The sequence below is a fragment of the Providencia alcalifaciens DSM 30120 genome, from assembly GCF_000173415.1.
Taxonomy (GTDB): Bacteria; Pseudomonadota; Gammaproteobacteria; order Enterobacterales; family Enterobacteriaceae; genus Providencia; species Providencia alcalifaciens.
In genome coordinates this window covers 173,015-351,794 of the sequence record NZ_ABXW01000004.1, presented here as the reverse complement: position 1 = coordinate 351,794, position 178,780 = coordinate 173,015, and the positions used below count along the sequence as shown (strand labels likewise).

Below are 178,780 nucleotides of genomic sequence, written 5' to 3'. Positions count from 1 at the left end.
AAAATGGTGCATCCGGGAGGATTCGAACCTCCGACCGCTCGGTTCGTAGCCGAGTACTCTATCCAGCTGAGCTACGGATGCAGAGCCTAAAATGGCGGTGAGGGAGGGATTCGAACCCTCGATGCAGCTTTTGACCGCATACTCCCTTAGCAGGGGAGCGCCTTCAGCCTCTCGGCCACCTCACCATATTTTAGTCACATACGATTTGTTTTTCTTAAACATCTCGTCTCTGTGTGGCGCACATATTACTTTCCTAGACTTAGAAGTCAAACAATTTTTCCAAACTTTTTGCATTCCAACGATCGTTTGCACATTTCACAAGCAAGATGATTAGTTTAACACCGAAAAAGCCATATTTCTGTGCTTTTTTCCTTTTAATTATTCACTATTTCCCAATAGAAAATTCAGTAAAAAATTGATGAGGTTAAGCACTCTTTAGTTAACAGTATAAAAATGATACAGAAAAAAGCCGAGGTCACCCCAAGAAATAATGCTCAACATCAACGTAATGATGTCAGGCCAATAGGGAATCAAAAGGTATAGGAATATAGTTAGAGATAAAATAGGAGAGACAAGCGTCCATTATTGCTGTGTGATCACTCACTGGACGCTTATTTATTATTATTGATTGTCTGGTTGAGTCTTTTCGGCCTGGATCCGTTGATAAATTTCTTCACGGTGAACAGAAACCTCTTTTGGGGCATTAACACCAATACGTACTTGGTTGCCTTTTACGCCCAATACAGTCACTGTTACCTCATCGCCTATCATGAGTGTTTCACCAACTCGACGAGTCAGAATAAGCATTCTTTGCTCCTTGAAATATTAAAAGAGTCGGGTCTCTAGGTATTCCCCGCTATTGTCCATCACACACCGTGAAAACGTAAAGCAATGACATTCACCTAAAGCATTGATGCCATCAATGGCAATAATTCTAATTATTTACAAGCAAAATATAACACTACCGGCAACACATTAACAATGCTGCAACAGATTAAAGTTACCCCTCTAAAATGGGGTAACTTCACAGCAATTATAGTTTTGAATCAACCCATTGTTCGACACTTTCCATCGCTGTCGGTAATGCACTTACGTCAGTACCTCCAGCCATCGCCATGTCTGGTCGACCGCCACCTTTACCGCCTACTTGTTGAGCAACATAGGAGACCAAATCACCTGCTTTAATTTTAGCAGTCAAATCATTAGTCACACCAACAATTATACTGACTTTATCACCACTTGTGGTTGAAAGCACGATAATCGCCGATTTCAGCTGATTTTTTAGATCATCGACCATTGTTCTCAATAGTTTAGGATCAGTATCACTTAATTGACTAACTAACAGTTTGATACCTTTAACATCTTTCGCTTTACTACTTAGTGAAGCACTTTCTTGAGACGCTTGCTGATCTTTTAACTGCAAAATCTCTTTTTCAAGATTTCGTGATTTATCTAATGCAGCTTTGACTTTCTCAACTAAGCTATTCACGTCCCCCTTTAACAGATGGGCAATTGCAGAAAGCTGTTCAGATTGAGCATGTAAATGCTCCATGGCGGCGGCACCTGTTGTCGCTTCGATACGACGAACCCCTGCGGCGGTCCCAGATTCACTTAAGATACTGAATAATCCAATATCTCCCGTGCGGCTAGCATGCGTACCACCACATAATTCGATGGAGAAATCCCCCATACTCAGAACACGTACGCGCTCTTCATATTTTTCACCGAATAATGCCATAGCCCCTTTTGCTTTCGCACCCTCTAAATCCATCAACTCAGTTTCAATTTCTGAGTTTTGACGAATTTGCGCATTCACAATATCTTCTACTTGGCGTAATTGCTGCTGCGTCATCGCTTCGAAATGAGAGAAGTCAAAACGGAGATACTTGTCATTCACCAGCGAGCCTTTCTGAGAAACATGCTCACCTAACACTTGGCGTAACGCGGCATGTAATAAGTGAGTCGCAGAGTGGTTTAGACGAATTGCATTACGCCTTTCACTATTGACTATAGCTGCAATTCGATGGTTGACAACTAATGAGCCTGATTCAACTTTACCGACATGACCAATTGCTTGACCATATTTTTGGGTATCCGTCACCGTAAACTGAGCACTGTCATTCGTTAAAACGCCAGTATCACCAACTTGACCACCTGATTCAGCATAGAATGCAGTTTTATCAAGGATCACTAAACCTTCATCACCGGTATGCAATGAATCGACAGGCTGACCATCTTTATATAATGCGATGATCGTCGCTTGCTGTTCATCATGCTGATAGCCGGAGAATTCGCTGCGTTTATCAACTTTGATCAGGGCGTTATAGTCTGCACCAAAGCCACTTGACTCTCTTGCTCTGCGACGTTGATCTTCCATTGCTCGTTCAAAACCAGCTTCATCAACTTTGATGTTGCGCTCACGGCAAACGTCAGCAGTCAAATCTAGAGGGAATCCATAAGTATCATAGAGACGGAATGCAGTTTCGCCTTCCAGCGTATCACCTTTCAGTGATGCCAACTCTTCGTCTAATAATTGCAGACCACGTTCTAAAGTACGAGCAAACTGTTCTTCTTCAGTTTTTAAAACTTTCTCAACTAGAGCTTGTTGACGTTGCAGCTCTTCCGCAGCAGGTCCCATAACTTTAATCAAGGTAGAAACTAATTTATAGAAGAAAGTCTCTTTCGCACCCAGCATATAACCATGACGTACAGCACGACGAATAATACGACGTAAAACGTAGCCACGACCTTCGTTGGATGGGATAACACCATCACTGACGAGAAATGCGCATGAACGGATATGGTCAGCAATAACACGTAAGGATTTGTTGGATAAATCCGTTGCACCTGTTGCTTCGGCGGCCGCAGCAATCAGTTCACGGAAAATATCAATTTCATAGTTAGAATTAACGTGTTGCAGAACCGCAGAAATACGCTCTAACCCCATCCCTGTATCTACAGATGGTTTTGGCAGAGGTTCCATTGTACCGTCTGATTGACGGTTAAACTGCATAAAGACCAGGTTCCAAATTTCAATATAACGGTCGCCATCCTCTTCAGGACTACCAGGAGGTCCACCCCAGATATGATCACCATGATCATAGAAGATTTCGGTGCAAGGACCACAAGGACCTGTGTCGCCCATCTGCCAGAAGTTGTCAGATGCGTAAGGCGCGCCTTTATTATCACCAATGCGAATAATACGTTCGACAGGAACACCAATTTCTTTGTTCCAAATATCGAAAGCTTCATCATCTGTTGCGTACACAGTAACCCACAATCTTTCTTTTGGTAGGTTAAACCATTGTTCGCTAGTTAAAAGTTCCCATGCAAAGCGAATAGCATCGTGTTTAAAGTAATCACCGAAGCTAAAGTTGCCTAACATTTCAAAGAATGTGTGGTGGCGAGCAGTATAGCCCACGTTTTCTAAGTCGTTATGTTTACCACCTGCACGTACACAACGTTGTGCGGTTGTCGCTCGGGAATATGCTCGTTTATCCAGACCAAGAAATACATCTTTGAACTGGTTCATCCCTGCGTTAGTGAACAATAGTGTTGGGTCATTATTTGGCACTAGCGAACTGCTGGCTACCACCTGATGACCTTTCGTATGGAAAAAGTCGAGAAACGCTTGACGGATCTCAGCGGTGCTTTTACTCATATTTATCCCGATATCAAGCTGAAAACAGAATTACGAATTGTTGAGATGGAATGTAACATCACCTCTAATCAACTCTCCGATTAAAAAGTGACTGATAAGATAAAGTCTCTTTGTATAGAAGTAAAATATAGATACATCCATTCGCGGCTTTCATTGTAAAGCGTCTGAATATTTTCTGAAAGTATGTTTATACCTCTGGCTGGGGTATTTTTCCACAGAAAAACTGTTCAATAAACTATTATTGTGATAAGCAGACACAAAAAAGCGCCATTCAATTAAGAATAGCGCTTTTTATTTTAAATTATTTCAACACGTTACTATTGAATTAAAATTCTTCTGGTACTTCTTCTTCATCAGAATCATTGATGAAATCAGTCGCTGCACTCTTAAATTCACCTGTGTGGTTTAATAATAAATCACGCAGTTTAGTATCAATTTCCTGTGCTACTTCAGGGTGCTCTTTCAAGTAGGTTGTTGAGTTAGCTTTGCCTTGACCAATCTTGTCACCATTATAGCTATACCAAGCACCTGCTTTTTCAATTAGCTTGTGTTTAACCCCTAGGTCAATCAACTCACCAAAGGTGTTGATACCTTCACCATATAGAATTTGGAATTCAGCCTGTTTAAATGGCGCCGCAACTTTGTTTTTTACGACTTTAACACGGGTTTCGCTACCAACGATCTCTTCACCGTTTTTCACTGCACCAATACGACGGATGTCTAAGCGAACAGAAGCATAGAATTTCAGCGCGTTACCGCCAGTTGTAGTTTCTGGGTTACCAAACATCACACCAATCTTCATTCGAATTTGGTTGATGAAGATCAGCAAGGTATTTGAGTTTTTCAGGTTACCGGCTAATTTACGCATTGCTTGGCTCATCATACGAGCCGCAAGACCCATATGTGAATCACCGATTTCACCTTCAATTTCTGCTTTTGGCGTTAACGCAGCAACGGAGTCAACGATGATAACATCCACAGCACCAGAACGAGTGAGTGCATCACAGATTTCTAATGCTTGCTCACCGGTATCAGGTTGAGAACACAGCAGATTATCAATATCGACGCCTAGTTTTTTTGCATAGATAGGGTCAAGAGCATGCTCAGCATCGATGAATGCGCACGTTTTACCGCTACGTTGAGCAGCCGCAATAACTTGTAAAGTTAACGTCGTTTTACCTGAGGATTCAGGACCGTAGATTTCAACAATACGCCCTAATGGCAAACCACCTGCACCTAAAGCAACGTCAAGAGATAAAGAACCTGTTGAAATGGTTTCAACATCCATTGTACGGTCTTCACCGAGACGCATAATAGATCCTTTACCGAATTGCTTTTCGATTTGACCTAATGCTGCCGCAAGTGCTTTTTGTTTGTTTTCATCAATAGCCATGTTTACTCCCTATGGCAATGGTTGAAACCATTGCGAATAAAACGATTGAATTCGATTTGTTGAAACTAAGTATACTGTATAATCATACAGTATCAAGGAAATTTTTCAGATATTAACTGCAAAAGCATTTTTAGCGCATAACCAGTTGATTGCAAACGAACTTGATTCCGATCACCTTGAAATATCTGATGTCGAGTCACGACATCGACAGTACCATTTGCCTGCTTTAATGCAAAACCAAACCAGACTGTACCAACAGGCTTTTCTTGGCTACCGCCACCTGGTCCTGCAATACCACTGACCGACATTGCAAAATCGGCTTGCGCTTCATGTAATGCCCCAACAGCCATTTCTTGTACTACTTGCTGGCTCACTGCACCAAACTGCTCTAGTGATAAATTTGTCACTCCAATCATTTGGTGCTTGGCTTCGTTACTGTAGGTCACAAATCCACGATAAAAATAGGCTGAACTACCAGAAATATCTGTCAAGACTTTAGCAATCCAGCCGCCAGTACAAGACTCAGCCGCAGTGACTGTTTTACCCAATTGCAGTAAGCGTTGTCCTAACTGAATACTTAATGTTTCGAGTTGCTTCTCACCTATCATTTGGCTATTCACCATTATGCTGTTTTTTTACGGGCGCGATCCCACATCCACAATCCCGCGATCGCCACTGCAAATACGACACCAAAACCAACGCCGACACTCACCACGGAGAACCCGACCTTCATTGCCAGAGAATATAACCCCAGCATTAATAGCATCGCGCTGTTTTCTCCCAAATTTTGTACTGCGATAGCATTCCCTGCCCCAACAGTTTCTTTACCTTTTTCCTGAAGTAATGCATTCAATGGAACAACAAATAATCCACCAAAAACGCCTAATACCATCAAGATGAAATAAGAAGGAATAATATGAGTTTGTAGTGACAGGAATACAACCATGACCCCAATCACAATTCCGGCAGGAATACAGCGATAAACCGTTTTTAAGGTAATAAATTTTGCCGCTAATCCTGCTCCAACGACAATTCCCACCGCAACCATCGCATTCAAAATAGTTGGCGTTGTGTTATCTTGCAAACCTAGTGCTATAGGTACCCACGCCACCAGCAAGAAACGCAACGTCACTCCGGCTCCCCAGAACATACTGGTTCCTACAAGGGAAAAACGGCTCTCTTGGTTCGCCCATAAAATACGACAGGCAGAAAGAAAGTCCATCAGTAACTGTTTAAAATTCCAGCCTGTACCTGGCCTCGCCGCCGCCAAATGAGGAATGAAAAAGTTAACAATTACGGCTAAAGCATACAGTAAGGAACACGTGCCTAATGCCAGCAATAAATTAATATCGGAAAGTATACCACCAACAACCGAGCCAACTAGAATTGCTGCGATAGTGGAAGCTTCCATTAAACCATTAGCTTTAACTAAATTATCACCACCGGTCAATTCCCCCAAAATACCGTATTTTGCTGGAGAATAAGCTGCAGCACCGACGCCCACTAACCCGTAACACAGGAATGGGTTAACCCCTAAGCAAATCCCCAGAGCCCCAACAAATTTAAATATGTTGGAAAATAGCATGACTCGGCCTTTAGAAAACCGATCCGCTATTTGCCCCACAAACGGTGCCAACACGATATAGGTGAAGACAAATACCATCTGTAAAATAGGGTGGCTCCATTCTGGGTAAAACTCAGATTTTAGCTGAGCTAATATCGCGAATAGCAATGCGTTATCTGCAAATGCAGATAAAAACTGAGACGTCAGAACCGCTTTCATTCCAGTACTCATTAATGGCGTATTTGGTGTACTTTCTTGCATATTAGTCCCCTAACGCCATCTGTTTTAATGTGACAAAATCAGTTTTTCCGCTACCCAATACAGGCAGCGATTTCACCCAGCGAATATCTCGTGGAACCGCTAATTCTGTTAAACCTTTTCCTTTTGCCGCTGCTGATAGGGCACTTCTGTCGAGATCTTTATCAGTCGTAAATAGGACTAATGCCTCCCCTTTACTACTATCTGGTTTGGTTACGACACCGTGCTCGTAACTTGGCGAAATTTCAGACGCCATCTGCTCAATACTTTCTAGGGAAACCATTTCCCCCGCTAATTTAGCAAATCGCTTAACTCGCCCCTTAATGGTGCAGAAGTTTTTATTGTCCAGCTCAACAATATCACCCGTGTCATACCAGCCTGATTCTAATTCACCTTGCGCATTTTCCGCTTTCGGTTCTTCGAGTACACCCGGCGCCTCTACGCGCAAATAGCCCTTCATTATATTAGGACCTTTCAGCTGAAGTTTTCCGCCATGTTCAATACCTGGTAACGGAATAATACGGGCTTCCATACAGGGTAAAATTTGCCCCACTGAGCCTTCTTTTGCTGCCATTGGTACATTAATAGATACAATTGGTGCACACTCAGTCACGCCATAGCCTTCAAGAATTCGAATACCAAATTTGTCGTACCAAATTTTCTTGGTTTTATCCGAAAGCTTTTCTGCGCCCGCAACAACATAACGAACTCTTGCAAAATCATACGGATGAGCAAAGCGTGCGTAATGCCCCAAGAACGTTGACGTACCGAATAAAACCGTACAATTTCGGTCATATACCAGTTCTGGAATAATTCGATAATGTAACGGGCTTGGATATAAGAAAACTCGGCTACCCGAAAATAGTGGAATAAATAATCCGACGGTTAATCCAAAGGCATGGAATAAAGGCAGTGATGACATAAAACGATCACGCGGAGTAAAATCAGCAATCGTTTTGATCTGCTCAACGTTAGCCATCAAGCTACGGTGACTGTGTACAACTCCTTTAGGGGTACCTTCGGAGCCTGAAGTGAACAAGACAATCGCTTCATCATCGATATTACGAGGAACAATCGCCTTACGCGGTGAGAATAAATGCTTCACAATCCACAACTTATTTTGGAGCGTCACGGTGTCTTTTAAATCTTCAAGATAAATCCATGTTGCTTCGGGTACTTGCTCCGGAATATGGGTGAGTTTCCCTTTTTCCAAAAATTGTCGTGAAGTAAAAATCACTTTTGCCGTTGAGGCTTTTAAAGCATTACTGATCCCATGACTTCCCGCCGTGTAATTCAGCATCGCAGGCACTCGCCCGCGCATTAAACAGCCGAAAATTGCTGCAGCTGTCACTGTCGCATTGGGTAGCAATAATCCTACACGCTCATTTTCATGGGTATAGCGTTCGATAATTCGCCCAACACCAAGTGACTTTTTGAGCAGCCCTTGATAGCTATCTTCTTTGAACGAAATATCCTCAATACAGCGAGAACGGCGTCCATAACGTTCAATACTATCAATAAAGGCTTCGACCAATGTCATTTCTGGGCGACTCGCCATGCGCGCCGCTTTCATAATTTGATAAAGATGTTCACCGGCTAAGGCTCGACGCTCGACGGCGCGAGGCGCATCCGGCATTGGAATACTTTCAGCAGGTAAAATATGTAATGTGATTTTTGGAAACCACTTTAACGGGATAATGCCCTTTAAGCGTCCAAAGTAGCTTCTTTCTGCGCCATCAATACGAATTGGCACCACTTTGGCACCTGACTTAGCAGCGACAAAGGCGGCCCCTTCATAGATCTTCATCAAAGAGCCGTGAACAGTAATGCGCCCTTCAGGAAAAATAACAATCGGACGCCCTTTATCCACTTCACGAACAAGGTGTCGAAGACCTAATGGATTTTTGGGATCTAATGCAACAATATCCGCATAAGGCTTGAGCCGCTTGATCATCTTAGGCGTTGCCACAGAACTATACATGGCAAAGACTGGCTTCACAGGTAAAAACAGTGCGATCAACACACCATCAAGAAAAGAAACATGGTTCGGCGTAATGATGCATTTGTCTTGATTGAATTCATTCGTATTACCAATGACTTCTACGCGAAACAAAAACCTCAGTACTTTTTTTATTATTTTTGCCAACATAATGATTCCCTTTCTTATGGTGATAATTTTATCTATTGATTAACAATTAGATACTACAATAATTATCTCGTGACCAGCCGCCCTCATTAAGAGGTTTATTCCTAAAGGCGTGAGTACACCTGACATTTATCTCAAATTTGCGATCTGCTTAATAATAGCATCAATGGATTGATTGGCATCAATAACGTGGTGGGCAGTGGATAAATAGATAGGATCGCGCTGCGTCATCACTTCTTCAATTTCTTCAAGCAGTGATTTCCCCGTTAAACTCGGTCGCTGCTCCGCTTGCGGTTCTGCCGCTAATCTCTTTACCAGTGTTTCTGGCGTTGAGCGTAAATAAATAACAGTGCCATTTTCTCGCATAACCTGCTGATTTTCTGGTGCTAAAATAATACCGCCACCTGTAGAAACAATGGCATCTTGCGACTCAATTGACGCAAGAATTTGACTTTCAAGTTGCCGAAAATAATTCCACCCCTGTTGCTGAACAATATCAGCAATGCTCATTCCTGCGCGCTCCAGAATAAGTTTGTCGGTATCGATAAATTGGTAACCCGTTTTCTCAGCGAGTTTCTTACCAATCGTTGTCTTTCCTGAACCTCTTGGACCAATAATGTAAAACATTAATATTCATCCCTTCATCATGATTTCTATGATAAATTTTCCACACACATGCTTCTAGCCGGTTAGCCAAAATGGCGAATAATTTAAAAAAATAAAGCCACACTCAGTGTGGCTCGAACCATTTTAAAACCTATTGGGTTTGGAAATGGTACTTTAGAGTTGTAAAAATAAACGAGGAAAATCAATTTATTGATTTTCACCTGATAACACAAAGAGGGAAAAACCACGCTTTTATCCCTCTTTGTCTGCAACTTAAGTCACACTCAGTGTGGCTTAAGATTATTATTGTTAGATTATGGACGACTCAAAAAATCCCCGTAACCAATCCATTTATACGTTGTCAGAGCATCTAATCCCATTGGTCCACGAGAATGGAGTTTTTGGGTGCTTACTGCCACTTCGGCACCGAGTCCAAACTGTCCACCATCAGTAAAGCGCGTACTAGCATTAACGTACACCGCAGCCGAATCCACACGTTGAACAAAATAATCTGCTTGGCGAATAGATTCCGTCAAAATAGCATCTGAATGTGCGGTGCCATAATGGCGAATATGCTCGATGGCAGCATCAATATCCGAGACAATTTCAACATTAAGATCAAGAGATAACCATTCATCGACTAAATTTTCAGCTTGAACAGGTACCACTTTCGCTGCGCCACCTTTTAAAAATGCCATTGCTTTCTCACTCGCATGCAACGTCACTTGCTGTTGTGCCATTTTCTCACTTAGGCGCGGCAAGAAACTCGCGGCAATATCTTCATGAACTAACAACGTTTCTAACGAGTTACATGCACTTGGTCGCTGAACTTTAGCATTGGTAATCACGCTCAGTGCTTTATCAAAGTCCACCGAATCATCAACAAACGTATGGCAAACACCAATTCCCCCAGTAATGACTGGGATCGTCGATTGTTCACGGCATAATCTATGTAAGCCAGCACCACCGCGTGGGATCAACATGTCAACATAGCGATCTAACTTTAATAATTTTGTCACTAATTCGCGATCGGGATTATTGATAGCCTGTACCGCATCCGCAGGTAGTCCACTGTTTTTTAACGCTTGTTGAATCACATTAACTACTGCGAGATTCGTATTATGCGTCTCTTTTCCGCCACGCAAAATAACAGCATTTCCCGTTTTTAAGCACAAGGAAGCGACATCGACCGTTACGTTAGGACGAGCTTCGTAAATAACCCCAATGACCCCTAACGGGACACGACGGCGCTGTAAATTCAATCCGCTATCGAGCTCGCTGCCATCGAGGATTTGTCCTACTGGATCTGCCAGTTGACATACCTTTCTAACATCATCCGCAATACTTTTTAAACGTGATGGCGTCAGTAATAAGCGATCTTGTAACGCTTCGCTCATACCACTTTGTTGGGCTTGCGCCATATCTAACTGATTTGCAGCTAAGATACTTGCGCTTTCTTGTTCTAACAGATTAGCAATTTGCTCAAGTGCCAAATTTTTTTGTTTTGTGTTTAATTGAGCCAACTGCCATGACGCCTCACGCGCCGCTTTACCCATTTGTTCTAACATAATTAACTCACTATCATATCGTCGCGATGAACGGCTACAGAGCCGTGTTCATAGCCAAGGATTTTACCAATATCTTGGGAATGATGACCCGCAATCATTCTGAGTGCATCACTATTATAATGACTCACGCCGTGTGCCAAATCTTTACCTGCCATATTGCGAATACGGATCACTGCACCACGAGAGAAATCGCCTTCAATTTTCTTAATACCCTTTGGTAACAATGAACTACCTTTTTCTGTAATCGCTAATTGTGCGCCATCATCAATATAAACATCCCCTGCCGCAGGTGCGCCAAAAATCCAACGTTTACGATTTTCCATTGGATTTTTTTGACCATAGAAACGGGTTCCAACGGGAATATTTTCAATCACCGCATTAATGACATCGGGCTTATTACCCGCGGCGATAATCACATCAATTCCAGCACGCCCCGCAACATCCGCAGCCTGTAACTTCGTTGCCATTCCACCAGTGCCTAATCCCGTTACGCTGTCCCCAGCCACACGACGTAATTCATCATTTATACCGCGCACTTCAGGGATCAATTTAGCATCCGGATTACTGCGCGGATCCGCATCGTATAAACCTTCAATATCGGTCAATAGCAGTAATTTATCGGCATCTCCGAGAATTGCAGCCAGTGCGGATAAGTTATCATTATCCCCGACTTTAATCTCTGCGGTTGCTACAGCATCATTTTCGTTAATTACTGGAATAATGCCATTATCTAATAGCGCTTGCAGTGTGTCGCGAGCATTAAGAAACCGCTCACGATCTTCAAGATCGGCACGCGTTAATAACATTTGACCAATATGAATACCATAAATGGAAAAAAGTCTTTCCCATAATTGAATTAAACGACTTTGACCGACTGCCGCCAGCAGCTGTTTAGATGCAATGGTAGCGGGCAGTTCGGGGTAATTGAGATGTTCACGCCCAGCGGCAATTGCACCTGATGTGACAATAATAATTCGGTGACCCTTTTCATATTGCTGCGCACATTGTCGAACCAGCTCAACAATTTGAGCTTGATTTAAACGACGTGAGCCCCCTGTTAAGACACTCGTGCCAAGTTTAACCACAAGTGTTTGGCTATTTTTCATCATTTTTCTGCCATTAGGATTAATAAATACAAAGTGGGTATCAGTTTTATCAGGAGATGCGCGTTATGCCAACAGGCATAACGCAAAATTAAACAAAAGTTGGTTTAAAACAATTTTATGCGCTTAATTCCAGCTTTAATTCTGTCATCAAGGGAGAAGGGAACAAGCTTAACTCAAGGGCAGATAATTGTTGGGAAAGGCGTTGATGGAAGGCGTGCAAATTCTTTTCTACCGCTTCCGCCGTTGACCCATCCTTCAAAGTTTTCGTTTGCCATTTTCCCTGACCAGTATAGATCCCTAAATTATAGGCAAATTCGAATCCATTATCGGTGGAGGCTAACTCTAACCACCACCCCCAGAATTCACGTTTTTCTGGCACAACATTCGCATTAACGCAAACCACCAAACTATCAAAAAAATAACAATTTTTGACAGATTGTTGTTCACGTAAATAAGGACCCATTGCAGCAAACTTCTTTAAAAATTTTCCATTCGTGTAATCAGTCGGTAACGCCATATTAAGGATCTCCTTCTTGGGAAGATCCCTTTTTAACAAATGTTAAAAAATAAGCAAGTTATTCAATAGAATTATAATATTTTACTTTCTAACCATTTCGTTGTTTCTGACATGGAACGCTCAAAAGCCTCTAAAACAGGGTTACTTGGCAACATCAATAAATGACTATCCATAGATGAGCGAGCAATTAAATCTGAATCAGCCTTCGGACTATAAGGATCATTTTTGAAACAGACCGTCATCATTGGAACTTGATTACGACGCCCCAGTAACCCTTGCTTCCGAAGAGAATAGCAACTTAATTCATGACGTAACGATTGACCATCGACTTGATAAATACCCAGACGGCTGGCAAAAACATCCAATGCCATACGCGGAATGTCTTTTTGATATTTTTCTTCATGCAGCAGGCTGTGAACAATCGGACCTAATACCGCAACGGCTTTAATTTTATCTGGGCACATGTACGCTAAACGTACAGCAATATTCGCGCCAAAGCGGATCCCAGTGATAGCAAATCGTGTATGGTCAATCCATGGAATGGTATCGAGTTGACGAACAACTTGCTCATGTAACGTGCTAGTTTCTTGCGAAAGGCTATATTTCCCTGAATAACCTATCGATGGCATATCCAATGTTAACATCGCAATACCACGAGGCTCTAAATAGTCTCTAAAGTAACGGCTATAATCGGTTTGTAAGCTATCGAGCATGCCACATACCATCACCGTTGGATAAGGTCCTTGTACATTGGATGGGATATGAAGAAATCCACAAACCTCTTTGCCACCATCCACTTTGAATGGGATTTTTTTCAATTGATACTGAGAGAATTTTGCTGCGCTATCATAAGCTTTACACGCTAAAACAATGGCTTGATCTGCAAGTTCATCCCCTTTAATAAACGGGTATGCAGCAATGCTATATAAGTTTGCTGCGCGTAGCCATGCATCACAGGCTTCTTGACCTTTTTCAAATTCTAACGCTTTTTGTTGCCACTTCATGGCTTGGTGGGACCATTCAAAGCACCAATTTCCACGGCGATTGCCAATCACAGTATCGAGCCACTCTTCTCGGCTACGTTTAGCATCCGAGATAGCAATACGGCTTAAGACTTCTTCAATTTCAATGGCATCAATACCACGCCAGATCCACATCAAGCGATTAAGCATGCGATACCAATGATTATGCTGAGAACCACTTAATACACTGTGGTTTTGTAATTGCGACAGAGTATGGGAGGAATAAGAAACCAAAGTCGATGTTTCAACTTGCCTAACGCGAGGTTTAAACAGTTTTTCGGATAAATTTTGCTGAGTCATGTGGATTCCCTACTTTTACCAATTAAATCTGTCACATAAACAAAAAAGGGAGTGCATAATGCACTCCCTTCTATCATATCGTGTTTCGCTAAAATCACTTAGGTAATAATGTGGAGTTTTTTATAAAACAACCACTACCTACAACAGCTTAACCCAATAGGCTTATTTATCTTGTTCACACTATTTATCTTGTTCACACAAGGGATCAATAAACACAACGCCCATATCCCAAGGCTGTTCAATCCAAGTGTTTTGAGGGATATCAACAACATAGTCATCAACTAATGGACGACCAGCTGGTTTTGCAAAGATAGTGACAAAGTGTGCTTTTGGATACATATCGCGGATCGCTTTCGCTGTACCGCCAGTGTCCACTAAATCGTCAATCACGATAAAGCCTTCGCCATCGCCTTCAGCGCGTTTAATCACGTTGAGTTCACGCTGATTATCGTGGTCGTAGCTAGAGATACAAACGGTATCAACATGACGAATACCCAGCTCACGCGCTAACAGTGCAGCAGGAACTAGACCACCGCGACTAACGGCAATAATACCAGTCCATTGTTTTGCTGGTAATAAACGTTGTGCGAGTTTACGGGCATGTATTTGCAACATATCCCACGTTACGACATATTTTTCGCTCATAAAATTCGGGTCCCGAAGGTGAGTAAAACAGAAATGTGTCTTGCGGAAAAAAGGTTGCGCGAGATTATAGTGATTTGGCGCAGGAAAAACCAGCGAAACCATCCCACTAAATGAATAATTCTTATTAACGCTCTCCATTATTCGATGTAAAGTGTTATGCTGAATCAATACATAAAACCGCTTAAAACTTGAGTTATTACACTTAAGTACAATCTTAAATTAAGTGGTGAACGCCGTCAGTCGATTGTTTTGGGTGTGAGCCAATCTCTAGCTTGAAATATGACGGGAAGATTACGATAAAAGTACCAAGGAGAAGAACGTGTCACAATTATCAACGCTAAAACCACAACCACTGTGGGATATTTTCGCAAAAATCTGCTCCATTCCGCATCCATCAAAACACGAAGAAGCTTTAGCCGCTCACATCATGGAATGGTCTAAAGGAAAAGGTTTTCACGTTGAACGCGACCAAGTTGGTAATATTTTAATCCGTAAACCAGCAACTGCGGGTTATGAAAACCGCAAACCTGTCGTACTGCAAGCTCACTTAGATATGGTGCCGCAAAAAAATAACGACACAGAGCACGATTTCACGAAAGACCCTATCCGTCCTTATATTAATGGTGAGTGGGTAACCGCTGAAGGCACAACATTAGGTGCAGATAACGGTATTGGTATGGCATCTGCATTAGCTGTATTAGCTGATGAAAGTGTTGAGCACGGTCCATTAGAAGTCTTGCTGACTATGACCGAAGAAACAGGTATGGATGGCGCTTTCGGCTTACAACCAAACTGGTTACAAGCAGATATTCTGATCAACACAGACTCAGAAGAAGAAGGCGAAATTTACATGGGTTGTGCTGGTGGTATTGATTTCACCGCGACCTTTGATTTAACTCGCGAAGCATTACCGCAAGGTTATAAAACCTTTATTATGACACTGAAAGGTCTAAAAGGTGGTCACTCTGGTGGTGACATACACTTAGGTTTAGGTAATGCAAACAAATTGTTAGCTCGTTTCTTAGCAGGTCATGCTGAAGATTTAGGCTTAAAACTGTTGGAATTCACAGGCGGTACCCTGCGTAATGCAATTCCACGCGAAGGTCATGCAACCATTGCAGTACCTGCCGACAAAGTCGCTGAACTTACTGCATTAAGAGCACGCTATGAAGGCATTCTGAAAAATGAACTAGCAGCTGTTGAACCTAATTTAGTCTTACTGTTAGATGAAACGTCAAGTGACCTAAAAGCGCTGACAGATGATTGCCAACAACGTTTAGTTTTCTTCCTGAACGCGGCACCAAGCGGCGTAATCCGTATGAGCGATGTCGTGAAAGGCGTTGTTGAGACTTCATTGAATGAAGGCGTTGTCAACATGACAGAAGACAAAGCCGAAGTGATCTTCTTAATCCGCTCACTAATCGACTCTGGAAAAAACTACGTTGTGAACATGCTGACTTCACTGACTAAACTGGCGAAAGCTCAATACCGTGCTGAAGGTGGATACCCAGGTTGGCAGCCAGATGCAGACTCTCCAGTCATGCATATCGTCAGTGACACTTACCAAAAATTATTCGGTAAAATCCCAAATATCATGGTGATCCATGCAGGTCTTGAATGCGGTCTGTTCAAAAAACCTTACCCATTAATGGACATGGTATCAATTGGACCAACGATTCGCGGTGCTCACTCACCAGATGAACGCGTTCATATTGAAAGCGTAGGTCAATACTGGACATTATTAACCGCTATCTTGAAAGCTATTCCAGTTAAAAACTAATTCAACATTGGATTATCAATGTTATAAATATCAGGGTCATAAGCTACGGTTTATGACCCTATGTTTTTACTCTATAAAAATAATGAAAGCTGCCTTTCAATTTGTGGATTTTGCAACGTTACATGTAACCCGACCAATCTGACACCGCGCCCTGCCCTACGATTTTCCCAAGCCTGTTTTGCTAGCTGAATTAAGTCCTGTTTATTTATCGTCGGATAGACATGTTCTTGTGTAGTTTGTTGGAAATCATCAAATTTTAGCTTCACGCCTTGGCGAGCAATACGTAAATCCGGCTTTACTTTCTCTAAACGAAAATGCAGTTCATCGTACAGCGTATCAAGTAACGGCAAGCAATCCTCCCATTGATGAATATCTTTCGCTAGCGTACGCTCAACCCCGACTGACTTACGTAAACGCTCAGGATTCACCGCTCGTTCATCAATACCATGGCAACGCTCCCACAGCGCCTGACCAAATTTCCCCATGCTTTTTATCAGTGCCAACATGTCATATTTCTGCACATCTGAACAGGTCAGCAACCCCATATCTGCGAGCTTTTGCGCCGTCACCTTACCGACACCAGGAATTTTTTTTAATGGAAGGGAGGCAACAAATGTGGGCAGTTCTTGCGGAGTGATCACAAACTGCCCATTGGGTTTATTCATATCAGACGCAATTTTTGCGAGAAATTTAATCGGTGCAATACCCGCAGAAGCCGTTAACTGTAACTCATCAAAAATTTGTTGGCGGATAGCCTCAGCGATGAGCGTGGCAGAGCCGTGAAGCTGTTGGCAATCAGTCACATCCAAATAGGCCTCATCTAAAGATAATGGCTCAATAAGATCGGTATAGCGGGCAAATATTTGCCGAATATGATGGGAAACTTCTTTATAGACAGCCATACGACCGGGGACCACCTTAAGGTGAGGACAAAGCTTTAATGCCAGAGCTGTCGACATCGCACTGTGCACCCCATAACGCCTCGCTTCATAATTCGCGGTGCTCAACACACCACGTCTGTCCGCACTACCTCCGACTGCAAGAGGAACATTACGTAAACTCGGGTCGTCACGCATTTCTATCGCTGCAAAAAAGCAATCCATATCAATATGAATAATTTTACGCATGATAGACGCTCCAACCAATGATTACTGAATAAATATACAGTTGTTTTATTAGCCACGCAACTTATTCATCTGATTGAAACGTATTTCTGAGACACTGTAAAAGCACGAAAAAACGAAAAGTTACTCCTAATTCATAGGCAAACTACTTACAACACAGCCTGAAAATATTAAAACAACCATTCAATTAACTTCATGTTAGTGCATTGAATTTACTATCATTATGGATTATACAAATGCAAATTATATCAACATCAATCCTCAAAAAGTCTGTCGCGATAGGCTTACTACTTTTGGCTAGTCAATCCGCTTTCTCCTTCACACCACATATTGTTGCACACCGTGCAGGTACGGCTGATGCACCAGAAAACACCCTTTATGCCATTGAACAAGCTAAAAACAATAAGGTTGATGCGATTTGGCTCACTGTGCAGCTCAGTAAAGACAACCAATTAGTCCTTTACCGCCCGAGTGACTTAGACGCGTTAACCGATAAAAGTGGATTCATTTCAGGTTACACCGCAAATCAGTTAAACCAAATCAATGCGGCTTACAAATTTAATCAGACACACAATCAACAATTGCCTGCGACACAGACCACCATCGTGACGCTAGAAGAGGTGTTAAAAAAATATCCTGATACCGTTTTTTATATCGATTTAAAATCGCCTGATGCAGATCCGAATAATCAAGCTCTCGCTATTCTGGCATTACTAAACAAAACCAATGCATTTAGCCAAGTTCGCTTTTATTCCACCAATGATGCATTTTTGAAAGCCCTGAAACCACTTTCAACTCAATTACAGTTATTTGAAAGCCGCGATGAAACACGCACTATGCTGGCAAATAGTGTCATGGACCACAAATGTTCTATTGAGAATGACAAATCTACCACGCGCTGGTACGGCTTTGAATTACGTCGCAAAGTTGAAGTTGTTGAGAAATACACGCTTGGGGAAGCTCGCTCCCCTGCCACCTTATCGTGGGATAAAGAAGCCATCGACTGTTTTAGAAAAAATGGCAACGCCTATATCATCGTGTTTGGTGTCAATAATCAAGATGACTACCAATTTGCTAAAGAAATTGGCGTGGATGCAGTGATGGTCGACTCACCAAAAGCCTTCAAAAAATAACATTAAAACTATTAAGCTACTTTTATTCAATAGCCTCTCATTTAATTTAAGTAGCTTATCTTTATTATAAATGACTCTCATATTTCATTTCTTTTCATTAATACATGATATTAAATATTAATTACATTTCAATACGATACTGCCAAACTCATTTTGAGGAAAATTTGAATCCTCAACATCTAGCTACAATATCATACCAAATAAAAACATGAGCAAGAGGTAATATGTCTATTTCAAAAGGCACGATATCAATTGAAAACAAATGGAATGAAACTATCAAGAAAGTTGAAATAATTTATAAAAGTAACGAGAGTGAATATGATAATGCCTTTGTCACATACAATTTATCTAATAATAAAACTCTCAATGATATATTTAATATCTCGTATTCCTCGACAGGGAAAAGTGAATGGATTGGAAACATAACGACGAGTGACGGTATAAAATGGAGTAGCGGCAATTTCCTAACGTGTAATGCAAATAAAGCTGAATATAGTCATATCATGATCAGCTTCGATGGGAATAAAAAAGAAATGCACGTTTCTTATCCTAGATTTAATTCATGCGCAAAAAAAATGAACCCAATTTAATTTCAATTAAAAATAAAAAACCTTAGCCATCAATCAATGACTAAGGTTTGTATTTATTACAGTTTAAAATCACAAAATGCGGTTTTTCTCTAACATTTTTTTGCGGGCTTCTTCACGCGCCATGCGCTTTTTACGTGCATCACATGGTTCGGGACAGTCACACACTTTTTCTACCCCGATACTACTCAAACCGCCACAGCTACCTTGGATACTTTTACGCTTGATGATATACCCAAGAGACATACCTAAAAATGCCAACAAAAATAAAGCAAAGGCTGCAAGAAAAACATTCAACATTTCGTTTTCCTCCTTTTACTGTTTTTTCTGTAAAAATGGTTCGAATGCTTTAGTGTAACGCTCTTCGAAACCTTTATCTGTCTTAATAATCATAAAAACAGGCACATTCATTTTTTCTGCTAAGGCTAAACCTGCTTCTGGTCCCATCACATTTAACCCTGTCGATAAACCATCCGCTGTCATACAGTCTTCGGCTAATACTGTAATTGAAACTAAATTATGGGAAATAGGCTTACCTGTTTTTGGATCGATGGTATGAGAAAAATGCACGCCATTTTGTTCAAAATAGTTACGATAATCCCCCGAAGTGGCAATCGATAAATCACCAGGTTCAATGATCTCTTGTGCCGTTTGGCTCACACCGTCAGTTGCCGGTTTTTCAATCGCAATACGCCACGGTGCATCTTTTCCATTTTTCCCTTTGGTACGGACTTCACCACCAATATCAACCATATAATCATTGATATTGATGGACTCCAAATATTCAGCAACCACATCAACGCCATACCCTTTAGCGATAGAGGATAAATCAACATACAGTTCAGGGATTGTCTTAATTAGGTTATTACCTTGAACAGAGAGTTTATCGATACCGATCCATGCACGGCGCTTTTCTAACTCTTCGTCAGTAGGTGCTTTAGTCACTCGACCTTCAGGCCCAAAGCCCCACAAATTAACCAGCGGTCCGACTGTGACGTCTAAACTGCCATCAGTAAGCTTGTTTATTTCAATTGCCTTGCTGACGACCTTTGCTGTCGCCGCTGACACTGGGAATGGTTCATTCACCTCATTGGATTGATTAAAACGACTTAATTCAGAACCAGGGCGATAGGTTGACATTTGGTCGTTGACTTCTTCCAAGCGTTTGTCAATTTCAGCTTGAATAGCTTCTGAAGAAGGCTCTGATGAGTCTGTCACGAACTTAACAGAATAATAGGTTCCCATGGTTTGTCCCTGAAGGTTCTTTTGTTCAGGTCCACCACATGCGGCAAGAAGGAGCGTCGCTGCGAATAGCAGCACTGGAGTCAATACTTTTCTGTTTAGCATAAAAATTTCTCAGCGTTAATTGTAAGCGCCCACTAGAGAAAGAGTAGGTGCTGAGACGTCTAACAAACTCAACATTCACAAATCTAGAGAATACTCACGTTTAAAATAGGAGCGCCTATTCGACGCTCCCTAGTTTACAACCAAAAAGAGGAAAAAAATCCTTTTTTCCTCTTTTTAGTCAATAAGCGCCCAGTCTTTTGGGCGCTTAACCGATAATTTAAAGCAACTAATCAGCCACCAAAATCATCCAGCAAGATATTTTCGTCCTCAACACCAAGGTCTTTTAACATCTTGATGACTGCAGCGTTCATCACTGGAGGTCCACACATGTAGAACTCACAATCTTCTGGTGCAGGATGATCTTTGAGGTAGTTTTCATACAAGACATTATGAATAAATCCTGTGTAACCGTCCCAATTATCTTCTGGCAAAGCGTCAGAAAGTGCAACATTCCATGTAAAGTTGTCATGTTCCGCAGCTAATTGATCAAAATCCTCTGTATAGAACATTTCACGTTTCGAACGTGCACCATACCAGAAACTGATCTTACGCTTAGTATCTAAACGACGTAATTGGTCAAAAATGTGGGAGCGCATAGGCGCCATACCCGCACCACCGCCGATAAAGATCATCTCAGCATCCGTCTCTTTCGCAAAGAACTCACCAAATGGTCCAGAGATAGTGACTTTATCACCTGGTTTCAATGACCAGATGTAAGATGACATAATACCTGGCGGTACATCTGGATTACGCGGAGGTGGCGTTGCAATACGCACGTTCAGCATAATAATACCGCGCTCTTCTGGATAGTTTGCCATTGAGTAAGCACGTACAGTTTGCTCTTTGACATCAGAAACATAGCGGAACAGATTAAATTTATCCCAATCTTCACGATACTCTTCAGGAACATCGAAGTCTGAGTACTTCACAACATGAGGCGGACATTCAATTTGAATATAGCCGCCAGCACGGAAGGGAACCACTTCACCGTTTGGAATTTTTAACTTCAGCTCTTTAATGAAAGTTGCTTTGTTATCATTAGAAATAACTTCGCATTCCCATTTTTTCACGCCGAAAATTTCTTCTGGCAATTCAATTTTCAGGTCTTGTTTTACGTTAACCTGACACGCTAAACGGCAACCTTCTTTCGCTTCACGCTTGTTGATATGAGATAACTCAGTTGGCAGAATGTCTCCACCACCCTCTTTGATTTTCACGCGACACTGACCACATGAACCACCGCCGCCACAGGCAGAAGAAACAAAGATACCTTGGTTAGCTAACATACCTAACAGCTTGTCACCTGCTGGAGCATCAAAACTCTTATCAGGATCACCGTTAACTTCAATTTTAATGTTCCCTGTATTGACTAACTTGGACTTTGCAAACAGGATTAAACCTGTCAGCGCCAAGACAATCAGGGTGAACATAACTACGCCTAGAATAATAATATCCATGAATTCTTCTCGCCTTTATAGCTGCACACCGGAGAAGGACATAAAGCCCAATGCCATCAAACCGGTCGTAACAAAGGTGATGCCTAACCCTTTTAGACCCGCAGGAATGTCTGAATACTTCATTTTTTCACGAATCGCTGCCATTAAGACAATCGCTAACATCCAACCAATACCAGAACCAAAGCCATACACGATGGATTCAGTAAAGTTGTAGTCACGCTGAGCCATGAAAGAAACACCACCAAAAATTGCGCAGTTTACGGTGATCAACGGCAAGAAGATCCCTAACGCGTTATACAATGATGGGAAGTAACGATCTAAAATCATTTCCAGAATTTGAACCAATGCCGCGATGACACCGATAAAGGTAATGAAGTTCAGGAAGGATAGGTCCACGCCTTCAACTAACGCACCGTCACGTAAAACCAAGTTGTACACTAAGTTATTCGCTGGAACGGAGATACCAAGTACCACCGTTACTGCAATACCCAGCCCAAAGGCAGTTTTTACGTTCTTCGATACTGCAAGGAATGTACACATCCCTAAGAAGAAAGCTAACGCCATGTTTTCGATGAAAATGGCTTTTACAAACAAGCTAATATAATGTTCCATGCTCTTAATCCTTCTCTATCTGAGCTGGTTTCAGAGTCCGTAGACCCCAAATCAGCATACCGATGATAAAGAATGCACTTGGCGCTAACAGGAATAAGCCATTTGGCATGTACCAACCACCATTTTGCAGTGATTCAAATACCGTGATACCAAACAGTTTTCCGGAACCAAAGAGCTCGCGAAGGAAGCCAACCAGAACCAGAATCACACCGTAACCAAGACCGTTACCGATACCATCCATAAAACTTTCGATTGGCGGCGCTTTCATTGCATACGCTTCAGCACGCCCCATCACGATACAGTTGGTGATAATCAAGCCAACAAATACCGAAAGTTGTTTCGAAATTTCATAGGCATAGGCACGTAAAATTTGGTCAACCACAATCACTAATGAAGCGATAATGGCCATTTGAACAATAATACGAACACTGCTCGGTATATAATTTCTAATTAATGAGATAAAAAAGTTAGAGAATGCGGTAACTAACGTTACTGCAATAGTCATAACCAGTGCAGTTTCCAGTTTTGTGGTAACCGCTAATGCAGAGCACACACCCAAAACCTGTAATGCAATCGGGTTATTATCAAACAAAGGTCCAAGTAGGACGCGTTTTACTTCTTTTGAATCAGCCATTATTCAGCGCTCCTTCACGAACTTTTTTCAGGAACGGACCAAAACCGTTATCACCCAACCAAAAATCAAACATATGTTGGATACCGTTTGACGTCAGCGTTGCACCTGAAAGACCATCGATACCATATGGGCTATCGGTGGCACCACCACGCACGATCTTGATTGCAGGTACCCCCTGCTCATTGAACAGTTTTTTACCTGGCCACTGTGCTTTCCATTGAGGGTTGTCAACTTCACCACCCAGACCCGGTGTTTCACCATGTGCATAGTAAGTAATACCACGCGAGGTTACGCCATCAATATCCACCGCAATAAAGGCATACATCACCGACCATAAACCAGAGCCGTAAACAGGCAGAATCACTTGAGTGACTTTCCCTTGTTCATCTTTAACCAGATAAATTTCGGCACTATTGGCACGACGACGAATCTTGGCAATATCTTCTGCGGGTGAAAGTGCGATGCTGCTCTCTTCGCTACGCAGCTCGCTATTTAAATCATAACGACTTACGCTGTCAGATAACTCATTCGTTTTGAAGTTCAGTAGCTTCGGTTCAATACGTTCGCCATACACTTTTTGAATTTCTTCTGCGCTCATTTTTGGTTGCAGCAGACCCGCAACACTCAAAATATTACGCTGAGTATCTAGCATTATTTGTTCTTGCTGCTGAGGTTTCAGACCAACCGCAGCACCGGCAACAACGACGGAACACACTAAGCAGAGAATGAAAACGACGAGAAATGTTCTGCCGACGCCATCTTTATTTACTGGTTTATCATTAGCCACGGGCTTTTCTCCGTTTAATATTTGCTTGAACGACCATATAGTCAAACAGAGGAGCAAACAGGTTGGCGAACAGGATTGCAAGCATCATCCCTTCAGGATATGCAGGGTTCACAACCCGAACAAGTACGCACATTACGCCGATCAAAATCCCATAAGCCCACTTGCCTTTATCAGTAAAGGAGGCAGAAACCGGGTCTGTCGCCATAAAGATCATACCGAAGGCAAAACCACCTAAGACCATATGCCACCACCATGGCATTGCAAACAGTGGATTGGTGTCTGAACCGATAAAGTTAAACAGGTAGGACATCGCAATCATACCCAGCATCACACCTGCCACGATGCGCCAAGAGGCGATACGGAAGAAGATGATAAATGCACCACCAATGAAGATCATCAAGGTAGAAACTTCACCAATTGAACCAGGCATATTCCCTAAGAAAGCTTGCATCCAAGTGATTGGCTCGCCAGTCACTGTGTTCACCAGTGAACTCACACCACCAGTCGCCCATTGGGACAGAGGCGTTGCACCAGAAAAACCATCCGCAGCAGTCCAGACTAAATCACCTGAAATTTGTGCAGGATAAGCAAAGAAGAGGAATGCACGACCCGCTAGTGCAGGGTTAAGGAAGTTACGACCTGTACCACCGAAAATCTCTTTTGCGACAACCACACCGAAGGTGATACCGAGCGCCGCTTGCCATAATGGAATGGTAGGCGGAACAATCAGCGCAAATAAGATTGATGAAATGAAGAAGCCTTCGTTGATTTCATGACCACGGATCATGGCAAACAACACTTCCCAGAAACCACCAACCAAAAAGACCACTAAGTAAATTGGTAGGAAGTAAACAGCCCCTAGCAGCATTTTGCTGCCCCAGCCAGCATCAGGTGTTAACGATGCACCTAATAACTGCGCAAGAGAATAATGCCAATCACTCGCTAAAACCTGCTGTAGTTCAGCGCCACTGTACAAATGATGCAGCGCGGGAATCGCTTGGTTACCGACGTTATACATACCCCAGAACATCGCTGGGAAAACCGCAAGCCAGACTAAAATCATCATGCGCTTGAGGTCGATAGTATCGCGTACGTGTGAGCGACCTTTTGTTACTGTGCCCGGCGTATAGAAGACTGTTACAACCGCTTCATACAATGGATAGAATTTTGCTAATTTTCCACCGGGTTCAAATTGGTGCTCATATTTTTCAAATAAATTTTTCAGACCCATGGAATTACCCTTCTAGCTCAATCTTGGTCAGAACATCACGCAGTACTGGACCATATTCATACTTAGCTGGACACACATAGGTGCACAGACCCAAGTCTTCTTCATCGAGTTCCAGACAACCCAGTTCCTGAGACGTATCGGTATCACCCGCAAGTAAATCACGCAGTAAGTGAGTGATCATAATGTCGAGTGGCATCACGCGTTCATAGTTACCAATTGGCACCATTGAACGCTCACCGCCGTTCATCGTCGTCGTGAAATTAAAGCGTTTGTTCTTCAGAAAATGTCCGATGGTGGTACGCGTAATCGTGAATTTATTCACACCAGGCATAATCCATCCAAATAACTCTTTATCGCGACCTTCCGCTAAAACAGAGATTTGATTATGGAAACGACCGAGGTAGTGATGAGCATCATCACAGGTCACCCCCCACAATACAGAGCCGGAAATTAAACGGTTTTCACCTGCTTTAAGTTGACCTTTAGTCAGTTCGTAGATATCTGCGCCAAGACGGGTACGCAACAAGCGAGGTTTCTCAACTTGTGGACCTGCAACAGAAACAACGCGGTCAGTATAAAGGTGACCCGTGGTAAATAATTTACCGATAGCAATCACATCTTGGTAATTAAGGCTCCACACTTTTCTACGAATGCTAACAGGCTCAAGGAAATGAATGTGAGTCCCTGCCAGACCCGCTGGGTGCGGTCCTGAAAATTGGGTATATGTGATTTGCGTATTAGCAGCTTGCTTTGGCAATTCGCCTGCACCATGACAAACATGCACCTTGCCTTCCGTGAGTCGGCTCAAAACGATGAGACCGTCATTAAAGGCTTGCGCATTTTCACCAATGATAATAGAAGGATCAGCAGCAAGAGGATTTGTATCAATTGCAGTCACAAAAATCGCTACTGGGGATGAACCTGGCTCTGGAGAACGACTAAATGGGCGCGTTCTTAAAGCAGTCCATAAACCGGATCTTAAAAGATTTTGTTCAACCTGCTCTTTCGTCAGTGATGGAAGTTGCTCTGTGGAATAAGACTCGAAAGTCTCTTGTTCGTCACCATCAACTTCGATAACAACGGACTGAAGTACACGACGCTCACCGCGGTGTATGGCAATAATCTTGCCACCAGCTGGGCTAGTAAATACCACGCCAGGATTCTTTTTATCTTCAAAAAGAATCTGCCCTTTTTTTACACGCTCACCTTCTTTAACCAGCATCGAAGGACGCATTCCGACATATTCTTCACCTAGCACTGCTACGTGTTGAATTTTCGGGCCGTCTTCTATCACTTGGGCTGGCTCACCTGCGATGGGAAGGTTAAGGCCTTTTTTAATTTTAATCATAAGATCTGCACAAGTTTATCAGTTAAACCCTAAGCTAACGATTCAGCAATGAATGATAGCGACTCAATAATAAAAATAACTCAAGTTGCTTTCGCTGCTTGAGTCAGTAAATCTAACAATATTGCTACACTTTATCTTCTTCTGCCGACGTCAATTTTATCAGTTCCCTCGCCCTCTGTCCGGTTATAGAAGTGACCTAGTTCAAGCAAATCGCAATAAAATTTAAAATATTGTTGTAACAACTCGTAAAAACCTACATATTGGCTCACATTTATCGAGTGTCGACTAATTTCTAATCAATAATGATTCATTAGAAAATTATTAACTTGATATATTAAATTTTGTTCCATTCGTCTAAAATATGTTGAATTTGGTCCATTTTTAATCAGGTTATTTTTCATTATTCGGCTTAATTATGCATATAAGTAAAACTATCGGTGTATATTTACTCATCACATTTGCATGTTCTTCTTATGCACAAAAAGAAGATGCATTATTCTCCCTTAATAATAAGCCAGCAACTCAGCCTGATTCATCGATATTTATTCAAATATTTAAGCAAGAAGGCGTGCTTGAGCTCTACCAAAAAACGGCTGTAGGAAAGTATAAATTAGTCAAAACCTACCCTATTTGTAAGTTTTCTGGCGGACTGGGTCCCAAAAAGATGGAAGGTGACTTAAAAAGTCCAGAGGGCTTTTATCAAATTACACACTCACAGCTCAATCCGAATAGTCGATATTACCGATCTATTAATCTTGGCTTTCCTAATGAATTTGATAAAACGCAGGGATACTCAGGCAACTATCTGATGATACATGGTAGCTGTGTCTCTGTGGGGTGCTATGCAATGACAGATAAGTCCATGGGTGAGATTTATCAAATCGTGGAACAAGCACTTCAAAATGGTCAACCCGCCATTGATGTCAGCATTTATCCATTCCGAATGACAAAAATGAACATGCTACGCTACCGCAACTCGGCGCATTACGCCTTTTGGAAACAACTTCAACCCGCTTATGACTATTTTGAGCGAACTGGCAACCCTGCTGAAATATCAGTAACATTAGGTAAATATCATGTTAACAGCATGCCAGAAACACCCTCTAAGTTATTGGGATCTAAGTCACAGTATGCGTTGACCACGGTGGAATAGCACAAATTCACCGGGTTCGATTTTTTGCCACGTCTCATTACCTGTTAGTGGTGCCGTGGCAATCACCGAAACAATATCACTTGGCGTTGTGCATTGTTGGAAATCAATCTCGATGTCTTGATCCAGTAATTTTGCTTTACCAAATGGCGCTCTTCGGGTAATCCAATGCAATTTAGTCGAACTAAATGCCATCAAATACTGCCCATCAGACAGCAGCATATTGAAAACACCTTTTTCACGCAGTTGCTGCGCTAAAGTACCAATAAAACGAAAAACAGCTTGCCAATTTCTTGGTTTTCTTGGGTATTTCTGATTCAATTGATGCAAAATCCAACAAAATGCCCATTCACTGTCCGTCTCCCCAATTGGGCGATAGTGACCTGTTTTTAATGATCGAAAACCTTTCAATTGACCGTTATGCGCATAAGTCCAATTTCGCCCCCATAATTCCCGCGTAAACGGATGGGTATTAACCAGAGACACATCCCCTCGGTTCGCTTGACGAATATGCGCAACAATACTTTCTGACTTTATCGGGTATTCTTGCACAAAGCGTGCGACAGGAGAGACAAAACTGGGTTGAGGATCTTTAAATGTGCGACAGCCTAAACCTTCGTAAAAAGTGATCCCCCACCCATCTTTGTGTGGGCCTGTTTGTCCACCTCGGGAAATCAGCCCACTTAGGCTAAACGTAATATCTGTTGGTACATTGGCACTCATGCCAAGCAACTCGCACATTTAAAGTCTCCTAGAACTAAAAATGGTTATTTCACCATCTCTTTTTCAATTAACTGAATCAAAATATGGATCACTTTGATGTGAATCTCTTGAATGCGATCTGCATAACCAAAGTGTGGAACGCGAATCTCAACATCTGCGCTTCCCGCCATTTTTCCACCATCTTTCCCAGTCAGGGTGATCACTTTCATGCCTTTCGCACGAGCAGCTTCAATGGCTTTGATAATGTTGCCAGAATTACCTGATGTTGAAATACCCAGCAGAACATCGCCTTTTTGCCCGACTGCTTCAACAAAGCGAGAGAATACAAACTCATAACCAAAATCGTTACTTACACAAGATAAATGGCTAACATCAGAAATGGCAATTGCAGGATAACCTGGGCGGTTTTCACGGTAACGCCCCGTCAACTCTTCAGCAAAATGCATCGCATCACAGTGGGAGCCACCGTTGCCGCAAGAAATAACTTTACCACCAGCTTTGAAAGAATCTGCCAGCAATACCGCAGCTTTCTCAATCGCTTGCAGATTAGCATCATCACTTAAAAATTTTGATAATGTATCTGCTGCTTCATTCAGCTCACCACGGATCAAGTCTTGGTACATGAGTTTCCCCTTAATTATCACGAATTCTTGATGGAGATAATTACCCTTTTATAGGTAATTTATCTTTGATTTACCGATTGTTGCACAGGGTACATTTTGTTTCTACTGCTGATTGTATCGTATGGGGTATCGTTGGCGAAATCTCCATCAGTGCGCTTTTCTCTATCGACTTATCAACCTCGTTAAATTTCCCAAAATTGTTTCTTCCCAAAACTAACTGATGATTTTGTGAGCCAAGTTGTAATTAAGATGTAAACACCTTGCTAATTGTTTATTACCGGATATAGATTAATAAAACAAATAGGTCAGACCTCTTACAAGTAGACAGGAGTTTCACTATGATCCTTCTCAGTATTGTTTTATTTATTGCGTTAATCGGCGTGTTGAGCTACCACAAAAGCTCTCTCGTTCTGAGTACAATTGTATTACTTGCTTACACTGCAGCAATGGGTGCAGCCAATATTTGGAGCTATTGGATGCTACTCCCAGTCGCTCTTGTTTTACTCCCATTTGTCATCACACCAATTCGTCAATCTCTCTTTTCATCAAAAGCGATGGCAATGTTCCAAAAAGTAATGCCACCCATGTCTCGCACTGAAAAAGAAGCGATTGATGCAGGAACTACTTGGTGGGAAGGTGACCTATTTCGCGGCGCACCAAATTGGAACAAGCTTCACAACTACCCAAAACCGCAATTAACCGCTGAAGAACAAGCGTTTATTGATGGTCCAGTAGAAACAGTTTGCGGCATGGTGAATGACTTTGAAGTCACTCATGAACTCGCTGATTTACCGCCAGAAGTTTGGCAATATCTGCGTGACCACCGTTTCTTCGCCATGATCATCAAAAAAGAGTATGGCGGATTAGAGTTCTCTGCTTACGCACAATCTCAAGTTTTACAAAAGTTGGCAGGGGTATCCGGTATTCTCGCTATCACTGTCGGCGTACCGAACTCTTTAGGTCCTGGTGAATTACTGCAACATTATGGGACTGATGAGCAGAAAAAACGTTATTTACCAGGCTTAGCTACTGGTGAAGAGATCCCATGCTTTGCACTAACAAGCCCAGAAGCAGGTTCAGATGCAGGTGCTATCCCTGATGCAGGTGTTGTCTGCATGGGCGAATGGCAAGGTGAGCAAGTTTTAGGAATGCGCTTAACATGGAACAAGCGTTACATCACCCTAGCACCTATTGCGACAGTATTAGGGCTCGCCTTTAAATTAACGGATCCCGATAAGTTACTGGGTGGAGAGAAAAATCTCGGTATCACCTGTGCCTTGATCCCAACAAACACGCCAGGTGTCGAAATTGGTCATCGCCATTTTCCTCTGAACGTACCGTTCATGAATGGTCCAACCCGCGGTAAAGATATTTTCGTTCCTATCGATTACATTATCGGTGGTCCACAAATGGCGGGGCAAGGTTGGAGAATGCTAGTGGAGTGTCTGTCTGTTGGACGCGGTATCACCCTGCCATCTAACTCTACAGGCAGCCTGAAGAGCGTGGCAATGGCAACAGGTGCTTATGCCTACATTCGCCGCCAATTCAAACTTCCTATCGGGAAAATGGAAGGTATCGAAGAACCGTTAGCACGCATTGCTGGTAACGCTTACCTGATGGATGCGGCAGCAACATTAATTACTTCCGGTATCATGTTAGGCGAGAAACCCGCAGTACTTTCAGCCATTGTTAAATATCACTGTACCCACCGAGGTCAACGCTCCATTATTGATGCGATGGACATCACTGGTGGTAAAGGTATCTGTTTAGGTGACTCCAACTTCGTTGCCAGATCCTACCAAGGTGCACCTATCGCCATTACCGTTGAAGGCGCCAACATTTTAACGCGTAGTATGATCATCTTTGGACAAGGCGCTATCCGTTGCCACCCTTACGTTCTCGAAGAAATGGCGGCAGCTCAAGACAATAACCTGAATAAGTTTGATAAAGCGGTATTCGGTCATATTGGTCATGTGATCAGTAATAAATGTCGTAGTTTCTGGTTAGGTTTAACCAATGGACGCGGTAGCAGCGCACCAACTAAAGATGAAACTCGCCGTTATTATCAAATGCTTAACCGCCAAAGTGCTAACTTAGCCCTGCTCTCTGATGTTTCCATGGGGGTTCTAGGTGGTAGCTTAAAACGTCGTGAGCGTATCTCCGCTCGCCTTGGGGATATTCTGAGTCATCTGTACCTTGCTTCTGCAACGTTGAAACGTTATGAAGATGAAGGTCGCCAAAAAGCGGATTTACCACTGGTAAAATGGGCAGTTGAAGATTGTCTGTATCAATCTGAAAAAGCGATGGATGATTTACTGAAAAACTTCCCAAATCGCTTTATCGCAGGTGCATTACGCATAGTGTTGTTCCCGACAGGTCGTGCCATGTCAATGCCATCCGATAGACTGGATCACAAGCTGGCACAATTGATTATGGAACCATCTGAAACGCGCGATAGAATTGGACGTGGACAGTTCTTAACACCGGTTGCCAATAACCCTCACGGTTTAGTAAACCAAGCGCTCTATGACATTATTGCCGCAGAGCCAATCTTCGAGCGTATCTGCCGCTTAAAAGAGCGTAAATTCAGCTTCACCCGTTTAGATAAATTAGCTGACCAAATGTTGCCAGAAAATATTATCACGCAAGAAGAAGCCGACATTTTACGTAAAGCTGAAGCTAGCCGCTTACGTACCATTAATGTAGATGAGTTTGATTTCGATGATTTAGGTGTGCTTCCATCAAAAAAGCCACACACTGAGTCACAGGATGAATCTCAGTCGAAAAAGAAAAAAGCGGCATAATTAATCTAACGCGCTAAAAATTGTCACCGTACTAAAAACAACAAGGGAGCCAATGGCTCCCTTGTTAATTTTGGTTAGTAGTTCGTCATGCATGATATATTTTCCTTTAATTGTAAGACTAACGTGATAACTCCATTGTATCTTTAAGGTTTTTTAGGCAAATCTTCCCACCTTTTTTAGCCCCCAAATCAAAATAATATTTCATTTTCTCAATATCCTTCCCTTCACCATCATCATTAAAATAATAAATATAACCAATATATTCACAGACTAAATCACTGTCTTTACCTCCTTTATTAATAACTTTCTCTAAATATTTAATAGCGTTTTTTCTACTTACTGAAAAGCCAATACCACGATGATGTAAAACAGCCATTTCATATAATGCGAGGCTATTATCTGGATTTTGATCTATGGATTTATTTAAATAGTCGATAGCTCTAAGGCATCTCTTAGTCGGTTCAACATTATTTAAATCAACAAAATTACAGTTTGAACTAATATAGAAAAGATGAAAAAGTAACAAGCTATTATTTGAGTCACCTTTACTTGACTGTAATCTCAAATAGTTATAATCAATTTGTGTTCTGGGAGGAGGAGTGTTGGATAATAATTTGGGGTCATATTGTCTATACTCATTAGAGTAACTAAAAGAAAGCATGCTTTTTGTCGCTAAATCAGTATGTTCCTTATCATTAGAATGACAGCCTTGAATAATTAATAACGTTAAAAATAGAATTAATTTCATATCTTCGCCGACTGAGTGAATAATAGAAACTAAACTTTACCTTTATTTATAGAATAGAAAATCCCCTAAACGAGTTATTTCATTCATAAAAAAGACCCTGCTAGCAGAGTCTTTTATCGATATTAAATAGCCAATATCAAATAACCAAATTTAATTTACAGTTCTAAGGCTAGTAACTCTTGAATAGTTTGACGACGACGAATTAATGTAGGCTTACCGTCAACGAACAACACTTCTGGCAGCAATGGGCGGCTATTATAGTTAGAAGACATCGATGCACCATAAGCGCCAGTATCATGAAATACTAAATAATCGCCAACTTTTACATCTGGCAATAAGCGCGTTTCCACCATTCCACCTTCTAGCTGGGTAAATACATCCCCAGATTCACACAATGGTCCCGCAACAATGGTCTCTTTTAATGGCTGACTGTCAACGCTGCTGCCATCTGCTGGTAATACCGAAATATGGTGATAACTGCCATACATTGCAGGGCGCATTAAATCATTAAAACCGCTATCCACCAGCACATAATGGCGGCTGCCCATATCTTTAACTGCACGCACTTGTGCCAGTAAAACACCCGACTCTGCAACTAAATAGCGCCCCGGTTCAATTTCTAATTCAATGTGATGACCTAGATGCAGCTCAATACGCTGGCGAGCGTTATCCCACAAGCTGTAATAATGTTGAACATCAATGATTTCATCATGCTCACGATAAGGCGTTGATAAACCACCACCCGCCGAAATAGCGTCAATATCCACCCCCGCCGACACCACCAATTCCACCATCGAATCACACACATTCGCAAGATGCTGGTAGTCAACACCGGAGCCAATGTGCATGTGAATGCCCACTAACTTTAGGTTGTACTGCTGGATTTTCGCTAATGCTTCCGGTAAATCTTGATGCCAAATTCCGTGCTTGCTGTTCTCTCCACCCGTATTAGTTTTTTGGCTATGACCATGCCCAAAACCCGGATTAATACGCAGCCAAACGGGGTGCCCCGCTTTATGTTCGCCAATTTGCTGTAGCATATCGATGGAACCTGCATTTACAGGAATATCCAACTCAGTCACTTTCAGTAACGTTGCAGGATCTAAGACATCTGCAGTAAAGACGATTTCCGATTTTTCACGACCCGGCTGGAAGCCCGCCACTAATGCACGTTCAATTTCGCCCAATGACACAGAATCCACTTTCACGCCTTGCTCTCGCATTAGGCGCAAAATATGAATATTAGAACAGGCTTTTTGGGCAAAACGGACGGTATCGAATGCTTTCAGCTGTCCAATACGGTCAATAATCACTTCACTATCATACACCCAGACTGGCGTACCAAACTGTGCAGGCAGCGCACGTAAATATTCTGGGGTTAAATACTGGCTGGTGGTGCTGGCGAATGTGGTCATCGGAACCTCGTTGGCAAGTTTTATTATAATGAGTTCGATTATTAGACGAATAAGGCGGGAAAAAAATATCCTTTTTGCTAAAGTCTATTCATATTTGATATAGAAATTCGAAAGGAATAATCATGCAGGCAATTTCATGGCGGCATATTGAAATTTTTCGCGCGGTGATGACCACGCCAAACTTAACCGAAGCCGCTGTGTTGTTAAACACTTCCCAGCCAACCATTAGTCGAGAGCTGGCTCGGCTCGAGCATTTATTACAATTTAAATTATTCGATAGGGTTAAGGGTAGATTGCAGCCAACCGCACAAGGGCTGCGTTTTCACGAAGAAGTTGAACACTCTTATTATGGTCTAGAACGCATTCGTAATTCAGCTGAGACTATTCGTCGCTTTGAACACGCCCAAATTTCTATTGCCTGCTTACCGGCATTCGCCCAATCGTTACTGCCACAAGTGTGCCAAACATTTATGGGAAATTACCCTGACGTGAACTTAACGGTGATCCCTCAGGAGTCCCCCGTATTAGAAGAGTGGCTATCTGCCCAGCGCTATGATGTTGGGCTAACTGAGCACTTACAAACCCCTCCGGGCACAGAACAACTGACTTTAGGTTCATTGAATGAAGTGTGCGTACTCCCTGCGGGACATCCTTTTGAGCAAAAAAAAGTGCTGACTCCTCAAGATTTTCACCAAGAGCGCTTTATTAGCCTCTCGTTAACAGATAGCTATCGGCAATTAATTGATACTACCTTTGCTGAACACCAAGTAGAGCGAAAAATGGTGATGGAAACCCATTCTGCCTCCTCGATTTGTGCCATGACACTGAAAGGGATTGGCGTCTCCATCGTTAACCCTCTCACCGCGTTAGATTTTTATCAGCAATCCTCAGGCAAGCTGGTGATCCGCCCACTCAGTTTTTCAATTCCATTTACAGTGAGCTTAATTACCCCAAATCATCGTCCCTCTTCGCAGCTCACCCATATTTTCACCGAGCACCTACAACGTACCTTTGCTCAAATTGAGCATGACCTAGCTTCAGCGCTGCGACATCAGTGACAGCCAATGCGGGGATGTTTTAAACCAGTTGCCGAGAAAATCGATAACCGCACGTAATGGCGTTGGCATATGCTGGCGGCTGGTATACACACCGTAAATTCCTAAAGGCATTGGCGTGTAGTCAGGTAGTAGCTGGATCAACTCCCCCGATTGCAAATAGCTAGCTACAGAATAATACGGTTGCATTGAAATACCTGCGCCATTCAACGTGGCTTCCATCAAAAAAACCGACTCATTGGCACTTAAACGCCCATCCACTAATACGGTTGACTCTTCCCCCTCTTTTTCAAAACGCCACATGCTGCGCCCAAAAAAGCTGTAAGTTAAGCATTCCATCAACACCAAATCTTCGGGTTTTATTGGCAAATGTTTGCCTTGCAAAAATTTAGGTGAAGCACAAATCACGGAATGACAGGTTGATAGCGGCTTTGCGATTAAATTCGGCTCTAGTTGATTAGTAATACGGATAGCCAGATCAATACGCTCTTCAATCAAATTCACAGATTTGTTAGAAATCTGCATATCAATCATCATATTAGGGTAAATCTGTAAAAACTCAGAAATCGCAAGAGATAGCGCACATTGAGCAATCGACTGAGAACAACTAATACGCACAAGCCCTGCTAGCGCTTTAGCATCATGCTTTTGCTCGACGGGTACACTGAGCGAGAGAGCATTCAATTGCAGTGATTGTTGATAAACCCCTTCACCTGCTGAGGTCAAACTTAGCCGCCGAGTGGTACGGTTAAGTAAGCGAACTCCCGCCCACTGTTCCATTTCTGCCAGATAGCGCGTCACCATCGCACGTGACATATCCAGTTTATCTGCCGCACCGCTGAGGCTCCCTTGCTCTACGATGGTAATAAACACCTGAACCGCTTTGAGTCTATCCATATCATTTGACCGGTTTATGCAACAAACATGACCTTATTATGGCGTTTTTCTCACCTTAATTGCAATTTAATATACACACCAAGCCGAATCAGGCACACAACATCACTCAACATTAGGATAGACAAATGAAATTATCGACTGTATTAACTGCAACCGCGTTTGCCACTGCCACTCACTTTGCTCAAGCGGCGAACTTAACCTTAGATGTTTATAACCCAGGCAATAACAGTGTGTTTCCCGTTTCCTCTGAAATTATCAGTGGCGATAAAGAAGTGGTATTGATTGACGCTCAGTTTCAAAATAATGACGCCCAGCAGTTAGTGGATAAAATCAAAAAACTGGATAAAAAACTGACAACTATTTATATCAGCCATTCTGATCCTGATTACTATTTCGGGTTAGAAACACTGACAAAAGCATTCCCTGAAGCGAAAGTTGTTGCCACACAACAAACGGTTGATGCAATTAATGCGACTAAAGATGGCAAACTGGCTTATTGGGGCGGTGTATTAAAAAATGAAGCGCCAAGTAAAGTTGTCGTACCTGAAGTTATCAAAACTAATCACTTCACTGTAGATGGCGAAACGTTAGAAATTAAAGGGTTAGATGGCGCATCACCGGATAGAAGCTATGTGTGGGTTCCTTCGCTTAAAGCGGTTGTGGGTGGTGTTGTTGTTTCTGACAATATCCACGTTTGGATTGCAGATACTCAGACTCCGCAATCACGTCAACATTGGCAACAAACTTTAGAGAGCATCAAAGCACTCAAACCAAGTGTCGTTGTTCCGGGGCATTTTACGGGTAAATCTAAAATGGATCTGGCGAGTGTGACTTTTACCCAAAAATATTTAACTGACTTTGAGAAAGCGAACAGCCAGAGTAAAGATTCCGCAGAACTTATTCAGAAAATGGAAGCTCGCTACCCAAGTTTGGATGACAAATCGAGCTTAGAGTTAAGCGCAAAAGTTGTGAAAGGCGAAATGCAGTGGCCACAATAAGCGACTGATATATCGAAACGCAAATAAACCGTGACGGAGATAGCGTGTATTGAACTGCTATTTTCCGTCCGTTCGATATTTTGCACCGACTCGAATAGAATGATGAAACAATAACCAAAGAGAATAAATACCATGAATGCAATTACCCTACATTATATCTATGACCCTTACTGTGGTTGGTGCTATGCCGCAGCCCCGTTAATGACGATTGCCGCCAATCATCCACACATTCAATTAGAATTACACGGTGGCGGAATGCTAGCTGGCGATGCTCGACTCTATCTTGATGACCAATTTCGCCAATACATCCTGCAATCAGATAAACGCATTGCTGCCATGACAGGGCAAGTTTTTGGTGATGACTACATTGCCATGTTGCATCAGCCAAATGTAGTGATGGACTCAACGCCACCACAAACAGCTATTTTAGCGGCAACAAAGCAAGGAAAAGGCGTTGAAATGCTTAAAGCTTTGCAAAAAGCACATTACATTTCTGGTCGCCAGATTAAACAGCCCGAAGTCTTAGCGGAAGTGGCGCAAGAAATTGGTTTGAATGTTGAGCAGTTCCAAAAAGATTATGCACAATGTGCACAAACAGAAACGAATGCACATATCCAGCAAAGTAAACAACTACTTAGCCAATCAGGTGCATCGGGTTTTCCGACCTTGCTTATTCAACAACAAGGTAAATGGTTACGAGTGCCACTGCAAAACTACCTCGGTGAACCCGAAAAATGGCAACAGCTTTTAGATTCACTCGTCGCCGCTGCTAATTAGGATGCACGCTAAGCAACAACCAAAAGCTGGCGCTACACATAATGGCGGGACCAAACGGAATACTCTGCACGACTTTCTGTTTGCCTCGCCATATCAACCAAAGAAAATGTAATAAACCTAAACTTGCGGCAAGCCCTAGAAAATAAGGCAGATAAAATATTCCCAACCACGCTGAACACGCCGCAATCAGCTTAAAATCCCCTCGTCCCATTTGTGGACGTCGCCTGAGTTTTTCCACCAATGTTGTGATCACCTCTAACCCAATATAACTGAATATCAGTGCGTACATCGCCGAAAGTATGTTTCCAGTTGGCATAATCCATTGAAATAAAACACCTAATAACAGTAAAGGATACGTAAGAATATTGGGCAAATAGCCTGTTTTAATGTCAATTACCCACAATGGAAGCCCAAAATTAAAAAATAGAAATAAAAAAACAAGGGTGAAAAACGGATACCCTTGCAGTACCACTATTCCCCCAAGCACAAAATACCCAGCCCATATCCGATTGAAACTGATAACAATACTCGGTAAATCAAAATAACGGGCGGGAATGTATCGCAGTAACTGAGTTGTCAGCCACGCAGACAAAAGCGACAATACAATGACTGGCAATATAAGTACCAGCATTCCATTTGCTGTATCAATCATGGTTTCTCCTTTTCCATGAACCCAGACGTTTATCAATACTGCGACTTACTATACGATGTGTGATGAATAAACCAACACCATAATTTCGTGGTTTAAGGTCGGTTTTATCGACAAATTTAGAGTCCTAAAGACAAGGCACAGACGAACTAAAAAATCCCTCTTTTTAGTTATAAACTCAATCCGTCCTCTTGTTTTTCAGGATTCTGTCCCCATATCCTGCATCAGTTCTCTTGATTATTGACTAAGGAAAAATCATGCGCGTTCCACGCATTTATCACCCAGAGCCTCTCCAAATTAACACCACGATTTCGCTTTGTGATGATGCAGCCAACCATGTAGGTCGAGTTCTTCGCATGACAGCCGGACAGCAGCTAGAATTATTTGATGGAAGCAATCACATATTCAACGCTGAAATTACTGAAGCGACGAAAAAAAATGTGTTTGTCCGCGTTCTAAATAGCACCCTTGATGATCGTGAATCCCCATTAGATATTCACCTAGGACAAGTTATGTCCCGCGGGGAAAAAATGGAGTTCACCATTCAAAAGTCCGTTGAGCTTGGCGTCAATACCATCACTCCTCTGCTTTCTGAGCGCTGTGGTGTACGTCTTGATGGCGAACGATTAGAGAAAAAATTACAACAGTGGCAAAAAATTGCCATTGCAGCCTGCGAGCAAAGTGGTCGTAACCGCATCCCTGTCATTCGCCCCGTTCAATCTCTTGAAGCGTGGTGTGCTGAAAATGATGGTGCGTTTAAAATTAACTTACACCCACGGGCAAGTGAGAGCATCAATACGCTCCCCGCTGATTTAAAACACGTTAGATTACTGATAGGTCCCGAAGGTGGACTATCCGCAGACGAAATTGCCATGACAGCGAATTATCAATTCACTGATATCCTGTTAGGGCCACGAGTATTACGAACTGAAACGACCGCGCTAACCGCAATAACAGCATTACAAGTGCGTTTAGGTGACTTGGGTTAAGGAGATAAAATGATCAAGCTCGGCATAGTAATGGATCCAATTTCATCCATTAAAATCAAGAAAGACACCAGTTTTGCAATGATGCTAGAAGCTGCGCGTCGCGGTTATGAAATTCACTATATGGAAATGAACGATCTTTACCTACACCAAGGCGAAGCGCGTGCAACGACCAAAATCGTGACCGTCGAAGAGAACCCAACTAAATGGTATGAATTCCACTCAGAGCAAGACATAGCCTTGAGTGACCTTGACGCCATTTTGATGCGTAAAGATCCGCCATTTGATACCGAATATATCTACGCGACTTACATTCTTGAGCGTGCAGAACAAGCCGGCAGCCTGATCGTGAACAAGCCACAAAGCTTACGTGACTGTAACGAAAAACTGTTTACCGCTTGGTTCCCAGAGTTAACGCCAGATACGTTAGTGACTCGTAGCTCTGAAAAGCTGCGTGAGTTCCACCAAAAACATGGTGATGTTATCTTTAAACCACTGGATGGTATGGGCGGCGCCTCTATTTTCCGTTTGAAGAAAGATGATCCAAACGTTGGCGTTATCATCGAAACCTTAACGGAGCACAATTCTCGTTACTGCATGGCACAAAACTTTTTACCTGCCATTAAAGAAGGTGACAAACGTGTACTCGTCGTTGATGGCGAGCCAGTACCATACTGCCTTGCTCGTATTCCAGCACAAGGGGAAACCCGAGGAAATCTCGCCGCAGGTGGTCGTGGTGAAGCGCGTCCATTAACCGAAAGTGATTGGGCTATTGCGCGCGCTGTGGCACCAACCTTGAAAGAAAAAGGACTCATTTTTGTTGGCTTAGATATTATCGGTGACCGATTGACTGAAATTAACGTCACCAGCCCAACTTGTGCCCGCGAAATTGAAGCTGCATTTGATATCTCCATCACCGGTATGCTGATGGATGCGATTGAGCGCCGCCTGAAAAAATAGTATTTGTTAACTGGCTCGTTTCCAAAAGGCAGCCTTTCGAGGTTGCCTTTGCCGTTATTTTGTCATCACCGTAACGCGCTATCTTTATCATAACCAATAGGAACATAACCCCTGAGTTTGCCATTTATGAATTTACAGAATCATTTTTTAATTGCCATGCCTTCACTGACGGATCCTTATTTCGATCATTCCGTTGTGTATATCTGCGAACACAATGAAAATGGCGCAATGGGCTTAGTGATCAATAAACCCATTGAGGATTTTTCTGTCTCTGAAATGCTGAAAAAACTCGAAATTACCATTTCGGAGAATACCAACACGCGAAATCTGGAAAAACTGGTAATTGCAGGTGGTCCTGTTTCTGAAGAACATGGGTTTATTATCCATACCCCTGTTGCCGGTTATGCTGCCAGTTTACGCTTAAATGACCATGTTATGGTCACTACCTCGAAAGATATTTTAGAAACATTAGGTAACGATCAGCACCCAATGAACTCTCTGGTTACATTGGGCTACTCAAGCTGGGAACCCGGACAATTAGAGAACGAAATCATGGAAAACAGCTGGTTAACTGTCAAAGCTGATCCTAAACTGATTTTTGATACTCCATTAAGAGATCGTTGGAAAGCCGCTGGCGACCTTTTAGGGATCGACATCCATAACATATCACTGCAAGCGGGGCATGCCTAATGTCAGCCAGAACCTTACTCGCCTTTGATTTTGGGACTAAAAGTATTGGTGTTGCCGTGGGTCAAGAAATTACTGGCACCGCTCGCGCATTGACCTCATTAAAAGCCAGCGATGGCAGACCTGACTGGTCACAAATCGAAAAATTGCTCAAAGAGTGGCAGCCGCAATTGGTGATTGTCGGTCTTCCTTTGAATATGGATGGCACAGAGCAGCTCGTCACCAGTCAAGCACGTAATTTTGCCAACCGCATTCATGGGCGCTTTGGTGTACAAGTCCAATTACATGATGAAAGATTGTCTACCGTGGAAGCAAAAGCGGGTTTATTTGAGCAAGGTGGCTATCGTGCGCTCAGCAAAGGAAAAGTTGATTCTGCCTCTGCGGTCGTGATTTTAGAGAGTTGGTTCGAACAGAATTACTAAAAAGCACATCTTTACGTTTATTTTCCCCATTCAGTTGCTGCAAAGGTGCCGTTCGCCCTTAATATGCTTTACACTAGGGTTAATTCTCACTATTCACCGAAAGCAACTGAAAAACGGTATTGAATAACATGACCATTCAAAAAAACCTATCTGATGTCACAGAGCGTATTCGTCTTGCTGCCACTGAGTGTCACCGCTCCCCTCAAGATATTACCCTGTTAGCTGTGAGTAAAACCAAACCTTGTGAAGCCATTATGGAAGCCATCGAAGCCGGTCAACGCCAGTTTGGTGAAAACTATGTGCAAGAAGGCGTTGAGAAAATCCAGTATTTTTCAGAAAGAAATGATCTAGTCTGGCACTTTATCGGTCCACTCCAGTCCAATAAAAGTCGTTTAGTGGCAGAACATTTTGATTGGTTCCATACTTTAGATCGCGCCAAAATCGCTCAGCGTTTAAATGAGCAGCGCCCTCAAGATAAAGCACCGCTGAATGTGCTGATCCAAATTAATATTAGCGATGAAAACAGCAAATCGGGAATAACCCTCGAGGAAGTAAATGAGCTTGCGGCTCAAGTCGCCCAATTGCCAAATTTAGTGTTACGCGGGTTAATGACCATCCCCGCCCCAGAAACTGATTATGAGCGCCAATGTGCTGCATTTCGCCAAATGGAGTTCGCATTCGAGCAATTGAAAGCCAGCTACTCTACTGTAGATACATTATCGATGGGAATGACCGACGATATGCGTGCTGCAATTCACTGCGGTTCTACTCTCGTACGTATCGGCACTGCGATCTTCGGTGCCCGTCAATACCATAATTAATCTTTAGGAGAACAACATGCAACATCGCAAAATCGCCTTTATTGGCGCGGGGAATATGGCAAACGCCATTATTGCGGGTCTTGTGGCTCATGGCTATCCGGCATCGATGATCACCGTTTGTTCACCAACCCCTGTACGTCGCGATAAAATGGCGCAGGATTATGGCATCATCAGCACCCATGACAACCTAACGGCAGCTCAGCAAGCGGACGTCATTGTTCTGGCCGTCAAACCTCAAATGATGAAAGACGTTTGTGAACCGCTGCAACAGCTCACCAATTTAGAAAACAAGCTGGTATTAACCATTGCCGCAGGTATTCCCGCAGCGCGTTACAATGACTACTTTGCACATTCTCTACACTTAGTTCGTATTATGCCAAATACCCCATCTCTGGTTGGTAAAGGGGTGAGCGGTTTGTTTGCACAACCCAATGTGACGGAAGGTGACAAACAATTTACGCAGCAATTAATGGAAAGCGTTGGCTCCACCACTTGGTGCGCTAAAGAGAGTGACATTAATAATATCATTGCGTTAACAGGAAGCTCCCCCGCTTACTTTTTCCTGTTCATGGAATCTATGCAGCAAAAAGCCGAACAACTTGGCTATGATGAAAAACAAGCTCGAGAGTTAGTACTCAATGCCATTGAAGGTTCAGTGGCTTTAGCTAAATCACAGAGTGATACCCCATTTTCGACATTGCGTGAGCAAGTCACCTCTAAAGGCGGCACTACCGCAATGGCTTTAGAGCAATTTTATAATGGTCATCTACCGCAGACTGTCGCCAATGCCATGCAAAGCGCGATTGACCGAGCGGAAGAGATGGAAAAACTTTTTAATTATTTTTTTGGGACACGCCATGCAGACTATCGTTTTTGTTGTTACCACCCTGATCCAACTGTATATCTTTGTGCTTCTGCTTCGAGTATGGATGCAATGCGTTCGCGCAGACTTTTATAATCCATTCTCACAATTTGTGGTTAAAGCAACCCAACCTATTGTTGGACCACTACGCCGCATGATCCCATCTGTAGGGTCTTTAGATACTGCGACTCTGCTCGTCGCGTTTGTGCTGGCGATTGCCGATATTATCTTTGGTATGTGGGCAACCAATATGCTGCCTGCCATTGGGCTTACCCTTCTACCAATGGGATTAATTCTCTTACTGACTTACATCGGTAAATTGATTTTCTGGATGATTTTAATCCGCGCAATTTTAAGCTGGGTCAGCCAAGGTCGTAACCCTGTAGATTACTTATTGTTCCAATTAACTGAACCGTTAATGGCGCCAATTCGTCGCATTATTCCAGCGATGGGTGGGTTAGATTTTTCTGCGATGATTGTCATGTTTATTCTGATCGCACTGAACTACTTACGTGTTGATGTTTCCTTAATGATCGACCCTGCGCTAACCGCAATGTTGTTCTCTGTCGGCATCATGTAAGGGAAGATAAAAGCAATGCAAAAAGTTGTTTTAGCAACTGGTAATCCAGGTAAAGTAAACGAATTAGCGGACTTACTCCGTGATTTTGGTATGGACATCGTTGCCCAAACCAGCCTTGGCGTTGAGTCCGCCGAAGAGACAGGATTAACCTTCATTGAGAACGCGATTTTAAAAGCCCGTCATGCTTCAGCACATACAGGTCTACCCGCGATTGCCGATGACTCTGGTATTTCTGTTGATGCTTTAGGCGGTGCACCGGGGATCTACTCCGCTCGCTATGCAGGAGAAGATGCTACTGACCAGCAAAACCTCGATAAGCTTCTCGATGCCATGAAAGACGTCCCCGATGACCAACGCCAAGCTCAGTTTAACTGTGTGCTGGTTTATTTACGTCATGCCGAAGACCCAACGCCACTGGTGTTTCACGGACGCTGGCACGGGGTATTAACCCGAGAGGCAAAAGGGCAAGGTGGCTTTGGCTACGACCCGATTTTTTACGTACCTGAATTAGGTTGTACCTCTGCGGAGCTGACTAAAGCAGAAAAACAAGCGGTATCACATCGTGGTAAAGCGTTAGCAATGATGTTGGATGCACTGAAAAATGCTTAAGCTTCCCCCATTAAGCCTGTATATCCATATTCCTTGGTGTGTACAAAAGTGCCCATATTGTGATTTCAATTCGCATACTCTCAAAGGGGAAATTCCTCAAACTGAGTATGTTGAACATTTGCTTAACGATCTTGATAAGGACGCGGAGCTCATTGGCTCCCGCCCAGTCAAAACTATCTTTATTGGTGGCGGAACACCGAGTTTACTGAGTGCCGAATCCATGCAAATGTTGATGGATGGTGTTCGTCAACGCGTTAACTTGGATCCTAATGCAGAAGTCACGATGGAAGCCAACCCAGGCACCGTCGAAGCAGACCGTTTCTCTGGTTACCAAACTTCGGGGATCAACCGTATCTCCATTGGTGTACAAAGTTTCGGGGACGACAAGCTGATTATGCTGGGGCGTATTCATGGTCCCAATGAAGCCAAGCGGGCTGCACAGTTAGCCACCAACTTACATCTGCGCAGTTTTAATTTGGACTTAATGCACGGTTTGCCATCACAAACTCGCGATGAAGGGTTATCTGATTTACGCCAAGCCATTGAGCTCTCACCACCGCATCTTTCTTGGTATCAGCTCACCATTGAACCAAATACGCAATTTGGCTCTCGTCCTCCGCGTTTACCGGACGACGATACCCTATGGGATATCTACACTGAAGGACATAAGTTACTGACAGCCGCGGGTTATCAACAATATGAAACCTCCGCCTATGCCAAAGCGGGTTACCAGTGCGAACATAATCTTAACTATTGGCGATTCGGGGATTACCTCGGTATCGGCTGTGGTGCACACGGTAAAATTACCTCTACCGATGGTCAGATTTTACGTACAGTCAAAACGAAGCATCCTCGCGGCTATATGGAAGGTCGTTATCTCGATAATCGCTACAATGTAGAGAACGAAGACCGCCCATTCGAGTATTTTATGAACCGTTTTCGGTTACTAGAAGCGATGACTCGCCGAGAATTTACGGAATATACTGGGCTAGCCGAGTCAGTTGTACGTCCGGCGATTGATGAGGCGTTAGCCAAAGGCTATATCTCAGAAACCGCCGATGAATGGCAAATTACCGAACATGGAAAATTATTCTTAAACTCCCTACTGGAGCTATTTTTAGGGGAAGAGTGATTTCTCTTCTTCCATAAAAAAAGCCAGCTTACGCTGGCTTTTTCTTTTTACTAAGGGTAATAAACGAAAATAATAATTTATCGATTACAGTGCTTTGGTGACTGCATCGATTTGTTCGGTGAGGCTGACTAAACCACCACCAGAGAGATACCACAAGTCAGATTGCAAATAGGTAATTTTGCCATCTTTATACGCTTTCGTTTCTTGAATATTTTGGTCTTCAAATACCGTTTTATCTAACTTACCTGCACCAATCGCTTCGCTACGATCGACAATTAAAATCACATCAGGGTTCGCTTGTGCGATAGTTTTGGTATCCACCACACGGCGTTTAGATTTGTCTGCATCCGCTTGAACAGGTAATTCAGCGCGCTGTGCTTTCACCACATCATAAACAACTGCTTGGTTATTTGGCATTAACTTGCCATCATTGTGCAATAAAACCAGTACTTTTTTATTGGATGCAGCCGCTTTTTTCTGGGCTTCTGCAATGGTTTTATCCAACTGAGCCAGTTGCTCGTCTACCGCTTTCTGGTCACCGTATAAATCACCAATTAAACGGATATTCGCTTTTACTGATTCAATATAGTTTTTGCTATCAGAGCCTAAATTCAGCGTCGGTGCAATTTTTGATAACGCTTCGTAAGATTTACCTTGGCGACCAGTGATCACAATCAAATCCGGCTTCAATGCAGCGATTTCAGCTAAATTAGGCTCTTTCATGCCACCTGCATTTTTCACTGTCGCTGGGATGCCCGCTTTCACGTAAGCAGGCGCATTTCCCATCGGCAACGCGACAACCTTATCCCCTAATCCCAGTTTTTGCATTGAATCGTAAATACCGAAATCAAACAGAACCACTTTCTGTGGTTTTTTTACCACTTCTGTTTCACCAGAAAGATGTTTAACCGTAACTTTTTCAGTACCTTGTGCAGTGATTGCGTTTGGTGTGAATGCAGCTGATTCAGCACTCAGTGCGTAAGGTGCGGAGAATGATAAAAGAGAAACAAGTAGAGCTGGAATAAATTTTTTCATGTGAGTAACACCAATTTAGTCGTTAAGCCAAACCAGCATTCTAAGGAGAGTGACCAATAAGTCAATTAAATGATAATGATTCTTAGTATTGTTTTTATTTATGGTATGAACATCATAGTTTTCACGAATTTTTAATGCAAAAAAGCAGCAACACGTTTCCCTGTTGCTGCCTATCAACGCGGACAAAACTCAATTATTTAGATTTAATCCCGTCTAATAAACTCATTCGTTGTTGCTCTAGCGATGTCACTTTCGTACAAACCTGCTGACCAAACTGTTGGAAACTGTTTTCTTGGTTTTTCCATTCGCCTTCAATTTCTTGCTGTAATCCACCAAGACTGCCCAACATACCTTGCAGCATCTTATTGGTGTCACCACCCGCCAGCAACTGCTTACGACCCATTTCATTAATGCTGTCTTGCAGAATACCACCTAAGCTTTCATTGACTAATTCACGCCCTGTTGTTTCCACCTTTTTAATTCCTTCATGGTGGAAAACGTAGCCATTTGAACGGGTTTCAATGATTTGATTAATCTGACCATTGAGATCTTTTTCGAGTTTCGTTAAGCGATTACGAATATTACTGTCACTTCCAATCACTTTGACAACCACTTTATCGAGGGATTTTCTTGAAGCGGCTAACTTCTCTTCGGACTCTTTTTTGATCCACGGTAAATCCTGACGGATAGCCGATTGATAACGTAATGCTTGTTGCTGCTGCTCTGAGGTCAGTGCAACTTTTTGACCATTTAAGGTGACATCACCATTAGGCGTGATTTTTAAATCCCCGCTACGACCAATGACTTGAACATGTTCAGGCGTCATAAAAATATCGTCTTTGGGTGTCACGGCACAGTTATAATCCGCCGCTTGGCTCGTGGCGCAGGCCAGTAATGAAAATGCAATTAAAGTACGGCGTAACATAAAATCTCCTCGTCGATTACCTCTATCTCTGTTGAGAGGTAATTAAAAAACAGAACGTCCAATGCGTTTCGATAACAGTTCTAAGGCGGCGCATCCCACCAAAGAGTTTCCCGCCGAATCTAATTCCGGCGACCACACTGCCACCGTGAATTGGTTAGGAACCACACACACAATACCACCACCGACACCTGACTTACCGGGCATTCCAATACGAAATGCAAATTCACCGGAACCATCATACATTCCACAAGTCATCATTAAGGCATTGATCTGTCGAGACTGCAATGGCGTGATAATCGGGTCTATCGAGCAAGAGGATTCACCTTGATTCATTAAGTAGGTAAAACACCGAGCTAACTCGACACAATTCATACTTAGAGAACAATAATGAAAATAAGTTTCTAAAACAGTTAAAACATCATTATCAAAATTGCCAAAAGATTTCATTAAATACGCGATGGCCGCATTACGGCTCGCATGTTCCATTTCTGAGCGTGCGACATTCGTGTCATAACTAATATCTGGCTCACAAGCGAGTTTCCGGACAAACTCTAACATCCGTTGTTTTGGTGCGCTCAAACGAGATTGCAGCATGTCAGCAATCACAATCGCCCCAGCATTGATAAATGGATTCCGGGGAATTCCTTTTTCCATTTCGATTTGAATCAATGAATTAAATGGCAGCCCTGATGGCTCTTTACCAACGCGGCTCCAAATTTCTTGCTCTTCGTAACGCGTCATTGCCAAGGTCAAGCTAAGAACCTTAGAAATAGATTGAATTGAGAAACGTGTTTTGGCATCTCCAGCGGTAAACACATCTCCCTCAGCGGTATGTACCGCAATCCCCAAATGATGTGAAGGAATACCGCCCAAAGCAGGTATATAGTCTGCCACCGTTCCTTGACCTATCAGGGGGCGAACTTGTTCCAAAATATCATGCAGTAATTGGTCAGAAAACTGGGTGCTCAAGTGTTTTGCTCCAGAATGGATTACTCTAGAAAATAAAGGCATCCAATTGGATGCCTTTATTAATAATCAAACTAGTTATTATTCCCACCAAACATCAAACAGTTCAGAAACAACAACGTCGTTCATCCCTTTTGATTTTAGCCAATTTTCAACGATTTGACGGTGTTCTTCGGTACATTTACCAATTTTTTGTAGGCAAACAATCCCTTCCCAGTTCATGTAGCCGCTAGCTTCAAATGCCAGACCGTTTGGTTCGATAGCTTCAGCAATCAGTTGATCAACGGTGCTATCCACTTCTTCGATCGGCGTGCCTTCTTTAAAGTTCCATTTAACAATGAAGCCTAATTCTTGGAATTCATCCAAACGCATTTTTTTACGTAAACGGCGACTACGTTGTTGTTTAGCCATGATTAAATCCTCTTAAACATTAAATCCCATACACCATGCCCTAACCGCTGGCCGCGCTTTTCAAACTTTGTTTCTGGTCTTGATTCTGGACGAGGAACGTAGTCCCCTGTGGTTGATACGTTTTCATACCCAGCAACACTGGTCATTACCTCAAGCATATGTTCTGCATAAGGTTCCCAATCTGTCGCCATGTGGAAAACACCACCATCAATTAATTTACTGCGAATTTTTTCTGCGAAAGGCACCTGCACAATACGGCGTTTATTGTGTTTCGCTTTATGCCATGGATCAGGGAAGAATAACTGAACCATTTCCAAGCTACCGTTCGGGATCATGAAGTCTAAAACTTCGATAGCATCGTGGCACATCACACGTAAGTTGGTGACATTTTCTTCTTTTGCCGATGCCAAACAAGCTCCAACACCCGGTGCATGCACTTCAATTCCCAGAAAGTTTTTATCTGGGTTTTGTGCTGCCATCGTGACTAATGAGGCGCCCATTCCAAATCCAATTTCCAGAGTAACCGGATTTGAATTATTAAATAGTTTTGCGAAATCAAAGGGTTCGTTAACAAAATCGATACCCATTTCTGCCCATTCGCTTTCTAATGCCTCTTCCTGACGTTTTGTCAGACGCCCTTGACGGCGGACAAAACTACGGACACGGCGCATAACCCGCCCTTCTTCATTATATTCGGGGGAGATAACGTTATTGATCATAATAAAGTTCTAAAAAATTCGTTGTCCAATTAGATAATGTGCCAACAAGAGTATAAAAAAAACCAAACATACCTAATTAATTAATATCTAAGTATGGTGGGAAAGGGAGTTTAGCAAAACTTCTCGGATCTTGCAGTTGATAATTGGATAACTTTACACAAGAAGCGGTTTACAGCCACCACGGTCTATGTTGCAATCCTCATCATGACTGAAATAGCGATAAAAATATTATAAATAATGGAAGCTCAACAATTTTCAAGCGCCGTGCTCAAGTGGTATCACAAATACGGTCGTAAAACCTTGCCATGGCAGCAGGAAAAATCCTCCTACCATGTTTGGCTCTCTGAAGTCATGTTGCAACAGACCCAAGTCAGCACTGTCATTCCCTATTTTGAAAAATTTACTCAACGCTTTGCCGACGTCACTGCATTGGCAAATGCGCCCCTTGATGAAGTACTGCATTTATGGACGGGGCTCGGTTATTACGCCCGAGCACGCAATCTACATAAAGCAGCTCAAGTCATTGCGACTCAATATCAAGGTCAATTTCCGACGACATTTGAGGAAGTTAATGCGCTTCCTGGTGTTGGACGTTCCACCGCAGGTGCCATTCTCTCCCTTTCTCAAAAACAGCACTATCCCATTTTAGATGGGAATGTAAAACGTGTTTTAGCTCGCTGTTATGCCGTCGAAGGCTGGCCAGGGAAAAAAGAGGTGGAAAACCGCCTGTGGGACATTAGCACCAAGGTCACGCCTAACGTTGAAGTGGAATACTTTAACCAAGCCATGATGGATCTTGGCGCGATGGTATGCACCCGTAGCAAGCCAAAATGTGAATTATGCCCGCTCAATACAGGCTGTATTGCATACGCTAACCATGCTTGGCAGGAATATCCGGGTAAAAAACCGAAACAAAAAATTCCTGAAAAAAGTGCCTGGTTCTTGATCCTTCAACACCAAGATAATGTCTGGTTAGAGCAACGACCGCCATCCGGTATTTGGGGGGGATTATTCGCCTTTCCACAGTTTGAAAGCCATGAGCAACTGGCTCAATGGCTGGCTGATTCTGGTCTGCAACATGACATACCAGAACAATTAATTGCTTTTCGCCACACGTTTAGCCATTTCCATTTAGATATTATCCCTGTAAAAGTTAATATTCAGGCATTTAACTCTGCCATGGATGAAGGTAATGGACTCTGGTATAACTTACACCCAGGCGCAACCGTTGGGCTCGCTGCACCGGTTGAAAGTTTACTAAAACAACTTGCCTTATTATCTGATATTTGAGGAAAAATTAAATGAGTAGAACCATTTTTTGCACTTTCTTACAACGTGACGCTGATGGGCAAGATTTTCAGCTTTACCCTGGCGAATTAGGAAAGCGTATTTTTAATGAGATTTCGAAAGAAGCATGGAGTCAATGGATGACCAAACAAACGATGCTGATCAATGAAAAGAAACTCAACACCATGAATCCAGATGACCGTAAAATGTTGGAACAAGAAATGGTGAAGTTCTTATTTGAAGGTCACGATATTCAAATTGATGGCTATACCCCAGAAAAATAGTTTTTAGGTCTATACCTATCGTTCCTCAAGTTGCATGGCTTGGTTTGCTACCCCCTGCAACTTGAACGCTTTTGATTCAATGAACGAAATAGTAAATAGCTTGCATTAATATTGTGGATCGTATGAAAAAATTACTCACACTCACATTGTTGATTCCCCTGATTGTTTCTTGTTCTAGTAATCAGAAATCTGACTTTAATCCTGACTATGTCAAAGATACTAATGGCTTTGATATTTTGATGGGGCAATTTGCTCATAACATCGAAAATATTTGGGGGATTAAAGAAGTTCTCATTGCAGGTCCCAAAGACTATGTGAAATATACCGATGAGTATCGTACTCGTAGCCACATTAACTTTGATGCAGGAACCATCACGGTCGAGACAATTTCTGCTGTTGAACCGTCAGCACACCTGAAGAAAGCGATTGTCACTACATTATTGATGGGCGATGACCCGAACTCCATCGACCTCTATTCCGATATTAACGACATTCCCTACAGTAAAGAGCCATTCCTGTTTGGTCAGGTTATGGACAATATGGGCGAACCTATTCGTTGGGAGTGGCGCGCTAATAAATTTGCAGATTATCTGATCAGCAATAAAATGCAGCGCAGGCAGTCCGGCATGAATATCGTTTGGTCGGTTACCATGCAATTGGTGCCAAACCACCTCGATAAACGCGCCCATAAATATCTGCCTTATATTAAAAAATCCTCTGCAAAATACGGTGTAGATGAATCACTGATTCTGGCGATCATGCAAATTGAATCAAGCTTCAACCCTTATGCCGTTAGCCGCTCTGATGCGTTAGGCTTGATGCAAATTATGCCGAACACCGCAGGTAAAGACGTATTCCGTTCTCAAGGTAAATCCGGTGTACCAAGCCGCAGCTACCTGTTTGACCCTGAGCAAAACATTGATACAGGCACCGCTTACTTAGCTATCTTACAAAATAGCTATTTAGGAGAGATTAGTAACCCAACCTCACGTCGCTATGCGGTGATCACAGCCTATAACGGGGGTGCAGGTAGTGTGTTGCGTGTATTCCATAATGATAAAAAGCAAGCTGCTCAACGAATTAATAATTTAGAGCCTGGTGAGGTTTACGAGACACTTTCGACCAAACATCCTGCGGCAGAATCTCGTAATTACCTGATTAAAGTTAATAAGGCGCAGAAAAAGTATTTACGCTAATAAACCATTAAAATAGCAACATAAATGCCAGATAACCCTCAACGTTTCTGGCATTTTTTTTCACTTTTTGTGAGTTTTTACATTGATTTGATTAAAATTTAATTCAAACGCTGAAAAAAAACGCATTCAATCAAAAGTTTTTAGAAACCGCCTTGACTCACCCTCTTAAATCAGGTTTAATACGCTCCGTTGCCCGGATAGCTCAGTCGGTAGAGCAGGGGATTGAAAATCCCCGTGTCCTTGGTTCGATTCCGAGTCCGGGCACCACTATTTAAAGAACCCGCCCTAGTGGCGGGTTTTTGCTTTCTGTATCATTAATTTATTGGTTCATCAGTGATGATTTATCTTTCACCCATCACCGCAATCGCTTCACGGTAGTACCTATCGAACTTCCCTCCTCAGAAAAATGAGCTCATACATTCACTAAAAACTAGCCGCTTTCAATAAATGGTAAACACAGTCATTATAAAATTATGCTCATTAGGCTAATGCATAATTTATGCAGTGATAGATTAAAAAATTATTTTGTTGATTATTACGATTATCCAAGCAGAAAAAATATGCCATTTATTCTTCTACGAACGAATGTGAATGTAAAAAAGCATTCTTTTTAAGAAATTGAAACATAGAAAATATATTCACTATTTTTCATAAAAATACCCACCTGATAAATAGTTGGCAAATGCGATGTGATTCACATTTTCAGGATTATATTTTAAAAAACAATCATGAGTTCGCATTTTTTAGATTATTATATTTCAATCGTTCTATTTTTTGAACTTTCCATGTAATTAATCATGCCATAACAAGTTAATTTTAAATTTTAGTGTTTGAAAACCATCATAACTTATTAAAATCATCATTCTTACCAAAAAAACTTCATTAGAAAGATATTTTTGGCAATATTAATATATAGATTCCCTCTATTTTAATTTTTTAGCTCTTCTATCTTTAGCTTTCACACGCTCTAAAAATAGATTCTATAAATAAACTTTAGGTTTAATTATTAATACTTTCGATTATCTAATTAATAAATTATAAATCAAGGAGTTAACATGCATAAAATAATAATAGATTGTGATCCTGGAGTTGATGATGCAGTGGCTATTTTTCTCGCTATAGCGTCACCAGAAATAGAATTAATCGGGATAACAACAGTCGCAGGGAATGTAGAGTTAGAAAAGGTTCACAGTAATGCAAAAAAATTACTGACATTAGCTAATAGGCTAGATATTCCTCTCGCTAAAGGCTGTAATCGTCCATTAATGAGCAAAACTGGGAATAAAACGAATGTTCATGGTACAGATGGGCTTGCTGGGGTGCTCCTACCGGAATCTAAACACCACAATGATTCTGGTCACGCGGTAGACTTTATTATTGATTCTGTTATGGCAAATCCTGGTGAAATAACATTATGCGCAATAGCCTCTCTCACTAATATTGCAATAGCTATCATTAAAGAGCCAAAATTAATTGATAATGTAAAAGATATTGTCGTCATGGGAGGAGCCGCATTTACACAGGGAAATATAACGCCAGCCGCTGAGTTTAATTTTTATGTAGACCCTCATGCTGCTCATATAGTTTTTGATAGTGCGCAGCACATTACAATGCTTGGTTTAGATGTGACAAGTAAAGCTGATATAAGAGCGGGTTTGTGCACTGCTTTGGAAAAAGGAGGGGCTATTGCCCAGAGCGTAGCAGAAATGTGTCGAAGATATGCTGAATTTGATCCTTTCCTTCATGACCCTTGTGTTATTGCCTACCTCATTCAACCTGAAATTTTTTCAGGTGTTGATGGTTCAATCTCTATTGAATATGAATCCAAGAGATTATTTGGTCATAGTTTTGCGACCCCATCTACTTTGACTCATCACAGTTCGGAAACGATGAATTGTAAAATCATGACTGATGTTGATACATCGAAATTGATGACCTTAATTACAGAGCGCATTTTAACTCTTTGAGATAAAGCTTACCTCAACGGGTAAATACTCAGAATCTCTGATACACATCTATTGCAATGATAATTTTTACATCGCAATTATATTTTGGCATAAAAAGCCCCCCAGCAAATGGTTATCCAACTAAAGGGGGCACTTCATCTAGTGACGGCTTTGTGCTTTCTATCAACTAAAAAATTCATCTCGCTACATTTCAGCTTCTATAGGTGCTTTAGATATTAATTCAACTTTATCACTTCTTAAAAATTGAATACCCGTAAGATCATTTCCATAAACATCTCTCAGCTCCCATTCTTTTTTTAAAAAATGGCCACTTAATAAGGAATCTAGCCGAGCTAAATCAACTTTTATTTTCTCATTAGAATAATTATTGAGTTTTGCCTGTAATTTATAGCGAAGAAACTCCAGCATAATAATGCTTGCATTACATATCGCATATTGGTTTATAGACGCCAAGCTCCCACCAATTACATAACATTCCCAGTTATGATGAACATCAACAATCGCATCCACTTCACTATTTTCATATAATGGCATAAAGCCATAAAACATCTGAAGAAGAAAAAGAGTTTCACACTCAACTAGATAATCATCAGAAGATGAAAAACTCGGTAGTTTATCTCTAATTAACTGAATATAAGCACAAGCTTGTTGAAATTGCTCTAGGCTTAAGTTTGTTTCAACACCATAAAACTGTACTGATCGGCTATACGCATGAGTTAACTGATATTTCATAATATAATCATTTTGGATTGATGCTTTTCAATACTCTTGAAAAACAAACAACGTGTTTTCCAAAATATAAATCGCAATTTAAATTTAATTAAAAATCGTATCTTTATAAGAGCATCCACTTCAATATCAATTGTTTAAAACAAAATAACAATATCAATTATTACATATACAAAAAAGATAGCGTCATATTTTAAAACTCAACAATGAAAATCAAAAATAGATTAATTCCCAATGAACGAAATTTATTATAGTCCAATATTTCATTAATGATAATATTTTTTAAAATTAAAAAGCAAAAATTCAATTATATTTATTATTTTCAAAACTTGAATTTCATTTTTAGATGGAAATTAAATAAGTAATAACATTGATAGTTTAAATGTAATTATATTTAAACTATCAATTTCAGACTAATGATAGAAAGTAGGCGAGTAAGGAAAAGCATTATTTCATTTTTACGGCATAATCACTTTCCAAGTCATCATTACGGCGCTGCATAGGATCAGCAATAAGGTGAGGTATTGGAATGTACGTTCAGATAATTTCACCAGCAAATATTTTGCCAATGGCATGACCAATAACGCGCCCGCACAGAGAATTAATGCCAGTTTTAAATCCGTGTAACCATCTTGCGCATAAGCCAAGGCTGAAGATCCCGATAATACTGTCGTGACAACAATCGAGGTACCAATGGCTTGTTTGATATTTAAATCCATATAGCGCAATAACATGGGTAAAACGACCACCCCACCGCCTACCCCTGTCGCACCTAATACAACCCCAGCTAACACCGCCGGAATCGCCATCGCTTTCAGCTGGTTTTCTTTCATGACAACTTTCTTGAGTGGATTGGCAAAAAACATCCGCTGAATAAATAAGTACAATGAAAAAATAATTGCCGCAGCCACCAGCGCATTAATCCCCCATTCCACCTGTTTTTCATACGCGGGAATGCTGCCTAACCACGTCACCAGCAGGCTGGATAAAAATGTACTTGGCAACATAATCGCTAAGACTATCAACGCGCCTTTTAGGGGAATATTCCCTAATCGAAAATGCATGTATGACGAAGACACTTTCATCAACATGGAGAGAAAATTCGCCGTTGCTACTGCCGCTAGGGCATTCAATCCAAAAAAATATGTCAATATAGGTAAAACAATGACACCACCGCCCACACCCGTCGTACTTATAATCAAGCCGATCAGTGCGCCGATAGCTAACTCTGTGACAATCATGGTGGTTTATCCTGCCGATGTAACGGCTTGTCGACCTTTTTGCAATGCGATGTCCGCATCTTCATTAGCAAGGGTTAAGTATTTGAAGAATAGTGTGTCGAATATCACCATCTGCAACACTTGAGGGGTGATTACCCCCAACTGAGAATGTTGTTCATCATAGTAATAAGGGAGTATTAAATCCGCGAGGCGCGCCGCATCATCTTGCCCAAAACGGGTTAAGGCGATAGTGGTACAGCCATTATCGTGAGCGGATTTCAGCATACGGTTCACTTCAGGTGTATTACCCCTAGCGGTCACCGCAATAGCTAAATCTCCATCACCTAAATTCGCCGAGTAGCTCAGTTGCACATGCAAATCTGGGCTAAATAAAGCCGATTTATTGACGCGGATAAATTTATGGAAAATATCATTCGCCACAATCGCTGATGAACCAATACCAAACAGCACGATGCGTTTCGCTTCAACCAGTTTTTGAGCAACAGCATCAACCGCAGCGGGTTCTAACAGTTCTAACGATTTTTCAATGGCACTAATAAACAGCTGCCCTGATTTGGCAATAATCTGAGCCGTATCGTCATTACGACTCAGATTGCCATATAAACTTTCTGCTTTGTGCTGCTTCTCATCCGATAAATAATCGACTTTAAATTCAGGATAGCCACGGTAGCCCATTTGCCTTGCAAAACGAATGACGGATGCACTACTGACACCAGCTGCTTGAGCCAATTCTGCGGCATTCATCGCAACAAGGCTGTCGCGATACTCCAGCAAAAACTGCGCAATGCGCTGTTCCGTGCCTTTGCCTCTCGTCAATAAGCTTTCCAATTTTACAGTCAATGCTGACATGGCTATACCTTCTTATTATTTTTCTGGATCGTTGAAGCCTATTATCATACTGGCAATGAAACCGACAATCCATGCGCCTGCAACAGCAATCAGAAAATCGAGAATTTGCCCATCACCCACCAGCGGAATTAACGACAATCCAGCAGTCCCAAATGGGATGATAATTCCGACATGGAAGAATGCCATCAGTGCACCGCCCGCAGCCCCCCCGATGCACCCAGCAATAAACGGTTTGCCCAATGGTAATGAAACACCAAATAATAATGGTTCACCGACACCAAAGATCCCGACAGGTAAAGCCCCCACTAAGGTTTTCTTTAAGCGCTGATTTTTGGTTTTTAATAATACCCAGAAACACGAGCCAACTTGCCCCATACCGCCCATCGCTAAGATTGGGAATAAGTAATTCAAGCCAAATGTTTGCAAAATTTCCGCATGGATTGGGATCAAGCCTTGGTGTAGACCGGTTAATAATAAGAACAGGAAGCTTCCGCCTAAGATACCGCCAGTTGCCACTGCCCCGCCACCGCTATTGAGCAATGCAACAGAAACCCCTTGAGCTAAGACTTGGTTAAGGTAATGTCCCGCCGGTTGAAAAACAACCAATGCCACCATCGCAGAGACTAAAATAGTCACGAATGGCGTCACAATCAAATCAAGGCTCTCTTTGATGATACTTCTAAACCACACTTCAAATTTAGATGAGAAGACCACCACCATCAGTACCGCAAAAATCCCACCACTGTTAGGTTGCAGCTTTTCACCAAATAAAGTGATATCCGCTAAGCCTGGCATGGCTAAAAGCCCCGCCATGACAGCACCAATCGATGTCGATGCACCTAGCTCTTTTGCTGTATTTACCCCAATCATGATGGATAAATACGTAAATACTGCGCTACCAATCAACTTTAATAACTTAAATAGTTCAGGGAACTGCTCCACAACACCAGGAGCAACTAAGCGTACAATGTTAATCAGCCCCATAATCAAACCGCAACCAATCAATGCAGGAATAGTGGGTACGAAAATGGCAGCTAGCGTATTAAGCATACGACGAATGGAGAAAGATTTTTTCTCTGGTGTCAAAGCGCTGCTTTCCTCGCTCGCTACGCCACTATTTTGCATGCGTTTATTCATGACGGAGAAAACTTTTGCAGCGGTTCCCATACCAACAATCACTTGTTGTTGCTCACCATTAAACACAACGCCTTTCACCCCTTCCACTTGCTTGAGTGCATCGGCATCAAATTTACTGTTATCTTTTAAAACCAAACGGATACGCGTCATACAATGTGTTAACGTACCCACGTTTTCAAACCCGCCCGCGTATTTTTCTATTTCTCTGGCGAGCACTTCCAGATGTTCTATCTTATTAGCCATAGTATTTCCCCGGTGTTGACTGAGTCATGACTCTGTTTATGTTTATGCTATTCGCTATGACTGTTTAGCATCGAATCCAAACTGGTGTTCGGGTTGCGCTGAACAATTTCTGTCGCTTGCTGTGCAGTAATATTCAATTCATACATTAAAATGGCGCGGCGTGGATGATAATCCACCTGCTTTAATAACCTTGCCGCCGTATCTACATCAATCCCGCAAACTTCCCCAACAATTCGTTCAGCCCGACGCAATAGTTTGATATTACTCGCCATTACATCGACCATTAAGTTGGTATGAATTCGCCCTAAGCGCCCCATAACGCAAGTGCTTAACATGCCTAAAATCATTTTTTGTGCCGTACCACTTTTCATTCGCGTAGAGCCAGAAAGCACCTCAGCACCGACATCCGGTGCAATGGCATATTGCGCTAAATCACTCAATAAGCCGTGTCCACGTGTCGTGATCCCCACCGTTAATGCGCCAATTTGATTACCATATTCAATCGCGGCTAAGGTAAATGGAGTCCGCCCACTTGCTGCAATACCGATAATCACATCTTTTTCCGTAGCACCGCGTTCTTGCAATTCCTGTACAGATGCTTCCGTTGAATCTTCAATATTTTCAACTGCTTTTAACATCGCGGAATGCCCACCCGCAATGATTGATTGCACCATCTCAGGCGAGGTACCAAATGTTGGAGGGCACTCCGCGCTATCCAATACCGCTAATCGCCCGCTGGTGCCAGCTCCGACATAAAAGATCCGCCCACCTTGTTTTAAACGTTCAGCAATCACATCAACCACATTCGCCAATTCAGGTAACACGGAATGTAATGCTGTCGCGACGGTGCTATCCGCCTGATTGATCACGGTGAGCATGGATAAGGTATCTAAACGAGAAAACTGCAATGTGTCCTGATTAAGTTCATTGTTCAAACAATCGCTAAGCGTATTTTCGGTTACTGACATCACATCACCTCAACTGAAACTATATTTCATAGAAAAATACTATTTATGAATATTAATTTCAATTCTAATCATAACAAGTTATTCACTTAGGATGATTTACGTGATTGAACTCACAACAATGGTATAAAAGAAATTGAAAAACCGGTGGCAACTTTATAAACCGCTTAAGGCTACCACCGGATGAAGGCTATTTGACGAGTTTACAGCTCCCGAAGGCTGAAGGAATATGGAAATCAGGTTTCACAGAGTCTGGTTTGATCCAGCTGATCCACTTACGTACTTGTTTCGGCTCACCGGCACTAAATTCTCCGCGTAAAATGGCACACATCAAGGTTTTCTTATCGCTGTCTTGCCAAAGATTCAGTTGCGTCAATTCATCAAGGTCAATTTTTCCCGTTAGCACATACCCCTCTGGCGTGATTTGCCCAACCGTTTTTAAAGTTTGCCAATTCCAGCTAGGATCGACTTCACGATAAAAATTCGCTTTCGCATCAAAGGTACGCCCTGATGGGTCCATTTCTGCGGTGTAGTAAGGTTTTAATTCAGGGCTCGTCGCAAAGAATAATTCCACACGATCAGAATCTAATACCGCCTGATCTTTATCAGTATTTTGACCTAGCTGAATATCTTTATCGTCCGCGATAAAACGGAAATACAGCGCATTGTCGCTCCACAACGCACGAAAATCGGTTTTAGGTGGTGTCTCATTTTCCCACGGGTAGACAAAATCAGTGAGCACTTCAGCTTGCTCCCAGACTGCGGCTTTTTGGGCATCATCTAGGGATTTAATCTGTGCAGTATGATGGATGGGATACTCTTTCGCTGCCACACTGGCGGTCACTAACAAAGTTGTTGCTGCAAATAGGGTCGTTAATTTCATGCCTTGCCTCACTTTATCGGTTTTATAATGTGCGAATAACATCAATGGTGTTTTTATAACGAAATCGTTATGATTTTTTAAGAAATTAAATTTCATAACTTATAACGAATATAGAATTAAAATTTCACCACATGCAAGACATGTTCAATAAAAACCCTCACTCTGTGAGAAGACTCACTGTTTATAATCGTCTATTCTGATGTCAAATTCAGGGGTAATTTTTCACGAATCGCATCAATAACCACCCTCGTTTTTAACGGTAAAAAAGAGGTTGCTACCCATACGACTGAGATAGGATAACGAGCACTTTGATATATGGATAAAATCTCAATTAGATGACCTGTCTTGATATTTTCTTTGACTAACCATTGAGGTAAATACGCAATCCCAGCACCATTTAAGGCTGCAAACATAATGGTTTGCATATCATCCATCACTAATTTGCTTATAGGTAAATAACGATGCGCTTGCTGGTTCTGATCAAAAACATGCCACGGCAAAATTTTTCCAGCCTGTGTATACGCGATCAGCTGGTGCTTATCTAATTCAGAAAGTTGCTGGGGAATACCATGTTCCGCTAAATAGCTCGGCGACGCACAAAAAATCATTTTATGGTAACCAATTTCATGGGCAATCAACTGGTTTGAATCGGCGAGTTTACCCACTCGAACTGCAACATGAACACCCTCTTGCTGTAAATCCACGTTACGGTCATTCAATACCGTTTCAATTTCGAGTTTTGGATATAACTTCATCAGTTCAACCAGCAACGGAACAACATATAAATTACCCAATAATCGAGGTGCAGTAATACACACTTTCCCCTCAACATTACGCTTACCGCTTTCTAAATAGTTTGAGGCTTCTTGAAGTGCATTCAAAGCCTTGCCCGCATACTCATACAACACCATGCCATCATTGGTTAAGGTTTGTTGACGAGTCGTTCGCTGAAACAGTGCAATACCTAAACTGCCTTCTAATCGTGAAATACTTTTACTAACGGCTGATCGCGTTAAATGTAGACGCTCTGCTGCCGCTGAAAAATTTCCGGCTTCAACCACAGCAATGAAGATAGGTAAACAGTTCAAATCTAATTTGTTCATATTGGTGCTCAAATGGAAACAATATAAGGAAAGAATATCACTCATTGTCCACTTATCAAGCCAGATATACTTGCTACATCTTAAATTGATAAGGAAGAACCCCATGAAAATCTTAGTTATAAAATCCAGTATTAATGGTGCAGCATCTCAAACAAATACCTTAATTCAACAGTATCTGGATGAACGTAAAGCCCAAGGATATCAAGATTGTATTATCGAACATGATGTGGCAGAAAAACCCTTACCAGTACTGAATCAAGCGCGTTTTGCTGCACTAAGAGGTGCAGAGATTAACAATCATAATTTAAAAAATACAGCCGAACTTTCAGACCAGTTAATTGCGGAATTAAAAGAGAGTGATTTACTGATCCTCGGTGCACCAATGTATAACCTCAACGTACCGACTGAATTAAAAAATTGGTTTGATTTAGTCGTCAGAGCAAGAGAAACATTCCGCTATACAGCAACCTACCCGCTGGGCTTAGTGGAAAATGTTAAAGCACTGGTATTTAGTGCTCGGGGAGGCATTCACTATGGGCAAGAAACCGATGCAATTACACCTTATTTGAAATCCGTTTTAGGTTTAATGGGCATTACAGATGTTCAGTTTATCTATGCTGAGGGTTTGGATATGAAACCCGAAGGGTATGAAGCGGGAATAGCTAAAGCTCAACAACAATTAATGCATCATGTTCATTGTTAAGTATTATTTACCAGAAAAATCCTCACTCTGTATTATGTAATTAGTGAGGATTTTATTTTCATTAAGATATCTATAAATATTCACTTACAATTGAAAATTCATAGCTAATGAATTGTATCTATTAGTATTTAACAAATTCATTTTTTTATAATAACGTCATTCCCTTTAATTTTCTCACCTCAAAAAACACCCTTAATGAGTAACAAAAAGCATAAAGTGAAAGAAAATATTTTATATTGTATCATTTTATTTCATCTATCGATCATTAAATAGATTTCATTTATTAATCTATGTCATTACTCAATCATTCTTTTATTTCACCACCAAATATACTCAAAAAAAGAGTAACTTTAAAGGCGATATTATCAATGTTTTATTTCAATAGAATGTAACATTATATTTCATCATATTTTGAGTATTTACATCATTATTTAACCTATCTACAATTCGCCTCGCTTTGAAATCATCTAATTATATAAATCTTATTTAACCAATCTAAGTAACCACTAACCATAAATATAATGAAACTAAACAAAAAAATAGGAAACTTTATTAGGAATGCAAGAGTAAGCAAAGGATTATCTGAAAAGGAATTAGCATCTTTAATATCAGTAAGTCAGCAACAAGTATCAAGATATGAAAGAGGGGTATCCACTTTAAGCATTCAAAATATTTTAATACTGCTGAATGCTCTGAATATTCCTTTTGATGAATTCAGTCACAAAATAATAAAGCCAGAGCAAAATAGGCTTTTCGATTTACTTATCGAAGAGTTAGAAACTGACGGTGTAATTAATGTAGGCAATCTCAAAAATATATAAATGTATTTTTCGGAGTGCATGCGTCATTTTAAATGCAAGTACCAAGCAAGTAATTAAATCCTTTTAAAATTTTTATAATGGAAAGTTATATAATGAAACTCAAGTTAATCGCTATCGCATTACCTATTTCTTTAGCTTTATCTCACACTGCATTCGCAGAAACTCAGCCAGAAGAGCCTACGCCTACATTAACTCCAGTTACTGTAGGTGGTGGCATTGTGAATTTTGCAGGTGCCATTGTGAATACCCCTTGTGTTATTGATAATGACGATGCCTCACAAACCGTTAATTTAGGTCAATACCGTCAAGATGCCTTCACCGGTAAATCTTCAGTCTCTTCTCCTGTTGGTTTTGATATTAAATTAACGGGTTGTGCAACCGAAACATTCAAAAATGCGTCTCTGACTTTCGCAGGTATTACTGTTCCTGACGAAGAAAAAATTCTTGCTCCTGTCGCTTCTCAAGGTGGGCAAATAACAGCGACTGGCGTAGGTATCCAAATTTTACAAAATAGTAAATTAGTGAATGTTGATGGTTTAAAAGCGACGGATGTGGTTAAGCTGAATGAAGGTGATAGCACATTACGTTTCCAAGCACAGTACATCGCATTAGCGGATGAAGTCACTGCGGGTTCTGCTAACGCATCTGCCGATTTCACTATTACTTACCAGTAATATTTCTGTCTTAGCACCCGTGTCATAGCGGGTGCGCATTATTTATTTCCGGAGTTTTTATGTTTTCATTACCCAAAACAAGTCATTTTTATAAATGGCTAGTTTCGCTATTCTATTTTGGTTTTTCTTCACTGTGTTTTGCCGGTGGAATAACACTTGATAGCACCCGAATTATTTATCCACAAGAAAGTAAGCAAATTACTACAGGTATTCGGAACACCTCAGATAAATCAGCATTTTTAGTTCAAACATGGATTGAAGATGCAAAAGGAAATAAAATAAATGATTTTATTTCTACGCCACCGCTATTTACTAGCGCACCAAAAAATGAAAATACCATACGCTTAGTTTATGCAGGTGAAAAATTACCTACAGATAAAGAATCTCTATTTTATTTCAATGTCAAAGCTATTCCATCTATTGATAGAAATGAACTGTCTGATAAAAATGCATTAATTCTTGCGGCAGTGACTCGCATTAAACTTTTTGTTCGCCCAAAAGGATTAAAGATCACACCTAAAGAAGCAATAAGTCTTATTCGATTTAGCAAGGTAGATAATCAAAAGATTAAAATATCCAATCCATCACCTTATTACATGACATTAACGGATCTTAAATCAGACAAAAAAGAGTTGCCAACCGTCATGATAGCGCCATTTAGTGATATTCAAGTTAACTCTCCAGATGGATTTAACATCAATAAACTGACATTTAGTTCAATCAATGATTTTGGTGGCGTTACACCGCCAAAGCCTGCCATTTTCAATTAAAAATCAATGAGTTTCATTTCAAATGGAAATAAGGTTTTCTATGTTCGTCTCACTCAAAAAATACAAAAAAATCATAAATAACCATTTGATGCCCTCATACTTATTTATTTGCCTTTTTGTCATACCAAATACCTATGCCCAAGACGGGAAAGATTACTATTTTCCCTCCTCTTTAATTTCTATTGATGCAGAGCATATTGCAGACTTAAGCACGTTTGAAAACCAAGGTTCACAATTGCCAGGAACCTATGACGTTGATGTTTATTTAAATGGTAATCTTAAATACAGAAGAAACATGGCTTTTGTTAAAGAACAGCACTGCCAAGAGCAACATACACATGTATCTACAACAACAGACCCTACTGGGTTGATGCCGCTGTTAACCAAACAAGATCTTACTGAACTGGGAGTGAACACGGAAACATCTGCATTCACTCAATCAGAGAGTGATCAGTGCATTAATATCGTCCAACTGATCCCTAATGCGCATACCGAATTTGATTTCCCTAAAATGAAATTAAATATCAGTATTCCACAGATAGCGTTAAGTAATGTAGCCAAAGATGAAATTTCAACAAACCAATGGGATGACGGAATTAATGCATTATTTACCAGCTATACATTAGGTATTACAGATAACCAATATAAGCATGATTTCAGTAAAAACATTTACTTAAACCTAAGAAATGGCATCAATATAGGTAGTTGGCGGTATCGAGACAACCGCACATGGACTCGCTATACAAGCAAGCATAACCAAGAAAGCCACTGGCAATATCTAAACAGCTATGTCGAACGCGGGATCATTCCTTGGCGTAGTCGATTAGTTTTAGGGGATAGCACAACCAATAACACAGTCTTCGATTCACTGACTTTTCGCGGTGTGCAATTAAGAACTGACGAAAGCATGTATCCAGCAAGCCAACAAGGGTTTTCGCCTATTATTCGAGGTGTTGCAAACAGTAATGCCACCCTTGAGATTCGTCAAAATAATTATTTAATTTACCAAGCTAATGTCGCGCCGGGTGAATTTGCCATTACTGACTTAAATTCCTTGAACTCAAGCGGTGATTTGCAAGTCAGTATTCTTGAAGCTAACGGTGATATTCAATCCTTTATCGTGCCCTATGCCTCTGTTCCGGTGCTATTACGAGAAGGTCGAATGAGCTATAGCCTAACCGCCGGTGAATTTCGCTCTGATAACAGCCATTATGATACAACCCAATTTGGCGAAACTACGCTTATCTGGGGAGCATCTTCATTAACCACACTTTATGGTGGCATTCAGTATGCCCAAAACTACCTGTCCGGTGCAATTGGTACAGGCTTTAACTTAGGGGCATGGGGGGCATTTTCAGCTGATATTACCCATGCAAATAGCCAATTAACCGATGGGAGCCGCTATCAAGGGCAATCATTGCGATTTCTCTACGCACGCGCATTCCCTGAAACGGGTACGAATATTCAATTAACCGGATATCGATATTCAACTCGGGGTTATTACACCTTACAAGAAACGTCACTGAATCGAATGTCCGGTTGGTTGTCCCAGAATGAAAGTGTTGATTCCGATGGGGAACTTAGAACCAACAATACTGATTACTTTAATCTTTACAATAACAAGCGCGAAAGAATACAAACCAATATTTCACAAAAAATAACAGGCATTGGTTCTATTTATTTAACAGGAGTCCGCCAAAGTTTTTGGGAACAAAATGGCAGCTCTGTTTCCATACAATCAGGACTAAGTAGCCAAATTGGCGATATCAATTACACACTCTCATATGGGCTAAATAAAAATATTGATCAGTACGATGTCAAAACGACAGATAGGAATATTTTCTTAACGGTCTCCATTCCGTTGCAAAAATGGTTGCCTCAAGGAGCGCCGCCGATGTATGCCTCTTATAGTGCAAACCATGATAACCAAGGAGAGTTAATCCAGCAAACTAGCCTAAGCGGAAGTTTCCTGCCACAACAAAACCTGAATTGGAACGTAGCTCAAGGTTATTCCTCAAGTAATGGAAATGACGGAAACCTCAACTTAGCGTATCAAGGTGGCTATGGAAATACACAAGTGGGTTATAGCTACGGCAAGGATTACCGCAAGATCTCAACGGGTCTTTCGGGCGCAGTGACTTTACATTCTGACGGTGTCATTTTTAGCCAGCCTCTTGGTGAGACCAATATTCTGATTTCGGCACCCGGAGCCAGTGATATCCCCGTTGAGCACACGAGTGGCGTTAAGACGGATTGGTTCGGTTACACCATCAAACCTTACGCAACCCCATATCGTTTAAACCGCGTTGCATTAGACAGTAGCGAGTTAGATGAACAAACGGAAATTGAAAACAGCGTTCTGACAACGGTGCCCACTCGCGGCGCTATCGTCAAAGCAAATTTTGTCACTCGTCAAGGTGCTCGAGCACTGGTTCGCATTGTAAAAAATGGCAAAAATCTGCCTTTCGGTACCTTAATTTCAATTGGGCATCAAACATCCATTGTGAATGATGATGGTCAGGTTTATTTGTCTGGGCTAGAACCTTCAGGCGAACTCATCGCTAAGTGGGGACATGATGATGAAAATCAGTGCCGAGCCACCTATTCACTACCTCAAAATACAGATCAGCAATCATTAATTCGATTCGAAGTTAATTGCCAGTAATCTTGGCAATAACAAAACTATTTTAAACATTAACTTAAATAAAAGGCTTAATATGAACTTCATAACCCACAAATTCTTTAACTTAATTTTGGTCGCTAGCGTTGTCGGAGGTACCAATATTAACTTAGCCATTGCAGAAAGTGCCAATGCAATAGTTCAAATAAAAACCACTGTTTTGGCAGGTTGTACACTGGATGCGCCTGAAACTGTTTCTTTAGATAATATTCCGAGCTCTGCATTTAATGGAAAACACGTTGGGGATAACCTAACAGACTACGCGAAAACCTTTAATTTGACTGCTACATGTTCTGGAACCGATAAATATAAATACACATTCCAAGTCACAGAATCCGATGCATCCTGCATTAAAACTAATGCCGATTTTATGCGCTACTGCTTAAAATCTAATGATAAAGATATTAATTTATCGTCGACTACAGCGACCTTGAATTGGGATATTACCAAAGATGGAAATATAACACCGATAACCGTCATCCCACAGGTGGCTTCTACCACAAGCACTCCGGTTGGTGAAGTCAATGGGCAGATTACCATCACTATCGAGCCGATGTAAATTACGGATTAACCAGTAAGGTCAAGACATTGCGCCAGTTATTTATTTTTATCGTTTCATTATTTCCGCTATCTATTTATGCAGAAACAATATTTATTCTAAAAGAAACTCAAAATGTGTCTATAGAGGAAATGTCATCTCAAGCTAATAAAACGCTATTCAGATTTACTGTCGACTATATAAATGACAATAACACATCAGGCGCATTACGATCGTCATGTTGGGGAAGTTTTGATGATATGAAAAATAATGCTTCTAATGATGGCCTTTATGCCGCTGAGATAACATTTAACGACGAAAAACTGGGTGTGTATGCTAGTTACACCCCAATGACATTTTATAGTGGTAATAACACTGTAAATACATATGCAAACTTTAGAAGTCTCACGGGGTTTAACAGTGACAAATGGACACTATACTGCACTGCTGTAAGTAATATTGCTGCTGAAATTAAATTTCGACCTCGTGAAGTATCTTATACGATTGTAAATCTAATGGCATCTAGTGAGGCGTATCCCCATATTAGCGCACCTGCAATTGTTGATTTAAAGTCTTGTTTCCCCAATCAAGAACTAGAAACCGTTATTCCTTTGACGGTAGGTTTTGTGGGCTATATAGGGCAAGATAAAAGAATGGAGTTAACCGTAAAATCTAATGATTTACCTGATAGTTTTGATATTACTCTCGATAATCAAAGTATTCTCAATAAACAACCCCAAGTTATTCAAATGCCAGCAGGGCAAAAAGAGAAACAAATTGAGACCCGTTTGAAAGGGCTGTGCCCAGATAACGCTGGAGAATATGTTTGGAACGCAGAGTATATTACGACCATTCAGTAATCTTATTTAAATATCTTCAACATTTTTATTATCCCTTGCTAATCATTAAAAAAATCCGCCTAATTGGCGGATTAATAAATCAAATTAATAGAGAAAAAGAGAACTTTGCTAAGCAATTAAACAATAGGAATTCCTACGTGGCCTATAACAATAGGCTGTCACAAACTTAACTTATTTTTTCGAAATAATTTTTGATATCCTTATGGGTATCATTTAATTTCACATCTGGAAGTTCATCTTGATGATTTTTCAATTGAAATCTTAACTCACTAAAAAAATCACCGAAGTCAAAATCTAAAACAAAAAGAATACTTAATAATGTATCCACCGAGATCCGGCATTTTCCACACTCATACCGTGAATAATGCTGTTGAGAAATACCTAATTGCTTGGCAATCTTTGCACCAGAAAATCCTTTTCTTTTACGAATACACCGAAGTTCCTTGCCTATTATAAATGAGTAAATATTACTTTCCGGTTTACTGTCTTCATCTGCATTTTTCATATTTTAGATATCTCCCTATATTGGAACGAGAGAGCCAACCTATTGACTCTCGATCCATCTGATAGATAAAACATTATTCGTTATGAGTGACTTTGATTGTATCGTCATTTGAATTTTTAAATCCGTAACGGCTTAATGGTGAAATCACTAATTCTTGTGCCTGACTTTTTACATCAATGGTTTTACTTTCATTCGGTCTTAAATAAAACTGGTCAATTGAGTAAGCCTCATGGCTCGGTAATACAGTTACAGACGGGGATAAACGAACAACTTGGTTACCCGTATTCGTTAACGTCAGCTGATTATTTTTTTGGTTAACCGTAATATTTTTCCATGGTGTTTGGCTTAGCAGACCATTAGTCGGTGTAATTAACATTGCCACATCTTGACGAATCGGCATTTTTGCTGAGTTTTGTTTAACCGCCCCCACTCCTTGGAAAGAAACACGTAAGATTTCCTCTTGCTTTAACTCTAACCCTTTCTTTAAAACAAAGTTGATTTGCTGGCTTTCATTTGGCTCAATACGAACAATTGGCGGTGATACCATTACGTCTTTTGCCATAGGCTTCGAACCATCCAGATCAGAAACTTTCGTTGATAATAAAATAGGCACTTTCGATGTATTTTTTACACTAAATACTTTGCGCTCTTCACCAGCATCTAAAATAACGGTCATAGTTTCTAATTGGAAACTTGCTTTAGCAGATACGCTAATTAAACCAATTAAGCCTAAAATTGTTGTATAAATTAACTTTTTCATTTAAACCTCAAACTTGTATTCAATAATAGTAAGATTAATGGCAGATAGCATCTGCCTCTTCATAAAGTGATTCAGCGGAAAATATTTCCGGCACGGTATATTTAATAATGCAATCATCTGAGTTGGGTGAGCGTAAAATAATATCCTCACCAATTTGCTCATTACTTAATAATAGATTCCCTTCTCCCATAATGACGCCCATATAATCACCTTTTTTATTTAGCACACTGGCACCAAAAGGAACGGCATCCCCATTTGCCATTTTAATACTCAGTAATAATTGCCTCATCGTCGTTGCACTAATACGCTTCGTGATGACGGAGCCTCTCGCAGCTGCCACATCAAATGAAGTGGTATCTAAACGCACATTCAATGGCAATTTCTCTGTATTTAATTGCACTGTCGATTTTTGGTTTTTCGGCAGCGATGAAATAGCCACTGTCCCGAAATGATTCGTTATCGTTGTCCCACTTCCCATGGTGTTCACTCTAACCCCCGGTTCATCAGGCACATAAACGATACCAAAAGTGTCTCCTAATGGGACGGAGGACATTGCAAATAACCCATCGGAATACGCCAAGCCACCCGATGCAGAGACGGTAATGGAGCGCGTATTATTCTGAGACATGGAACCACTCAACGAAATATTGCTATACGCATTGGTATTATTAATACTTCCATTAACGACATTAACTTTATCATTACGGCCAGCCCCAACTGAATACCTCAAATTATCACTAACTTGCTGGTTGTAATTCGCCATGACCATGTTTTTATCTTGGTAGTGCTGGCTTTGCATACTGATATTTTTTTTCTTACCTAACGGCATTGATGCATTAATAAAAATGCGGCTATCTTGGTCATCGCCAGTTTGATAATTCACATTCAAAGATACATCTGCAATTTTTCTGCCATAACCAATGGAATAAAATACCGTATCGGATTTATTGCCATAAAAATGGTTATGACTAACGTTAGCGCTAAAACGTCCCCAAGTAACATCTCCCCAACTTGTAAATAACGAGGACGATGTTTGTACTTCACCGCTAAACCATTTATTCGTTTTTTGTTGCTCATCCTGAGCTGGCGACTTTTTTAATAATGAGCTATCTAACATAGGAAACTGATTCGTTCGATATAAAACGGATGCACCTAATGTCATTTTTTCAAATGCGATATTGCTATTGAAATCGATTTGCTCTCCACGTTTTTCATTATTTCGAGCACTTTGTACCCCCATCCCTATAGAAACAGGGGTCACGATATCGAAATAGGAATTCACTCGCCCACTGACTGCCTGGAATGGCTCTGAATAGAGAATTCCTGCGGCATAATTTGATACACCATATTGTTGGCTTATCTCTGCACTATTAATAATTGGCTTATCCGTTTGCTGATCATTTCGGCTACGGTATCGCCCAAGTGAAAATTGATAACTCATTGGTGAAACTGCATTTTGTTGGTTTGCTGTCACCACTTGAAACTGCTGTTTCTCACCATTGTCTTGTATCACAGTGACATCTAACGGTGAGCCAATCACCACATTATTAATCCTGTTTAGCTCAAAAGGTCCTGCTGGTATCATCGTGCGATAGAGCAATCGACCATTTTGCTGTACTTCAACTGTTGAGGGTGTGCTGGCAAACCCGGTCACAGGAACAACTAAAACATTCGTCGCTTGCAAAGAGCTATCCGAATAAATCTGAACACCATCAATCGACGTTCCACCAAAAAATGCACCTTGCGTATTGAGCTGACCAATATCTAACAACGATTTTAAAGACTCGATGCTCTTTGATAACACAGTTTCATTAAACTGATATTGTGAGTCTGAATCGCCAACAGAAATGCTGCTATTATTTCTCAAAACCCAATTTTGCCAATTGATTCCTGTTTCAAATTCGCCTTGGTAAAAACGCTGGTTATAATCACCATTAATATGCATCCCATATAATTGATAATTACTCACCACACCAAATCCACCGTAAGTTAATTCACTACCTTGTAGTTTCTGATCAATATTATCTTCAGAAACCACCATATCGATACGATATGTATTAGGATGTAATGCAATCTTTGCATCTGGGTATATCTGTCCAAAGGTATTGCATCCTTCCTTTAGGTTAATTTTTTTTAATCTCAGTTTACTCATCAATCCATCAGTAAGGCATAGTTCGCCACTTTCATTGATTTCAACATTTGCGGCATATTCATTACTGCCATTTAATTTTATGGTGACATCATGTTGCCCAGGTAAAAACTGATTACCCTTCATAAAAAATTCTGCAACTTCTGCTCCATACCCTAGTGATTTTAAAGAGTCGAGATCAAAATTAATTGACGATGGTACTTCACTCTTTATAGTTTCAGATGCAACGGAATTATTTACATGCAGTACGATAAAAATTAAAAATAGTTGGCAATAAGAAAAATAGTTTTTCTTATACATTATTATTTTTATTTCCAATATAAATTATTAAAAATTAAAGTTATATTCCAAATGAAAATATAATATCTGCACTACCATCTAATTCCATTGCCTCAATAATTGGACCATTTGTCTCTTTAAGGCTATTAAGAATGGGTTTTACCGCTATATTTACGGAGAAGTTTTTCCCACTGGATAATACGTTTTCATTTGTAAACCATGCGTATTGTTTGCTTTTTAATACGGCTTCCCCCTGAGTTCGCTGAATCATTCCAACACCTTCAACGACTCCAATTCCAACAGATTGCCCATCAACTTTAGGCTGATTAAGGATGAGCTGATAGTTACCTAATCGCCCTTGGTTATTCACTTTCCCTAACCCAAAGTAACTTTCATTTCCCATTTGTGACGTATCACTTCGATTATCAGAAAATTGAATAAGTAACTGAGTCGGCGTATTGCAGGAAACTTGCCATGTTTTCGAAATCTCAGGAATTTCAGTCATCTTAATTGGGTCAAACTGGCGGGCATGCAGTTGATTAAACTGATATTGCCCGCCATCAGGGATGACAATTTCACACGTAGGAGGAGATTCAATCTGTTCAAGAATATTCCTACTTTGAAAATTATGCGAATTAGCTGCTTCACTAAAAAACAGGCTACAGTATGTAAATAACAATGTAGCTTTAGCTGCTGGCATAATAAATAAACGCATACATTCCCCAAAAAACACTTCAGATTAAAGCTTAATTAAATACCAAAGTTAAAAGCCAGCACGGCCTCTGCTTGATAATCAACATTGGACGTCAAATCAATACCAGACGCTGTTAATTGGTTGATTGAGCTAATATAAACACTACTAGTTAAAAAATCTGCTGAAAATACTTTTCCAGCTGTCAATTTATTAGCAAATATTGTTGAGCTCTTCGTACCAAAGCCATTCAGTATTTTTTTAGTCATAATGCCATTATTTTCTGTTACACCATCTTTTGCAACAAACGCAGTTTTAGCATCAATAGTGACATCAGAAACAGAAAATACTACAGCACCAATTGATTTATCCGTATGATCCGAATTCACCATAAAAAAATAATTATCGCCGCTTGCAGTAGGCCATGGTGTACTTTGATACGTATCCGTTGCTCGATATGTTAAATACGTCTCTGCATCACACGTAATAGTGACATTCTTTTTCACTGGAGACTGCAATACAGTATATGACGTTTGACTTAAATACCTTGGTGATGTTTTTACTAATTCAAAAATAATATCTGATTGCTCATGACCATTAATTAAACAAGTTGGCATTTTAACAACACCAGATACTTTTATATTTGCAGATGTACCTGCAAATACAGCTGGAGACATTAATATTGTCGATAATATTAATGTCGTTACTTTTTTCATCATAAAGCGATCCCATAATGAATAGATATAGTGCTATATCCATTCATCCTAATAACGAATTTACAGTGAGAAAGCGAAAGCTAATGTTGCATAGCCATCTAAATTAGCATCACCTGAACTGGTTTTCAGCTCAGAACTCAGCGTTGGTCTTACATCAAGGTCAGCAGAAAAAATTTGCCCTGCTCTCAATGTACTTGCTGCTGTTGCCCACGCCAATTTTTTTAGTTTTATCAACAGATAATGATGTTGCATATGATGTTCCATTCGATACACCAACAGTTTGAGCCGCGCTTGAAGCATCTTGTTTCACTGTCGCATTTTTCATTGTAATTGTATAAAAACCCACTTTTTTATCCGTATCAAACAGACCTAAACCGAAGTTATATACGCCAGCGGTTAATACAGAACTCGCACGGTTATCCGTTGAAGAGAATGTTAAATAGGTCGAGGCGTCACAAACAACTTCGATATTATTTGTTTTTGCATCTAATAATAAGTTACCTGATACAGGGAACATACCAGGGGACACATCAAATACATATTCTAAGTCAACTTCATTTTGACCTTTAATAGTACACGTTGGTGGCGTAATTGATCCTGTTACTTTTAAATTTGCAACGGGAGCTGCAGCTAATGTAGCACCAGAGAAAGTAATTAAAGATAATGCAATTATGGTTTTCTTAAACATGAAATAAATCCTATAAAATAAAAATAATATTTAAACAAATAAAACCCCTCCTCTTAGAATTTTAAAAAATTAAAATTCCAACAGGAAAATGTTAGATATTTAGTTGGCTTTATTTATTTTTAAAATCGATTTAATGCTAATAAATTCCATCAGCTCAATTAATTCGATGGACTCATTATAAGCATATATTTTCAGGATTTAAATTGGTCAAAATAAGGTAAAATATTTAAATTCACTTTATTACAAAGTATTTCATTATGTTTCATTATAGAAAACAAACAAGTAAGCCTTACAGATCATTTTTAGACTGTCGATCAAGTATATATAAACCTAGAATAGTCATAAAAAGAATACAAATACAGTTTTATATGCTAAATATTCTTTTAATTTGTTTTGATCTATAAAAAAACACAATTTAACACACATACAGAGTAAAAAAAGAAGATAGTAAACAGATAAGAAAAAGCAAAAAAAATTTTATACCCATAAAAATCAATTGGTTAAAAATTAATTCCTCAAAAAACGATTCACACCTATTAACAGTAAACTGAAGAAACTTTACAAACCAATTAAATTCATACGAAACTATACCCAAGTTGTTACACCAATGAAGAGTAATATTCGTTAATCAAACTATATTATCCCTTAAAAATCCCTATTTGGATAATCTTAATTTGAATACTCCCTAATTATATATACTAGCTTATTCCAATAACTGTTTTTTAAGCGGTGAATTATAGCCCTATTCTTATATAAGCGGAAAATTTATTTCTTGATCTGTCCTAAAAAACAGTCATATATAATGCCGAAAATAGTGAAAAAATACGTTTTTTCCATTTACTCCTCTAAAAAATCTAATACAACGTCCTACTATTTCTTCCGTTTCTTTCTCGCAGCCACTGTTTGTTTCTTTTTTTCCACTCGATTTGATGTCCATATATCCACGTAATCCATATTCATGAGGAAAAATGTCACGCAGCTTCCCAGCACGACCATCCAAATGAGTATCGCTTTTGGAATATCTCCCAAACGGAATATTAACAACAATGGGATCAACACAATCATGCTCACAAACATAGAGCTCATCATTCCCAATACGATAGGCGCGATAAATTTTTTCAATCCAATGGCTTTCATTCCCAACGTAACCACAATACAAGCGGGGATCATACCAAACGTGGCAAACATCACGATTAGCCCTGCCTCACCTTTATCCAGCAGCCAATCGGTAAAACCAAACCATGAAAAAGGAATCGTCATCATGACAATGTCTCTCGCCCCCGTTGACCATACAGCAATGGAATATCATTGAAGCGAAACAAAATAGTAAAAATCAGATTTGGAAACAGTCGGATATTCGTGTTGTATAAGGTCACGGTCTGATTAAAGAATTCACGACGATCCGCAATTTGATCTTCAATACCTTTTGCTGAAGCTTGCAATGCCAACAAAGCCTGTTGACTTATTAATTTAGGGTACTTTTCTGCTAGTAAAAAAACCGGTTTTAAGTGTGAGTGAAATTGATTCGCTGAATCCACTTTCATGTCGAGCTGCTTCGTCGATAGATAATGTTCACGGCTTCGCAGCAATTCGCTTATCAATTGTTTTTCGTGAGCCATCGCGCCTTCGGCTATCACGGTTAATTGCGGCATTAGGTCTGCTTGTTTTTTCAAAAGCACATCTATATTAGCGAAGGCTTTCTCACAATTATTTTTTAAGAAAATAATGTTGTTGTAGATCCCCACTATATAGCGAACCAAAATGGTCCCCATGACAACAGCAAAGATCCAAAAAATAATGTTATTCATATCATTCACTGTCAGATAACGAAATGTGGTTAAAATAAAGTGTTAAATATCCATCTTGATAACGCATAGGCGTCATTAATATTAAGGCAATCAGAATAGCTGCAATCATTACTGTAACGCCTAAGTTTCTACGCATTGGCGCAGACTTATTCCAACGCGTGACATAATCTGATGGTGAAACGCCTAATAGCATATGCGGTGCTTTACGGGTAATCACTACTTTGCCATTTTCGCTGTCCGCAGAACCAATCAATAAATAACTCATTCCACTTTCAAGTAAATACTCTTTATAGCGACGACTACCACTTTCATAATCCATATGTGGCGTTAATCCCGTGTGAATAAAATAATCATTATCACAAATCACCTTGACCGATCCCGTATCATCCGTAATGGTGAAATTATGCAGCCGAGTTTTACTGTCTTGAAGGGTATAGCTTTTTTTACCGTCTTTATCTTTTGAAATAGAATATTCGTAATAGAAAGAGCCATAACAGCTGCGATTACCCAACTGGCTTTTGATTTCTGCACCTGATGTGATTTTTCCTTCCACTTCGACCAAACCCATCGCAATTGAGCGGATTTTTGAAGTGGCAAGATTCTTTTGAAACTTGAGAAATCGTTTTTCGGGGGTATTTTCAATAATGCCGAACACAAATGCTAAGACAAAGGCCACAAAAAAGACGCGAATATCAATAAAAAAACCTACGCCTAAACAAAGTGCTAATGCGCTACCTATCAGCGTCTTTAATAATGCTGCAAATTTTGAAGACCCTTCGTTTTGCAGACGCTGATAGCGAGTATAAGCACTTTTCGTTACCCCTACGGCAATACGGCTCACGACAAAAGCGACGCCGACAGATGCCCCGTAGAAAAAGTAGGATTCGTATGAACTGGGTTGTGGTGAAAGGGTTACCCATGCTCCAAATAGAACAGCGAAAAAGGGAACCGCTCCCCAATTTAATTTACGCTTTTTTGAATATGTGCGATCTAAATAAAAAAGAATGCCGCCTAATACAGCGCCGAGAACATAGTAGATATTCACCAATAATACCTTTAATTATGATTTGAATTGAATACCGTCATATTTCTTTTCAGACTCGGAAATTTCCAATAAAGGCAGCGTAGCAAAACCGAAAATATTAGCAAAAATACTGTCAGGGAACATTTGGATCGCCGTGTTGTATTCTGTCGTCGCATCATTAAAACCTTCTCGGCGCTGAGCAATTTTATCTTCTACTTCGCTTAATGCGATTTGTAATTGCGTAAATTGTTCACCAGAGATTAACGTTGGGTAATTTTCCGCAATGGCAACAAGACTTTTTAAAGCTTTATCCATTTCATTCGACGCGGCGATTTTTTCATTCACATTTCTCGCATTAAAGTAATTTTGGCGGGCATTACTTAATGAGGTAAAGAGCGCAGTTTCATGCTCCATTGATTTTTCGACAACGGTCACTAATTGCGGAATTTGGTCAGCTCGTTGCTTTAGAATCACATCAATATTGGCAAACTGATTGCTCACTTGATTCCGCGTACTCACCAAGCGGTTGTAAATGGAAATTCCCCATCCAGCTAAAATAATAAGTAAAATTAGAAGAACAATCATCGTCGTTGCCATTTCTGAGCCTTTTAATTAAGCAAAGTCATTAATATTGAGATATTTAATTTAAGTTATCGATAACATGCTTTTTATTCAATCAGAAAAATAGCAAAGAAAAGGATAATCAGGAATTTATCACACATTTCGAATCGATCATGATCACAGTAACCTGAGAAAACCAATTCAATTTTCAATGTAAAGTGTTAGCTGAAATGTTTTTTCAAAGATTCTTCTCTTCTGAAAATAATGAAACTAATTATACTCTTTCGACAATCATCGCATCCACCATAGTTTGCATTTCATCTGACAAGCTAACCCACAAAAACAAAAGAGTTATTAAATAAAAAATAAGATTTGAATCACAATTATCACTTTTTTATTTAGCATCTCTCAAAAATGACGACGTCGTCATATTAAAAATTAAATAATTTATTTATAACAATAGAGCATCACACTTCTCACACTATTATTATTTTTAGCCGTCAAACTTTACAAAGAGAACGGTTTAGATACAAAAGCGACGGTCAATGTTGACGTCAACATTATAGCCAACATCCAGAATGAGGTTATTAGAATATGAGTACCCTACCTGAAAAAATGAAAGCGGTTGTGTGTCATGGTCCCCATGATTATCGTTTTGAAGCCATTAAAAGACCAACACCAGGGTTTCGTGAAGTCGTCATCAAAGTTGATGGATGCGGTATCTGTGCAGGTGACTGTAAAGCCAATGATGGCGCTCAAATGTTCTGGGGTGAAAACCCATGGATCAAAGCACCTGTCGTACCCGGTCACGAATTTTACGGTCGCGTTGCGGAACTGGGCGAAGGGTCCGCTGAAAAATATAAATTGAAAATTGGCGACCGTATCTTAGCGGAACAAATTGTCCCTTGCTGGGAATGCCGTTTCTGCAAGTCAGGCAAATATTGGATGTGTGAAACCCATGACATTTATGGCTTTCAAAAAGAAGTCGCAGATGGCGGAATGGCTGAATATATGCGTTTCTCTGAGCGTGCAATTATTCATAAAATTCCAGATGAATTATCGGATAAAGACGCGGCATTAATCGAACCAATGGCTTGTGCTATCCATACTGTTCGCCGTGGTGATATTGATTTAAATGACGTGGTTGTCATCGCCGGTGCGGGTCCATTAGGTCTGTGCATGATCCAAGTTGCAAAACTGAAAACGCCGAAAAAATTAGTCGTGATTGATGCTATCGATGAGCGCCTTGAATTAGCGAAGAAATTTGGTGCGGATGTTGTTATCAACCCACTGAAAGAAGATGCTATCAAACTGGTTAAGGAGATGACCGAAGGTTATGGTTGCGATGTGTATATCGAAGCCACTGGCGCGCCTATCGGTGTGACTCAAGGGTTAGAAATGATCCGTAAACTGGGTCGCTTCGTCGAGTTCAGCGTTTTCGGTAAAGAAACGACGGTTGACTGGTCCATTATCGGTGACCGCAAAGAGTTAGATATCCGAGGCGCACACTTAGGTCCGTACAGCTATGAGGTTGCTATCGACCTGTTCAGCCGAGGGCTGGTATGTGCTGACGATATCGTTACCCACTTCTACTCAATCGATGATTGGGAAGAGGCGTTTGTTATGGCGAAATCAGCCGACTCCATCAAAGTCGTCATCAAGCCATAATGCTGTTGTCGTTCAATGATTGTGTCGTACATGAAGTGAAAATGTAATATCAGCATAATTAAAGTAAGTCATTAATAATCATAAATATTAACAGTACCCTATAACACTAAAGACTCTTTAGGAGAACATCTTATGTTGAGTAAATTTAAAAAGTTAGCTGTTGCAGCAAGCGTTTTAACACTGGGCATGGCTTTTAACGCGACAGCAAAACCTGTTTCTGTCGGAATGTCGTTCCAAGAACTGAATAACGAATATTTCGTGACAATGAAAGAGGCTTTAGAAAGTGCAACTGGTGAAATGGGTGCACAGCTGTATATTGCTGATGCGGCTCACGATGTCTCAAAACAGACTAGCGACATCGAAGATATGCTACAGAAGAAAATCGATATTCTGCTGATCAACCCTGCGGATAGCGTAGGTGCAGAAACAGCCGTATTAGCCGCAAAAAAAGCCGGTGTTGTGGTTATTGCTATTGATGCGCAAGCTAATGGTCCCATCGATTCATTCGTCGGCTCTAAAAACTATGAAGCGGGTTTAATGGCCGGTAAACGTCTGGGTGAGTCATTGGGCGGTAAAGGTCAAGTTGCAATCCTTGATGGTATTCCTGTTGTTCCAATCCTTGAGCGTGTTCGTGGTTTTGAAGCTGCCATGAAAGAGTATCCAAACATCAAAATTGTGACCAAATTAAACGGTAAACAAGAGCGTGATACTGCGATGAACGTCACTGAAAACATGCTGCAAGCTAACCCTGGCTTAAACGGTATTTTCAGCGTTAACGATGTCGGCTCTTTAGGTGCATTAGCCGCTATTGAATCTTCAGGTCGTGATGTGAAGCTAGTCAGTGTTGATGGTTCGCCTGAAGCCGTTGCTGAAATTGCAAAAGGTAATTCACCATTTATCGCAACCTCTGCACAGTTCCCGCGTGACCAAGTACGTATCGGTTTGGCGATGGGCTTAGCAAAACATTGGGGTGCTAACGTACCGAAAGAAGTTCCTCTCGATGTGAAATTAATCGACAAAACTAATGCCAAAGATTTCCATTGGTAATCAGCAATTAATAAAGTAAATAAGTAAGTCGAACTCGGTATTGCGTCTGTGGATTATATCCCTGGCGCAATCCTCTTAATAAAAATGAATGACACGATGTTTATTGGAACGTTTTTATCTTTCCAACTCGCTTTGTTACCCATTTTTAAGCGGTAAGAAAATAAGGGAAGCAACATGATGCAATTGTTAGCATTAAAAGATGTCAGTAAAACTTTCCCTGGGGTTAAGGCGCTAGATAATATTAATCTCTCTTTGGAAAAAGGAGAGGTACACGCACTGCTAGGTGAAAATGGTGCGGGTAAATCAACGCTAATGAAAGTGCTGTGTGGAATTCATAAACCAGATAGCGGGAAAATACTTATCGAAGGCGAAGAGCACATCTTCCATAATTATCGTGATGCTATCAAAGCAGGCGTCGGTATTATTTTCCAAGAGTTTTCATTAATCCCTTATTTAAATGCTTTTGAAAATATCTTTTTAAACCGGGAAATTAAAAATAAATTTGGCTTATTAGATAGAAAGCTGATGCGTAAAAAGGCGCAGATCCTCCTATCTGAATTAGGCGTTAATATTGATATTGATGAACCTATTAGCCATTTAAGTATCGCTGAGCAGCAATTCGTGGAAATTGCTAAAGCGCTATCTTTAGACGCCAAGATTCTGGTGTTAGATGAACCCACCGCGACATTAACGCCAAAAGAGGCAAATCACCTCTTTGATGTCATGCGCGACTTAAAAGCCAAAGGTGTCGGCATGTTCTTTATCTCTCACCATTTGGAAGAGATTTATGAAATTTGTGACACGATTAGTGTACTGCGAGATGGCCAATACATCGGTTCACGTAAAGTGGATGAAACTGACCTTGATGTGATCATCGAGATGATGGTGGGTCGTGAAGTTGAGAATATCTACCCGCCAAAACGTCATTTTGAAGGACAAGAGCTCATTCTTGATGCCCATATTCAGCGGTTTGCCACTAGCCCAACCAACCGAATTCAACTCAAAAAAGGCGAGATCCTTGGTCTTGCGGGCTTAGTCGGTTCTGGGCGAACTGAAAATATCCTTGCCATGATGGGAGCCGATAAAGCTTACAAGAAAAAAGTGATTTTGGACGGTCAAGACGTAAAAGTGAAATCAGCGGCGCAAGCGCTACAGTTAGGGATTGGGCTGTTACCTGAAAGTCGTAAAACCCAAGGATTAGTTTTGCCATTTTCGGTGAAAGAGAATATCTGGCTAAATAACCACGCCCAAAAATTGTTCTTAATTCAAAATAAAAAAGAGCATTTGTTATCGCTTGATTTGATTTCTCAAGTCAAAGTTAAAACACCCGAAGCGGATACCGCGGTTTCAACCTTAAGTGGGGGAAATCAGCAAAAAGTGGTTATTGCGCGCTGGCTCAATAAACAAGCCAAAATTCTTATTTTCGATGAGCCTACGCGAGGTATCGATGTTGGGGCAAAATCAGAAATCTACCAGTTAATGCGTTCACTCACTGAAAAAGGTATCTCAATTATTATGATCTCCTCAGAATTGCCTGAAGTGATTGGCGTGAGTGACCGAGTTTTGGTTTTTCGAGATGGTGAAGTTGCTGCTGAATTAAGTGGGGATGATATTAACTCAACCCAAATTATGTTACATGCGGCCGGCAATATTATATAGGATCATGACTATGTCTAATCAAAGTACAATTCCACTGGCGAAGAATAAACTTAATTTTGCCAGATTAACCAAAATACCGGCATTTTTACCTCTCGTTGGGTTAATTATCTTATTTGCTTGTATGTCCATTTTTAATGAGCATTTTTTAACGGTAAATAACTTATCCACGATTGCTCGCCAAGTTTCCATTAACGCAATTATTGCTATCGGGATGACATTTGCCATTTTAACGGGAGGGATCGACCTTTCTGTTGGCGCGGTGATGGCACTATCCGGCACATTAATGGCGGGATTAATGAAATACTATGGCATGGATCCTTCCCTTGCCATTACTCTGGGTTTGCTATCAGGTATCGCGTTTGGCTTTGTTAATGGAATTTTAACCGCTTACGGTAAAATGCCACCCATCATTGTCACCTTAGGTGCGATGATTATCGCAAAAGGCTTGGCGCTCATTTATACCGGTGGTTACCCGATTTCAGGCTTGCCACAAGAGTTTGCGTTTTGGGGACGTGAAGAGTTAATGGGAATTCAAGTGCCTATCCTATTAATGCTGGGTTTGTATCTGATTTTCTATGTCGTTCTCAACCACATTCCATTTGGTCGCTATATTTATGCCATCGGCGGTAATGAAGAAGCCGCGCGTTTAAGTGGTATTCGTGTTGAACGTTACAAAATGCTGGTGTATGTCATCAGCGGCTTTACCGCTGCATTCGCAGGATTAATTTTTACTTCTCGAGTAATGAGCGGTCAACCTAACGCCGGTGTCGGTTTTGAACTTGATGCGATTGCTGCTGTGGTTTTAGGCGGTGCATCTATCGCCGGTGGTCGCGGGATGATTATTGGGACACTTATCGGAGCAATGATTTTAGGTGTACTTAATAATGGCTTGAACTTATTGGGTATATCTCCATACGTTCAATATATTGTGAAAGGTTTAATTATCTGGGGTGCCACCTTAATTAGCTCAATGAAACGTTAAGTTTATATTTAGCGATAAATAGAAATAAGGATTTCATGATGAAATCCTTATTTTTTTAATCGTAAGTCACTAATTTCCCATTGACAAAGATTTGCTTAGAACCCGTTTCTTTAGTGGAGCCACCTTCTATCTCTGCAAACAATAATTCAGCTGTTCGTTTACCTAAATAAACTGAGTCATGGTGAACGCCTGAAATCGATAAATGATAAGTATCAGCATAAGGCGGTAAATCTACCGAAAAATAACGACAAGATAATCCGAGCTCAGAAATAATCTTATACATTCCCGCTGTAATAATCCCGTTTAGTCCCACAACATACATATTTGGTGTATAGAGTTCTTTGAATTTTTCTCTTAAATACTCTTCATCTTTTTTGCTAAAAATATAGCTACTGTACAAAACATGAATATTTTTATGATGCGTAAATTGATCATAAATACCCGCGAGACGGGAAAGACTAATTTCAGAATGTTCAGGACCTGAAATAATTAACGTATTTTCACTGCGTTGTTCGTTTAGATATTTTCCTGTTAGTGCCCCAATTTCAAAATTCTTCAAAAATAGCCCAGGATAATTTCTTCCATAAATAGAGCGGTCAACAAAGACTAATGGGACTTGATGCTGATCGATCAACGACAAATAACTTGGTTGGTACGCTTTATCATCACGAACAGGCGAAAGCAAAATGCCGCTGGCTTTATAGCTCACTAAGGTTTCAATCGCGGTTTGCTCCGCTTTTTCATCACTATCAGTATCAAAAATCATGACCTGATAGCCTTTTTCTTTCGCTAAGCGCGACACCGTCTGGATTAAAACCACATAGAAGGGGTTAAACGTGCTGTCTGTCACAACACCAATAATTCGGCTATTTTTATTCTTTAAGTTACGCGCAAATACATTGGGAACGTAATTTAACTCTTGTGCGATCGCGAGTATTTTTTCCCGTGTTTCTTTTTTTACCAATTCAGGATGGTTAAAAGCACGAGATACGGTAATATCAGTCACGTTAGCGCGCTTAGCGATATCAATGATGGTTGTTGAACTATCTTGTTTAGTCATAATTATGCTAATCAACCTGTAATGATTATTGTATTTGGTAGGGTATAGCGTGTTTTTTGATGTCGCGGCTGAATAAGAATTGCGATTAATCCATTATACCTATTTATCATTGAAGATAAATCAGTTTTCTTTCTTATGCATCAAGCCAATCGCATCTTCTGCTTAATATTCTTAATTTTAAATTCTACCAACACAACATTAAAAAAATAAAATATTCGATTAGCGCACTAATCACATGATGATTAAAATAGAAATATTATATTAACAAACTGGGAATACCATCATTGAGAATAAAAACAAACACAGAAAATAATAAATAAATAGAAACTGAAACCACTAATAGAGAAAATATAAATTGCACAATATTAACAGGAATATAGCCAATCAAAACCCGACCAATAATCAGTCCCAAAACACAGGCTGAAATAAAGGTAATACTAACCTCTAATGGGTACTCAAACCCATTGAATATATTAATTGAAATACTAATACTGCCGATTAAAAATATCACCATTAACGAAGTAGCAATAATGCTTTTAAGATTTAAATTAGTGAATTTTCTCATGGCAGGCACAATAATAAATCCGCCCCCGACACCTAATAAGCCCGTCAGCAATCCTGCAACCAAACCTATTCCACCCAGTATAGATGCCGTTTGTATATTCCAAATAAATTTTCCAGTTTGCTGATTGATTTTGCAGGGTGCATCATCAATATCGATAACCTTATTAAAAACAATTCGATATGCAACAATAAACATCACAATGCTAAAGGCAAAAACCAGCCATTGTGGTGAAATAATTTGAGCTAAATAAATGCCATATTTAGCCGCTGGTATGCTAATCAATGCAATCCATATGGCAGCTTTATAACGAATATGCTGCTGAATCAGCCCTTGAATAACACCAACAAATGCAGCTAACGTTATCGCTAATAAGCCTACAGGAGCTGCCTGCGCTACATCCCAGCCTTGAGAGGTCATTAAAGCGGGGACCGCCAAAATACCCCCACCAGCCCCCGTTAATCCTAATAGGCAGCCAATAACTAATCCTTCAAAGATTAATGTGAACATAACAGCTTATTTTCTATTTTCGCAATCAGTGAAGAAAGTTGATATTCCCCGGCTATCAAATCCACCAAACGAGCATCATGAAAAAGCGCAATAGAAGGAACAGATTTAATTCCGTATTGAGGGGCTATTGTCGGAGATTGGGCGATATCCACTATTCCAAAATGTACACTCCCACCAAAATGCGAGCCGCCATTATCAGAAAAGTAGTCTGCTAATTGTAAATAGATAGGCTTCATTGTTTGACAAGGCTGGCACCAAGACGCAGAAAAATAAATTAATGCCCATTGCCCACTCGATTGCATTGGGTCAGATAACAATCGGCTAAAGTTCTCACTACTGATCAGGGGAACCGCGGACATGATAATTTTCCTTTTGCCAGATAGAATACGCTTTGACTATATCAGCTAAATTAACAAGGTTCTTCCCTAACTATTACTCACGTTAATCTTTAGCGCCGCCGCAATCGCCAGTGGAGAGAACGTAATACTTGCCGCAAACAATGCCCCTAGAATGGCAAAATAGCCTCCAAGCTGCATATTAAAACTGTGTGCTTCCATTGTCCCTGTGGCGTAAATCAGAACCGGAATATACAACGGTAATACTAATAAGCTGACCAGAACGCCGCCTTTCTTCAGTGATACCGTCAACGCAGCGCCAATCGCCCCAATGAAACTTAATACTGGCGTACCCAATAATAACGTACCCGCTAGCACTAGCAATGTTTCGCTATTAATCGATAACATGACCGCCGCCACAGGAGAAAGCAGTACCAACGGTAATCCCGTGACTAACCAGTGGGAGATCACCTTAGCTAACACAGTCATAAACAGTGGGTGAGGCGCTAATAGCAATTGCTCGAGAGAGCCATCCAAATAGTCATCTTTAAATAAGCGTTCTAACGAAAGCAGTGATGATAAAATTGCCGCAACCCAGAAAATCCCGACGGAAATCCGCGCCAACAATTGAGGCTCAGGTCCGATACTCAACGGGAATAACGTAATGACAATCAAAAAAAACCACAGTGGGTTGACGAGTTCAGAGAAACTGCGAAACGCAATTTTGAGCTCTCTTTTTATTAATAACCAAAACATCACTCATACCCGCCTGTCAGTTTTAACGTACCAAAATGCCCTGTCATCGCTTGGTGCGACGTAAACAAAATCATACCGCCTTGCTGGGCATGTTGATGAAAACGCTCAGTTAAACGATTAACACCTGCTACATCAATAGCCGTAAATGGTTCATCTAAAATCCACAACGGCGCTTCACTTAGCCATAGGCGAGCAAGATTGACCCGACGCTGCTGTCCTGCCGAAAGCTGCCCCACCGGAATATCTTCATATCCCATCAAAGAGACCTCTTCTAATGCAGACCAGATTTTGTCCCCTTCTGGCTCATGGTGGTACATTTGATAATAAAATTTCAGATTTTCATAAGGTGTCAGCAATGATTTTACGGCGGGTTTATGCCCCAGATACAATAGATGACGAGTAAACTCTTCCTTTAGTTTTTCAATCGATTGTTGCTGCCATAGAATCGTTCCTTCGTCTGGCTTTAATAACCCAGCCATCATGCGTAACAGGGTCGTTTTCCCTGCCCCATTCGGACCTTCCACCTGCAAAATTTGACTCGGTAAAACGGATAAATCCAGTTGCCGGAATAACGTTCTATTTTGTCGGTGGCAGGTAATTTTATCCGCACTTAACATGGGGCTGAGTTCCTTTTAACATCCGTGAAATCGCTAGCTTTTGGTGACTTTGCTCAGCAGCATATCACTAATGCTGTCATTAGAAATTGTTTCACCGCAAAGCACTTGCATCAAAACTTCTGAGCCAAGAGAAGAGAGTGAAAATAGCATATCAGGATGCAACAAACGGATTTTATCCATATTTGACTCTTGGTTAACTAATACCACCGTTTTCGCCTCACCTTTGCTGCCTGATTGTTCTTTCACTCCCAGCAAGGCAAACGTACTCAAAGAGTCACTATCGGTCATGATAAGCACGCATTTAGCCTGCTTCACATTTGCCTCTGCCAATAATGCAGAATCCGTCGGGTCCCCCGTGACAATATTGTCTTTTTCAGGGTAGTGGCTACGGTGGCTATCTTGGCAAATGACTGCGACAGGAAGTTCCCGTTTTTTCAGCGCTTGGTAGATATTAACTGCCATCGGTGTACTACCAATAACGACATAATGATTTTTCATATATGAAAACCTCTTACGAACAATCTCTTTCGTTCCTTTCGCTAATACACCCACCACATACACCACGGAAGTAGTAAAAATAGTGATCCCTAAAATAATCACGGTGACCGTAAATACACGGGCATCTATTGTCACGGGAACAATATCGCCAAACCCCACCGTCGTCATGCAAACAAGCGCAAAATAGAATGCCGTGGTGCCATCTTTCACAACTGGCGAGAATTCATCACCAATATACAGCGTACCGAAAATGGAGTAGATCAATAATGAAATAATACAGGTAAGCGCAACAAAACCCGCGCTACTGATACTATGTCGAGGGTAAAGCTTCCAAAACAGCGTTAATGCAACCAGCAAACCAAACGAGAAATATCCCTGTCTTACGTGGTCTACAGCGATCCGCAAATCTACAAACGCGATAATCGCCAGTAGCAATAGTGCAAAAACCCAAGCTATACGCGCACCGTTAATCATAAATAGCGATAAAAATATCAACGCGATCCCTAATAAAAAGCGCGGGATATCCAATAATTTCATAAATCCGAGGGATTTTAGCCATTCAGTAAATCCACTTTGGCGCCAATCGATATAGTCTGTGTAAGCACTCAGCACCGGTTTTAAGATTAAGCCCCCATCAACAATCACCAGAATGGAGAGCAAAATTCTTACGGCTAAAGCGGATCTCAAAAAAGCCACAAAGGCGTTATCTAGCATCGTGTTGTGCCACCCATCAATTAAATCGCCGGTTGGTATTTCCAGCGAATAGATTAACAAAGAATAATATCAATTCCATGACTTATGCAATAAATGAAAAATCTATCTGAAAAGCCTCATTTCTTAATGAGTTAATCATTAAAGGATGGATGAAAAGAAAAACTTATACATTATTTAAAAATCATTGATAATCAGTGTAATAAATTACTCATTATCTGTAATGAGTTCATTATTAATATAATTTGAACTAACTCGATGACTTTCTATCTAAAAAATGATTTTTCGACTATGGTTTGATTGTTACTTAACGAAACTAATAATTAAGAGCTAAAAATTTATGGTTAATTCGATAAAAACAGGAAAATTTAGCTGGATGTCTTTGTTCTGGCTATTAATTTATTTCTGGTATTTTTCATCTTTATTACAGCTGTATGTGGTCATCACGGGTCAAAGTAACACCATTGGATTAAGAGATTCTTTACTGTATAGCTCACTTTGGCTCGTCCCAGCATTATTTTTCCCTCGAAAAATCAAACTGGTAGCCGGCTTAATTGGGATTGTATTGTGGCTATCTTCGGTCGTTGCCCTAGCCTATTTCGTAGTCTATGGGCATCAATTGTCGCAAAGCGTCATGTTTGTGATGTTCGAAACCAATACCAACGAAGCAGGCGAATTCCTACGCCAGTATTTGAGTTTTAAAGTGATTGCGGTGATTCTTGCCTATACACTTGGCGCAATTTTCTTATGGACTCGCTTAAAACCTGTCACGCTACCAGTAACTGGGCGTGTCATTGTTTCGCTCCTGATTCTGGCAATCTTGTTTGCCGTTCCTTATTACAATAAAGCCATTAAACAACAGCGTCCTTTTGAAAACGTCGTGTCTTATGTGAACAGTAAGCTCGCGTATGCCGCACCATGGCAGTTTGTGAGTGGTTACTTCCTGTATAAGAATCAGCTCGCTAATATGGAAGAATTAATTCGCGACAATAGCAAAATTCCACCATTAGAAAATTTCGTCGATGCGAATGGCAATACCCCGAGAACCTTTGTTTTGGTCATTGGTGAGTCTACCAGCCGCGATAGAATGAGCTTGTATGGCTACTCTCGCCAGACAACGCCAGAGCTCGACCAGCTTGAAAAACAGTATCCAAACAATTTGACGGTATTTAATGATGTGGTAACACCTCGTCCTTATACCATCGAGGCATTACAGCAAATTTTAACGTTTGCTTCAGAAACTGAGCCGGATCTGTTTAATTCCCGCCCTTCTATCATGAATATGATGAAACAGGCTGGTTTCAAAACGTTCTGGATCACTAACCAGCAGACCATGACTGAGCGAAACACCTTATTAACTGCATTCTCTCGTCAAACGGATAAGCAATATTATTTGAATAATGATATGGCACAGAGCTCACGAATCTATGACGACGTGGTGCTTGATCCGTTCAAAGAAGCGTTAGCGGATCCTGCTGAAAAGAAATTTATTGTCGTTCATCTACTCGGTACGCACATGCGCTATGAGTTCCGTTATCCTGAAGATAAAGCCCTCTTTACGGATAGCAATAGCCCTGTACCGACAAACCTTAAAGGCGACCAAATCAAAGATTACAATGCGTATGATAATGCCCAGCATTACAACGATTATGTGGTCTCTTCACTGATCAAAGATTTCGATTCATCGAAGGAAAATGGCTTCTTAGTCTTTTTCTCTGATCACGGGGAAGATGTTTATGATACGCCGCCTCATGAAATGTTAGGTCGTAGTGAAGGCAAACCAAGCAAAGTGATGTACAACGTTCCATTCTTAGTGTGGCAGTCTCCAGAATGGCTACAAAGTCACCAGTTTGATCTAAAAGATAAAACAACTCGCCCATACAGCACTATGGATTTTATCTATACATGGTCTGACTTAGCGGGTTTGAATTACACCGGTTTTGAACCACAAAAAAGTTTAATCAATAAAGATTACCAACCTCAACCTCGTTGGATTGGCGATCCTGAAAATAAAGCCTCTATGATGCTATATGATGACTTAAAGAAATAGTCATCAACCAGTGCAAGTGGGTGTTCACTCACTTGCACTATCCTCTTTCTACGACCATCATTTACATCCCATTCATGGATCTATCTTCATTTCATGTGCTACATTTTTATCTGTGTATGTCGGTATCTTAGCTCCAAATGAATTTACCGTTTAATTAGTATTTTTCTAACATTACCTGTTAAGGAATTAATAATGAAACATAAAATCATTTCTTCCCTTGTTGTAGCTGGCGTTTTAACACTGGTTGCGGGTTGTGATGACTCCGCCAAAAAAGACACCGCAGTTCAACAAGTCGAAGAAAAAGCTACCCAGTTAAAAGACGCGACTGAGCAAAAAGCCACTGAGTTATCTGATAGCGCAAAAGCGACTGCGCAAGATGTGAAAAATGAAGCTTCAGATAAAGCATCCGAACTCTCAGATAAAACCAAAGAGTTAGTTGACCAAGGCGAGAAAAAGGCCGATGAGTTGAAACAAGACGCCTCAGATTCTGCCGATAAACTCAAAGATCAGTACGATAAAGCATCGAGTGAGTTTTCAGAAAAAACACAAGAGGTGAAAACCGATGCAATCAATAAAGCAGATGAACTTGCCACTGACGCTAAAAACAAAACTGGAGAATTAAAATCTGAGAATGACGCGAAGAAATAACGGCGCGTATTTCTGTCTATTTTAACGTGAAAAGCAGGCAATGATTGCCTGCTTTTTTATGCACTAAAAACCTAACGCATGCTATTGTTAACTCGTTTTTCGCCCTTCCTTATAAACATAACCATCTCTTTTGCTCACTTGGTTTAATTCCTATAAATAACACAAAAATACAGTAAGATAAGTAAACAATAGATTGATAAATAACATGAAATTTCACCCTATTATTTATTTTCATTTCCCCGATTAGGTTGATCATTGTTTTTTACCATGGCAGTATACCCTTTCGTTTTTTGTTTGTTTTAGGGTTCAAAGGGGGTCATCACTCGCCAATTTTTGTTGATAACTTAGCTAATAAACACCGTTATCAACGCTCACAATTTAGTCGTTTTATTGTTCTTTCTACCTCGTTTCCTACAGGGAAACCCTTTCGCAATAACCTATTGTTTTATTCAGAAGGACAGCACGCCGCATGCCCCCCTTATCATTGGTATGCAAAAAATAAAATAAAAATCAAAGAAGGTCGTTATGAGTCAAAACGTTACTGAGACTAAAAAAGTACGTACTAAAATCAGCCCTCCTGTATTTTACAGTTCGGCACTCGTTATCCTGATTATCGTCGGTTTTGCCGCCTTAATGCCTGAAATGGCAGAATCTCATCTAAGTCATCTTCAAAAGAACTTATTTAACAATGCCAGTTGGTTCTACATCCTTGCTGTAGCCATCATTTTGCTGAGTGTGACTTATCTGGGACTCTCGCGTTATGGACAAATAAAATTAGGTCCTGACCACGCTCAACCCAATTTCAGCTATGTCTCTTGGTTTGCCATGCTATTTTCCGCAGGAATGGGAATCGGTTTGATGTTCTTCGGTGTTGCCGAACCCGTCATGCACTATCTCAACCCGCCAGTGGGTGACCCTCAAACGATAGAAGCGGCGAAAGAAGCAATGCGCCTCACCTTCTTCCATTGGGGGCTACACGCCTGGGCTATCTATGCCATTGTCGCCTTGATTCTGGCATTTTTCAGCTATCGCCATGGCTTACCCCTCACGCTACGCTCTGCGTTATACCCGATTATTGGCGACCGAATTTATGGTCCCCTAGGTCATGCGGTTGATGTCTTTGCGGTCGTGGGTACCGTGTTTGGTGTCGCGACCTCTCTTGGCTTTGGGGTACTGCAAGTGAATGCGGGAATGAACCACTTGTTCGGCTTACCTGTGAATGAGACTGTGCAAGTCGGTTTGATTATCACCTTCACCGCTCTCGCAACTTTATCCGTCGTCTCAGGGCTCGACAAAGGGATCCGTATTTTATCTGAGCTGAACCTCGGTCTCGCCTTCCTCTTATTGCTGCTAATTGTGATTTTAGGTCCAACCGTGCTGCTATTAAAATCCTTTGTGGAAAATACAGGGGGTTACCTTTCTGAGATAGTCAGCAAAACTTTTAACTTATATGCCTACGAACCCAAATCGAGTGATTGGCTAGGGGGCTGGACATTACTGTATTGGGGTTGGTGGTTATCTTGGTCACCGTTTGTTGGGATGTTCATCGCCCGAATATCCCGTGGCCGCACTATCAGAGAATTCGTGACTGGGGTGTTGTTTGTGCCAGCTGGCTTTACCCTGATGTGGATGACTTTCTTTGGTAATACCGCCATCGACTTGATTAAAAATCAAGGAGCCACCCGACTGGCAGAAACTGTGCAGTCCGATGTCTCCCTCGCTCTGTTTGAGTTTTTAACTTATTTCCCATTCTCAACCGTATTATCTTTCTTCGCCATGTTGATGGTGGTGGTGTTCTTTGTCACTTCCGCAGACTCTGGCGCAATGGTAGTGGATACTCTCGCCTCTGGCGGGGACTCAAATACGCCTGTCTGGCAACGTATTTTCTGGGCAGGATTAATGGGCGTTGTCGCTATCACGATGTTACTTGCAGGTGGTCTACAAGCGCTGCAAACCTTAACCATCGCTAGCGCGTTGCCATTTGCTATCGTTCTGCTTATCTCTATTTATGGGCTATTTAAAGCGTTGCGAGTGGATGCCTATAAACGAGATAGCCAGCAATTAGCCACCATTGCACCTACCGCTAGTCGTAATCCAATTCCATGGCAGCGCCGTTTACGTAATATTGTCTACTTCCCGAAACGCGCTCATGTAAAACGCTTTATGGAAGAGTCCGTGAAGCCATCCATGGAGATGGTTTCCGAGGAGTTAGCTAAGCAAGGTACCGTTTGCCATATCCATACAGATAAAGACGATAGAATCGGATTTGAAGTCGATTTAGGCGACGATATGAACTTTCTGTATGAAGTTCGCTTACGCTACTACATTCAACCCGCATTCGCCCTTGCGGGAATGGGAAATGACAACGATGAAGAGCGAAGTGAAGAGCAAAAATATTACCGTGCAGAAATTCACTTAAAAGAAGGTGGGCAAGACTACGATGTGATGGGCTGGGCGAAAGAACAAATCATCCATGACATCCTCGACCAGTATGAAAAACATATTCACTTTTTACATTTACTGGGTAAGTAACGGCTAAAAATATGACCCAAATGCATACTCTAAATAATTTGAATTGCAGCTAGGCGGTGAGAGAAGCTATCTCGGGGAGCATACACAAGTATGTGACCCGAGTTGCTGAGCGTAACCAACAACGCTGCGGTTCAAAGTATGACAAAAGCTATACTCTAAATAATTTGAATTGCAGCTAGGCGGTGAGAGAAGCTATCTCGGGGAGCATACACAAGTATGTGACCTGAGTTGCTGAGCGTAACCAACAACGCTGCGGTTCAAAGTATGACGAGTATATTTATGCGCTCTTACTTCTATCCATAATATTGCTATAATCTGGGCTTTCCAGAGCAATCAACTCTTCCAGCAATGCCGTCAATTGCTGCATTTTCTCTTGGGAGAAAGCCTGTTCAATCTTTTGATAACCCTCTTCAACTTCCTGACGCGCTTTGTCATACAGGTCTTGTCCTGTTGGCGTCAGTGACACGTACAGTTTACGTTGGTCATTCAATGGCTTTAAACGGAAAATAAGCCCTTCACGCTCCATACGAGTCAAAATCCCCGTCAAACTTGGGCGTAAAATACAGGTTTGCACTGATAATTCATGAAAATCAATCGAACGATTATCCGCTAATACACGAATGATGCGCCATTGCTGTTCCGTCAAATTATAAGATTTCAATATTGGTCGAAAGAAGCCCATTGCAGTCTCTCGCGCCTGTAATAATGCAATTGTCAATGATTCATGCATAAGCTTAAAACTCACCACGCTATTTAAAGTTATTAAACACCCACAATAGGGTTTAGTCAGCCTCCGTGCTGGTTACCATTTCTAACGCTATTGACAGCGAGCAAAAAAATCACGGAGGTAACAGCAACACACTCAATTATCTTAAATGCAAGAGTAGCATGCAGCACTAACAATCTCAAAGAAAAATACCAAAATATTAATGAGTAAATAAAATTCATCAAAATTATAAAGTTAATATGTTGTAAATTTTTAAAAAACTTAAAAAAAATAATTCAAATAATTACAGCAACTTACATTCAGGTCATCTGATTATGTTAATACGATCACAATTAAAATTAACATTTCCATAAAGCTATTGCTTATTACAAAATAATACTTTATTAATATATTAATAATTACTCAGAATCGATCTCTTTAATAAGGAGTTGTCAATGAAAGGCACTGTTTTTGCCGTTGCCCTCAACCATCAAAGCCAACTTGATCATTGGCTCGAGGCGTTCCAGCAAGCCCCTTATAAAACCCCACCGAAAACACCTGTGTGGTTTATTAAGCCGCGTAATACACGCATTAATTCCGGAGATAACATCCTGCATCCCGTAGGAGAAGAAGTGCAAAGTGGTGCAACACTGGCTTTAGTGATCGGTAAAGATGCGCGAAAAGTCACGCCACAAAATGCATTGGAATTTATTGCGGGCTTTGCACTGGCAAACGAAGTCAGCCTGCCAGAAGACACCTTCTACCGCCCTGCGATTAAAGCTAAATGCCGTGATACGTTCTGCCCAATCGGCGAGTTAGTGAAAACCGCTTTATCTTCACCTGTTGATATTGTGACGCTGATTAACGGCAAAGAAGCTGACAGATGGTCAACCAAAGATCTCGTTCGTAGCGCAAGCGAATTAGTGGCTGCACTGAGCGACTTTGCAACCCTAAAACAAGGGGATGTGATTTTACTGGGTACTCCTCATAAACGCGTCACCATCAAACCGGGTGATCACGTTGAGATCCAAGCAGCTGGCTTCCCAAGCCTCAAGAACAACGTTGTTGCGGCAGGAGGACAATAATCATGAAACACGCAAAAATTCGTTATCAAGGCACTGAATATTCCGTCACTGTCGGTGACGACGAAGCCATCAAGCTGCCAAATGGCAATGTAATTGCTGGCGATAGCGCAGATGTTGAATGGCTACCACCTGCACAAGGTACTTTATTCGCGTTAGGTCTGAACTATGCCGACCACGCCACTGAATTAGAATTTAAGCCACCTGAAGAGCCACTGATTTTTATCAAAGCAGAAAACAGCTTAACAGGTCACCGCCAAGTCTCCGTGCGCCCAGACAATGTTGAATACATGCACTATGAGTCTGAACTGGTGGTTATCATCGGTAAAGCGGCTCACAAAGTCTCCCAAGAAGATGCGATGAACTATGTTGCGGGCTACACCGTATGTAACGACTACGCGATCCGTGACTATTTAGAGAATTACTACCGTCCAAACCTACGCGTAAAAAGCCGCGATACGTTGACGCCAATCGGCCCATGGATGGTAGACAAGTCAGATATTAAAGATCCACACAACCTCGCACTGTACACCTACGTTAATGGTGAATTGCGTCAAAAAGGCACCACCGCGGATCTGATTTTTAATATCCCATTTTTAATTGCCTACCTAAGTGACTTTATGACACTGCAACCGGGCGACATGATCGCAACGGGCACGCCAAAAGGGCTGTCCGATGTAGTTCCGGGTGATGAAGTGATCGTTGAAGTTGAAGGTGTGGGCAGGCTGATCAATACCATTATCAGCGAAAAAGAGTATGAGGAGCGAGTGTGATGACTAAGATTAACCATTGGATCAACGGTAAAAACGTTGAAAGCAAAGAGTATTTCGAAACCACTAACCCAGCAACGGGTGAAGTATTAGCGGAAGTGGCATCCGGCGGCCAAGACGAGATCAACCAAGCGGTTGCTGCTGCAAAAGAAGCCTTCCCTAAGTGGGCAAACACGCCAATGAAAGAACGTGCACGCTTAATGCGCCGCTTAGGTGAGCTGATCGACGAAAACGTTCCTCAGATTGCTGAGATGGAAACTAACGATACCGGTTTACCTATCCATCAAACTAAAAACGTGTTGATCCCTCGCGCGTCACACAACTTTGAATTCTTTGCTGAAATTTGCCAGCAAATGAACGGTCGCACCTATCCGGTTGACGACAAAATGATGAACTACACCCTGATCCAGCCAGTGGGTGTGTGCGGATTAATTTCTCCGTGGAACGTGCCATTTATGACCGCGACATGGAAAACTGCACCATGTTTAGCTCTAGGTAACACCGCGGTTCTGAAAATGTCTGAATTATCTCCACTATCTGCAAACCGTTTAGGTGAATTAGCCCTTGAAGCGGGTATCCCTGCAGGCGTACTGAACGTGGTGCAAGGTTACGGTGCTACAGCGGGTGATGCACTGGTGAAACACCATGACGTTCGCGCTGTCTCCTTCACAGGGGGCACCGCAACGGGTCGCGCCATTATGCAAAACGCGGGTCTGAAAAAATACTCAATGGAATTAGGCGGCAAATCTCCGGTTCTGATTTTTGAAGATGCCGACATTGAACGTGCAATGGATGCCGCGCTGTTCACCATTTTCTCTATCAATGGCGAGCGTTGTACTGCGGGTTCACGTATTTTCATCCAAGAAAGCATTTACCCAGAATTCGTAAAACGCTTTGCTGAGCGTGCAAATCGCCTGATCGTCGGCGACCCAACGGATCCGAAAACCCAAGTGGGTGCGCTGATCAGCCAGCAGCACTGGAACAAAGTCTCTGGTTATATCCGCATTGGTATGGAAGAAGGTGCAACCCTGTTAGCGGGTGGTCCAGACAAACCAACGGATCTGCCAGCGCACCTGAAAAACGGTCACTTCTTACGCCCAACCGTTCTGGCCGATGTCGACAACCGCATGCGTGTGGCTCAAGAAGAGATCTTCGGACCAGTCGCGTGTTTGATCCCATTCAAGACCGAGGAAGATGGTCTGCGTATGGCAAACGATGTGGAATATGGTCTGGCTTCCTATATTTGGACTCAAGATGTCAGCAAGATCCTACGACTTTCGCGCAATATCGAAGCGGGTATGGTGTTTGTTAACACCCAGAACGTTCGTGACTTACGTCAGCCATTCGGCGGCGTGAAAGCCTCCGGCGTCGGCCGTGAAGGCGGTGAGTATAGCTTCGAGGTCTTTGCCGAAATGAAGAACGTTTGTATCTCCTACGGCGACCACAACATCCCACGCTGGGGTGTGTAAGTTTTATCATCTGCCGTTTTATGAATTGTTATTAGCTCTACGTCATACAGAATTAAGCCAAACTATTACTTAGCTTAAATAATTCGTGATGTAGCTAGACGGCAAACGATGGAATCTCAGGAAGCATACACAGTAGAAAGCAAAATTACTCAGTAGCAGGCTACACCATTATTTATCTCTAAGTAATTTTGAATCAATGATAATTAATTTAGCTACTTATCCTAAATAATTCGTGTTGTAGCTAGGCGGCAAGTGAAGTTATCCCTAGGAGCATACTGAAGTATGTGACTAGGGTGACTTTATGAAGCCAACAACGCTACGGCGCGAAGTATGACGGATAAGCTGAGGGGGAAGGAAATGGGTAAGTTGGCATTAACGGCGAAGGTAACACACGTCCCATCAATGTACCTATCTGAACTACCGGGCAAAAACCACGGTTGTCGCCAAGCGGCCATCGATGGCCACAAAGAAATCAGCCGTCGCTGCCGTGAACTGGGTGTTGATACCATTATCGTTTTTGACACGCACTGGTTGGTCAATAGTGCTTATCACATTAACTGTGCCGATCACTTCAAAGGCATCTATACCAGTAATGAATTGCCTCACTTTATTCGCGATATGGAATATGAGTATGACGGCAACTCTGTATTGGGTCAGATGATCGGCGAAGAAGCTCGCAAGCTAGGCGTTCGTGCTCAAGCTCATGAAATTCCAAGCTTAACTCTAGAGTACGCAACGCTGGTTCCAATGCGTTATATGAACAGCGATCGCCACTTTAAAGTGATCTCCATCTCCGCATTTTGTACCTCACACAGCTTTGAAACTAGCCGCAAATTAGGCGAAGCCGTACTGACTGCGATTGAAAAATATGACGGTACCGTGGCGGTATTAGCGAGCGGCTCCCTATCTCACCGCTTTATTGATGACCATCGAGCGGAAGACGGCATGAACAGCTATACCCGCGAATTCGATGAGCAAATGGACAAACGCGTCGTCAAACTGTGGCGTGAAGGTCGTTTCGCTGAATTCTGCAAAATGCTGCCTGAATATGCCGATTACTGTTACGGCGAAGGTCACATGCATGACACAGTGATGTTACTGGGTCTGCTGGGCTGGGATAAATATGATGAGAAAGTGGAAGTGTTAACCGACCTGTTCGCCAGCTCCGGAACTGGACAAATCAACGCGATTTTCCCACTGCCAAAGTTTATTACTGACAAACAAGCTGCTAACGCGTAAGGAGCGAATATGCCTCATTTTTATGCTGAATGCACTGACAACATTCGTGAAGAAGCGGCTCTCCCAGAGCTGTTTGCTAAAGTGAATAGCGCACTGGCAGGCACAGGTATTTTCCCACTGGGCGGTATTCGTAGCCGCGCTATTTGGTTAGATACGTGGCAAATGGCAGATGGTAAACACGATTACGCGTTTGTGCATATGACCTTAAAAATTGGTGCGGGTCGCTCCCTTGAAGATCGCCAAAAAACCGGGGAAATGCTGTTTGATCTGATCAAAGTACATTTTGCCGATTTAATGGCAAAGCGTTACTTGGCGCTCTCTTTCACCATGGAAGAGCTCGATCCTGTTCTGAACTACAAACAGAACAACGTGCACGCACTGTTCAAATCATAATTGATGCGCACCAGTTAATACGTATTCATTGATGAATCACGAGAGGGGGTAATATGCCAATTTCATTTACCAATAGATCCATACCGCGCTGGTTAATCCCATTATTGGGCTCACTGGTGGCGTTTGGTCCCCTATCGATCGATATGTATTTACCTGCTCTACCGCAAATGACGCAAGCATTGAATGCAACCCAAGGGCAAATGCAGTACACCCTTGGTGCATTCTTTGGTGGATTTTGTGTTGGAATGTTGTTTTATGGTCCCTTAAGTGACCTGTTAGGGCGTCGTAAAATGCTATTAAGTGGGCTGGTGATTTTTACCCTCGCCAGCCTGTTATGCGCTCAAGCCACCAGCGCTGAGGCATTAATTTCATTTCGCGCATTACAAGCATTTGGTAGCGGTGCGGCAATCGTGATGGCGCGGGCGATTGCCCGTGATGTTTATCCCTCAAATGAACTTCCTAAAGTGCTGTCACTGATGACGCTGGTCACCATGATAGCCCCATTATTAGCACCATTGGTGGGCGGGTTTTTATTAATTCATTTTGAATGGCAAGTCATATTCTATGTATTAGCGGCTGTCGGATTGTGTTCCGTTTTAGCTATTTTCTTACTGCTGCCTGAAACCTTGCCTCATCAGCGTGAGTCCCGCAATTTAGTGGGTGTCGCCTTTCATAATTATCGGTTGGTGCTCACAGACCGAGAAGCACTGAGTATCATTGGCACCATGGCATTCTCTTTTGCCGGTATGTTCGCCTTTATCAGTGGTTCACCGTTTGTGTATATCAACTATTTTGGTGTTTCTGAACAGTATTATGGGCTGCTGTTTGGCTGCAATATTTTAGGCATGATTGCCATGTTGCTGCTGAACGTCCGGTTGCTCAAGGTGTATAGTCTGCCACGAATTTTGGGCATGCAAAGTGGTATCCAATTGATTTTTGGTGTGCTGTTGTTAATTTTCTATCAACAAAGCCTACCAATTATTGTTATCCTAGTGGTCCTGTTCCTATCGATGGTGAATGCTATCGGCACCAACAGTTTGTCACTGTTACTGCAACACCGCGGAAAAATCGCCGGCAGCGCCAGTGCGCTCGCCATCTCAATTCAGTTCGCCTTGGCAGCCTTTGCCAGTGTTGCAGTGTCCATACTACAAGATGAATCCCCATTTGCTATGGCACTCGTAATGGCGATTTGTGCCGGACTGAGTTTCTCAAGCCAACGCTTGTCCGCTAGAAATGTCCATGCACACGTTCATTCAGTGTCTTCGGAGAACAACGAAAAATGAGCTTAAACACCAATTCTACATTATTCCGCCAACAGGCTTACATTAATGGTCAATGGGTTAACGCCAAAGACAATAGCCTATTTGATGTGACTAACCCTGCAAATGGAGAAGTGATTGCTCGCGTCAGCAATGTGGGTGCAACTGAAACTCAACAGGCTATTGAAGCCGCAGAACAAGCCTTACCAGCATGGCGGGCAAAAAGTGCCAAAGAGCGTAGCCAAATCCTCAACAAGTGGTTCCGTTTAATGATGGAAAACCAAAAAGAGTTGGCGCAAATTCTCAGCACTGAGCAAGGTAAATCTATCAATGAATCGATGGGTGAAATTGCCTATGGTGCTAGCTTCATTGAGTGGTTTGCCGAAGAAGGTAAACGTACTTACGGTGAAACTATTCCATCCCCCCTACCAGGTCGTCGCTTAGTCACCATTAAGCAACCTGTTGGTGTGGTTGCCGCCATTACCCCATGGAACTTCCCAAATGCCATGATCACCCGCAAAGTCGGTCCTGCCCTCGCGGCGGGTTGTACCATGGTATTAAAACCTGCAGCTGAAACACCATTATCCGCACTAGCGTTAGCCGCGTTAGGTGAAGAAGCTGGTATTCCTGCTGGGGTATTCAATATCGTCACGGGTACTGATGCGAAAGCCATTGGCGGCATCATGACCTCGAGTCCAATCGTTCGCAAGCTGACGTTCACTGGGTCGACTCGTGTCGGTAAATTGCTGATGGAACAGTGTGCCGATACCGTGAAAAAAATGTCACTGGAATTAGGCGGCAACGCACCATTTATCGTATTTGACGATGCGGATTTAGACGCTGCTGTTCAAGGGGCTTTAGCCGCTAAATTCCGTAATAGCGGACAAACCTGCGTGTGTGCAAACCGTATTTTAGTGCAAGAAGGCGTTTACGATGAGTTTGCCTCTCGCCTTGCGAAAGCCGTTAGCGCGTTAAAAATTGGTCCAGCAACGCAAGCGGATTCAGAACAAGGTCCACTCATCAACCAAGCTGCAGTCGATAAAGTGTCTGAACACATCGCAGATGCCGTTGCCAAAGGTGCCAGCATCGCGACAGGTGGTAAATCAGCAAGTCTTGGTGGTCTGTTCTTCGAACCCACTGTCTTAGTCAATGTGACTGAATCCATGAAAGTGGCAAAAGAAGAGACATTTGGTCCATTAGCACCGCTATTTAAATTCCGTGATGAGCAAGAGGCTATCGACCTTGCGAATGACACAGAATTTGGTCTGGCATCCTATTTCTATTCACGGGATATCGGGCGTATCTACCGGGTCGCTGAAGCCTTAGAAAGCGGCATGGTCGGTATTAACGAAGGTTTGATTTCAAATGAAGTGGCTCCGTTTGGTGGTATTAAGCAGTCAGGACTTGGTCGTGAAGGCTCACGTTACGGAATCGAAGATTATCTGGAAGTGAAATATCTCTGTTTTGGTGGGTTATCCCACTAACTATAGCCGATTTAGTCATACTCTCCCCCTTCGCATTAATGCAATAACGCAGTGATGCGAAGGGCAAAGAGTTATCAGGAGCATTTTAAGCATGTTGCAACAAGATATTATTTCAACAATCGCTCAACGCCTAAACCAAGCGGAAAAAAGCCGCCAACAAATCCGTCAAATCTCACTGGATCATCCTGAAATGACCATTGAAGATGCCTATGCCATTCAAAAAGAGTGGGTTGGCTTAAAACTGGCGGAAGGGCGCGTATTAAAAGGGCATAAAATTGGTCTGACATCCAAAGCGATGCAAGCCAGCTCCCAGATTGATGAGCCTGATTATGGCGCACTGCTCGATGACATGTTCTTTGATGATGGTTGTGATATTCCAACGGATCGCTTTATCGTCCCGCGTATCGAAGTTGAGCTGGCTTTCGTATTGGCAAAACCGCTGCACGGTCCTAACTGCACCTTATTTGATGTGTATAATGCCACGGACTATGTGATCCCCGCTTTAGAGCTGATCGACGCGCGTTGCCACAATATCGATCCTGACACTAACCGTCCACGTAAAGTGTTCGACACCATTTCAGATAACGCGGCAAACGGTGCAGTGATCTTAGGTGGACGTCCGATTAAACCTCGTGATTTAGACATGCGTTGGATCAGCGCCCTGCTTTATCGTAATGGCGTGATCGAAGAATCTGGCGTTGCAGCAGCAGTTCTAAACCACCCAGCCAATGGCGTGGCATGGTTAGCCAATAAATTAGCGCCACACAATGTGGAGTTACAGCCAGGACAAATTATCCCTAGTGGTTCATTTACTCGCCCAGTTCCTGCACGTAAAGGGGATGTTTTCCACGTTGACTACGGCGTGATGGGCTCAATTAGCTGCCGCTTTGTATAAGGAGTTCACCGTGGATCTGTTAGAAAATAAATTTAAAAAAGCCCTGAAAACAGGCAAACCACAAATTGGCTTATGGCTAGGATTGTGCAGCCCATACAGCGCTGAACTTGTTGCCGGTGCTGGATTTGACTGGCTGCTTATTGATGGCGAACACGCACCAAATAACGTACAAACCACCTTAGCGCAATTACAAGCTATCGCGCCATATCCCTCACAACCCGTCGTTCGACCGCCGTGGAATGATCCGGTGATCGTCAAACAGTTGCTGGATATTGGTGCGCAAACACTGTTGCTGCCAATGGTACAAAATGCCGAACAAGCTGAGCAAGCCGTTCGCTCAACACGCTATCCACCTGCCGGAATTCGCGGCGTAGGTAGCGCATTAGCACGCGCCTCTCGCTGGAACCGTATTCCAGATTATTTAAAACGCGCTAACGATGAAATGTGTGTCATTGTCCAAGTAGAAACCCGCGAAGCTATCAAAAACCTGCCTGAGATCCTCAAAGTTGAAGGGGTTGATGGGGTATTTATTGGTCCGGCCGATTTAAGCGCAGATATGGGCTTTTCTGGTAATCCAAACCACCCTGAAGTTAAAGCCGCTATCGAAGACGCCATTAAACAAATTCGCGCTGCTGGCTTAGCGCCGGGGATCTTAATGGCAGCACCGGATATTGCTGAACACTATATTAAGCTCGGGGCGCTATTTGTTGCCGTCGGTGTGGACACCACATTATTAGCGCGTACCGCCGAAGCACTTGCCGCAAAATTTGGTAAAACCATTTCCGATATGGATAACAGCGGCTCGAGTGTGTACTAAGCAATCTGAACTTCTCTAGGTCGCTCTATTTTACCCTACGCTCACGAGCTACCTAGACAGTAAGCAAGAAATCACAACCACAACCAAGGCAGCCTTAATAACTGCCTAGTAGACCCTTGTACCTATAATAAATTGTAATAGAGGGCATTATAATGAGCCATTCACAAAATGTTGCTAGTAACAATCCTGCGGAGCAACATAAAAACCTCACAGAGCCGCAACAGCGGGTCATCAATAAGCTATTTAAACGGCTGATCGTATTCCTGTTCGTGCTGTTTGTTTTCTCGTTCTTAGACCGTATTAATATCGGCTTTGCAGGACTGACAATGGGGAAAGACATCGGTCTAACCTCCACCATGTTTGGTCTAGCGGCCACCTTATTTTACGCCACCTACATTATTTTCGGTATTCCAAGTAACATCATGCTTGGTATTGTCGGTGCACGTCGCTGGATTGCCACTATCATGGTGCTATGGGGTATTGCCTCCACCGCCACTATGTTCGCGACTGGACCAACCAGCTTATATATTTTACGAATGCTGGTAGGTATTGCTGAAGCAGGCTTCTTACCGGGAATGTTAGTTTACTTAACTTACTGGTTCCCCGCTTATTTCCGCGCGCGTGCTAATGCGCTATTTATGATTGCCATGCCTGTTACTATGGCATTTGGTTCACTCGCTTCTGGTTATATTTTAGGGCTAGATGGTGTGTTAAATCTGAAAGGCTGGCAGTGGTTGTTCTTACTGGAAGGTTTCCCATCCGTACTGCTGGGTATTTTAGTGTGGTTCTATCTGGATGATTCTCCGAAGAAAGCGAAATGGCTGACTCAGGAAGATAAAGACACGCTGCAAGAGATGATGGATAAAGACCAGTTAGAATTAGTGCAGCCACACGGATCAAAAAGTCAGACTGCGCTGCAAAATAGCAGCCTGTGGAAAGAAATTTTCACCCCTGTGATTTTGATGTATACCGTGGCGTATTTCTGCCTAACTAACACGCTGAGCGCCATTAATATCTGGACGCCGCAAATTATGCAGAGCTTTAACCAAGGCAGCAGTAATGCCATGATCGGACTATTAACTGCGATCCCTCAGTTCTGTACGATTTTGGGGATGATTTATTGGAGTCGCCGTTCGGATCGCTTGCAAGAGCGTAAGATGCACACCGCGTTACCGTATTTGTTTGCAGCGGCAGGTTGGGTCATCGCAGCGATGACCCATCAACCGATGATCCAATTATTGGGGATCATTATGGCGTCTACCGGTTCATTTACAGCCATGGCGGTTTTCTGGACAACACCAGATCAGTCGATCAGTTTACGCGCTCGTGCCATTGGTATTGCAGTGATCAACGCAACAGGTAATATAGGTTCCGCGGTCAGCCCACTCTTAATCGGTTGGCTGAAAGATCAAACGGGTAGCTTTAATTCAGGTCTTTATTTTGTGGCGGGTTTGCTGGTCGTCGGTGCCCTTCTGGTCATCGCTATCCCAATGAAAAACTCAAGACCAAGAGCCACACCGTAAACGGCAAAACTGTAAAACAGTCGAATTAAAGAAATGAGTGCTGCAACAAATTGAAAATATTTAGATTTTTTAATTCCCCCTTAAATATTGTTCAAAATAATTCGAGTTGCAGCTAGGCGGCAAGCAAGCTAATTCCTAGGAGCATACACAAGTATGTGGCTAGGATTAGCTTGTGTAGCCAACAACGCTACAGACCGAAAACGTGGGAATGCCCAAAATAGTTCGGCTTGTAGCTAGGCGGCAAACGACGATATCTTGGGGAGCATACATAAGTATGTGACCCGAGTAACGGAGTGAAGCCAACAACGCTACGGGTCGAAATATGACGGGCATTACAAATATAGATATTGGGAAGGATTATGATGACGTCCAGGGCAACGACGACGTCCACTACCAAACCTTTGGCAAGCTTGCCGCCTTCTTCGGTCGCGACATGCCCGCTCATCGTCACGATGGCTATTTCCAATTACACTATTTGGTCACTGGGCACATTACATTGCAGCTGGATGAGTCACGTTATTCTGTGCAAGCACCGCTATTTATATTGACCCCACCTTCTGTCGCTCACGCGTTTTTTACCCAAGAAGATACTGATGGCCATGTATTAACCGTACGACAGGATTTGATTTCGCCTCTATTAGAGTCTCTGTATTCTGCTAATTTGGATCGATTGGATATTCCTGCTATTTGCTTATCTGTTGCAGATAAGCCGCAAGATATTGAAACCTTCAATCATTACTGGGATTTAATGGCAAGGGAATCGACCAATAACTATATTGGTCGAGACCAAGTGTTATCTTCACTTGCCCAAGCCCTATTCACCTTTTTACTGCGCTCTGTCCCTCTTGACGAGCACCATGTTAGCGGCGTGCGTGGTGAACATCGATTATTCCAACGTTTCAACCAGTTAATAGACATGCACTATCGTGAACACCTCTCTGTTCCCGAATATGCTAATAAGCTTGGTGTCACTGAATCACGACTCAAAGACATGTGCCGCCGGTTTGCTAACCGCCCGCCAAAGAAACTTATTTTCGACCGAATTTTACGGGAAGCGAAACGTATGCTGCTATTTTGTGATAGCCCCGTATCTGAAATTGCCTACCAACTTGGATTCAAAGATCCTGCCTATTTTGCCCGCTTTTTCAATCGCTCTGAGGGTACCTCTCCCAGTCAATGGCGTGAGCAAAACATCCACTGAGTCACTCATACTAAAATTTTAGCATTCCCCTTAAACTATTTTACATAATTCAAACATTTTTGATGTCTTGCATTTTTATTTTTAAAGTTGCAACTTGTACTATTAGCACCTAACAAAAAGTGAATGAGCGGCTCAAAAAACACTCAAATTAAAATTAAAAATAAAAATTATTAATTTTTAAATGAATTACAACGATATGATAATTAATGACTTTTTATCAAAAAACAAAAAAGCATTAATATTAAAATATCGATAAGATCACATTTCTTTTATAAAACCACATTACCAACGAAAAGTACCAGTAATCCTTTGGAAAGTCTCTTTTAAAACCCCACAGAAAACGATTCAATTAGTACACACAAAACAAACATAAAATTAACATTATTCAAGCTTGCAATCTTTGTATGCCGATAACCCGCAAGCCCTCTTTGTTCTATAACGAGGTAGACATGAAACCAGAAGATTTTCGTTCCGATGCTAAGCGCCCATTTAATAGCCAAGAATATCTAAAAAGTTTACAAGATGGTCGCGAGATTTATATCTATGGTGAGCGTGTTAAAGATGTGACCACGCACCCTGCTTTTCGTAACTCTGCAGCTTCAATAGGACAGTTATATGATGCGCTTCATGATAAATCGACTCATGACCAACTTTGCTGGGGCACAGATACAGGCAACGGAGGTTACACACACAAATTCTTCCGTTTTGCCAAAAGTGCAGATGACTTACGCCAACAACGCGACGCCATCGCAGATTGGTCACGTCAAAGCTACGGATGGATGGGACGCACTCCAGACTATAAGGCGGCATTCGCCAGCTGTTTAGGTGCTAACCCTGAATATTATGGTCAATTTGCTGATAACGCACGTAACTGGTACAAACGTATTCAAGAGAGTGGTTTGTACTTCAACCACGCGATTGTTAACCCACCAATCGATCGCCATAAGCCTGCTGATGAAGTTAAAGATGTTTATATAAAGCTAGAAAAAGAAACTGATGCAGGTATTATCGTCAGCGGTGCAAAAGTTGTTGCAACCAACTCCGCGTTAACACACTACAACTTTATCGGTTTTGGTTCTGCACAGGTCATGGGTGATAACCCTGATTTTGCTCTGATGTTCGTTGCACCAATGGATGCTGACGGCGTGAAATTAATTTCCCGTGCATCTTATGAGTTAGTTGCTGGCGCAACAGGTGCACCATTTGACTATCCGTTATCCAGCCGTTTTGATGAAAATGACGCTATTCTAGTCATGGACCATGTGTTAATTCCATGGGAAAACGTACTGATTTATCGCGATTTCGACCGTGCTCGTAACTGGGCGGTACAAGGTGGTTTCGCTCGCCTGTTCCCATTACAAGCTTGTGTTCGCTTAGCGGTAAAACTGGATTTCATTACAGGTCTTCTGCAAAAGAGCCTTGAGTGTACTGGGGTCATTGACTTCCGTGGTGTTCAAGCCGATCTCGGTGAAGTCGTTGCTTGGCGTAACTTATTCTGGTCACTGACTGATGCCATGTGTTCAGAAGCGAAAGCGTGGGAAGGTGGAGCATACCTACCTGATACCCAAGCCATTCAGACTTATCGTGTTATGGCACCAATGGCCTACACCAAAATCAAAAATATCATCGAAAGTAACGTAACGAGTGGTTTGATCTACCTGCCATCAAGCGTTCGTGATATGAATAATCCAGAGATTGATAAATATCTGGCGAAATATGTTCGCGGTTCAAATGGGATGGATCACGTTGAACGTATTAAAATTTTAAAATTAATGTGGGATGCTATCGGTAGTGAATTTGGCGGTCGTCACGAGCTGTATGAAATTAACTACGCAGGAAGCCAAGACGAAATTCGTCTGCAATGTCTGCGTCATGCATACGGTTCTGGCAATATGAAAGCCATGACAGATATGGTTGATCGCTGCCTGTCTGACTATGATCAGCACGGCTGGAAGCGCCCTCACCTGCACAACAACAATGATATTAATCTGTTAGATTCGCTGCTGAAGTAATCGGTAGCAGGAGGTCAAAATGTCTTTAGAAAATGAACATCGCTTACGTTTCAGAGATGCGATGGCAAGTCTCGGTGCCGCTGTTAACATCGTCACCACGGATGGTCCAGAAGGTCGTTGTGGTATTACTGCCACTGCGGTGTGTTCTGTGACTGATACGCCACCCACTTTGATGGTATGCGTTAACCGCAACAGTGCAATGAACGCGGTTTTTCAAAAGAATGGCCGCCTGTGCGTTAACGTTCTCAACCATGACCAAGAAGAATTAGCTTGCCATTTCGCCGGCATGAAAGGTTCAACCATGGATGAGCGTTTCGGCTGGGATGTGTGGGATAAAGGCATTTTAGAACAACCACTGTTAAGAAATGCGCTTGCCAATCTTGAGGGTGAAATTACCCAAGTCCAAGATATTGGCACTCACTCTGTGTATATGGTTGAGATGAAAAAGATCGTCGTCAGTGATGACGGACATGGTTTAGTGTACTTTAAACGTAAGTTTCATCCCGTTATGCACAAAATCTTAGAACCTACGGCCTAATTGACCTTCATTATGTAGAACAAGCCCCTATTAAGGGGCTTTTTTCATCATTTAATAACAACAAGTTACATCTAACCATTTGTTTTATATAGAATCACAGGTAACTAGTAATGACCAATAATGATCTAAGTGTGGTCAATTGTGGTCACTAAAATGATTCTATATCTCTAAGTGGATTAAACCTTATTGCATCATCTAAATACTCAGGAGCAAAATGCGCATAAGTCATAGTTTGCTCAATTTTTGAGTGACCAAGAATCTTTTGCAATGTCACGATATTACCGCCTCGAAACATAAAATGCGTGCCAAAAGTATGCCTCATAATATGAGTAGCTTGTCCCTTTGGTATATCCGGTTTAACTTTGCGAAGCGCATTCCTAAAATCTTTATAAGATGCATTTGGAAATAAAAATGCTGTCCTGTCTTTGGTCACTATATCAATAACATTTTGAGATAGTGGGATCGTGCGTTTTTTACCATTTTTAGTTTTAAAAAGTGTAACTCGCTTATGAACAATGTGTTCACACTTGACACGCTTAGCTTCGCTCCAGCGAGTGCCTGTACTTAAACCAAATATGGCTAAACGATAGTTATCACCACTTAGTTCCGCCAACAATTTTTTCACCTCAAATGTCGTGAGATATGACATTTCAGGAATGTCTTCTTTAAGTTTTTTGTGACCCGCAATTGGATTATCTGACAAAAACAGACCAGAGGAAATCAAGAACGTAAACATTCCTCTCAATTGCACTAGCTCTCGATTAATCGTTGATGCTTTTACACCGCTAGCTAATCTGTCATGGCAATAATAAGTTAGTGTCGACTTATCTATCGATGACGCCGCGGGATCGCCCATCAATTTAATAACGCGATTAACTTCTCGTTGCCTATGAGCTGCATGCTCATTATTTTTACCGTGATATTTCCACCAAATTTCAGCCAACTCGGATAACCGTCGCTTGTCTTTTAGTTTCGGTTTCCACTCATCGGATTGATGATTCGCAATAAGGTATTTTTCGAACGCTATAGCTTCGTGTTTCTTTTGAAATTTACGTCTGACACGTTTTCCATTTCTGCCAGCCGGTCTAATGTCCACTTCATATCGACCATCTTCAAGTTTCTTAATTGACATAAGAAAACCCTCCAATGGAAGAAATGCTTTGTGACTCGATAAAATCACAAAATGCTAAATGTATGATTAACCAGTTTTCTTTTCTGAATGGGACGAGGTTGTTATTTCTTGCCCACAGTGTGCGAGAGCTGGTGCAATTTGACCTACCTCTGGAGCAACTTCACCAGTCATAAACCACATCGTATATTTTAAAAATCTCGGGTGGCTTAATATTTTCATTGCAGAATCTATACTCATCCCTTTAGTACGAGTTTCATAGCTAGATAAAGTACTATAAGGAATAGTCACTAACTCACTGAATTCCCTTCTATTTAATCTTTCTGATTCACGTATCAGTTTTATTTTTTCTGCTACATCTATTGACATAATTACACCTTTATATAATATTTATACCATTGTATAAATAAGTTGATTATCGTATTAGTCATAACTGTAAAGTATCTATAATAACTACAGATAACTAATGATTAGCGAAAGGGAGATTAGCAGATGTTGAAACCGGTGATAAGTAATTCTGACAACCAGTATCAAATTAAAAGCGTTTCTGATGGTTTGCCGTATCAGGAATTTGCAAAACACATTGGCAAATCGCCAGAAGCAGTGAAAGGAATGATTAACAAAGGCAAGCTTCCAGTATTGGAAATGAAAGAAAGCCCTGACTCTCAACGTGCTGAGTATTGGGTTTATATTCCAGCTTGGAATGCTGGGTTAAAGCTTGCTCATGAATCATTACCAAAAGAAATGCGTGATGGTTGGTTACGCTGGCTTGGGTTAGGAGAGCCAAAATGAATATGAATTTAGTTCAAGTATCAACACATAGCTTTAAGTATCGTAACTTTCAAATCATTAAGTTACCGGCTAAAGCAATGAGTCCCGTAACTCGTTTTCATGTTCAACGCGATGATAATTCATTTGGATTATTTGATTCTATAAATGATGCCATTAAATATATTGATTCACTATTTATAATTGTCGATGAACTTCCATTTTATCCACTAATAAAGGGGTAGAAAAATGACTCAATTAAATTTTCAGCAGCACAAATATAAATTAACAGGTTCATCTGTTAATAAATTCAAAAGTAATAAGAAGCAATATAAGTTATCTAGCATTGATAAGTTATTTATGTTTATTAGCCTTTTATTCTTATTTTTTATTTTTACTTCTGTATTTTGATAAAAGAAATGAATAATTCAGCAATTGAATTAGTTAAAGCTAAACAGTTGATTGAATCAGTAAGTAATGTGAAAACTGATGATATTTCGCCAAGTAAAAGAACGATTAGGCGCTATGAAAATCATGGTGAAAGTATTGAGTACCGTGTGAATGAGTTGAATAAGGCAGCCCAATTAAGAACAACGGTTTTTCATTCAAATAAAGAATGTCCAGATAATACAGAGTTATCAGGATTTATTGAGTATTTAAGATTAAATGATGTAAGAATGCTAAATATGATTTTTTATTTAGCAGGAATTAATAGTGATAAGCATCATTTAGCATTAGAGGATTTTAGTAAAAAAGATAAACAATCTATTATATCTGCAATTAACCAAGTGAAAGCACTAGCGGCTCTATTACCCAAACATATAGCCATGCCTATTTAAATCAAAAAAATAATTTTTATGACGTTAACGCGTTAGTTTTTTTTACATTCTAAATTTGAGGATTTAGCAGTGAAAAATAAAGAAACGAAAAATATTTCAATTGGTTTTGGTATTGCAACAAATGAACGCGATTTCGCTGCAATGACTATCTCCGCAATTAGAAACGATGAACGAAAATCCTTATTTGATATGTTTTCATCCCGTCTTGATGCGATCGCCTGTAAAGCAATCAAAGAAAAAATGGCATACGACCAAATCCATCAATTACTTATTGGTGAGTCTGAACATTTCTCAAACTTGGCAGCAGAGTTAGATCATGTCTAAAGAAATCGACCGTGCCAGTGAACATGAAATTTTGATGCGTGAACAGCAAATAAAAGCCGTAACTAACCGAGCTGTAAACGCATCTGCATTTGTGTGTGAAGATTGTGACAATCCTATCCCAGAGCAACGTCGTATTGCTTCAGTTGGCTGCACTCGTTGTATTGATTGTCAGACAATTTTTGAGTTGAAAATTAAGCATTATCGGGCTGTTTGAATGATGAAAAGAACTCATGAGCTAAAGATAGCACCTCGTTATTTTCGATTGATTCAAGATGGATTAAAAACTGCTGAATTTCGCCGAGCTGATAGAGATTTTCAAGTTGGTGATGAGTTGCTATTACGTGAATTTAACTCAGTAAATAAGCCTTATGCGAATTATACGGGGAACGTTATTTTTTGCTTGGTCACTGACATTACAAAAATTAATGAGGTTTATAGCGAGCTTAAACCGCTACCTGCATTTGTGATGATTTCTTTTTCAATTATTCGTATTGAGGATAATTATCGTGGCTAAGTTAAATAAAACAATTCTTAAATGGGCTGGCTCTAAAGTTAACATTATGGAGCAGCTTCGACCTCATTTACCAAATCGTAAATCATATTGCCGAGCTTTCTGGTAACAAGTAATGAGTCAGTTAGCAGTGCAAACACGTCATCAAAATTACAGCGACTCCTTTGTTGATAGGGAGTTTGCTATTGATTACGCCTATAAAGTCGGTGACTGGAAGAAACCGTCAAAAGAAAATAACGGTTGGGATATTGCTGGAAATGGTGAGCCTGAACCAGTCTATTCTTATCACAAAGATACCCATGCTTATATTTCAAGGTTAATTAAGCATGACGCTATTGATAATCAACTCCGTAGCCCTTCGTTAACCGCCTATATTGAAAGAGCAATTGCGGAAGCAAAAAAAGAGCAAGAAAGACTAGATGAGAGCTGGACAAAAACACCACAGGGTATCGAGGAGCGGCTAAATAAAGAGCCGCACTTTATCAAAACGTTTTACCAAAAAAAAATAGCATGGTTTAAAAAGAATCGCTCCTCTAAAAAAAGTAATGCTTTCTTAACCGGAACAGTTAAGAAAGCATTACTACGCCTGAATATCGTCAGAGCGCAACACTCCGTTAGCCCCTATAAATTATTATCGGCTTACTATCGTGGTGTTTGGCCGCATCTATCGGCTATGAGTCGCCCAAGAATCAAATCACTAGCAAATGAAATTGCATCAAGAGTTGAGTTATTGCTTAACAAACAACTAGATGAATATGGCGGAAAGGAAAATATAGATAAGGCGGGCATGATTGCAGTCTATCGTGAGATTGCAACAGAGGTATTCTCATTAAAGGTGTTGCCTCCGGGTTGGAATGTCTTATCTCCAAAACCGGGTAAAACTACAGATGATTATGATCTAACCTCTGCTTTCGCAGCATTAAATCGCGTCATTAATCCTGAGTGGTGGGAGCGCCAGTTATGGCGTATGCGTTCGGATTGGAGAGAAGCCCTACTACGTGCTAGTAATCAAGTTCATAAGAAAGCGCATCCCTATATCAGTGCAGAAGCCTTTCAAGAATGGAAAGAGCAGAAGCGCAAGAATAGTGATTTTTTCAAATCCCATGAATTGATTGATGAAGAGGGTAATACTGCATCACTTGAAGATATGGTGTTGTCTAGCATCAGTAATCCCGCTATTCGGAGACACGAGTTAATGACTCGCATGCAAGGTGTTGAGTATGTTGCCCAGCATAATGGGGATGTTGGTGTTTTTTATACGATCACTTGCCCGTCAAAGTACCATTGCACGACTTATGGTGGTCGGATGAACTATAAATGGAATCACGATACCCCATCAATCGCACAAAAATACTTAACTGGATTATGGGCAAAAATCGGTGCAAAGCTGCATCGTGAAAATTTACGCATTTATGGATTCCGCGTTGCTGAACCGCATCATGACGGTACGCCCCACTGGCATTTATTATTATTTATGCACCCAAGTGATCGCCGTGCTATCACAAAAATTATTCACGCCTATGCAATCAAAGAAGATAGGCATGAACTTTCTAAATTTCATCGTGAGCGTTTCAATTTCAAAAAGATTGATCCCGCTAAAGGTAGTGCCACAGCCTATATAGCGAAATATATTTCTAAAAATATTGACGGATACGCCTTGCGTGATAAAGACGGAAATCCACTGCTAGATGACGAATCCGGCAAACCAATGACCGAAACAGCCAAGTTTGCCACGGCATGGGCGGCTCGTTATCGCATACGCCAATATCAACCTATTGGTCAACCATCAGTGACTGTCTGGCGTGAATTGAGAAAATTAAATAATCAATTGATATCAACACTAACTGAAAATAAACAATATGACCCTACACACCCGACAAAGCTAAAGGCACTCGTATCTGATCCGCAGTTAGATAATATTCTTGCAGCCGCTGATGCTGGTTGTTGGGCAAGTTACACCTTATTTATGGGCGGTGTTCTGACCCCTCGCGGCAACTATGCGGTAAAACTGGCTTATGAAGAAAAAGATGAACCAAATATTTACGGTGAAATTGTCGAGCGTGTCATTGGAATTTTAGTCCCTAAGTTAGGGGTGAATGGTCGTATCTGTACGCGCCATAAAACATGGAAAATTCAAACTAAATCTAACGATAAACCAAAAGAAATCGATACTAGAAAATCAGCGTCTAAAATCACAGATAAGGAGTCTTTGGCTTTTCTCGGCGGCTTTGCCGCCCCTTGGAGTTCTGTCAATAACTCTACGATAGCTGAATTTTTAACCAAAAAGACAGGGGGAATTGACAGAGCTTTAACTCATTCTGTGTTTAATTTCGCCATTGAAAAAGAATGCCTACTTGCTGATAGCAATAACATTGATAGCAGATTGAAAAAAGGCAAGAAAAAACAATCACAGCCAAAAGATTTAGTTAATTTTGTTGTGAGCGAGTTCAATAAAAAAGACCTTATTATTGCTCAATCTGAAGCTGAAGATATGCTATGTGGCAATGATATTTTACTCAATGGCGCAATTTATCGCCTAATGGTTAATGGTCATCGTTTAAATGGAAAAATGACGAGTAAATCATCTAGTAAAGAACGTCGCAAACCTAAGAATTTATACATTAAGCCAAGAAAAGATATGCATGTCCAAATTAATCAGCAACTGAAATCACTAATTGAGTCATTGGGTGTTCATATTCCAGAGGAAAACTTAATTAATTCATTGATATTGAATAATAAAATCATCTTGAGTGATGCTGTAATTTTGTGGGATGGAGAACGATTGTCTTATCGGCAGGCAGTAAACGGTAAAAAAAGTAATAAAGAATTAAAGATTGAGAAATACAAACAACGATGTGCAGATGCACTGGAGCGAATAACAAAATTGAGGGCAAAAAATGTTAACTAAGTATTTTATGTTTGTCGGTCTTTGGTTTGTTTTTGTTTTATGTATAGGGTTATTGTTTTGAAATGTCATGCGTTAAAATACGCAAAATAAGGTGAGGTTAACAAACCGAAATATGTGAGCTTCATTAGGTTGACAAACCATGGGATTTGCACCATCATTCGAGTTGACAAACTTTACTTTTTGCACCATCAAGGGCGTGATATGGCGGAATATAAAGCACCGTGGGAGTTTTATCCTGAATTAACAGAGGAACGTTTAAGTATTATTGCAGAAGAGTTGTTGCGCGTATTGGATCATACGTATGAGCAGTTATCAACACCATTAGATGATAATTATACAAAAGGAACTTGTACTTTTGGTCGCCAAAGACAGCTTTTGATCAAGTTATGTATGAGTGATAAGTATGATTGGCTATCTTAACAAACCCAGGGATGGATGTTACTTTTAATATCGAGAACATACCTGTTCGCTTTTTTTCTGATGACCCTGAGCAACCTAAAAAACAAGGCTACTTTCGTCGAAATCAAGTGGACCAATTGTGGGAACCAGAGCAAAATGTCCCAATAGTACACAGGTTTGTTATTGAGAAACCAGAATTTGAAGGTGAAGGAGCTAGAGTGCATTTTCTTGGTTATAATGCGCTAGAGGAGCAAATATCGAAATGGACTTATGGTGAAGGTCGAATACCAGTATTACATTCTACAGATAATACTCCACCAACTCCTGTGACTATTGAACTTGATCCTATCAGTGTATCCTTGCCTGATGAAACCAAAAAACAGATAAAGAAATAGTAGGTGAAGCGTGTTTAACGGCTCTAATTTGCGATTGGCTCGTCTGTATCACGAGTTATCACTGGAACAAGTTGCTGAACGGGTTGGTAAAACCCGCCAATATATTCAGCGCTTGGAATCAGGTTATGCATTACCAACAAAAGAGCTTACTAATGAATTAGCATGTGTTTTATTTGTATTACCTGATTTTTTTTATAATAACGAGCAGTCTCCTGTCAATGAAGAGATAGTTCATTTTAGAAAAAGAAGTGCAACAAGAGTGGCGACTAAATTAGCCACTTTAGCAAAAGCTGAGTTATACCGACGCTTAATTGATGTGTTTGAGGAAAATCTAAATTTACCGCCAGTCAGATTCCCAGAAATTAAGGTATATACTCAGGAAGATATTGAAAAAGCTGCTGAAAAATGTCGAATTGATTGGGGACTGGGTTTTGGTCCCATTGATAATATGACAAGACTTGCAGAAAAGCTTGGAGCATTTGTAACTTCTTTTGATTCAGTATCTGATGATGTAGATGCCCTATCTGTACCTTTAGAGCGCCCCTTTATTGTAAGGAATACAGCTAAAAAATCACCGTGCAGACAACGGTTTGATATTGCTCATGAAGTTGGACATTTGATTTTTCATGGTGGTATATCAACAGGGGACAGGATAACGGAATCGCAAGCTAATAGGTTTGCTTCAGCTCTTTTATTACCTAGATCAGCAATGGCAAAATATTTTCCTAAACCAATTGGTGGAAGAATCGATTGGAAAGGGCTAAGTCAATTTAAATTAACGTGGAAAGTTAGCAAAGCAGCGATAATTTATCGTGCTCATCAATTGTCATTATTGACTGATGCTCAATATAAAACAGCATTCTTTGGGCTCAAGCGTAAAGGAGAAGCTATTGATGAAAAAGAAGATTGTCTAATTTCACATGAAAAACCAGAGCTTTTTTATAACGCAATGGATGTTTTATTGAATAATGTATATTCAGATATAGAGTCTTTATCTAAGCGTCTCAACATTTTACCAGAGATGTTAAGAGAGCTTATCAATGAAAAGTATTCAGAAAAAATTTTATTCAAGTCACAATCAAAATCAAATCTTAATCATGATAATGTTATTTCTTTGTCTTCATATCGGTTAGCTTGTAGTTAAATTGGATTCTATTTTTAAGCCGTCACTTCAAAATCTGACGGCTTTTTCTTTACTAAAATAAGTTCATAATTTCGTATCAAATTGCACAAAAAACTTTTTGTATACGAGCAAAGAGTTGTAAATCGACTGTATCATATTTAAATTATAAACAGCATTCTTAGAGTCCTGTCAATAACTTTAGATCGCGGATCACTTCCAATCTATCAGATGTGCAATTTTACGAGCTTGAACTTGGCTCAGGTGAAGTATGCAACATTAAGGAATACGATTTTGCATTTATAGAAATGGAAGCAAAAGATACCTGTTAGAAAAAAACAGCAAAGAAAACAAAATAATTAGTCAATAAAATCAATACAATAATAATATAGTGAGCAAGTTTATGTTAATGTTGTTAATTGACTGATTTGATAGACCTATCGGAATGATTGATGATATCTATATTTATAATATATATAATTTTGCTCAAGAATTCTGAATATTAAGCACTCATTTGGCTACTATTAAAATAAAACCATTAACAAAAACAATTTACATAACATGACAAAAAACCTTCAACTTGCATTTAAAAAATCATATCAGAAATAAATATTTAATATTTCCATATAATATACCCAGGAGACGTTAATGCCTATTTCATCAATATCTAGCACAAGTCAAAATTTATATTCACAAAATGAAAATAGTATTAAAAATCAAAAGGATTTATTTACTGGTAAGAAAAATGAACATTCAATATTTCTTGAACATTTGATGGCAGTAGCAGGTCCTTCTAGATTCGGAGCAAATGCGCTCACTTTCGCTCAATTAGATCGAAGTATGGATATAATAAAACCACAGGTTATCTCAGATCATATGCCTATATTTTATTCATTTCCATCAGAAAAAAATAACACAAAAATATTTAGCTGGAATCTTTTAGCAGATACACATAAAAACAACAACTATCAGAATATTGAAATACCTGAGTCTATTTATACAATACCAAAAAATGAACTTGAATATTTTTATACAAAAAATAAAATTAGTGCGACATGGTTATATTATGATTTATCTACGGAAATTTATTTATCAAAAAACTTTTCAAAAAAAACCATAATAAATGAAATTCTGCTAGGTTCAAATAAAGGAGTAGAATATTTATTATCATTCCTAAATAAAGAATATAAACAATCAAGACTTGCTGATTTAAAAAAAGGGAATCAAGATATAGAGCAATCTCTACGAAATAGAGAAATAGCCAGAAATTCACTCATAAAACATATAAACTCATTACCACATAATGAACTTTGTAATAGTGATATATATTCTTCAATCGTAAAATCACTAAAAATAAATCACACTATAAATAATGGGAGCTTAAGTATAGCTAATAGGGAAAGAACACTAATAAATAATGATAAGTTACTAAGAAAAATATCTGAAAATGATTTTCTTATATTGCAGGAGTGTTTCAACCCCAAATTAATAAATGAAAAAATCAACACCCAAACAACAAATAATAAAAAATTCAATTACATAGAACATAAATATAATAACAGTGATGACTACTGCTCAATTATGTATGACTCTAGCAAATATACAGCTAAATATGTTGAAAAATTCCACCTAGGCAGAAACAAACCATGTATTATGGGATTATTTACTAATAATACTAATAATCACTCTTTAATTATGTGCTCTATTCATTATCCTGGAGAGGAAAAAAACACAGAGAACTTAAGTCAAATAATATCATTAATAGATAGAGTAAACATAGATAATACAGAGGATATTTATATTGGGGGTGATTTTAATCAAATAAAATCAGAACTTGAAGCAAAATATAATTTACTGCCATCTATCACCAGTAAAGCATTAGGACTAAAAATTATTTCAGCTCAAGGAGCCAGCATGTCTGGACCAGATTGGAACGGAGCATATCAAGGAAAAACTATTGACCATATGTTAACTAACCAACAAGGAAAAGCGAAAGCACTAGATATTAAATATTTAAAGTAACTTAACTAAAGTTATATGTTTCGTTGGCAGCTATAGTATCCCCCATTATATAGGGGGAAATAAGGAACTCTGAGCACTATAACAATTAAAGCTATATTTTTAGTGATTGGTACTAATAATTTTTTATCATCACGATTAAAGTTTTTAATTTTATTATTTTATCCTCTTGACGTATAAGGAGTTATCCTAATAACTTTCCTAATATTCATCATGTTAACTAATAAACTTATTGATTCACTTTCATCACAAGGTTGGTATGTGTGGGACGGTTTTCTGGCTTTGTCAGATATTCAAATGATTAAACAATGCTTACCAAAAACATTGCAAGATGCAAGAATTGGGTACAGAGGCTCACTCCAAGAAAATAAAACTATTCGCGGTGACCAAACAGTTTGGCTAGAGCCAGAAATGGGAGAGCCGGTAATTCATTATCTGGATAAAATGGAGCAAATCAGGCAAGCACTTAATTGTCAACTTTATCTTGGTCTACGTGATTTTGAAACGCATTTTTGCCGTTATCCAAAAGGAGGATTCTATAAGAAACATTTTGATAATCCAAAAGGAGTCAGCCGCCGAAAAATTACGACTGTTTTATATATGAATGAATTATGGAAACCTACTGATGGTGGTGAATTGATTGTCTATGACCACGAAGATAATCATTTGTTTAGATTAGAGCCTGTTGCTGGTCGCATGATTTTTTTTATGTCCGAAGAGTTTCCTCATGAAGTATTACCTACTGAAACAAATCGTGAAAGTATTACTGGTTGGTTTTTAACTGAAAAAAAACTCTAATACGAGCCATATATTCAATTCGGTGAACAACCTGTAAAATAAGTTAATTTATGAAAAAAATCGATAAAGAAATTATTATAGATACTATATCTATTAGATAGATAAGCAGCTTGATTAATATTTGAAAGTAAACCTTATCCAAATGTTATATAAACAAAAACTCAGTTAAAGGAGTTTATATGTTAGGTATATTCAATAGAATAAATGTAAATACAGCGACGGTTTTTTCTGCGCTAATGCAAAAGGCGAATAATGAAGCTTTATCACAAAAGACATTAAATAAACTAGTTAGGGTTGCTAATTCTGATGTTGGGATAAGCATCAGAGATGCTCAACGTCTTTTTAAAGAAAATAAACCAATAGAAACCAGTATACACAGCCAAAGACTAGTACTTCAACTAAGAAGAGTCGCTGGTGAGATCAATAACCCAAACCTTTCTGCAAAGGTTGAAAATTGGATTCAAAATTGTAATAGGACAACAATACATAACCATTCAACGCTTCTCCCTAACAGACAGGTAGACGTTCCTCGAAGCACTATTAACCAGCAGATACAAACACCAAATAATTCGCATATAGAACAAAAAAATTCTAATACCGGGCTAACTTTTGAAGAGTTTATTTGCAAAAATTATACTCGCATTGGTTCAGAAATAGGTAAAGGTGGTGAAGCCTTTGTTGTTGAAGATAAAACGAATCCATCTAAAGTATTAAAAATTTTTCTAGATAGTAGTAATCCATCAGAAATAGTTGAACAAGCTATATTATTTAATAAATTTTATGGAGAAAACTCAGCTGTTGTTTTATCAAATAGAGCCATTGAAATGTTGAAGGTTCCGGGAATCCCTATGTCCAAGGTTGAAAGTTTTAATCCCGATGCTAAAAATAAATTTATGACTTTAATTGTAGAAATGATAGCTAAAGGATGCCCTCCTAATGATTTATCAGAAGGTAATTTTTTGTATGACACCAAATCAGGTTTATTTTATCCAGTTGATATAGGGAAAAAAGAATCTAACCATATCGATCAAGGTGGATTACATTATTTATTGGACTTCATTGATTCAAAAACTCAATGAATAGCTAGATAAAATCATAAAACAATAATGACTAATGGTTTTTCAACTCCATTAGTCATTATTTAATTTAAATCTGATATATACTTTAATTAAATGTCTCGGCAAGTACCAGATTCAGTATATTCATCTAATTATTAATTAAATAGAATACTATCTTAATGTAATAAGTTTCTTACCGCAAGAAGAGCTTTTATAGGAGCCCCTAATATAGTATTAACCGAAGAACAAACTTGAGCTGTAAATTTATTTTCTTGAGGATAAAATGTAACCCCATAATTTGCGGTGTTATTCGCTTTAAGGGGATTTATTTTGCCATGGTATCCAATAACAGGAACCCCGGTCTCATTTGCTAGCATTTGAGCATTAGAAAATCGACCACCATTAGCACTATAACAGCAAATAAAGTTTATTTTATCTGTATTTTCAACTTTTGCGATTGATTTTGCAAAATGGGTAGCTCCATTACTACCAGATATAAGCTTTTTTCCATGTTGAATAATGAAAGGTGCTCCATGATTAATTATTTTCATCATAAAAAATCATTCTCCTATATGTTAGACAAGTAAAGTATACAAATTCATCCACTTTTTATACCAAAAATAGTATTTACACATAATATATGTATACTTGTGATAATTTTTTGATGTGGCATCCTCGAAGTTGATACTTGAGCTTTAGTAATCTTTACTCCAAAACATGACGTAATAATATCAAAAAATGCTCATTTTATTAACTATTTCTTTCATCATGAATGTATTTAACAGACCCAAAAGATCATAAAGAGTTGTATACATAAAGGTATTTATTCAAATTGCAGAGTGACCTATGTGATAGAGAATATCTATTACGAGTATTTCGCAATTTACCGCCGCAATTTGCAAGATCAAAAAAGGATCGTTAACCAAGCGAAGCACTACTACTGGCGCGGTTCTGACGATCTCTTGCAGGTGCATGAAAACCGACCTATTTAGTGGGCAGGCGTGGCGGGGTCACGATTGCGCGCTGAGTGTTTCTTGTTAATCATCTTCTCGCAATTCTCCGAGCCAGAACGGCGTTAAATTCAACTTTCCATAACTAGATAGGGATTATTTTAAGTCGTCTCAGAATGGCTTACAGTGCGTTTATTCGTGGATTTGAGAGGGCTAAAATTGAGCGGATTCGCCTTGGTACGGCGGCTTTGATATAATAGCGTGGGGTTATATTATTATTGACCTCTTTAAGATCACCTACCTACGGGTGAAAAAATACCGTCTCAAAGGACGGTACTTTTAAATCTGCCAGTCGATAATCTCAGTTAGTCATCATCCAAATCCAGTGAATATTTTTCAAATTTAACCACCTCGAAACCTAACCAATCATTAAGCTGTTTCATTTTGCTCTGTAGCGGAATAAGTTCATTGCGAACAAACACTTTTGCCGCTTTTTCAACGTCACCAAAGCCCCCTACGTTTTCCGGTATAATCCCCATGATTTGTGGCGGGACTCGATGTGCAGCTAACATGTCATCACGGCTCACATTTTTGATATTGAGAAACTCATCTTTCGCGGCAGCTTCAGAAAGTGGGATAGTTTGAATGCCATCCTTCTTCCCGCCGGGTGCGTACAAAAATAAATTTCTAAAATTTCCTGCGCCTTTACTGCTTTTGAGCGCTTCACGAATTCGATCAATATCATCGGTTTTTTGTGCCGCATCGCTAATGTACAAAATATACCCTGCGTGCGAGCCATTAAGATAATACTTGCGACGAAATAACGTTGAGGCTTCATTCAGTAATACCGATGGGATAGCCGCAAGGTATTCCGGTAAGCCGTACAATTCTTGATTGATGTCAGGTTCAATTAAGTGAAACACTTTTCCCGTTTGAAATGCGTATGGCTGACTATCATAGCCTTGTTGAACAAACCAATAAGTTTCAAGATCCACACCTCGACGTGTAAATTTTGCGGGTGAATGTTTGAGGCTAAGTGGCTGCCCTAAGCGATTATCGCGCAATTCAAGATAACCGTTACCGAACAGTAGAAAGTCTAACGCCAAGCTATCAAAGGTTTGACGACTCAAATATTGATTAGGAATAAATGTGCTGGTTAAGATATTTCGCTTCACATAGACCGCACTACTGTGATGCGGTGCGGCACGAAATGTCCGCGCCAATCCATAGAAACTAATCGGTGGCTCATAGTAATTATCGATTTGGACACATTCCAGATAATCAAATGCTTCACGCTTATCTAATACCGGGATTGGGTCACCAAACGAAAACGCCTCCATTGGGGCGTATTCTGCGGATTTCGCCTTATTTTGAGAACGGTCTTTTTTATTCTTACGACTCATTAAAAAACCTCAACAATATTGTGATGATTGCCATTTTCACCCGTAATGGGTTCATTGTAGAGCGCATGCATCGTTGCCCATGCTAAATCTGCATGGCTAGCCTCTTCACTGCGATCGGCTTCATAAGTTGGTCGATTACCGCTTGCGGTGGTAGCTCGGCGGATTGCCATGAAAGACTGCGTAATATCATTGCAACCTGCGTCATACTCCAATCGGTCATGACTGATAACGTCATACGCTTTCAGGACAAGTGCATTTTTCAATGCGGGGTTATAGACAAACTCTTTTGCCGCGGGGAAAAAATCCCGCACGTTCTGTAGAACGCCGTGACCAATACCAGTCGAATCAATACCGATGTATTGCACGTTATAGCGTTCAGTGAGTTCTTTTATCGCGTTGGCTTGGGCGCGAAAATCCATCCCACGCCATTGGTGATGTTCGAGAATACGAAATTTATCGCCAGCGCGCAGTGGTGGGGCAACCACAACACACCCTGCGCTATCCCCATTTTGAGTCCCTTTCGCTGGGTCATAACCAATCCAAACCGGATGATAGGCATAAGGGCGAACCATTAATGGCTGAACGTCATTCCACACTTCCCAACTGTCCACCATGCATTTTTGCATCAACTGCAAGTTGAAAATGGACGCAATATCATCGACAAACTCACACATCAGTAAGTTTTCAAATTCATCGGGACTGTATTCTAAAGAGAGTTGCTCTATCTCGAAGAGGTCACAACCACCGCGTATCGCATCTTCAACGGTGACAATTTGCCGCCATTGCCCATCAGCGCACACCATGCCATTAACAAGGGCTTGATGACTGACATCCACATCGACATGCTCCGCTTTACGCCGACCTCGATTGAAGAGTTTTCCTGACCAAAACGGGTAAGCGCTGTGGGTGAGTGATGAAGGGGTTGAAAAGTAGGTTTGACGCCATTTTTTGTGCATCGCCATACCGGAGGCGACTTTACGCAACTCTTGGAATTTCGGTATCCAAAAGTACTCATCAAGGTATAAATTACCATGGTAACTTTGTGCAGTGCGGGCGTTAGTGCCGAGAAAATACAAGGTGGCACCATTAGGCAGCACAATGGGATCGCCTTTTAAATCCACATCGACTTCCCGCGCCATATCAATAATGTAACCTTTGAAAACATGCGCTTGGGCTTTACTGGCGGATAAAAAGATTTGGTTACGCCCTGTCGTCAAGGCATCCATAAAGGCTTCGCGGGCAAAAAAATACGTTGCTCCGATTTGTCGTGATTTTAAAATGTTGCGAATACGATGTTTGTGTCCTGCGCTGTACCACACCTTTTGATAACCAAACATGTTTTGGCGAAAGATTTCTTCCAGTGTTTCAATCTGCTCTTCGCTAAAGACATTTTTTTCCGGTGCGCGGCGTTCACCTTTATTCCGATTCGCAAGCTTCGGATTTAAATCGACTTCATTGCCGCCATTTTGGTATTTGTGAATTTTGGCATGGCGTTCAACTTGGCGATAAAGTAAGTCAATTTCTTTAAAGTCTTTTCCCTCTTTATTGTCTTTACTGAGTAACGTACAAAGCCGCATTTCCAGCGTCATCTCGACGCGTTCAATCGGCTTTATGTCATCCCATTTATCGCGTCGTTTCCAACTGTGGATAGTGGCGGCTTTTTCTTGAAGAATTTCGGCAATACGCGCGATCCTGTACCCATTAAAGTACAGGTGCATGGCTCTTTTTCGTGGGTCAAAATCGTGTAATGTATTCATGCCGCCAGATTAATGACTCACACGACATCACGCCTTGCGCAAGCATTGTGCGAGCTACCACACAACGCCAACACATTGTTTCTTATCCCCCAACCCTGAAAACATAGGCTCATCATTTTTACGTTCACATGACATTCAATTGCTGGAGCCTGAGCAATGACAAAAAAATCCAAACCTGTGCGCCTTTGTGTGGAGGGAGCCACAACCGATGGGCGCAAAGTACAGCGCCAATGGCTAATGGATATTGAAAAAAACTATGACCCGAATGTTTATGGCGCTCGAATTAACATGGAGCACATGAATTATTCGTGGATGCCCCGTTTTGGTGATGTGGAGTCGGTGTATACCGAGGAAATCAGTGAAGGTGCATTAGCTGGAAAACTAGCGTTATACGGTGTGTTAAAACCGACACCAGAACTGATTGAAATGAATAAAAAGCGCCAAAAGGTCTACACCTCTGTCGAAATTAATCCCAATTTCTCCGATATGGGCAGTGCGTATTTGGTTGGCTTGGCAGTCACCGATAATCCCGCCAGTCTAGGAACAAGCATGCTGGCATTCAGCACAAATTCAGGACAAAGCGAGCATTTTGCTGACCGCAAACAAGATAAAGATAACGTCTTTACTGCTGCAGAAATGACGGTAATTGAATTCACCGAAGATGACGGTAATCGTGAAAAACCGAAGCTATATCAACGAATCAAAACCATGTTTAGCAAAGAGCACCAACGTCATGATGACCCTTTAGATGATGTTCACCAGTCCATCCAACTCTGTGCAGAAGAGGTCTCGGAATTAGACACTAAATTGACGTCGCTTGAACAAGAAGTCAAAAACCTCTCTGACGTAAAACAAGAAAATGACGCCTTGCGCGCAGAGTTGGAGACGCTGAAGCAAAGCTTAAGCCAGCAAGATAATCAACCTCAACGCCCAACTTCTTTGGGTGGCACTGGGGCAAAAATCGAAACACTGACAGATTGCTAAACGGAAAAGACAATGAGAAAAGAAACACGCATTAAATTTAACGGCTATTTGACCCGTTTAGGTCAGCTTTACGGGGTTGAGCCGATGGACTTTACCACCTCAAAAGTGGAAGTCACTCCCGCAGCGGCGCAAACACTCGAAACTAAAATTCAATTAAGTGCCGAGTTTTTAACTCGCATCAATATGGTGCCGGTTCAAAACCAAATCGGAGAAAAAATTGGTTTAGGTATCGGCTCAACCGTTGCCGGTACAACGGATACCACGAAACAAGACCGCGAACCTGTCGACCCGACAGAACTCTCTGGACAAAAATATCATTGTCAGAAAACAAATTTTGATACCGCTATCCGTTACGAAAAATTGGACATGTGGGCAATGTTTGAGGATTTTCAACGCCGTATCCGCGATGAAATCATTAAGCGTCAAGCCCTTGACCGTATCATGATTGGCTGGAACGGCACGAGCCGAGCCGCAACCTCAGATCGGAAAACAAATCCGCTGCTGCAAGATGTCAATATTGGTTGGCTACATAAAATCCGCCTTGAAGCGCCAGAGCATGTTCTCGGCTCATCAACCGATGAGAAAACCAATGTTATCACCCCTGAGAAAATCAGTGTCGGTAACGGGGCTGATTATGAGAACCTCGATGCATTGGTCATGCAAGCCGTTGATAATGCGATTTCAGAAGTGTATGCCGATGATACTGAGCTTGTGGTGATTTGTGGACGCAAGCTGTTATCCGATAAGTATTTCCCGATTGTAAATCGCGATCAGGCAAATACGGAAGTTCTTGCCGCAGATGTGATTATTAGCCAAAAACGTATTGGGGGATTGCCGGCGGTTCGTGTGCCGTATTTCCCGAAAAATGCCATGCTCATTACCCGTTTGGATAACTTATCCATCTACTGGCAAGTCGACTCTCGCCGTCGTCAAGTCGTGGATAATGCAAAACGAGATCGTATCGAAAACTACGAGTCTGTTAATGAAGATTACATTGTCGAAGATTACGACTGTGTTGCTTTAATTGAAAACATTGAGCTAGTCACAACCTCTACTGAGGCTAGCGGCAAACAAGAAGCGCATGACGGGGAATAACCGTGAACCTGTGGGAAAGAAAACGCATGCAGGTTGAGGCAAGGCACGCTACTGATTATGGTGGCGTGCTTGCCGACCCATCCGGTGTCACTCAAGTCAAATTGATGTTGCGACAGCACATGCGAGACTTAGGGAAAACGCAATCTTTTGAGCGAAAAGCCATGTACAAGCGAAAAGTGCTTCCTCTCTACGAACCGTGGATCACTGAAACATTAAAACGCAATGTGGGCGTACAAGATGACGTCTTGATGTATTTGATGTTGTGGAGTTTTGACGCGGGGATGTATGAACAAGGTCTTGATATTGCGCAATACGCATTGAAACACCAGTTATCGATGCCGTCGGGACAGTCTCGAACCACGGGTTGTGCAATTGCCGAGGAAATGGGGGATCGCGCAAAAGATGCCTACACCGCGAAAAAGCCGCTCCCCTTGGCGATATTGCAGCGAACCATGTCATTGATTGAGCATGAAGATATGCCCGATAAAGTGCGGGGGGAACTGCATAAATGGTTAGGGTACAGCTTGCGTGATAATGATTTTCCACAGCCTGCTCTTTGTGAGCTGATGCGTGCTCTTGAGCTAAATGATCGCTCTGGAGTGAAGCAAGATATTAAGCAACTTGAAAAATTTTTATCTGCGAAACATCACGCAGATGAATAACGAACGTGCCAACACGCAAGGCGGCGCGAGATAAGAAATTTGTTTTCGAAATCTCGCCCACCGCCTACCTATTTTAGGGCTATTTATGGATTTTGTTTCTCCTGAGCAGGGAAATGAAAAAACACTCACACTTACCAGTAGTGATTTTTTCCCTGACATAAAAACATCGGATTTTCGCGAGTCAATGCGCGTCGATAGCACGGTCACCACTTCGCGATTAATCAATGCGCTGAAAAACGCCATCATTGAAACAAATCACGAATTATGGCAATGGCAGCAAAACGAAATCCGCTTAGGTTTTCAAACGCTGGATGCTATTCCGGCTAATCACATTCATGACGGTGAAAAGACTGAGTCCGAACTGGTTTATTTGTATCGTCGTGCGGTGTTTTGCAATGCAAAGGCTAATTTAACCGAGCGTTATCGAGATATTGATACCACCTTAAATGGCAACAAAAAAGCCGACGCACTTGAACCATCGATTGAAGATTTACAGCGTGACGCGGTGTGGGCAATTCAGCGTATTAAAGGCACGACACATAACATTGTTGAGTTGATATGAAAATTAGAACACTTCAAGGCGACACCGTTGATGCCATTTGCTGGCGTTTTTATGGTCGGACAACGGGAATGACCGAAGCCGTATTGTTAGCCAATCCGAATTTGGCAGAGCGTGGCGCAGTGCTTCCCGCGGGGCTATTGATAGAGATGCCCGAAATGCATTCGGAGTCAATACGACCACTTATACAGTTATGGGATTAGTCACGTATGTTTGACAAAGATCCTAATGGTTTCGGTCTGGTTCAATGGTTGATGTTGCTCTTCATTTCCGCATGGGGAGGAGCCGTGAGATATATCATTGATATACGAAAAAATAACATGGCATGGAGCTGGATTAATGCCTTGATGCAAGTTGTTGTATCGGGATTTGCAGGGCTTCTTGGTGGTCTTGGTGCGATAGAATCGGGCGCATCAATGTACATGATCATGATTTCATCAGGTATCTCAGGGGCAATGGGAACCATGGCTTTAGATTTCTTCTGGTTGAAGTATACAGGGGGTAAAAAATGACAAAATTAAGTGAGCATTTCAATAGCACAGAGTTTGCTTGTAAAGATGGGTGTGGTGCATCAGACGTCGATACAGAACTTGTGACTGTGCTTGAAGATGTGAGAGAACATTTTAATCAGCCGGTTTATGTTGTCAGTGGTCGCCGTTGTACAAAGCATAATAACGCTGTGGGTGGCGCTAAGCATTCACAGCATCTTTTGGGGACAGCAGGAGATATCAAAGTAAAAAACGTTGCACCAAAAGGAGTTGCTGATTACTTGGAATCAAAATATCCGAATCAATACGGTATCGGTCGCTACAAAACATTTACTCACATTGATGTTCGTAAAAATAAAGCTCGTTGGGGAAGCAACTCATAGTATGAAGAAACGCGTGATTGGTTTTGTGACCCTATTTGTTATAACGTTCATTATCGCTGTACTGGGTATGAAAAAAATAGAGAAGCTAAATAGTCAACTTGATGAATTACAAGAAAAAAACACTCAGTTAAAGACGGATATAAACAATCAAGCTAAGGTTATTGCAGATCAATCACTTGCCTTTCATCGTGCTAATCAAATCAGTAGCGAAGTCTACCGAAACGGAATTACCCAACGCGCCAGCGCAGAGGAAAGAAAAATTGAATATAAAACTATTCTTAAAAAAGAGCCGACTTGCGATTTTCCTGTGCCTAAATCTATTTCTGACAGGTTGCTCAGTAACACGTACCGTTTACGTGCCATCGCCATGTCCTCCCATTCCGAAAACGCTAACGCAACCCGTACCACCATCACTACCGGACGGATTTTAACGTATTGCGATCTGGCATTGTGGGTTGACCCGCTTCTCACCGATTTGGAGCAAGCGAATGCGCAGCTTATGGCGATTGAAAAATTCGAAAAAGAACGAAATCATGAAAAAACTCACTAAATTACGGGATTACCTGAGTAACAAAATTCCTTTTCTTAAAGAGAATCCAGAAAACCTGTCCCTATTCGTCGAAAATGGGCGAGTGATCACCACACTGGCAAAAACGCCCAGTCTTGAATATGACTACACCGCCAATATCATCATTGAAAGTTATAACAGCAATCAAGACATTTTAATGGCGGTGATTAGTGATTGGTTACGCCAATATCAACCCGATATGCTGGCAAACCCCATCAAGCGGCAGGACGGGTTTTTATTTGATGCAGTCATACTGAGTAATGGCACGGCACACATCAGTATCGATTTAAAACTGACAGAACGGATCCTTGCGACAGATAGTGAAGGAAAATGGGTTGTGGAGTCTATTACTGAGCCGGCTAATCCTTTTGATGAATGGCAGACTGAACGATGAATAACGATACTCTGCGTCAATTTGATAATGAGTTGACGCACTTACTCAGCCACATGTCCACGCAACAGCGACGTCAACTGGCGAAAGAAATTACCCGCGATTTACATCGTTCACAAATCAAACGAATTCAGCAACAAAAGAATCCTAACGGAAGCCCATACACAAAACGAAAAGCCAGTTTTGTCACCGTACAGCGTGAAATTCAATTTATGTGGCGAGGACAAAAACGCACGTTGCGGACATGGCGTAAAAATACAAAAACTATCACGGGTTGGGATGTCGATAAAAAGGCACTGCGCTCTTTTCGTAAATCGGATATTCAACATTACATCAGTCTAAAAAAAGACAAAATCAGAACTGCGCGTAACACAAAGCAAACCAGAATGTTTAAAAAGCTGGCGACGGCGCGTTTTTTGCGGATGTCTCACAGTGATAAAGGAGCAGCTATCTACTTTTTACCCTCAGCGGGCAAGATTGCCGGAGTACATCAATTCGGTCTAACCGAGCAAATCGGACACGCAAAAATCACGTATCCAGCACGTCAGTTGCTTGGATTAACGCCACAAGAAATCCAACACATCGAACACCAACTCATTGAATTTCTCTCGCGATAAATTGTATGGCGCTTCAAACAAAACACGCTAGCTGCAATCTCCCCATCATTAATGGCAGGCTTAAGAAAATGAATTTCTTGAGGTTGCTATGCGTAAATACATTCCCTTTATTCCTGCTTTAGTGGTTATTCTTTACTCGCTGATTGCCTTTTTTGATGACACAGCTGGAAGTTTTATTGCTGTACTCATATTAAATACGGTGATTTCTTTTTACGCCTTCTGGTTATTGATGAACTATCTGCCATTTTTAGGGAAACAAACGAAGTCCTATCAATTAGAAGGTTTTCCACTGGGTCTTGTCCCGATGGATAACGCCGTTTATCGCTATGTCAATGCGTTAAATTTACTAGCTTTGCTTGCTTTAACGCTTATTGGTCAATGGTTTTTAGCCCCGTTATTTACCTGTTTAGGCTGCTGGCAATACTTAGTTCGCCAATTGCTTTTAAATGCCATTTCGCAAGAGAAATAACGTGCTATGTCCGCTGATATTTATCGCTTAATCCGAAATATGATCCGTATTGGAGTTGTCACTGCCGTTGATGCCAAAAAAGGGTGTCGCGTGCAAATCGGTGATTTAGAAACTGATTGGTTAAATTGGCTGACATTACGGGCGGGACAAACTCGCACAATGAACGCCCCTAGCATTGGTGAGCAGGTGCTTATTCTTGCCATCGGGGGGGAATTAACGACCGCATTCGTGTTACCCGCTATTTTTTCCAATGAGCATACGGAGCCGAGTGGATCATTGACGGCAGATCATCGCACCTATTCCGACGGTGCCGTCATTGAATATGAGCCAGCGACGGGCGCTTTAAGCGCCGTGGGAATTAAAACCGCGAATATTGAAGCCAGTGAATGCATTACTGCGACGACAAGCGTCGTGGTGGTGAATGCCAGCCAACAAATCCATCTAAAAACCCCAAAAGTCATTTGTTCAGATAATTTAACCTGCGCCACGTTAAACGTGACGCTAGGGGGCGAAATGACGGGGAATTTTAATCATCAAGGCGGCGCTATCACATCCAACGGGATTATCCTTCATTCACATAAGCATGGTGGTGTGCGTAGTGGTGGTGAATCCACGGGAGCACCTCAATGAAATATCAAGGTATGAATCGCATCGATGGAAAGGTAATTTCCGATATTGAGCATATTCGCCAATCAATTAGCGATATTTTGATTACCCCCATCGGCTCCCGCATTGCTCGTCGAGCGTATGGGTCGTTATTGTCGGCGTTAATCGACCAGCCACAAAATCCAGCGCTGAAACTGCAATTAATGTCTGCGTGCTATACCGCATTGATGAGGTGGGAGCCAAGAATTTTATTGACTCGGATTGCGTTGAGCTGCGCGAAAGAGGCTCAAATGGTCATTGAAATAGACGCTATCCAACAAGAGACGAATCAACCCCTAACTTTTTCTATCCCTGTGAGGTGATGATGGCGACCAGTATTGATTTAAGTTTGTTGCCAGCCCCTGATGTGATTGAAGAGCTGGATTTTGAAGTGATATTTTCACAGCGTAAAGCGGCATTAATTGCGGCGATGCCCGAAGAGCAACGCGAAGTCGTCGCCCGTACATTGGAATTAGAATCCGAGCCATTAACCAAACTGTTGCAAGAGAACAGCTACCGTGAAGTGATTTTTCGTCAGCGAGTGAATGAAGCGGCTCGCGCCAGTATGGTGGCATTTGCGACGGGAGCTGATCTTGACCAGCTAGCCGCCAACAATGACGTTAAGCGGTTAGTTTTATTTGCCGGGAATGAAAACGCAATCCCACCTATTCCGCCTGTTTATGAATCGGATTCTGATTTAAGAATGCGCATCCCTGAAGCCTTCGAGGCGCTCAGTGTGGCGGGTACGGTGGGCAGTTATACCTATCATGCGCGCAGTGCGGACGGTCGTGTTGCGGATGCTTCAGTGATTAGCCCACAACCCGCCCATGTAACCGTAACCGTGTTATCACGAGAAGGCGATGGAACAGCATCGAGTGATTTGATTCAGACAGTTGAAGCAGCTTTAAATGATGAGGATGTGCGTCCTGTTGCGGATCGGGTCACCGTACAATCAGCCAATATCGTGAACTATGACATTGAAGCGGAGATCTATTGTTACCCCGCCCCGGAATATGAGCCAATTATCAACGCGGCACAAGAGCAGCTAAAACGCTACACAACTCAACAACATCGACTGGGGCGTGACATTGTCTTAAGTGCTATTTATGCCGCGCTGCATGTTCATGGAGTTCAACGCGTTGAATTACGAAAACCGGAAAGTGATATCACATTAGACAAAACACAAGCCAGTTTTTGCACTCATATTAACTTGTCGTTAGGTGGTTCTGATGAGTAATCGCTTATTGCCCGTAGGATCATCGCCACTAGAACTTGCCGCCGCTGAAGCTTTATCAGAGATTGAGCGCGTCCCCATACCGATCCGAGAACTTTGGGATGCCAATTTGTGTCCGGTGCATTTATTGCCGTATTTGGCTTGGGCATTTAGCGTTGACCGATGGGATAAAAATTGGACAGAGCAAGCCAAACGGGATGCCATCAAGGCGGCAATATTTATCCATAAACACAAAGGCACGATTGGTGCGTTACGCCGTGTTGTAGAGCCGCTCGGTTATTTAATTCGTGTGATTGAATGGTGGAAAACCAACGAAACCGCGGGCACGTTTCGTCTTGATATTGGTGTACTGGATACCGGCATTACAGAAGAAATGTATCAGGAGTTAGAGGCATTAATTTTTGATGCTAAACCTGCGAGCCGCCACCTCGTGGGGTTAACCATCCAACTCGAAACCAGAGGACAAATTTATTGTGCTGCAACCAGTTATGGCGGGGATGAACTCACGGTTTACCCTTATACGCCTGACATGATCAGTACCGGAGGGACAATTTCGCCAGGGGTTGCAGTACATGTTATTGATGAAATGAGGGTGACTCTTCAATGAGATATTTTGCATTACTCACCACGTATGGGGAAAAAGTCCTTGCTGAAGCCTCTGCGCTGGGGACAAAAATTGAATTAACACAGATGGCTGTGGGGGATGGTGGCGGTTCATTGCCGACACCAGATACTCAGCAAACTCGATTGGTGAATGAAAAACGACGAGCGGCGATTAACACCCTGTTTATTGACCCATTGAATGCAAATCAAATTATTGCAGAACAAGTGATCCCCGAAAATGAAGGGGGATGGTGGATCCGGGAAATGGGGGTGTTTGATAAATCAGGGATGCTGGTTGCCGTTGCTAATTGTCCTGAAACTTATAAGCCATTATTGGCTGAAGGTTCCGGTCGAACACAGACCATCAGGATGATTTTAATTGTCAGTCACACGGAGTCCGTTACGTTAAAAATAGACCCTACCGTGGTGCTGGCAACGAGAAAATACGTTGATGATGCTATTCAGGTATTGGATAGACGAATAACGGAATTGACGGCGAATGATGTGAGTGCTGTTCCCATCACGCGACGTGTGAACAATAAACAATTGAATACGGATATTACCTTAAATGCAGGGGATGTCGGAGCATATACCAAAGCCGAAGCAGACACCAAAATCGCTGATGCAAAGAAAGCGGGTACTGACGCTCAAGCAACAGCCAATGCCGCCAATACAGCAGCCACCAATGCGAATAATAACGCCAATAGTCGCGTACCCAATACGCGTCGAGTGAACAATAAGCCATTAAGTGCAGATATCACATTGTCAGCAGGCGATGTCGGAGCCTATACAAAAGCAGAAACAGACACCAAAGTGGCGGATGCGAAAAAAGCGGGCACCGATGCACAGGTCACCGCCAATGCCGCAAACACAGCGGCAACGAATGCAAATAACAATGCGAATGGTCGAGTCCCTAACACACGCAAGGTGAACAACAAACCTTTAAGCACAGATATCACCTTGTCTGCGGGAGATGTTGGCGCTTATACAAAAACGGAATCGGATGCGCGCTATATGCAGAATGCACTGAATGTGCGATTAGGTGCCAAAACGCGTTATTCGCCTTCAAGTAATAGAGTGAGTTGGAATTGGGAGGCGCCCGCAGGAAATGTGTTAACTGGATTGGTGGTTGATGATACGGGGAGTAATTCAGCGGATAACATTTCAGGTGCTTGGTATCGCCCATTACAGAGTCTTGTTAATGGGCAGTGGGTAACCATCAGCGGTTTATAAGGATGAATATGATATATCAGAACTTTCAGAGAAGTCACAATCCTAAATTATTAGCTAAATACCCAGAATCCACGTTAGTGTTAGAAGATATTGAGGGAAATGATTGGTATCAGGTGCAAGCTAATTTCAATGGGGATACATTAAAAATCGTTTTTAATCCAGATGGCTTAATTATTTCTTACAGCCATGATGCTAGCGCACTCTTTCCCTTAGGTGGGTCTGTTGCTGAAATGAGTCCAGGTGAATTACCGAAAAACTTTTTTGATGAAAACCTGTCTTTTGTCTTTATTGATGGAAAAGTGCTCCCTTATGAAACACCAAAAGAAACGTTAGTTGCAAAAGCTGAAAATACATTGCGTTTATTATTAAATGAAGCAACCATTAAAATTGACTCGTTACAAGATGCTGTTGATTTAGACATTGCTACAGATGCAGAAATAGTCTCTCTAAAAGAGTGGAAAAAATATCGTGTCTTGTTAAATCGTGTTGACACGTCAACAGCACCGGATGTGTCGTTTCCAGAAAAACCGGAATAGTTGCAGCCAAAGCCCCATCATGGGGCTTTGTTTCATCCCTCACACAATCCCCTTTCCGTGCATTTCGCTTAACCCAATCACAAAATTGAGCTATTGCAAAACAGAGGAAGCGAGTAATGGCTCAAGATTATCATCATGGTGTGCGGGTCGTTGAAATTAATGAAGGCACGCGCCCTATTAGCACGGTCAATACAGCAATTGTGGGCATGGTCTGCACGGCTGATGATGCCGATGCTAAATCTTTCCCCTTAAATACACCGGTTTTAATTACGGATGTGATTGAGGCGTCCGGTAAAGCTGGAGACTCAGGCTCATTAGCCAGAGCATTAGACGCAATCGGTAACCAATCCAAACCGGTCACCGTCGTTGTGCGTGTTGAACAAGGTGATAGTGAAGCAGAAACCACGACCAATATTATTGGCGGTTCTACCTCAGAAGGACGCAAAACCGGATTACAAGCTTTAACCGTTGCCCAAAGTCGATTGGGGGTAAAGCCTCGTATTCTTGCTGTTCCTGCCCATGATACTCAAGCAGTATCCTCCGCCCTTGCAGGTATCGCACAAAAAATGCGCGCAATGGCATACATTAGCGCGTATGGATGCAAAACAGTGAATGAGGCAATCGACTACCGTGAGAACTTCAGTCAACGTGAACTCATGTTGATTTACCCTGAACTTCAACGCTGGGATACCCAAACAAACTCAGAAAGTAACGTCTACGCCACTGCCTGTGCATTAGGTTTGAGAGCTAAAATCGACAATGAAATTGGTTGGCATAAAACCTTATCCAACGTAGGCATCAATGGGGTTACAGGCATTTCCGCTGACGTGTCTTGGGATTTACAAGATCCAGCAACCGATGCGGGGTTACTCAATGAAAAGAGTATCACCACATTGATTCGTAATAATGGGTTTAAATTTTGGGGTTCCCGCACATGTTCAGATGATCCGCTTTTTGCCTTTGAATCTTACACCCGTACAGCTCAAGTCTTAGCGGACACTATGGCAGAAGCGCACGATTGGGCGATTGATAAGCCACTCACTCCGACGCTGACCAAAGATATCATTGACGGTATTAATGCGAAATTACGTAGCCTTACCAGCCAAGGGTATTTATTAGGTGGGGAATGTTGGTTTGACCCTAAAGTCAATATCAAGGAAGAGTTAAAGAGCGGAAAATTATACCTTGATTATGACTACACACCAGTCCCTCCTCTTGAAAACTTATTGCTACGTCAGCGGATCACCGACCGCTATTTATTAGATTTCAGTTCAAAGATTAAGGGGTAATCATGGCTTTACCACGCAAATTTAAACACATGAACATCTTTAATGATGGTCAAAATTACATGGGTATCGCAGAGGAAGTCACACTCCCCAAACTAACCCGCAAGTTAGAAGCGTATCGCGGCGGCGGCATGAACGGCGCGGCTCAAATTGATATGGGATTAGATGATGGTGCATTAGATATGGAAATCACGCTGGGCGGAATGGAGGCACAAATCTATCGCCAATGGGGAATTGAAACCATTGATGGTGTTCAGCTCAGATTTCATGGGTCAATTCAGCGGGATGATATCGGCGAAGTGCATGCAGTTGAAATGGTGGTTCGCGGTCGATACAGCGAAATTGATTCGGGAAACGTGAAAGAAGGTGACAATTCTCAAACAAAATTGAGCGTTAAGCCTACGTATTTTCGCTTAGAGATAAATGGTGAAAAGCTCATTGAAATTGACATTATCAATATGGTTGAAATTGTGGGGGGTGTTGACCGCATGGCTGCACACCGTGCCGCACTGGGATTATAAAGGAGACATTAAACAATGGAGCAAACAGAAAAAAATCAAATCACCGTAGTTTTAGATGAACCACTAACTCGTGGCGAAACCACAATTTCCGAGATTGTGGTGCGTAAACCGAATTCCGGTGCATTACGAGGTGTTCGCTTAGCAGCATTAATAGAGATGGATGTTGACTCTGCCATGTTAGTTTTACCGCGTGTCACAACTCCAGCCTTGACCAAATCGGAAATTCTAATGATGAATCCTGCGGATATGATGAGTCTAACTAAAGAGTTAGTGTTTTTTTTGCTGCCGAAGTCGGTGACTACCGATTCCCAGAGCGATTAACCGTTGATGATTTAGTGGCAGATATTGCCACAATTTTTCATTGGTCACCCGCAGTGACTGAGCCTTATTCTCTGACTGAATTATTAGAATGGCGTTATCAAGCGCTTAAACGTAGCGGTATGGAAGATGAGTAAAGATTTGCGTTTACAAGTAATTTTAAGCGCCGTTGATAAATTTACGAAACCACTGCGCGGTGCTCAAGCATCCAATAAAAAACTGGCGGAAACTCTCCGCCGGTCTCGCCAAGAATTAAAAGAACTCAATCATCAAGCCAAGCAAATTGAGGGCTTTAAGAAAACAAAGCAATCACTAGACACTGCCAATAAAGCGTATCAACAAGCATCAGCAAAAGTCACAAAGTTGGCGCAAGAGTTATCTTTGGCACAAAATCCAACTAAGTCTCAGATCCGCGCATTTGAACAAGCAAAATCCGCGGCTGCTAAGTTAAAGATAGAAGTCGGTACGTTGAGTTCATCACTACAACGTCAACGAGAATCGTTAAAAAACAGTGGTATTTCGACGCGTCAATTGAGCCAAGCCCAAATCAGGTTAAACAGCGATATTGATTCCGCTAACCTACGTTTACAACAACAAGAACAACAGTTAAAGCGCGTTGCTAACCAAGAAAAACGCATGTCGGCTGTGAGAAATAGTTACCAGCGAACCATGGATGTGCGCAATAAAATGGCGGGCGCAGGTGCTGGCATGACCGCCGCGGGGGTTGGGATTGGTTATGCAGCAAAGAAAGTGCTTGTACCCGGCTATGACTTTGAAATCGGCATGTCAAAAGTACAGGCATTAACACGCCTAGATAAAAACTCAGATGATTACAAAATGCTGAGAAACCAAGCCAGAGAGCTTGGAGCAACAACGGCATTTACAGCAAATGACGTCGCACAAGGTCAGGCGTTTTATGCCATGGCAGGTTTTAAGCCTGAGCAAATTAAAAATGCGATGGCGGGGACATTATCCATGTCACTCGCTGGTGATATCGACTTAGCCACCACGGCGGATATTGGTTCCAATATCTTAACCGGCTTTAAATTAAGCTCGGATGAGATGAGCCGTGTGAGTGATACGTTGGTTGCCACATTCACCCGTTCAAACGTTAATCTCAGCATGCTGGGTGACACGATGAAATATGTTGCCCCCGTTGCCGCAGGGCTTGGGGTTGATATAGAAACGGCTGCGGTAGCCGCAGGGAAACTAGGTGATGCGGGTATTCAAGGCTCAATGGCGGGGACAAGTTTACGCGCTATTCTCGGACGGTTGGCTGAGCCACCAAAGCAAGCTGCTGAAGCATTAACAAAATTGGGGATAAAAACTCGTGATGTGAAAGGTAACTTACGAGAACTACCCGCCATTCTGGCTGAATTAGATAAAAAAACCCAAAAAATGGGAACCGCACAACGCGCTGGGCTGTTTAAGCATATCGCAGGTGAAGAGGCTTTTTCTGCATTATCTGTTTTAGTGGATAAATCAGGCTCTGGTGAGCTGCAAAACATGATTGCAGAAATTAAAGCCGCGAAAGGTGAAGCCGAAAAAGTGGCTAAAACCATGACCGATAACCTTGATGGGGATTTGAAAAATCTGACATCGGCATGGGAGGATGTTGGGATACAAATATTCGGCGGCGCAGATAGCCCACTGCGAGATATCACTAAGCAGGTGACGAGTCTTATTTCAGGTTTTGGCAATTGGGCAAAGAAAAATCCCGAGATAGTGAAAACACTCACGATGATAACGCTGGGGCTTGGCGCTGTACTTGCCGTTGGTGGCAGCATTTCATTGATGATAGCTGCCATGATAGCGCCTCTGGCAATGGCAAAGTTAAGCCTCGCTGTTTTAGGGGTTAAAGGCAGTGGATTTCTATCGTTGCTGATTAATCCGATCAAGATGATTAGTAGCGCTTTTATGATGCTAGGAAAAGCCTTATTAGCCAACCCGATTATTTTAATTATCACCACGATTGCGGGGTTAGCTTACCTGATTTATAAAAATTGGGATGCGATAGCCCCATTCTTAAAAAACGTCTGGGAAAAAGTGTCCAAAATCTTTGGCGAGGCATTAAGTGCCATCAAAACATTTATCTCAGACAAGTGGGAGCAAATTGTTTCTGATGTAAAAGCCTTACCCGAACGGTTTAAACAAATCGGCGGTGAAATCATCGATAGTTTGAAAAATGGCATTCTTGAGAAATGGGAAGCGCTAAAGTCCACTTTTGCCGACATTAAGCGCGCAGCAACAGATTTATTACCTGAATGGATGTTATCCGATGATGCAAAAGCCGAGAGATTAGCCGCGAAGCCAAGTGGAGCATCTATTGCAGGCAAAACACTGGCAGGATTATTCGACCGTGGTGGCTATATTCCTCGGGGGCAATTTGGCATTGTTGGCGAATATGGTCCTGAAATTGTCAATGGTCCGGCTAATGTAACAAGCCGAAAACATACTGCGGCACTGGCGGCGGCAGCGTTGACATTGGGGGCGATGCCCTCAACCGCAAATCAGCCAATTCATCCGTATGCATTACCGCCAAAGAATTACGTTTCAACGTCAGTGAATATCACTCAACGTCACAGTGAAGCCAGTCGTTCTCCTATTGAAATTCATATCCATGCCGCACCTAGCCAGTCGGCAGCCGATATTGCAAAAGAAGTTGCCAAACAACTTGCGTACGCGCAGCGCAGAGCGGAATCACGGCGATTAAGTCAGTACCATGACAACGAGGAGTTTTAATTATGGCGATGGCGGCATTAGGGTTGTTTGTTTTTCATTTGCGAACAACGCCTTATCAAATGATGCAGATTAATAAAAAATATCGATACGGTTTTAATCACCGAGTGGGCAAACGCCCTGCTTTTCAGTTTATCGGTGCTGACAGTGATGACATCACGTTGAGTGGTTCATTGTTTCCGTCATTAACAGGCGGCAAATTATCATTACTTACTTTAGAATCAATGGCTGAAACAGGGAAAGCATGGTCGTTAATCGATGGTAGTGGCACAATTTATGGCATGTATGTTATCGAAGAAATCACACAGGCAAAAAGTGAGTTTTTTGATGATGGTGCAGCAAGAAAAATTGATTTTACGCTGAAGCTAAAACGAACGGATGAATCGCTGTCTGAAATGTTCGGTGATTTAAGCCAGCAGCTAAATGATATTCAAGGAACTCTACGGCTATGAGTTTTTTTTCAGGAATAGAATCAACGCCTATCTTTGTTCTTGCCGCGAATGGCGTCAACATCAATGCTCAAGTTCAAGGTCGATTAATCTCGCTATCAATGACAGATAACCGAGGGTTTGAAGCGGATCAAATTGATATTGAATTAGATGATAGTGACGGGCAACTGGCATTACCCAAACGAGGTGAAAAGCTGTCATTGCATTTAGGTTGGAAGAACGAAGCCTTAATTTATAAGGGGACGTTTACCGTTGATGAAATTGAGCATAGCGGCACACCTGACCGATTAATGATACGCGGGCGTAGCGCTGATTTTCGTGAAACATTGAATGTAAAACGAGAACAGTCTTATCACCAAAAGACACTTGGGGATATTGTCCGCACGTTAGCTGAGCGCAATAAACTGAAACCTGTTATCGACAATAAACTTGATAAAATCAGAATCTCTCATATCGACCAAACCAATGAGTCTGACGGTTCATTTTTAACCAGAGTTGCCAAACTGGAAGGCGCGATTGTTGCGGTTAAAGATGGAAATTTACTGTTTATGCGACAAGGTGAAGGGTTAACCGCAAGCGGGCAACCGATCCCAACGATGCATATTACTCGCTCTGTGGGAGATGGACACCGTTTTTCACTGGCTGATCGTGGCGCTTATACTGGCGTTGTCGCCAATTGGTTAAATACGCGTGAGCCTAAAAATAAAAAAAGGTAGAGATAAAACGTAAACGGAAAACATCGGCATCAAAAGAAGCCCCAAAAGAAAAACAAGGAGAATATTTAGCGGGAGAGCAAGGAAATGTGCTAACCCTATCTCATACCTATGCAACGAAAGAAAATGCAGAAAGAGCAGCCAAGGCACAATGGGAAAAAATTCAACGAGGTGTAGCTTCATTCTCCATTCAACTCGCAAAAGGACGCGCGGATCTTTATCCGGAAATGCCGATAACCCTTAGTGGTTTTAAACCCGAAATTGATAATGCAGAATGGACGCTAACGCGAGTTGTTCATACATTGAATGACAGTGGTTTTATGACAGCATTGGAGTTAGAAGTGAAAATTTCAGAGTTGGATATTGAGTGATAAAAATAACACTGCATAAAAATATTTGATATAATATCAGCAATATCAACATCATGACGAAAGGTACATTATCATGATGAATTGTCCTCTTTGCGGTCATGCCGCCCATACTCGTAGTTCTCAGCAAGTCTCAAAAGAAACCAAAGAACGTTATAACCAATGCCAAAATATTAATTGTGGTGCAACGTTTGTAAGCCATGAATCAGTATCAAGGTTTATCACCAAGCCTAAACTTGTTGAAGCTGTAAATCCCCATCCTAATAAGTATCAGCAAACATCATTGTCATTATAAAAAACAAGCGCTTGACAAAGAAGGTTGTTGATCTCTGAAAGCGAATAAAGCTCTCTTGTAATAAGAGAGCTTATTTTTTGTGGTCGATTTGTGGACACAAATAGAAACAAATCCTTATGTTTCAATACGTTGAACAATAACTTGCAGCCCCTATTAAGGGGCTTTTTTATTACCTTAATCTAACTTAATGATCTTAAATGAAATAAATAATTAGGCTATTTCTGTCTAATTGACACCGACCAAATTAGAGGTATAAACTGGATTAATACTTATATAACACCTAAATAAATAAAAATAATCAAAATATGAAATATCTTATAAATAATATTATTTATGACAGCCATCAGGGGTTGTTATATCGCGATAATATCGACGATGCAATTAAACTTACCACCACATTAAACCGTTTATTATTGGTATTAGTGCAAAATAATGGTGAAGTTTTAGATAGGGAAACATTATTAAGCCGAGTATGGGATGAACATAACCAAGTTGCATCTGATAATAACCTTAATAGCAGCATTTCTGTTTTACGCCGCCACCTTTCCTCCTTTTTTGAGGAGGAAATTATTACAACGATTCCCAAAGTGGGTATAAAGTTCGATGCAAAATTACAGTCTCTCTCGACTAAATTAAATCAAAAACCCCACCAAGAAGAGCAACCCAATATATTACTTAAGGAATCTGAACAGCCTTCAATTATAGAAAACAGCCCAAAGAAACAATCACTATCGGTAAAGGAAAAGAGTTACATTCTCAATAATCGCTATATTGAGCTTACCTTAGTTGTCATTATTATTTTTTGCTTGTTGTATCTTTTTAAAAGCTATTTTTTTGCTACGCGCACTGAATACCCTGAAGTTGGGCGTATTGACCAATGCAGCATACGCTATATAAATAGCTATCATAAACCCGATATGACCACGATCAATTTTACTGACTTACAAAATCAGCTAACTCGATTAAATATTGATTGTAAAAAACCAGCGACCTTGTTTTATTACAACGTGGGTATCGTCACTAACGATAAAAATCTCTATGATAACTTTTTATTTTTATCTTATTGTCCTACCACCCCAAAAGACAGTGCAACTGTGAGTTGTGAGAATTTCTATGTCAAATAAGAAATCGGTCAGAACCGTTTGGTTACTGATTGTTTCAACTATATTAGTCATTATGAGCTGTTATTTTTATTATAAAAATCATACTCCCATCGTACCAAGTTGCCGAGCAACTTTGAAAATTAACATATCAGACGACCGTTCAGATTTAAAAGGTTACTACCTATTAAGTATTATCCCAAATGAGCATGATCCTGATCACAATACTTTTATAATGAATGGAACAATTAGTAGTAATGGAAAAAATTATGCAATCTCTCGTAAGTTTTATATGAAATATGTCTTTCAAGGAGGGCATTTTTTTTCACGCGTTGAAAATATTTTCATTGATCCCAGTGACCAGGCCCAAGATAAAATCAAAATACGTGGAATTCCACAGCAAGACCAAATCTATTTTGTAAAAATAAAACGTTTAAGTGATAAAAATTATATTTTTGAAGAAAATTTCTCCCCTCTTTTTATTTGTACTATTTGACCTATCTCAGTAATTTCCCAATAACATTGCAATAACTACAAAAACAGAGCATCGGATTATGACATTCGATGCTCTATTTTTTTATAACTTAAAATTTATTTGTTAATTTACCTTAAAGCAAAAGTCATTAAACATTCATCGCCATACGATATTGAAATTAAAACATTAAAAGTAACGTTAAAAACATTAATATTAGAATTAAATATTTTACTTTATTAAAATATCAACACTTTATTTCAAAAAACTCCTCTAATGGATAAACTTGTTTTCGTCGAAATGACTTACACAAAAAGCCTACGGATGGATACATAAGGCAAATTGCATTCAACACTTCAGGGAATGATTTAACGTTTAGTACTTTTAAATACCAAGTACGTTTAAAAATGAAGTCTTCAATCCTAAGTTGAAACATTCACTTGCTTAGGCTTTTTAGGGACTGACAATTACTTATCTTTAAGGATCTATAATATGAAATTGAATAAATTATCTGTTGCTGTTTTATTTGCAGCTTCTACTCTGTCTGCTTCAGTTTTAGCTAGCGGTAACACGGGTGAATTACATTTCAGCGGTCAAGTTATTAACTCTCCATGTAATATCGAATCTGAAAGCACCAAACAAGAAGTTCCTTTTGGTCAACTTTCACGTGCTTCTTTAGAAGCAGGTAATGCAGCAGAAAAAAATATCGCAATCAAATTAAAAGAATGTAACTTCGACGAATTCAGTAAAGATACTGAAGGTAAATGGGTTGCGGTTAAAGACATCAAAATTACTTTTGGTGGTAAAAACTACGTCGGTACAAATAAAGAATTCTTAGGCGTAACTGGTACTGCTACTAACGTTGGTATTCAGATTAAAGACTTTAAATTCGACGAAGCTAAATCTATTCTGAACCAAATTCGTAATAGACAAGGTGAAAACGTTCTGGAATTTACTGCATTAGCAAAACGTGTTGATGCTGCAACGCCAGTAACTGAAGGTGAATTTAACTCTATCGCTGATTTCAAAATCACTTACGAGTAATTTTTATGGGAGGGGAAACCCTCCCAATAAAAAGGTTCATTATGCGAAATTTATCTTTTTTATGGTCAATATTATTATTAACACCTTTTATTTCTAATGCTGAATACACGGTTGATGGTGGTATTCGTGGCGAAACGGTAATGCGTGGATATATTGTTGCCGCTCCCTGCTCAATAGAAACAGACAGCCAATATCAATATATTAATTATGATTTTGTTTCTAAAAAAAATATCAATACAGAAGAAGCTAAAAATAATAACAGGAAGTCATTTAACATTAAATTAAACAACTGTATTAGTGAATACGACAAAGATAATAGAAAAGGAATAAAAATCAAGTTCTTTGCCAATAACGATCTATATAACAATGCAGTTAAACTTTCTGGTCCCACGGATGGCGTCGTTGTTTACATTTATGACACCAACAATAACTTAGTCACTCCGAATAAATCGTATTCTATTTCAAATAGCGCAATTTACTTTGATAGTAAAACGAAAGTCAGCTTTTTGAAATATGAAACAGAAATTGACACCCTTAACAATGAAATTGTACCAGGGAATTACTTTGCCACGATAAAATTCAATGTAAGTTACGACTAATAAATATTCTAAATTATTTTATATGATAAGAACACTATGGCTAAATTTAATATTTTTCACCAGTTAATTATTATATCTTGTTTATCCAGTATTCCTACTGTCGCTTTTTCTGTTGAATTTAATACAGATATGCTCGATACCAAAGATACTCAGAATATTGACTTTAGCCAGTTTTCACAGGCCGGATTTATTATGCCTGGAAATTATCACTTAACGATTAAAGTCAATAACGAACGTTTGGGTAACGCGCGTGATATTACTATTGGTGCGCCTACGTCTTCTGAAGATTCATTATTTAGTGTCATATGTATTCCAGCAGTAATTACAGATCAACTCGGCTTAAAACCTGAAGCGATTCGTTTAGTTAAATATCGTGATAACGATCAGTGTATGGATTTATCTGCTCTTGAAGGTAGTACGCTGAGTGTGGACTTATCGACGTTAACATTGTCAATTCTGATCCCACAAAGTTATTTAGAATATACCGACCCGAGCTGGGTGCCACCTTCTCGCTGGGAAGAAGGTATTAATGGTTTTTTACTCGACTATACCTTAACGGGCTCATTCAGCCGTCGAGATAGCGGAACCAAAGAGTCATATTTATCGGCGAACGGAACCACAGGATTGAACCTTGGCGCGTGGCGTTTACGTGGTGACTACCAAGCAAACTACCGTAAATCCTCTGGTAATTATAACAATGAATATAGCGATGCCATATTCAGCCGTTTATATGCTTATCGTTCATTAGCTAATATTGCCTCGGTTCTGACGTTAGGGGAAAACTATTTCTATTCCGCAATTTTTGATTCTTGGCAGTTTACCGGTTTGTCATTAGAAACCGACGAAAATATGCTACCACCCAAACTGACAGGGTATGCGCCTGAAATTATTGGGATAGCACAAACTAATGCCACGGTCATCGTTAAAAGCCATGATCGTATCGTGTTAGAAACCACAGTTCCTGCGGGACCGTTCCAGATCCAAACGTTGGATAGCTCAATCCGTGGAACCTTGGATGTCACTGTGCGTGAAGAAAATGGCGAAGAACAAAAATTCAGCGTCACCACGGCAGCGCTCCCCTACTTAACGCGTCCGGGACAAATTCGCTACAAATTTGCAGCGGGTAAACCACGTTACGATGGTCGCCATCTTGAAGGGGATATGACCGCATCAGGCGAGCTGTCATATGGGCTTAACAACATTTGGTCTATCTACGGTGGCTCGATTTTATCGAAAAACTACCAAGCTTTTTCTGCGGGTTTTGGGCGAGACTTATTTACCTTCGGGAGCCTGTCATTTGACGTGACACAATCCCACGCGAAATTACTGGACAACACCCTGACAGGGCGCAGCTATCGCTTAAGTTATTCAAAATCGTTTGATGAAGCGAGGACGGATATCACCTTCGCCGGATATCGATTCTCGGATGAAACCTATCGTTCTTTACAACAAACATTGGATGAACGTCGCACAGGGACAGAAACCCAAGCCCATAAAGAGAGCTATCAGGTCAATATTAATAAATATTTTGACTCGTTCTCGCTGGGTGGAAACTACCAGTACAACACTTACTGGAATAGCCAAGCCGAAGAGCAATTTGGGGCTTACATTAACACCGCATTCAATATTGTCGCTTTAGGGTTAAAAAATATCAGCCTAACTGCATCAGCGACTCGATCCAAAAGATCTGGATATCAAGATGATGCGATTAATTTGTACGTCACAGTTCCGTTTACGATGGGGAGTAGTTTTAGTTTCTCTGAAGGCTACACAAAAGACCAGAGTGGACGCCGTTCATCAACCCATAATGTGGGATATAGCGGCTACAGCGATCAACGCAGCTATAACCTCAACGTAGGTTATCAAACGGGACAATTTCAGGATTCACAAACCAGTTTCAGTGGTTACTTGAGCCAGAATTTTCCAACGGCGTCACTATCCGCTAATGCCAGCTATGTACCGAACCAATACCACACCATTGGTGGGTCGATTAACGGTGGGATCACGTTGGTTAAAGACGGTATTGCAATGCATCAGGCAGCCTATGGTGGAACTCGCTTAGTCGTTGAAACACCAGGCGCCAGCAACGTGCCATTAAATGGCGGGGTTTATCAAACTAACCGCTTTGGGTTAACGGTCATCCCTAACGTAAGTAGCTATCGAAAAACAACGGCATCGATTAACACCAGTAAATTACCGAATAACATTGAAGCATTGGAAAGTGTCACTGAAGCCACATTAACCCGTGGAGCCATTGGTTATCGCAGTCTTAACGTGATTCAAGGGGAAAAAACCTTTGCCCGTTTAAAACTTACGGACGGCACTTATCCACCTTTCGGTGCCAGCGTCCGTAATAAAAACAACGTTGAGCTCGGTATTGTGGGTGAACAAGGGATCACATGGATTGTTGGTGTCATGCCGAATGACCTGCTCGATCTCTACTGGGGAAATAAATTGCAATGCAGCGCCAGAGTAACTGAATTTAAAAATGGTGCGGATAGCTACCCTGTATTAATTTGTCATTAGGAAAAAATTTAAATGAAATCAAATATCTTTAATTTAATTCGCACCAGTGTCTTATTGACGACCATGGGTGCAATGGGCGCCACTTACGCCGCCGTTACGCTTGACCGTACTCGTATTATTTTTGATGGCGACCAACAGTCTATTAACATCACCATCCGCAATGACAATCCAGAGTTGCCTTACTTAGCCCAATCATGGTTAGAAGATGCCGCTGAGAAAAAATTAGAAGCGGGTCCGATTATTGCAACTCCACCCATTCAGCGTATGGAGCCAAAATCCACCAGCTTAGTGCGTTTAAGTGCTGCACCAGATATCAATAAGTTACCTCAAGACAGAGAATCTCTGTTTTATTATAACTTGCGTGAAATTCCACCAAAATCGACAGAGGCTGGTGTTTTACAAATTGCACTGCAAAGCCGTGTAAAGTTGTTCTATCGCCCTGAAGCGATTGTGGCTGATAGTAAAAAAGAGTGGGCAAAACAAATCACATTAACCCCGACAGCCAATGGTTATCAGCTGAATAACCCTACGGGATTTTATCTGACCATTATTGGTATTGGTAATAGCCAAAAGCTGTCAGAGCAAAGTGATTTTGATGCCGTCATGGTGCCACCAAAATCAACCCACAACTTAAAATCCGCGAAGTTTGCAACACCATATCTGACCTATATCAATGATTATGGTGGAAAACCTTCGCTGGCATTTAAGTGCCAAGCATCGCAATGCACAGTAACGGAATAGCGCAAACCAGATAAACAGGAATATCAACATGAAACTATATCACTTTGGGTTATCGCTCATGTTTGCAATACCCGCCTTGGCGGCAACGCCATCGCAAAACGATTCATTGCAAACAACTGGCACTATTTATGTCAATGCACGTTTTGTCATAACGCCATGCCAACCCAAGGTGACAATGACTCGAGCGGTCAATCATATCAATGAACCAGCTTATCAATTTAATGTGAGTTATGCCCACTGTATCACCAGTTCCTATAACCAAGCTTGGTCACCATTCACGTTGAAATTTTCGGGTCAGCAGTATGTTGTTTCAAAACCACCAGCGAATAAGAGCCTGACATTTTTACTCCCCGCCGAAAATTCGGCTCGCCGTTTGGAGATGATTTATGACTAAAACATTCGCGCTCATGGTCAGTTTTAGCACTTTGCTATTGACCAGCTATGGCAGTTTGGCAAATAGCTTATCCGTCTATTTTGAAGGAACTCTCGTGCCTCTTGGTTGCCGCCTGTCCGATGACGATACGAAGAAAAAGGTCTACTTATCTGGCTTACGATTTTCTGAACTTGAAAATCAAGGCCGTTCTGATATTCAACCTTTTCAGTTGGATATCGTCGATTGCTCAACCGCGGCATTAAATAAGACCATCAAAATTACGCTAAATACTCAAGATACGGAAACTCACAATGGCATCACCTATTTAAAAACCACTGGTGAGTCCAATGTGCTATTAGCCTTAACTGATGGAAAAAATGGTCAGCCCCTGAAGTTTAATACGCAAATTGATGTCAGCTCAGTGACGGAAACAGGCAAAGGATCCATTAACCCTTTGCTATTCGGAGTCTATGCACAGAAACCATTTAGTGGGCGTCTTAAGACAGGAAGTTTCTCATCTTTGGTCACGTTTAATCTGGACTACCAGTAGGAGAATGATGATGAAAATATCCCATTTTTTAGGCGCTATTTGCCTGCTCGTGAGTCACTTTTCATATGCCGATATTTTAATTACGTTAGAAACCACGTTGGTACGCCCATCTTGTGTCATCACGAATGAAAACGGTGATAAAGAGCTATACGTCAATTTTCAAAATGTCGCTTTAGATCGCTTAACAGAAGAAAAACAATCTTTTGGGATCTTAATTAAACAGTGCGATCTCAGAAAAAATTTACGCGTTTATTTATCTCCGAAAGAAGGCTCTACCCTCACGATAAATAACGAAACAGTATTGAGCACGACCATTCAAGGCTTAGGGATCCGTTTTTCCCAAGCCAACAGAAACACCGCTATCAATCTACTGAAATGGGAACCCATTTTCCCATCCATCAGTGGTGATACCGCCACGTTGACCTTACAGTCACAATTAGTAACGAATCAGTTACCAGAAACCCTTGAAGTGGGTCCATTTAGTGCGGCACTGTCAGTTATGATTGATTATCTTTAAAGCTAGGTAATGACAATGAAAAAAACATCGAAAACTTCATTAATGGCAATGGTTATGTCATTGTTTTTATACAGCCAAGTTTCCCATGGGTTAACCCGCTATTCGGGTAGTGGCGGCACCTACAAAATGAACCTTGTTTCCAATAATTCCGTATTAGCAGATACTCCAACGATTGGCAGTAATGGGGAGAAGTACTATTCCGTTGCTCCGCCTAATAAAGAAGGCATTGTGATTGATGAAAGTACTTCACAACCTGTTGGCACTGTGTACTGTAAAGTTAACTACTTAGAAGGTAATTACCAAAGCGGGCTGGCTTCAAGCTATGCCTTCCACCGTGTATTTTCGTATATGCCTGAAGCTGGATTTACTATCAAAGGGTTAACTGCATATAAAATTAATGGTAATACGTTTTTTACTTTGTATTCAGACAACGGAATTACCCAAGGTTGGAAAAATATTGCCGGTAATGGATGTAGTGGTACGGAAACCTCACAAAGTACTTCCTATTTTACCGTTCAATTTCCATTTGAAGTCCGTATCTATGTAAAAGAAATTCCATTAGATGGAAAAGTTGTGATCCCTCAAGCCATGATTGCGGGTTATACACGTATGTTCCAATACCCCGGAACACCCGACATGTTTGTTCCTGCTGAAAAATCAGGCGTGAAACTGGATTTAACTCAATCAATAATTAACTACCCATCAAACTGTAAATCCAATATTGATAACTTAAATATCAACCATAACACGATGAATGCAATTGAATTTGACAGTAAACAAACCCGCACTGCAACCTACCAATGTGATCGAGGTCAGGGGATTAAAGTTAAATTCGCCTTAGATTATGTAACAGATAGTGATCCTCAAAAGCGGATACCGTTAAAATCAGGCAATAACACCATTTATTCCGAGCTATCCCTGTACGATGCAGAGAGCAATCAACGGGGTAAAACCATCGAAACCACCATTGAAAAAGTAAAGAATATTCAAATTGAAAGTCATCTTTACGGATTAGATGCTGAACCAGGTAAATATACCGGTAATGCGTGGTTAATTGCGACTTATTTATAATAACATGTTGTAAAAAATAATATGATTATGCTTTCTCGTTCTATATTCATTAGTATTTTTATTATTTGGAATCTCGCCAGCATAATTTATATTGACAATTTAGGGAGCCTCCGGCAATCGTTGCCACAGAATATTATTAGCTGGTTAGCGATTGTATTAATTATTTCTATCATTGCATTTACTGTATTTTATAGAAAAATAAAAATTTTCATTACGATTCCAGCAATGTGTTTTTGTCTAGGGCTCGTGATATTAAGCATTAATCTTTTTTATGTACAAGAAAATACCAATATCATATTTTGGTATTGGTCTGGAATTAGTGCTGGTGTAATACTCTACATTGTCGGGCTGCAAATAAGAGAGAAATGGTTAATTCAATCTTTCTGTATTTATTGCTTCATAATTATTAATGTAATTCAGTGTTTTTTTACTATTTACCAGTATATCTTTGAAACCAATATTTTTTATTTTGCAACCGGCATGCGCTCATACGGCTTGACCCAGCAAATCACCGTTTTGTCGGTTAATATGGCAATGAGTTGCATATTATCGTTAATGACTATGGTTTTATCGCAGTTTAAATTAGCATCACTTTTCCAAGAAAAATGCCGCACGATGCTATTAGGCATTGGCATTTTTCTTTTTACCATGATGCTCGTTATCTTACAGTCCGTAACGATAATATTGAGTTTCGCCGTATGTACATTTATCTTTATCTGCTTGTTTTACCAGAAGAATAAACTCAGAGTGAGTGTAAGCTATTTCATCATCGCCATTGCTGTGTTTATCGGTGTTTACTTGATTCAGTTATGTCCAAAATATATTGATAGTGAAATTATTAATCGTTTCCATATTAAACAAATGTTGAGATTTTCCATTTCACTGTTTATCTCACCGCCAACTGAAATGTGGGAAAAACCGTTAATAATGAATGCGAGTTTTGAAACAAATCAAATTCCATTTTTGAGCTCTGATAATTACATTATGCCCCATGTTTTTAATGAAATTTTACGTTGGGTGATGACAGGTGGATATATTAATCTTATTTTCATGTCATTTCTTATTACAGGAGGAATTTATGTTATTTATCAGTCAATCATTAAATATAAAAAAAATGGAAATGGATACTCAATATCGTTGGTATTAGCGCTAACGCCTGTTGTCATCAACAGTAACTTAGAGCACCCTTTTTTACAGTCGGTACTGCATTGGGGAATGATTATATTATTTTTATCTTTTTCAGATGCATCATTCCCACTCAAAGAGCAGTCTATTTTTTATATTAATAAGCATCTTTCTTTATTGTTTAGTTTTAGCACTTTTATTATTGGCCTTAGTGTTTTCATCATCGGATTAATTTTATTTAATGGTCAATCTTTCTTTCACACCAATATTTTCTCATTTTCATAATGAAGAAATAAAAAACAAACGAGGACAGCATATGGCTCTCTATGATAATCATATCTCAAACACTGATATTGGCGCCAAAGTTCGTAAACGCCGGTTATTGCTAGGCTGGAGCGCGAGCATTTTAGGTAAGAAAACGGGCTTAAGCCAACAGCAAATCTCTCGCTATGAGCGTGGCACTCAAAACTTCACGATTTCTCGATTGTGTATCTTCGCCAACGTACTGCAATGTGATTTGAATTATTTTTTGGAGCGTAGAAACCAGTCCATGACAATCAACTTATAATGCCGCTGTATTTATACCAAATACACCCAGCATCTTTTTCAAAGCATAAAAAAATCCCCCAGCAAGTCGCCTTACTGAGGGATTTTCTATTTGTAGCCCGACTCTTAAATTACAGAACGTCTACACAGTTCAGTTCTTTGAATGCTTGCTCTAAACGAACAACCATTGAGTCTTGTGCTTTACGCAGCCACACACGTGGATCGTAGTATTTTTTGTTTGGCTTATCATCGCCTTCTGGGTTACCTAACTGAGATTGCAGGTAGCCTTCTTTCGCTTTGTAATACTGTAAAATACCATCCCATGTTGCCCACTGAGTATCGGTATCGATGTTCATTTTGATAACACCGTAGCTTACTGCTTCTTTGATTTCAGCAGCGCTTGAACCGGAACCACCGTGGAAAACGAAATCTAAGCTGTTGTGTGGTAGGTTAAATTTCTCAGACACGTAGTCTTGGGAGTTACGCAGAATTTTTGGCGTTAATTGTACGTTACCTGGCTTATAAACACCGTGTACGTTACCAAAAGAAGCTGCGATAGTGAAACGTGGGCTGATAGCGTTCAGTTTTTCGTAAGCGTAAGCCACGTCTTCTGGTTGGGTGTACAGCGCTGAGCTGTCCATGCCAGTGTTATCAACACCGTCTTCTTCACCACCAGTACAACCTAATTCGATTTCCAGAGTCATGTCGATTTTCGCCATGCGCTCTAAATATTTAGAACAGATTGCAATGTTTTCTTCCAGAGATTCTTCTGACAGATCAATCATGTGAGAAGAGAACAGTGGTTTGCCAGTTTTCGCGTAGTGTTTTTCGCCTGCATCTAACAGACCATCGATCCATGGCAGTAATTTCTTCGCACAGTGGTCAGTATGTAGAATCACTGGCACACCGTAGTGTTCTGCCATTTGGTGTACATGGTGGGCACCTGAAATGGCACCTAAGATAGCGGCTTGTTGCCCTTCAGCTTTCAGGCCTTTACCTGCGATAAATGCAGCACCACCGTTAGAGAACTGAACAATAACCGGAGCGCGTACTTTAGCTGCCGCTTCAAGTACGGCGTTAATTGAATCAGTACCAACACAGTTCACAGCTGGCAATGCAAAGTTATTTTCTTTGGCAACCGCGAAAACTTTCTGTACATCATCACCAGTGATAACACCTGGTTTAACAAAATCAAAAATTTTAGACATGTGAAAAGGTCCTGTGGTGAACAGGCAGCCTACGCTGCCTGTTGTGTATGAACAAATTAATTACGCTTTAGCACGTTCTTCTAGCATTACAACGGCTGGGAGCTTTTTACCTTCAACGAATTCAAGGAAAGCACCGCCACCCGTAGAGATGTATGAAATCTTATCAGCGATACCGAATAAATCGATCGCCGCTAGGGTGTCACCACCACCAGCGATTGAGAAAGCGTCGCTGTCTGCGATAGCACGAGCAACGATTTCTGTTCCCTTACGGAAGTTAGGGAATTCGAATACGCCCACAGGGCCGTTCCAAAGAATGGTTTTCGCATTTTTCAGAATTTCAGCCAGACGTTCTGCGGATTCATCACCTAAGTCCAGAATTTGCTCATCATCTTTGATAGCGTTACTTGCTTTCAGTGTTGCTTCAGCAGTTTCTGAGAACTCGGTAGCCACGCGAACATCAGTTGGCACTGGGATTTGGCAGTTAGCCAGTAATTTTTTCGCTTCTGGGATCAGGTCTGCTTCATATAAAGAGCGTCCCACATTGTTGCCTTCCGCAGCGATGAACGTATTGGCGATGCCACCACCAACAATCAGTTGGTCAGCAATTTTAGACAGGGAATCTAATACAGTCAGTTTAGTCGAAACTTTAGAACCGCCTACGATAGCAACCATTGGGCGTGCTGGATTACCTAGCGCTTTGCCTAATGCTTCTAATTCATTGCTTAACAGCGGGCCCGCACACGCAACTGGAGAGAATTTTGCGACACCGTGAGTTGATGCTTGAGCACGATGAGCAGTACCGAACGCATCCATCACATACACATCACACAGTGCAGCATACTGTTTAGACAGTGTTTCGTCGTCTTTCTTTTCGCCTTTGTTAAAACGCACGTTTTCCAGAACAACTAATTCGCCTTCAGCGATATCCACGCCATTCAAGTAGTCTTTAACTAAACGAACTGGGTTATCTAATTTAGCGGCCAGATAGTCAACAACAGGTTGCAGTGAAAACTCTTCGTTGTACTCACCTTCAGTCGGGCGACCTAGGTGGGAAGTAACCATGACTTTAGCACCTTGTTTCAGTGCTAATTCAATTGTTGGTAATGAAGCACGAATACGTGCGTCTGAAGTAACTTTACCATCTTTAACAGGAACGTTTAGGTCCGAACGAATGAAAACGCGTTTACCCGCTAAGTCCAAATCGGTCATCTTAATTACAGACATGGTGAATCCTCTTGTTGATTCTCTATAAAGTTTTCATTAGCGACTGGGCTGGGCAATAAATAACGTATTGGGTTATTGTGCCCTGCTGTCTGTCAGACGCCAATTAGTTTAAACCTGTTGCTGCCATCGCTAGGGTTGTATCTAGCATCCGGTTAGCAAACCCCCATTCGTTATCACACCAAACGAGAGTTTTGATCAAATTTTTACCGCTAACGCGTGTTTGCGTGCCATCAATGATAGCGCTATGTGGATCATGATTAAAATCCATCGAGACTAACGGTAATTCAGTATAGTCTACTATACCACGAAAATGCCCGTGCGCGGCGCTCTGTAGTAGCTTGTTAACTTTATCAACGCAAACATCCGCATCGACAGTCACGCTTAAATCAATGGCAGTGACATTGGTCGTAGGAACACGTACCGAAATCGCTTCGAAACTCCCTTGAAATTTTGGGAAAATTCGAGTGATCCCTGCCGCCAGCTTTGTATCAACGGGAATAATCGATTGGCTAGCGGAACGGGTTCTGCGCAAATCTTTATGGTAGGCATCAATCACAGGCTGATCATTCATGGATGCATGAATGGTAGTGACGGTGCCCGACTCTATACCAAAAGCATCATCTAAAACTTTGATGACAGGAATAATACAGTTGGTCGTACAAGATGCATTGGAAACGATGGTATCGCTTCCTTGTAGGCTGTCATGATTCACACCATACACAATGGTTGCATCAAGATCATCGGTTCCCGGATGCGCAAAGAGCACTTTTTTTGCGCCAGCTTCCAGATGCTTAATGCCATCTTCGCGAGAGCCGTAAACGCCTGTGCAATCTAATACCACATCCACACCTAATTCTTTCCAAGGTAGCTTGCTGATATCCGCTTGATGGAAAAGACGCATATTGTCATCCCCAACTTGTAGCAAATCGCCATTGAGGCGGACATCCCATGCAAAGCGTCCGTGACTTGAATCATACTTCAGCAAATGAGCAATACCTTCCGGTTCAGCTAATTCATTGATCGCCACAACGACAATTTCTGCCCGACGACCTGATTCATATAGTGCTCTAAGGACACTTCGACCAATACGACCGAAGCCGTTTATTGCTACCCTGATTGCCATTCTACACCTTGTATCTGAGCAAAATCACACGGTTGCTAAGGATAACTGACTACCACCAACTCTACTGCTCATTTTAGCTGTCAAACATCAAAAGTGTGCTTCACTCGACATTTTTAAAATTTATTTACATTTTCTCAAACGAAACTGAAACGGTTCAGCTAATCAAGTTTTAGATTAAGGGATATATTTATAGAACGCAATAGAAAAACAAGAAAGGGTGCACAAAAAAACAACGCCCCAATACCAAACTTGATATTGAGGCGTAAATTACATTCATTCACTTTCGGATGTCCGCGTTTAACCGCGGTGCATCTTATGAATTATTTCAGTAGAGATTTCGCTGCATTCACTGCATTTTCAACCGTAATACCGAATTCTTTGAACAACACGTCAGCTGGAGCTGATTCACCGAATGAATGCATACCAATGATAGCGCCATTCAGACCCGTGTATTTGAACCAGTAGTCCGCAATGCCCGCTTCAATCGCAACACGAGCGCTCACGCTTGAAGGCAGAACAGATTCACGGTAAGCCGCGTCTTGTTTGTCGAATGCATCCGTTGATGGCATAGAGACCACACGAACTTTACGTCCTTCTGCAGTCAGTTGATCCGCTGCTTTCACTGCTAACTCAACTTCAGAACCCGTTGCAATAAAGATTAGCTCAGGTGTACCTGCGCAATCTTTCAGGATATAAGCCCCTTTCTCGATATTCGCTAATTGCTCAGCGGTACGAGGTTGCTGTTCCAAGTTTTGACGAGAGAAAATCAGTGCGCTTGGACCATCTTTACGCTCAATCGCATATTTCCAAGCTACCGCAGATTCAACTTGGTCACATGGACGCCATGTGCTCATGTTTGGTGTCACACGTAAACTTGCCAGTTGTTCTACTGGTTGGTGAGTTGGACCATCTTCACCCAGACCGATTGAGTCATGGGTGTAAACGAAGATGCTACGAATTTTCATCAACGCTGCCATACGTACCGCGTTACGTGCATATTCAACGAACATTAAGAATGTTGCGCCATAAGGCACGAAACCGCCATGTAGAGCGATACCGTTCATGATCGCAGACATACCGAATTCACGTACACCATAATGGATGTAGTTACCCGCTTTGTCTTCGTTCAGTGGTTTAGAACCTGACCACATGGTTAAGTTACTTGGTGCTAAATCCGCAGAACCGCCCAGAAATTCTGGTAATACCTTACCAAACGCTTCTAATGCGTTTTGAGACGCTTTACGGCTTGCAATATTAGCTGGATTTTGTTGCAGATTGTCGATGAATTTTTTCGCTTCAGCATCAAAGTTAGCCGGTAATTCACCCGCCATACGGCGTTCGAATTCTTTCGCTAATTCAGGATACGCTTTCGCGTATGCTGCGAATTTTTCATTCCAAGAATGTTGTTTTTCTTTACCAGCTTCACGTGCATCCCAAGCTTGGTAGATATCCGCTGGGATTTCGAATGGACCGTAGTTCCAGCCCAGCGCTTCACGTGTTGCTGCAATCTCTGCATCACCTAAAGGTGCGCCGTGAACTGCTTCAGTGCCGGCTTTGTTTGGTGAACCGAAACCGATAACGGTTTTACACATAATCAGGGTTGGTTTGTCTGACTGTTTGTGTGCTTCGTTCACTGCCGCATTGATTTGGTCTGCATCGTGACCGTTAATGTCACGAATAACATGCCAGCCGTACGCTTCGAAACGTGCTGCAGTATCATCAGTAAACCAGCCTTCAACTTCACCATCGATAGAGATGCCGTTGTCATCATAGAATGCGACCAGTTTATTTAACTTCAGTGTACCTGCTAATGAACATACTTCGTGGGAAATACCTTCCATCATACAGCCATCACCCATGAACACGTAGGTGTGGTGGTCGACGACATCATGACCTGGACGGTTAAATTGCGCCGCTAAAGTACGTTCAGCAATTGCAAAGCCCACAGCGTTTGCAATACCTTGACCTAAAGGACCCGTGGTAGTTTCAACACCTGGCGTATAACCATATTCTGGGTGACCTGGGGTTTTAGAATGCAATTGACGGAAGTTCTTTAACTCATCAATAGATAAGTCATAACCAGTCAGATGCAGCAAGCTATAAATCAGCATTGAGCCATGACCGTTAGACAGTACAAAGCGGTCACGGTTAGCCCAATGTGGATCTGCTGGGTTATGATTCATATGGTTGCGCCAAAGAACTTCAGCGATATCAGCCATGCCCATTGGTGCGCCAGGGTGCCCTGATTTTGCTTTTTGAACCGCATCCATACTCAGAAAGCGGATAGCATTAGCAAGGGTTTTACGAGTCGTCATTAGTATACTCCAAGTAGGATAGAACGTACTTAAACCAATATTCACAACGCAATAGAGAATCATTGCGGTTTATAGAGTTAGCCTCAATAATTCGAGCCGCAGGTGCATAAGCGCTTATTAAACCTACCCACAACTTGAAGTTTGGCGATGAGACTCTACGAAACTAACGCAATTTCATCCATACAGCAATTATTTGAAACAATCTGACAGCAGACTGCGGATCTTTATCGCAACCGTCAAGCTGAATCCTTTCCATTGCGCAAAATATCCCTTTGGGTTCTTCGTTTTGCGCAATTGCCTGACCTTATTAAACCTGAGTTCACCACTTAGGATCAAGGTGATTTATGCTTCTTGAGTAATTAGCCTCAATATTAGTGATATTTGGCAAATTTTTGACGGGAAAACCCACACAAAACAACAAGGGCGCTAACATTAGCGCCCTCATTTTTATATCACGGCATTTAGAGGATGATTAACGTTCTGTCATTGCCTGTTTCATACGCGTGATTGGCTTAATAAGATAATCAAACACACTTTTTTCGCCTGTTTTAATATCTACTGATGCCACCATACCCGGAATTATTTCCATTTTCTGGTTATTTTTGTCTAACAAATAATTGCTCTCTGTTTCGACAAGAATTCGGTAGAAGGTCTCATCTGGATTGAGCTTTAACTCACTGCGACGTGTATCATTACTTAGCGTGTCTGGGCTGATTAACTTCACTACCCCATTTAAACCACCATAAATAGCGTAATCATAAGCCGTCACTTTAACAACCACAGGCATACCCGGTCTTAAGAATGCAACATCTTGTGGGCGAATGTACGCTTCGACCATGAGTTTGTCATCCAGAGGGATGATTTCAAGAATATCTTGCCCCGTGTTAACCACGCCGCCAATCGTATTGATCTTAATATTTTTTACGATGCCGTGAACGGGGGCGCGGATCTCCGAGCGTGCCACCGGATCTTCACGCATACTCATGCTCTCTTCCGCTTGATCCAACTCCGACTCGACTTTGATTAATTCCGCATTAGCTTCCGCCAGATAGTTATTCATGCGTTCGTTGATTTGGGTTGCCAACTCAACAGATTGTCTTTCCATTCGCAGGATCTCCACATTGGAAACTAATCCTTCTTTCGCCAACGGCTTAGTGATCGCGATTTCTCGATCCAATAGCCCTTTGCTTTGACGTAAACCTGCTATCGCTTGGTCGCGCTGAGTCTTTTTCGCGTTGTAGGCATTACGTTCGCGCGCCACTAATTCTTGATCCGCTATCTTTGAAAAATCAGGCTCTTCGTTACGAGATTCCCCTTTCAAACGCGCTGAGATAGCCTCTAAGTTTTGTACTCGAGCTTGGCTTTCACGTAATAACGCCCGACTACGAGCATCATCCAACTTCAGTAAAATTTGCCCTTTTTCAACAATATCCCCTTCTTTAACATACATTTCTTGGATATTACCTGGGTCGATACTCTGAATGACTTGCTCACGGCTACTGGGGATAATGGTTCCCTGCCCGCGAATAATCTCTTCTAAATTACTGTTATACGCCCAGATGATAAAAATCGTCAGCAATAGCGCCAAAAAGATAATAGGCAGAAACAGTAAATTGCTACGTTCTTTTTTCATCACGGATGCTAAGTCATGAGAAAAATCGTTAGAAATAGTACGCTGCTGTTTAGGCGCTTTACCATAATGATCCATTTTAAATCGCCTCTTCTTCTTTTGTTACGGTATGTCTAACTTGAGAAACAACGCGTACTTGTGGTGCCTGCTGTGGCGCAGGTTTATCGGTAGAAACAGTGTCTGCTGGCTGTTCTGACTGTCCTAGCATTTTTAATACTTTCTGCTTAGGACCATCTATTAAGATTTTGCCATCGTCCATCACAATAATTCGGTCAACTAAACGTAAAATGGGTAATTTATGCGTTACGACAATCAGCGTTTTTTCCTGAGTCCACGCCTCCAGAGCATCCAGAACCAATTTCTCAGTATCCACATCAATGCCCGTGGTTGGCTCGTCCAGTAACACCACATTTGGGTTATGTAAGGTTAACTGTGCCAGTGCTACTATCTGTTTTTGTCCACCCGATAGCCCTAGTCCATCCTCCCCCAAAGGCATATCTAAACCGGCAGGATGCTGACGAATAATTTTATCAAGCTGGAAACGCTTAAGTGCACGCACCAAATCGTCATCACTTGAATAGCCATCAAGACGAGCCAAATCCAAGTTTTCACGTAAGGTTCCAAAGAATAAACGCGGCTTTTGAGCCAGCATGCCAACTTTGCTTCTGAGGAAAATCGGATCAATTTGGCGAATATCGATGTCATCTAAGCTGATATTTCCTTGCTGTTGCTCATACAGACCAGTCAATAGCTTCAGTAATGTACTTTTCCCGCCACCAATTTTACCGAGGATCGCGACTTTCTCACCCGCTTTAATCTCTAAATTAATGTTGTTCAATGCTGGCTGCCCATCTTTATTATATTGATAAGTCACATTGGTCAGTCGTAATGCGCCATTAACAGAAGTCGGTGAAATGTATTTTTTGTGATCTTCGCGCTCTACGGGGCGATTAAAGATATTTTTAACGCCCGCTAATGCCATACGCGCTGATTGAAAACGTGTTGCCAGCCCTGCAATTTGCCCCAGTGGCGCTAATGCTCGACCGGATAAGATCACACTGGCGATCAATGCCCCCATCGTAATACGCGAGTTCACATCATTCGCGTGGATCAGGTAAGTTCCCAAGCACACTAAACCGACGGTATTGAGCTGCTGCATCGCCGCACTGAAGTTGACCATAAAGTTGGTCAGGTTACGCACGGCAATGGATGAAAATGCGGTTTTCTCTGTAAGCATTTCCCAACGCTGTTGTGCCCAATTCACGGCATTATTCAGCTTTAAGGTTTCGATCCCTTCAATGGATTCAACTGCTAAACCTTGGCGTTGAGACGTTTCTTTCATTGAGGCGTTGATCCCTTTTGCTAGTGGCTTTTGGATCAAAAGACCCGCGATCACCACAACCGGAATAATGGTCAGTGGCACTAACGCTAAGTATCCACCAATGACGCTGATCACACCGATAAACAGCAAAATAAACGGCAGATCGACGAGCGCTAATAAGCTCGCGCTGGTCATGAATTCACGAATGGATTCGAAGTCACGTAAATTGTTGGCATACGATCCTGATGACGCTGGGCGCTTATCAAGGCGGATCCCCATCACGCGATGGAATAGCATGGCGCTGATCACGATATCCGCTTTTTTTCCTGCGATATCTAATAAGTAAGATCGCAGCATTTTGGCGAGAAATTCAAAGCCAATGGCAAGCACAACACCGATGGTCAGTACCCATAAGGTTTCGTAAGCTTGGTTTGGGATCACACGGTCATACACATTCATCACATACAGGGAACTAATTAAGGCTAATAAGTTGATGACAAACGATGCGATGATCACTTGGTAGTAATATTTTTTATAGCGCCAAATCACTTTCCAGAAGCTGCTGGTTTCGTATTTATCAATTTCCGAACGGGTTTCTGAACGAATATTACGTTTAATAAACCAGCTATAGCCGCTGTAGTTCACTGCCAGATCTTGCACGCTTAATGTTTGACGTAAGCCTTCTTCCGTTAAGATCTCGAAATGACGCCCATTTTCCCCATCTTCAATTTTGCTGATCACCACTGATTCATTATTTGCCAATAGCGCCAGAAACGGCGCCGCAATCGTCGGGATCTTATGCAGATCGATTTCAATGATCTGGTTATCAAATTGGTGGGAATTCAACACATTTACTAACGAGGCATAATCGAAAGACTTCGACTCAGTACGCTTGGTTTGTGCTAATAAGATTTCCGGTGAAAGGGTATAACCCAAACGCTGGGTGACTAATGATAGGTTATTAATAATATTCATAATTTATCTTGAAGCCAATTCTTGGTTCATCCATGCAGACATTTTCGCCTGCACGCTGAGGTAATTAAGTGTCGCGTCACGGAAATCGTTTTGTAAGATAACGGCGCTGGTTTGAATGCTTGCAAGCTCGTTATACGCATCGAGCAAATCAATTAAAGTACGGCGGTTGATGGTGAATTGCTTTTCATAGTTACTGATCACCACTTTTTGTTCTGCGATATAGGCTTTTGCTATGTTTCCTTGCTTTTCACTTTGCGCCATATTGATCGCCGCAGATTGACTCATTTCTTTAATTTCACGGAATGTCTTCTTAATACGCTCATTCGCTGCCGATAAGGCATATTCTTTTTGTGCTTGGCTGTAATAGCTGGCTTGGTCGAAAATATTCCAAGAGACCCGTAAAAATACTTCACTGTTATCGGGGGTGGCACTGACTTCTAAATTCAATGCTGGCTTTCTCATCGCACTCGCAACTTTAACGTCTGCATTGAGACTTTGAGCATCCGCTACTTGGGCTTTATAGCTTGGATTATTCTCTAAGTTATCATCTTGGAATCTCGCCAAAATTACACCACTCGTTGTCGATCTGAAGGGATCAACAAATTGGTCTACAGTGAGCTGGCGCTGAGTCAAAATCGATAATTGGCTCAGGGCTAAATTCAGGTTTCTTTCTGTTTCGGCGCGGCTCATTTCCACTTTTAAGGTGCGCGCTTTCACTTGTGTTAGCTCACTCATTCGCCCCGAATCATGTTGGACGATGGTAGTCAGCTGCTTTGCAATTTGGTGATGACGAACGAGGTTTTCATCAATAACATCAAGAGTTTCTTTGTGGCGCAAAACCTGTAAATAAAGCTGACTAATGCGCACACTGATATCTTCTTGAGAAAGAATATATTGGTTTTCGTAGTAACTTTGCTTGGACTGTTCGCGGTCGACACCCGCTTCAATCCCACCCCAAGAATAAATATTCATGGTCGCTTTGGTACCGAGGTGAAACCCCGATTCCATCGCGTTACTTTCATATTTGTGTTGCTGCGCAAGAGGCTGGGTTCCCATTAAACTGACAACAGGATAATGCCCAGCTTCCGCCGCACTAACGTTGCTCTGCGCCGCTTGATAATTGGCATAAGCCTCTTGAACTTCTGGGGCACTATCGAGTGAATCTTTTAATAGGTTTTTTAATTCAACTACATCTGCCACAGCAGAAAGAGAAAACATCTTCACAAAAACTAACGCTAAGATGCCATTAATCATAGATTTCATAAATTTGGCGCAAAGTAATAAAACAGGGGTTGGCGACGTAAAATATTGAGGGCTACTGATGAGCAACCCTCAATAAATAGTCTTAAATAATGGCGTTTTGAGTTTCTTGTAATGCATCTAATGATGAATGCATGAAACCAGTAGAGTGGCTGGATGTTGCATTGACATCATGATCCCCCCCAGATAACTCCATTGCACTTTCTGGTGAGAACAATTTCAGTGCCGTTAAATCAGCATCATTTAAACCTGTATGACCAGATTCTTTTAACTTACTGATATCCACTGAAATTGATGATTTACCATTGGTTCCATCGTTATCCGTTAGTGTCAGTGTGAAGGTCTCTTTTTCCATTCCAATTGGACGTGTTGTCCCCGGACGGTAGGTTAATTGACCAAAGTTTTTCTCACCTAACGAGATAGAGAGTAAGCCGCCTGCTTCAGTTTTAATGGCGACTTCACCGCCACCGAAATCTGCCCAAATACTCTTATCTTTACCATCAGAGGTAATAGAATTAGTTTTTGGATCATATTTGTAGGTATTACCATCCACTTCAATGCTGATTGATTTCATGCCATCGGCACCAAAGCTTAAGGTTTTTTCATCCTGACTATTTTTGGAGAAACTACTTTCAATCGTATTTTCGCTAGGAACATATTTTTCTAATATGTTTGATAACGAACTCATATCTTTCAAGACGATAACATCACTACCATCATTATCTTTGCCTTTTTGACCATCAAAAGCGATAGGCTTAATAAACTCTTCGCCCGTTTTACCATTGGAGCTATTGAGCATATCCTGACCAATACCAATCGCAACTGAACGAATTCCTTTTTCAGTTAAGAAAGCTTTCCAGCTATCTTCACCAATATCAGAATTAGGGCTACCAGGAATAAAACCATTTGGCGATGTTGGTGCAATGCCATTGCCCACCAAAGGATCTTGACTACCTTCTTGGTTACCAAAGTTTGGAATACCATCAGTGATTACAAACAATGTGTTATCCAATTTCCCACTGATATTCTTAGCATCCAGTGGCTCCATTCCACTGCTGGATGGTTTTTGGAAAATACTAATAATTTGTTGCAAAGCAGCATCATAGTTCGTATCTACCCCAATAACTTGATGGTCAGGGCGTAACTCTTGATAACCACGCAATCCTTCAACAATTTTTCTCGCATCCGCGATTGAACACCAATAAGGTTGATCCATTGGATACCCTTTAATAGCACCAATTGCTGACGCTTGTTTCGCAAAGCCATTCATACTCACGCGGACTTCTCCCGCATCAGCACTATTTAACCTTTCTTCATAGCTATTAAGTACACTTTCAATTGAGTCTAATGCTGCGTCATATCGCGTTTTCATGCCTGAATGAGTATTGCCACCTTGAATCCCGCTATCATCCCTTCCCATACTGCTGGATAAGTCTAGTGAGATAATTAAGTTGGCGTAAAAAGTATTGTCTGCTGGCGGCTCTACTGATAATTCAACATCCGCGGCACTTGGCTTATCATCATGCACCACGATTTCTGTTTTCACTTCATCTGTGCCATTGTTAACACCAAACTCAATATTCAGAGAATCTTTACCCTCTGGGTGGTCAACAAGACCTTTTAGGTTAACTTCATAGTTAACTTTTGTGTTGCCATCTGCTGTTGGGGTATCAGTGACTTTGACAGAAATAACCTCTTTCCCATCTGGCGTTTTACCCACAAAACCGTTATCCGAAGGCTCCCATTTAATGGGTTCACCACCAGAAGTTAACTTGGTTGTCGGCTCGATGATCTTAATATCGCTTGGTGTTGTTGGTTTATCCGTTGGGTTAGATAGCTCGATAACGCCATTTACAGTCACAGACGATTTATCACCAGCCGTGCCATCTGTTCTTAACCCTTTTTCATAAACTTCTGTCGGCGTAGTCTGTGTTGGCACAATATCAATTGTGATGGTAGCGGTATTCGAGATACTGCCATCTTTATCTTTCACCGTATATGTAATGGTATCTTGACCTGTTGCACCTGGTTTTGGTGTATAAATCAATTTACCATCCACATCGAACGTAGCAGTACCTTTGCTTCCGTTCTTTTCAATATGCAGAGTCGATTTATCCAATTCCCCATCAGGATCTTTATCGTTAGCCAAAACATCAATTGTTGTCGGAACGCCTTGCTTAGTTTTACCATAATCGTCACCTGCAACAGGCGGCTCATTGATCGCAATGGTCACAGTAGCTTCATTGGATACGTTGCCATTCTTGTCTTTGACTTGGTAAGTAATGGTATCTGTACCTTTAGCTCCCGCATTCGGTGTATACACCAGTTTACCATCGACGATATTCTACTTTGCCTTGTGCTGGCTGGTCCACGATAGTCAGTGTAGTTGGATCAAGATCTTTATCTAAATCAGTATCATTTGCTAATACGTCAATAGTCACTGAAGTGGCTTGATTTGTTCTTGCTGTGTCATCATTCGCCACCGGAGCGGCGTCGATTTCGATGGTCACCGTCGCTTCGTTGGATACGTTGCCGTTCTTGTCTTTGACTTGATACGTGATGGTGTCGGTGCCCACTTCGCCTGCCTTCGGGGTGTACACCAGCTTGCCGTTCACAAATTCTGCGGTGCCTTTGCTACCGTTGGTGATAATAGTCAGCGTGCTTGGGTCGATATCGCCGTCTAAGTCGCTATCGTTGTCTAACACGTCAATCGTGACGGGCACCGATTCTTTGGTCGCAGCCGCATCATCATTCGCCACCGGAGCGGCGTCGATTTCGATGGTCACCGTCGCTTCGTTGGATACGTTGCCGTTCTTGTCTTTGACTTGATACGTGATGGTGTCGGTGCCCACTTCGCCCGCTTTCGGGGTGTACACCAGCTTGCCATTCACAAACTTCGCAAAACCTTTAGCACCATTAGTTTTAATTTCTAGAGAACTATGGTCAACGTCTCCGTCTTTATCAGAATAGTTGTTTTCCATATCGATAGTGACAGGCTTGGATTCTTTGGTTGCCGCGGAATCATCCTTCGCCTCTGGTGCAGCATCAATTTTTACCGTAATAGTGGCTACGTTAGACTCATGACCTGCACGATCTTTTACTACATAAGTAATGGTATCAATACCATACTCGCCTTTGTTTGGCGTATAGACTATTTTTCCATCTTTACCGATCGTCACCGTTCCTTTGGAACCCTCTTTGACAATACGAATAGAATTAGGATTTAAGTCACCATCAACATCACTATCATTGGCGGTAACATGGATAGAAATGGGGGTATTATGCTTAGTATGCGCAGAATCATCACCCGCAATAGGTGCATGATCAACCACTTTGGAGTGACCACCGCCACCACCACCGCCGCCAATTGCAATAGCAGGAATTCCAATGAGAGGAACCAACGCTGCTAACCACCATGGATTAAATGCCCACATTGGCGGTAGTGCATCGCCACCGATAGCTTGCCCTGTAGCCTGGCCATCAGCCAGTTGGCTTATTGCATCTGCCTTTACAGCGCTTTCAGGAACATATGGAAAATATTGACCATTTTCATATTGGCCGATAATTAGGTTTGCATCACCTTCGTGGTAGCCAATGGCACCGTTTTCAGCAAAGTAATTTTCAATAATTAAATCAGGGCTTTCTACGTCACCACCTTCAAATGCAATGACTAGATTTTTATCTACGCGCTTAACCGCGATATTTTCTGGCGCGAATTGTGTACTTTCATCAATTAATAAATAATTTACATTTTTTTGTGCATTAATATGCAGTGGTTGTTTTAATTTACCTGCGCCGTTTTCTCCACCAGTGACAGAATATTGCTCAATCGTCTCTTTGCTATTATTAACTTTAATTGATATTTTTTTAATAGACATAGTTATCCATTGCCTCGTATCAGACAATTATTTATTGAATTAAATTTAGTTTAAGAACGTATTAATTATTGGCAGCTTTGAGCTACATCCACACGTGGTAAAGTATGAATCTGATTACTAACTTTCCCTTTAAATTCATTAGCTTCTTTTTCTGTCAGTGGTTTTAATGATACTGTTCCATTGGTTTCAATGACCAAGAACGCATAGGATTTTCCTGGCTCTAATGGCTTATTATCGATTTCGTTTAATTTAGTATTATAGCGTTCGCTAACGTCTGTTTTATATGCAGTAAAATTGTTGTTTCCAGAGCACAATTTAATTTGTTTAGTCGCATTAGGTTCTAATGAAGTGAGATACTGTTTATTCACGAATATATTAATTGTTTTCCCTTCAACTTGATTATCTATTCTATAAAAGGAAACCAATGCTTTATTATTTTCAACTTCCTTGCTCTCTTTGAGAATATTCTTATTCTTCCAGCTCTCGTTATTATATCCGTGAAGTCCTTCATTACGCACACAGCCAGTCAATGCTGCAATGCATAATAACATTACAACGCCAGTAAAATTTTTCATATTAATCCTTTCAACGCTATGGTGTTTTATTTATGCAAAGAAAAATCCCTCTAAGCTATATTAGAGAGAATAAATAGTTTAGTAATTTGAATAAATATTAACGCTTGGAATTATTTAACTTCCAGCTTAAAAATAAATGTTTATCGTTATTTTTCGACTCAACTAATCTATTAAATGGATGATTGAAATACTTTGTTACATGATGAAAACTTCAGCATTATATCGTTGAAAGTTGACATGCGTCAATTTTCACCCCCTAAAACCTACCAATCGCAAGAAAAGATATCATTTTTAGTCGCTATTCTTTCAATTGAATATCAACTTATTGATTTTTATGAATTATAATCCATGTTAAATTTTTATTTATTTTTATAACCCATATGGTGTGTGAGAATAAAAACCATAAAATCAATAAAAATTAAAGCAAAAATCCAATTACAAAGCAATACAAAGAATATTATTCCAGCAAAAGACCATTTGAAAAAAATGGTCTATAGGCCATGTTAATAACTATTAACATTTTGATAAAAATACGCTAATACGAGTAAAACCTTCATTATAATAAAATACCTTTACTGCGTGTAAATCATAAGGCTATAGTTCTCCAATTAAACATTATTACAATTTAATCTTCTCTCAAATAATCTCCAGATACACTTATCAATATATATCAATTATTGCCCCTCATAATTTAACTTAATACTGAGAAATGAATTTAAATTAAGAATATTCCCTTATTGTTTCTAATTGAACCTAAGAATTATTCCTAGATTAGGAGAATAAATATTATTTAAAATAATCACATAATCCTATTTCAATAATCGAAAATAACCATGACCTACTATAAGATTAATTATTATCCTACACGGGCACAACGTCTTATCACTAAAGTGAAATAAATAGGCGCAAAGTCACCTTGAACCTATTGAAAGGGATTTGATGATGTAAGCATGCCATGCATGCTTCAAAACAAAAAAAGTTAAGCGATCAATGATTTTTCACGCAAAAAAAAGCCCCGAGTCATAAGACTCAGGGCTTAATAATGTGGCGGAACGGACGGGACTCGAACCCGCGACCCCCTGCGTGACAGGCAGGTATTCTAACCAACTGAACTACCGCTCCGAAGTTCCCTACTGGGAACGCCAAGCATATTACGAATACTTGCTATGACAGTCAATACTTTTTCTTGAAAAATCGTACAGTTGAGCAGTTTTTAGCCTTGCGAGATCACTAAATCACCACTCTTAATGTAGAACATCCTCATCTTGCTTAGTTTGCCGCCATAAACAAGGTTTACCCCCTTTTTTGTCGACTATATCTAAGCGAGCTTCATGCTCTGCCACTTCTTCATCAGAGGCATAAAGAACCTTTAATCCACTCACTGGTCGTTCAATACGTTGAATTGCATTAGCTTGTTCTGTATTGCTGGATTCAGACTCCATTGAAAATGCAAGGGAAGTCTGTCCCCCCGTCATCGCTAAGTAAACGTCAGAAAGAATCTCAGCATCGAGTAATGCTCCATGCAATGTTCGCTTAGAGTTATCAATTAGATATCTATCACACAGCGCATCTAAATTATTTCGCTTACCCGGAAAAATTTTGCGAGCTAGCACTAAGCTATCCGTAATCGTGCAAAATTCTGCTGTAGGCGGGATCCCTCTATTGAGTTTACGAAACTCATAATCCATAAAACCGATATCAAAGGGAGCATTATGAATAACAAGTTCTGCACCGCGAATAAATTCAATAAATTCATCCGCAATATCGGCAAACACGGGTTTGTCTTGCAAGAATTCATCACTAATACCGTGAACTTCAAAAGCTTCCGGATCAACAAGGCGATCAGGTTTAATGTACACATGGAAATTACGCCCAGTTAGTCGGCGATTAATCACCTCTACCGCACCAATTTCAATGATATTGTGCCCTTCATAATGAACACCAAGTTTATTCATACCTGTCGTTTCAGTATCGAGGACAATTTGTCGGGTTATCGCCGTGCTCATAATGTTTTTTTGTGTCAAACTAGAAGTTGATGAATAAGAAAGAGTGTAACAGAAATGACAAAGCAGGTAGAAATTTTCACTGATGGGTCTTGTTTAGGTAACCCAGGCCCCGGCGGATACGGTATTGTGCTTCGCTATCAGCAACATGAGAAAACACTCAGTGACGGTTTTTTCCTCACCACGAATAATCGAATGGAGTTACTGGCCGCAATTATTGCGTTAGAGTCGCTTACTCGACCTTGCGATGTAATCCTCACGACCGATAGCCAATATGTGCGCCAAGGGATCACCCAATGGATCCATAATTGGAAACGTCGCCAATGGAAAAAAGCAGACAAATCGCCGGTGGTTAACGTAGACCTATGGAAACGTCTCGATCAAGCGATTACTCGCCATACTATTGATTGGCGCTGGGTAAAAGGTCATGCCGGTCATGCAGAAAATGAGAAATGTGATGAATTAGCCCGAGCCGCCGCAAATGCTCCAACCAAAGAAGATACAGGTTACCAGCCAACTGAAGATTGATTACATTAAAATTTAACGAAACTGCTTCGATTTACTGATCTCTTTCGTTGCACCTAACGCTGTTGAAATTTTAACTTTTGGTTGCTTAAATTTCAGGGGCGTTGGTGTTAAAGGGTAAGTACGCTTTCTGGCAACAATGACACTCATAACGCCCAGCCCTCCACAGCGCTTGTTCACGCGTTTTTCTGATGAAAGCCAAGGGAGAGCTTGGCAATTTCGGTGATATAGCACCTCATAATTGAGTAACCCTAGCCAATCAAATACTCTGAGAGAAGGGAAGAAACGACTGCAATAAGGTTGCTGCTTACGTAAAATTGGCACCAATTTAGCCATTCCAGCTAAGCTAAATGGGTTAAATCCTGAAAGAATTAGCCAACCATCATCAATCAAAACACGGTCAACTTCCCGCAAGATCCAATGAGGATCGTGACTATATGCCAACAAATGAGGCATTAAGCAAGCATCGATGACTTTGTCTGCAAACGGTAATGCTTCAGGATTTGCTGCCACATCAAATAAATGAGGATCTTCACCTACGGTGAATTGATGAGGGATCATACACTCTTTAGTGTGGATTTCTGTACTCAAATGCCCTAATTTAAGCAAGTGATAACCAAACATTTTTTGCCACCAAGGCGCTAACTGTGCTTCCAATGCTTGGCGATAGTGTTCACCAAAAGGAATATCAGACCAACTGGCGGGCATTTGAATCTTTTCTTCAATACGCGCGGGTTTCATAACATTCCCCTTTTAAAAAATTGGATCGAGGTGATTATGGAGTTAATTCGAATTCCAGCGTTAAATGATAATTACATTTGGCTGCTGACAAACAACCAACAGTGTATCATCGTTGACCCAGCTGAGTCAGAGGCTGTTCTCGCAATATTAACGGCTAATCATTTGACCCCTGTTGCAATTTTACTCACACACCATCATAACGACCATACTCAGGGTGTTAAAGGAATTATTGCACAATATCCAAAACTCCCCGTATTCGGTCCCCAAGAAACACGCGTTAAAGGTGCCACAGAGCAAGTAAACGAGGGGGATTTAGTCGTCATTGATGATTTCAAATTTCAAGTCATTGGATTACCAGGACATACTCTTGGGCATGTTGGTTTCTACCAAGCTCCTTATCTATTTTGTGGGGATACTCTATTTTCCGCTGGTTGTGGGCGAATTTTTGAAGGTACCCCAGAACAAATGTACCAATCCATTCAAAAAATTGCTGCACTTCCAGATGAGACGCTTATCTGTTGCGCTCACGAATATACTCTGTCTAATTTGCAATTCGCACATCATATTTGGCCTGAAAATGAGATAATTACGAATTATTCCGAAAAAGTAAGAACACTGCGCAGCAACCAGCAAGCAAGTGTTCCTAGTACTTTGAAAACAGAGAGAAACATCAACATTTTTTTACAGTGCGACAACCCGAAATTACAACAAAAACTGAACATTAATGTGACAAATCCATCATTACGCGCTGTTTTCACTTTATTACGTCAATTAAAAGATGAATATTGATGTATAATCGTTGTCAATAGCAGTTAAAGCCAGTATTATCTGGTCAACTTTTAAACATCAAAAACAAAGAAAAACAGAGCTAATGAAGATAATCGCGACCCTCATCGCCATTGTTTTGCTTGCGGGCTGTCAAGGCACTTCCAAGGTCACCGTTAAGCAACCAAAATCTTCAGCCAATCACTCAATTGACACTGTTGCATCCCATAATCAGGCAGCAAGTAGACAAGCTTCTAAAGTCGATCATGACCTCTGGGGTTATATTAGTGGTGAGCTGAAGATGGATATCCCTGAGAATGCAACAATTAGGGAAATGGCCAACAATTACTCAAATAAACAAAGTTTTATCTATGACGTTGCAGTAAGAGCCGAACCTTACATGTACTTAATTGTAGATGAAATCAATGATCGCAACTTGCCGATGGAATTAGCCTTAATTCCAGTTATTGAAAGTGCCTATAACCCTAAAGCAACCTCCCCTGCACAAGCTGCGGGTCTTTGGCAAATTGTCCCCATTACTGCACGTTCTTATGGGCTAAAACAGACCCAATGGGTTGATGAGCGACGCGATGTTATCACATCAACAAAAGCGGCTTTAGATCTCCTTGAAAACCTAAACATTATGTTCGGTCACGATTGGGAACTCACGCTTGCTGCTTATAACTGTGGTGAGGGTTGCGTACAAAACGCCATTAAAAAGAATGAAGCCGCTGGCTTACCAACAGATTTTTGGTCTCTTCAACTACCTAAAGAAACCAAACAATATGTTCCAAAGATCCTTGCGCTTAGCAAAGTTTTGAGACAACCAGAACGTTATCAAGTCAGATTACCAAAAAGTAATAAAAATAGAGGGCTGACCCAAGTTGATGTAGGGCAACAAATTACACTAACTCAAGCGGCTGAATTGACAGGCTTAACGGAAGAATCCATTAAAACCTACAATTCGGGTTATACCCGAGGAGTGACATCTCCTAATGGTCCGCATTATATAATGTTACCAACTGCGAAAGCTGAACAATTAAAAGTTTCGTTAACTGATCAAGATGTCTTGAATGATATTCGTAATGCGGTTGCACAAAATCGTTATGCACAAGCGGCGCTCAATAACGTCCAAACAGCCAAGAGAAATTCAAAACAGAACAAAACCTTTAGCTATAAAGTCCGCAAGGGTGAATCTATCGCCAGTATTGCTAGAAAATTCAATACGACAGCGAAGAATATCCAACAACTTAATGGGTTAAAAACAGCAAAGGCGAATATTGTTCCAGGACAAACCTTAAAAATTTCAGGCACTTCCCCTACTAGTAATAGCCGTAAAGGTGGAACCTATAAAGTCAGAAAAGGTGACACTTATTACAGCATTGCTAAACGTCATGGGATTAAACTTAACGACCTGATGAATTGGAACTCTGGTGTTAAAATGGCGGATTTAAAACCAGGTGTTACACTAAATTTATATCTTTAAATTAAATATTTCAAAAATCCCCACAAAGGTTAAACCCTAGGGGATTTTATATTAAATAAAATTCAATGATTAGAAATAAACTATTTAATTAGGTTTAATCTCGATATCAATCTCGATCACAACTTGAGTTGTAACATATCATTTAAATACACTTCACTGCATAAACCGCACAATATCATTTACATTCTTCATTAGAGTATGATAAAAAATAAATAGCCCAATTTTTCCTACTCCACCAGCCAATGATCCCCTAAAAAAATCATTATTGGGTGGTGACTTATGTAATAAAAGTGCTATTATTATCCATGTGGCGAAAGCAATCTGAGCAACCAGTTTATATTTGAATATTACTTTTATATTAGTGATAATCTAAAAACTCTCTCAACTAGTGATAATCTGATATTTATCAATATATTAGCTATGTTTGTTTATATTGAAAACGGGTGCTTATATTCAGTTAATATGGCATTATTTTTGATACAAAAATACACAAAGTAAAAGTCAGATTCGCCCATGGAGGTGATTATGGATGAATACTCACCCAAGAAACATGATATAGCCGAATTAAAATATCTTTGTAACAGTTTGAATAGAGACGCTATATCAAGTTTACAAAAAACAAATACTCATTGGATAAATGATCTTAGTTCTGCACAAAGCATCAGTCTTAACGAGCTTGTTGAGCATATTGCAGCTTTTGTCTGGCGATTTAAAATCAAATATCCAAAAGAAAATCTCGTTATTTCTCTTGTTGAAGAGTATCTTGACGAAACATATAATTTATTTGGCAGCCCAGTAGTTACCTTCAGCGAAATCATTGACTGGGAAAGTATGAATCAAAATCTTGTCGCCGTGCTCGATGATGATCTAAAATGTCTGACAAGTAAGACTTAGTATTACCATTTACCTTTAATCCCACTATTGCATAGTATATTTTAGGTTATAGACACATAAAGAAAGGGCGTTATGACCAAATCCGATTATCTGATGCGTTTAAGAAAATGCACCACTATTGAAACACTTGAGCGCGTTATTGAAAAAAATAAGTATGAGTTATCCGATGATGAGTTAGAGTTATTTTACTCTGCCGCTGATCATCGTCTTGCAGAGCTCACGATGAATAAACTTTACGATAAAATTCCAGCATCTGTTTGGAAGTTTGTTAGATAAATACTTATTTACACGCATAGATAGTGAATGGTTATAGCCGGTAACTTTTTATCGGCTCAATGAAAATCCTTATTTCCCAAGTTAGTGTTCGATGAATACTGGCTCAATTCTTATATCCTTATATTTTTACCCTTTCTTAATCCCAATTAGTTTAACATTGCATGCGAGATAAAGTTCATCGTTGACCATAGCAAATTAGTATTAAGAATAATAATCAATATCCTATTATTTATAATATATAAAGCTAAGCAGATAATAGTCAAAAATATCTACAAACGAACAACATTTGATTAATGTAAAAATATAGGCGTGAATATAAGAAAGGTATCAAAGTTTTGGGAGTTTTTTGGGTGGGAGCCCTGCCAGCGACATCCCGGCACACACGACCCCTGCTATGGCTGCTTCCTTCCGGACCTGACCGAGTTAACAAGTTAGCGTTGCGGGAGAACCAACAGAGCCCCCATTGATTGCTTTTTTCAAAGCAGGGGCATTATGCTTGATAGATAGCTAAATAGCAAGAAAGCCGCTACCAAGTGCTGTTTTATTACACAAAAATCCGAATCACCACTGAATAATAGATAGCGATAACGAGTACATATTAGCAAGGAGCAACATCAGTTGGCAGGAACCAATAACAGATCTATATTCTTATAGATACCATTGTTGATCACTTCAGTAGGTGAGTCTGTAATATAAATTAATTTACCATCAACATATAGCGTGGCACTCACCGTAATTTTGGCTTGGCTTCTTATTTCATCCTTGTGGTAAGTCAGTTCATAAGGAATCGTCACTTGGTTATCCAAACTTGTGTAATGCTTTTGAGATAATATAAGCGCTGGTAACTCAACAAATGAATTGTCCGACATCGTGACGGTGAGGTCTACGTTTTCAGATAACCCCATACTTTTACCAATGATAATATTCCCACTAATAGTGCCAATATCGACCTTCTGGTTCTCATGACTACTTTTTCCTTTCACCCTTTTTTCTGGTGGGCTCGCATTGTTACCTTCACAACCTGCCAAGAAAATAAGCATCAACAAACTAATCATGTAGCGATGTAATGTCATAATAATTACCTATAGTTTTTTGATTTATTTAGACATTTTCATATGATTATTATTGATATATCAGAGTTTATCTAAACTTAGAAAATTATATCTAATACAAATTAAATAATGAAATTATATTTCAAATTGTAACCAAAAACGATTGTCAATTAATCAGTACATAAACAGCCTACCTATTTATGCAGATTAATGGGAAAATAGCCGCATCTGATATTTTTTAATCCTCTTCAAGGTGACCATGAGCCCAGAATTACAGAATTTAATCAGCCTAATTAAACTCGAAAAAATTGAAGAAGGTATTTTTCGGGGACAAAGCGAAGATCTTGGTTTGCCGCAAGTTTTTGGCGGGCAAGTTGTTGGACAAGCAATCTATGCTGCAAAACAAACCACGCCAGAAGAGCGGATTATCACTTCCTTTCACAGCTATTTTCTACGGCCTGGGGACAGCCAAAAACCAATTGTCTACGATGTAGAAATCTTGCGTGATGGTGGAAGCTTTAGTACACGCCGCATTAGTGCTATCCAAAATGGTAAACCTATCTTCTTTATGACGGCTTCTTTTCAAGAACAAGAAGACGGTTTTAACCATCAGAATCTAATGCCTGATGTTCCTGCGCCAGAACAATTAATTTCGCAGGATGAAATCATTCAACGTTTCGCGGATCAACTGCCCGATGCAGTTAGAAAATATGCGTTACGACCTAATCCTTTTGAATTTCGTCCTATTGAGTTCTATAGCCCGTTTGATAGTGCACCTCAAGAACCCTTTCGCTATATTTGGTTTAAAGCCAAAGGTGAGCTCCCCAATAGCCCTGAGCTACATGACTACTTACTAGGCTATGCATCAGACTACAATTTCCTACCGGCCGCATTACAACCGCACGGGCGAGGTTTCATGGAGCGGGACTTGCAAGTTGCAACCATTGACCATTCCATGTGGTTCCATAGACCTTATCGCATTGATGAGTGGTTACTATATGCCATTGAAAGCCCTTCCGCTTCCGGTGGGCGTGGTTTTGTTAAGGGGCAAATTTATAACCAGCAAGGAGATTTAGTGGCAACAACCGTACAAGAAGGTGTTATTCGTAAGAGAAAACCTCGCTAATACCCACTATCTCTTATCTCTGCTCATGAAATGAAAGTAAGCCATTACTTCTCAAGATATTAAGAGCCTCTACTACGAGGCTCTTTTATTTGATATCTCGTAGAATACACCACGCTATTGGAGCAATATCTGTCAGTAAGCACTAACTAAACTAATAATGCTTCCGCTGCTTCATCACGGGAATTCAATGATTCGCCAACCTGCTGTAATTGATACATTTGATAATAGCGCCCTCCCTGTTGGAGGAGCTGAGTATGAGTTCCTTGTTCTACAATCATCCCTCGATGTAATACGACAACATGGTCTGCATCTACAATGGTAGATAAGCGATGAGCAATCACAACCAATGTAGTATTTTGACGAATAACGCGTAGTGCCTTCTGAATTGCCTGTTCGGTCCCCGAATCAATATTCGCGGTGGCTTCATCCAAAATCAAAATTTTCGGTGTTATCACCAGTACTCGAGCCATCGCCAATAATTGGCGTTGCCCCACAGATAAAGTATTCCCTTGTTCACCTAATAAAGAGTCTAATCCATCCGGTAAGTCACGAACATGTTGAGCTAATTGTACGGTTTCAAGCACTTCCCACACTTTTTCTTGGGAAACCTCACGCCCTAATGCCACATTATCAAAAAATGAAGCCGCCAATACAACGGGATCTTGCTGTACCATGGCAATACCATTGCGTAATACTTGATGAGACAGTGAGTTTAGGTCTCTCCCATCCAGTAATATTTCCCCTTCTTGCCACGGGTAATAACCCATAATTAAGTTTGCGATAGTGCTTTTCCCACTACCCGTATGTCCAACCAATGCAACAAAATGGTGTTCAGGTACAGACAAGTTAATATCATCAAGGACTTTTTTATCTGCACGATAAGCAAACGAAAGATGCTTAATTTCAATCGCCCCACCTTGCAATGGCGCAATATTTTCGCCATACCCTTGCTGTGGACTATCCATTAATTCAAAAACACGTTCACCGGAGACAACCGCTTGTTGCAGCATCGATTGTTGAGAAGTTAATTCAATGAGTGGTTCGTTTAATCGTCCCAAATAGTTAATGAAAACATACAGGACCCCAACCCCAACGGTGCTGGTTCCGTCAAGCCCAAATAGCAACAACAATCCACACAGTACACAAGCGGAAAACAGGCTTAGTAACGGTCTGAGGAGTAACCCATCCAATTTCAATGCTTTCATTCTTGAATGGTAATGATCTTCACTCGCAGACAACATTTTTTGACCAAATCTCGCTTGTTGTAGAAATTGTTGAATGACTGTCATAC

General features: G+C 41.1%; 179 protein-coding genes, 4 tRNA genes, 1 other RNA gene and 1 pseudogene (1 of these 185 only partly in view). 105 read left to right on the top strand and 80 right to left on the bottom strand.

Annotated elements, in window-relative coordinates; genetic code table 11:
- Positions 1-4 precede the first annotated feature (4 nt).
- The 14 genes from PROVALCAL_RS02080 to gpt form a co-directional block, all read right to left on the bottom strand.
- Positions 5-81: transfer RNA gene (locus tag PROVALCAL_RS02080), tRNA-Arg, on the bottom strand.
- A gap of 11 nt (positions 82-92) precedes the next feature.
- A tRNA-Ser gene (locus PROVALCAL_RS02075) sits at positions 93-185 on the bottom strand.
- Between the two features lie 436 nt (positions 186-621).
- Positions 622-807: a carbon storage regulator CsrA gene (csrA, locus tag PROVALCAL_RS02070; RefSeq protein WP_004264815.1), complete on the bottom strand. Its 186-nt coding sequence runs from the start codon at positions 805-807 to the stop codon at positions 622-624.
- 226 nt (positions 808-1,033) lie between these two features.
- Entirely contained in the window at positions 1,034-3,661 is a 2,628-nt protein-coding gene (gene alaS, locus PROVALCAL_RS02065) for an alanine--tRNA ligase (RefSeq protein WP_006657415.1), read from the bottom strand.
- Positions 3,662-3,986: 325 nt separating this feature from the next.
- On the bottom strand, positions 3,987-5,054 hold the full coding sequence (recA, locus tag PROVALCAL_RS02060; RefSeq protein WP_006657414.1) for a recombinase RecA: 1,068 nt from the start codon (positions 5,052-5,054) through the stop codon (positions 3,987-3,989).
- Between the two features lie 92 nt (positions 5,055-5,146).
- Complete coding sequence (gene pncC, locus PROVALCAL_RS02055; RefSeq protein ID WP_039861424.1) at positions 5,147-5,662, bottom strand: nicotinamide-nucleotide amidase; 516 nt, start codon at positions 5,660-5,662, stop codon at positions 5,147-5,149.
- A gap of 14 nt (positions 5,663-5,676) precedes the next feature.
- Positions 5,677-6,879: a lysophospholipid transporter LplT gene (lplT, locus tag PROVALCAL_RS02050; RefSeq protein ID WP_006657412.1), complete on the bottom strand. Its 1,203-nt coding sequence runs from the start codon at positions 6,877-6,879 to the stop codon at positions 5,677-5,679.
- Between the two features lies 1 nt (position 6,880).
- Positions 6,881-9,025, bottom strand: coding sequence for a bifunctional acyl-ACP--phospholipid O-acyltransferase/long-chain-fatty-acid--ACP ligase (gene aas, locus PROVALCAL_RS02045; RefSeq protein WP_006657411.1), 2,145 nt, complete (start codon positions 9,023-9,025; stop codon positions 6,881-6,883).
- 126 nt (positions 9,026-9,151) lie between these two features.
- The gene (gene aroL, locus PROVALCAL_RS02040) at positions 9,152-9,649 is read right to left on the bottom strand and encodes a shikimate kinase AroL (protein WP_006657410.1); all 498 of its coding nucleotides are present in this window, start codon (positions 9,647-9,649) and stop codon (positions 9,152-9,154) included.
- A 293-nt stretch (positions 9,650-9,942) separates the two neighbouring features.
- Positions 9,943-11,196, bottom strand: a complete 1,254-nt coding sequence (proA, locus tag PROVALCAL_RS02035) for a glutamate-5-semialdehyde dehydrogenase (RefSeq protein ID WP_006657408.1) — start codon at positions 11,194-11,196, stop codon at positions 9,943-9,945.
- Between the two features lie 2 nt (positions 11,197-11,198).
- Positions 11,199-12,302 (bottom strand): glutamate 5-kinase, encoded by a 1,104-nt coding sequence (gene proB, locus PROVALCAL_RS02030; protein ID WP_039861422.1) that lies wholly within the window; start codon positions 12,300-12,302, stop codon positions 11,199-11,201.
- A 115-nt stretch (positions 12,303-12,417) separates the two neighbouring features.
- Positions 12,418-12,819, bottom strand: coding sequence for a sigma factor-binding protein Crl (crl, locus tag PROVALCAL_RS02025; protein ID WP_039861406.1), 402 nt, complete (start codon positions 12,817-12,819; stop codon positions 12,418-12,420).
- 71 nt (positions 12,820-12,890) lie between these two features.
- Positions 12,891-14,141, bottom strand: a complete 1,251-nt coding sequence (gene frsA, locus PROVALCAL_RS02020; protein ID WP_006662625.1) for an esterase FrsA — start codon at positions 14,139-14,141, stop codon at positions 12,891-12,893.
- 180 nt (positions 14,142-14,321) lie between these two features.
- The gene (gpt, locus tag PROVALCAL_RS02015) at positions 14,322-14,786 is read right to left on the bottom strand and encodes a xanthine phosphoribosyltransferase (protein WP_006662626.1); all 465 of its coding nucleotides are present in this window, start codon (positions 14,784-14,786) and stop codon (positions 14,322-14,324) included.
- Between the two features lie 319 nt (positions 14,787-15,105).
- Here gpt and pepD point away from each other — a divergent pair, with 319 nt between their 5' ends.
- Positions 15,106-16,566, top strand: a complete 1,461-nt coding sequence (pepD, locus tag PROVALCAL_RS02010) for a beta-Ala-His dipeptidase (RefSeq protein ID WP_036962628.1) — start codon at positions 15,106-15,108, stop codon at positions 16,564-16,566.
- Between the two features lie 71 nt (positions 16,567-16,637).
- Here pepD and dinB read toward each other — a convergent pair whose 3' ends face one another.
- Positions 16,638-17,693, bottom strand: coding sequence for a DNA polymerase IV (gene dinB / locus PROVALCAL_RS02005; RefSeq protein ID WP_006657402.1), 1,056 nt, complete (start codon positions 17,691-17,693; stop codon positions 16,638-16,640).
- Between the two features lie 233 nt (positions 17,694-17,926).
- Here dinB and PROVALCAL_RS02000 point away from each other — a divergent pair, with 233 nt between their 5' ends.
- Both PROVALCAL_RS02000 and PROVALCAL_RS01995 read left to right on the top strand, forming a co-directional pair.
- Positions 17,927-18,823, top strand: coding sequence for a glycerophosphodiester phosphodiesterase family protein (locus PROVALCAL_RS02000; protein WP_006657401.1), 897 nt, complete (start codon positions 17,927-17,929; stop codon positions 18,821-18,823).
- A 224-nt stretch (positions 18,824-19,047) separates the two neighbouring features.
- On the top strand, positions 19,048-19,413 hold the full coding sequence (locus PROVALCAL_RS01995) for a hypothetical protein (RefSeq protein ID WP_006657400.1): 366 nt from the start codon (positions 19,048-19,050) through the stop codon (positions 19,411-19,413).
- A gap of 69 nt (positions 19,414-19,482) precedes the next feature.
- Here PROVALCAL_RS01995 and nqrM read toward each other — a convergent pair whose 3' ends face one another.
- The 8 genes from nqrM to PROVALCAL_RS01955 form a co-directional block, all read right to left on the bottom strand.
- Positions 19,483-19,710: a (Na+)-NQR maturation NqrM gene (nqrM, locus tag PROVALCAL_RS01990; protein ID WP_006657399.1), complete on the bottom strand. Its 228-nt coding sequence runs from the start codon at positions 19,708-19,710 to the stop codon at positions 19,483-19,485.
- 15 nt (positions 19,711-19,725) lie between these two features.
- Entirely contained in the window at positions 19,726-20,757 is a 1,032-nt protein-coding gene (locus PROVALCAL_RS01985; protein WP_006657398.1) for an FAD:protein FMN transferase, read from the bottom strand.
- Between the two features lie 230 nt (positions 20,758-20,987).
- The gene (nqrF, locus tag PROVALCAL_RS01980) at positions 20,988-22,214 is read right to left on the bottom strand and encodes an NADH:ubiquinone reductase (Na(+)-transporting) subunit F (protein WP_006657397.1); all 1,227 of its coding nucleotides are present in this window, start codon (positions 22,212-22,214) and stop codon (positions 20,988-20,990) included.
- Positions 22,215-22,229: 15 nt separating this feature from the next.
- Complete coding sequence (gene nqrE, locus PROVALCAL_RS01975) at positions 22,230-22,826, bottom strand: NADH:ubiquinone reductase (Na(+)-transporting) subunit E (RefSeq protein ID WP_006657396.1); 597 nt, start codon at positions 22,824-22,826, stop codon at positions 22,230-22,232.
- 4 nt (positions 22,827-22,830) lie between these two features.
- Positions 22,831-23,460: an NADH:ubiquinone reductase (Na(+)-transporting) subunit D gene (locus PROVALCAL_RS01970; protein ID WP_006657395.1), complete on the bottom strand. Its 630-nt coding sequence runs from the start codon at positions 23,458-23,460 to the stop codon at positions 22,831-22,833.
- The gene (locus tag PROVALCAL_RS01965; RefSeq protein ID WP_006657394.1) at positions 23,453-24,247 is read right to left on the bottom strand and encodes a Na(+)-translocating NADH-quinone reductase subunit C; all 795 of its coding nucleotides are present in this window, start codon (positions 24,245-24,247) and stop codon (positions 23,453-23,455) included. The genes PROVALCAL_RS01970 and PROVALCAL_RS01965 overlap by 8 nt, the downstream gene beginning before the upstream one ends.
- The gene (locus tag PROVALCAL_RS01960) at positions 24,240-25,478 is read right to left on the bottom strand and encodes an NADH:ubiquinone reductase (Na(+)-transporting) subunit B (protein WP_006657393.1); all 1,239 of its coding nucleotides are present in this window, start codon (positions 25,476-25,478) and stop codon (positions 24,240-24,242) included. Before PROVALCAL_RS01960 ends, PROVALCAL_RS01965 begins: the two co-directional genes overlap by 8 nt.
- Before the next feature lie 4 nt (positions 25,479-25,482).
- On the bottom strand, positions 25,483-26,826 hold the full coding sequence (locus tag PROVALCAL_RS01955) for a Na(+)-translocating NADH-quinone reductase subunit A (RefSeq protein ID WP_006657392.1): 1,344 nt from the start codon (positions 26,824-26,826) through the stop codon (positions 25,483-25,485).
- Between the two features lie 415 nt (positions 26,827-27,241).
- Here PROVALCAL_RS01955 and PROVALCAL_RS01950 point away from each other — a divergent pair, with 415 nt between their 5' ends.
- A complete protein-coding gene (locus tag PROVALCAL_RS01950; RefSeq protein WP_006657391.1) occupies positions 27,242-27,979 on the top strand; it encodes a L,D-transpeptidase family protein in 738 nt (245 codons plus the stop codon).
- Here the strand turns inward: PROVALCAL_RS01950 and PROVALCAL_RS01945 are convergent.
- Complete coding sequence (locus PROVALCAL_RS01945) at positions 27,950-28,717, bottom strand: class II glutamine amidotransferase (RefSeq protein ID WP_006657390.1); 768 nt, start codon at positions 28,715-28,717, stop codon at positions 27,950-27,952. The genes PROVALCAL_RS01950 and PROVALCAL_RS01945 overlap by 30 nt on opposite strands.
- Positions 28,718-28,743: 26 nt before the next feature.
- Positions 28,744-29,322: a D-sedoheptulose 7-phosphate isomerase gene (gene lpcA, locus PROVALCAL_RS01940; RefSeq protein WP_006662632.1), complete on the bottom strand. Its 579-nt coding sequence runs from the start codon at positions 29,320-29,322 to the stop codon at positions 28,744-28,746.
- 338 nt (positions 29,323-29,660) lie between these two features.
- Here lpcA and fadE point away from each other — a divergent pair, with 338 nt between their 5' ends.
- Positions 29,661-32,126: an acyl-CoA dehydrogenase FadE gene (fadE, locus tag PROVALCAL_RS01935; RefSeq protein ID WP_006657388.1), complete on the top strand. Its 2,466-nt coding sequence runs from the start codon at positions 29,661-29,663 to the stop codon at positions 32,124-32,126.
- A gap of 118 nt (positions 32,127-32,244) precedes the next feature.
- Here fadE and PROVALCAL_RS01930 read toward each other — a convergent pair whose 3' ends face one another.
- Together PROVALCAL_RS01930 and lysA are read right to left on the bottom strand one after the other, a co-directional pair.
- Positions 32,245-32,874 carry an SEL1-like repeat protein gene (locus PROVALCAL_RS01930; RefSeq protein WP_006657387.1) on the bottom strand — a complete coding sequence of 210 codons (630 nt, stop codon included), beginning with the start codon at positions 32,872-32,874 and terminating at the stop codon, positions 32,245-32,247.
- Positions 32,875-33,029: 155 nt separating this feature from the next.
- Complete coding sequence (lysA, locus tag PROVALCAL_RS01925) at positions 33,030-34,289, bottom strand: diaminopimelate decarboxylase (protein WP_006657386.1); 1,260 nt, start codon at positions 34,287-34,289, stop codon at positions 33,030-33,032.
- A 122-nt stretch (positions 34,290-34,411) separates the two neighbouring features.
- On the opposite strand from lysA, the gene PROVALCAL_RS01920 reads away from it, so the two are divergent.
- A complete protein-coding gene (locus tag PROVALCAL_RS01920) occupies positions 34,412-35,347 on the top strand; it encodes a LysR family transcriptional regulator (RefSeq protein ID WP_006657385.1) in 936 nt (311 codons plus the stop codon).
- Here the strand turns inward: PROVALCAL_RS01920 and PROVALCAL_RS01915 are convergent.
- The gene (locus tag PROVALCAL_RS01915; protein WP_006657384.1) at positions 35,327-36,241 is read right to left on the bottom strand and encodes a LysR family transcriptional regulator; all 915 of its coding nucleotides are present in this window, start codon (positions 36,239-36,241) and stop codon (positions 35,327-35,329) included. The two genes, PROVALCAL_RS01920 and PROVALCAL_RS01915, sit on opposite strands and share 21 nt — an antisense overlap.
- Positions 36,242-36,366: 125 nt before the next feature.
- Between PROVALCAL_RS01915 and PROVALCAL_RS01910 the strand changes: the two genes are divergently transcribed.
- Both PROVALCAL_RS01910 and PROVALCAL_RS01905 read left to right on the top strand, forming a co-directional pair.
- Positions 36,367-37,239: an MBL fold metallo-hydrolase gene (locus PROVALCAL_RS01910; protein WP_006657383.1), complete on the top strand. Its 873-nt coding sequence runs from the start codon at positions 36,367-36,369 to the stop codon at positions 37,237-37,239.
- Positions 37,240-37,371: 132 nt separating this feature from the next.
- The gene (locus PROVALCAL_RS01905) at positions 37,372-38,016 is read left to right on the top strand and encodes a DsbA family protein (RefSeq protein WP_006657382.1); all 645 of its coding nucleotides are present in this window, start codon (positions 37,372-37,374) and stop codon (positions 38,014-38,016) included.
- On the opposite strand, the gene PROVALCAL_RS01900 is transcribed toward PROVALCAL_RS01905, so the two are convergent.
- Positions 38,009-38,668: a prepilin peptidase gene (locus PROVALCAL_RS01900; protein WP_006657381.1), complete on the bottom strand. Its 660-nt coding sequence runs from the start codon at positions 38,666-38,668 to the stop codon at positions 38,009-38,011. The two genes, PROVALCAL_RS01905 and PROVALCAL_RS01900, sit on opposite strands and share 8 nt — an antisense overlap.
- Before the next feature lie 254 nt (positions 38,669-38,922).
- Between PROVALCAL_RS01900 and rsmE the strand changes: the two genes are divergently transcribed.
- The 9 genes from rsmE to hemW all read left to right on the top strand — a co-directional run bounded on the left by rsmE (position 38,923) and on the right by hemW (position 45,724).
- Entirely contained in the window at positions 38,923-39,654 is a 732-nt protein-coding gene (rsmE, locus tag PROVALCAL_RS01895; protein WP_006657380.1) for a 16S rRNA (uracil(1498)-N(3))-methyltransferase, read from the top strand.
- 9 nt (positions 39,655-39,663) lie between these two features.
- The gene (gshB, locus tag PROVALCAL_RS01890; RefSeq protein WP_006657379.1) at positions 39,664-40,611 is read left to right on the top strand and encodes a glutathione synthase; all 948 of its coding nucleotides are present in this window, start codon (positions 39,664-39,666) and stop codon (positions 40,609-40,611) included.
- 126 nt (positions 40,612-40,737) lie between these two features.
- The gene (locus tag PROVALCAL_RS01885) at positions 40,738-41,301 is read left to right on the top strand and encodes a YqgE/AlgH family protein (RefSeq protein ID WP_006657378.1); all 564 of its coding nucleotides are present in this window, start codon (positions 40,738-40,740) and stop codon (positions 41,299-41,301) included.
- The gene (gene ruvX, locus PROVALCAL_RS01880) at positions 41,301-41,720 is read left to right on the top strand and encodes a Holliday junction resolvase RuvX (RefSeq protein ID WP_006657377.1); all 420 of its coding nucleotides are present in this window, start codon (positions 41,301-41,303) and stop codon (positions 41,718-41,720) included. The genes PROVALCAL_RS01885 and ruvX overlap by 1 nt, the downstream gene beginning before the upstream one ends.
- A gap of 128 nt (positions 41,721-41,848) precedes the next feature.
- Positions 41,849-42,541, top strand: coding sequence for a YggS family pyridoxal phosphate-dependent enzyme (locus tag PROVALCAL_RS01875; protein ID WP_006657376.1), 693 nt, complete (start codon positions 41,849-41,851; stop codon positions 42,539-42,541).
- 16 nt (positions 42,542-42,557) lie between these two features.
- The gene (gene proC, locus PROVALCAL_RS01870) at positions 42,558-43,499 is read left to right on the top strand and encodes a pyrroline-5-carboxylate reductase (protein ID WP_006657375.1); all 942 of its coding nucleotides are present in this window, start codon (positions 42,558-42,560) and stop codon (positions 43,497-43,499) included.
- Entirely contained in the window at positions 43,399-43,983 is a 585-nt protein-coding gene (locus tag PROVALCAL_RS01865) for a YggT family protein (RefSeq protein ID WP_006662644.1), read from the top strand. Before proC ends, PROVALCAL_RS01865 begins: the two co-directional genes overlap by 101 nt.
- 15 nt (positions 43,984-43,998) lie before the next feature.
- Positions 43,999-44,592: an RdgB/HAM1 family non-canonical purine NTP pyrophosphatase gene (gene rdgB / locus PROVALCAL_RS01860; protein WP_006657373.1), complete on the top strand. Its 594-nt coding sequence runs from the start codon at positions 43,999-44,001 to the stop codon at positions 44,590-44,592.
- Complete coding sequence (hemW, locus tag PROVALCAL_RS01855; RefSeq protein ID WP_006657372.1) at positions 44,585-45,724, top strand: radical SAM family heme chaperone HemW; 1,140 nt, start codon at positions 44,585-44,587, stop codon at positions 45,722-45,724. Before rdgB ends, hemW begins: the two co-directional genes overlap by 8 nt.
- An 84-nt stretch (positions 45,725-45,808) precedes the next feature.
- Here the strand turns inward: hemW and PROVALCAL_RS01850 are convergent, their stop codons facing one another.
- The 5 genes from PROVALCAL_RS01850 to trmB all read right to left on the bottom strand — a co-directional run bounded on the left by PROVALCAL_RS01850 (position 45,809) and on the right by trmB (position 49,780).
- Positions 45,809-46,759 (bottom strand): siderophore ABC transporter substrate-binding protein, encoded by a 951-nt coding sequence (locus PROVALCAL_RS01850; protein WP_006657371.1) that lies wholly within the window; start codon positions 46,757-46,759, stop codon positions 45,809-45,811.
- Positions 46,760-46,952: 193 nt separating this feature from the next.
- Positions 46,953-47,684, bottom strand: coding sequence for a YggN family protein (locus PROVALCAL_RS01845; protein ID WP_006657370.1), 732 nt, complete (start codon positions 47,682-47,684; stop codon positions 46,953-46,955).
- Between the two features lie 42 nt (positions 47,685-47,726).
- Positions 47,727-48,695 (bottom strand): glutaminase B, encoded by a 969-nt coding sequence (gene glsB / locus PROVALCAL_RS01840; protein ID WP_006657369.1) that lies wholly within the window; start codon positions 48,693-48,695, stop codon positions 47,727-47,729.
- A gap of 36 nt (positions 48,696-48,731) precedes the next feature.
- On the bottom strand, positions 48,732-49,061 hold the full coding sequence (locus PROVALCAL_RS01835; protein WP_006657368.1) for a YggL family protein: 330 nt from the start codon (positions 49,059-49,061) through the stop codon (positions 48,732-48,734).
- Between the two features lie 2 nt (positions 49,062-49,063).
- A complete protein-coding gene (trmB, locus tag PROVALCAL_RS01830) occupies positions 49,064-49,780 on the bottom strand; it encodes a tRNA (guanosine(46)-N7)-methyltransferase TrmB (protein ID WP_006657367.1) in 717 nt (238 codons plus the stop codon).
- Between the two features lie 237 nt (positions 49,781-50,017).
- On the opposite strand from trmB, the gene mutY reads away from it, so the two are divergent.
- The 5 genes from mutY to PROVALCAL_RS01805 all read left to right on the top strand — a co-directional run bounded on the left by mutY (position 50,018) and on the right by PROVALCAL_RS01805 (position 54,514).
- Positions 50,018-51,070 (top strand): A/G-specific adenine glycosylase, encoded by a 1,053-nt coding sequence (gene mutY / locus PROVALCAL_RS01825; RefSeq protein ID WP_006657366.1) that lies wholly within the window; start codon positions 50,018-50,020, stop codon positions 51,068-51,070.
- An 11-nt stretch (positions 51,071-51,081) separates the two neighbouring features.
- Positions 51,082-51,351 (top strand): oxidative damage protection protein, encoded by a 270-nt coding sequence (locus PROVALCAL_RS01820; protein ID WP_006657365.1) that lies wholly within the window; start codon positions 51,082-51,084, stop codon positions 51,349-51,351.
- Between the two features lie 122 nt (positions 51,352-51,473).
- Positions 51,474-52,547 carry a membrane-bound lytic murein transglycosylase MltC gene (gene mltC / locus PROVALCAL_RS01815; protein WP_006657364.1) on the top strand — a complete coding sequence of 358 codons (1,074 nt, stop codon included), beginning with the start codon at positions 51,474-51,476 and terminating at the stop codon, positions 52,545-52,547.
- A gap of 191 nt (positions 52,548-52,738) precedes the next feature.
- Positions 52,739-52,814 (top strand) — tRNA-Phe (locus tag PROVALCAL_RS01810).
- Between the two features lie 788 nt (positions 52,815-53,602).
- Positions 53,603-54,514 carry a nucleoside hydrolase gene (locus PROVALCAL_RS01805; RefSeq protein ID WP_006657362.1) on the top strand — a complete coding sequence of 304 codons (912 nt, stop codon included), beginning with the start codon at positions 53,603-53,605 and terminating at the stop codon, positions 54,512-54,514.
- Between the two features lie 183 nt (positions 54,515-54,697).
- Here PROVALCAL_RS01805 and PROVALCAL_RS01800 read toward each other — a convergent pair whose 3' ends face one another.
- The 7 genes from PROVALCAL_RS01800 to PROVALCAL_RS01770 form a co-directional block, all read right to left on the bottom strand.
- The gene (locus PROVALCAL_RS01800; protein WP_006657361.1) at positions 54,698-55,246 is read right to left on the bottom strand and encodes a hypothetical protein; all 549 of its coding nucleotides are present in this window, start codon (positions 55,244-55,246) and stop codon (positions 54,698-54,700) included.
- Between the two features lie 455 nt (positions 55,247-55,701).
- A complete protein-coding gene (locus tag PROVALCAL_RS01795) occupies positions 55,702-56,484 on the bottom strand; it encodes a sulfite exporter TauE/SafE family protein (protein ID WP_006657360.1) in 783 nt (260 codons plus the stop codon).
- A gap of 6 nt (positions 56,485-56,490) precedes the next feature.
- Positions 56,491-57,333: a MurR/RpiR family transcriptional regulator gene (locus PROVALCAL_RS01790; RefSeq protein ID WP_006657359.1), complete on the bottom strand. Its 843-nt coding sequence runs from the start codon at positions 57,331-57,333 to the stop codon at positions 56,491-56,493.
- A gap of 15 nt (positions 57,334-57,348) precedes the next feature.
- Positions 57,349-58,713: a PTS transporter subunit EIIC gene (locus PROVALCAL_RS01785; RefSeq protein WP_006657358.1), complete on the bottom strand. Its 1,365-nt coding sequence runs from the start codon at positions 58,711-58,713 to the stop codon at positions 57,349-57,351.
- Positions 58,714-58,760: 47 nt separating this feature from the next.
- Positions 58,761-59,681 (bottom strand): N-acetylmuramic acid 6-phosphate etherase, encoded by a 921-nt coding sequence (gene murQ, locus PROVALCAL_RS01780; protein WP_006657357.1) that lies wholly within the window; start codon positions 59,679-59,681, stop codon positions 58,761-58,763.
- A gap of 187 nt (positions 59,682-59,868) precedes the next feature.
- Positions 59,869-60,561: a carbohydrate-binding family 9-like protein gene (locus PROVALCAL_RS01775; protein WP_224050870.1), complete on the bottom strand. Its 693-nt coding sequence runs from the start codon at positions 60,559-60,561 to the stop codon at positions 59,869-59,871.
- 191 nt (positions 60,562-60,752) lie between these two features.
- A complete protein-coding gene (locus tag PROVALCAL_RS01770) occupies positions 60,753-61,664 on the bottom strand; it encodes a LysR family transcriptional regulator (RefSeq protein ID WP_039861403.1) in 912 nt (303 codons plus the stop codon).
- Positions 61,665-61,767: 103 nt separating this feature from the next.
- Here PROVALCAL_RS01770 and PROVALCAL_RS01765 point away from each other — a divergent pair, with 103 nt between their 5' ends.
- The 7 genes from PROVALCAL_RS01765 (at position 61,768) to PROVALCAL_RS01735 (ending at position 68,710) form a co-directional block, all read left to right on the top strand.
- Positions 61,768-62,367: an FMN-dependent NADH-azoreductase gene (locus PROVALCAL_RS01765; protein ID WP_006657355.1), complete on the top strand. Its 600-nt coding sequence runs from the start codon at positions 61,768-61,770 to the stop codon at positions 62,365-62,367.
- 521 nt (positions 62,368-62,888) lie between these two features.
- A complete protein-coding gene (locus tag PROVALCAL_RS01760) occupies positions 62,889-63,188 on the top strand; it encodes a helix-turn-helix domain-containing protein (protein ID WP_006657353.1) in 300 nt (99 codons plus the stop codon).
- 92 nt (positions 63,189-63,280) lie between these two features.
- Positions 63,281-63,862 (top strand): fimbrial protein, encoded by a 582-nt coding sequence (locus PROVALCAL_RS01755; protein ID WP_112860829.1) that lies wholly within the window; start codon positions 63,281-63,283, stop codon positions 63,860-63,862.
- Between the two features lie 59 nt (positions 63,863-63,921).
- Positions 63,922-64,632 (top strand): fimbria/pilus periplasmic chaperone, encoded by a 711-nt coding sequence (locus PROVALCAL_RS01750; RefSeq protein ID WP_006657351.1) that lies wholly within the window; start codon positions 63,922-63,924, stop codon positions 64,630-64,632.
- 22 nt (positions 64,633-64,654) lie between these two features.
- Positions 64,655-67,297 (top strand): fimbria/pilus outer membrane usher protein, encoded by a 2,643-nt coding sequence (locus PROVALCAL_RS01745; RefSeq protein ID WP_006657350.1) that lies wholly within the window; start codon positions 64,655-64,657, stop codon positions 67,295-67,297.
- A gap of 52 nt (positions 67,298-67,349) precedes the next feature.
- Positions 67,350-67,871: a hypothetical protein gene (locus PROVALCAL_RS01740; RefSeq protein ID WP_006657349.1), complete on the top strand. Its 522-nt coding sequence runs from the start codon at positions 67,350-67,352 to the stop codon at positions 67,869-67,871.
- A gap of 29 nt (positions 67,872-67,900) precedes the next feature.
- Entirely contained in the window at positions 67,901-68,710 is an 810-nt protein-coding gene (locus tag PROVALCAL_RS01735) for a hypothetical protein (protein ID WP_006657348.1), read from the top strand.
- Between the two features lie 166 nt (positions 68,711-68,876).
- Here the strand turns inward: PROVALCAL_RS01735 and PROVALCAL_RS01730 are convergent, their stop codons facing one another.
- The 10 genes from PROVALCAL_RS01730 to PROVALCAL_RS01685 form a co-directional block, all read right to left on the bottom strand.
- The gene (locus tag PROVALCAL_RS01730) at positions 68,877-69,215 is read right to left on the bottom strand and encodes a helix-turn-helix domain-containing protein (protein ID WP_006657347.1); all 339 of its coding nucleotides are present in this window, start codon (positions 69,213-69,215) and stop codon (positions 68,877-68,879) included.
- Between the two features lie 73 nt (positions 69,216-69,288).
- Complete coding sequence (locus PROVALCAL_RS01725) at positions 69,289-69,975, bottom strand: fimbria/pilus chaperone family protein (protein WP_006657346.1); 687 nt, start codon at positions 69,973-69,975, stop codon at positions 69,289-69,291.
- A 34-nt stretch (positions 69,976-70,009) separates the two neighbouring features.
- Entirely contained in the window at positions 70,010-72,424 is a 2,415-nt protein-coding gene (locus PROVALCAL_RS01720; RefSeq protein ID WP_006657345.1) for a fimbria/pilus outer membrane usher protein, read from the bottom strand.
- A gap of 40 nt (positions 72,425-72,464) precedes the next feature.
- Positions 72,465-73,118, bottom strand: a complete 654-nt coding sequence (locus PROVALCAL_RS01715; protein ID WP_006657344.1) for a DUF1120 domain-containing protein — start codon at positions 73,116-73,118, stop codon at positions 72,465-72,467.
- A 35-nt stretch (positions 73,119-73,153) separates the two neighbouring features.
- The gene (locus tag PROVALCAL_RS01710) at positions 73,154-73,813 is read right to left on the bottom strand and encodes a hypothetical protein (protein ID WP_006657343.1); all 660 of its coding nucleotides are present in this window, start codon (positions 73,811-73,813) and stop codon (positions 73,154-73,156) included.
- Between the two features lie 157 nt (positions 73,814-73,970).
- Entirely contained in the window at positions 73,971-74,498 is a 528-nt protein-coding gene (locus PROVALCAL_RS01705; RefSeq protein ID WP_006657341.1) for a fimbrial protein, read from the bottom strand.
- Positions 74,499-75,368: 870 nt separating this feature from the next.
- Positions 75,369-75,761 carry a hypothetical protein gene (locus PROVALCAL_RS01700; protein WP_006657340.1) on the bottom strand — a complete coding sequence of 131 codons (393 nt, stop codon included), beginning with the start codon at positions 75,759-75,761 and terminating at the stop codon, positions 75,369-75,371.
- Positions 75,758-76,306, bottom strand: a complete 549-nt coding sequence (locus PROVALCAL_RS01695; RefSeq protein WP_039861400.1) for a LemA family protein — start codon at positions 76,304-76,306, stop codon at positions 75,758-75,760. The genes PROVALCAL_RS01700 and PROVALCAL_RS01695 overlap by 4 nt, the downstream gene beginning before the upstream one ends.
- Before the next feature lies 1 nt (position 76,307).
- Entirely contained in the window at positions 76,308-77,351 is a 1,044-nt protein-coding gene (locus PROVALCAL_RS01690; protein WP_006657338.1) for a hypothetical protein, read from the bottom strand.
- A gap of 15 nt (positions 77,352-77,366) precedes the next feature.
- Positions 77,367-77,927, bottom strand: a complete 561-nt coding sequence (locus tag PROVALCAL_RS01685) for a LemA family protein (RefSeq protein ID WP_006657337.1) — start codon at positions 77,925-77,927, stop codon at positions 77,367-77,369.
- Between the two features lie 558 nt (positions 77,928-78,485).
- On the opposite strand from PROVALCAL_RS01685, the gene PROVALCAL_RS01680 reads away from it, so the two are divergent.
- The 4 genes from PROVALCAL_RS01680 to PROVALCAL_RS01665 all read left to right on the top strand — a co-directional run bounded on the left by PROVALCAL_RS01680 (position 78,486) and on the right by PROVALCAL_RS01665 (position 83,247).
- Complete coding sequence (locus PROVALCAL_RS01680; protein ID WP_006657336.1) at positions 78,486-79,559, top strand: erythritol/L-threitol dehydrogenase; 1,074 nt, start codon at positions 78,486-78,488, stop codon at positions 79,557-79,559.
- Between the two features lie 186 nt (positions 79,560-79,745).
- Entirely contained in the window at positions 79,746-80,606 is an 861-nt protein-coding gene (locus PROVALCAL_RS01675; protein WP_392397799.1) for an ABC transporter substrate-binding protein, read from the top strand.
- 174 nt (positions 80,607-80,780) lie between these two features.
- Positions 80,781-82,265 carry a sugar ABC transporter ATP-binding protein gene (locus tag PROVALCAL_RS01670; protein ID WP_006657334.1) on the top strand — a complete coding sequence of 495 codons (1,485 nt, stop codon included), beginning with the start codon at positions 80,781-80,783 and terminating at the stop codon, positions 82,263-82,265.
- 10 nt (positions 82,266-82,275) lie between these two features.
- Positions 82,276-83,247 (top strand): ABC transporter permease, encoded by a 972-nt coding sequence (locus PROVALCAL_RS01665; protein ID WP_006662711.1) that lies wholly within the window; start codon positions 82,276-82,278, stop codon positions 83,245-83,247.
- Positions 83,248-83,302: 55 nt separating this feature from the next.
- Here PROVALCAL_RS01665 and PROVALCAL_RS01660 read toward each other — a convergent pair whose 3' ends face one another.
- The 6 genes from PROVALCAL_RS01660 to PROVALCAL_RS01635 all read right to left on the bottom strand — a co-directional run bounded on the left by PROVALCAL_RS01660 (position 83,303) and on the right by PROVALCAL_RS01635 (position 88,299).
- Positions 83,303-84,307, bottom strand: a complete 1,005-nt coding sequence (locus PROVALCAL_RS01660; protein WP_006657332.1) for a LacI family DNA-binding transcriptional regulator — start codon at positions 84,305-84,307, stop codon at positions 83,303-83,305.
- A gap of 256 nt (positions 84,308-84,563) precedes the next feature.
- Positions 84,564-85,379: a sulfite exporter TauE/SafE family protein gene (locus PROVALCAL_RS01655; protein ID WP_006657331.1), complete on the bottom strand. Its 816-nt coding sequence runs from the start codon at positions 85,377-85,379 to the stop codon at positions 84,564-84,566.
- The gene (locus PROVALCAL_RS01650; protein WP_006662714.1) at positions 85,367-85,738 is read right to left on the bottom strand and encodes a thioredoxin family protein; all 372 of its coding nucleotides are present in this window, start codon (positions 85,736-85,738) and stop codon (positions 85,367-85,369) included. Before PROVALCAL_RS01650 ends, PROVALCAL_RS01655 begins: the two co-directional genes overlap by 13 nt.
- Positions 85,739-85,804: 66 nt before the next feature.
- Positions 85,805-86,470, bottom strand: a complete 666-nt coding sequence (gene ccmB, locus PROVALCAL_RS01645) for a heme exporter protein CcmB (RefSeq protein WP_006657329.1) — start codon at positions 86,468-86,470, stop codon at positions 85,805-85,807.
- Positions 86,470-87,087 carry a cytochrome c biogenesis heme-transporting ATPase CcmA gene (ccmA, locus tag PROVALCAL_RS01640; protein WP_006657328.1) on the bottom strand — a complete coding sequence of 206 codons (618 nt, stop codon included), beginning with the start codon at positions 87,085-87,087 and terminating at the stop codon, positions 86,470-86,472. Before ccmA ends, ccmB begins: the two co-directional genes overlap by 1 nt.
- 33 nt (positions 87,088-87,120) lie before the next feature.
- Positions 87,121-88,299, bottom strand: coding sequence for an NAD-binding protein (locus PROVALCAL_RS01635; protein WP_006657327.1), 1,179 nt, complete (start codon positions 88,297-88,299; stop codon positions 87,121-87,123).
- Positions 88,300-88,636: 337 nt separating this feature from the next.
- On the opposite strand from PROVALCAL_RS01635, the gene cptA reads away from it, so the two are divergent.
- The 3 genes from cptA to PROVALCAL_RS01620 all read left to right on the top strand — a co-directional run bounded on the left by cptA (position 88,637) and on the right by PROVALCAL_RS01620 (position 93,526).
- A complete protein-coding gene (cptA, locus tag PROVALCAL_RS01630) occupies positions 88,637-90,346 on the top strand; it encodes a phosphoethanolamine transferase CptA (protein ID WP_006657326.1) in 1,710 nt (569 codons plus the stop codon).
- A gap of 192 nt (positions 90,347-90,538) precedes the next feature.
- The gene (locus PROVALCAL_RS01625; protein WP_006657325.1) at positions 90,539-90,994 is read left to right on the top strand and encodes a hypothetical protein; all 456 of its coding nucleotides are present in this window, start codon (positions 90,539-90,541) and stop codon (positions 90,992-90,994) included.
- Between the two features lie 525 nt (positions 90,995-91,519).
- On the top strand, positions 91,520-93,526 hold the full coding sequence (locus PROVALCAL_RS01620; protein WP_006657323.1) for a BCCT family transporter: 2,007 nt from the start codon (positions 91,520-91,522) through the stop codon (positions 93,524-93,526).
- Between the two features lie 277 nt (positions 93,527-93,803).
- Here the strand turns inward: PROVALCAL_RS01620 and hpaR are convergent, their stop codons facing one another.
- Positions 93,804-94,256: a homoprotocatechuate degradation operon regulator HpaR gene (hpaR, locus tag PROVALCAL_RS01615; RefSeq protein ID WP_006657322.1), complete on the bottom strand. Its 453-nt coding sequence runs from the start codon at positions 94,254-94,256 to the stop codon at positions 93,804-93,806.
- Between the two features lie 431 nt (positions 94,257-94,687).
- On the opposite strand from hpaR, the gene PROVALCAL_RS01610 reads away from it, so the two are divergent.
- The 13 genes from PROVALCAL_RS01610 to hpaC all read left to right on the top strand — a co-directional run bounded on the left by PROVALCAL_RS01610 (position 94,688) and on the right by hpaC (position 108,914).
- Positions 94,688-95,317, top strand: coding sequence for a fumarylacetoacetate hydrolase family protein (locus PROVALCAL_RS01610; RefSeq protein WP_006657321.1), 630 nt, complete (start codon positions 94,688-94,690; stop codon positions 95,315-95,317).
- Between the two features lie 2 nt (positions 95,318-95,319).
- Positions 95,320-96,087, top strand: a complete 768-nt coding sequence (locus PROVALCAL_RS01605; protein ID WP_006657320.1) for a fumarylacetoacetate hydrolase family protein — start codon at positions 95,320-95,322, stop codon at positions 96,085-96,087.
- Positions 96,087-97,553 carry a 5-carboxymethyl-2-hydroxymuconate semialdehyde dehydrogenase gene (gene hpaE / locus PROVALCAL_RS01600; RefSeq protein WP_006657319.1) on the top strand — a complete coding sequence of 489 codons (1,467 nt, stop codon included), beginning with the start codon at positions 96,087-96,089 and terminating at the stop codon, positions 97,551-97,553. The genes PROVALCAL_RS01605 and hpaE overlap by 1 nt, the downstream gene beginning before the upstream one ends.
- A 357-nt stretch (positions 97,554-97,910) precedes the next feature.
- Positions 97,911-98,792, top strand: a complete 882-nt coding sequence (gene hpaD, locus PROVALCAL_RS01595; protein WP_006662718.1) for a 3,4-dihydroxyphenylacetate 2,3-dioxygenase — start codon at positions 97,911-97,913, stop codon at positions 98,790-98,792.
- A gap of 9 nt (positions 98,793-98,801) precedes the next feature.
- Positions 98,802-99,185 carry a 5-carboxymethyl-2-hydroxymuconate Delta-isomerase gene (locus tag PROVALCAL_RS01590; protein WP_006657317.1) on the top strand — a complete coding sequence of 128 codons (384 nt, stop codon included), beginning with the start codon at positions 98,802-98,804 and terminating at the stop codon, positions 99,183-99,185.
- A gap of 53 nt (positions 99,186-99,238) precedes the next feature.
- Positions 99,239-100,468 carry a Bcr/CflA family multidrug efflux MFS transporter gene (locus PROVALCAL_RS01585; protein WP_192941394.1) on the top strand — a complete coding sequence of 410 codons (1,230 nt, stop codon included), beginning with the start codon at positions 99,239-99,241 and terminating at the stop codon, positions 100,466-100,468.
- Positions 100,465-101,928, top strand: a complete 1,464-nt coding sequence (locus PROVALCAL_RS01580) for an NAD-dependent succinate-semialdehyde dehydrogenase (RefSeq protein WP_006657315.1) — start codon at positions 100,465-100,467, stop codon at positions 101,926-101,928. The genes PROVALCAL_RS01585 and PROVALCAL_RS01580 overlap by 4 nt, the downstream gene beginning before the upstream one ends.
- A gap of 91 nt (positions 101,929-102,019) precedes the next feature.
- Positions 102,020-102,823 carry a 2-oxo-hept-4-ene-1,7-dioate hydratase gene (gene hpaH, locus PROVALCAL_RS01575; RefSeq protein WP_006657314.1) on the top strand — a complete coding sequence of 268 codons (804 nt, stop codon included), beginning with the start codon at positions 102,020-102,022 and terminating at the stop codon, positions 102,821-102,823.
- Between the two features lie 10 nt (positions 102,824-102,833).
- Positions 102,834-103,640, top strand: coding sequence for a 4-hydroxy-2-oxoheptanedioate aldolase (hpaI, locus tag PROVALCAL_RS01570; RefSeq protein ID WP_006662721.1), 807 nt, complete (start codon positions 102,834-102,836; stop codon positions 103,638-103,640).
- 152 nt (positions 103,641-103,792) lie between these two features.
- Positions 103,793-105,163, top strand: coding sequence for a 4-hydroxyphenylacetate permease (gene hpaX, locus PROVALCAL_RS01565; protein WP_006657312.1), 1,371 nt, complete (start codon positions 103,793-103,795; stop codon positions 105,161-105,163).
- A gap of 322 nt (positions 105,164-105,485) precedes the next feature.
- Positions 105,486-106,364 carry a 4-hydroxyphenylacetate catabolism regulatory protein HpaA gene (gene hpaA / locus PROVALCAL_RS01560; protein WP_006657311.1) on the top strand — a complete coding sequence of 293 codons (879 nt, stop codon included), beginning with the start codon at positions 105,486-105,488 and terminating at the stop codon, positions 106,362-106,364.
- A gap of 449 nt (positions 106,365-106,813) precedes the next feature.
- Positions 106,814-108,376 carry a 4-hydroxyphenylacetate 3-monooxygenase, oxygenase component gene (gene hpaB / locus PROVALCAL_RS01555; protein WP_006662722.1) on the top strand — a complete coding sequence of 521 codons (1,563 nt, stop codon included), beginning with the start codon at positions 106,814-106,816 and terminating at the stop codon, positions 108,374-108,376.
- Positions 108,377-108,395: 19 nt separating this feature from the next.
- Positions 108,396-108,914, top strand: coding sequence for a 4-hydroxyphenylacetate 3-monooxygenase, reductase component (gene hpaC, locus PROVALCAL_RS01550; protein ID WP_006657309.1), 519 nt, complete (start codon positions 108,396-108,398; stop codon positions 108,912-108,914).
- 148 nt (positions 108,915-109,062) lie between these two features.
- On the opposite strand, the gene PROVALCAL_RS01545 is transcribed toward hpaC, so the two are convergent.
- Together PROVALCAL_RS01545 and PROVALCAL_RS01540 are read right to left on the bottom strand one after the other, a co-directional pair.
- Positions 109,063-110,046: a phage integrase gene (locus PROVALCAL_RS01545; protein ID WP_039861398.1), complete on the bottom strand. Its 984-nt coding sequence runs from the start codon at positions 110,044-110,046 to the stop codon at positions 109,063-109,065.
- Positions 110,047-110,112: 66 nt separating this feature from the next.
- Positions 110,113-110,412: a helix-turn-helix domain-containing protein gene (locus PROVALCAL_RS01540; protein ID WP_006657307.1), complete on the bottom strand. Its 300-nt coding sequence runs from the start codon at positions 110,410-110,412 to the stop codon at positions 110,113-110,115.
- 123 nt (positions 110,413-110,535) lie between these two features.
- On the opposite strand from PROVALCAL_RS01540, the gene PROVALCAL_RS01535 reads away from it, so the two are divergent.
- From PROVALCAL_RS01535 to PROVALCAL_RS01475, 13 genes are all read left to right on the top strand, one after another.
- Positions 110,536-110,835: a Cox family DNA-binding protein gene (locus tag PROVALCAL_RS01535; RefSeq protein WP_006657306.1), complete on the top strand. Its 300-nt coding sequence runs from the start codon at positions 110,536-110,538 to the stop codon at positions 110,833-110,835.
- Complete coding sequence (locus PROVALCAL_RS01530) at positions 110,832-111,056, top strand: hypothetical protein (protein ID WP_006657305.1); 225 nt, start codon at positions 110,832-110,834, stop codon at positions 111,054-111,056. The genes PROVALCAL_RS01535 and PROVALCAL_RS01530 overlap by 4 nt, the downstream gene beginning before the upstream one ends.
- 174 nt (positions 111,057-111,230) lie before the next feature.
- Positions 111,231-111,650 carry a DUF5347 family protein gene (locus PROVALCAL_RS01520; RefSeq protein WP_006657303.1) on the top strand — a complete coding sequence of 140 codons (420 nt, stop codon included), beginning with the start codon at positions 111,231-111,233 and terminating at the stop codon, positions 111,648-111,650.
- 69 nt (positions 111,651-111,719) lie between these two features.
- On the top strand, positions 111,720-111,974 hold the full coding sequence (locus tag PROVALCAL_RS01515; protein ID WP_006657302.1) for a DUF2732 family protein: 255 nt from the start codon (positions 111,720-111,722) through the stop codon (positions 111,972-111,974).
- Positions 111,967-112,188: a TraR/DksA family transcriptional regulator gene (locus PROVALCAL_RS01510; RefSeq protein WP_006657301.1), complete on the top strand. Its 222-nt coding sequence runs from the start codon at positions 111,967-111,969 to the stop codon at positions 112,186-112,188. The genes PROVALCAL_RS01515 and PROVALCAL_RS01510 overlap by 8 nt, the downstream gene beginning before the upstream one ends.
- Positions 112,189-112,488 (top strand): DUF3850 domain-containing protein, encoded by a 300-nt coding sequence (locus PROVALCAL_RS01505; protein ID WP_006657300.1) that lies wholly within the window; start codon positions 112,189-112,191, stop codon positions 112,486-112,488.
- A 112-nt stretch (positions 112,489-112,600) separates the two neighbouring features.
- Positions 112,601-115,393 carry a replication endonuclease gene (locus tag PROVALCAL_RS01500; RefSeq protein ID WP_006657299.1) on the top strand — a complete coding sequence of 931 codons (2,793 nt, stop codon included), beginning with the start codon at positions 112,601-112,603 and terminating at the stop codon, positions 115,391-115,393.
- Between the two features lie 201 nt (positions 115,394-115,594).
- Entirely contained in the window at positions 115,595-115,813 is a 219-nt protein-coding gene (locus PROVALCAL_RS19915) for a hypothetical protein (RefSeq protein ID WP_006657298.1), read from the top strand.
- Positions 115,801-116,187 (top strand): hypothetical protein, encoded by a 387-nt coding sequence (locus PROVALCAL_RS01495; RefSeq protein ID WP_226890328.1) that lies wholly within the window; start codon positions 115,801-115,803, stop codon positions 116,185-116,187. The genes PROVALCAL_RS19915 and PROVALCAL_RS01495 overlap by 13 nt, the downstream gene beginning before the upstream one ends.
- A 10-nt stretch (positions 116,188-116,197) precedes the next feature.
- On the top strand, positions 116,198-117,331 hold the full coding sequence (locus PROVALCAL_RS01490) for a helix-turn-helix domain-containing protein (RefSeq protein WP_006657296.1): 1,134 nt from the start codon (positions 116,198-116,200) through the stop codon (positions 117,329-117,331).
- Positions 117,332-117,955: 624 nt separating this feature from the next.
- Positions 117,956-119,329 (top strand): endonuclease/exonuclease/phosphatase family protein, encoded by a 1,374-nt coding sequence (locus PROVALCAL_RS01485; protein ID WP_006657295.1) that lies wholly within the window; start codon positions 117,956-117,958, stop codon positions 119,327-119,329.
- A 210-nt stretch (positions 119,330-119,539) separates the two neighbouring features.
- Complete coding sequence (locus tag PROVALCAL_RS01480) at positions 119,540-120,124, top strand: 2OG-Fe(II) oxygenase (protein WP_006657294.1); 585 nt, start codon at positions 119,540-119,542, stop codon at positions 120,122-120,124.
- 179 nt (positions 120,125-120,303) lie between these two features.
- On the top strand, positions 120,304-121,203 hold the full coding sequence (locus PROVALCAL_RS01475) for an OspG family effector kinase (RefSeq protein WP_006657293.1): 900 nt from the start codon (positions 120,304-120,306) through the stop codon (positions 121,201-121,203).
- 155 nt (positions 121,204-121,358) lie between these two features.
- Here the strand turns inward: PROVALCAL_RS01475 and PROVALCAL_RS01470 are convergent, their stop codons facing one another.
- From PROVALCAL_RS01470 to PROVALCAL_RS01460, 3 genes are all read right to left on the bottom strand, one after another.
- Positions 121,359-121,736, bottom strand: coding sequence for a hypothetical protein (locus tag PROVALCAL_RS01470; protein WP_006657292.1), 378 nt, complete (start codon positions 121,734-121,736; stop codon positions 121,359-121,361).
- Positions 121,737-122,497: 761 nt separating this feature from the next.
- Positions 122,498-123,535, bottom strand: coding sequence for a phage portal protein (locus PROVALCAL_RS01465; protein ID WP_006657290.1), 1,038 nt, complete (start codon positions 123,533-123,535; stop codon positions 122,498-122,500).
- Positions 123,535-125,292 carry a terminase ATPase subunit family protein gene (locus PROVALCAL_RS01460; protein ID WP_006657289.1) on the bottom strand — a complete coding sequence of 586 codons (1,758 nt, stop codon included), beginning with the start codon at positions 125,290-125,292 and terminating at the stop codon, positions 123,535-123,537. The genes PROVALCAL_RS01465 and PROVALCAL_RS01460 overlap by 1 nt, the downstream gene beginning before the upstream one ends.
- 156 nt (positions 125,293-125,448) lie before the next feature.
- Between PROVALCAL_RS01460 and PROVALCAL_RS01455 the strand changes: the two genes are divergently transcribed.
- The 35 genes and pseudogenes from PROVALCAL_RS01455 to PROVALCAL_RS01285 all read left to right on the top strand — a co-directional run bounded on the left by PROVALCAL_RS01455 (position 125,449) and on the right by PROVALCAL_RS01285 (position 151,441).
- Positions 125,449-126,276 carry a GPO family capsid scaffolding protein gene (locus PROVALCAL_RS01455; RefSeq protein ID WP_006657287.1) on the top strand — a complete coding sequence of 276 codons (828 nt, stop codon included), beginning with the start codon at positions 125,449-125,451 and terminating at the stop codon, positions 126,274-126,276.
- A 12-nt stretch (positions 126,277-126,288) separates the two neighbouring features.
- The gene (locus tag PROVALCAL_RS01450) at positions 126,289-127,371 is read left to right on the top strand and encodes a phage major capsid protein, P2 family (protein WP_006657286.1); all 1,083 of its coding nucleotides are present in this window, start codon (positions 126,289-126,291) and stop codon (positions 127,369-127,371) included.
- 2 nt (positions 127,372-127,373) lie between these two features.
- Entirely contained in the window at positions 127,374-128,033 is a 660-nt protein-coding gene (gene gpM, locus PROVALCAL_RS01445; protein WP_226890329.1) for a phage terminase small subunit, read from the top strand.
- Positions 128,034-128,118: 85 nt separating this feature from the next.
- Positions 128,119-128,595 carry a head completion/stabilization protein gene (locus PROVALCAL_RS01440; RefSeq protein ID WP_006657284.1) on the top strand — a complete coding sequence of 159 codons (477 nt, stop codon included), beginning with the start codon at positions 128,119-128,121 and terminating at the stop codon, positions 128,593-128,595.
- The gene (locus tag PROVALCAL_RS01435) at positions 128,592-128,795 is read left to right on the top strand and encodes a tail protein X (RefSeq protein WP_006657283.1); all 204 of its coding nucleotides are present in this window, start codon (positions 128,592-128,594) and stop codon (positions 128,793-128,795) included. The genes PROVALCAL_RS01440 and PROVALCAL_RS01435 overlap by 4 nt, the downstream gene beginning before the upstream one ends.
- 6 nt (positions 128,796-128,801) lie before the next feature.
- Positions 128,802-129,104 carry a phage holin family protein gene (locus tag PROVALCAL_RS01430; protein ID WP_006657282.1) on the top strand — a complete coding sequence of 101 codons (303 nt, stop codon included), beginning with the start codon at positions 128,802-128,804 and terminating at the stop codon, positions 129,102-129,104.
- Positions 129,101-129,463 (top strand): D-Ala-D-Ala carboxypeptidase family metallohydrolase, encoded by a 363-nt coding sequence (locus PROVALCAL_RS01425; RefSeq protein WP_006657281.1) that lies wholly within the window; start codon positions 129,101-129,103, stop codon positions 129,461-129,463. The genes PROVALCAL_RS01430 and PROVALCAL_RS01425 overlap by 4 nt, the downstream gene beginning before the upstream one ends.
- A 1-nt stretch (position 129,464) precedes the next feature.
- A complete protein-coding gene (locus PROVALCAL_RS01420) occupies positions 129,465-130,013 on the top strand; it encodes a DUF2570 domain-containing protein (RefSeq protein WP_006657280.1) in 549 nt (182 codons plus the stop codon).
- The gene (locus PROVALCAL_RS01415) at positions 129,997-130,425 is read left to right on the top strand and encodes a phage tail protein (protein ID WP_006657279.1); all 429 of its coding nucleotides are present in this window, start codon (positions 129,997-129,999) and stop codon (positions 130,423-130,425) included. The genes PROVALCAL_RS01420 and PROVALCAL_RS01415 overlap by 17 nt, the downstream gene beginning before the upstream one ends.
- Positions 130,422-131,039, top strand: coding sequence for a phage virion morphogenesis protein (locus PROVALCAL_RS01410; RefSeq protein WP_006657278.1), 618 nt, complete (start codon positions 130,422-130,424; stop codon positions 131,037-131,039). The genes PROVALCAL_RS01415 and PROVALCAL_RS01410 overlap by 4 nt, the downstream gene beginning before the upstream one ends.
- An 88-nt stretch (positions 131,040-131,127) precedes the next feature.
- On the top strand, positions 131,128-131,508 hold the full coding sequence (locus tag PROVALCAL_RS01405; protein WP_006657277.1) for a hypothetical protein: 381 nt from the start codon (positions 131,128-131,130) through the stop codon (positions 131,506-131,508).
- Between the two features lie 6 nt (positions 131,509-131,514).
- Positions 131,515-132,138 (top strand): phage baseplate assembly protein V, encoded by a 624-nt coding sequence (locus tag PROVALCAL_RS01400; RefSeq protein ID WP_036974590.1) that lies wholly within the window; start codon positions 131,515-131,517, stop codon positions 132,136-132,138.
- Positions 132,135-132,476, top strand: a complete 342-nt coding sequence (locus PROVALCAL_RS01395) for a GPW/gp25 family protein (RefSeq protein ID WP_006657275.1) — start codon at positions 132,135-132,137, stop codon at positions 132,474-132,476. The genes PROVALCAL_RS01400 and PROVALCAL_RS01395 overlap by 4 nt, the downstream gene beginning before the upstream one ends.
- Positions 132,476-133,390 carry a baseplate assembly protein gene (locus PROVALCAL_RS01390; protein ID WP_006657274.1) on the top strand — a complete coding sequence of 305 codons (915 nt, stop codon included), beginning with the start codon at positions 132,476-132,478 and terminating at the stop codon, positions 133,388-133,390. The genes PROVALCAL_RS01395 and PROVALCAL_RS01390 overlap by 1 nt, the downstream gene beginning before the upstream one ends.
- A complete protein-coding gene (locus tag PROVALCAL_RS01385) occupies positions 133,383-133,994 on the top strand; it encodes a phage tail protein I (RefSeq protein WP_006657273.1) in 612 nt (203 codons plus the stop codon). Before PROVALCAL_RS01390 ends, PROVALCAL_RS01385 begins: the two co-directional genes overlap by 8 nt.
- The gene (locus PROVALCAL_RS01380) at positions 133,991-135,223 is read left to right on the top strand and encodes a phage tail protein (protein WP_006657272.1); all 1,233 of its coding nucleotides are present in this window, start codon (positions 133,991-133,993) and stop codon (positions 135,221-135,223) included. Before PROVALCAL_RS01385 ends, PROVALCAL_RS01380 begins: the two co-directional genes overlap by 4 nt.
- Before the next feature lie 8 nt (positions 135,224-135,231).
- Positions 135,232-135,759, top strand: coding sequence for a tail fiber assembly protein (locus tag PROVALCAL_RS01375; protein WP_039861394.1), 528 nt, complete (start codon positions 135,232-135,234; stop codon positions 135,757-135,759).
- Between the two features lie 116 nt (positions 135,760-135,875).
- A complete protein-coding gene (locus PROVALCAL_RS01370) occupies positions 135,876-137,048 on the top strand; it encodes a phage tail sheath protein (protein ID WP_006657270.1) in 1,173 nt (390 codons plus the stop codon).
- Positions 137,049-137,050: 2 nt separating this feature from the next.
- Entirely contained in the window at positions 137,051-137,566 is a 516-nt protein-coding gene (locus PROVALCAL_RS01365; protein WP_006657269.1) for a phage major tail tube protein, read from the top strand.
- A gap of 15 nt (positions 137,567-137,581) precedes the next feature.
- The gene (locus PROVALCAL_RS01360; RefSeq protein WP_006657268.1) at positions 137,582-137,887 is read left to right on the top strand and encodes a phage tail assembly protein; all 306 of its coding nucleotides are present in this window, start codon (positions 137,582-137,584) and stop codon (positions 137,885-137,887) included.
- 14 nt (positions 137,888-137,901) lie between these two features.
- On the top strand, positions 137,902-138,021 hold the full coding sequence (locus tag PROVALCAL_RS01355) for a GpE family phage tail protein (RefSeq protein ID WP_006657267.1): 120 nt from the start codon (positions 137,902-137,904) through the stop codon (positions 138,019-138,021).
- Positions 138,014-140,626 (top strand): phage tail tape measure protein, encoded by a 2,613-nt coding sequence (locus PROVALCAL_RS01350; RefSeq protein WP_006657266.1) that lies wholly within the window; start codon positions 138,014-138,016, stop codon positions 140,624-140,626. The genes PROVALCAL_RS01355 and PROVALCAL_RS01350 overlap by 8 nt, the downstream gene beginning before the upstream one ends.
- A gap of 2 nt (positions 140,627-140,628) precedes the next feature.
- Positions 140,629-141,075 (top strand): phage tail protein, encoded by a 447-nt coding sequence (locus PROVALCAL_RS01345; RefSeq protein WP_006657265.1) that lies wholly within the window; start codon positions 140,629-140,631, stop codon positions 141,073-141,075.
- Positions 141,072-142,156: pseudogene (locus PROVALCAL_RS01340) on the top strand (phage late control D family protein). Before PROVALCAL_RS01345 ends, PROVALCAL_RS01340 begins: the two are co-directional and overlap by 4 nt.
- A 73-nt stretch (positions 142,157-142,229) precedes the next feature.
- A complete protein-coding gene (locus PROVALCAL_RS01335) occupies positions 142,230-142,448 on the top strand; it encodes an ogr/Delta-like zinc finger family protein (RefSeq protein WP_006657262.1) in 219 nt (72 codons plus the stop codon).
- A gap of 305 nt (positions 142,449-142,753) precedes the next feature.
- Complete coding sequence (locus tag PROVALCAL_RS01330; protein WP_006657261.1) at positions 142,754-143,572, top strand: winged helix-turn-helix domain-containing protein; 819 nt, start codon at positions 142,754-142,756, stop codon at positions 143,570-143,572.
- Entirely contained in the window at positions 143,562-144,044 is a 483-nt protein-coding gene (locus PROVALCAL_RS01325; RefSeq protein ID WP_006657260.1) for a FidL-like protein, read from the top strand. Before PROVALCAL_RS01330 ends, PROVALCAL_RS01325 begins: the two co-directional genes overlap by 11 nt.
- A gap of 468 nt (positions 144,045-144,512) precedes the next feature.
- The gene (locus tag PROVALCAL_RS01320) at positions 144,513-145,064 is read left to right on the top strand and encodes a fimbrial protein (protein ID WP_006657258.1); all 552 of its coding nucleotides are present in this window, start codon (positions 144,513-144,515) and stop codon (positions 145,062-145,064) included.
- A gap of 41 nt (positions 145,065-145,105) precedes the next feature.
- Positions 145,106-145,663: a fimbrial protein gene (locus PROVALCAL_RS01315; RefSeq protein ID WP_006662725.1), complete on the top strand. Its 558-nt coding sequence runs from the start codon at positions 145,106-145,108 to the stop codon at positions 145,661-145,663.
- A 36-nt stretch (positions 145,664-145,699) separates the two neighbouring features.
- Positions 145,700-148,189: a fimbria/pilus outer membrane usher protein gene (locus PROVALCAL_RS01310; protein WP_006657256.1), complete on the top strand. Its 2,490-nt coding sequence runs from the start codon at positions 145,700-145,702 to the stop codon at positions 148,187-148,189.
- Between the two features lie 12 nt (positions 148,190-148,201).
- Entirely contained in the window at positions 148,202-148,930 is a 729-nt protein-coding gene (locus PROVALCAL_RS01305) for a fimbria/pilus periplasmic chaperone (protein ID WP_006662727.1), read from the top strand.
- A 28-nt stretch (positions 148,931-148,958) separates the two neighbouring features.
- Positions 148,959-149,324: a hypothetical protein gene (locus PROVALCAL_RS01300; RefSeq protein WP_006657254.1), complete on the top strand. Its 366-nt coding sequence runs from the start codon at positions 148,959-148,961 to the stop codon at positions 149,322-149,324.
- A complete protein-coding gene (locus PROVALCAL_RS01295; RefSeq protein WP_006657253.1) occupies positions 149,317-149,853 on the top strand; it encodes a fimbrial protein in 537 nt (178 codons plus the stop codon). The genes PROVALCAL_RS01300 and PROVALCAL_RS01295 overlap by 8 nt, the downstream gene beginning before the upstream one ends.
- Positions 149,854-149,860: 7 nt before the next feature.
- Positions 149,861-150,370, top strand: coding sequence for a fimbrial protein (locus tag PROVALCAL_RS01290; protein WP_224061280.1), 510 nt, complete (start codon positions 149,861-149,863; stop codon positions 150,368-150,370).
- Between the two features lie 15 nt (positions 150,371-150,385).
- Positions 150,386-151,441, top strand: coding sequence for a hypothetical protein (locus PROVALCAL_RS01285; RefSeq protein ID WP_039861393.1), 1,056 nt, complete (start codon positions 150,386-150,388; stop codon positions 151,439-151,441).
- 464 nt (positions 151,442-151,905) lie between these two features.
- Here PROVALCAL_RS01285 and PROVALCAL_RS19910 read toward each other — a convergent pair whose 3' ends face one another.
- Entirely contained in the window at positions 151,906-152,070 is a 165-nt protein-coding gene (locus PROVALCAL_RS19910; protein ID WP_243441084.1) for a hypothetical protein, read from the bottom strand.
- A gap of 118 nt (positions 152,071-152,188) precedes the next feature.
- On the opposite strand from PROVALCAL_RS19910, the gene PROVALCAL_RS19905 reads away from it, so the two are divergent.
- The gene (locus PROVALCAL_RS19905) at positions 152,189-152,851 is read left to right on the top strand and encodes a hypothetical protein (protein ID WP_243441083.1); all 663 of its coding nucleotides are present in this window, start codon (positions 152,189-152,191) and stop codon (positions 152,849-152,851) included.
- A gap of 31 nt (positions 152,852-152,882) precedes the next feature.
- A complete protein-coding gene (locus PROVALCAL_RS01275) occupies positions 152,883-153,134 on the top strand; it encodes a helix-turn-helix domain-containing protein (protein WP_006657249.1) in 252 nt (83 codons plus the stop codon).
- A 109-nt stretch (positions 153,135-153,243) separates the two neighbouring features.
- Here the strand turns inward: PROVALCAL_RS01275 and fbaA are convergent, their stop codons facing one another.
- The 12 genes from fbaA to dnaQ form a co-directional block, all read right to left on the bottom strand.
- Complete coding sequence (fbaA, locus tag PROVALCAL_RS01270; RefSeq protein ID WP_006657248.1) at positions 153,244-154,320, bottom strand: class II fructose-bisphosphate aldolase; 1,077 nt, start codon at positions 154,318-154,320, stop codon at positions 153,244-153,246.
- Positions 154,321-154,380: 60 nt separating this feature from the next.
- Entirely contained in the window at positions 154,381-155,544 is a 1,164-nt protein-coding gene (pgk, locus tag PROVALCAL_RS01265; protein ID WP_006657247.1) for a phosphoglycerate kinase, read from the bottom strand.
- 103 nt (positions 155,545-155,647) lie between these two features.
- Positions 155,648-156,667, bottom strand: a complete 1,020-nt coding sequence (gene epd, locus PROVALCAL_RS01260; RefSeq protein ID WP_006657246.1) for an erythrose-4-phosphate dehydrogenase — start codon at positions 156,665-156,667, stop codon at positions 155,648-155,650.
- Between the two features lie 320 nt (positions 156,668-156,987).
- Complete coding sequence (tkt, locus tag PROVALCAL_RS01255) at positions 156,988-158,982, bottom strand: transketolase (protein WP_006657245.1); 1,995 nt, start codon at positions 158,980-158,982, stop codon at positions 156,988-156,990.
- Between the two features lie 472 nt (positions 158,983-159,454).
- Positions 159,455-160,690 (bottom strand): beta-barrel domain-containing protein, encoded by a 1,236-nt coding sequence (locus tag PROVALCAL_RS01250; protein WP_006657244.1) that lies wholly within the window; start codon positions 160,688-160,690, stop codon positions 159,455-159,457.
- Between the two features lies 1 nt (position 160,691).
- Positions 160,692-162,908: a type I secretion system permease/ATPase gene (locus PROVALCAL_RS01245; protein ID WP_006657243.1), complete on the bottom strand. Its 2,217-nt coding sequence runs from the start codon at positions 162,906-162,908 to the stop codon at positions 160,692-160,694.
- 3 nt (positions 162,909-162,911) lie between these two features.
- A complete protein-coding gene (locus tag PROVALCAL_RS01240; RefSeq protein ID WP_006657242.1) occupies positions 162,912-164,171 on the bottom strand; it encodes a TolC family protein in 1,260 nt (419 codons plus the stop codon).
- A gap of 82 nt (positions 164,172-164,253) precedes the next feature.
- Positions 164,254-166,491 (bottom strand): Ig-like domain-containing protein, encoded by a 2,238-nt coding sequence (locus PROVALCAL_RS01235; RefSeq protein WP_006657241.1) that lies wholly within the window; start codon positions 166,489-166,491, stop codon positions 164,254-164,256.
- A 4-nt stretch (positions 166,492-166,495) separates the two neighbouring features.
- Positions 166,496-168,046: an Ig-like domain-containing protein gene (locus PROVALCAL_RS01230; RefSeq protein ID WP_006657240.1), complete on the bottom strand. Its 1,551-nt coding sequence runs from the start codon at positions 168,044-168,046 to the stop codon at positions 166,496-166,498.
- Between the two features lie 65 nt (positions 168,047-168,111).
- Positions 168,112-168,621 carry a hypothetical protein gene (locus tag PROVALCAL_RS01225; RefSeq protein ID WP_006657239.1) on the bottom strand — a complete coding sequence of 170 codons (510 nt, stop codon included), beginning with the start codon at positions 168,619-168,621 and terminating at the stop codon, positions 168,112-168,114.
- A 1,045-nt stretch (positions 168,622-169,666) separates the two neighbouring features.
- A tRNA-Asp gene (locus PROVALCAL_RS01220) sits at positions 169,667-169,743 on the bottom strand.
- Positions 169,744-169,865: 122 nt separating this feature from the next.
- The gene (gene dnaQ, locus PROVALCAL_RS01215; protein WP_006657237.1) at positions 169,866-170,627 is read right to left on the bottom strand and encodes a DNA polymerase III subunit epsilon; all 762 of its coding nucleotides are present in this window, start codon (positions 170,625-170,627) and stop codon (positions 169,866-169,868) included.
- A gap of 54 nt (positions 170,628-170,681) precedes the next feature.
- Between dnaQ and rnhA the strand changes: the two genes are divergently transcribed.
- On the top strand, positions 170,682-171,152 hold the full coding sequence (gene rnhA / locus PROVALCAL_RS01210) for a ribonuclease HI (protein ID WP_006657236.1): 471 nt from the start codon (positions 170,682-170,684) through the stop codon (positions 171,150-171,152).
- 12 nt (positions 171,153-171,164) lie between these two features.
- Here the strand turns inward: rnhA and PROVALCAL_RS01205 are convergent, their stop codons facing one another.
- Positions 171,165-171,890, bottom strand: a complete 726-nt coding sequence (locus tag PROVALCAL_RS01205; RefSeq protein ID WP_006657235.1) for a class I SAM-dependent methyltransferase — start codon at positions 171,888-171,890, stop codon at positions 171,165-171,167.
- A gap of 36 nt (positions 171,891-171,926) precedes the next feature.
- On the opposite strand from PROVALCAL_RS01205, the gene gloB reads away from it, so the two are divergent.
- From gloB to PROVALCAL_RS01185, 4 genes are all read left to right on the top strand, one after another.
- Positions 171,927-172,679, top strand: coding sequence for a hydroxyacylglutathione hydrolase (gene gloB, locus PROVALCAL_RS01200; protein ID WP_006657234.1), 753 nt, complete (start codon positions 171,927-171,929; stop codon positions 172,677-172,679).
- A gap of 82 nt (positions 172,680-172,761) precedes the next feature.
- On the top strand, positions 172,762-174,141 hold the full coding sequence (gene mltD, locus PROVALCAL_RS01195; RefSeq protein WP_036961894.1) for a murein transglycosylase D: 1,380 nt from the start codon (positions 172,762-172,764) through the stop codon (positions 174,139-174,141).
- A gap of 525 nt (positions 174,142-174,666) precedes the next feature.
- Positions 174,667-175,035 carry an Hha toxicity modulator TomB gene (gene tomB, locus PROVALCAL_RS01190; RefSeq protein WP_006662760.1) on the top strand — a complete coding sequence of 123 codons (369 nt, stop codon included), beginning with the start codon at positions 174,667-174,669 and terminating at the stop codon, positions 175,033-175,035.
- Positions 175,036-175,107: 72 nt separating this feature from the next.
- A complete protein-coding gene (locus PROVALCAL_RS01185) occupies positions 175,108-175,311 on the top strand; it encodes an HHA domain-containing protein (RefSeq protein WP_004905417.1) in 204 nt (67 codons plus the stop codon).
- Positions 175,312-175,668: 357 nt separating this feature from the next.
- Here PROVALCAL_RS01185 and ffs read toward each other — a convergent pair.
- Together ffs and PROVALCAL_RS01180 are read right to left on the bottom strand one after the other, a co-directional pair.
- An RNA gene (ffs, locus tag PROVALCAL_RS19035) (signal recognition particle sRNA small type) lies at positions 175,669-175,765 on the bottom strand.
- A 160-nt stretch (positions 175,766-175,925) separates the two neighbouring features.
- Complete coding sequence (locus PROVALCAL_RS01180) at positions 175,926-176,384, bottom strand: YbaY family lipoprotein (protein ID WP_006662761.1); 459 nt, start codon at positions 176,382-176,384, stop codon at positions 175,926-175,928.
- A 238-nt stretch (positions 176,385-176,622) separates the two neighbouring features.
- Here PROVALCAL_RS01180 and tesB point away from each other — a divergent pair, with 238 nt between their 5' ends.
- On the top strand, positions 176,623-177,489 hold the full coding sequence (gene tesB / locus PROVALCAL_RS01175) for an acyl-CoA thioesterase II (protein ID WP_006657230.1): 867 nt from the start codon (positions 176,623-176,625) through the stop codon (positions 177,487-177,489).
- Positions 177,490-177,635: 146 nt separating this feature from the next.
- Here tesB and PROVALCAL_RS01170 read toward each other — a convergent pair whose 3' ends face one another.
- Positions 177,636-178,780, bottom strand: the 3' portion of a protein-coding gene (locus tag PROVALCAL_RS01170) for a SmdB family multidrug efflux ABC transporter permease/ATP-binding protein (protein WP_006657229.1). The gene runs 637 nt beyond the window's last position; 1,145 of the gene's 1,782 nt are visible here — the last part of the coding sequence; its start codon lies off the right edge, out of view — the gene reads right to left on this strand; the stop codon is at positions 177,636-177,638.

Excerpts from the sequence above, each read along its gene's own strand:
- csrA (WP_004264815.1), bottom strand. The coding sequence starts at position 807 with ATGCTTATTCTGACTCGTCGAGTTGGTGAAACACTCATGATAGGCGAT.
- alaS (WP_006657415.1), bottom strand. The coding sequence starts at position 3,661 with ATGAGTAAAAGCACCGCTGAGATCCGTCAAGCGTTTCTCGACTTTTTC.
- recA (WP_006657414.1), bottom strand. The coding sequence starts at position 5,054 with ATGGCTATTGATGAAAACAAACAAAAAGCACTTGCGGCAGCATTAGGT.
- pncC (WP_039861424.1), bottom strand. The coding sequence starts at position 5,662 with ATGATAGGTGAGAAGCAACTCGAAACATTAAGTATTCAGTTAGGACAA.
- lplT (WP_006657412.1), bottom strand. The coding sequence starts at position 6,879 with ATGCAAGAAAGTACACCAAATACGCCATTAATGAGTACTGGAATGAAA.
- aas (WP_006657411.1), bottom strand. The coding sequence starts at position 9,025 with ATGTTGGCAAAAATAATAAAAAAAGTACTGAGGTTTTTGTTTCGCGTA.
- aroL (WP_006657410.1), bottom strand. The coding sequence starts at position 9,649 with ATGTTTTACATTATTGGTCCAAGAGGTTCAGGAAAGACAACGATTGGT.
- proA (WP_006657408.1), bottom strand. The coding sequence starts at position 11,196 with ATGTTAGAACAAATGGGTAAAGCGGCGCGTGAGGCGTCATGGCAGTTG.
- proB (WP_039861422.1), bottom strand. The coding sequence starts at position 12,302 with ATGAAAAATAGCCAAACACTTGTGGTTAAACTTGGCACGAGTGTCTTA.
- crl (WP_039861406.1), bottom strand. The coding sequence starts at position 12,819 with ATGGCGTTACCGACTGATTACACGAATGGAAAATTTTTAAAGAAGTTT.
- frsA (WP_006662625.1), bottom strand. The coding sequence starts at position 14,141 with ATGACTCAGCAAAATTTATCCGAAAAACTGTTTAAACCTCGCGTTAGG.
- gpt (WP_006662626.1), bottom strand. The coding sequence starts at position 14,786 with ATGAGCGAAAAATATGTCGTAACGTGGGATATGTTGCAAATACATGCC.
- dinB (WP_006657402.1), bottom strand. The coding sequence starts at position 17,693 with ATGCGTAAAATTATTCATATTGATATGGATTGCTTTTTTGCAGCGATA.
- PROVALCAL_RS02000 (WP_006657401.1), top strand. The coding sequence starts at position 17,927 with ATGCAAATTATATCAACATCAATCCTCAAAAAGTCTGTCGCGATAGGC.
- PROVALCAL_RS01995 (WP_006657400.1), top strand. The coding sequence starts at position 19,048 with ATGTCTATTTCAAAAGGCACGATATCAATTGAAAACAAATGGAATGAA.
- nqrM (WP_006657399.1), bottom strand. The coding sequence starts at position 19,710 with ATGTTGAATGTTTTTCTTGCAGCCTTTGCTTTATTTTTGTTGGCATTT.
- PROVALCAL_RS01985 (WP_006657398.1), bottom strand. The coding sequence starts at position 20,757 with ATGCTAAACAGAAAAGTATTGACTCCAGTGCTGCTATTCGCAGCGACG.
- nqrF (WP_006657397.1), bottom strand. The coding sequence starts at position 22,214 with ATGGATATTATTATTCTAGGCGTAGTTATGTTCACCCTGATTGTCTTG.
- nqrE (WP_006657396.1), bottom strand. The coding sequence starts at position 22,826 with ATGGAACATTATATTAGCTTGTTTGTAAAAGCCATTTTCATCGAAAAC.
- PROVALCAL_RS01970 (WP_006657395.1), bottom strand. The coding sequence starts at position 23,460 with ATGGCTGATTCAAAAGAAGTAAAACGCGTCCTACTTGGACCTTTGTTT.
- PROVALCAL_RS01960 (WP_006657393.1), bottom strand. The coding sequence starts at position 25,478 with ATGGGTCTGAAAAATTTATTTGAAAAATATGAGCACCAATTTGAACCC.
- PROVALCAL_RS01955 (WP_006657392.1), bottom strand. The coding sequence starts at position 26,826 with ATGATTAAAATTAAAAAAGGCCTTAACCTTCCCATCGCAGGTGAGCCA.
- PROVALCAL_RS01950 (WP_006657391.1), top strand. The coding sequence starts at position 27,242 with ATGCATATAAGTAAAACTATCGGTGTATATTTACTCATCACATTTGCA.
- PROVALCAL_RS01945 (WP_006657390.1), bottom strand. The coding sequence starts at position 28,717 with ATGTGCGAGTTGCTTGGCATGAGTGCCAATGTACCAACAGATATTACG.
- lpcA (WP_006662632.1), bottom strand. The coding sequence starts at position 29,322 with ATGTACCAAGACTTGATCCGTGGTGAGCTGAATGAAGCAGCAGATACA.
- fadE (WP_006657388.1), top strand. The coding sequence starts at position 29,661 with ATGATCCTTCTCAGTATTGTTTTATTTATTGCGTTAATCGGCGTGTTG.
- PROVALCAL_RS01930 (WP_006657387.1), bottom strand. The coding sequence starts at position 32,874 with ATGAAATTAATTCTATTTTTAACGTTATTAATTATTCAAGGCTGTCAT.
- lysA (WP_006657386.1), bottom strand. The coding sequence starts at position 34,289 with ATGACCACATTCGCCAGCACCACCAGCCAGTATTTAACCCCAGAATAT.
- PROVALCAL_RS01920 (WP_006657385.1), top strand. The coding sequence starts at position 34,412 with ATGCAGGCAATTTCATGGCGGCATATTGAAATTTTTCGCGCGGTGATG.
- PROVALCAL_RS01915 (WP_006657384.1), bottom strand. The coding sequence starts at position 36,241 with ATGGATAGACTCAAAGCGGTTCAGGTGTTTATTACCATCGTAGAGCAA.
- PROVALCAL_RS01910 (WP_006657383.1), top strand. The coding sequence starts at position 36,367 with ATGAAATTATCGACTGTATTAACTGCAACCGCGTTTGCCACTGCCACT.
- PROVALCAL_RS01905 (WP_006657382.1), top strand. The coding sequence starts at position 37,372 with ATGAATGCAATTACCCTACATTATATCTATGACCCTTACTGTGGTTGG.
- PROVALCAL_RS01900 (WP_006657381.1), bottom strand. The coding sequence starts at position 38,668 with ATGATTGATACAGCAAATGGAATGCTGGTACTTATATTGCCAGTCATT.
- rsmE (WP_006657380.1), top strand. The coding sequence starts at position 38,923 with ATGCGCGTTCCACGCATTTATCACCCAGAGCCTCTCCAAATTAACACC.
- gshB (WP_006657379.1), top strand. The coding sequence starts at position 39,664 with ATGATCAAGCTCGGCATAGTAATGGATCCAATTTCATCCATTAAAATC.
- PROVALCAL_RS01885 (WP_006657378.1), top strand. The coding sequence starts at position 40,738 with ATGAATTTACAGAATCATTTTTTAATTGCCATGCCTTCACTGACGGAT.
- ruvX (WP_006657377.1), top strand. The coding sequence starts at position 41,301 with ATGTCAGCCAGAACCTTACTCGCCTTTGATTTTGGGACTAAAAGTATT.
- PROVALCAL_RS01875 (WP_006657376.1), top strand. The coding sequence starts at position 41,849 with ATGACCATTCAAAAAAACCTATCTGATGTCACAGAGCGTATTCGTCTT.
- proC (WP_006657375.1), top strand. The coding sequence starts at position 42,558 with ATGCAACATCGCAAAATCGCCTTTATTGGCGCGGGGAATATGGCAAAC.
- PROVALCAL_RS01865 (WP_006662644.1), top strand. The coding sequence starts at position 43,399 with ATGCAGACTATCGTTTTTGTTGTTACCACCCTGATCCAACTGTATATC.
- rdgB (WP_006657373.1), top strand. The coding sequence starts at position 43,999 with ATGCAAAAAGTTGTTTTAGCAACTGGTAATCCAGGTAAAGTAAACGAA.
- hemW (WP_006657372.1), top strand. The coding sequence starts at position 44,585 with ATGCTTAAGCTTCCCCCATTAAGCCTGTATATCCATATTCCTTGGTGT.
- PROVALCAL_RS01850 (WP_006657371.1), bottom strand. The coding sequence starts at position 46,759 with ATGAAAAAATTTATTCCAGCTCTACTTGTTTCTCTTTTATCATTCTCC.
- PROVALCAL_RS01845 (WP_006657370.1), bottom strand. The coding sequence starts at position 47,684 with ATGTTACGCCGTACTTTAATTGCATTTTCATTACTGGCCTGCGCCACG.
- glsB (WP_006657369.1), bottom strand. The coding sequence starts at position 48,695 with ATGCCTTTATTTTCTAGAGTAATCCATTCTGGAGCAAAACACTTGAGC.
- PROVALCAL_RS01835 (WP_006657368.1), bottom strand. The coding sequence starts at position 49,061 with ATGGCTAAACAACAACGTAGTCGCCGTTTACGTAAAAAAATGCGTTTG.
- trmB (WP_006657367.1), bottom strand. The coding sequence starts at position 49,780 with ATGATCAATAACGTTATCTCCCCCGAATATAATGAAGAAGGGCGGGTT.
- mutY (WP_006657366.1), top strand. The coding sequence starts at position 50,018 with ATGGAAGCTCAACAATTTTCAAGCGCCGTGCTCAAGTGGTATCACAAA.
- PROVALCAL_RS01820 (WP_006657365.1), top strand. The coding sequence starts at position 51,082 with ATGAGTAGAACCATTTTTTGCACTTTCTTACAACGTGACGCTGATGGG.
- mltC (WP_006657364.1), top strand. The coding sequence starts at position 51,474 with ATGAAAAAATTACTCACACTCACATTGTTGATTCCCCTGATTGTTTCT.
- PROVALCAL_RS01805 (WP_006657362.1), top strand. The coding sequence starts at position 53,603 with ATGCATAAAATAATAATAGATTGTGATCCTGGAGTTGATGATGCAGTG.
- PROVALCAL_RS01800 (WP_006657361.1), bottom strand. The coding sequence starts at position 55,246 with ATGAAATATCAGTTAACTCATGCGTATAGCCGATCAGTACAGTTTTAT.
- PROVALCAL_RS01795 (WP_006657360.1), bottom strand. The coding sequence starts at position 56,484 with ATGATTGTCACAGAGTTAGCTATCGGCGCACTGATCGGCTTGATTATA.
- PROVALCAL_RS01790 (WP_006657359.1), bottom strand. The coding sequence starts at position 57,333 with ATGTCAGCATTGACTGTAAAATTGGAAAGCTTATTGACGAGAGGCAAA.
- PROVALCAL_RS01785 (WP_006657358.1), bottom strand. The coding sequence starts at position 58,713 with ATGGCTAATAAGATAGAACATCTGGAAGTGCTCGCCAGAGAAATAGAA.
- murQ (WP_006657357.1), bottom strand. The coding sequence starts at position 59,681 with ATGTCAGTAACCGAAAATACGCTTAGCGATTGTTTGAACAATGAACTT.
- PROVALCAL_RS01775 (WP_224050870.1), bottom strand. The coding sequence starts at position 60,561 with ATGAAATTAACGACCCTATTTGCAGCAACAACTTTGTTAGTGACCGCC.
- PROVALCAL_RS01770 (WP_039861403.1), bottom strand. The coding sequence starts at position 61,664 with ATGAACAAATTAGATTTGAACTGTTTACCTATCTTCATTGCTGTGGTT.
- PROVALCAL_RS01765 (WP_006657355.1), top strand. The coding sequence starts at position 61,768 with ATGAAAATCTTAGTTATAAAATCCAGTATTAATGGTGCAGCATCTCAA.
- PROVALCAL_RS01760 (WP_006657353.1), top strand. The coding sequence starts at position 62,889 with ATGAAACTAAACAAAAAAATAGGAAACTTTATTAGGAATGCAAGAGTA.
- PROVALCAL_RS01755 (WP_112860829.1), top strand. The coding sequence starts at position 63,281 with ATGAAACTCAAGTTAATCGCTATCGCATTACCTATTTCTTTAGCTTTA.
- PROVALCAL_RS01750 (WP_006657351.1), top strand. The coding sequence starts at position 63,922 with ATGTTTTCATTACCCAAAACAAGTCATTTTTATAAATGGCTAGTTTCG.
- PROVALCAL_RS01745 (WP_006657350.1), top strand. The coding sequence starts at position 64,655 with ATGGAAATAAGGTTTTCTATGTTCGTCTCACTCAAAAAATACAAAAAA.
- PROVALCAL_RS01740 (WP_006657349.1), top strand. The coding sequence starts at position 67,350 with ATGAACTTCATAACCCACAAATTCTTTAACTTAATTTTGGTCGCTAGC.
- PROVALCAL_RS01730 (WP_006657347.1), bottom strand. The coding sequence starts at position 69,215 with ATGAAAAATGCAGATGAAGACAGTAAACCGGAAAGTAATATTTACTCA.
- PROVALCAL_RS01725 (WP_006657346.1), bottom strand. The coding sequence starts at position 69,975 with ATGAAAAAGTTAATTTATACAACAATTTTAGGCTTAATTGGTTTAATT.
- PROVALCAL_RS01720 (WP_006657345.1), bottom strand. The coding sequence starts at position 72,424 with ATGTATAAGAAAAACTATTTTTCTTATTGCCAACTATTTTTAATTTTT.
- PROVALCAL_RS01715 (WP_006657344.1), bottom strand. The coding sequence starts at position 73,118 with ATGCGTTTATTTATTATGCCAGCAGCTAAAGCTACATTGTTATTTACA.
- PROVALCAL_RS01710 (WP_006657343.1), bottom strand. The coding sequence starts at position 73,813 with ATGATGAAAAAAGTAACGACATTAATATTATCGACAATATTAATGTCT.
- PROVALCAL_RS01705 (WP_006657341.1), bottom strand. The coding sequence starts at position 74,498 with ATGTTTAAGAAAACCATAATTGCATTATCTTTAATTACTTTCTCTGGT.
- PROVALCAL_RS01700 (WP_006657340.1), bottom strand. The coding sequence starts at position 75,761 with ATGATGACGATTCCTTTTTCATGGTTTGGTTTTACCGATTGGCTGCTG.
- PROVALCAL_RS01695 (WP_039861400.1), bottom strand. The coding sequence starts at position 76,306 with ATGAATAACATTATTTTTTGGATCTTTGCTGTTGTCATGGGGACCATT.
- PROVALCAL_RS01685 (WP_006657337.1), bottom strand. The coding sequence starts at position 77,927 with ATGGCAACGACGATGATTGTTCTTCTAATTTTACTTATTATTTTAGCT.
- PROVALCAL_RS01680 (WP_006657336.1), top strand. The coding sequence starts at position 78,486 with ATGAGTACCCTACCTGAAAAAATGAAAGCGGTTGTGTGTCATGGTCCC.
- PROVALCAL_RS01675 (WP_392397799.1), top strand. The coding sequence starts at position 79,746 with ATGGCTTTTAACGCGACAGCAAAACCTGTTTCTGTCGGAATGTCGTTC.
- PROVALCAL_RS01670 (WP_006657334.1), top strand. The coding sequence starts at position 80,781 with ATGATGCAATTGTTAGCATTAAAAGATGTCAGTAAAACTTTCCCTGGG.
- PROVALCAL_RS01665 (WP_006662711.1), top strand. The coding sequence starts at position 82,276 with ATGTCTAATCAAAGTACAATTCCACTGGCGAAGAATAAACTTAATTTT.
- PROVALCAL_RS01660 (WP_006657332.1), bottom strand. The coding sequence starts at position 84,307 with ATGACTAAACAAGATAGTTCAACAACCATCATTGATATCGCTAAGCGC.
- PROVALCAL_RS01655 (WP_006657331.1), bottom strand. The coding sequence starts at position 85,379 with ATGTTCACATTAATCTTTGAAGGATTAGTTATTGGCTGCCTATTAGGA.
- PROVALCAL_RS01650 (WP_006662714.1), bottom strand. The coding sequence starts at position 85,738 with ATGTCCGCGGTTCCCCTGATCAGTAGTGAGAACTTTAGCCGATTGTTA.
- ccmB (WP_006657329.1), bottom strand. The coding sequence starts at position 86,470 with ATGTTTTGGTTATTAATAAAAAGAGAGCTCAAAATTGCGTTTCGCAGT.
- ccmA (WP_006657328.1), bottom strand. The coding sequence starts at position 87,087 with ATGTTAAGTGCGGATAAAATTACCTGCCACCGACAAAATAGAACGTTA.
- PROVALCAL_RS01635 (WP_006657327.1), bottom strand. The coding sequence starts at position 88,299 with ATGCTAGATAACGCCTTTGTGGCTTTTTTGAGATCCGCTTTAGCCGTA.
- cptA (WP_006657326.1), top strand. The coding sequence starts at position 88,637 with ATGGTTAATTCGATAAAAACAGGAAAATTTAGCTGGATGTCTTTGTTC.
- PROVALCAL_RS01625 (WP_006657325.1), top strand. The coding sequence starts at position 90,539 with ATGAAACATAAAATCATTTCTTCCCTTGTTGTAGCTGGCGTTTTAACA.
- PROVALCAL_RS01620 (WP_006657323.1), top strand. The coding sequence starts at position 91,520 with ATGAGTCAAAACGTTACTGAGACTAAAAAAGTACGTACTAAAATCAGC.
- hpaR (WP_006657322.1), bottom strand. The coding sequence starts at position 94,256 with ATGCATGAATCATTGACAATTGCATTATTACAGGCGCGAGAGACTGCA.
- PROVALCAL_RS01610 (WP_006657321.1), top strand. The coding sequence starts at position 94,688 with ATGAAAGGCACTGTTTTTGCCGTTGCCCTCAACCATCAAAGCCAACTT.
- PROVALCAL_RS01605 (WP_006657320.1), top strand. The coding sequence starts at position 95,320 with ATGAAACACGCAAAAATTCGTTATCAAGGCACTGAATATTCCGTCACT.
- hpaE (WP_006657319.1), top strand. The coding sequence starts at position 96,087 with ATGACTAAGATTAACCATTGGATCAACGGTAAAAACGTTGAAAGCAAA.
- hpaD (WP_006662718.1), top strand. The coding sequence starts at position 97,911 with ATGGGTAAGTTGGCATTAACGGCGAAGGTAACACACGTCCCATCAATG.
- PROVALCAL_RS01590 (WP_006657317.1), top strand. The coding sequence starts at position 98,802 with ATGCCTCATTTTTATGCTGAATGCACTGACAACATTCGTGAAGAAGCG.
- PROVALCAL_RS01585 (WP_192941394.1), top strand. The coding sequence starts at position 99,239 with ATGCCAATTTCATTTACCAATAGATCCATACCGCGCTGGTTAATCCCA.
- PROVALCAL_RS01580 (WP_006657315.1), top strand. The coding sequence starts at position 100,465 with ATGAGCTTAAACACCAATTCTACATTATTCCGCCAACAGGCTTACATT.
- hpaH (WP_006657314.1), top strand. The coding sequence starts at position 102,020 with ATGTTGCAACAAGATATTATTTCAACAATCGCTCAACGCCTAAACCAA.
- hpaX (WP_006657312.1), top strand. The coding sequence starts at position 103,793 with ATGAGCCATTCACAAAATGTTGCTAGTAACAATCCTGCGGAGCAACAT.
- hpaA (WP_006657311.1), top strand. The coding sequence starts at position 105,486 with ATGACGGGCATTACAAATATAGATATTGGGAAGGATTATGATGACGTC.
- hpaB (WP_006662722.1), top strand. The coding sequence starts at position 106,814 with ATGAAACCAGAAGATTTTCGTTCCGATGCTAAGCGCCCATTTAATAGC.
- hpaC (WP_006657309.1), top strand. The coding sequence starts at position 108,396 with ATGTCTTTAGAAAATGAACATCGCTTACGTTTCAGAGATGCGATGGCA.
- PROVALCAL_RS01545 (WP_039861398.1), bottom strand. The coding sequence starts at position 110,046 with ATGTCAATTAAGAAACTTGAAGATGGTCGATATGAAGTGGACATTAGA.
- PROVALCAL_RS01540 (WP_006657307.1), bottom strand. The coding sequence starts at position 110,412 with ATGTCAATAGATGTAGCAGAAAAAATAAAACTGATACGTGAATCAGAA.
- PROVALCAL_RS01535 (WP_006657306.1), top strand. The coding sequence starts at position 110,536 with ATGTTGAAACCGGTGATAAGTAATTCTGACAACCAGTATCAAATTAAA.
- PROVALCAL_RS01530 (WP_006657305.1), top strand. The coding sequence starts at position 110,832 with ATGAATATGAATTTAGTTCAAGTATCAACACATAGCTTTAAGTATCGT.
- PROVALCAL_RS01520 (WP_006657303.1), top strand. The coding sequence starts at position 111,231 with ATGAATAATTCAGCAATTGAATTAGTTAAAGCTAAACAGTTGATTGAA.
- PROVALCAL_RS01510 (WP_006657301.1), top strand. The coding sequence starts at position 111,967 with ATGTCTAAAGAAATCGACCGTGCCAGTGAACATGAAATTTTGATGCGT.
- PROVALCAL_RS01505 (WP_006657300.1), top strand. The coding sequence starts at position 112,189 with ATGATGAAAAGAACTCATGAGCTAAAGATAGCACCTCGTTATTTTCGA.
- PROVALCAL_RS01500 (WP_006657299.1), top strand. The coding sequence starts at position 112,601 with ATGAGTCAGTTAGCAGTGCAAACACGTCATCAAAATTACAGCGACTCC.
- PROVALCAL_RS19915 (WP_006657298.1), top strand. The coding sequence starts at position 115,595 with ATGGCGGAATATAAAGCACCGTGGGAGTTTTATCCTGAATTAACAGAG.
- PROVALCAL_RS01485 (WP_006657295.1), top strand. The coding sequence starts at position 117,956 with ATGCCTATTTCATCAATATCTAGCACAAGTCAAAATTTATATTCACAA.
- PROVALCAL_RS01480 (WP_006657294.1), top strand. The coding sequence starts at position 119,540 with ATGTTAACTAATAAACTTATTGATTCACTTTCATCACAAGGTTGGTAT.
- PROVALCAL_RS01475 (WP_006657293.1), top strand. The coding sequence starts at position 120,304 with ATGTTAGGTATATTCAATAGAATAAATGTAAATACAGCGACGGTTTTT.
- PROVALCAL_RS01470 (WP_006657292.1), bottom strand. The coding sequence starts at position 121,736 with ATGATGAAAATAATTAATCATGGAGCACCTTTCATTATTCAACATGGA.
- PROVALCAL_RS01465 (WP_006657290.1), bottom strand. The coding sequence starts at position 123,535 with ATGAGTCGTAAGAATAAAAAAGACCGTTCTCAAAATAAGGCGAAATCC.
- PROVALCAL_RS01460 (WP_006657289.1), bottom strand. The coding sequence starts at position 125,292 with ATGAATACATTACACGATTTTGACCCACGAAAAAGAGCCATGCACCTG.
- PROVALCAL_RS01455 (WP_006657287.1), top strand. The coding sequence starts at position 125,449 with ATGACAAAAAAATCCAAACCTGTGCGCCTTTGTGTGGAGGGAGCCACA.
- PROVALCAL_RS01450 (WP_006657286.1), top strand. The coding sequence starts at position 126,289 with ATGAGAAAAGAAACACGCATTAAATTTAACGGCTATTTGACCCGTTTA.
- PROVALCAL_RS01440 (WP_006657284.1), top strand. The coding sequence starts at position 128,119 with ATGGATTTTGTTTCTCCTGAGCAGGGAAATGAAAAAACACTCACACTT.
- PROVALCAL_RS01435 (WP_006657283.1), top strand. The coding sequence starts at position 128,592 with ATGAAAATTAGAACACTTCAAGGCGACACCGTTGATGCCATTTGCTGG.
- PROVALCAL_RS01430 (WP_006657282.1), top strand. The coding sequence starts at position 128,802 with ATGTTTGACAAAGATCCTAATGGTTTCGGTCTGGTTCAATGGTTGATG.
- PROVALCAL_RS01425 (WP_006657281.1), top strand. The coding sequence starts at position 129,101 with ATGACAAAATTAAGTGAGCATTTCAATAGCACAGAGTTTGCTTGTAAA.
- PROVALCAL_RS01420 (WP_006657280.1), top strand. The coding sequence starts at position 129,465 with ATGAAGAAACGCGTGATTGGTTTTGTGACCCTATTTGTTATAACGTTC.
- PROVALCAL_RS01415 (WP_006657279.1), top strand. The coding sequence starts at position 129,997 with ATGAAAAAACTCACTAAATTACGGGATTACCTGAGTAACAAAATTCCT.
- PROVALCAL_RS01410 (WP_006657278.1), top strand. The coding sequence starts at position 130,422 with ATGAATAACGATACTCTGCGTCAATTTGATAATGAGTTGACGCACTTA.
- PROVALCAL_RS01405 (WP_006657277.1), top strand. The coding sequence starts at position 131,128 with ATGCGTAAATACATTCCCTTTATTCCTGCTTTAGTGGTTATTCTTTAC.
- PROVALCAL_RS01400 (WP_036974590.1), top strand. The coding sequence starts at position 131,515 with ATGTCCGCTGATATTTATCGCTTAATCCGAAATATGATCCGTATTGGA.
- PROVALCAL_RS01395 (WP_006657275.1), top strand. The coding sequence starts at position 132,135 with ATGAAATATCAAGGTATGAATCGCATCGATGGAAAGGTAATTTCCGAT.
- PROVALCAL_RS01390 (WP_006657274.1), top strand. The coding sequence starts at position 132,476 with ATGATGGCGACCAGTATTGATTTAAGTTTGTTGCCAGCCCCTGATGTG.
- PROVALCAL_RS01385 (WP_006657273.1), top strand. The coding sequence starts at position 133,383 with ATGAGTAATCGCTTATTGCCCGTAGGATCATCGCCACTAGAACTTGCC.
- PROVALCAL_RS01380 (WP_006657272.1), top strand. The coding sequence starts at position 133,991 with ATGAGATATTTTGCATTACTCACCACGTATGGGGAAAAAGTCCTTGCT.
- PROVALCAL_RS01375 (WP_039861394.1), top strand. The coding sequence starts at position 135,232 with ATGATATATCAGAACTTTCAGAGAAGTCACAATCCTAAATTATTAGCT.
- PROVALCAL_RS01370 (WP_006657270.1), top strand. The coding sequence starts at position 135,876 with ATGGCTCAAGATTATCATCATGGTGTGCGGGTCGTTGAAATTAATGAA.
- PROVALCAL_RS01365 (WP_006657269.1), top strand. The coding sequence starts at position 137,051 with ATGGCTTTACCACGCAAATTTAAACACATGAACATCTTTAATGATGGT.
- PROVALCAL_RS01360 (WP_006657268.1), top strand. The coding sequence starts at position 137,582 with ATGGAGCAAACAGAAAAAAATCAAATCACCGTAGTTTTAGATGAACCA.
- PROVALCAL_RS01350 (WP_006657266.1), top strand. The coding sequence starts at position 138,014 with ATGAGTAAAGATTTGCGTTTACAAGTAATTTTAAGCGCCGTTGATAAA.
- PROVALCAL_RS01345 (WP_006657265.1), top strand. The coding sequence starts at position 140,629 with ATGGCGATGGCGGCATTAGGGTTGTTTGTTTTTCATTTGCGAACAACG.
- PROVALCAL_RS01335 (WP_006657262.1), top strand. The coding sequence starts at position 142,230 with ATGATGAATTGTCCTCTTTGCGGTCATGCCGCCCATACTCGTAGTTCT.
- PROVALCAL_RS01330 (WP_006657261.1), top strand. The coding sequence starts at position 142,754 with ATGAAATATCTTATAAATAATATTATTTATGACAGCCATCAGGGGTTG.
- PROVALCAL_RS01325 (WP_006657260.1), top strand. The coding sequence starts at position 143,562 with ATGTCAAATAAGAAATCGGTCAGAACCGTTTGGTTACTGATTGTTTCA.
- PROVALCAL_RS01320 (WP_006657258.1), top strand. The coding sequence starts at position 144,513 with ATGAAATTGAATAAATTATCTGTTGCTGTTTTATTTGCAGCTTCTACT.
- PROVALCAL_RS01315 (WP_006662725.1), top strand. The coding sequence starts at position 145,106 with ATGCGAAATTTATCTTTTTTATGGTCAATATTATTATTAACACCTTTT.
- PROVALCAL_RS01310 (WP_006657256.1), top strand. The coding sequence starts at position 145,700 with ATGGCTAAATTTAATATTTTTCACCAGTTAATTATTATATCTTGTTTA.
- PROVALCAL_RS01305 (WP_006662727.1), top strand. The coding sequence starts at position 148,202 with ATGAAATCAAATATCTTTAATTTAATTCGCACCAGTGTCTTATTGACG.
- PROVALCAL_RS01300 (WP_006657254.1), top strand. The coding sequence starts at position 148,959 with ATGAAACTATATCACTTTGGGTTATCGCTCATGTTTGCAATACCCGCC.
- PROVALCAL_RS01295 (WP_006657253.1), top strand. The coding sequence starts at position 149,317 with ATGACTAAAACATTCGCGCTCATGGTCAGTTTTAGCACTTTGCTATTG.
- PROVALCAL_RS01290 (WP_224061280.1), top strand. The coding sequence starts at position 149,861 with ATGATGAAAATATCCCATTTTTTAGGCGCTATTTGCCTGCTCGTGAGT.
- PROVALCAL_RS01285 (WP_039861393.1), top strand. The coding sequence starts at position 150,386 with ATGAAAAAAACATCGAAAACTTCATTAATGGCAATGGTTATGTCATTG.
- PROVALCAL_RS19910 (WP_243441084.1), bottom strand. The coding sequence starts at position 152,070 with ATGCCTAATAGCATCGTGCGGCATTTTTCTTGGAAAAGTGATGCTAAT.
- PROVALCAL_RS01275 (WP_006657249.1), top strand. The coding sequence starts at position 152,883 with ATGGCTCTCTATGATAATCATATCTCAAACACTGATATTGGCGCCAAA.
- fbaA (WP_006657248.1), bottom strand. The coding sequence starts at position 154,320 with ATGTCTAAAATTTTTGATTTTGTTAAACCAGGTGTTATCACTGGTGAT.
- pgk (WP_006657247.1), bottom strand. The coding sequence starts at position 155,544 with ATGTCTGTAATTAAGATGACCGATTTGGACTTAGCGGGTAAACGCGTT.
- epd (WP_006657246.1), bottom strand. The coding sequence starts at position 156,667 with ATGGCAATCAGGGTAGCAATAAACGGCTTCGGTCGTATTGGTCGAAGT.
- tkt (WP_006657245.1), bottom strand. The coding sequence starts at position 158,982 with ATGACGACTCGTAAAACCCTTGCTAATGCTATCCGCTTTCTGAGTATG.
- PROVALCAL_RS01250 (WP_006657244.1), bottom strand. The coding sequence starts at position 160,690 with ATGGATCATTATGGTAAAGCGCCTAAACAGCAGCGTACTATTTCTAAC.
- PROVALCAL_RS01245 (WP_006657243.1), bottom strand. The coding sequence starts at position 162,908 with ATGAATATTATTAATAACCTATCATTAGTCACCCAGCGTTTGGGTTAT.
- PROVALCAL_RS01240 (WP_006657242.1), bottom strand. The coding sequence starts at position 164,171 with ATGAAATCTATGATTAATGGCATCTTAGCGTTAGTTTTTGTGAAGATG.
- PROVALCAL_RS01230 (WP_006657240.1), bottom strand. The coding sequence starts at position 168,046 with ATGTCTATTAAAAAAATATCAATTAAAGTTAATAATAGCAAAGAGACG.
- PROVALCAL_RS01225 (WP_006657239.1), bottom strand. The coding sequence starts at position 168,621 with ATGAAAAATTTTACTGGCGTTGTAATGTTATTATGCATTGCAGCATTG.
- dnaQ (WP_006657237.1), bottom strand. The coding sequence starts at position 170,627 with ATGAGCACGGCGATAACCCGACAAATTGTCCTCGATACTGAAACGACA.
- rnhA (WP_006657236.1), top strand. The coding sequence starts at position 170,682 with ATGACAAAGCAGGTAGAAATTTTCACTGATGGGTCTTGTTTAGGTAAC.
- PROVALCAL_RS01205 (WP_006657235.1), bottom strand. The coding sequence starts at position 171,890 with ATGAAACCCGCGCGTATTGAAGAAAAGATTCAAATGCCCGCCAGTTGG.
- gloB (WP_006657234.1), top strand. The coding sequence starts at position 171,927 with ATGGAGTTAATTCGAATTCCAGCGTTAAATGATAATTACATTTGGCTG.
- mltD (WP_036961894.1), top strand. The coding sequence starts at position 172,762 with ATGAAGATAATCGCGACCCTCATCGCCATTGTTTTGCTTGCGGGCTGT.
- tomB (WP_006662760.1), top strand. The coding sequence starts at position 174,667 with ATGGATGAATACTCACCCAAGAAACATGATATAGCCGAATTAAAATAT.
- PROVALCAL_RS01185 (WP_004905417.1), top strand. The coding sequence starts at position 175,108 with ATGACCAAATCCGATTATCTGATGCGTTTAAGAAAATGCACCACTATT.
- PROVALCAL_RS01180 (WP_006662761.1), bottom strand. The coding sequence starts at position 176,384 with ATGACATTACATCGCTACATGATTAGTTTGTTGATGCTTATTTTCTTG.
- tesB (WP_006657230.1), top strand. The coding sequence starts at position 176,623 with ATGAGCCCAGAATTACAGAATTTAATCAGCCTAATTAAACTCGAAAAA.